The organism is Cohnella massiliensis (genome assembly GCF_900169535.1).
Lineage (GTDB): Bacteria > Bacillota > Bacilli > Paenibacillales > Paenibacillaceae > Cohnella > Cohnella algarum.
The window spans coordinates 1-230,686 of the sequence record NZ_LT821257.1 but is presented as its reverse complement, the minus strand read 5'-3'; the positions used below and the strand labels follow the sequence as shown (position 1 = coordinate 230,686).

General features: G+C 59.1%; 200 protein-coding genes, 5 pseudogenes and 3 riboswitches (1 of these 208 cut by a window edge). Of the genes and pseudogenes, 162 read left to right on the top strand and 43 right to left on the bottom strand.

Going from position 1 to position 230,686, the window contains the following annotated elements; translation table 11 throughout:
* The 12 genes and pseudogenes from B7E11_RS07575 to B7E11_RS07525 form a co-directional block, all read left to right on the top strand.
* A pseudogene (locus B7E11_RS07575) lies at positions 1–119 on the top strand (IS1380 family transposase); it begins 1,183 nt to the left of the window's first position.
* Between the two features lie 276 nt (positions 120–395).
* Complete coding sequence (locus B7E11_RS07570) at positions 396–767, top strand: hypothetical protein (protein WP_080833103.1); 372 nt, start codon at positions 396–398, stop codon at positions 765–767.
* Positions 764–910: an XkdX family protein gene (locus tag B7E11_RS07565; RefSeq protein WP_080833100.1), complete on the top strand. Its 147-nt coding sequence runs from the start codon at positions 764–766 to the stop codon at positions 908–910. Before B7E11_RS07570 ends, B7E11_RS07565 begins: the two co-directional genes overlap by 4 nt.
* A gap of 204 nt (positions 911–1,114) precedes the next feature.
* A complete protein-coding gene (locus B7E11_RS30905) occupies positions 1,115–1,717 on the top strand; it encodes a DUF6431 domain-containing protein (RefSeq protein ID WP_420830679.1) in 603 nt (200 codons plus the stop codon).
* 172 nt (positions 1,718–1,889) lie between these two features.
* The gene (locus tag B7E11_RS07560; RefSeq protein WP_080833097.1) at positions 1,890–3,167 is read left to right on the top strand and encodes a DDE-type integrase/transposase/recombinase; all 1,278 of its coding nucleotides are present in this window, start codon (positions 1,890–1,892) and stop codon (positions 3,165–3,167) included.
* Positions 3,164–3,652 carry an ExeA family protein gene (locus B7E11_RS07555; RefSeq protein WP_080833094.1) on the top strand — a complete coding sequence of 163 codons (489 nt, stop codon included), beginning with the start codon at positions 3,164–3,166 and terminating at the stop codon, positions 3,650–3,652. The genes B7E11_RS07560 and B7E11_RS07555 overlap by 4 nt, the downstream gene beginning before the upstream one ends.
* Before the next feature lie 318 nt (positions 3,653–3,970).
* Complete coding sequence (locus B7E11_RS30900; RefSeq protein WP_080832308.1) at positions 3,971–4,201, top strand: DUF5348 domain-containing protein; 231 nt, start codon at positions 3,971–3,973, stop codon at positions 4,199–4,201.
* 159 nt (positions 4,202–4,360) lie between these two features.
* Complete coding sequence (locus B7E11_RS07545) at positions 4,361–4,663, top strand: hypothetical protein (protein ID WP_080833091.1); 303 nt, start codon at positions 4,361–4,363, stop codon at positions 4,661–4,663.
* Positions 4,664–4,668: 5 nt separating this feature from the next.
* Positions 4,669–5,025, top strand: a complete 357-nt coding sequence (locus tag B7E11_RS07540) for a hypothetical protein (RefSeq protein ID WP_080833089.1) — start codon at positions 4,669–4,671, stop codon at positions 5,023–5,025.
* Between the two features lie 557 nt (positions 5,026–5,582).
* A complete protein-coding gene (locus tag B7E11_RS07535) occupies positions 5,583–6,200 on the top strand; it encodes a glycoside hydrolase family 73 protein (protein ID WP_080833086.1) in 618 nt (205 codons plus the stop codon).
* Positions 6,201–6,270: 70 nt separating this feature from the next.
* Positions 6,271–7,035 carry a DUF1906 domain-containing protein gene (locus B7E11_RS07530; protein WP_080833084.1) on the top strand — a complete coding sequence of 255 codons (765 nt, stop codon included), beginning with the start codon at positions 6,271–6,273 and terminating at the stop codon, positions 7,033–7,035.
* An 86-nt stretch (positions 7,036–7,121) separates the two neighbouring features.
* Complete coding sequence (locus B7E11_RS07525) at positions 7,122–8,048, top strand: hypothetical protein (RefSeq protein WP_080833081.1); 927 nt, start codon at positions 7,122–7,124, stop codon at positions 8,046–8,048.
* Here B7E11_RS07525 and B7E11_RS07520 read toward each other — a convergent pair.
* The 3 genes from B7E11_RS07520 to B7E11_RS07510 all read right to left on the bottom strand — a co-directional run bounded on the left by B7E11_RS07520 (position 7,937) and on the right by B7E11_RS07510 (position 10,823).
* Complete coding sequence (locus B7E11_RS07520) at positions 7,937–8,662, bottom strand: NUDIX hydrolase (RefSeq protein WP_080833078.1); 726 nt, start codon at positions 8,660–8,662, stop codon at positions 7,937–7,939. The two genes, B7E11_RS07525 and B7E11_RS07520, sit on opposite strands and share 112 nt — an antisense overlap.
* Positions 8,655–9,152, bottom strand: a complete 498-nt coding sequence (gene mscL / locus B7E11_RS07515; protein ID WP_176220642.1) for a large conductance mechanosensitive channel protein MscL — start codon at positions 9,150–9,152, stop codon at positions 8,655–8,657. Before mscL ends, B7E11_RS07520 begins: the two co-directional genes overlap by 8 nt.
* A 369-nt stretch (positions 9,153–9,521) precedes the next feature.
* Positions 9,522–10,823 carry an IS1380 family transposase gene (locus tag B7E11_RS07510; protein WP_080832311.1) on the bottom strand — a complete coding sequence of 434 codons (1,302 nt, stop codon included), beginning with the start codon at positions 10,821–10,823 and terminating at the stop codon, positions 9,522–9,524.
* Positions 10,824–11,003: 180 nt separating this feature from the next.
* Here B7E11_RS07510 and B7E11_RS07505 point away from each other — a divergent pair, with 180 nt between their 5' ends.
* From B7E11_RS07505 to B7E11_RS07475, 7 genes are all read left to right on the top strand, one after another.
* Complete coding sequence (locus B7E11_RS07505) at positions 11,004–12,608, top strand: ATP-binding protein (protein WP_080833075.1); 1,605 nt, start codon at positions 11,004–11,006, stop codon at positions 12,606–12,608.
* Positions 12,609–12,695: 87 nt separating this feature from the next.
* On the top strand, positions 12,696–12,893 hold the full coding sequence (locus tag B7E11_RS07500; protein WP_080833073.1) for a hypothetical protein: 198 nt from the start codon (positions 12,696–12,698) through the stop codon (positions 12,891–12,893).
* Complete coding sequence (locus tag B7E11_RS07495) at positions 12,890–13,969, top strand: FUSC family protein (protein WP_080833070.1); 1,080 nt, start codon at positions 12,890–12,892, stop codon at positions 13,967–13,969. Before B7E11_RS07500 ends, B7E11_RS07495 begins: the two co-directional genes overlap by 4 nt.
* 144 nt (positions 13,970–14,113) lie before the next feature.
* On the top strand, positions 14,114–14,791 hold the full coding sequence (locus B7E11_RS07490; protein ID WP_080833067.1) for a GntR family transcriptional regulator: 678 nt from the start codon (positions 14,114–14,116) through the stop codon (positions 14,789–14,791).
* 178 nt (positions 14,792–14,969) lie between these two features.
* Positions 14,970–16,331, top strand: a complete 1,362-nt coding sequence (locus B7E11_RS07485; RefSeq protein ID WP_080833065.1) for a GntP family permease — start codon at positions 14,970–14,972, stop codon at positions 16,329–16,331.
* A gap of 27 nt (positions 16,332–16,358) precedes the next feature.
* Positions 16,359–17,918, top strand: coding sequence for a gluconokinase (gene gntK / locus B7E11_RS07480; RefSeq protein WP_080833061.1), 1,560 nt, complete (start codon positions 16,359–16,361; stop codon positions 17,916–17,918).
* 203 nt (positions 17,919–18,121) lie between these two features.
* The gene (locus B7E11_RS07475) at positions 18,122–18,796 is read left to right on the top strand and encodes a hypothetical protein (protein ID WP_139787109.1); all 675 of its coding nucleotides are present in this window, start codon (positions 18,122–18,124) and stop codon (positions 18,794–18,796) included.
* Between the two features lie 176 nt (positions 18,797–18,972).
* Here B7E11_RS07475 and B7E11_RS07470 read toward each other — a convergent pair whose 3' ends face one another.
* The 7 genes from B7E11_RS07470 to ilvA all read right to left on the bottom strand — a co-directional run bounded on the left by B7E11_RS07470 (position 18,973) and on the right by ilvA (position 25,132).
* Positions 18,973–19,251, bottom strand: coding sequence for a transposase (locus tag B7E11_RS07470; protein ID WP_080833055.1), 279 nt, complete (start codon positions 19,249–19,251; stop codon positions 18,973–18,975).
* Positions 19,252–19,321: 70 nt separating this feature from the next.
* Positions 19,322–19,465, bottom strand: a complete 144-nt coding sequence (locus B7E11_RS29415) for a hypothetical protein (protein WP_176220641.1) — start codon at positions 19,463–19,465, stop codon at positions 19,322–19,324.
* 152 nt (positions 19,466–19,617) lie between these two features.
* The gene (murI, locus tag B7E11_RS07465; protein WP_080833052.1) at positions 19,618–20,403 is read right to left on the bottom strand and encodes a glutamate racemase; all 786 of its coding nucleotides are present in this window, start codon (positions 20,401–20,403) and stop codon (positions 19,618–19,620) included.
* Positions 20,404–20,503: 100 nt separating this feature from the next.
* Entirely contained in the window at positions 20,504–21,139 is a 636-nt protein-coding gene (locus B7E11_RS07460; protein ID WP_080833051.1) for a TVP38/TMEM64 family protein, read from the bottom strand.
* Positions 21,140–21,169: 30 nt separating this feature from the next.
* Positions 21,170–22,348, bottom strand: coding sequence for an MFS transporter (locus tag B7E11_RS07455; RefSeq protein WP_080833050.1), 1,179 nt, complete (start codon positions 22,346–22,348; stop codon positions 21,170–21,172).
* Between the two features lie 14 nt (positions 22,349–22,362).
* Positions 22,363–23,718, bottom strand: a complete 1,356-nt coding sequence (locus B7E11_RS07450; RefSeq protein ID WP_080833047.1) for an MGDG synthase family glycosyltransferase — start codon at positions 23,716–23,718, stop codon at positions 22,363–22,365.
* A gap of 142 nt (positions 23,719–23,860) precedes the next feature.
* Positions 23,861–25,132 carry a threonine ammonia-lyase IlvA gene (gene ilvA / locus B7E11_RS07445; RefSeq protein ID WP_080833045.1) on the bottom strand — a complete coding sequence of 424 codons (1,272 nt, stop codon included), beginning with the start codon at positions 25,130–25,132 and terminating at the stop codon, positions 23,861–23,863.
* Between the two features lie 106 nt (positions 25,133–25,238).
* Here ilvA and B7E11_RS07440 point away from each other — a divergent pair, with 106 nt between their 5' ends.
* The 4 genes and pseudogenes from B7E11_RS07440 (at position 25,239) to B7E11_RS07425 (ending at position 27,810) form a co-directional block, all read left to right on the top strand.
* Positions 25,239–25,805, top strand: coding sequence for a hypothetical protein (locus B7E11_RS07440; protein WP_080833043.1), 567 nt, complete (start codon positions 25,239–25,241; stop codon positions 25,803–25,805).
* A 106-nt stretch (positions 25,806–25,911) separates the two neighbouring features.
* A pseudogene (locus B7E11_RS07435) lies at positions 25,912–26,470 on the top strand (YdhK family protein).
* Positions 26,471–26,687: 217 nt separating this feature from the next.
* Positions 26,688–27,437: an FHA domain-containing protein gene (locus B7E11_RS07430; RefSeq protein WP_080833041.1), complete on the top strand. Its 750-nt coding sequence runs from the start codon at positions 26,688–26,690 to the stop codon at positions 27,435–27,437.
* A gap of 184 nt (positions 27,438–27,621) precedes the next feature.
* Positions 27,622–27,810: a hypothetical protein gene (locus tag B7E11_RS07425; protein WP_080833039.1), complete on the top strand. Its 189-nt coding sequence runs from the start codon at positions 27,622–27,624 to the stop codon at positions 27,808–27,810.
* Between the two features lie 632 nt (positions 27,811–28,442).
* Here B7E11_RS07425 and B7E11_RS07420 read toward each other — a convergent pair.
* The gene (locus B7E11_RS07420) at positions 28,443–29,162 is read right to left on the bottom strand and encodes a hypothetical protein (protein ID WP_080833036.1); all 720 of its coding nucleotides are present in this window, start codon (positions 29,160–29,162) and stop codon (positions 28,443–28,445) included.
* A gap of 398 nt (positions 29,163–29,560) precedes the next feature.
* On the opposite strand from B7E11_RS07420, the gene coxB reads away from it, so the two are divergent.
* The 6 genes from coxB to B7E11_RS07390 all read left to right on the top strand — a co-directional run bounded on the left by coxB (position 29,561) and on the right by B7E11_RS07390 (position 34,953).
* The gene (coxB, locus tag B7E11_RS07415; RefSeq protein ID WP_080833033.1) at positions 29,561–30,592 is read left to right on the top strand and encodes a cytochrome c oxidase subunit II; all 1,032 of its coding nucleotides are present in this window, start codon (positions 29,561–29,563) and stop codon (positions 30,590–30,592) included.
* A gap of 72 nt (positions 30,593–30,664) precedes the next feature.
* Positions 30,665–32,470 (top strand): cytochrome c oxidase subunit I, encoded by a 1,806-nt coding sequence (gene ctaD / locus B7E11_RS07410; protein ID WP_245809666.1) that lies wholly within the window; start codon positions 30,665–30,667, stop codon positions 32,468–32,470.
* Positions 32,467–33,084: a cytochrome (ubi)quinol oxidase subunit III gene (locus B7E11_RS07405; RefSeq protein ID WP_080833028.1), complete on the top strand. Its 618-nt coding sequence runs from the start codon at positions 32,467–32,469 to the stop codon at positions 33,082–33,084. Before ctaD ends, B7E11_RS07405 begins: the two co-directional genes overlap by 4 nt.
* Before the next feature lie 4 nt (positions 33,085–33,088).
* Positions 33,089–33,406 (top strand): cytochrome C oxidase subunit IV family protein, encoded by a 318-nt coding sequence (locus B7E11_RS07400; protein ID WP_080833027.1) that lies wholly within the window; start codon positions 33,089–33,091, stop codon positions 33,404–33,406.
* 87 nt (positions 33,407–33,493) lie between these two features.
* Positions 33,494–34,405 (top strand): cytochrome c oxidase assembly factor CtaG, encoded by a 912-nt coding sequence (gene ctaG / locus B7E11_RS07395; RefSeq protein ID WP_080833024.1) that lies wholly within the window; start codon positions 33,494–33,496, stop codon positions 34,403–34,405.
* Between the two features lie 86 nt (positions 34,406–34,491).
* The gene (locus B7E11_RS07390) at positions 34,492–34,953 is read left to right on the top strand and encodes a DUF420 domain-containing protein (protein ID WP_080833022.1); all 462 of its coding nucleotides are present in this window, start codon (positions 34,492–34,494) and stop codon (positions 34,951–34,953) included.
* Between the two features lie 53 nt (positions 34,954–35,006).
* Here the strand turns inward: B7E11_RS07390 and B7E11_RS29410 are convergent, their stop codons facing one another.
* Together B7E11_RS29410 and B7E11_RS07385 are read right to left on the bottom strand one after the other, a co-directional pair.
* Positions 35,007–35,183, bottom strand: coding sequence for a hypothetical protein (locus B7E11_RS29410; protein WP_176220640.1), 177 nt, complete (start codon positions 35,181–35,183; stop codon positions 35,007–35,009).
* 86 nt (positions 35,184–35,269) lie between these two features.
* On the bottom strand, positions 35,270–36,166 hold the full coding sequence (locus B7E11_RS07385; protein ID WP_080833019.1) for an RluA family pseudouridine synthase: 897 nt from the start codon (positions 36,164–36,166) through the stop codon (positions 35,270–35,272).
* A gap of 181 nt (positions 36,167–36,347) precedes the next feature.
* Between B7E11_RS07385 and B7E11_RS07380 the strand changes: the two genes are divergently transcribed.
* The 19 genes from B7E11_RS07380 to B7E11_RS07290 all read left to right on the top strand — a co-directional run bounded on the left by B7E11_RS07380 (position 36,348) and on the right by B7E11_RS07290 (position 58,816).
* Entirely contained in the window at positions 36,348–37,067 is a 720-nt protein-coding gene (locus B7E11_RS07380) for a hypothetical protein (protein ID WP_080833015.1), read from the top strand.
* A 52-nt stretch (positions 37,068–37,119) separates the two neighbouring features.
* A complete protein-coding gene (locus tag B7E11_RS07375) occupies positions 37,120–37,527 on the top strand; it encodes a GntR family transcriptional regulator (protein ID WP_080833012.1) in 408 nt (135 codons plus the stop codon).
* Positions 37,524–38,450, top strand: coding sequence for an ABC transporter ATP-binding protein (locus B7E11_RS07370; RefSeq protein ID WP_080833010.1), 927 nt, complete (start codon positions 37,524–37,526; stop codon positions 38,448–38,450). Before B7E11_RS07375 ends, B7E11_RS07370 begins: the two co-directional genes overlap by 4 nt.
* On the top strand, positions 38,447–39,352 hold the full coding sequence (locus B7E11_RS07365; RefSeq protein ID WP_080833007.1) for an ABC transporter ATP-binding protein: 906 nt from the start codon (positions 38,447–38,449) through the stop codon (positions 39,350–39,352). The genes B7E11_RS07370 and B7E11_RS07365 overlap by 4 nt, the downstream gene beginning before the upstream one ends.
* A complete protein-coding gene (locus tag B7E11_RS07360; protein WP_080833006.1) occupies positions 39,345–40,634 on the top strand; it encodes an ABC transporter permease in 1,290 nt (429 codons plus the stop codon). The genes B7E11_RS07365 and B7E11_RS07360 overlap by 8 nt, the downstream gene beginning before the upstream one ends.
* 242 nt (positions 40,635–40,876) lie before the next feature.
* A complete protein-coding gene (locus B7E11_RS07355) occupies positions 40,877–42,241 on the top strand; it encodes a sodium-dependent transporter (RefSeq protein WP_080833005.1) in 1,365 nt (454 codons plus the stop codon).
* 184 nt (positions 42,242–42,425) lie between these two features.
* Positions 42,426–43,379, top strand: coding sequence for an ABC transporter permease (locus B7E11_RS07350; RefSeq protein WP_080833003.1), 954 nt, complete (start codon positions 42,426–42,428; stop codon positions 43,377–43,379).
* Positions 43,372–44,319, top strand: a complete 948-nt coding sequence (locus tag B7E11_RS07345; RefSeq protein WP_080833001.1) for an iron chelate uptake ABC transporter family permease subunit — start codon at positions 43,372–43,374, stop codon at positions 44,317–44,319. The genes B7E11_RS07350 and B7E11_RS07345 overlap by 8 nt, the downstream gene beginning before the upstream one ends.
* Entirely contained in the window at positions 44,313–45,071 is a 759-nt protein-coding gene (locus B7E11_RS07340) for an iron ABC transporter ATP-binding protein (RefSeq protein WP_080832998.1), read from the top strand. Before B7E11_RS07345 ends, B7E11_RS07340 begins: the two co-directional genes overlap by 7 nt.
* A 68-nt stretch (positions 45,072–45,139) precedes the next feature.
* Positions 45,140–46,159: a siderophore ABC transporter substrate-binding protein gene (locus tag B7E11_RS07335; RefSeq protein ID WP_080832995.1), complete on the top strand. Its 1,020-nt coding sequence runs from the start codon at positions 45,140–45,142 to the stop codon at positions 46,157–46,159.
* 277 nt (positions 46,160–46,436) lie between these two features.
* Positions 46,437–47,744, top strand: coding sequence for a histidinol dehydrogenase (hisD, locus tag B7E11_RS07330; protein WP_080832991.1), 1,308 nt, complete (start codon positions 46,437–46,439; stop codon positions 47,742–47,744).
* A 245-nt stretch (positions 47,745–47,989) separates the two neighbouring features.
* Positions 47,990–48,907: a carbohydrate ABC transporter permease gene (locus B7E11_RS07325; protein WP_080832988.1), complete on the top strand. Its 918-nt coding sequence runs from the start codon at positions 47,990–47,992 to the stop codon at positions 48,905–48,907.
* Entirely contained in the window at positions 48,908–49,735 is an 828-nt protein-coding gene (locus B7E11_RS07320) for a carbohydrate ABC transporter permease (RefSeq protein ID WP_080832985.1), read from the top strand.
* A gap of 82 nt (positions 49,736–49,817) precedes the next feature.
* Positions 49,818–51,128, top strand: a complete 1,311-nt coding sequence (locus B7E11_RS07315) for an ABC transporter substrate-binding protein (protein WP_080832983.1) — start codon at positions 49,818–49,820, stop codon at positions 51,126–51,128.
* A gap of 174 nt (positions 51,129–51,302) precedes the next feature.
* Complete coding sequence (locus B7E11_RS07310) at positions 51,303–53,084, top strand: sensor histidine kinase (RefSeq protein WP_176220639.1); 1,782 nt, start codon at positions 51,303–51,305, stop codon at positions 53,082–53,084.
* Positions 53,081–54,679 carry a response regulator transcription factor gene (locus B7E11_RS07305; protein ID WP_080832978.1) on the top strand — a complete coding sequence of 533 codons (1,599 nt, stop codon included), beginning with the start codon at positions 53,081–53,083 and terminating at the stop codon, positions 54,677–54,679. Before B7E11_RS07310 ends, B7E11_RS07305 begins: the two co-directional genes overlap by 4 nt.
* 24 nt (positions 54,680–54,703) lie before the next feature.
* Complete coding sequence (locus B7E11_RS07300) at positions 54,704–55,906, top strand: MFS transporter (RefSeq protein ID WP_080832976.1); 1,203 nt, start codon at positions 54,704–54,706, stop codon at positions 55,904–55,906.
* A gap of 32 nt (positions 55,907–55,938) precedes the next feature.
* Positions 55,939–57,336 carry an amidase gene (locus tag B7E11_RS07295; RefSeq protein WP_139787108.1) on the top strand — a complete coding sequence of 466 codons (1,398 nt, stop codon included), beginning with the start codon at positions 55,939–55,941 and terminating at the stop codon, positions 57,334–57,336.
* Positions 57,337–57,496: 160 nt separating this feature from the next.
* Entirely contained in the window at positions 57,497–58,816 is a 1,320-nt protein-coding gene (locus B7E11_RS07290; protein WP_080833787.1) for an ester cyclase, read from the top strand.
* 106 nt (positions 58,817–58,922) lie between these two features.
* On the opposite strand, the gene B7E11_RS07285 is transcribed toward B7E11_RS07290, so the two are convergent.
* Positions 58,923–60,875, bottom strand: a complete 1,953-nt coding sequence (locus B7E11_RS07285; protein ID WP_080832972.1) for a glycoside hydrolase family 127 protein — start codon at positions 60,873–60,875, stop codon at positions 58,923–58,925.
* Positions 60,876–61,270: 395 nt separating this feature from the next.
* Here B7E11_RS07285 and B7E11_RS07280 point away from each other — a divergent pair, with 395 nt between their 5' ends.
* The gene (locus B7E11_RS07280; protein WP_245809649.1) at positions 61,271–61,867 is read left to right on the top strand and encodes a helix-turn-helix transcriptional regulator; all 597 of its coding nucleotides are present in this window, start codon (positions 61,271–61,273) and stop codon (positions 61,865–61,867) included.
* 13 nt (positions 61,868–61,880) lie between these two features.
* Here the strand turns inward: B7E11_RS07280 and B7E11_RS07275 are convergent, their stop codons facing one another.
* On the bottom strand, positions 61,881–62,660 hold the full coding sequence (locus B7E11_RS07275; protein WP_080832969.1) for an SDR family NAD(P)-dependent oxidoreductase: 780 nt from the start codon (positions 62,658–62,660) through the stop codon (positions 61,881–61,883).
* A gap of 167 nt (positions 62,661–62,827) precedes the next feature.
* Here B7E11_RS07275 and lspA point away from each other — a divergent pair, with 167 nt between their 5' ends.
* On the top strand, positions 62,828–63,280 hold the full coding sequence (gene lspA, locus B7E11_RS07270) for a signal peptidase II (protein ID WP_080832966.1): 453 nt from the start codon (positions 62,828–62,830) through the stop codon (positions 63,278–63,280).
* Positions 63,281–63,349: 69 nt separating this feature from the next.
* Here the strand turns inward: lspA and arfA are convergent, their stop codons facing one another.
* Positions 63,350–64,858 carry an arabinosylfuranosidase ArfA gene (arfA, locus tag B7E11_RS07265; protein WP_080832963.1) on the bottom strand — a complete coding sequence of 503 codons (1,509 nt, stop codon included), beginning with the start codon at positions 64,856–64,858 and terminating at the stop codon, positions 63,350–63,352.
* Positions 64,859–64,975: 117 nt separating this feature from the next.
* On the opposite strand from arfA, the gene B7E11_RS07260 reads away from it, so the two are divergent.
* The 5 genes from B7E11_RS07260 to fucU all read left to right on the top strand — a co-directional run bounded on the left by B7E11_RS07260 (position 64,976) and on the right by fucU (position 69,377).
* A complete protein-coding gene (locus B7E11_RS07260; RefSeq protein ID WP_080832960.1) occupies positions 64,976–65,878 on the top strand; it encodes an ArsR/SmtB family transcription factor in 903 nt (300 codons plus the stop codon).
* 251 nt (positions 65,879–66,129) lie between these two features.
* Positions 66,130–66,828 (top strand): queuosine precursor transporter, encoded by a 699-nt coding sequence (locus B7E11_RS07255; protein ID WP_080832958.1) that lies wholly within the window; start codon positions 66,130–66,132, stop codon positions 66,826–66,828.
* A gap of 285 nt (positions 66,829–67,113) precedes the next feature.
* Positions 67,114–68,343 carry an MFS transporter gene (locus B7E11_RS07250; RefSeq protein WP_240353247.1) on the top strand — a complete coding sequence of 410 codons (1,230 nt, stop codon included), beginning with the start codon at positions 67,114–67,116 and terminating at the stop codon, positions 68,341–68,343.
* 120 nt (positions 68,344–68,463) lie between these two features.
* Entirely contained in the window at positions 68,464–68,919 is a 456-nt protein-coding gene (locus B7E11_RS07245; RefSeq protein ID WP_080832956.1) for an RrF2 family transcriptional regulator, read from the top strand.
* Positions 68,920–68,945: 26 nt separating this feature from the next.
* The gene (fucU, locus tag B7E11_RS07240) at positions 68,946–69,377 is read left to right on the top strand and encodes an L-fucose mutarotase (protein ID WP_080832954.1); all 432 of its coding nucleotides are present in this window, start codon (positions 68,946–68,948) and stop codon (positions 69,375–69,377) included.
* 600 nt (positions 69,378–69,977) lie between these two features.
* On the opposite strand, the gene B7E11_RS07235 is transcribed toward fucU, so the two are convergent.
* The gene (locus B7E11_RS07235) at positions 69,978–71,138 is read right to left on the bottom strand and encodes an ROK family transcriptional regulator (protein WP_080832952.1); all 1,161 of its coding nucleotides are present in this window, start codon (positions 71,136–71,138) and stop codon (positions 69,978–69,980) included.
* Between the two features lie 159 nt (positions 71,139–71,297).
* Here B7E11_RS07235 and xylA point away from each other — a divergent pair, with 159 nt between their 5' ends.
* The 6 genes from xylA (at position 71,298) to B7E11_RS07205 (ending at position 78,448) form a co-directional block, all read left to right on the top strand.
* Positions 71,298–72,614, top strand: a complete 1,317-nt coding sequence (gene xylA / locus B7E11_RS07230; protein ID WP_080832950.1) for a xylose isomerase — start codon at positions 71,298–71,300, stop codon at positions 72,612–72,614.
* Between the two features lie 87 nt (positions 72,615–72,701).
* Complete coding sequence (gene xylB / locus B7E11_RS07225; RefSeq protein WP_080832948.1) at positions 72,702–74,198, top strand: xylulokinase; 1,497 nt, start codon at positions 72,702–72,704, stop codon at positions 74,196–74,198.
* A 171-nt stretch (positions 74,199–74,369) separates the two neighbouring features.
* Complete coding sequence (locus tag B7E11_RS07220; RefSeq protein WP_080832947.1) at positions 74,370–75,134, top strand: ABC transporter ATP-binding protein; 765 nt, start codon at positions 74,370–74,372, stop codon at positions 75,132–75,134.
* Complete coding sequence (locus tag B7E11_RS07215; protein ID WP_176220638.1) at positions 75,131–76,456, top strand: ABC transporter permease; 1,326 nt, start codon at positions 75,131–75,133, stop codon at positions 76,454–76,456. The genes B7E11_RS07220 and B7E11_RS07215 overlap by 4 nt, the downstream gene beginning before the upstream one ends.
* 107 nt (positions 76,457–76,563) lie before the next feature.
* Complete coding sequence (locus B7E11_RS07210) at positions 76,564–76,932, top strand: hypothetical protein (RefSeq protein WP_080832944.1); 369 nt, start codon at positions 76,564–76,566, stop codon at positions 76,930–76,932.
* 298 nt (positions 76,933–77,230) lie between these two features.
* Positions 77,231–78,448, top strand: a complete 1,218-nt coding sequence (locus tag B7E11_RS07205; RefSeq protein ID WP_080832943.1) for an IS4 family transposase — start codon at positions 77,231–77,233, stop codon at positions 78,446–78,448.
* Between the two features lie 414 nt (positions 78,449–78,862).
* On the opposite strand, the gene B7E11_RS07195 is transcribed toward B7E11_RS07205, so the two are convergent.
* Positions 78,863–80,131, bottom strand: coding sequence for a BaiN/RdsA family NAD(P)/FAD-dependent oxidoreductase (locus tag B7E11_RS07195; RefSeq protein WP_080833783.1), 1,269 nt, complete (start codon positions 80,129–80,131; stop codon positions 78,863–78,865).
* Positions 80,132–80,297: 166 nt separating this feature from the next.
* Here B7E11_RS07195 and B7E11_RS29960 point away from each other — a divergent pair, with 166 nt between their 5' ends.
* The 5 genes from B7E11_RS29960 (at position 80,298) to acpS (ending at position 82,555) form a co-directional block, all read left to right on the top strand.
* Positions 80,298–80,423 (top strand): spore protein, encoded by a 126-nt coding sequence (locus tag B7E11_RS29960; RefSeq protein ID WP_205430034.1) that lies wholly within the window; start codon positions 80,298–80,300, stop codon positions 80,421–80,423.
* Between the two features lie 24 nt (positions 80,424–80,447).
* On the top strand, positions 80,448–80,660 hold the full coding sequence (locus tag B7E11_RS07190) for a hypothetical protein (protein ID WP_080832939.1): 213 nt from the start codon (positions 80,448–80,450) through the stop codon (positions 80,658–80,660).
* Between the two features lie 103 nt (positions 80,661–80,763).
* On the top strand, positions 80,764–81,198 hold the full coding sequence (locus B7E11_RS07185) for a BrxA/BrxB family bacilliredoxin (protein WP_080832937.1): 435 nt from the start codon (positions 80,764–80,766) through the stop codon (positions 81,196–81,198).
* Positions 81,199–81,343: 145 nt separating this feature from the next.
* A complete protein-coding gene (gene nadE / locus B7E11_RS07180; RefSeq protein WP_080832935.1) occupies positions 81,344–82,153 on the top strand; it encodes an ammonia-dependent NAD(+) synthetase in 810 nt (269 codons plus the stop codon).
* Positions 82,154–82,159: 6 nt separating this feature from the next.
* On the top strand, positions 82,160–82,555 hold the full coding sequence (gene acpS / locus B7E11_RS07175; protein ID WP_080832933.1) for a holo-ACP synthase: 396 nt from the start codon (positions 82,160–82,162) through the stop codon (positions 82,553–82,555).
* A 67-nt stretch (positions 82,556–82,622) separates the two neighbouring features.
* On the opposite strand, the gene B7E11_RS07170 is transcribed toward acpS, so the two are convergent.
* Entirely contained in the window at positions 82,623–82,994 is a 372-nt protein-coding gene (locus tag B7E11_RS07170) for a c-type cytochrome (RefSeq protein ID WP_080832931.1), read from the bottom strand.
* Between the two features lie 89 nt (positions 82,995–83,083).
* On the opposite strand from B7E11_RS07170, the gene B7E11_RS07165 reads away from it, so the two are divergent.
* On the top strand, positions 83,084–83,968 hold the full coding sequence (locus B7E11_RS07165) for a helix-turn-helix transcriptional regulator (protein ID WP_080832930.1): 885 nt from the start codon (positions 83,084–83,086) through the stop codon (positions 83,966–83,968).
* Positions 83,969–83,972: 4 nt separating this feature from the next.
* Positions 83,973–85,169 carry an A/G-specific adenine glycosylase gene (mutY, locus tag B7E11_RS07160; RefSeq protein ID WP_080832929.1) on the top strand — a complete coding sequence of 399 codons (1,197 nt, stop codon included), beginning with the start codon at positions 83,973–83,975 and terminating at the stop codon, positions 85,167–85,169.
* A gap of 436 nt (positions 85,170–85,605) precedes the next feature.
* Here mutY and B7E11_RS07155 read toward each other — a convergent pair whose 3' ends face one another.
* Positions 85,606–86,220, bottom strand: a complete 615-nt coding sequence (locus B7E11_RS07155; RefSeq protein WP_080832928.1) for a superoxide dismutase — start codon at positions 86,218–86,220, stop codon at positions 85,606–85,608.
* A gap of 440 nt (positions 86,221–86,660) precedes the next feature.
* Here B7E11_RS07155 and B7E11_RS07150 point away from each other — a divergent pair, with 440 nt between their 5' ends.
* The 10 genes from B7E11_RS07150 (at position 86,661) to B7E11_RS07105 (ending at position 95,897) form a co-directional block, all read left to right on the top strand.
* Positions 86,661–87,080: a GNAT family N-acetyltransferase gene (locus tag B7E11_RS07150; protein WP_080832927.1), complete on the top strand. Its 420-nt coding sequence runs from the start codon at positions 86,661–86,663 to the stop codon at positions 87,078–87,080.
* 140 nt (positions 87,081–87,220) lie between these two features.
* Positions 87,221–87,811 (top strand): DUF402 domain-containing protein, encoded by a 591-nt coding sequence (locus B7E11_RS07145; protein WP_080832926.1) that lies wholly within the window; start codon positions 87,221–87,223, stop codon positions 87,809–87,811.
* Positions 87,808–88,401, top strand: coding sequence for a signal peptidase I (lepB, locus tag B7E11_RS07140; RefSeq protein ID WP_080832925.1), 594 nt, complete (start codon positions 87,808–87,810; stop codon positions 88,399–88,401). The genes B7E11_RS07145 and lepB overlap by 4 nt, the downstream gene beginning before the upstream one ends.
* Positions 88,402–88,525: 124 nt before the next feature.
* A complete protein-coding gene (gene queG, locus B7E11_RS07135) occupies positions 88,526–89,758 on the top strand; it encodes a tRNA epoxyqueuosine(34) reductase QueG (RefSeq protein ID WP_080832924.1) in 1,233 nt (410 codons plus the stop codon).
* 42 nt (positions 89,759–89,800) lie between these two features.
* Positions 89,801–90,370, top strand: coding sequence for a methylated-DNA--[protein]-cysteine S-methyltransferase (locus B7E11_RS07130; protein ID WP_080832923.1), 570 nt, complete (start codon positions 89,801–89,803; stop codon positions 90,368–90,370).
* A 149-nt stretch (positions 90,371–90,519) separates the two neighbouring features.
* Positions 90,520–91,548 (top strand): HD-GYP domain-containing protein, encoded by a 1,029-nt coding sequence (locus B7E11_RS07125; RefSeq protein WP_080832922.1) that lies wholly within the window; start codon positions 90,520–90,522, stop codon positions 91,546–91,548.
* A 111-nt stretch (positions 91,549–91,659) separates the two neighbouring features.
* Positions 91,660–91,887, top strand: coding sequence for a YneF family protein (locus tag B7E11_RS07120; RefSeq protein WP_080832921.1), 228 nt, complete (start codon positions 91,660–91,662; stop codon positions 91,885–91,887).
* A gap of 79 nt (positions 91,888–91,966) precedes the next feature.
* Positions 91,967–92,560: a GTP cyclohydrolase I FolE gene (gene folE / locus B7E11_RS07115; protein WP_080832920.1), complete on the top strand. Its 594-nt coding sequence runs from the start codon at positions 91,967–91,969 to the stop codon at positions 92,558–92,560.
* Between the two features lie 449 nt (positions 92,561–93,009).
* Entirely contained in the window at positions 93,010–94,401 is a 1,392-nt protein-coding gene (ltrA, locus tag B7E11_RS07110; RefSeq protein WP_080832919.1) for a group II intron reverse transcriptase/maturase, read from the top strand.
* Positions 94,402–94,715: 314 nt separating this feature from the next.
* The gene (locus tag B7E11_RS07105) at positions 94,716–95,897 is read left to right on the top strand and encodes an IS110 family RNA-guided transposase (RefSeq protein WP_080833781.1); all 1,182 of its coding nucleotides are present in this window, start codon (positions 94,716–94,718) and stop codon (positions 95,895–95,897) included.
* 395 nt (positions 95,898–96,292) lie between these two features.
* Here B7E11_RS07105 and B7E11_RS07100 read toward each other — a convergent pair whose 3' ends face one another.
* The 4 genes and pseudogenes from B7E11_RS07100 to B7E11_RS07090 all read right to left on the bottom strand — a co-directional run bounded on the left by B7E11_RS07100 (position 96,293) and on the right by B7E11_RS07090 (position 99,899).
* Positions 96,293–97,558, bottom strand: a complete 1,266-nt coding sequence (locus tag B7E11_RS07100) for an IS3 family transposase (protein WP_245809648.1) — start codon at positions 97,556–97,558, stop codon at positions 96,293–96,295.
* Between the two features lie 188 nt (positions 97,559–97,746).
* Positions 97,747–97,800 (bottom strand): annotated as a pseudogene (locus tag B7E11_RS30155) (hypothetical protein); the annotation flags it as partial.
* Positions 97,801–98,250: 450 nt separating this feature from the next.
* Positions 98,251–99,093, bottom strand: coding sequence for a GNAT family N-acetyltransferase (locus tag B7E11_RS07095; RefSeq protein ID WP_176220637.1), 843 nt, complete (start codon positions 99,091–99,093; stop codon positions 98,251–98,253).
* A 77-nt stretch (positions 99,094–99,170) separates the two neighbouring features.
* A complete protein-coding gene (locus B7E11_RS07090; RefSeq protein ID WP_080832917.1) occupies positions 99,171–99,899 on the bottom strand; it encodes a Crp/Fnr family transcriptional regulator in 729 nt (242 codons plus the stop codon).
* 190 nt (positions 99,900–100,089) lie between these two features.
* Between B7E11_RS07090 and mobA the strand changes: the two genes are divergently transcribed.
* From mobA to B7E11_RS07065, 5 genes are all read left to right on the top strand, one after another.
* Positions 100,090–100,746 (top strand): molybdenum cofactor guanylyltransferase, encoded by a 657-nt coding sequence (gene mobA, locus B7E11_RS07085; RefSeq protein WP_080832916.1) that lies wholly within the window; start codon positions 100,090–100,092, stop codon positions 100,744–100,746.
* Between the two features lie 99 nt (positions 100,747–100,845).
* Entirely contained in the window at positions 100,846–103,449 is a 2,604-nt protein-coding gene (gene adhE, locus B7E11_RS07080) for a bifunctional acetaldehyde-CoA/alcohol dehydrogenase (protein ID WP_080832915.1), read from the top strand.
* A gap of 33 nt (positions 103,450–103,482) precedes the next feature.
* Positions 103,483–105,756, top strand: coding sequence for a formate C-acetyltransferase (gene pflB, locus B7E11_RS07075; RefSeq protein ID WP_080832914.1), 2,274 nt, complete (start codon positions 103,483–103,485; stop codon positions 105,754–105,756).
* Positions 105,757–105,801: 45 nt separating this feature from the next.
* Positions 105,802–106,557: a pyruvate formate-lyase-activating protein gene (gene pflA, locus B7E11_RS07070; RefSeq protein WP_080832913.1), complete on the top strand. Its 756-nt coding sequence runs from the start codon at positions 105,802–105,804 to the stop codon at positions 106,555–106,557.
* Between the two features lie 279 nt (positions 106,558–106,836).
* Complete coding sequence (locus B7E11_RS07065) at positions 106,837–107,913, top strand: Gfo/Idh/MocA family protein (RefSeq protein ID WP_080832912.1); 1,077 nt, start codon at positions 106,837–106,839, stop codon at positions 107,911–107,913.
* Positions 107,914–107,993: 80 nt separating this feature from the next.
* Here B7E11_RS07065 and B7E11_RS07060 read toward each other — a convergent pair whose 3' ends face one another.
* Positions 107,994–108,611, bottom strand: a complete 618-nt coding sequence (locus tag B7E11_RS07060) for a class I SAM-dependent methyltransferase (RefSeq protein WP_080832911.1) — start codon at positions 108,609–108,611, stop codon at positions 107,994–107,996.
* Between the two features lie 228 nt (positions 108,612–108,839).
* Between B7E11_RS07060 and B7E11_RS07055 the strand changes: the two genes are divergently transcribed.
* A complete protein-coding gene (locus B7E11_RS07055; protein WP_080832910.1) occupies positions 108,840–109,067 on the top strand; it encodes a hypothetical protein in 228 nt (75 codons plus the stop codon).
* A gap of 82 nt (positions 109,068–109,149) precedes the next feature.
* Here B7E11_RS07055 and B7E11_RS07050 read toward each other — a convergent pair whose 3' ends face one another.
* The 3 genes from B7E11_RS07050 to B7E11_RS07040 all read right to left on the bottom strand — a co-directional run bounded on the left by B7E11_RS07050 (position 109,150) and on the right by B7E11_RS07040 (position 112,147).
* Positions 109,150–109,569: a hypothetical protein gene (locus tag B7E11_RS07050; protein WP_080832909.1), complete on the bottom strand. Its 420-nt coding sequence runs from the start codon at positions 109,567–109,569 to the stop codon at positions 109,150–109,152.
* Between the two features lie 263 nt (positions 109,570–109,832).
* Positions 109,833–111,032: a superoxide dismutase gene (locus B7E11_RS07045; protein WP_080832908.1), complete on the bottom strand. Its 1,200-nt coding sequence runs from the start codon at positions 111,030–111,032 to the stop codon at positions 109,833–109,835.
* An 83-nt stretch (positions 111,033–111,115) separates the two neighbouring features.
* A complete protein-coding gene (locus B7E11_RS07040; RefSeq protein WP_080832907.1) occupies positions 111,116–112,147 on the bottom strand; it encodes an alpha/beta hydrolase in 1,032 nt (343 codons plus the stop codon).
* A 212-nt stretch (positions 112,148–112,359) separates the two neighbouring features.
* Between B7E11_RS07040 and B7E11_RS07035 the strand changes: the two genes are divergently transcribed.
* Positions 112,360–113,103: an IclR family transcriptional regulator gene (locus B7E11_RS07035; protein ID WP_080832906.1), complete on the top strand. Its 744-nt coding sequence runs from the start codon at positions 112,360–112,362 to the stop codon at positions 113,101–113,103.
* Positions 113,104–113,211: 108 nt separating this feature from the next.
* Here the strand turns inward: B7E11_RS07035 and B7E11_RS07030 are convergent, their stop codons facing one another.
* Both B7E11_RS07030 and acnA read right to left on the bottom strand, forming a co-directional pair.
* Entirely contained in the window at positions 113,212–114,261 is a 1,050-nt protein-coding gene (locus B7E11_RS07030; RefSeq protein WP_139787107.1) for a YlbL family protein, read from the bottom strand.
* A 177-nt stretch (positions 114,262–114,438) separates the two neighbouring features.
* Entirely contained in the window at positions 114,439–117,153 is a 2,715-nt protein-coding gene (acnA, locus tag B7E11_RS07025) for an aconitate hydratase AcnA (protein WP_080832904.1), read from the bottom strand.
* Positions 117,154–117,500: 347 nt separating this feature from the next.
* On the opposite strand from acnA, the gene B7E11_RS07020 reads away from it, so the two are divergent.
* The 7 genes from B7E11_RS07020 (at position 117,501) to B7E11_RS06990 (ending at position 123,423) form a co-directional block, all read left to right on the top strand.
* Positions 117,501–118,574 (top strand): amidase domain-containing protein, encoded by a 1,074-nt coding sequence (locus B7E11_RS07020; RefSeq protein WP_245809647.1) that lies wholly within the window; start codon positions 117,501–117,503, stop codon positions 118,572–118,574.
* Between the two features lie 22 nt (positions 118,575–118,596).
* A complete protein-coding gene (locus B7E11_RS07015) occupies positions 118,597–119,712 on the top strand; it encodes a D-alanine--D-alanine ligase (protein WP_080832902.1) in 1,116 nt (371 codons plus the stop codon).
* Positions 119,713–119,732: 20 nt separating this feature from the next.
* Positions 119,733–120,050, top strand: coding sequence for a hypothetical protein (locus B7E11_RS07010; RefSeq protein WP_080832901.1), 318 nt, complete (start codon positions 119,733–119,735; stop codon positions 120,048–120,050).
* A gap of 95 nt (positions 120,051–120,145) precedes the next feature.
* Positions 120,146–121,132, top strand: coding sequence for a UV DNA damage repair endonuclease UvsE (gene uvsE / locus B7E11_RS07005; RefSeq protein WP_080832900.1), 987 nt, complete (start codon positions 120,146–120,148; stop codon positions 121,130–121,132).
* A gap of 51 nt (positions 121,133–121,183) precedes the next feature.
* Entirely contained in the window at positions 121,184–122,065 is an 882-nt protein-coding gene (locus tag B7E11_RS07000; RefSeq protein ID WP_080832899.1) for a sulfite exporter TauE/SafE family protein, read from the top strand.
* Positions 122,066–122,233: 168 nt separating this feature from the next.
* Positions 122,234–123,070 carry an inositol monophosphatase family protein gene (locus B7E11_RS06995; protein WP_080833779.1) on the top strand — a complete coding sequence of 279 codons (837 nt, stop codon included), beginning with the start codon at positions 122,234–122,236 and terminating at the stop codon, positions 123,068–123,070.
* A 47-nt stretch (positions 123,071–123,117) separates the two neighbouring features.
* Complete coding sequence (locus B7E11_RS06990) at positions 123,118–123,423, top strand: hypothetical protein (RefSeq protein WP_245809646.1); 306 nt, start codon at positions 123,118–123,120, stop codon at positions 123,421–123,423.
* A 103-nt stretch (positions 123,424–123,526) separates the two neighbouring features.
* Here B7E11_RS06990 and B7E11_RS06985 read toward each other — a convergent pair whose 3' ends face one another.
* On the bottom strand, positions 123,527–124,417 hold the full coding sequence (locus B7E11_RS06985) for a LysR family transcriptional regulator (protein WP_080832898.1): 891 nt from the start codon (positions 124,415–124,417) through the stop codon (positions 123,527–123,529).
* A 170-nt stretch (positions 124,418–124,587) separates the two neighbouring features.
* Here B7E11_RS06985 and B7E11_RS06980 point away from each other — a divergent pair, with 170 nt between their 5' ends.
* Genes B7E11_RS06980 through B7E11_RS06965 form a run of 4 tightly spaced genes read left to right on the top strand, consistent with a single transcriptional unit; the run spans position 124,588 to position 129,364 of the window.
* Positions 124,588–125,721 carry an ABC transporter substrate-binding protein gene (locus tag B7E11_RS06980; protein ID WP_080832897.1) on the top strand — a complete coding sequence of 378 codons (1,134 nt, stop codon included), beginning with the start codon at positions 124,588–124,590 and terminating at the stop codon, positions 125,719–125,721.
* A gap of 2 nt (positions 125,722–125,723) precedes the next feature.
* Positions 125,724–127,418 carry an ABC transporter permease gene (locus tag B7E11_RS06975; RefSeq protein WP_176220636.1) on the top strand — a complete coding sequence of 565 codons (1,695 nt, stop codon included), beginning with the start codon at positions 125,724–125,726 and terminating at the stop codon, positions 127,416–127,418.
* Positions 127,415–128,719, top strand: coding sequence for an ABC transporter ATP-binding protein (locus B7E11_RS30150; protein ID WP_245809645.1), 1,305 nt, complete (start codon positions 127,415–127,417; stop codon positions 128,717–128,719). Before B7E11_RS06975 ends, B7E11_RS30150 begins: the two co-directional genes overlap by 4 nt.
* Positions 128,720–128,725: 6 nt before the next feature.
* The gene (locus tag B7E11_RS06965) at positions 128,726–129,364 is read left to right on the top strand and encodes a metallophosphoesterase (protein ID WP_080832896.1); all 639 of its coding nucleotides are present in this window, start codon (positions 128,726–128,728) and stop codon (positions 129,362–129,364) included.
* 422 nt (positions 129,365–129,786) lie between these two features.
* Here B7E11_RS06965 and B7E11_RS06960 read toward each other — a convergent pair whose 3' ends face one another.
* Positions 129,787–131,091 carry a glutamate-1-semialdehyde 2,1-aminomutase gene (locus B7E11_RS06960; protein ID WP_080832895.1) on the bottom strand — a complete coding sequence of 435 codons (1,305 nt, stop codon included), beginning with the start codon at positions 131,089–131,091 and terminating at the stop codon, positions 129,787–129,789.
* 187 nt (positions 131,092–131,278) lie between these two features.
* Entirely contained in the window at positions 131,279–132,313 is a 1,035-nt protein-coding gene (locus B7E11_RS06955; RefSeq protein WP_080832894.1) for an LCP family protein, read from the bottom strand.
* A 149-nt stretch (positions 132,314–132,462) separates the two neighbouring features.
* Between B7E11_RS06955 and B7E11_RS06950 the strand changes: the two genes are divergently transcribed.
* The 3 genes from B7E11_RS06950 to B7E11_RS06940 are packed head-to-tail and all read left to right on the top strand — an operon-like array spanning position 132,463 to position 135,111.
* The gene (locus B7E11_RS06950) at positions 132,463–133,518 is read left to right on the top strand and encodes an ABC transporter ATP-binding protein (protein WP_080832893.1); all 1,056 of its coding nucleotides are present in this window, start codon (positions 132,463–132,465) and stop codon (positions 133,516–133,518) included.
* On the top strand, positions 133,515–134,309 hold the full coding sequence (locus B7E11_RS06945) for an ABC transporter permease (protein ID WP_139787106.1): 795 nt from the start codon (positions 133,515–133,517) through the stop codon (positions 134,307–134,309). The genes B7E11_RS06950 and B7E11_RS06945 overlap by 4 nt, the downstream gene beginning before the upstream one ends.
* A gap of 4 nt (positions 134,310–134,313) precedes the next feature.
* Positions 134,314–135,111 carry an ABC transporter permease gene (locus B7E11_RS06940; RefSeq protein WP_080832892.1) on the top strand — a complete coding sequence of 266 codons (798 nt, stop codon included), beginning with the start codon at positions 134,314–134,316 and terminating at the stop codon, positions 135,109–135,111.
* Between the two features lie 72 nt (positions 135,112–135,183).
* On the opposite strand, the gene B7E11_RS06935 is transcribed toward B7E11_RS06940, so the two are convergent.
* Both B7E11_RS06935 and B7E11_RS06930 read right to left on the bottom strand, forming a co-directional pair.
* Positions 135,184–135,372: a hypothetical protein gene (locus B7E11_RS06935; protein ID WP_139787105.1), complete on the bottom strand. Its 189-nt coding sequence runs from the start codon at positions 135,370–135,372 to the stop codon at positions 135,184–135,186.
* A 43-nt stretch (positions 135,373–135,415) separates the two neighbouring features.
* The gene (locus B7E11_RS06930) at positions 135,416–135,841 is read right to left on the bottom strand and encodes a hypothetical protein (protein ID WP_080832890.1); all 426 of its coding nucleotides are present in this window, start codon (positions 135,839–135,841) and stop codon (positions 135,416–135,418) included.
* Positions 135,842–136,027: 186 nt separating this feature from the next.
* On the opposite strand from B7E11_RS06930, the gene bcp reads away from it, so the two are divergent.
* From bcp to B7E11_RS29405, 22 genes are all read left to right on the top strand, one after another.
* Entirely contained in the window at positions 136,028–136,504 is a 477-nt protein-coding gene (gene bcp / locus B7E11_RS06925; protein ID WP_080832889.1) for a thioredoxin-dependent thiol peroxidase, read from the top strand.
* 315 nt (positions 136,505–136,819) lie between these two features.
* Positions 136,820–137,626: an ABC transporter ATP-binding protein gene (locus tag B7E11_RS06920; protein ID WP_080832888.1), complete on the top strand. Its 807-nt coding sequence runs from the start codon at positions 136,820–136,822 to the stop codon at positions 137,624–137,626.
* A 206-nt stretch (positions 137,627–137,832) separates the two neighbouring features.
* Positions 137,833–139,233, top strand: coding sequence for a sugar ABC transporter substrate-binding protein (locus B7E11_RS06915; protein WP_139787104.1), 1,401 nt, complete (start codon positions 137,833–137,835; stop codon positions 139,231–139,233).
* The gene (locus B7E11_RS06910; protein WP_245809644.1) at positions 139,230–140,552 is read left to right on the top strand and encodes a carbohydrate ABC transporter permease; all 1,323 of its coding nucleotides are present in this window, start codon (positions 139,230–139,232) and stop codon (positions 140,550–140,552) included. The genes B7E11_RS06915 and B7E11_RS06910 overlap by 4 nt, the downstream gene beginning before the upstream one ends.
* A gap of 5 nt (positions 140,553–140,557) precedes the next feature.
* A complete protein-coding gene (locus B7E11_RS06905) occupies positions 140,558–141,391 on the top strand; it encodes a sugar ABC transporter permease (protein WP_080832886.1) in 834 nt (277 codons plus the stop codon).
* A 2-nt stretch (positions 141,392–141,393) separates the two neighbouring features.
* Positions 141,394–142,314, top strand: coding sequence for a LacI family DNA-binding transcriptional regulator (locus B7E11_RS06900; protein WP_080832885.1), 921 nt, complete (start codon positions 141,394–141,396; stop codon positions 142,312–142,314).
* Between the two features lie 23 nt (positions 142,315–142,337).
* Positions 142,338–143,723 (top strand): alpha/beta hydrolase-fold protein, encoded by a 1,386-nt coding sequence (locus B7E11_RS06895; RefSeq protein WP_080832884.1) that lies wholly within the window; start codon positions 142,338–142,340, stop codon positions 143,721–143,723.
* 17 nt (positions 143,724–143,740) lie between these two features.
* Positions 143,741–144,817, top strand: a complete 1,077-nt coding sequence (locus B7E11_RS06890; RefSeq protein ID WP_080832883.1) for an alpha/beta hydrolase — start codon at positions 143,741–143,743, stop codon at positions 144,815–144,817.
* 904 nt (positions 144,818–145,721) lie between these two features.
* Entirely contained in the window at positions 145,722–146,702 is a 981-nt protein-coding gene (locus tag B7E11_RS06880) for an ABC transporter permease (protein ID WP_080832881.1), read from the top strand.
* A 30-nt stretch (positions 146,703–146,732) separates the two neighbouring features.
* Positions 146,733–147,620, top strand: coding sequence for a carbohydrate ABC transporter permease (locus B7E11_RS06875; RefSeq protein WP_080832880.1), 888 nt, complete (start codon positions 146,733–146,735; stop codon positions 147,618–147,620).
* 112 nt (positions 147,621–147,732) lie between these two features.
* Positions 147,733–149,421 carry a type 2 periplasmic-binding domain-containing protein gene (locus B7E11_RS06870; RefSeq protein ID WP_080832879.1) on the top strand — a complete coding sequence of 563 codons (1,689 nt, stop codon included), beginning with the start codon at positions 147,733–147,735 and terminating at the stop codon, positions 149,419–149,421.
* Positions 149,422–149,569: 148 nt separating this feature from the next.
* Positions 149,570–151,462 carry a sensor histidine kinase gene (locus B7E11_RS06865; RefSeq protein ID WP_080832878.1) on the top strand — a complete coding sequence of 631 codons (1,893 nt, stop codon included), beginning with the start codon at positions 149,570–149,572 and terminating at the stop codon, positions 151,460–151,462.
* Positions 151,459–153,000, top strand: a complete 1,542-nt coding sequence (locus B7E11_RS06860) for a response regulator (protein WP_080832877.1) — start codon at positions 151,459–151,461, stop codon at positions 152,998–153,000. The genes B7E11_RS06865 and B7E11_RS06860 overlap by 4 nt, the downstream gene beginning before the upstream one ends.
* Positions 153,001–153,719: 719 nt before the next feature.
* Positions 153,720–154,676, top strand: coding sequence for an IS30 family transposase (locus B7E11_RS06855; protein WP_080832876.1), 957 nt, complete (start codon positions 153,720–153,722; stop codon positions 154,674–154,676).
* Positions 154,677–154,713: 37 nt separating this feature from the next.
* Positions 154,714–155,649, top strand: a complete 936-nt coding sequence (locus B7E11_RS28835; RefSeq protein WP_139787103.1) for a hypothetical protein — start codon at positions 154,714–154,716, stop codon at positions 155,647–155,649.
* A 128-nt stretch (positions 155,650–155,777) separates the two neighbouring features.
* On the top strand, positions 155,778–156,587 hold the full coding sequence (locus tag B7E11_RS06850) for a copper amine oxidase N-terminal domain-containing protein (RefSeq protein ID WP_080832875.1): 810 nt from the start codon (positions 155,778–155,780) through the stop codon (positions 156,585–156,587).
* An 83-nt stretch (positions 156,588–156,670) separates the two neighbouring features.
* The gene (locus B7E11_RS06845; RefSeq protein WP_080831775.1) at positions 156,671–157,891 is read left to right on the top strand and encodes an IS256 family transposase; all 1,221 of its coding nucleotides are present in this window, start codon (positions 156,671–156,673) and stop codon (positions 157,889–157,891) included.
* A gap of 876 nt (positions 157,892–158,767) precedes the next feature.
* Entirely contained in the window at positions 158,768–160,405 is a 1,638-nt protein-coding gene (locus B7E11_RS06840; protein ID WP_080832874.1) for a transposase, read from the top strand.
* Between the two features lie 119 nt (positions 160,406–160,524).
* Complete coding sequence (locus B7E11_RS06835; protein ID WP_080832873.1) at positions 160,525–160,719, top strand: hypothetical protein; 195 nt, start codon at positions 160,525–160,527, stop codon at positions 160,717–160,719.
* A gap of 493 nt (positions 160,720–161,212) precedes the next feature.
* Entirely contained in the window at positions 161,213–162,754 is a 1,542-nt protein-coding gene (guaA, locus tag B7E11_RS06830) for a glutamine-hydrolyzing GMP synthase (protein WP_080832872.1), read from the top strand.
* Between the two features lie 139 nt (positions 162,755–162,893).
* On the top strand, positions 162,894–163,262 hold the full coding sequence (locus tag B7E11_RS06825; RefSeq protein WP_080832871.1) for a hypothetical protein: 369 nt from the start codon (positions 162,894–162,896) through the stop codon (positions 163,260–163,262).
* A gap of 215 nt (positions 163,263–163,477) precedes the next feature.
* Positions 163,478–163,615, top strand: coding sequence for a hypothetical protein (locus B7E11_RS29405; protein WP_176220635.1), 138 nt, complete (start codon positions 163,478–163,480; stop codon positions 163,613–163,615).
* Here B7E11_RS29405 and istB read toward each other — a convergent pair.
* Both istB and istA read right to left on the bottom strand, forming a co-directional pair.
* The gene (istB, locus tag B7E11_RS06820) at positions 163,607–164,410 is read right to left on the bottom strand and encodes an IS21-like element helper ATPase IstB (protein ID WP_080832870.1); all 804 of its coding nucleotides are present in this window, start codon (positions 164,408–164,410) and stop codon (positions 163,607–163,609) included. The two genes, B7E11_RS29405 and istB, sit on opposite strands and share 9 nt — an antisense overlap.
* The gene (gene istA, locus B7E11_RS06815; RefSeq protein WP_080832869.1) at positions 164,407–165,630 is read right to left on the bottom strand and encodes an IS21 family transposase; all 1,224 of its coding nucleotides are present in this window, start codon (positions 165,628–165,630) and stop codon (positions 164,407–164,409) included. The genes istB and istA overlap by 4 nt, the downstream gene beginning before the upstream one ends.
* An 85-nt stretch (positions 165,631–165,715) precedes the next feature.
* On the opposite strand from istA, the pseudogene B7E11_RS06810 reads away from it, so the two are divergent.
* The 6 genes and pseudogenes from B7E11_RS06810 to B7E11_RS06785 all read left to right on the top strand — a co-directional run.
* Positions 165,716–166,915, top strand: a pseudogene (locus B7E11_RS06810) (extracellular solute-binding protein); the annotation flags it as partial.
* A gap of 78 nt (positions 166,916–166,993) precedes the next feature.
* The gene (locus B7E11_RS06805) at positions 166,994–167,866 is read left to right on the top strand and encodes a carbohydrate ABC transporter permease (RefSeq protein WP_080832868.1); all 873 of its coding nucleotides are present in this window, start codon (positions 166,994–166,996) and stop codon (positions 167,864–167,866) included.
* A 64-nt stretch (positions 167,867–167,930) separates the two neighbouring features.
* A complete protein-coding gene (locus B7E11_RS06800; protein WP_080832867.1) occupies positions 167,931–168,818 on the top strand; it encodes a carbohydrate ABC transporter permease in 888 nt (295 codons plus the stop codon).
* 27 nt (positions 168,819–168,845) lie between these two features.
* Positions 168,846–170,624: a cache domain-containing sensor histidine kinase gene (locus tag B7E11_RS06795; protein WP_080832866.1), complete on the top strand. Its 1,779-nt coding sequence runs from the start codon at positions 168,846–168,848 to the stop codon at positions 170,622–170,624.
* Positions 170,602–172,179, top strand: coding sequence for a helix-turn-helix domain-containing protein (locus B7E11_RS06790; RefSeq protein ID WP_080832865.1), 1,578 nt, complete (start codon positions 170,602–170,604; stop codon positions 172,177–172,179). Before B7E11_RS06795 ends, B7E11_RS06790 begins: the two co-directional genes overlap by 23 nt.
* Before the next feature lie 31 nt (positions 172,180–172,210).
* On the top strand, positions 172,211–174,736 hold the full coding sequence (locus B7E11_RS06785; protein WP_080832864.1) for a beta-mannosidase: 2,526 nt from the start codon (positions 172,211–172,213) through the stop codon (positions 174,734–174,736).
* 126 nt (positions 174,737–174,862) lie between these two features.
* Here B7E11_RS06785 and B7E11_RS06780 read toward each other — a convergent pair whose 3' ends face one another.
* On the bottom strand, positions 174,863–175,153 hold the full coding sequence (locus B7E11_RS06780) for a hypothetical protein (protein WP_080832863.1): 291 nt from the start codon (positions 175,151–175,153) through the stop codon (positions 174,863–174,865).
* A 331-nt stretch (positions 175,154–175,484) separates the two neighbouring features.
* On the opposite strand from B7E11_RS06780, the gene B7E11_RS06775 reads away from it, so the two are divergent.
* Positions 175,485–176,876 (top strand): NCS2 family permease, encoded by a 1,392-nt coding sequence (locus B7E11_RS06775; protein ID WP_080833768.1) that lies wholly within the window; start codon positions 175,485–175,487, stop codon positions 176,874–176,876.
* 174 nt (positions 176,877–177,050) lie between these two features.
* On the opposite strand, the gene B7E11_RS06770 is transcribed toward B7E11_RS06775, so the two are convergent.
* Entirely contained in the window at positions 177,051–180,050 is a 3,000-nt protein-coding gene (locus B7E11_RS06770) for a glycoside hydrolase family 3 protein (protein ID WP_245809643.1), read from the bottom strand.
* Positions 180,051–180,252: 202 nt separating this feature from the next.
* On the opposite strand from B7E11_RS06770, the gene B7E11_RS06765 reads away from it, so the two are divergent.
* The 22 genes and pseudogenes from B7E11_RS06765 (at position 180,253) to B7E11_RS06660 (ending at position 209,118) form a co-directional block, all read left to right on the top strand.
* Positions 180,253–182,022 (top strand): sensor histidine kinase, encoded by a 1,770-nt coding sequence (locus B7E11_RS06765; protein WP_080832862.1) that lies wholly within the window; start codon positions 180,253–180,255, stop codon positions 182,020–182,022.
* Positions 182,023–182,026: 4 nt separating this feature from the next.
* Positions 182,027–183,571 (top strand): response regulator transcription factor, encoded by a 1,545-nt coding sequence (locus B7E11_RS06760; protein WP_080832861.1) that lies wholly within the window; start codon positions 182,027–182,029, stop codon positions 183,569–183,571.
* A gap of 87 nt (positions 183,572–183,658) precedes the next feature.
* Positions 183,659–184,624 carry an ABC transporter permease gene (locus B7E11_RS06755; RefSeq protein WP_080832860.1) on the top strand — a complete coding sequence of 322 codons (966 nt, stop codon included), beginning with the start codon at positions 183,659–183,661 and terminating at the stop codon, positions 184,622–184,624.
* Between the two features lie 31 nt (positions 184,625–184,655).
* A complete protein-coding gene (locus B7E11_RS06750; RefSeq protein WP_080832859.1) occupies positions 184,656–185,564 on the top strand; it encodes a carbohydrate ABC transporter permease in 909 nt (302 codons plus the stop codon).
* A 362-nt stretch (positions 185,565–185,926) separates the two neighbouring features.
* Positions 185,927–187,633 carry an ABC transporter substrate-binding protein gene (locus B7E11_RS06745; RefSeq protein WP_080832858.1) on the top strand — a complete coding sequence of 569 codons (1,707 nt, stop codon included), beginning with the start codon at positions 185,927–185,929 and terminating at the stop codon, positions 187,631–187,633.
* A 710-nt stretch (positions 187,634–188,343) separates the two neighbouring features.
* A riboswitch (purine riboswitch) is annotated at positions 188,344–188,445 on the top strand.
* 193 nt (positions 188,446–188,638) lie between these two features.
* On the top strand, positions 188,639–189,121 hold the full coding sequence (gene purE, locus B7E11_RS06740; protein WP_080832857.1) for a 5-(carboxyamino)imidazole ribonucleotide mutase: 483 nt from the start codon (positions 188,639–188,641) through the stop codon (positions 189,119–189,121).
* Positions 189,118–190,341 (top strand): 5-(carboxyamino)imidazole ribonucleotide synthase, encoded by a 1,224-nt coding sequence (purK, locus tag B7E11_RS06735; protein ID WP_425430056.1) that lies wholly within the window; start codon positions 189,118–189,120, stop codon positions 190,339–190,341. Before purE ends, purK begins: the two co-directional genes overlap by 4 nt.
* Before the next feature lie 6 nt (positions 190,342–190,347).
* The gene (purB, locus tag B7E11_RS06730; protein WP_080832856.1) at positions 190,348–191,643 is read left to right on the top strand and encodes an adenylosuccinate lyase; all 1,296 of its coding nucleotides are present in this window, start codon (positions 190,348–190,350) and stop codon (positions 191,641–191,643) included.
* Between the two features lie 495 nt (positions 191,644–192,138).
* The gene (locus tag B7E11_RS06725) at positions 192,139–193,023 is read left to right on the top strand and encodes a phosphoribosylaminoimidazolesuccinocarboxamide synthase (protein ID WP_080832855.1); all 885 of its coding nucleotides are present in this window, start codon (positions 192,139–192,141) and stop codon (positions 193,021–193,023) included.
* A 72-nt stretch (positions 193,024–193,095) separates the two neighbouring features.
* Positions 193,096–193,338: a phosphoribosylformylglycinamidine synthase subunit PurS gene (gene purS / locus B7E11_RS06720; RefSeq protein WP_080832854.1), complete on the top strand. Its 243-nt coding sequence runs from the start codon at positions 193,096–193,098 to the stop codon at positions 193,336–193,338.
* A gap of 7 nt (positions 193,339–193,345) precedes the next feature.
* Positions 193,346–194,038 (top strand): phosphoribosylformylglycinamidine synthase subunit PurQ, encoded by a 693-nt coding sequence (gene purQ, locus B7E11_RS06715; protein WP_080832853.1) that lies wholly within the window; start codon positions 193,346–193,348, stop codon positions 194,036–194,038.
* Positions 194,016–196,259 carry a phosphoribosylformylglycinamidine synthase subunit PurL gene (purL, locus tag B7E11_RS06710; protein ID WP_080832852.1) on the top strand — a complete coding sequence of 748 codons (2,244 nt, stop codon included), beginning with the start codon at positions 194,016–194,018 and terminating at the stop codon, positions 196,257–196,259. The genes purQ and purL overlap by 23 nt, the downstream gene beginning before the upstream one ends.
* Positions 196,244–197,749 carry an amidophosphoribosyltransferase gene (gene purF / locus B7E11_RS06705; protein ID WP_080832851.1) on the top strand — a complete coding sequence of 502 codons (1,506 nt, stop codon included), beginning with the start codon at positions 196,244–196,246 and terminating at the stop codon, positions 197,747–197,749. Before purL ends, purF begins: the two co-directional genes overlap by 16 nt.
* Before the next feature lie 259 nt (positions 197,750–198,008).
* Complete coding sequence (gene purM, locus B7E11_RS06700) at positions 198,009–199,052, top strand: phosphoribosylformylglycinamidine cyclo-ligase (protein ID WP_080832850.1); 1,044 nt, start codon at positions 198,009–198,011, stop codon at positions 199,050–199,052.
* Positions 199,052–199,675 (top strand): phosphoribosylglycinamide formyltransferase, encoded by a 624-nt coding sequence (purN, locus tag B7E11_RS06695; protein ID WP_080832849.1) that lies wholly within the window; start codon positions 199,052–199,054, stop codon positions 199,673–199,675. Before purM ends, purN begins: the two co-directional genes overlap by 1 nt.
* A 181-nt stretch (positions 199,676–199,856) precedes the next feature.
* Positions 199,857–201,404, top strand: a complete 1,548-nt coding sequence (gene purH, locus B7E11_RS06690) for a bifunctional phosphoribosylaminoimidazolecarboxamide formyltransferase/IMP cyclohydrolase (RefSeq protein ID WP_080832848.1) — start codon at positions 199,857–199,859, stop codon at positions 201,402–201,404.
* Between the two features lie 27 nt (positions 201,405–201,431).
* On the top strand, positions 201,432–202,700 hold the full coding sequence (gene purD, locus B7E11_RS06685) for a phosphoribosylamine--glycine ligase (protein ID WP_080832847.1): 1,269 nt from the start codon (positions 201,432–201,434) through the stop codon (positions 202,698–202,700).
* A gap of 325 nt (positions 202,701–203,025) precedes the next feature.
* Positions 203,026–203,847 carry an alpha/beta hydrolase gene (locus B7E11_RS06680; RefSeq protein WP_080832846.1) on the top strand — a complete coding sequence of 274 codons (822 nt, stop codon included), beginning with the start codon at positions 203,026–203,028 and terminating at the stop codon, positions 203,845–203,847.
* Between the two features lie 1,055 nt (positions 203,848–204,902).
* Positions 204,903–205,556, top strand: a complete 654-nt coding sequence (locus B7E11_RS06675) for an LPXTG cell wall anchor domain-containing protein (protein WP_176220634.1) — start codon at positions 204,903–204,905, stop codon at positions 205,554–205,556.
* Between the two features lie 77 nt (positions 205,557–205,633).
* Positions 205,634–206,308, top strand: a complete 675-nt coding sequence (locus B7E11_RS06670; protein ID WP_080832844.1) for a class D sortase — start codon at positions 205,634–205,636, stop codon at positions 206,306–206,308.
* Positions 206,309–206,361: 53 nt separating this feature from the next.
* Positions 206,362–206,445, top strand: a riboswitch (cyclic di-GMP riboswitch).
* Positions 206,446–206,486: 41 nt separating this feature from the next.
* Positions 206,487–206,571: riboswitch (cyclic di-GMP riboswitch) on the top strand.
* A gap of 13 nt (positions 206,572–206,584) precedes the next feature.
* Positions 206,585–207,397, top strand: coding sequence for a transglutaminase-like domain-containing protein (locus B7E11_RS06665; protein WP_080832843.1), 813 nt, complete (start codon positions 206,585–206,587; stop codon positions 207,395–207,397).
* A pseudogene (locus B7E11_RS06660) lies at positions 207,363–209,118 on the top strand (diguanylate cyclase domain-containing protein). Before B7E11_RS06665 ends, B7E11_RS06660 begins: the two are co-directional and overlap by 35 nt.
* A 28-nt stretch (positions 209,119–209,146) precedes the next feature.
* Here B7E11_RS06660 and B7E11_RS06655 read toward each other — a convergent pair.
* A complete protein-coding gene (locus B7E11_RS06655) occupies positions 209,147–211,135 on the bottom strand; it encodes a glycoside hydrolase family 15 protein (protein WP_080832841.1) in 1,989 nt (662 codons plus the stop codon).
* Positions 211,136–211,141: 6 nt separating this feature from the next.
* Positions 211,142–212,170: a LacI family DNA-binding transcriptional regulator gene (locus B7E11_RS06650; protein ID WP_080832840.1), complete on the bottom strand. Its 1,029-nt coding sequence runs from the start codon at positions 212,168–212,170 to the stop codon at positions 211,142–211,144.
* 465 nt (positions 212,171–212,635) lie between these two features.
* Here B7E11_RS06650 and B7E11_RS06645 point away from each other — a divergent pair, with 465 nt between their 5' ends.
* The 4 genes from B7E11_RS06645 (at position 212,636) to B7E11_RS06630 (ending at position 217,898) form a co-directional block, all read left to right on the top strand.
* Positions 212,636–213,958 carry a sugar ABC transporter substrate-binding protein gene (locus B7E11_RS06645; RefSeq protein ID WP_080832839.1) on the top strand — a complete coding sequence of 441 codons (1,323 nt, stop codon included), beginning with the start codon at positions 212,636–212,638 and terminating at the stop codon, positions 213,956–213,958.
* Between the two features lie 78 nt (positions 213,959–214,036).
* Positions 214,037–215,350 (top strand): carbohydrate ABC transporter permease, encoded by a 1,314-nt coding sequence (locus B7E11_RS06640; RefSeq protein ID WP_080832838.1) that lies wholly within the window; start codon positions 214,037–214,039, stop codon positions 215,348–215,350.
* Positions 215,347–216,183: a sugar ABC transporter permease gene (locus B7E11_RS06635; protein ID WP_080832837.1), complete on the top strand. Its 837-nt coding sequence runs from the start codon at positions 215,347–215,349 to the stop codon at positions 216,181–216,183. Before B7E11_RS06640 ends, B7E11_RS06635 begins: the two co-directional genes overlap by 4 nt.
* Positions 216,180–217,898 carry an alpha-amylase family glycosyl hydrolase gene (locus tag B7E11_RS06630; protein ID WP_080832836.1) on the top strand — a complete coding sequence of 573 codons (1,719 nt, stop codon included), beginning with the start codon at positions 216,180–216,182 and terminating at the stop codon, positions 217,896–217,898. The genes B7E11_RS06635 and B7E11_RS06630 overlap by 4 nt, the downstream gene beginning before the upstream one ends.
* A 99-nt stretch (positions 217,899–217,997) precedes the next feature.
* Here B7E11_RS06630 and B7E11_RS30585 read toward each other — a convergent pair whose 3' ends face one another.
* Complete coding sequence (locus B7E11_RS30585; protein WP_176220632.1) at positions 217,998–218,927, bottom strand: LacI family DNA-binding transcriptional regulator; 930 nt, start codon at positions 218,925–218,927, stop codon at positions 217,998–218,000.
* A gap of 195 nt (positions 218,928–219,122) precedes the next feature.
* On the opposite strand from B7E11_RS30585, the gene B7E11_RS06620 reads away from it, so the two are divergent.
* A complete protein-coding gene (locus B7E11_RS06620) occupies positions 219,123–220,478 on the top strand; it encodes an alpha/beta hydrolase (protein WP_176220631.1) in 1,356 nt (451 codons plus the stop codon).
* A gap of 39 nt (positions 220,479–220,517) precedes the next feature.
* Positions 220,518–221,801 (top strand): MFS transporter, encoded by a 1,284-nt coding sequence (locus tag B7E11_RS06615; protein ID WP_245809642.1) that lies wholly within the window; start codon positions 220,518–220,520, stop codon positions 221,799–221,801.
* A 94-nt stretch (positions 221,802–221,895) separates the two neighbouring features.
* Here B7E11_RS06615 and B7E11_RS06610 read toward each other — a convergent pair whose 3' ends face one another.
* Positions 221,896–224,055, bottom strand: coding sequence for an alpha-amylase family glycosyl hydrolase (locus tag B7E11_RS06610; RefSeq protein ID WP_080832833.1), 2,160 nt, complete (start codon positions 224,053–224,055; stop codon positions 221,896–221,898).
* Positions 224,056–224,113: 58 nt separating this feature from the next.
* Here B7E11_RS06610 and B7E11_RS28830 point away from each other — a divergent pair, with 58 nt between their 5' ends.
* The 6 genes from B7E11_RS28830 to B7E11_RS06585 all read left to right on the top strand — a co-directional run bounded on the left by B7E11_RS28830 (position 224,114) and on the right by B7E11_RS06585 (position 229,791).
* A complete protein-coding gene (locus tag B7E11_RS28830; protein ID WP_139787101.1) occupies positions 224,114–224,554 on the top strand; it encodes a hypothetical protein in 441 nt (146 codons plus the stop codon).
* Positions 224,555–224,578: 24 nt separating this feature from the next.
* Entirely contained in the window at positions 224,579–225,973 is a 1,395-nt protein-coding gene (locus tag B7E11_RS06605) for an alpha/beta hydrolase (RefSeq protein WP_080832832.1), read from the top strand.
* Complete coding sequence (locus B7E11_RS06600; protein WP_080832831.1) at positions 225,954–227,351, top strand: hypothetical protein; 1,398 nt, start codon at positions 225,954–225,956, stop codon at positions 227,349–227,351. Before B7E11_RS06605 ends, B7E11_RS06600 begins: the two co-directional genes overlap by 20 nt.
* 17 nt (positions 227,352–227,368) lie before the next feature.
* The gene (locus tag B7E11_RS06595) at positions 227,369–228,730 is read left to right on the top strand and encodes an ANL family adenylate-forming protein (RefSeq protein WP_080832830.1); all 1,362 of its coding nucleotides are present in this window, start codon (positions 227,369–227,371) and stop codon (positions 228,728–228,730) included.
* Positions 228,731–228,753: 23 nt separating this feature from the next.
* On the top strand, positions 228,754–228,960 hold the full coding sequence (locus B7E11_RS06590) for a hypothetical protein (protein ID WP_176220630.1): 207 nt from the start codon (positions 228,754–228,756) through the stop codon (positions 228,958–228,960).
* A gap of 75 nt (positions 228,961–229,035) precedes the next feature.
* Positions 229,036–229,791 (top strand): phytanoyl-CoA dioxygenase family protein, encoded by a 756-nt coding sequence (locus tag B7E11_RS06585; protein ID WP_080832828.1) that lies wholly within the window; start codon positions 229,036–229,038, stop codon positions 229,789–229,791.
* Positions 229,792–230,686 lie beyond the last annotated feature (895 nt).

Here is a 230,686-nt window from a genome sequence, read left to right as displayed (position 1 = left end):
TTGTTTGTGCAGGTGTGTTTGTCCAGCATGCCCGCCAAATGACATTGAAACTGAGTACGTCTTTCCAAAACCAGTGGGCATGGCGACGAATGGAGCGAAAAAGTATTTTATTGGAATAAACGATAATCCCAATTTGTGTCTTGGAAATCCCGTTGCCCCTTCATGTGGGGAGGGGGAAAGTAACGGCATTTTTGCTCGCATTCCATTTTGACTGCATATTCTGCCTCCATAATTGGTTGTGAAATCCAAGTTCTGCGTCTTCAAAAGCCTGATTCTATAGGCTTTCGTAATTTAGGTTTAATTTAACGAACAGCAATTTTGGGTTAAGTCATATCAATTCAGATGGAGCACGAACAATTGATTGGATTGCTATAGGACATTAAGGGGGGAATACTATGCCAAAATATTTCGTTGATTTTAGTGATGATGGAGATATTGCAGGATTTTATGTCGATGAAATTCATGGTTTAGATATTCCTCAGTCTGCCTTACCAATTACAACTGAGAAATGGCAAGTTTATAGTTCCAATGCGCATTTATATAAATTAGACGGAAAATCGATTCGCCATAAGACGCAAATGGAATTAAATGAGGAAAATCTGGGTCGACCTCCTCTGCCGCCGTCAGACTTTGAAGCGATTGGCGAACAAATCGTGAATCGTGAACTTGATGTCTTAGAACTTCGTTATGCAAATCAAATTTTGAATCAACAAATTCTAGAATTAAAGCATAGGATAGCAGGTTTGAAAGAGGAGACGGGGACATGAGCAATTTCGAACGAATTAAATACTATTATGAAAAAGGTTGGGCCAAGAAGCCACATTTACTAAAGTATGTTCAATATAATGTGATCACACCAGCAGAATATAAGGCAATTACAGGTGAGGAGTACGATATTTCCGAGGTATAGGCGAGTCGCTAACTGTTCGCCGCCTGACTTTATGGCGGGAAAAAGGCATGAATTCGCCATTCGGTGTGGCGGAGCCAAACCGAATAAACAGCCGACAATAGCCTAATCCCTTCTGTACAATGACGGTGGATTAGGCTATTGTCGATTAAAAAGGAAAATGCTCCCGAACCTTTGGCGAGGATCCCCGGGAGCATTCACTTCATCATGTCAAAAATACTTTATTTCGGCCTTTCTTGCAAGGCTTATTTACGCACATTCGGAAATCAATCTCCTGACGTCCAGCTCTGCTGTGAAAACTGCGGTCGGCTTCTCCATAAACACGGTCGTTATTGGCGAGGAATTGTGACGAAGCATGAGGTCATCCAGATCCCGATCTACCGTCGATATTGTCCTACCTGTAGAATAACAATCTCCCTCCTGCCGGAGTTCCTGATTCCATGGGCCCGGTATGCGACTTGGGTGCGAGAAGCGGCATTAAAGCGCAAGCACAAGGGATTCTCTTGGCGGCAGACGACAGAAAGCACAACAACTCCTGCCGTGCGTTATAGCCGCCGTACGTTGAAACGCTGGTGGGCAAGACATCTGCGCCGCGCAGCGGATGCAGCACTATGGGTTGCTGGGAAACTCGTAGCCCAGGGGGACGACACGGATATGCTCCACCTTTACCCCACCATGATGAACCCAACGCCAATGGATACATTGGATTGGCTGGACAAACTGTTACCCCGATTCATCCCCGCTGGCGCATCCAGACGGGGCTATTGGACGTTTCTAAATGCGAGGTTACCTGTAGCATCACGCTTATAAATCCCTTCAGCATCCACCGCCAAGGAGCAAGGCAAACGAAAATCGCCTCCAAAATTGCTTTAAAAATCGCCTGGACGGCAAGTTGCCCTCCTGATCCCACAAAATATGCGCCCTCCCTGGCTTCTAGCGTCTATGCGATACTCTCATAGACCACAGGGAGAGGAGATTTAGCATGGATGAGCAAGCAAGGCAGCAAGAAGCCAACTTCCGTTATGGCTTAATTGCATCACTGGTTAGCCGCAAATTGGATCCCGGAGAACAGATGGCGTTGATGCGCGAAATTGTAAGCCATGAGTATGAAACGTCGTCGGGACAGCGAAGGAGAATTAGTCTACGAACGCTTGAGCGATATTTAAAAGCGTATCGCGAAGGCGGATGGGAGGCGCTGTTGCCCTCCGTCCGAGCAGACAAACTCACGACCAGGGAAATCCCCGAGGATGTGCTTGCCAAAGCGATTGCCTTAAAGCAGGAGCAACCCGGCCGAAGCGTCAGGCAGATTATTGCGATTCTGGAACTGGCGGCATTCGTGGCCCCCGGCACCCTGAAAGAAAGCACGCTTAGCAAGCAGCTTCGCCGCCGCGGCGTCACGCGCAAAGCGTTACTGAATACGGGGTGGAGCCACTTTCGCCGGTTTGAAGCCACGCACCGAAATAGCATGTGGCAAGGCGATGTGCAGCATACCCTTTACCTTCCGCATCCGGACAAGCCCGGCAAGAAGGTCATGGCCTATCTGGTTATTTTCATTGACGATTACTCTCGCTTCGTTGTGCATGGCCAGTTCTATTTCGAGGAACGTGTGGCCCGGCTGGAGGATTGCCTGAAGAAGGCGATTTTAAAGAACGGAGTGCCGGAAATGATCTATGTCGATAACGGCGCCATCTATTCTTCACACCATTTTGAGCGGATTTGCGGGCGACTGGGGGCAGAGCTTAAGCATACTCGCCCCGGACGTCCTATGGGACGCGGGAAGCAAGAAAAGTTCTTCCGATTTGTCGACCAGAGCTTTGTGCCGCGCTTTAAGCAGCGCCCAGTCGACCGATACCAAAAAGACGACCACCCGATTCGCATGTTGCCGCCGCATGAACTCATAGAAGTATTCTTGCTGGAGGAATCCCGCAAAGTGGACAAAACGGGATGCATCTCGCTGCTGGGCACGATATTCGAGGTCCAGACAGAGCTTGCCGGCTCGAAGATTCAGGCGCGATTCGATCCGCACGACCTGTCCGTCATCCAGGTGTGGAAGGACGGCCAGCGCTATGAAGACGCGAAGCCAATGAAGCCCCGCGATCCGAAAACCCGGCCGAAGCAGGATGAACCGAAGGCCGTCATGCAACCGCCGAAGACGGGCCTCAACTATGTGGAATTATTGGTGGAAGAACAGAAACGGCAGACCCGCGAAGCGCAAGGCGCTGCGCTTTCGCGAGCGATGAAAGAGGTGAATCGCTCATGATTCGTGGTTTCTTCGGGTGGGAGCGCGTTCCGTTCACCCGGGAGATTGAAACACGGCATCTGCACCGCTCCAAGCGATTCGAAGAATGTGTAGCACGGATGCAGTATATGGTGATGACTCGCTCGATTGGCTGCGTCACCGGTGAAATTGGCTGCGGCAAGTCGACAGCCGTTCGCTACTTGAAAGACCAACTGGATCCGAACAAGTACCGGTTTATCTATCTGTCGGATGCGAATCTGAAACCAAGGGACTTTTACCGTGAACTCCTCCACCACTTCGGCTTGCCGCCCAAGTTTCTGCGCAGCGAAGCCAAACGGCAATTCCAGCACCTCGTATGGGATTTGTACGAGAACCAGCAGAAGGTCGCCGTTATTGTAGTGGATGAAGCGAACCTGGTTTCAGGAGACATGCTGCAAGAAATACGCTTTTTGACGAATTTTGGTATGGACTCGATTTCGCCGCTTGCCCTGCTGCTCATTGAATAGCCGGAACTACAGGCCACGTTGCAACTGCGAGTCGTCAAGCCGATTACACATCGGATGCACGTGCGTTTTCATATGGATGGCTTGTCGGTGGAGTAGTGCCGCGTTGACATCTCCCACCAATTGGAGGTTGCCGGAAGTACAGGGCCGGTGTTTACGACAGAAGCGATGGACGCCATATACGCGCATGCTCGGGGGATATGCCGAGAGATAAATAACGTCTGCACCGCTGCGCTTCTGGATGCAGTGCTGCGAAAAGACAAAATGATTGATACCGTCCATGTGACGAGGATCCTAGCTGAATTTAAGGAACAGTGAGGGATGACAAATATGAATGAGATACGATTTCATGGAGATACCGAGCGTTGGAACGTGTACGATGGAGAAGAGTTGCTTTGCTCGCTACGTTGTGGTGATGCCGTGATGATTCAAGTAGGAAAGCACTTCTTGCCATCCAACCTTGAGCTCGATACGGACTGGTACGTGAAGTTTGGAAATTCGAAGTTCTGGCTCCACCGACATGCCAAGTACCGCGTCCGACCGCTGTTCTAACTGCTCTTCGGAGCAGTTTTTTTACGCCGACAAACAAAGGCGAAATATAATTGTCTCCGAAACGGCGGTGAGGAAAGCAAAAAGCCACCGTCATTGGCGGTTCCGAATCTACCGTCAATTAAAGTGGCTGATGACAGCTAACTAAAGGGGGTGGGAGGGTTGAGTACATCACTATCCATTATCGGAGCCTGCATTTCGACTTTTGCCGCTATTAGCGGAATTTTTATTGGCTGGGCCGGGAGGTCTCGGGCACTTCGACAAGATACAGTCGCCGAAGCCAGCCAGGACGCCCTGCTCCGTGCCGACATGGAATACATCAAACGGGGCGTGGACGACGTAAGATTGGAGCAGAGGGCGCAAGGGCAGCGGTTCGACGCATTGGCCGAGCGGGTCACGAGGGTGGAGGAGTCGGCGAAGCAGGCGTTGCAAAGGCTCGACAGATTGGACGGGCAAGGAGGGTGAAATCAATGGACTCGGGGGAATTGTTTACGTGGCAGGCTCTCTCCGCGATGGGGGGAGCTTCTTTGTTGACGTTTCTGATCGTACAATATACGAAAGAGCCGCTAAGCCGCTTGGTCAAATGGCTGCCGACGGATCTTTACGCGGTGGCGGTCGCTTTTCTCGTTCTGCTGATGGCGCAGCTTGCGGTCAGCAACGAATATACGGATTGGCGCGTGTACGCTCTGGCGTTGGCCAATGGTTTTCTGGTGGCGGCCGCGGCGGGGCAAATGCAAAACAAGGCGCTGAATCCGCCGGGGGCAAGCAAACCGGGGGCCGGGGGAAACAAAGCGGACGAGGCTGCGAAAGAGAGCCAGGGCTTGTGAGGCTGATGGGAAAAGTGATGCATCGCCCAGCCCGTTTTTTTCTTCAATCTTGCCATTTCGCAACATACGCTTTAAAATAAAGTCAAGAAAAGAGACGGATGGCGGTCCGTCTCCCGCACAACGCTTGAATTGGGAAGGCCTCGAATTGTGAATATGAGCGAAAATAACCCGTCTCCCCAGGCGCCAACCTAAGGGCGGGTTATTTTCGTTGTTTTCATAGGCACCGACCTCCTTTCAGAGGCCAGCGTCTATCCCACCCAAGGCGGTTGTGCATCTAAATTATACCAATTTTTAACCCCCTCTACTAGGCGGGCTTCTTCTTTTTCAATGAACGCCAACGCTTATCGCTGTACTCTTCAAGCCATCCATTTTCCCTCCCAAGAACGCCCGATTCATGACGATTGCCGTTCCGATCCAGACTCAAGCCGCATAAAATAGGGACAAACCCGATTTTGAGATGATTTCAGGACAGCCAAACAGCGCAAACAGTCAAAATAGAATTCCGTCCAAGCCCAAGCAAGACAAGACGATTTCTAATATAGAAAGGAGGCGCCACGATGGCCGACAACTCCACTCAACTGGCCTTTTTCACGAAGGTGCTGCCCCAAGCCCAGGCGGATCAGCGGACGCACGGCGTACCGGCGTCGCTGAAGCTGGCGCAGGCGGCGCTGGAGTCGAACTGGGGCCGAAGCGGGTTGACGCAGAAGGCGAACAACCTGTTCGGCATCAAAGGCACCGGCCCGGCGGGCAGCGTGACGATGCCGACGCGGGAGGTCGTAAACGGGCAGACGGTGACGGTCGACGCGGCTTTCCGGGCGTATCACGACTGGAGCCAGTCGATCGCGGACCACAGCCTGCTGCTGACGAGGCCTCGCTACGCGAAGGTGTTGAACGCCGACGGCAAAACGGCCGCCAGGGCTGCGGCCGCCGCCGGATATGCGACGGATCCGAATTACGCCGACAAGCTGATCGCGATTATGGATGCCTACGACCTGTACCGATACGACGCCGTGCAAGAAGAGGAACCGTACCGGATGAGCGCGGAGGACGCGGAAGCGATCATCCGGTTTCTGTCGGCGGGCTGGTTCGCGGCCGTAACCGACGAGGACAGAAGCGAGTTCAACCGGCTGGCGAACGAGCTCCGGGCTTCTGCCGGCATTCCCCTGAGCGGCTAATAACTCGGGGAGGCGCCGACGGCAAGCAGCGATAGGGGAAAAAGCGATTGAAAAAGGGGCAAGCAAAAAAATGACAAAAGGAATCGACTGCGCGACGCCGATTACCGCCAGCGCGGCCAAGGCGCTGGCCGCTTCCGGCTACCGCTTCGCGGCGCGCTACCTCGTTCCGGCGCGCTACGCCTGGAAGCGGCTAACGCGCGCCGAAGCGGCGGCGATCGCGAGCGCCGGCCTGATGGTCGTGTCCGTTTACGAGACGACGGCCAATCGCCCGGCGGGCGGAGCAGCGAACGGTAGGGCCGACGGAGCGTCCGCCCGAGCCGAAGCGGAGCTGATCGGGCAGCCCGCGGGGAGCGCCATTTATTTCGCCGTCGATTACGACGCGCAGCCCGGCGACTACGACGCGATCGAAGCCTACTTGAAGGCGGCGGCCGCCCAACTGCCGAACTATACGGTCGGCGTGTACGGCTCCTACGCCGTCATCGAGGAAATGGCCAGGCGCGGCGCCTGCCGGCACTTCTGGCAAACCTACGCCTGGAGCCGCGGCAACAAAAGCGCCCGCGCAAACATTTACCAATACTCGAACGAAGTGAGACTGGCCGGCATGTCCGTCGATTTGAACGAATCGTACGGAGGCGAAGGCTGGTGGAATGCGAACGGAGAGACGCAAAACGATAACGAAGAGGGAGAGATCGCGATGAGCAAGGAAGATGCGGAAAAAATCATTCGTTTCCTTTCGGCGGCCTGGTTTGCGGCTCCGTCCGCGGCATCGAAAGCCGAGTTCAACCGGCTTGCCAACGAAGTGCGCAAGGCGGCCGGCCTCCCGGTCGAATCTTAAGCGGCATGCACGCTTCCGCCCAGGCCGGACATATACTGCAACAAGTAGAACGTCCGAGTGGACCTGGAAGGGAGCGTGCCGGCGCCATGCCGACGATTCCGAATTTCCCCGCCGATCTGCTGCGGGAGCATATGCATTGGCATCATCGGCATCATATCAGCGATCCGAACCGAATCCCGATCGGCTACGGCCGGGAGTTTCTGGAATTCCATCGCGACTTCATCGCGCGGGCGCTGGACTGGTATCGGCGCAGCGGCTACGATCCCCGGCTGGTCGAGCCCTGGACGAACGTGCCGGAGCCGATCCGCCAGTCGCGCTGCTACGATCAGGGGGCCGAGGCGCGCCTTGTTTTTCGCCCGGATACGTTCCGTTCGGCGGACGAATTCGGGCGTTTCCTGGAGTCGTCCGGCATACACGGCTGCATTCATCAGGAAGCCGCCAGGCTGTACGGCGAACCGGATCTTAACGATTTCGACGTCGCGCCCCGCAACACCGTGTTTTACAACATTCACGGCATGATCGACCGCTGGTACCGGAATTGGGAAGGGCAGGGCCAGTTTCGGCAAGGGGAAGGACATTGGTGCGGAAAATTTTGGGCCGACGAACGCGAAGTGCTGCATTACCGCGCGTCGGACGGCAGCTGGCGGCTGGGGCAGCCGGAGGCGCGGATCGGTTCCGGAACAGGCGCGCGCGAAAAAGGCGTTCTGCTCGACTGGGGAATCGTCGGCGACAGCCGCGGCTACGGCCCGATGGACGACGGCCGCCCCTTCCGCGTCTGGGACACGGACGGCGACGGCCGTCTGGAAGTGATCTTTTACGATGCGGCGGGCCGGACGTGGCGGGAAGGAAAACTGAAGGGCGGCAAGCTCGAATGGGAGCCGGTCGCCATCCGGCGAATCGGTCATGCCTCGCGGCCTTCGGAGCCTTCGCCGCCCTCGGAATTCTCGCGGCCCTCGGAACCGCCGCGGTCCGCAAACGCCAACTCGCGCAGAAAACGAAACACGCGGATGTAATAACCGCGGTCGCGGGGGACGAAGCTGTCGGCCGTCACCGTCGCGCTCGCCGGGCGCAAGGCGTCGCCTTCCTCGTCCGGTTCCGCGCCTTGCGCCCCAACGGCCCCGACTTCTCCCCGCATCAGCGCGATGAGAAGGTCCGCCTCCGCCTCGTACACCCCGGCTACTTCCTCGCGCTGGAGGCGGAAGCCGGCGGGCGGCACGTCCGCGACGCAGCCGAACACATGGCTGATTTCCCGGTCGACGACCGGCCGCCCCGCAACCTCGCCCTCGCTTTCTTCCTTCACGATGCCGAACGGGACAAGCTCCTCGAACGGCACCGACCAGCCAATCTCCTCTTCCATCTCCCGCGCCGCGTCCCGCACGCTTTCGCCGGCCGCCAAATGGCCGGCGACCGTAATGTCGAAGCAGCCGGGATTCGTATCCTTGTCCGCGCTGCGCCGCTGAAAGACCGCATAGGCTTTGCCGTCCTCGCCGCGGCGGACGAGCCAGCAATGAAACGTTTGATGCCACAACCCGCGGGCGTGAACCTCGCTTCGAAGCGCGGTGCCCGTCCGGTTGCCTTGCTCGTCATAAACGTCCAAATATTCCGGCGGCCGATTGTCCTTAAGCATGCTCCGCCCCATGCGCGCCGGAAAGCTCGGACGTGCAATGTCCGCAGCGCGTCGCGGCGAGCGGGATGACGGACAGGCAGTACGGGCATTCCTTCGTGGTCGGTTCCGCCGGCTTTTCTTCCGTTTCTTTTTTGCGGTTTAACCGATTGATGGCCTTCACGAGCATAAACACGGCAAAAGCGACGATCAGAAAGTTGATGACGACGTTCACGAACTGGCCGTAGGCGATGACCGCCACCCCGGCGCCCTTGACGTCGGCGAGAATCTTCGGATCCCCCTCGAACCCTTCCGGCAGCGTCCCGATCCGCCAGAACAAATCCTTGAAGTCGACCCCGCCCAGCAAACGTCCGATCGGCGGCATCACGATATCGTTCACGAGCGACGTGACGATTTGGCCGAACGCGCCCCCGATGATGACGCCGACCGCAAGATCGATGACATTCCCGCGAACGGCAAACGTTTTGAATTCTTTCAGCATATTGCTAATCATCCGATTCTCCCCCAATAATGGAATGGACTTGGAAAGGAATTCGCAAAAAATCGTCGAATTGTTAAAAACAAGCACGAAAACATGGCAGATTGGCGAGGGAACGAGCATGCACAGTTACGGAGCCGACTGGCCCGTCCTTTTTTCGCTCCTGGCTTTGGCGATAAGTATACTCGCATCTTACACGATGTTTAACCTAAATTACGAAAGCCTATAGAATCAGGCTTTTGAAGACGCAGAACTTGGATTTCACAACCAATTATGGAGGCAGAATATGCAGTCAAAATGGAATGCGAGCAAAAATGCCGTTACTTTCCCCCTCCCCACATGAAGGGGCAACGGGATTTCCAAGACACAAATTGGGATTATCGTTTATTCCAATAAAATACTTTTTCGCTCCATTCGTCGCCATGCCCACTGGTTTTGGAAAGACGTACTCAGTTTCAATGTCATTTGGCGGGCATGCTGGACAAACACACCTGCACAAACAAAAAACGTTCGCCGGAACCGCTGGATGGTGTAGGATCGGTGAATCGGCTCACAACAATGATGCTTGAATCGCTCAAAGAGATTATAGGCGAGCAGCTTTAAGAGCAGGTCGATTTCATTGGCGGCAAACGACTGCGTTGGAATGCGGTGGATGGCAAAGCCATTCTTGCCTTCCTTGATGTAGTTCTCCATGCAGCAGCGCTGGTTGTAGAACCGCCACACATCGATGGCTTCCCATTCCTCCGTTGTGACCATGGCTTCGTATTGCCAAAGCAAATCCAGTTCCAACTGAGACTGATCCCCGTCCCAACGCGGCATTTTGCGGATGACAGCAACACGACGCATCTTCTTCCAACCGATCGCTTGGTAGGCCAGCACGATGCCTTCAATGATCCAGTCCTCGTCCACAAAGCGTGTCCAATGCGCACAGGTTTTGACTTGGTCCTGGAGACGACTTGTCCATTTCAGCTTGCCGACGTAGCCGATCTGACGGGACTCCCAGAACGCGTAGAAGTCTTCTCCGCCAAAGCCTTTGTCAAACCGGGCATAGCGTACGTGGTGGGATTCCAACAACGCCAGCGTTTGCCGGGCAAACGAAAGGACGTCGGTCGAACTGCTCGTGTTGCCGGGACGCAGCGCGGCATTCACTAGCATTCGCGACTGCCCTTCGTACACGAGAAGGGGATGATAGCTCTTTCGGCCGCGCTTCTGACTGTTAAAACCGACTTCCGCTCCCTGCTGGTTGCCGTACACCGTCTCAACAGTCGAATCCAGATCGAGAATCAAGGAGTCGGGTAGCTGCGGTGCAATGATTTCGACATTCAGGTTTCGCAGGGCTGGCGCTAAATGGTCGTGGGCTTTGCCCAGACGAAGCAATTCCTTGTTTAACAATGTGTGATGCGGCACCCGGCCGCCCAGCGCCTGGGCGATCAAGGCATCACCTTGTAGGGATTTGAAATGAAAGAGACGTTCGCAGCCCAAAATCCAGCCGATGATGAGCATCTGCAGAATGCGATGCGTCGGAAAGATGGCATTCGCCGCTTTGGCTAGTCCAAGGCTCCGAAGGGCTTGATTCAAACCGATGTTTTCAAGAAATCCGAGGATCACCTTGCTTCCTGCAAAATTTGTTGCATTTCTCATAGAAAATGCCGTTTTCAATGACGCGATTTTTGTGGTAGACTTCACCTTAAGGGTGCTCCTCTCTTGGTTGGTGATGTTCTAGGCAAACACCATTCTACCAAAGATCTGGGCACTTTTTCATGTTTTTATGAGGTGGTACTTTCGTAATTCAGGTTTAACTTTCTTGGCAATCTGAAACGGACGAACAATACGTTTCGGCTTTTCTGGTTGGCAGGCGGCGCTTTCGTGTTCGGCGTGGGCATGTGGACGAAGCATTTCGTCACCATATTGGCGAGCGACGGCCCGCTTTTTTTTACGTGGAGCTTGCCGATATCGCTGTTTTTCAACATTTTTTTCGCCTTGATGGCGTTCGTCATGCTGACGCTTCAGGAAGCGATCCGGTTCCGGTCCTTTGCCGGGAGCGTCATTTTGGCTTTCGGGGTCGGATTTATGCATTTTTTCTCCCTGCTGGGCCAGCCGATCGACCGCATATCCGTCGACGGGGGGATGGTCGCGGTTTCGCTCGCGTTGCTGTTCGCCGGCACGTATGCGGCGGTCAAGCTGTCCGAAATGAACGGGGAGAACCGCAAATGGCTGGCCAGCGTGACGCTGGGCCTGTCGGTATACCTTGTCCAATGGGTCGGCAATCGGGGGCTCGATATCGAATATTCCGTCTACTACAACCTGGACAAGCTGATCGAGGACGTCCGCTTCCTGGTGCTTGCGCTGGGGATCGGCGCCTTGCTCATTCTGACTTCGACGTGGGTGACCTGGTACATCGACAAGCGCATGAACCAGATGGACGAGCGGTACCGCTTGCTGGTCGAAAATTCGATCGACACAATCGCGATTTTCAAGCAGGAAAAATGGGTGTTCGTCAACGCGGCCGGACTCCGCATGTTCGAGGCGGACCATCCGAACGAGCTGCTCGACATGCCGATATACGCGTTCCTTCATCCGAACGATTACGACGCCGTGCGGGAGAGGCTGCACAATCTCGTCATTACGGGCAGCAGCGGGCCGGTGGATCAGACGTGGTTGTCGCTGAAAGGAAACGTGCTGCATACGGAAGTGGTGGAGACGATGACGACGCTGCAAAACGAACCGGCGGTGCAGGTCATCATCCGCGACATTTCGGAACGCAAGAAAAACGAGGAGCTGCTGATCAACTCGGAAAAGCTGTACGTGGCCGGACAGCTGGCTGCGGGCATCGCGCACGAAATCCGGAATCCGCTGACTTCGCTGAAAGGCTTTTTGCAATTGATCGCTTCCGGCCGTCGGGAAAACAGCTATTACGAAATTATGAATTCGGAACTGGACCGGATCGAAGGCATCGTCAGCGAGCTGCTGATGCTGGCCAAACCCCAGGTCTACGACTTTTCCTATTACGATGTGCGCAATATGATGCGGGATACGGTCACGCTGCTGGAGGCGCAGGCGATTCTGCACAACATCGCGATCGAATCGGATTTTTCCCGCGACGTTCTTTGGGTGTACGGGGTCGAAAATCAAATCAAGCAGGTGTTCATCAACGTCATCAAAAACGCGATCGAAGCGATGGTCGACGGAGGAACGATCCGCGTTGCGCTGTTCCGGGAAGACGATTCGGTTTATACCCGCATATCCGACGAAGGGCCGGGGATCGGCGAAGACCAGCTCGCGAAAATGGGCCAGCCCTTCTATACGACCAAAGAGAAAGGAACCGGTCTCGGGCTGATGGTCAGCTACAAAATCGTCGACAACCACGAGGGGCAAATTCGCGTCTACAGCCAGATCGGCCGGGGAACGACGTTCGAAATCCGGCTGCCGTTCCGTTATCCCGAAGCTTCGCCCGCGGCCCAAAGCGGTTGAACGAGGGGCGGGCGGCTTGGCGGCGGACGTGTTATAATGAGGTTTATTTCCCTATGAATTTTGCTGCGGGCAGTAGGAGGATCCATCGTGGCCGAGCCATTCAAAGCGATGCACAACAAGACTTTTCCGGACGATTTCGCGGATCGGGCGCGGGGATGGCGGCCGTTGTCGGACCTGTCGGCAGGGCGCCGGAGGCCGGACAACTCTAAGATTGCGCTGTTCGTGAACGAGCGGGAGCTTGCCTCCGACTGGGGAAGGCTGCTCGGGAGGGAAGCGGAAGCATGACGATTGGCGCTCGCGTATTCAAAACGGGGCTGGCGGTCGCCGTCGCGCTTTGGCTCGGAACGCTGGCAGGGCTGGAATCTCCGGTCATCGCGGCGGTCGCGGCGATTTTTACCGTGCAGCCGTCCATTTACCGAAGCTGGATGCAAGTGCTGGACCAGCTCCAGAGCAACGTCTTGGGAGCCGGGATCGCGATTGCGGCTTATTGGCTTTTCGGGAGCGCTCCGTTATCGGTCGGACTTGTTTGCATTCTCGTGATTTTGCTGTGCATCAAGCTGAAAACCGAGGACACGATCGGGCTCACGCTCGTGACCGTCGTGATCATTATGGAAGCGCAGAACCAGGGCTGGCCGGCGGCGCTCGACCGGCTCGCGTCGCTGCTGCTCGGCATCGGCTGCGCCTTCGCCGTCAACGTTTCCGTCGCTCCGCCCAAGCACCACAGCCGCTTCGTCCGCCAGGTGCAGGAAGCGCAAAACCAGCTGTCCAGGCTGCTGCGCACGTCGGTTTCGAACGAGCTGAAGGAGAACGTGTTCCGCAAGGAGCAAGAGCAGCTTCATGAGCAGTTGCGCAAGCTGGACGACTTTTACCGGTTGTTCGCGGAGGAGCGGGTTTTGAAAAAGCGCTCGCGCCTCCGCAAAGCGCGGCTCCTCGTCATGTACAAGGAAATGATGATGACGCTGGAGCGGGGCTACGAGCTGATCGAGGCGGTGGAGGAGCAGTATTTTGCCGTTCCGAGCGATCCCGCATGGAATCGGATGGTGGACCAGCACATCGAAATGCTGTGCGGCTATCATGAGCAGCTGCTGTGGAAATGGGACAAAAAGCTGAAGGCGGGGGCGGCTCCGGCGGCGCCTCCTCCGGAGTCGGGCATCCGGCTGACGGAAATGATAGCGGCCGAAGGAGAATTCGACGACGCGCTGAAGGCGCGCATCGCCGCGCAGGGCGAGACCGAAGTGACGGTCCGCGCCCGGTTGCTCGTGGTGACGTCGGCGCTGTTCGCTTACGAGGACCGGCTGCACCGCCTGGACAAGCTGATGGACCACTGGTTCGAGCGCGGGCTCGACGGCGCGGAGGAATGAGGATGGCGGCAGTCGCCCGAACGAAGCGGCTGCCGCCTGTTTCTTTGCGGTTTCCTTTTTTGAACGTTTACATCCTCCGCGAAAAAAGGTAAGATAAAAAACGTTTAGCCTGTATACAAGTACACAACGAGTGGGGGGATCGGATTGCCTTATCCCGCCGCCTGGCTGCGCGGGGCATCGCTCGGGGAAGCGATTACCTGCGAGCTCAGACTGAGCATCGTCACCGGCAAAATCCAGCCCGGCGAAACGCTGTCCGAAAATCGGATCGCCGCGGACTTCGGCACGAGCCGCTCTCCGGTTCGCGAAGCGCTGCGGACGCTGTCCGGGGAAGGCCTCATCCGGCTTGAACGAATGGGCGCCGTCGTCCTCGGCCTAAGCTCGAAGGAAGTCGAAGAGCTGTTCGACGTCCGGTATTTGATCGAAAGCTTCGTCCAGGAACGGCTGTCCCGAATCGACCGCGAACCCCTGATCGCCTCCCTTAGGCGCATTCTCGACAAGATGGAGCTGGCCTTGCGGCATCAAGACGCCGAAGAATTCGCTTACCAGGATTTCGCGTTTCACGAGACGATCATCGCCGAAGCCGGCCATTCGCGAATTTGGCAGCTCTGGCGGAGCATTCGCCAGCTCGTGCTCGCGGTGATGCTCGTCACGACTCGGGAAGTGTTCGCCGACGGCGAGGAACGGGTCCAAGCGGTGATCGAAAAGCACAGGTTTATTCTGGACGGCTTGCGCTCGGGGGACGCCGACGAGATTCAAAAGCGAGTGCGGAGCTATTTCAAGGATTCTTTCGTCACCTTGCATCATAGTTTGGGCAAGCCTTGAATCCTTTCGCCCGACAAGAACGACGAAGCGGCAGGGAAACCTCCCGCGCTTCTTGTTTTCAAAGTTGTCGACAAGTATACATGTTATTCCGTTCGCCAGTTCGTCAACACTACCTATAGGAGCGGCGAACGACTCCGACAGACATCGCAAGAGCATCCAACACCATCGGGAGGACGATATGAATACTCTTTTCGGCATGAGCCACGCGGCAACCTTGTTGATTTGGACTTTGCTTGCAATCGCTTTCCTTATCGTGATGATTTCCAAGTACAAATGGAATCCGTTCGTCACGCTGCTGATTTCCAGCTTGCTGCTCGGGCTGGTTGCCGGCATGGATCCCGCCGATGCGGTTGCTTCCCTGATCAAGGGGATGGGGGGCACGCTCGGAACGATCGCGATCGTCATCGGACTCGGCACCATGCTCGGGAAGATGATGGCCGAATCGGGAGGCGCGGAAAGGATCGCGACGACGCTGATCGACCGTTTCGGGGACAAAAGGGTGCATTGGGCGATGATGATCGTCGGCTTCCTCGTCGGCATTCCGGTCTTCTTCGAGGTCGGCGTCATCCTGTTGATCCCAATCGTGTTTATCGTCGCCCGCAAAACGAAAATGCCGCTGCTCCAGATCGGCATTCCCGTCCTGGCGGGCCTGTCCACCGTGCACGGGCTCGTTCCTCCGCACCCCGCGCCGATGATCGCCATCGATGCTTATGACGCGAACCTGGGCAAGACGATTCTCTATTCGATTCTGATTGGCCTGCCGGTCGCGATTTTGGCGGGGCCGGTGTTCGGGAAGTTTATCGGAAAGCGGATTCCGGTCGAACCCGACGAGAAGCTGGTTGAGCAGTTCGCGATGAAGGAAAACCGCAGCCTTCCCGGCTTCGGCATCACGCTGTTTACGATTTTGCTTCCGGTTATCCTGATGCTGATCGGATCGGTCGCCAGCATTGCCGATCCGCAAGCGACGAGCGGGTTTACCCGGTTTGCCGAATTTATCGGCCACGAGGTCGTCGCGCTGCTGATCTCCGTCGTGTTCTCGTTTTTCTCGCTCGGCTTCGCTCGCGGCTTCAGCAAGGAAGAAGTTTCGAAATTCGCGTCCGAAAGCTTGCCTCCGATCGCCGGCATCGTGCTGATCATCGGCGGCGGCGGCGCGTTCAAGCAGGTGCTGATCGACAGCGGCGTCGGGCAGGCGATCGCGGACATGGCGACGAACGCGAATATCAATGTCATTTTGTTCGCCTGGCTCGTCGCCGCGCTGATCCGCGTGGCGACCGGTTCGGCGACGGTCGCGATGACGACGTCCGCCGGCATCGTCGCGCCCGTCCTGGCAATGACGCCGGGAGCGAACGTGGAATTGGTCGTGCTCGCGACCGGCGCCGGCTCGCTCGTATTGTCCCACGTCAACGACGCGGGGTTCTGGATGGTCAAGGAATTTTTCAACATGAGCGTGCCGCAAACGCTGAAATCGTGGACGATGATGGAAACGATTCTGTCCGTGGCGGGGCTGATTCTGATTTTGATCGTAAGCGCGTTTGTTTGATCTCGAACGGGAGAGGAAGGGTGAAGGATGACCGAAAAGACGGAATATACGATCGGCATCGATATAGGTACGACGAGCACGAAGGCGGTTTTGTTCGACGCGGCCGGCAAGGTGGCGGCGACGGCGAACGAGGGCTATCCGCTCTATACGCCGACGCCGTCGGTCGCCGAGCAGGACCCCGAGGAAATTTTCGCCGCGGTCGTGAGCTCGGTCGGGCAGGCCGTCCGGAAGGCCGGCGTTCCGCCCGAGCGCATCCGGTTCGTGTCCTGCAGCTCCGCAATGCACAGCGTCATCCCGGTCGATGCGTCGGGCAAGCCCTTGATGCGCTGCATCACCTGGGCGGACAATCGCAGCGCGGCTTGGTCGCGGCGGCTGAGGGACGAAATGGGCGGCCTCGAATTGTACCTGAGAACGGGAACGCCGGTCCATCCGATGTCGCCGGTCGCGAAGCTGCTGTGGCTGCGCCATGACAAGCCCGACATCTTCGAACGGGCGGCCAAATTCGTATCGGTCAAGGAATACGTGCTCGCCAGGCTGTTCGGCCGGTACGTCGTCGACTACTCGATCGCGTCGGCCACGGGCTTGTTCAATTTGTCCCGTTTGGACTGGGACGAGGAGGCGCTCTCGATCGCCGGCGTGACGCCGGACCGCCTGTCCGAGCTCGTGCCGACGACTTATACGCTACGCGGAATAAGGGATGCGAACTCGGCGGCGGAAATGGGACTTCTGCCGTCCACGCCGTTCGTCGTCGGAGCCAGCGACGGCGTGCTGTCCAATCTCGGCCTCGACGCGATCGATCCGGGCGTCGTCGCCGTCACGATCGGGACGAGCGGGGCGATCCGGACCGTCATCGACGAGCCCGCCACCGACCGGAAAGGGCGGTACTTTTGCTACGCCTTGACCGAAGACAAGTGGGTCGTCGGCGGGCCGGTGAATAATGGCGGCGTTATTTTTCGCTGGGTGCGGGACGAGTTCGCCGCCTCCGAAACGGAAACCGCGAAGCGGCTCGGCATCAGCCCGTACGACGTGCTGACCCGGATCGCGGAACGGGTGCGTCCGGGCGCGGACGGCTTGCTTTTCCACCCTTACCTGACGGGCGAGCGGGCTCCTCTGTGGAACCCCGACGCCAGGGGATCGTTTTTCGGGTTGACGCTGCATCACCAGAAGGAGCACATGATCCGGGCCGTGCTGGAAGGCGTCGTCTACAATCTGTATACGGTCATGCTGGCGATGCAGGAAACGACCGGCGTGCCGAAGCGGATCAAGGCGACGGGCGGTTTCGCCCGCTCGCCCTTGTGGCGCCAGATGATGGCCGACATCTTCAACCAGAGCGTGGTCGTGCCGGAAAGCTACGAAAGCTCGTGCCTCGGGGCCGTCGTGCTCGGCATGAAAGCGTTCGGCGAAGCGGACGCGTTCGCCAGGGTCCGGGGAATGGTCGGCACGACGCACGAGCATTTCCCGAATCCGGAAGCGGCCGGGATATACCGGGAGCTGCTGCCGATTTTCGTTCGCGTCTCCCGCCAGCTGGAGGAGGAGTACGAAAGCATCGCCAAGTTCCAGCAGAAGCTGTTTTCAGCCGAAGCGTAATCGGGATGTTCAATAGCCGCTTCATGGGCCGTCTTGTCCGTTCCCGGGACGAGGCGGTCTTTTGTCTTGCAAATTGCCGTGCGAATCGTTCAAAAATCAGACAATCGGCCCCGCGATTCCGCCGCAGCCTCCCGCCGCTTGCTATACTGGTGAAAAGAGATGCTGGCGAAAAAAACGGAATGCGGACGAAGGGAGCGGGACGGTTGAGCAAGCAAACGGTGATTCGGAAGATGGCGAGAGGGCATCTGCGTGTAGGCGGAGAGGAATCCGCGCTGCGGCTGCTGCGCGAAGCGGCGGGACCGCGGCGGTTGACGGCGGAAGGCCGCCTTCTGACCGCGGCGGGCTACCGGTGGGAGGGCAGGCTGTTTCTGTACTATGAATGCATCGGCGAAGAGATCGAGGCCGACGGCTTGTTTCCGGAGTTGGCCGGTCTGCTTGCGCCGTGGCCGGGGGAAGAGCAAGCGAGAAACTGGGTGCCGATGGCCGACGTGTTTCATTTCAACGAGCCGGCTTCGCTTGACCATTGGCTTCGGCAGGCCCCGGTGGACAAGCGAGCCGGCCGGGTGGCGCGGCTGAAGCCGGAGATGGCGGCAAGCTACATCTACTACCATTACCAGCTTCAAGAAGAGCGGGCTTTTCCCGGCCCCAAGTTCGAAATCATAGGCTTGCACGAAAACGTTCTGTTCGGCTATCAGGAGTTTCCGGCCGTCGTCGAACGCCCGGAAGTGCCGGGAAGGCTGCGCACGAGCGGCACGCCGGTGCCGTGGACCGATTCGCGAATGGATTTGCATTTTCAGCCGTGGCCGGACGGGCATCTTTATTTTAAGACTGCGGAGACGTTGTTTGCGGTCTATGGGGGCCCGGCGATTGATCGATGATCGCGCACACCGGCTAGAAGGCGCCTTGCCATGCCTTGGCTTGGCTTGGATACCCCGCCATAAGCCAAGCGCCCTCCCGGACGGGGGGCGCCAAGCCGGAACGCTGCTGGATTCGGTCATGCCGGACGCGGTGCGGTTCTTCCCGCTCGATTGCGTTTTTACCCGAGCGGCCTGCCTTACTTTTTGCCCCGGTCCATCTGGCGGCGGGGGCTGTCGATTTTTCCCCGCTTGTCGGTATCGTTTTCTTTCGGAACGAGCCGGGGATCGGTCCGGCCTTCGTGGTGATTGTCGAAGCTTAATTCGGTCAGCTCCCACTCGGTCGATCCGAGCGTGACGTCGGCGGGAAATACTTGTCCCCGGCGCAATTCCACTTCGGCGCCCCATTCGTCGCGGTACACGCCGTCCGTCTCGACCGGTTCGCCCGACATCGGCGGCATTCTTTTGCTTTCGCTCATACCCTCAAGTCACCTCTTTAAGGAAAAATCCGATCTTCGCGAAACGATAAAAAAGCTCTGTGCGGCTCGCTTATTGTCCGTGCTTCGGCACGGCGGCGCGGTCCGCTTGCGACTGCATGCGGCTGGCGCGGGTTTTTCCGCCCTCGCCCCGGTCCGCGGCGGCTTGGGCGCGGCTGGCTTCCTCTTGAGCCTTGGACGGTCGTTCGCCCGACATTCGGCGTCCCTCCTTGGATTCGATTCAACGACTAGGTTGCCACTGCGGCGTTTGCGTTATGCTCCTCGCGAACGCCGCCGAAGTTCCCGCAAAAAAGAAAAATAACGGCCGCCCGCGGCCGTTATTTCGTCCCCACTCGCAATCCCCGAAAATCACTCGTCTTCCAAAAGTTCCTGCCGGTAAAGGGCAAGCGCCGTCTGCATTTTGTCGACGTATGCGGCATCGCCGCTCGAGCACATGAACCGGACGCTGCCGGTCCCGCCCCCGCGCGGAATGCCGTAGCGGGTCAAAAGCGCGACCAGCCGCCGGACGGTGCCCGCGTTGCCGTCGACGATCCGGATATGCGGCGGCAAAATGTCGCGCAAGATGCCTTTGTAAAAGGGGTAGTGCGTGCAGCCGAGCACGACGATTCCATACCGGTCCAGGCCGTAGGGGGCCAGCTTTTCCCGGAAATAGTCGCCCAGCACGCGCTTGTCGAATTGCAGCGCTTCGCAATAGCGGACAAGCTCGGGCAACGGCAGCGAATCGACGATTCCCCCTTCGTCCACGCGCGAGACGAGCGCGTAATATTTCGGCATCTGCAGCGTAAGCGGCGTGGCGAAGACGAGCACTCTTTTTCCCGTGGCCCGATTCATTTCGACCGCCGGCTTGACCGCCGGCTCCATGCCGACGATCGGAATCGAATACAGCTCCCGCAGCTCCGCGATCGCGATGCTCGTCGCCGTATTGCAGGCCACGACGAGCGCATCGAGCCCCTCGGCCATCATCGTTTCCACCACTTCGAGAATGTACGACCGAACCTCTTCCTTCGTTTTCGTGCCGTACGGGACGTGAAGCGTATCCGCCATATACAAGAAATCCTGATCGGGCAGCCGTTTGAGCGCTTCGGCCAAAACCGACAGCCCCCCGAGACCCGAATCCAAAAATCCGATTGTCATCGTATGATCGTATCCTATGCTTATGTAGTTGAAATAAATATAACTCTAGCATATAGCGATACGAGGCGTCTCGCAAGAAGCATTAGGTACCAGTTCCAGCCTAATCTTCCGTATAGCGGGATTCCAGCTTTTTTCCGACCATCCACAACAGAAACAGCACGATTAACGCCGCCGCGATTCGCCACGGATGATCGACGAGCGCCTGCAGGTCATGACCGAGAAACGACAACGTGAAAATCATGACCGACTTGCCGAGCAATATCGCGGTAAGAAACGTGTGCAAGCCGATTTTGGACATGCCGGAAGCGATGTTGATCAGCGCCGAAGGCGAAAAAGGGAAGCAGCTCAGCACGAAGATCGGCGTAAAGCCTTTGTTCTCGATCCAGGAGAAGAAGCGCTCCATTTTCGGCGACCGCTTCCGTATGCGTTCCCCGAAACGGCCGGCAAAGCGGCGGGCGAGCAGAAACACGAGAAAAGAGCCGACGCTCACGCCGATCCAGGACAGCAAAAATCCGGCCCACATCCCGTAAGCGGTAGCGTTGGCGACGACGAACACGACAAGCGGCAAAAACGGCAAAAAGGCTTCCGCCAAAGGCAGCAAAATGCCCGGCAGCGGACCGAGAGCGGAATAACGCCTCAGCAGCTCGCGAATGTCGTCGAGACCGATATCCCGAATATAGGCAATCCCGTTTTGCCAATATTGATCGAACAGAAGCGGTTCCGCATGAAAAACCATAGGCGACCTCACAGGGTCCGTAATGCGGCTTCAGCCGCGAAACAGACGGATTGGAAATAATAAATAGACGATGCATATGACGATAAAAATAGCCCCGGCCGACCCGACGACGAACGGCTCCCCGAACGAAGCGGCCGCAAGTCCCCCGAGCGAAGGCCCGATCATCCCGCCCAGGCCTTCCACCGTCGACAGCACGCCCCACCCGAGCCCGCGCTGGTCCTTCGGGACGTAAGCGGCGAGCAGCGCGTTCCATGCCGGCAGAATGGCCGAATACGCGATGCCCAGAACGGCGGCGAACGCAAACGAGAGCGCAAGCGGCGGTCCGAGCATCAAGGCGAAAAGGGCGATCCCGAACACGCAAAATCCGGCGATCAGAAACCACTGCTTCCCGAATCGATCCGCGAGCCGCCCCATCGGAATCAGGCCGACCGCCGTGAAGGCTCCTCCGGCGAACAGCAGGATCGAATAATGCGTCGGGCTCATGCCCAGGTGGTCTTCCGCGAAGCTTGGCAAAATCGGCACCAGCATCCCGGCGGCCAGCGTTTGCAGCACCATGCCGGGGATGAGCAGCTTCATTTCCCGCAGCCGGACGCCGAGCTGGGCGAGCTGCCGCGAGAAAGGCACGACGTTCAGCTCGGCGTGCGAAGAACCGGGAATGAGAAGCGACAGCAGGCAAGAGGCGAAGGCGACGCCGACCATCACCCAGAACGTCAGCGCGTATCCGATTTCCAGCAGCAGGTTCGATACGACGGGACCGGACCCGAGGCCGACGAGCCAAACCGTGTACAAAATGCCCATTTGCGTTCCCCGCCGATTTTCCCGCACATGCGTCAGACAAACGATCCAGATGGGGGAAATGCCGATGCCAAGCAGGCCGGAAGCCGCTATAAACAGCCAGGGCCATTCGGCGTAGCCGATAAGCAGCATGCCGGCCAGCGTCGCGATCACCCCTCCGCCGACGACCAGCTTGACGCTCCAGCGGTTGAGCAAATAGCCCATCGCCAGCTTGACGACGGTATCGGTCAGGTAATGGGCGGTAATGGCGATCCCGATGACGTCCAGGTTCAGGCCAAGCGAGTTTTTTCCGAAGATCGGCAGAAAGCTGATCAGCGCCGCTCCGCGAATGAACTCGGTAAGAAACAAGATGACGCCGTACAGCGACATTTCGGGACGAAACAACGATTTCGCCGCATATCCGGATGCAGCCATGCTCTCTCCTCCGTTCATTCGCCGCGTTCGGCAGAGTTTGCCGCTCCCGAAAGCGCAAGCTGCGGCTCGGCTTCGCGCAAGGCCGCCCGGTTCGCGGCTTCCCCGCCGGCGGAGCCGGGCGTCGCGGCCGCGGCTGCGGCCGCGGTTTGCGACCGTGCCGGCCAGCCTTCCCCGATTCTCCGGTACGACGGTTTTCGGTTTGCCGCGAAACGGTTTCCGTTACTTTTGATTATAGGTAAATTCGCAAGAATATCCAATGCGATCCGATCGGCCGCATTTCGCTTGCGCAGGGAGGCGACGGCGGCCTTCATTTCCTCCCGCCGTTTTCCGTCCGTCAAAAAAACGGATACGGAGCGCGCCAGCTCGTCGCTCGAGCCGCAGACAACGGCCGCTCCCTTTGCCTGAAGATATTGCGCGTTGCTCCATTCCTGTCCCGGCATCGGACGAAGCAGGAACATCGGCAGTCCGGCCTCGATCGCCTCGGAAAGCGTCAATCCGCCGGGCTTCGTGACGATGCAGTCGGACAAGCCCATCAATTCATCCATCCGCTCTACGTACCCGAACACGAACACGTTATCTCTTCCGGAGGCGAACGACCTTCTCATCGCCGTCTCCAGGGCGGAATCGCGTCCGCAGACGAGCGCGATTTGCGCCCCGGTTTCCGCCGCCAGGCGGCGGCACCGGCGGGAGACGTCCGTTCGCCCGGCGTCCGCTCCCGCCATGTAGAGCACGACGCGCCGGGCCGGATCGAGGCCGTAGCGGAGAACGTCCGCGCGGAGGTCGCCTGCCGGGCCGAAAGGCCGCCGCAGCGGGATGCCGGTCACGGCGATGCGGGAGCGCGGGATGCCGATCGAAGCGAGCTGATGGCCCAGCTCCTCCGTCGCGATATAGTATTTGCGGATTCGGGGGTGCACCCAGCGCATATGAAGATCAAAGTCCGTGATCACGTTGAACATGGGAATATTCAGTCGGTCGCGCTTGTCGGCAAAAGGAAGGGCGAGATTCGGAAACGTATGGATGACGGCATCCGGGAGTTCGGCTTCCAGCATTTTGCGCAGCTTGGGGACGCCGAACGAGTGAAGCAAATAGGCGAAAGCGGAATGGGGCCTCATGTCCTTGGTGGCGTTGTACACGAAGCCGTAAGCTTTCGGCCAGAGGGTGTAGCTTTTCTTGTAGACGAAGCGGCTGAGGCCGTTCAGCCGGGGATGGGCTTCCGCCAGCAGGTCCACCAGCTTGACGTTGTCGACGCCGGCCCGCTCGAAGCCCGATTTTAACGCTTGCGCGGCTTGCAGGTGCCCTTCGCCGAAGCGGGCGTAGAGCACCCAGATTTTCGGCTGCGCGGCCGAGGTTTCGTTGTTCTTCCCCGCCATCTTAAATCCGCCCTTTCGCAATGAAAGTCATCATAGCTGAATGGTGCCCCATACGTCATGGGGGGATGCAGTTTAAGATCAGCATAACGGGAAAGTATTAATTCGCTGTCAACCGGGTGTCAAATCCGCGATCAAACCCGCATCAAATCAGAAGGTTGAACAGCAGCGGGTCCTTATTCAGTTCCATAAATTGAAATCCTTTGCGTTTCATCCGCTCGACGAGAGGCTCGTAATCGGAACGGTTTTTGAGCTCGATGCCGACAAGGGCGGGACCGTTTTCTTTGTTGTGCTTCTTGGTGTATTCGAACTGGACGATATCGTCGTCGGGTCCCAGCACGTCGTCCAGAAATTCGCGTAGAGCCCCGGCCCGCTGCGGAAAATTAACCATGAAATAATGCTTCAGGCCTTCGAAAATAAGCGAGCGATCCTTGATTTCCTGCATGCGGTCGACGTCGTTGTTGCCGCCGCTGACGATGCAGACGACGTTCTTTCCGGCCAGGCGCTCGCCCATTCCCGCGAGGGCGGCTACCGTCAGCGCCCCAGCCGGCTCGGCGACGATCGCGTGCTCGTTGTAAAGCTCCAGGATCGTCGTGCACACGCGGCCTTCGTTCACGACGACGATCTCGTCGAGCAGGTCGTCACACATGGCGAACGTCAGATCGCCGACCCGCTTGACCGCCGCTCCGTCCACGAATTTGTCGATCTCTTCGAGAGCGACGACCTTCCGCTCCTCCTTGGAGCGCCGCATCGAGGCGGCTCCTTCCGGCTCGACGCCGATCACGACCGTGGAGGGGCTGATCGTCTTGACGTAGGCGGCGACGCCCGCGGCAAGGCCTCCGCCGCCGACCGTCACGAGCACGACGTCGATCGGCTGGCCGCTGGCCTCGACGATTTCTTTGCCGACGGTCGCGTTGCCCGCCACGATGCGGGGATCGTCGAACGGATGGACGAACGGCAGCCCGTCCGCCGTGCTGAAGCGAATCGCTTCGGCATAGGCGTCGTCGAACGTGTCGCCGGAGAGGCGAACTTCGACGCTGTCGCCGCCGAACATTTTCACCTGGTTGATCTTTTGCCGCGGCGTCGTCGTCGGCATGTAGATCACGCCGCGAATGCCGAGCGCGTTGCAGGAATAGGCGACCCCCTGCGCGTGATTGCCGGCGCTCGCGCAGACGACGCCCTTCCGGCGATCTTCCTCGGACAGGGAAGAAATCAAATTATAGGCTCCGCGGATTTTGAACGAGCGGACCACCTGCTGATCTTCGCGTTTCAAATATACGTTGCAGCCGTATTTGGCGGATAGCCCCCGATTGTGCTGAAGCGGCGTCGGCACGACGACATCTTGCAACACCCGGTGCGCGTGAAGGATGTCTTCGAGGCGAACCGGCAGATCGGAGGAAAAGGGCGAGTCGTTCATCGTGCAATCATCCTTTCGGTTTTTAATGTTATACTCTTATGAAAGGCGGAAGTCAATCGTTTATTTTCGCTTGTCCGGAATAAGGAAGAAGGGTGGGAGACGAACGGTGAAAAAGCTGCTCATAGCCCTGATCGTTTTGATTTTGCTCGCCGCGGGTGCGGGAATCGGCGCTTACGTTTACGTTTCTCCCGAAGAAGAGTTGGATTTGGCGTTTTCCGAGGTGCCCTTGCGCAATCGCGCGATCGATATGGTCAAACGCTTGTCGACCGATTTGATTATGTCCGAACAGGATGTCAATGACTTGGCGAAAGCGGAGCTTGCGGGCAACCCGCGTTTGTCGCGGGACCTCGAGATTACGGGAATAAGGCTTGAATTGAAGGACGGCTTTGTCGAGGCTCATGCCAACGTCATTTGGAAAAGCCGGATACCGGTCGGCCTCGTCGTTCAATACCGGTTGTCATGGCAATCCCCTATGCTGGTTCTCGTCCCGACGGAAGCGAAAGCAAAGGATATTTCTTTGCCGTTGGAATGGCTGGAGGCCATCGACATCCCGCTTGGCGACCGCTTGCCGGAGGCTCTCCGAATCGAAAGCGTCGAGGCGGGCGAAGGGAAGCTGACCGTTTCGTTTCGGCGGCCGAACGCGAGGGAGTTGCAGGAAATGCTGGGATTCTGAAAGAACATTAAAGAACGGTCCGGGAAGAGATATGAAATTGATTCGAAATACCATCGGGGGGTATACTATAGAAGTGCAAAACACGATATCCCGGGAGGTATAAAAAATGGTAAAGCGAATCCTTTTGGTCGGAGCCGCGGCAATCGCGCTAAGCGGGTGCGGTGCGGGCGAAAATAACGGAGGCGCCGGTCGGCTCGAATAGCGGGAACCATGCCGGACACTCGGACATGAACCATTCCGTTTCGGGAGAGCTTCCCCCGTCCTTGAAGGAAGCCGCGAACCCGAAATTCGAGGTCGGGAGCCAGGCTTTGTTGATCGCGGATCATATGGAAGGGATGGAAGCCGCCGAGGCGACGATCGCGGGCGCTTACGATACGATTGTGTATGCGGTATCCTATACCCCGACGACGGGCGGGAAGCCGGTCGAAAATCATAAATGGGTCATTCAGGAGGAAATTCAAGATGCCGCCGACCGCCCCTATGAACCGGGAGAAAAAGTCGTACTGAAAGCGGACCATATGAAAGGCATGAAGGGGGCCGTCGCCACGATCGATTCGGCCGAAGCCGGAACCGTCTACGCGGTCGATTACACGCCCGCTGCGGGAGGAGAGCCGGTAAAAAACCATAAATGGGTAACCGAGAGCGAGCTTTCGCCAATGCCATAGATAATCCAATTAATTTATAAATGAACCAAAAAAAGGAATCCACTCGTTGTGCGAATGCGGTTCTTTCAAGTATACTGGAAGCGTACCCTATTCATAAAAGGGGCGTTTCTTTTTATTGGCGTAAGCGTTTTCAAAAAGTCGATGAATCGTATCCGATAAGGAGGTGAAACCTTTGCGGCGCGTATCCGATATATATAGAGAGAGGGGGACGAAGGTAATGAATGCGGTCGTGGGCCGGAAAGCAAGATTCGGTCGACGGGCGTGGTTAACGGCAGTCGGGGCCGTCATGCTCTGGGGATCCGATGCGATCCCGGCGGCGGCCGCGGATTCGTTCGAGGCTTTTAACGCGGAGGCCGGCATGTCGACGCTTCCGCTATTGGCGGCGATGGCCCTCGGAATCGGGGTGGCTGTCGCGGCGGTTATCGCCTTTTTGCAGATGACGACGAAGTCGCGCGGCAAAACGGACGAACATGCGGATATTGCGGAGTACGGCCTGGAGGAAGCGATTTTCGATCCGCACGAAAAGGAACGGATTGCGGAGCCGAACGACAATGAGGACGACCGGCTGTTTCATACGATAGACGTCGAGCTTCCCGACGAGACGAAGCGGCTTGCTCCGGTCCCGCAGGCGGAAAGGGCCGAAGAAGGGGAGCCGAGGCTGTGCGGCTTGGAAGGAGAATTTGCCGGAAGCGCCTATCGGATCACGGATCGGGTATTGTCCATCGGCCGCGACGCCGTTCAATGCGGGCTCGTGTTTCCGAACGATGCGGGCGACGTCAGCCGCAAGCATTGTTCGCTCCGTTACGATTCCGAGCGCAGGATGTTTTTGCTGGAAGACCACGGATCGTCGAACGGAACTTTTTTATCCGACGGCAGAAGGCTCGTTCCGGGACAAAAGTACGAATTGCTTTCCGGAGACGAGTTCACGCTGTCCGGACACAAGCACCGGTTCGAGGTCAGGGACTAGGCGGGGCGCGGGGCCTTGATCGCCGGACGCTGCTCCGCTGGTCCCAATGTTGAGGTTTTGCTTTTAACGGGCCCCGAAAACTGATATAATCAAAAAGAGCAAACTTTTCGAAAATTCTAGACAGACGAAGGACGGATAAGAAAGACCATACTTGCGGGATTCGTTTCCGCCGGGAGGGATTGTCTTGGCCAAGCGCAGCCACAACGAAGTCCAAGAAAGTTTGATGGAATTGACGAGAATTTTCCGACCGAAGGACCCGCGCAAGTTTGTGAAGGACTATATCCGCAAATACCGGGTAACGGGCGGCTACGAAGACGAATTGACCGTTCTCGTGGAACGCGAGATGGACAAATTGAATTCATCCGCCTCCTGACCGAAATGACGGATGCCAATCCGGAAGCGGGCGTCTGCCGGAGATGCCCTATCCGGTTTTTTTTGCATATTCGGACTGTTTTTGTTCTTCGCCTCGCTAAAGAGCGTATGCTAAAGTTAGGCTGCTGCGGGGGAGGGGGAGGACCGCCTATGCGAAGCGAGATTGAAGCGAGGTCTATGTTGGATTTTGTCCAATCAAGGGAGTGTAAAACGGGGAAATCGTGACCTAGAGTGGATTTTATCCAACGAAGAACTTGAAATCGGGGTGAAAACGCCGAAAAGACCTCGCCTGATTGGCCAAAATCCAACGAAGCTGAGAAGTTCCGTGAAAAGAGGGATCCTGGTTGGATGGAATCCAACCAAGCTTCTCCGAACTCAGTCTCAGTGCATTCTGCTAATCCTTTGCCATCCTACCCGTCCCCAGCCCTTCGCAGTATTCCGCGATTCATGGAGTTGCCGCACTCATCCGAACCGGTTAGACGCACGCGGCCGGAGTCAGTTGGGTAAATATGACTCAACTGAACCGGTTAGACGCACGCGGCCGGAGTCCTCGCGTATCCTTGCGATCACATAAATAAAGGGTCGATCCGCCGAGCTTGCATGCCATCGCTCCGGGTCGACCCTTCGTTATGTTCACGTTCCCTCGGCTCCGAGCTCGTACAGCGGGACCGGCACCTCGTTTCCCCCGGCGAACGTGTACTTCACCAGCTTGTTAAACTCCGGAAGCAGCGGTTCGAGCGGCCGATGTCCCCAATCGGCTTTGGCGAATTCGAGCAGCTGGTTGACGAATTCCTGATTGGCCGAAATGTGGACTTCCGCATATTTTTGCCCGCTGGTTCTCCGGATCGTCTCCCCGATAACCTGTTTCAGTTCCGAAGAGATGTCCGAAGGATCCTTGTGCGAGAAATAAGAGTTATAAGGAGTGGCCGCCTTTCGGTAGCTCCATCTCGGGCTTCCCGTATCGTTGTTGTACACCCCGTCCGTCGTCCCCGTATTGTCCTGTTCCTTCGTTCTCGGGCCCCCTCGCGCTTTGGTTCCGGTTGCGGACCAGTCGGTTAAGATGGCCGCGTACGCGTTTTTATCCGTCACCATGACGATGGCGGAGCTGACCCCGGGAATCGTACTCACTTTATAGGAGAGCTTCGAATCGTAATCGAAATACCGGTTGTCGTGCTGTTTCGGATTTCGGGTCGTCGAGCCGTAGGAACGAACGCTCCGCATTTTCGGATCGTGATGAGTCCGGCTGGAGTAATCTTGAGCGCTGCGTTGAAAATGCGCTTTGTAGTTGCAGGCGGACGCGCTCCATATGAGCAAGAGCGCCAAGCCGCCCGTCAACCAGCGGCGACTGTTCATGGTTCCATCCCCTTCGCGAAAGCATTATGCATATTGTTCGCTTCGAAAGTTCAAAGTATGTACATCGCCACGGGTACATAAAACACGGCACAAATGGCAAATGCTTGAGGGAAGGAGACTGAAGCGGCAAGCCGGACGGAATCAAGCAAGCCGCCGCTTCGGCAGTGCCGCGGACTTCCGGATTTACGCCCGAAACCCCTTGAGCCACAACGTTTTTGACAGTTTTGAGAACAATTTGTGAACTGTTCTGTGAACGTTGACAAAATGATACACGAATCCTTATAGTTATTAGAGTGATTACGAGCGTCAAAATTTGGTCACAACATCCGTGCAACACGTAGCCTGCCGCCAAATCGCCGATTTTGGCAGTCTATGAAAACGTTAAAGTGGGGTTGAAAATGATGAATCGGTGGCGTGTAATGAAGCGGTTACTTCCGCTGATGGCAGGAATGATCTTGGTCCTGTCGGCATGCGGACGGGAGGACTTGTCCGCGCTTAACCCGCAAGGTCCGGTTGCCAGAAAACAGCTGGAACTGATGCAGCTTTCGATCGGGATTATGGCCCTGGTTGTCATCGTCGTGTTCGCCATTTGCATTTACGTGCTGATTCGTTTCCGTCGGCGCAAAGGCGACAAGAGCATTCCGAAACAAGTGGAAGGCAATCACAAGCTCGAAATCATTTGGACGGTCATTCCGATCATTTTGCTCGTTATTTTGGGCGTTCCGACGATTTCGACCGTATTCGGCCTGTCCAAGGATTACTCCAACGATCCCGACGCTCTTCAAGTCAAGGTGACGGCGCACCAATATTGGTGGGAATTCGAATACCCGGATCTCGGCATTACGACGGCCCAGGAACTGGTCGTTCCGACCGGCAAGAAAGTCATGTTCGAGCTCGTGACGGCCGACGTCAAGCACTCCTTCTGGATTCCGGCGATCGGCGGCAAGATGGACAACAACGACGGCATCACGAACAAAATGTATTTGGAATTCGACAAGGAAGGCGTCTTCCGCGGCAAATGCGCCGAGCTTTGCGGTCCTTCGCACAGCTTGATGGACTTCAAAGCGAAAGCGGTCGACCAGGCCTCGTTCGATCGCTGGGTGGCCGCGATCAAGGAGCCGGTGGAAGCTCCGGCGGACGAAACCGTGAAAGCCGCGTTCGAAAACAAGTGCCTGACCTGCCACGCGATCGGCGACGTCAGCACGGGCTCGAGCGCTCCCAACCTGACGGGCATTGGCAGCAGGCTCACGATCGGCGGCATCCTCTACAACGACGAAGCGCCGACGGTCGATAATCTGGTGGAATGGATCACGGATCCGCAAGCGGTCAAGCCGGGCAACATGATGCCGACGGCCGAAGAGCTTGAACTGTCCGAAGAGGAAATCAGAGGAATCGCCGAGTACTTGGCGAACAACAAGCTGGAATATTAATTTGACGGGGAAATGAAGGGGGACGCGGCTTTGGCTGCTCATGCGCACACAGTCAAGCGATATCGGGGCTTGATGGATTGGCTGACAACCGTCGACCATAAAAAGATCGGCATTCTGTACTTAATCGCGGGTGGCCTGTTCTTCCTGATCGGGGGACTGGAAGCGATTTTGATCCGGATCCAGTTGATCACGCCGATGAATGATTTTGTTTCTGCCGATACGTTCAACGAATTGATCACGATGCACGGTACGACAATGATTTTCCTTGCGGCGATGCCGCTTCTGTTCGCGCTGATGAACGCGATTATCCCGCTGCAAATCGGCGCGCGCGACGTCGCGTTTCCGTTTCTGAACGCGCTCGGCTTCTGGACGTTCTTCTTCGGCGGCCTGCTGCTGAACATCAGCTGGTTCGCCGGCAACGTGCCCGACGCCGGCTGGACGTCTTACGTGCCGCTGGCCAGCCCGACGTACAGCGAAGGCTCGGGCGTCGACTATTACGTCCTCGGCCTGCAGATTGCCGGGATCGGGACGCTGCTCGGCGGCATCAACTTCATGGCGACGATCATCAACATGCGGGCTCCGGGCATGTCGTTCATGCGGATGCCGATGTTCACCTGGACGATTTTCATTACGTCCGCGCTGATCGTATTCGCCTTCCCGGTTCTGACCGTCGGCCTCGTCGCGCTGATGTTCGACCGCTTGTTTTTCGCGAACTTCTTCGAAACGGCGGCAGGCGGCAGCAGCGTGCTCTGGGAGCATATTTTCTGGGTGTTCGGTCACCCCGAAGTTTACATTCTGATCCTGCCGGCATTCGGCATCATTTCCGAAGTCGTCAGCACGTTTTCCCGGAAGCGCCTGTTCGGGTACAGCTCGATGGTGTTCGCGACCGTCCTGATCGCCTTCCTCGGCTTCATGGTTTGGGCGCACCACATGTTTACGACCGGTCTCGGCCCGGTGGCGAACGCGTTGTTCTCCATCGCGACGATGCTGATCGCGGTGCCGACCGGCATCAAGATTTTCAACTGGCTGTTCACGCTCTGGGGCGGCTCGATCCGCTTCACGACAGCGTCCCTGTTCGGCATCGGGTTCATCCCGACGTTCGTCATGGGCGGCGTCACCGGCGTCATGCTGGCGGCGGCCCCGGCCGACTATCAGTACCACGATACGTATTTCGTCGTCGCTCACTTCCACTACGTTATCGTCGGCGGTCTGGTGTTCGGCATTTTCGCCGGCCTGTTCTACTGGTGGCCGAAAATGTTCGGACGCATGCTCAACGAAGGTCTCGGCAAAATTACGTTCGTCACCTTTTTCATCGGCTTCCACCTGACGTTCTTCGTGCAGCATTTCCTCGGCTTGCTGGGGATGCCGCGCCGGGTATGGACGTATCTGGACGGCCAAGGCTTCAACGGCATGAACCTGATCAGTACGATCGGCGCGATCCTGATGGGCATCGGCACGATCGTCATGCTGATCAACATCGTGGTGACTTCGTTCAAGAAAGCAAACGCTTCGAACGACCCGTGGGAAGACGGCCGCTCGCTCGAATGGACGATTTCCTCGCCGCCGCCGGAGTACAACTTCAAGCAAATTCCGCTCGTGCGCGGCTATGATGCATGGTGGAAGGAGAAAATGGAAGGCAACGCCGCAATGACGCCGGCCGAGCCGCCGGGACCGATTCATATGCCTTCGCCATCGATCCTTCCGTTCGTCATGAGCGTAGGCTTGTTCATCTCCGGTTTCGGATTTATTTACGACATGCTGTTCCTTGCGATCGGCGGATTGGCGATTACGCTGATTTGCATGCTGCTGCGCTCGGTATTCGACGATCACGGCTTCCATATCGAAGAGCATGAACAGGAGAAAGGGGTGACCGTATGAGTTCGCATCAGCACGCGGAAGGCCATCTTCCGCACGAACCGGAAAAGGCGACGCTGGAAGGCCGCAATAAAATTCTCGGCTTCTGGCTGTTCCTCGGCGCGGAGACGGCGCTGTTCGGCACCCTTTTCTCGGCGTTTCTCGCTCTGCGCCACAACGTGAACGACGGTCCGACCTCGCAGCACCTGTTCGAGCTGCCGATGATTTTCGCGGCCACGATGATCCTGTTGTTCTCGAGCCTCATGAGCGTGTTCGCCGTTCAGGCGATGCACCGCCACCAGGTCAAGGCCATGATCGGCTGGCTGCTCGCCACGATCGTGCTCGGCCTCGGCTTCCTGGGTTTGGAGGTATACGAGTTCTACCACTATATTCATGAAGGCCTCATGATGCCGACGAGCGCGTTCAGCTCCTCGTTCTACACGCTGGTCGGCTTCCACGGCGCGCACGTCGCGTTCGGGGTGTTGTGGATCGGTTTGCTCATTCTGCAGGTGCTCAAGAAAGGCCTGACCACCGTAACCGCTCCGAAAATTTACGTGTCGGCGATTTACTGGCACTTCATCGATGTCGTGTGGGTTTTCATCTTCACCGTTGTTTACCTGATGGGAAAGGTGGGTTAACCTCATGTCGAACGAACATACGACTTCCGAAGGAAATGCGAAACGCCACCGGGTGGAAGGCCCCCAAAAGCACATCGTCGCGTTTGTTCTGTCGCTGGTGCTTACGATCATCGCCTTCGTGACGGTCGCCTCCGGCGAAATCAACACTAATTTCACCTACATCGTTCTGGTGGCGATGGCAATCGTCCAAGTGTTCGTCCAGCTTGCATTCTGGATGCACATGAAGGACAAAGGCCACATGTTTGCCATTATCGCGATTTTGTCCGGTTGCTTCGTCGTTTTCACGATGATCATCATGGCCTTATACTGGGTATGGTGGTAATTGCAAAAGGCTAAACTGCAAAGAGGCGGGTCCCCAATCCGCCTCTTTTTTCCGTTTTAAGTTCGGGATCGGAAAGGAGGAAACGACATGCCGGGTTTGGATTATTTTTCGTTCGCCGAAATGTGGAGTCCGCTTTTTTTGGTGTTCATGCTGCTGATTGCGACGTTGTATGCGTTCGTGGTCGGGCCGTGGAGGCAGAGGTTCGGCGGCGTCGAGGCGGTGCCGGTTGTCCGGCAGCTCGCCTTTTACGGCGCGATGCTGCTGCTCTATCTCGTGCACGGAGGCCCGCTTAGCTTGCTTGGGCATCTGATGTTTACGTTTCATATGACCGATATGGCCATATCTTACATTATCGTGCCCCCCCTGTTGCTGTACGGGATACCGGGCTGGCTGTGGAAATGGGCGTTCGGGCGCGCGTTCTGGAAGCCGTTCCGCCTGTTCGCCAATCCGCTGTTCGGCTTGTTTGCGTTCAATCTGCTGTTTTCGTTCTACCATATGCCGGACGTTCACGACTGGGTGATGACCCATTACGTCATCCACGGCTTCTTTTACGCGCTGCTGCTGGTCGTCGCGCTGCTGAACTGGTGGCACGTCATGTGCCCGGTGCCGGAATGGAGCAGAGTGACGTCGCTGCGCAAGCTCGGTTATATTTTCGCCAACGGCCTGTTGCTGACGCCGGCCTGCGTGCTCATTATTTTTGCCCCCGAACCCTTATTCGCGGTGTACAACGATCCGCAGGTCTGGGTCCAGGCGATGGGGTATTGCGTTTCTGGCGATCCGGCGAGATTGCTGGAGCAGTTCGAAGGCCCCGCGTTTTTCAACCTGATGTCGGGCAGGGAGGATCAGCAGCTTGGCGGCATCGTCATGAAGCTGCTGCAGGAATTCGTTAACATTTGGGCGCTGTATTCGGTGTTCATGCAGTGGTACCGCAAGGAGAAGTCCCAGGAAGACGACCCCGCATTCGATCATGCCGCGTCCGGACGTTTGAACAATGTGTGAAACCGTTCGATTCGGTTTGAACAACGCATGACGGGAATGTACAATAAAATTTAGGTATTCACGTCGATAAGCGGGAGAATCGGACTATGACATCTTACGAAATTTTTCCAACGATCAGCACAAGCTTCATTGCGCTCAGCGCGATTCTGGTCGCGATCGGCTGGCGGCTGATTATCGTCGGCAAGCGGGAAGCCCACGAGAAAACGATGATCGCGGCCGCGATTGCGGCTGTCGTGTTTTTTATCATTTACGTGTCCAGGACGATTTTTATCGGCAATACGACCTGGGGCGGACCGGAAAGCCTGAAGACGGTGTACCAAGTGTTTTTGATATTCCACATCGTTCTGGCGACGGTGGCGGCCGTGTTCGGCATCACGACGCTGGTGCTGGCCTTCCGCAAAAACTTCGGCAAGCACCGGAAGTGGGGGCGCGTGACGGCGGTTACCTGGTTCGTTACCGCGATTACCGGCATTACGGTGTACGTGCTGCTCTACCTGCTGTATCCGGGCGGACATACGAAGCCGGTGATCGAAGCGATTTTCGGATAAAACAAAAAGACGGTTCCGGGGCAAAGCGCTTGCCCGGAATCGTCTTTTTGTTTTTATTGCCGGTTTTGCCGCTCGGCAGCCCCGGAGGAGCGGTTGTTTTGCTCGAACGCTTCGGCGGCTTCCTCGGCGGAAAATTCCGTATCCGCGGTGCCTTCTCCCGGAACGGGCATTTTGTTCAATTCGGTCGTTTGAACGTCCGCTTTGGACGAACGATTCTGGCGTTGCGTCATGCGCGACAGCCTCCCTTGGCGTTGGAATGGGAACCAGGGAATAAGGTTTCCTTACTCGGCTTATTTTATGCCGGGTTTCTCCGAATTCAGGGTTGTTCCCGAAACGCCCGAAGGAAGGACGAAGGGACGGGCGCTTCGAAGCTCATCGTTCGGCCCGAAACGGGATGCGTAAACGCCAAAAGCTTGGCGTGCAGGCCGAGCCGCCCGAGAATTCGCGATCGCGCGCCGTATTTTTTGTCTCCGACGACGGGGTGCCCGATATCCTGCATATGCACCCGGATTTGATTTTTTCGGCCCGTTTCCAGGCGGACTTCAAGCAGGCTGAAGCTCCGGTCGGAACGGAGAACCTTGTAGCGGGTAATCGCATGCTGGCCGTCGCCCGGCTTCGGGCTCGAATAGACGCGCATCGCCTTGTTTTCCTTCAGCCACGATTCCACGACGCCCTCCGCGCCTTTGACCTGGCCTTCCACCAGGGCGACGTAGACGCGCTCTTTCACGTTTTCCTTCCAGTTCGTTTGCAGCGCCTGCTGAATCTTCTCGCTCCTCGCGAACATCATGACGCCGGAGGTGTCGCGGTCCAGCCGATGGACGATGAAGACGCGGTTTTTCGGATGCTGCGCGCGGACGTGCTCCATCAGTTGACGATACGCCGTAAGCTCCTCTCCCTGCCCGGTCGCGATCGAAAGCAGGCCGGCCTCTTTCCGGACGACGATGACGTCATCGTCTTCGTAAAGAACGGACAGGCCGATCAGGCGGGGAGCCTCCGCTTGCCGGGCGGTGCTGACCGTTACCGTCTGTCCCGGCCGAAGCCGAAAATTATACGCTTTCTCGATGTTTCCGTCAACCGATATTTGGCCCCTGGCCAGCATGGATTTGACCGAGTTTCGTCCTTGGCCGGACAGCGATTCGAGCAAAAAAGGGAGCAGGTCCCCTTCGGTCCGTACGGCGAAAACTTTGGCCGGGGCGGATTTTCCTTTGTTCAATTTTTTCTTCCTCTCTGGCTTTGCATGTCTTCACGATAGCGGATTCGGCGCCGATGTTCAAGCGCATCCCATTTGAACGGGAAAAACGGATTTCAGGAAAAGGTTGACATCCCGTTGCACAGTGATTATACTGTGTATAAAGATATACACACATATACAATGTTGACGGAAGGAGATTGCGATGCAAGGGTGGCAAAAGGTCCGAACGGTGCTGGTTTTCGAAATGAAGCGGGAATGGATCGGCCTGATCGCAACGTCGTTATTCGCCGTATACTTCGGCGCGGTGTTCATCTTTATCGTCGAACAGGACGCCAATGGAGAACTGCCGTTCATGAGCGCCATGCGCGACTGGATATACTTGTTCGCGTTCCCGCTGTTCGGCTGCATGATGCACCGCACCGTCTTCCATTACTGGCGGCAGGACCCGTTCACGAAGCGGGTGGCCCATTGGCGAACGATGCCCGTGCCGATTTCGGCGATCGCCGGAGCCCGCTACGCGCAAAGCTTGCTGACGCATTTTGCGGCCGGGGGATTGTTTTTGACGCTGCAGTATATCGTGTCCTCGGATCTCCGGGCGATCGCCAGCGCAAGCGAATGGATCGCCGCGGGACTCGTCTGGTTCGCCTACGGCGTGCTGATTCAAGCGTTTTACGTGTATTTGGAGCTTGGGTTTCCGGGTAAAACGTTCGTCTTGTATTATACGGCGTACACCGTTCTGGCCGGGGTAGTCAGCGCGCTCGTTGCCGTCTTGGGCGGCAGCTTGTTCCGCGAATTGCTCGCGGTCGTGAAGGAGAATCCGGCGTTGTCCGTTAGCGCGGCCCTGATTGTCGCGGCCGCCGCTTTGGCGGCCGGCTACCGGCTGACGACGAGCCGGATGCGGACGAGGCGGTACTCGTTTTAACGAAAATTAAGAATCGGCGCAAGTGTTGACGCGTATGGAAAGAGGTGGCTTTGTGTGGATTCCGATTCAAATTGACGAGAACCGTCCCGAACCTTTGTATCATCAGATCGAGACGCAATTGCGGGGGCTTATTTTGAACGGGCAGTTGGAAGAAGGGGCTTTGCTTCCTTCCATACGAGAGCTGGCCGCCTCGCTCAAATGCAGCGTCATTACGGTCCGCCGGGTGTATCAGGATTTGGAAAACGAAGGACTCTTGCGAACGAGGCAGGGGACGGGGACGTTCGTCGCCAAGGTGGACGAAGCGGCAAAGGCCGGCCACCGTCTCGACCGCGTCGTCGAAGCGCTCGAACGGGCTGCCGAAGCCGCGATCCAGAACGGCTGTTCCAGGGCGGAACTGGAGGCGATCTTTCGCGAGACGGTCCGCAAGTATTTTCCGGAAGGAGGGGGAGCGCCGCCATGATCGCGTTAACGGAAACCGAACCGGCCGTCAGGCTGCGGGGCGCAACGGTCCGAAACGAAGGCTTTGCGCTCGGGCCGCTCGATATCGACATTCCGAAAGGGTTGGTCACGGCGATTGTCGGGCCGAACGGGTCGGGCAAGAGCACCTTGTTCCGCCTGTTGATGAACATGGAGCCTTTCCGGGGGGAAGGGTGGCTGCTCGGCGAGCCGCTGGCCGAGGGCAGCGACGAAGAGCTCAAGAAGCAGATCGGATTTTTGGCCGAGCTGCCGCATGCGTACGAGGATCCGCTGACGCCGGAAGAAAAGGCGAAGTTCGCGGCCAACTGGTACCCCGGATGGGATTGGGGGCGGTACGGCAAGCTGCTCCGAAGCTTCGACGCGGAGCCCGTCCGCGGCAAGCTGCGCAAGCTTTCCAAGGGCATGCGCAGAAAAGTGGAGCTTGCCTGCGCGATGGCGCACAATCCGAAGCTGCTGCTGCTCGACGAGCCTTCGTCGGGGCTCGATCCCTTCGCCTGGAAATCGATGCTGACCGAGCTGCATCGCTACATGGAGCAGGGCGACCGGACGCTGGTCATCGCTACCCACATTACCGAAGAGGTTCGGCGCCTGGCCGACTACATCCTGTTTATGTATCGCGGCAAGGTGCTCGGAAGCTTCGAGAAGGATCAGCTGTTCGACGAATGGAGACAGCTGCTTGTCCAGCTCCCGGAGGCCGCAAGGGGCGATTCGGACTGGTTGCGGCGCCTTCCGGGGCTCCGCGGGCAGGAAGCGTCCGGGGGAGGCATCTTCCGGATCGAATCGGACCGGTCCGAGGAGGCGCAAGCGTATTGCCGGGAGCGGGGGTGCACGATTTTATCCGTTCAAAGGATGGAGCTGGAAGACATTTTGGGGTGTTTAATTCGGGAGGAGGAACAAAAACGATGAATCCATTGGTGGTGGAACGCGTCGTCAAGCATTACGGGGACAAAACGGCCGTGAACGGCCTCGGGTTCGAGGTGGCCGAAGGCGAAATTTACGGCCTGCTCGGGGCGAACGGCGCCGGCAAGACGACGACGATGCGAATGGTGCTGGGACTGATTTTGCCGGATGACGGTCAGATCCGTTATTTCGGCCGCCCGTACGGCAAGGAACAGCTCAGCATGCTCGGCTATTTGCCGGAAGAAAGAGGCATGTATCCGAAAATCAAGGTGAGCGAACAAATTGCTTATCTGGCCCAGCTTCGCGGCATGTCCCGCAAGGACGCGGACGCGAATTTGAAGCGCTGGCTGGACAAGTTCGAAATTCCGGAGCACTACAACAAAAAGGTCGAGGAGCTTTCCAAAGGCAATCAGCAAAAAATCCAGTTCATTGCCGCGGTCATCCACCGTCCGAAAATCGTCATTATGGACGAGGCGTTCAGCGGCCTGGATCCGGTCAACGTGGAGCTGCTCAAGACGACGGTCAAGGAACTGCGCGACGAGGGAACGAGCATTTTATTTTCGACGCACCGGATGGAGCACGTCGAGGAATTATGCCGGAATATTACGATTATGCACCGCTCGAACCCCGTGCTGCAGGGCTCCGTCAAGGAGATCAAATCCCGGTTCCCGCAAGAGCGGGTCGCCCTTGCGGCCGAGCGTCCGATCGAAGGGCTCGAGGAGATTCCCGGCGTGAAGGCCATTGCCCGGACGGAGAACGGCGGCTACGACATCAAGATCGGGTCGGAAGACGCGGCTTCCCGCATTTTGCAGCATGCCCTCGCGCAAGGACCGATTCGCCGCTTCGAGCTGCTCGAGCCGACGCTGAACGAAATCTTTATCCGAACGGTAGGTGAACGCCATGAATAGCATGTGGACGGTTACGAAATTTACGATTCGCAACAAGATTTACAGCAAATCCTTCATTATTACGACGCTCATTATCGCGGTGCTGCTTGTCGCAGGCGCCAACGCACCTTACTTCATTCAGAAGCTGACCGGCGACAGCGAGCCGACCAAGGTCGGATACATCGAAGGGCAATACGACGAGATCACGCAGGGGTTGAACGACTTCTTCGCGCAGCAGGAGGAACCCGGGGCCGCGCTCGTAGCTATTCCTTCCGCGGGTTCCGAGACCGCCGATTCCGAAACGCTCAAGCGGGCGATTCGGGACGGCGAGATTAAAGGCTATATCACGTTCCGGGACAATCCGGAAGTCGGCTTCCCGGACGTCGTCTACAGCTCGGAAAAAATGCTCGAGTCCAAAACGTCGCAGGCATTGGAGGCCGGACTCCAATCGATCAAAACGAGTCAGGCGATTTCCGAAGCCCGGCTGACCGAAGCCCAGCAGACGAAGCTGTTTGCGCCGATTACGCTCGATTCCGTGCAAATTTCCGTAAGCGGAGACGGGGGGAGCGGCAAGACGGCCGACGAACAGGCGACCGCGATCGGACTTACTTACGTCATCATCATCCTGTTGTTTATGGCCATCATGATTACGGGCACGATGATCGCAACCGAAATTACGGCGGAAAAGAGCTCCCGCGTCATGGAAATTCTCGTGACCAGCGTATCGCCGCTCAAGCAAATGTTCGGCAAAATCATCGGCACGTTCGCAGCCGGACTCCTTCAGCTGCTCGTGCTCGCCGCCGTGTTCGTTCTGAATCTGTCTCTTCCGCAAAACCGGGACGCCTTCGCCTCGTTCGGCATCCGTCTCGACACGATCGACCCGCTGCTGCTCGTTTTCGCCGTCTTCTTCTATCTGGCCGGCTACTTCCTGTTCGCGACCGTGTTTGCCGCGCTGGGATCGATGGCGAGCCGCACGGAGGATATGAACCAGGTCGTCACTCCGGTAACGATGCTGATGCTGCTCGGCTTCTACATCGCGATCTACGGGTTGAGCAACCCGGACAGCACGATCGTCGTCGTCGGCTCGTTCATTCCGTTTTTCGCCCCGTTCCTCATGTTCCTGCGCATCGGCCTGTCCGATCCGCTCTGGTGGGAAACCGTCGTCTCGATCGGGTTGCTGCTCGCCTCCATCGGTCTGTTCGGCTGGCTGTCGGCGAAGATCTACCGCACCGGCGTGCTGATGTACGGCAAGCGCCCGACGTTCAAGGAAGTGCTGAAGGCGATGAAGGCTTACAAGGTTTAAGTTTCGCCCTTTGCAATACGTATTTGAGACTGAAGAAGACCCTTGATTTATCGGAAACGTCGATAAATCAAGGGTCTTCGTTTATAGCCCGGGACGTCTTGCCTTGAGACAACCTGTCATTTTCGAAGAACGCAGGGTCAACCTAAAGCCATCATATTTCGCCGTAAAACGGCAAATGATAACCTCCAGTTATTTCCCGCGGAAGATCAGTTTCGGTTGCCGCGATTACTGGGGGTTATTTCATGAGCGAGCAGGCATCGCAGCAGCTTCCGCCCGACGACCGGCCGAAGGCGGAGCGCTTCACCGCCGCCGGCTTTATCCTGGCCGCGATCGGAAGCTCGGTCGGTCTCGGGAACATGTGGAAGTTTCCTTATATTACGGGGAAATACGGGGGCGCGGCGTTTTTTCTCCTTTTTATCGTTTGCCTCATCGTCATCGGCCTCCCGGTCCTGCTCGCCGAAATGACGATCGGACGGGGAGGGAGGGGAGACGCCTCCGCTTCCTTTTACAACCTGACCGGCAAGGCGCACTGGAGCTTTTTCGGCCTCCTGTCCGTTCTCTGCGCCTTTTTGATCATGTCCTATTACGGCGTCGTCGCCGGATGGACGTTTCACTACACGTTCGGATCGTTTGCGGGCGTTTTGTTCGGCGAAGGGAACGATTACAAAGCCATGTTCGAAGCATTCGCTTCCGGCTATTGGCCGATTTTTTGGCAGGCGGCCGTCATGGCGATTTGCGGGAGCGTCATCGCGAAGGGCGTGTCCGGCGGCATCGAGAAATTCAATAAATTTCTGATCCCCGGATTCCTGATCATATTGCTCGTGCTCATGATCCGTTCCGTCACGCTCGCGGGCGCCGGGAAGGGCGTTGAATTTTTCCTGAAGCCGGACTTTGCCAAGCTCGGGGCGGAGTCTGCCCTGGTCGCGCTCGGTCACGCCTTCTTTTCGCTGTCGCTCGGCATGGGCTGCATGCTGACTTACGGTTCTTACGTCGACAAGCGGCAGTCGCTCGGCGCCGCGACGCTGGCGATCGGGTTCGGGGATTTGCTCTACGCGTTCATTGCGGGCCTCGTCATCTTTCCGACCGTGTTCTCGTTCGGCCTGGAGCCGGACGAAGGGGTGGGACTCGCCTTTATGGCTCTCCCCGCCGCGTTCTCCCGAATGCCGTTCGGTTTTTTGTTCGGGGGCTTGTTTTTTCTGCTGCTGGCGATCGCGGCGCTGACCTCGGCCGTTTCGATTTTGGAGGTTCCAGTTGCCTACGCGATGAGGCAGTGGAATTGGAGCCGGAGAAAAGCTTCGGCAATCGTGTCTTCGCTGTCCTTTATCATCGGGATCCCCTCCGCCTTGTCCGTCGGAGGCGTATTCGGTTCGTTTCGGCCGGGCGGGAGAACGATTTTCGAATGGTTCGATTTCGTGACGTCGTACGTGCTGATGCCGATCGGCGGCCTCGTGGTGACCCTGTTTGCCGGTTACATTTGGAAGCGGGCGGGGGAGGAGGCAGGGCTGACGGGGTTCTGGTATCGTGCATGGATGTTTTTGCTGCGGATCGTCGGCCCTGTCCTGATTCTTCTCGTGTTTCTGCATTCCGTCGGAGCGATTTCGTTTTAAGCCAACTTCGAATCCAGCCAGGGACGGATGACCGGAATAATCGTGACAAAAGTTTGAACGCGATTGACAAATGTTCCAAAATCGCCGATAATCGTTCTCATTGGATGAAAAAGTGATAATGATTATCATCTTTACTTAAACTGCGCCGTGGATCTTTCCAGGGCAGGAAGAGAACGGTTCGGAAATGAAACGTATTTATCTGGTTTTAGCGTTAATCGCGCTTTCGTTTGTTTCCATCTTTATCGGAGTAAAAGATCTCAACCCGCTGGATTTGTTCGATCTGACGGACGAGAAGGCGCAGGTGCTCTGGGTCAGCCGGATTCCCCGGTTAGTCAGCATCCTGATCGCCGGCGCAAGCATGAGCATATGCGGATTGATCATGCAGCAGCTTACGCGCAACAAGTTCGTTTCGCCGACGACGGCCGGTACGATGGACTCCGCCAAGCTCGGCATTCTCGTATCGATGATGCTGTTCACGGCGGCCCATCCGATGGTGAAGATGGCGATCGCTTTCTTGTTCGCGTTGGCCGGAACGCTTGTTTTTATGAAAATTCTGGAGAAAATCAAGTTCCGGGATTCCGTCTTTATTCCGCTCGTCGGCCTGATGGTCGGCAACGTCATCAGTTCGATCGCGACCTTTTTCGCTTACCGGTACGATCTCGTCCAGAACATGTCTTCGTGGCTGCAGGGGGATTTCTCCGGCATCCTGAAGGGCCGCTACGAACTGATGTACGTCAGCGTGCCGCTCATGGTGCTGGCGTACCTGTACGCGAACAAGTTCACCGTGGCGGGCATGGGGGAGGACTTCTCCGTCAACCTCGGCCTTAACTACCGGAGAGTGGTCAACATCGGTCTCGCGATCGTCGCGATGTCCAGCGCGGCCGTCATTTTGACGGTGGGGACGATTCCTTTTTTGGGCTTGATCATTCCGAACATCGTCAGCCTGTACCAAGGGGATCATTTGAAAAATACGCTGTCCCACACCGCGCTGCTCGGGGCCGTGTTCGTGCTCGCTTGCGACATTATCGGGCGGCTGATCATATATCCGTACGAGATATCGATCAGCCTGACCGTCGGAGTCATCGGCAGCGTCATCTTTCTTTATTTGCTGGTGAGGAGTCGTCGAGCCCATGGATAACCGCATCAAGATCGGCATCCTCGTCGCGCTGTCGCTTGCGTTTCTCGGCGTTTTCATGTTCGCGGACGTCGGCAACTGGGATTACGCCATTCCGCGAAGAGCGATGAAGATCGCCGCGTTTATCATTACGGGAATCGCCGTCGCGTTCTCGACCGTCGTGTTTCAGACGATTACGAATAACCGGATTTTGACGCCGAGCATTTTGGGGCTCGATTCGCTGTACATGCTGATGCAGACGGCCGTCGTCTATTTTTTCGGCTCGAACTCCGTCGTCATTGCGAACGGGAATTACAACTTTTTGTTGTCCGGGGCTTTGATGATCGGTTTTTCCCTGCTCCTGTTTCTGTTCGTGTTCAAACGCGGGCAGCAAAACCTGTTTTTCCTGCTGCTGATCGGGCTCGTCATCGGCACGATGTTTCAGAGCATGTCGACGTTCATGGAAGTGCTGATCGATCCGAACGAGTTTCAGGTCGTCCAAGGGAAAATGTTCGCCAGCTTCAACCGCGTCAACACGGATATTTTGCTGATTTCCGTCGTCGCGCTGCTGCTCGTTACGGCTTACTTCCTGCGGTTCGTCAAGTATTTGAACGTTCTCGCCCTCGGACGCGATCATGCGGTCAATCTGGGCGTCGACTATGACGGGGTGGTCAAGCGGCTGCTCGTCGTCGTGGCGGTGCTCGTCTCGATTTCCACGGCGCTTGTCGGACCAATCGCGTTTCTCGGCCTCCTCGTCGTCAACCTGGCCCACGCGATGTTCAAAACGTACAGGCACAGCTACCTGATCGGCGGCTCGATTATGATCTGCGTCCTAGCGCTTGTCGGGGGACAGACGATCGTGGAGCGGATTTTCGCTTTCTCTACGCCGCTTAGCGTGATCCTCAATTTTATCGGCGGAACGTATTTCTTATATTTGCTGCTAAAGGAGAACAAGTCGTGGTAGAGGTGAAAGGCGTATCGAAAAGCTACGGCGGCAAAAAAGTCGTCGAGGACGTGTCCGTCACGATCGAAAAAGGCAAGGTGACCTCGTTCATCGGGCCGAACGGAGCGGGCAAAAGCACGCTGCTCTCGATGATCAGCCGGCTGATCCCGAAGGATCAGGGGGAAATCTGGATCGACGGCAAAGAAATCGGCGCCTGGAAGACGAACGAACTGGCGAAAAAAGTATCCATCCTCAAGCAATCCAACCATATCAATTTGCGGCTGACGGTTCGCGAGCTCGTTTCGTTCGGAAGGTTTCCCTATTCCCAGGGGCGGCTGACCAAGGAGGATTGGCAGTTTGTCGACGAGGCGATCCGGTATATGGATCTCGAGGAGATGCAGCACAAGCATCTTGACGAGCTGAGCGGCGGACAAAACCAGCGCGCGTACATTGCGATGGTCATCGCGCAGAACACCGAGTATATTTTGCTCGACGAGCCGCTGAACAACCTGGACATGAAGCATTCCGTGCAAATCATGAAAACGCTCCGCAAGCTCGCGGGGGAGCTCGACAAGACGATCGTCATCGTCATCCACGATATCAACTTCGCGTCCTGCTATTCCGACGCCATCGTGGCGCTGAAGCAGGGCAAGCTGGTCAAGCAGGGGCCGACCGACGACATCATCGAAACGGACGTGCTCCGGGACATTTACGACATGGAGATGGATATCCGGCCGATCAACGGCAACAAAATTTGCGTGTACTTCACTTAACTCGTCGGCGAACATCGTTAATTGCGCCGCAAGGCGTCATTATAAAATCATTTCAAGGGGTGCAAATAATGAAAAAAGCAGTTTCCGTCCTGATGTTGAGTTTGATTATGGTCGTTGTCGCCGCGTGCGGTTCGGGCAACGGCAACAGCAACGCGGGCGCGTCTCCGTCCGCTTCTCCGAGCGCTTCGGCTTCCGCGAGCGCCAGTCCGTCCGCGTCTCCGAGCGATTCGGCCGCGCCGGCGGAAGTGACGATCACGCACGCTTCCGGGGAAACGACGGTGAAAACCAACCCGACTAAAGTCGTCGTGTTCGATATGGGCATTCTGGATTCGCTCGACAAGCTGGGCGTCGAAGTCGCGGGCGTCCCGCAAAACAACCTGCCGGCTTATTTGAGCAAATACGAAGATGCCAAGTATGCGAACGTCGGCGGCCTGACCGAACCGGATTTCGAGAAAATCGCGGAAATTCAGCCGGACCTGATCATCATTTCGGGACGCCAGGCAAGCTCCTACGAGGAATTCGTCAAAATCGCTCCGACGCTCAATCTGACGCTGGATACGGCCAAGTACAGAGAGTCCGTGATTTCCAACATGACCGCGATCGGCCAGGTGTTCAACAAGTCCGACGAAGTGAGCGCCGAGCTGGCCGCGCTCGATGCGAAAGTGAAGGAAATCCATGAAAAGGTGACGGCGGAAGGCAAAAAAGCGCTGATCATTCTCCACAACGAAGGTTCGATCAGCGCGTACGGCTCCGGCTCCCGTTTCGGCTTGATCCACGACGTCTTCGGCTTCGCCCAAGCGGACGAAAACATCGAGGTTTCGACGCACGGCCAAAAAGTCACGTTCGAATACGTCGCCGAGAAAAATCCGGACTACCTGTTCGTCGTCGACCGCAGCGCGGTCGTCGCCTCGGAAGGCGGAGAGGTTTCCCCGGCCAAGGAGTCCATCGAGAACGATCTCGTCAAGGGCACGAACGCCTACAAGGACGGCCATATCGTGTACCTCGATCCGAACTACTGGTACCTGTCCGGCGGCGGCCTCGTTTCCGTCGGCGCCATGGTCGACGAGGTCAGCGCGGCGATCGGCTGATCGAAAGGCGCAAATCGCGTCGGCTCGCTCCATGCGGAGCGGGCTTTTTTTTGCGGTTTAGAAGCTTTGGGCGGAGGATGGTCATTCGTTTTTAATTGAAGCAGGAACCGGGCCGGGGGAGGCGGGAGGATCCAAATGTCATTTAAAATGACATCAATCAACCCAGTGCACCCATTCCGTCAATCGCGTTGCTGTTTTCGTCATCGGGCCTTTTCTATAATGGAAAGTAATCGCAAGCCGCCAAACGGCAGGGCTAACGGAAAGAGGGACCGACGACATGATCGAAATTTTGAAAGACCAGGAACCGATGACGCAAACGGAAAAAGGCCAACTGGAAAGCACGGTCGCTTCCATCATCGAGCGCGTGCGCAACGAGGGAGACGCGGCGCTGAAAGATTTTCTGAAGCAGTTCGACGGCGTCGAACTGGACCGGCTGAAGGCGACGGAAGCGGATATCGAAGCGGCGAAAAAACAGCTTCCCGCTACCCTTCTGGAGGACATGGCGTTCTCCATCGAACGGATTAAAGCGTTTGCCGAAGCGCAGCGCCGCACGCTGACCGAGTTCGAACAGGAGATGATCCCGGGCGTCTTCCTCGGCCAGCGCGTCATCCCGATCGAAGCGGTCGGCGCGTACGTGCCTGGCGGGCGCTACCCGCTGCTGTCTTCGGCGCAAATGGCGATTATTCCGGCGAAGGTGGCGGGCGTGCCGCAAGTCCGCGTGTGCACGCCGCCGACCAAGGAAGGCCGCATCCATCCGGCCGTGCTGGTCGCCGCGCATCTGTCCGGCGCGGACGAAATCTTCGCCGTCGGCGGCGCGCAGGCGATCGCCGCGCTCGCCTACGGCACCGAAAGCATCCGCCCGGTTCACAAGATCACCGGCCCGGGCAACCGCTTCGTCACCGAAGCGAAGCGCCAGGTGCACGGCGTCGTGGGCATCGACCTGCTGGCCGGCCCGAGCGAAGTGCTCGTCGTCGCCGACGAGACGGCCAAACCGGCGTACGTGGCATCCGACCTGCTGGCCCAATCGGAGCATGACGTGCACACGCAGGCGATCCTCGTTTCGACGAGCCGCCCGCTGGCGCTGGCCGTTATGGAGGAAATCGAGAAGCAGCTGCAGACGCTGCCGACGGCGGCGACCGCGCGCGCCTCGTGGGAGAAACGCGGCCGCATCATCTTGGCCGACACGCTGGAAGAAGCGATCGAGACGGCGAACGACCTGGCTTCCGAGCATTTGCACGTGCAGATCAAGGACGCTTATGCGCATCGCGATAAATTCACCAACTACGGCTCGCTGTTTCTTGGCGAAGACTCCACGGTTGTCTTCTCGGACAAGGTGTGCGGCACCAACCACATTCTGCCGACGAACCGCGCGGCGAAATATACCGGCGGCGTTTGGGTCGGAACATTCCTGAAGGTGGTCACGTACCAGCACGTCGAACGGGCGGGCGTCGAGCGGCTGGCTCCGCACTGCGTGCGGCAGTCGTACCGCGAAGGGTTGATCGGGCATCTGCGTTCGGCGAACATTCGCTTGACCGGCGAGCTTGACGCCAAGCCGGAAGCGGTGGCGGACGAAACGAAGTTTTAAGCCGCGGGCCGCGAGCCGGGCCGATTCTCCGTCCATGGGACGAGGGAATCGGCTTCTTTTTTTGCTATCGGGATATCGTAGATTTCGCGGACGATAAGCTCTATTTTTACAAATGTAATATTACATAACACTAATGGTCACTCCAGTGCACCGATATGGTCAATCGCGTTGATGTACGCGCTTTCCGTTCAAACCTATAATACCAACAGGGGAAAAAACTTTACATTAAGCAGGGAGGGAGCCACATGAACGCGGTTGCGGAAACAAAGCAAAACGAGACCGCCCGCAGGACGAAGCTGAGCAAGGGTCTGATCTTTGCGGCATTCGTCGGACCGGCATTGCTGACCTTTCTGTGCATTCAGATCATTCCGTTTATCATGGGAATTTACTATTCCTTTACCTCATGGAACGGCGTCAGCTCTGCGGTGGAGTGGGTCGGGCTCGACAACTTCGCGCGCATTTTCACGGAAGACGACAAATTCGTCCGTTCGTTTCTGTTTACGCTGAAGTTTACGATCGTCGCCGTCGCGCTGAGCAATCTGATCGGCTTCGGCCTGGCGCTGATGCTGAACGGAGCGCTCAAGTCCAAAAACGTGCTGCGAACCGTCTTTTTCATGCCCAACATGATCGGCGGCTTGCTGCTCGGCTTTATCTGGCAGTTCATCTTCATCAAAGGGTTTGCCGCGGTCGGCGAATGGTCGCAGCTTTCGTTCTTCCAGCTCCCGTGGCTGGGCGACGCGAACACCGCCTTCTGGGGGATCGTCATCGTGTTTGCCTGGCAGCAGAGCGGCTATCTGATGATCATCTACATCGCGGCGCTGCAGGGCGTAGACCAATCGGTCCTGGAGGCGTCCCGGATCGACGGCGCGAGCAGATGGATGGCATTGCGGAAAATCGTCATTCCGCTCATCGCGCCGGCCTTTACGATCTGCTTGTTCCTTTCGCTGTCGCACGCCTTCAAAATCTACGATTTGAACTACTCGCTGACGGGCGGCGGCCCGTTCAATTCGACGGAGTCGGTGGCGATGAACATTTACGCCGAAGCGTTCACGAACAACAACTACGGCATCGGCTCGGCGAAGTCGCTCGTATTTTTCGCGATCGTGGCGCTTGTCACGATGGGGCAGGTTATGCTGACCAAGAGACGGGAGGTGGAGGCGTAAATGGATTCGAAATACACCGTTCGTACCCTTGCGTTGGAAATCGTGGCGATTGCGCTGGGACTTCTGTTTCTCGTGCCGTTCTACTTCGTGCTGATCAATTCGGTCAAGGGAAACGCGAACATTTTGCTTGACGCGGCATCGCTTCCGGAAGAAGTGATTTTCAAAAACTTCGGGCGCGTATGGGAGCTGCTCGATTTTCCCAAGGCGTTCCTGAATTCGCTGCTCGTGACGGTGTTCGGCACCGCCGGGCTGGTGGTCATCAGCTCGATGGCGGCCTGGATGCTCGTGCGGACGCCGGGCAAACTGAGCCAAATCCTGTTCGGCTTGTTCGTGGCGGCGATGGTCATTCCGTTTCAGACGGTCATGATTCCGCTGGTCAAGCTCAGCGCCTCGCTAGGTCTGGTGAACAGCATACCGGGGCTGGTATTCATCTATTTCGGCTTCGGCGTTTCGATGACCTTGTTTCTGTACCACGGCTTCATCAAGTCGGTGCCGAAGGAAGTGGAGGAATCCGCCAGCATCGACGGCTGCAACCCGTTCGGCATCTTCTGGCGCATGGTCTTCCCGCTGCTGAAGCCGATTACGGTGACGGTCGTCATTCTGAACACGCTTTGGATCTGGAACGATTACCTGCTGCCCAGACTCATGCTGCAGGAAGCGGAGCTTCGAACCATTCCGGTCGCCATGAGCGCCCTGTTCGCCCAGTACAACAAACAGTGGGATTTGGGCTTGTCCGGCCTTGTGATCGGCACGCTGCCGATCGTCGTCTTCTTCCTTTTGCTGCAAAAACATATTATCAAAGGCATTGCGGCGGGGTCTGTCAAATAGTGGAGGCTCGATATCTCTTCGATGGGCCGCCAATGGCCGGTCGAATGATATAAAATAGAATGATCAGGAGGGCATGGACTTGATGAAGCGAAAATGGATGTTGGGCATTTCAATGTTGGCGTTAGCGCTCGTCGTATCGGCATGCGGAAGTTCGAACGGCGGTTCGGGCAATGCGGCGCCGAGCGGTTCGGCGGCGAGTTCGGCAGGAGCGGAAGCGTCGTCCGGCGGCGATCCGGTGACGATCAGCGTTTTTCAGTTGAAAGTGGAAATCGCCGACCAGTTCGACGCGATGATCGAAGAATTCGAAAAAGAGTATCCGAACATCAAGGTGAAAGCCGAGACGGTAGGCGGCGGCACCGGTTATATGGACGCGCTGAAAGCGAGATTCGCGGCCGGCGAAGGCCCGGACATCTTTAACAACGGCGGCGTAAGCGAAATGCAGCTGTGGAAGGAGCATCTGGCCGATCTGTCCGGAGAGCCCTGGGTCGGCCACTTGCTGGAAGGCACCGGAGACGGCATGACCGATACGGACGGCAAGCTTTACGGCATGCCGATGAATATGGAAGGTTACGGTTATCTCTACAATAAAGACCTGTTCGAGCAAGCGGGCATCGTCGAACTGCCGACGACGCTGACGGAGCTGAAGGCCGCCGCGCAAAAGCTGCAGGACGCCGGCATCACGCCGTTCGCGAACGGGTTTGCGGAATGGTGGATTATCGGCAGCCACTTCACGAACGTCGCGTTCGGCTATCAGGAGGATCCGGCCGGCTTCATCGAACAAGTGAACTCCGGCGCCGCGACGATTCCGGACAACGCTTTGTTGAAAGAGCTTCAGGGCCTGATGGATACGACGATTCAGTACGGCAACGACAACCCGCTGACCACCGACTACAATACGCAAGTGACGCTGTTCGCCTCCGGCCAGGCGGCGATGCTGCAGCAGGGCAACTGGGTGGAGAGCATGGTGTACGAAATCAATCCCGATCTGAACATGGGCATTCTGCCGATGCCGATCAACGACGGCGACGCTTCCGGCAAAATCGTGGCAGGGGTGCCGAACAACTGGGCCGTCAACAAAAATTCGCCTAACCTCGAAGCGGCCAAAACGTTCTTGAACTGGATGGTATCCTCCGAAGCGGGACAACGCTACATGACCGAAGAGTTCGGCTTCATTCCGGCCTTCGACAACATTGCGACGGACAAGCTGTCGCAAACGAGCCAGGACATCGTCGCCTATTCCAAAGAAGGAAAGACGATTCCGATGATTTGGACGAGCTGGCCGGACGGCGCCAACAAAGAATTCGCTTCGTCGATGCAGCAATATTCGGCCGGTCAAATCGGATGGGACCAAGTGCTGAACCAAATGCAAGCGTCATGGAACAAATTGAAATAAAAACTGGCATAGACAAGGGAAGGAATGTTCGGGTGACGGGCATTCCTTCTTCGACCACCTGGCGCGCTTGACCTTGACCCGTTTCCGGCCGGTGTCGGGCACGCGGGTTGCGGGTTGGAGAGCGCCGGTTTTCCGCCAATGGCAATCCGAATCGCAGGAATGGGGGCATCGCGGTTGATCCGAACAAGCTTGAGAAACAAATTGGTCATCCTGCTGCTGGCCATCAGCGTGCTGCCGTTCGCTTCTTCGGTGGTGTTCACCTATTTTTATACCCGCGATTCGTTGAAGGACCAGTTTGTGCAGGAAAACGTCAACCTGCTGGATCTGGGCAAAGTGTACCTGGAAAGCTACATGGACGAGCTGCTGGACATCACCTTGTCGGTTTACAGCAACCCGAATCTTCTCTCGTATTTACGCTCGGCGGGTCAACGCGACTACGAAACGTTCTGGACGATGCGGGACGAATTGACGCAGTTGCTGTACGCGAACGAGCATATCCGCCGCGTCAGCATCGCGCTGCTCAAGGAAAACCGCAACATTCTCGTTTCCAAGAGCCAGGTCGGCTTTACCGACATCTCGGAGGAGGAGCTGGCCGACTACGCCAAGGCGGATCGCAGCTCCAACTACTTTTATATCGAGACGGTGCGGGAAGCGAACGAAAAAGGCGCCGCTGCGGGCAACACCTTCACGATCCTGCGCTCGCTGACCGACGTTCCTTCCAAAGCTACTCTGGCTTACTTCACCCTCGTCGTCTCGCCCGACCAAGTGGCCGAAATCGGCGAAAAGCTGTATATGCGCGGCAAGGAGAACTTGTCCATTTTGACGGCGGAAGGCGAGCCCGTCTTCAGCTCAAGCTTCGGGAGCGAAGATCCGGAGCTGATCGAACGGGTGCGCGACTCCGGACGCGAAAGCGGAACGCTGGAGTGGAACAGCGAAGACTTCCGGGGCATCGTCATCTACAACCGGACCGCCATGTCGGACGGCGGCTGGATTCTGATGAAGAGCATCCCTTTCGAGAACCTGTTCGAGCGCGGTTACGAAATCACGCAAATCAACATCGCGTTCGGCATCTTCGGCATCAGTCTCGCCGTCGTCGCCGCCGTGCTGTTTTCCTTCCGCATCACCTCGCCCCTGCGCATTCTCGTGGAAAATATTCGCCGGGTCGAGAAGGGCAAGATGCAGGTCGGCTTCCAGTCGCTTGGCCGCGATGAAATCGGCGTGCTCGGCGAAAGTTTCCGAAAGATGGTCGAACGCCTCAACCGGTTGATCGAACGGGAGTACAAGCTGGAAATCGAGAACAAAACCAATCAGCTGAAAGTGCTGCAATCGCAGATCAATCCGCATTTTCTGCACAACGCCCTGCAGTCGATCGGGTCGCTCGCTCTCAAGAACCGGGGCGCGCAGGTGTACGGGCTGCTCACGAATCTGTCCAAAATCATGCGGTACAGCATGAATACGGACGAGGACAAAGTGCCGCTCATCCGGGAGGTCAACATCGCGGATGCCTATCTGCAGCTTTACAAGGAACGATACTGCGACGAGTTCGAATACGGCATCGACGTGGACGGCGGGCTGATGAACGCCGTCGTGCCGAAGATGCTGCTGCAGCCGGTCATCGAGAACTACTTCAAGCACGGGATGGAGGCCGGGTCCGGCGAGATCGGCATGCTTCGCGTCGAAGGCCGGCGCGAAGGGGAGCAATTGGTCGTGCGGGTCATCGACAACGGGCGGGGCATCGATCCGGGCCGCCGGGACGAGCTGTACAAGCGGTTTCTCGAGGAGCAGTCCAACGGTTCGAAGGCGGAGACGAACATCGGTTTGCGAAGCGTTTATTTCCGGTTGCGGTTTTATTACGGTCCGCAGGCCAGCCTGACGCTCGACAATCGTCCGGAGGGCGGAATGCAGGTCGAAATTCGGCTTCCCGCCGAATTCGAAACGGAGGGTGGAGAAGGATGAAGGCCATCATCATCGACGACGAAAAGCATGTTCGCGACGTTTTGCGCATGCTGGCCCAGTGGGAACGCTTCGGCATCGACGAGGTGCTCGAGGCCCGGGACGGCGAGGAGGCCGTGCGGCTGATCGAGCGGCACCGGCCCGAAATCGTCTTTACGGACATGAATATGCCGACGATGGACGGCATCAAGGTGCTGGAATGGCTGCAGCGCCACGCCGGCGACTGCAAAACCATCGTCATCAGCGCCTACGACGATTTCCATTATATGCGGAGCGCGATCTTCTACGGAAGTTTCGATTATATTCTGAAGCCGATCGAACCGGCTCTGTTGAACGAAACGCTGGAGCGGGCCGTGGAGGAATGGAAGCGCGAGGCGCTTAACCGGAAGTCGGCCCTGGAAAACGACCGGGTCGCCAGCGAGGCAAAGCCGCTGTATTGGGACCGTCTGCTGTCGAGCATGCTGAGCAGAGCCCCGGCGCCGGACGCGGCCGGACAGCTCGAGCGGGAGTTCGGGGTGGCCGCAGGCCGCACCTTGTTCAAAATTTGGCTGATGCCCGTTCACGCCTTCGCCGCCGTCAAATACGGCGGCAACACGGAAGTCGCGTTTTCGGCGCTGCTGCCGGTCGTAAACGGCGTATTGCGAACGAGCGGGAGCGGCATCGCCTTTCGCAATCTGGACAAGCGCGACGAGCTGGCGATGCTCGTCTGGAATCTCCAGGACGAGGAGGCGCTCGCCAGGCATCTTCTGGGGGCGGTGCGCCAGGAAGTCCGGATGCAGCCGATCGTCGCCGCCGGCAAGGAGGCGCGTCAGGTCGCGGACGCGTACGAGTCGGCGCGGTACACGCTGATAAAGTGCGATTTGGAGGAAGCGCCGCGGGAGCGGCAGCCCGTCCGGTTCGAGGAAGTGAAGCCGCGCGCCGTCCTGCATCTGCTCAATTACGCGCAGGAGCTGAGATGGGCGATCCAAAGCGGCAGCACGGAAAGCGTCGACCGGCTGCTCGACGGGATTTTCGAGACGCTGCAAGCCTCCGGAGGCATGACGCTGGAGCAACTGCACAACTGGGAGAGCCAGTACGGGCTGCTGCAGGCGAACTGGCTGCAGGAATACGACATCCGCGACGGCGGAAGCCTGCATCGGGGCGACGGCTATTGGGAGGAGGACGGGCGCTTCTCCTTCCGCCGGTTCCGCGACGAAAAACGCGGGCAGTTCCACTCGCTGATCGGGCTGCTGCACGGCTTGAAATACCGGAAGGAAAAAAACAGCATCCGGGAAATCGCGCTTTTTTTGCGGCAAAACTACAAGCGCGAAGTGACGCTGCAGGAAATATCGGACCGTTTTTTTCTCAGCCGCGAGTATATTTCCCGTAAGTTCAAGCAGGAGTTCGGCGTCACCATTACCGACTACGTGACCCAGGTACGCATCGAGAAAGCGAAGGAGCTGCTGGAAAATCCGCATCTGAAAATTTACGAGATCGCCGATTTCGTCGGCTATCAGAACGATAAATATTTCATCAAGGTATTCAAACGGGCCGAGGGCGTGACGCCGAGCGAGTTCCGCTCGTTCGCGGCCGCTGCCAGGCAGGCGTGCGGCTCTTGAGGGAAAAAGCGGAAAGGAACGAAGATGGCAAATCGGAGTTGGGCCGCGGAAGCGGGGTTGTTTTTTGCGATTAGCGTGCTGTTCTTTGTGAGCATTACGGCTTTCGACCCGTTCGTGTCGTCGTATGCGGCGGAGCTGGGGGTCGGGCCGGCGCTCATCGGCAGCATGGTCGGCGTTACGGGGCTCGCCTCGATGTTCGCGCGGCTGCCGCTGGGCATTTTGTCGGGCATGCTGTCCAGACGCAAGCTATTCATCCAGGCGGGCTTCGCGCTGACGATCGTCTGCTGGACCGCCGCCTTCCTGGCGCCGGGCGCCGGAACGCTGTTTCTCGGCAAGCTGAGCAACGGGCTGGCCGGCTCGACGTGGGTGATTTTTACGGTCATGTTCCCGTCCTTGTTTCCGGACCGGGACGGCGCGAAGGCGATGGCCTTCATTTCGGCGGCTTCGCCGCTCGGCTCGTTGGCCGGCTCGACGATCGGCGGGCTGGTCATTCACGCGTACGGCTATTCGGCCGGCTTCTCCGTGGCGGTACTGGCCGCCCTGCTGGCGTTGGCGCTGACGTTCTTCCTGAAGGAAGGACAGCCCCCGGCGCGGACCGGCGAGCCGACGTTCACCCGGCGCACGCTGACCTCCCAGCTGTCGGACAAGCGCCTGTGGGCCATCTCGCTGCTCGGGGCGCTGATCCAAATGACGATGTACGGCACGCGCGACACCTTTACGCCGCTCATGGCGCAGCAGCTCGGCGCGGGACCGATCGCCGTCAGCTGGCTGGCCAACACGCATCTCATGATGTTCGGCCTCTCGACGGCGCTGTGCCCCTGGCTGTACCGCCGTCTCGGTCTCGTCCGAACGGGGGTGCTCGGCTTTGCCGCGCAGGGGCTGGCCATTGTGCTGATGCCGGCCGCCGGCGGACTGCCCGCGCTGTTTGCGCTGCAGGCGGCGGCCGGCATCGCGTACGGGATGGCGTTCACGTTTCTCATGTCGATCGTGCTGGAGCGGACGCGGCCGCACGAGAAGACGACGCGCATGGGCTTCTTCCAAAGCCTGTACTCGCTCGGCATGTTCGTCGGGCCGCTGCTGCTCGGCCTGCTGGTCGACGGCGTTTCGGAGGCGGCGGGCTTCGCCGTCTGGGGGGCGCTGTCCGCGATCGGCGCGGCGCTGGCCGGCGCGCTGTACCGGCGCGGCGCCGCGCCCGTTGCGATTAACGCCGAGGAACCGAGGATTTGAAGAGCCCGAAAGGGAAAAGGGAGAGAAATGCCGTGCGATTCGACATGACCATTAAATCGCTGCTGGACGGATACCGGACCAAGACGTTCTTGCCGGAAGAGATCGTCCGGGCGTATTTGGCGCGCATCAAGGCCGCGGACGCAAACCTTCGGTCGATCATTACCCTGACCGAGGAGACGGCGCGCTGTCAGGCCGGCATTGCGGGATGGCGGCTTGCCGCGGGCGAGGACCCCGGCTTGCTGCACGGCGTGCCGGTTACCTACAAGGACAATATCGATACCCGGGGAATCCGGACGACGAACGGCTCGCAAATCGACCGCGACCGGGTGCCCCGGCGCAATGCGGCCGTAGTGGACCGCGTCGGCGGAGCCGGGGCCGTAACCGTCGGCAAGGCGAATCTTTACGAGTACGCTTTCGGCATAACGTCCGACAATCCGTTTTACGGCGACGTGCGCAATCCGTGGGACGCGCGGTTTATGGCCGGGGGCTCCAGCAGCGGCTCGGCGGCTTCCGTCGCCGCCGGCTTCTGCCTCGGCTCGATCGGCACGGACACGGCGGGTTCGATCCGGGTGCCGTCCGCCTGCTGCGGCGTCGTCGGCCTCAAGCCGACGCGCGGGCTGGTGCCGACGGACGGGGTGACGACGCTGTCGTGGACGCTCGATCACGTCGGGCCGATCGCCCGCAACGTGGAGGACGTCGCGCTGCTGCTCGAGGCGGCGGCGGGCAAGCCGTACGCCTGGGCGTGCCGCGAGGACATCCGCGGCCTGCGAATCGGCGTCCCGCGCCAATTCGTGTCCCGGCGTATCGAGACCGACGTCGAGAAGCGCTTCGACGCGGCGCTGGCGGCGCTTGCCGAGCTCGGCGCGGTGCTGATCGACGTCGACCTTCCGCTGGCCGAGGAGGCGATTGCCGTCGCCACGGGCATCGCCACGCCCGAGGTCGGCTATGTGCACCGCGAGCGCATCGCGTCATCGCTGGCGCTGTACGGCGCCGGCGCCGCGGAAACGTTCGCGCGCAGCCGCGCCGCGACGGCGCACGACTACATGGACGCGATGCGGAAACGCGACGAAATGACGCGCGGCTTGGACGAGTTGTTCCGTCAGGTGGACGCCGTCGTCACGCCGACGATGCCGGCGGCGCCGACGCGGCTGGGACAGGGCCAAGTGCGGTTTCCCGACGGCTCGGTCGAGACGGTGGACGAGTGCATGATCCGGTTCACCTGTTTGTACGACATTACCGGCCATCCCGCGCTGTCGGTGCCGTGCGGGCTAACGGAGGACGGCCTGCCCGTCGGCCTGCAGATCGCCGCCGCGCACCATCGGGAGGACGCGGCGCTGCGCATCGCTTACGCGTATGAACGGGCGGCGCTGTCCGGGTTCTATGCCGAACGGGACGCGCGGATCGAACAAGGCGCCGGGGCCGAGGCTTGACGCCCGCGGCGCGTCAACGAAGTGCACCGATCCTGTCAATCGGGTTTCTATTAGACGTCCGGACGCTTTTTTTATAATGAAAGCAAACGCGAGCACGGCCCTGTCCGTTCGCGGCCAGGAAAGCGAACGGGCGCAATCAAACAAGAAAAGGTGGATTTTCATGGAAATCAAGAGCAACGGCAATCCGGAAGAAGGAAGCAAGCCGGCGAACGGCGCAACGGGCGCGCCGGCCGATAAGCCGAAAAGCGGCAAGAGCCCGGCCGAGCCTCAGGCCGCGCCGCAGGCGGCCGCATCCGCTCCGGCGGCAACGAAGCGGCGCGTTCAGCAAAGCAATCTTTTTTATGCGGATGCCGAAGAGGTCAACATGATCGACACGAACGACGATTTCGATTATCTGAACCTCCCCGGAAGCCTGCAGCGCAAGCAGAGCATGAGGGGCTTCGATCCCGAATACAACAACATCGTCGATTACATCGTCAAGATCACGCGGCAAATCTGGAAGGAAAAAGACATCGGCCTCATCTACGAAACGTACAGCCACAACGTTTCCGTCCACAAAGGGCTGCTTAACAGCCACGGCGTCAACGAGGTCGTGGCGGGCACGCTGCAGACGCTGCATGCGTTTCCGGACCGGAAAGGACTGGGCTGGAGCGTCATCTGGTCGGGCAACGACGAGGAAGGCTTCTTTACCTCGCATCGGGGCAAGTCGATGGGCACCAATATCGGCGACAGCCTGTACGGCCCCGCGACGAACAAGAAGGTCGTCTTCCGCACGACGGCCGACTGCATGATTCTGAACAACAAAATTTACGAAGAATGGCTTGTGATGGATACGTTCCATATGGTGCAGCAGCTCGGGCTCGATCCGGTCGAAGTGGCGAAAGGGCTGGCCAAGGGCACCCGGACGCTGACGGCGCCGCTTCATTTCGGCTTCCCCGAGACGGCCGAAATCGGTTTGCCGCCGAAAATCTACCGCCGGCAGTTCGAACACTTCGAGATCGGCGACTTCCTGCTGGAGATGATCAACCGGGTATGGGAGCGGCGCTCGTTCAATTTCGTGGACAAGTTCTACGATCCGAACGCGGTCGTTCACTACGTTTGCAACCGCGATCTGATCGGCATGGCGGAGATCAAAGGGATGTTCGTCAGCTTCTTCGCCTCGATTCCGAACGGCAAAACCCATATCGAGCGCATCACATGCAACCGGCGCGGCTCCGACGCCGACTGGGACGTTGCGATTCGCTGGCGCGTACAGGGCACGCACGAGGGCATGGGCTACTTCGGGCGGCCGAGCGGCAAGCCGATCGAAATTTTCGGCATCAACCATTACAAGATCAAGGCCGGCAAAATTATCGAAGAGTGGTTCCTGTTCGACGGCATCGAAGTGCTTCGGCAAATTTACATGGAAGCCGACGGCGGCGTCCAGAACGCCGCGGCAGCCGTCGCGGGCGGCGACGGCAGCTTCTCCGGCGTATCCTGAGCGGCGCGGGCAGCATCTCCGGCGTAAGGAGACGGCGCCGGCAGAGCTGCCTTCACCTATTGCGTTGCGGTTGCTGCCGGACGGACGGATGGCGTCAGGCGCGGCGTTACGGCCGGGCCGTCCGAATCCAGACGGCCATTTCGCCCGGCTCGCGGTTCCCCCACAGGTAATACGGAACCGCCTTCAACCGTGCCGCCTTGACGCGGGGGCGGAGCGGCAGGTACGGCGCGCTGTCTTCCGGCCAGCCCGCGCCTTCGATCGCCGTCCCGTCGGCCTCGATGACGACGGCGCCGCCGAGCGGGCCGGCCTCGAACCGCTCCGCCAGGTTCGGTTCGGCGGCCAGCGCCAGCGACGCGAGCGGCGCGCCGTTGTCCGCTTCCTCCAGGCAATACACGAGCGGTCCGCGCTGGAAAGCGGCTTTGCCGGCATTCGCCCGCATGAGAGGGTGCGCGAAGAGCAGTTGCGTTTCCAGAGGAAGCTCCCAGCCGACGGCGTCCCCTTGCGACCATTCGCGCTCGACGAAGGCGTAGCCGCGCTCCGTCCGGTAGTCCGCCGGCTTTCCGTTCACGGTCAACGCGGGTCTCGCGCCGGCGCACCAGCCCGGCACGCGCAGCGCCAGCGCGAATTTCGCGGGAGCGTTCGATTCCGGCAACACTTCGAAGCTCACCTTACCCGACCAAGGCAGTTCCGAACTCATTTTCAGCTTGACGGGGCCCGCATCCAGCTCGAAGCGGGCTTCGCTTCCGATATACAAATGGGCGTATACCGTATTGCGCTTCCGGTCCGCCGTGTAGATGTACTCGTTAAGCGAGCTGAGCAGCCTAGCGACGTTGGGCGGACAGCAGGCGCAGCCGAACCAGCGCTGCCTGACCGGCTTGACGTGGCGCTTGCCGGGATTGCGAACGCTGGCGTCCGGCCACACCTCAAGCGGGTTCACGTAGAAAAAATGCTTCCCGTCCCTGGACATGCTGCCAAGGACATTGTTGTACAGCGCGCGTTCCATCGTATCGGCATATTCGCTCCGCGCTTCGAGCAGGAGCATCCGCCGCGCGAAGAAAACAAGCCCGATGGAGGCGCACGTTTCCGCGTACGCCGTATCGTTCGGCAGATCGTAATCGAACGAAAACGCCTCGCCGTGATGCGTGGAACCGATGCCCCCCGTCACGTACATTTGCTTCTCCGTCACGTTTTTCCACAGCTTCCCGCACGCTTCGCGCAGCCGTTCGTCGCCGGCGAGCCGGGCGAGATCCGCCATCGCCGCATACATATAGACCGCCCGCACGGCATGCCCGACCGCGACCGTCTGCTCGCGCACGGGCAGATGGCTTTGGTTGTACTCCAGGTCGGGGGGAGAAGTCGTCCCTTGAACCCAATGGCTCGTTCGGCCCCGGCGCTCCCATTCCTCCGCGAAGTAGTTCGGAGCTTGGCCCCGTTCGTCGATAAAGTACCGGCTAAGCCGCAAATAACGATCTTCGCCCGTCGCTTCGTAAAGCTTGACCAGCGCAAGCTCGATCTCCTGGTGGCCGCAGTAGCCGCGAAGCTTGCCGGGCCCTATGCCGAACACCTCGTCGATATGATCGGCCAAGCGCCGAGCGATATCGAGCAGCTTGCGTTTGCCCGTTCCGCGATAGTAGGCGACGGCCGCTTCGATCAGATGCCCGGCGCAGTACAGCTCGTGCGCGTCGTGCAGGTTGGTCCACTTTTTGTCCGGCTCCTTGATCGTAAAATAGGTGTTCAGGTAACCGTTTTCAAGCTGGGCGGCGCCGATCAGGTCGATGGCGTCGTCGGCGATCCGCTCAAGCTCGGGATCCGGGCGGCTGGCGAGCGAGTAACCGACCGCCTCCAGCCATTTGGCGAGATCGCTGTCCTGGAACACCATGCCTCCGAATTCCCCTTCCTCCAGCCCGGCGGCAATGCGGAAATTCCGGATCGCGTAGCTCGGAGCCGCCCCCTCGACCCGGTCGTTCAACGCTTCCCACTGATAAGGGATGACCGTCTGCCGAACCAGCTCCGTATACTCGTTCCAGAAACGATCCTGCACGCTGACTTTTTCGCTCATGGCTTACCTCCCGAAATATCAGAAATTGACTCTATTCGAGATGGATTATATCCTTAAAAACAAGCGAAAAAAACAAACGGATTAAACCCGATTTTATATAATCTCACACAGACAGAAAGGGGACGCTCATGGAGCCGGAAACCTATGTCGTCCTGCGGGCGCCGCCTCTGCCTTAGTATCTCGGGGCCGGCGTTTCGGCCTATGCCGAAGGGGAACAGCACCCCAATCGCAAAAATCTCGGCTTTTTCGATCTGCTCTGGGTCGTTCGAGGGGAGCTTCACATCGGGGAAAACGGGAGGGATTGGGCGCTCGGCGAAGGACAGACGCTGCTGCTGCTGCCCGACGGCGAGCATTACGCGGTCAAGCCGTGCGACCGGGAAACGGTATTTTATTGGGTGCATTTTTCGTATTCCGGGGAAAAGGAAGTGCGGCACGCGCCGCTTGACAGGTTCCAGCAGCCCTTCGAGCAGCCGTTCAGCAACCCGTATGAAATCCGGCTGCCCTATCGCGCCGGACCGGGGGGCGCGAACGAGGGCCCGAAGCTGCTTCGGGAGCTGGTCCGGCTGCGCGACGGGAACCGGACAGCCGCGTTCTGGAAAGAGCAGGCGCTGCTGCTCGAACTGCTGCGGCTGCTTGAAGAGGGCGAGCACGAAAGCCGGAGCACGCCGGCGATCCGGATCGCGGAGCAGGCGGAAGCCTACTTGAAGGCGAACTATCAGGCGGAGCTGACGAACGGGAAGCTGGCGGAGGCGCTGCATTTTCATCCGAATTATATCGTTCGCTGCATGAAGGAGAGATTCGATCGCACGCCGATGGACTATCTGCACGAATACCGGCTCGAGCAGGCGAAGCTGCTGCTGGTGACGACCGATTGGCCGATCGCGCAGATCGCCGAGCGGGTGGGCTTCCGCCACGTCCCGTATTTCTCCGCCTGCTTCAAGCGGCAGGCCGGGGTGCCGCCGCTGAAGTACCGGCGGCGCTACCGTTCGTAAGCGGCCTGCCGGATCACAAAGCCGGAGCCTTGCCGCCGTCGATGTTGACGGACGTTCCGGTCACGTAGGAAGCGGCGTCGGAAACGAGAAACGCGATGACGCGCGCCGCTTCGACCGTTTCGCCGATGCGGCCGAGCGGAATGTCGTGCTTCGGATCGCGGGAAAACTGCTCCCAGCTTTGCTCCGGCGCCGTCTGTTTCCAGGATTTCTCGATCTGGTCGCTGCGAATCAGGCCGATGCAGACCGTGTTGACGCGGATCCCGTATTTGGCGAGATCCCGGCTCATCGCTTTGGTCAGCGCCATTCCGGCCGCCCGGCTGACGCTGGTCGGAAGCGAAGCGGCTCCCGGCGTTTTGGCGAAGGAAGCCGTCACGTTGACGATCGCGCCCCCGTTCTCCTTCAGATAGGGAAGCGCGGCGCGGCTGAAGCGGATCGCCCCGAACAGCTTCAAATCCAGATCCTGCTCCCAAGCGGACAGCTCGACGACGCCGAACGGCGCCGCCGCGGACGTGCCCGCGTTGTTGACGACGATGTCCAGACGCCCGAACCGCGCGATCGCCTCGTTCACGACCCGCCGCACGTCTTCGTCGGACGTGACGTCGCCGGCAACGGCAAGAGCGTCGGCGCCCGTTTCCTTTTTAATCTTTTCGGCGGCGCCGCGCAGCGCGTCTTCGCCGCGGGCGACGACGACGACGTTCGCGCCCTCCTCCGCCAGCACGATGGCGGTCTGCAAGCCGATTCCTTTGCTTCCTCCCGTGATCAAAGCCGTTTTGCCCTTGACGCCCAAGTCCATTGCCGATTCCTCCAATAACAAGATTTAGACTCGCGATAAATCCGTTGCCGATAGAAAGCGTATGTAGGCTGAGTTACTCTAATTTTCATTATAACCTATTCGAATTTTGGAAAAATGGACGATTCCATATAAAATAGGGACAGGCTTTATATTCGGGAGGTGCGTTCGTGCTTTTTTATGCGACATTCCTTATTTCCGTTGCCGTCGACCAATTGACCAAGCTGTGGGTCCGCCAAAATATGCGGGTCGGCGAAACGCTGGACGTTTGGCCGGGCGTGCTTCGCTTTTCCCACTACGAAAACACCGGCGCGATGGGCAGCTCGTCTCAGGGCTACGGCCGCTGGTTCGTGCCGATCGCCGTCGCCATTCTTCTCTTCGTTTTATACAACCGGCACAAAGGACGTTTGAAAGAAAAGTGGATGGAGCTCGGCACCGGCCTTTTCGTCGGGGGAGCGATCGGGAACGCCATCGACCGGACGCTGTTCGGCAAGGTCACCGATTTTATCCAGTGGTGGTCCGGACGCAGCATTATGAATTTGGCGGATCTTATGTTGAATATCGGCGTCGTGATCATCCTGATCCATATGCTGCTGCCCAAGAAAACAAAAGCGGCGGCATAGAGCGAAAAAAGGCTGTTCCCCCGGCAACCCGGTGCCGGGCGGAACAGCCTTCTTTATGCTTCCGGAACCTTATACTTTGAACCGCAACACGTTCCAGGACGCCTTCGGCAGCCGGGCGGCGAAGACGAGGCCTTCCGCGGCGACGCTGCCGGTGCCGCTGACCGGCTTCACGCGGTCCGGATCGTCCGCGGTGTTGACGGCCTTCAGATCGTCGCTCGTCAGCTCGATATGCTCGATCAGGGAAGCTGCGCCGAAGCTGCGGAGGTCGATGTCCACTCCGAGCGGGTCGGACAAGTGACGGTTCACCGCGAAGACGGTCAATTCGCCCGCCTCTTCGTTATGAACCGCGACCGCTTCGATATGCGGGACGTCCGTATACGACTTGGAATCGTACCTGGACGACTGCACGAGCGGCACGAGCGCGGTGCCGCGGCCGAACACGCTTGCGTGCATGTACGGATAGTAAATCGTCTGCTTCCAGGCGCGCCCGCCGTTTTCCGTCATGATCGGGGCGATGACGTTGACCAGCTGGGCCATGCACGCCATTTTGACGCGGTCGGCGCGCTTCAGCAGGCTGATCAGCATGCAGCCGACGACAAGCGCGTCCTCGAAGTTGTAGACGTCCTCCAGCTGGGGAGGGGCGATTTGCCACGGCTCGATTTTTTTGTCGGCGTCGTTGGAATGGAACCAGACGTTCCACTCGTCGAACGAAAGGTACATCTCCTTTTTGCTGCGCTTTTTGGCTTTCACATAGTCGGCCGTAGCGACGACCGTTTTGATGAATTCGTCCATGTCCATCGAGGAAGCGAGGAACGAAGCGCTGTCGCCGTCGCGGTTGCCGTAATAGCGATGCAGCGAAATGTATTCGACATGATCGTAAGTGTGGTCGAGCACGGTCGCTTCCCATTCGGGGTAGGTGGGCATTTCCGTGCTGGAGCTGCCGCAGACGACGAGCTCGATGCTCGGGTCGACCCATTTCATCACTTTGGCGCTTTCCAGGGCGATGCGGCCGTACTCGGTTGCCGTCTTGTGGCCGATTTGCCAAGGGCCGTCCATCTCGTTGCCCAGGCACCACGTTTTGATGCCGTGCGGGTCGCGGTAGCCGTGCCGGATGCGCAGATCGCTTAAATACGTGCCGGACGGATGGTTCGCGTACTCGACGAGCTCGCGGGCTTCGTTCGGACCGCGGGTGCCGAGGTTGATCGCCATCATCGCCTCGGTGCCCGCCTTGCGGCACCAGTCCATGAACTCGTTCAGGCCGAACGTATTCGGTTCGATCGTGCGCCAGGCGAGCTCCAGCCTTCTTTTGCGCTGTTCGGCAGGTCCTACTCCGTCCTCCCAGTTATACCCCGATACGAAATTGCCGCCGGGATAGCGGACGATCGGAACCTGAAGCGTTTTCGCCAATTCCAGCACATCGGCGCGAAAGCCCTGCTCGTCCGCGGAAGGGTGGCCGGGCTCGTAAATGCCCCCGTATACCGCCCGTCCCAAATGCTCGATAAACGAACCGTAAAGACGCGGGTCGACGTCGCCGATCCGGAAATCCTTTTCGATTTTGATTTTTGCCGCGCTTGACATCAGATCACCTCAGTGAAATAATAAAAATATTAATTCAATTAAATAGTATTAATAAATATATTAAACATTAGCTTCGAACGAAATGCAATGGATTTTTCAATGGGAAGGATGAGACGAATGATTCGCGCCGATACCGACCTGAAGTGGCTGCCCGTATACGAGGCGCTGGCGAGCGGCGTCCGGCTGAAAATTCTGGAGCTTCTCGCCGAACGGCCGATGAACCTGAAGGACCTGGCAGCCGCTCTGGAATTAAGCGGACCGATGATGACGGCGCACATCCGGAAGCTGGAGCAGGGAGGCCTCGTTCAAACCCGAATGGTTCGCAAAGACGGAGGCACGCACAAGATGTGCTCGCTCGCCGCGAGCGGGGTCGAGATCGCGTTTCCGAGCCGGGAACGGGAGCTGCGCTCCGTTCAGGAGGTATCGGTGCCGATCGGCCATTTTACCCGGTACGAAGTGTTTCCCACGTGCGGGCTTGCGACGAAGGACAAGCTGATCGGCCAGTTTGACGACGCGCGTTATTTTCTCGAGCCGGAGCGGGTAAACGCCCAGATTTTATGGTTCGGGCGGGGGTACGTGGAATATCAGATTCCGAATTACTTGCTTGCGGGGCAGGAAGCCGAGGAGATCGAAATTTCGCTTGAAATCGGGTCGGAGGCGCCGGGGGTCAATCGCCATTGGCCCTCCGACATCCATTTTTACTTGAACGGCGCGCTGCTCGGCATATGGACGAGTCCGGGAGACAGCGGGGACGGGAGGGGGAAGCTGACCCCGGCATGGTGGCAGGATGCGATCAATCAATACGGATGGTTGAAAATGATCCGGGTGCGCAAAGACGGAACGTACGTAGACGGGCAGCGGGTGTCCGATACGACGCTTGCGGACATTCCCGCCGCCCGCAATCACTGGACGCTTCGCCTGGCCGTGCCGGAAGACGCCGAACATGTCGGCGGCCTGACGCTGTACGGGGAGTCGTTCGGGAACTACGCCCAGGATATTTTGTTTCGGGTATATACGTAGCAGGAGGACGGATTTTGGTCTGGAGCGTCACATCCGCGTACACGAGAAGTCCCCCCGCTTTCGTTTTTTCTTCCATCATAGCGCATCGGGCGCGTTTTTTGTCGAATAATCGGAAAATGCTTGCCGGCGCTTTTTCCCCGAGGATCGACGGATGCCCGAAAGACGAACACTTATGCTATAATGGATCGCATTGCTCCCGAAGGAGCCGCGGTTCGAAAACTCCCGCGTTATCAAAACTAGGAGGGATTTATTTGTTTAATTTTTTATGGGGCGTATTATTCGTCCTCGTCAATTTCGGCCTGTTCCTGGCCTGCTACCGGCTGTTCGGCCGCAACGGGCTGTACGTCTGGATCGGCGCGGCGACGGTGCTGGCGAACATCCAGGTCGTCAAAACGATCGAAGTGCTGGGCATCGTGGCGACGCTTGGCAATACGATTTACGCCACGATTTACTTGACGACCGACTTGCTGAACGAAAAATACGGCGCCAAAGAGGCGAACAAAGCGGTCTGGTTCGGTTTTTTTACGCTGCTCATGTCGATGATCATGATGCAGATGGTGCTCGTGTTCACGCCGCAGGAGACGGATATTTCGCAGGAGTCGCTTGAAACGATTTTCGGCTTGATGCCCCGGATCGCCCTGGGCAGCTTGACGGCCTATTTCGTCAGCCAGTTCATGGACGTTCGGCTGTTCAGCAAGCTGAAAGATGCGTTCCCGGGACGCAATCAGCTGTGGATTCGGAACAACGGCAGCTCGCTGCTCAGCCAGCTGGTCGACACGCTTATTTTTACTTCGATCGCCTTTGCCGGCGTTTATCCGTGGGACGTCTGGTGGCAAATCGCGCTCAGCACGTATTTGCTGAAATTTATCGTCTCCGCCGCCTCGACGCCGGTTATTTATATCGCAAGGAATTTCAGGTTTAAAGACGAGGCGCCAAGCGCCGGGCAGTGACGCGAACAAGCAAGAGCGGGCCAGCGAAGCCTTGCCGATAAGCCGACGGGTTCGATGCAGCCGGCGCAGCGGGCCCGTTTTGTCGTTTTTCGGCTTCGCGGCCGATTCCGGACGATATTGTCCGCATCCCCGGCGGAACCGAAGCGTCGGCGAGAAGCGTTTTTTCCGAAATGTGTTGACATTCGCCAGGTCCGCTTCTAAACTTTGTTTGTCGTAAACCGGAAGCGCGCTGTTTTGCGGGCGCGCTTGACGAACTTGTTTTCGACCGCATGGGAGGAATTCGCTTTGGCTTCATCCGCAACCGCCAGACCGGCCGCCGCCTCGACGGCTGCCGCGCTGCCCGTATTGCTGGCGATCAGTCTCGTTCATATGATGAACGATTCGATGCAAGCGGTCGTTCCGGCGCTGTACACGGTGCTGGAAGATTCGCTCAGCCTGTCCTACGCCCAGGTAGGGTGGGTTACGTTCGTTCTGAACATGACGTCATCCGTTATGCAGCCGCTCGTCGGCGCCTACACCGACCGCCGTTCGTCCGCGCATATGCTGATCGGCGGCGTCGCGCTCAGCTTGCTCGGGATTATCGGGCTTGCGTTCGCCCCGTCGTTCTGGGCCGTTTTGCTCGCGGTTTTGTTCATCGGCCTCGGTTCGGCCATTTTTCACCCCGAAGGTTCGAGAGTCGTTTACTTTGCGGCCGGCGGCCGGCGCGGCTTCGCGCAGTCCGTCTACCAGGTCGGCGGAAACGCGGGCAGCTCGCTCGCGCCGCTGATGACCGTCTTCGTGTTCGTCCCGCTCGGGCAGATCGGCGCCGCATGGGGCTCGGCGTTCGCGGTCGTCGCTTTTGCCGCGGTGCTGGCGATCATCCCCTGGTACCGCAACCGGCTCCGGCAGTTCAACGCCGAGAAAACGGCCGCCCGTTCGGCCAAAGGGAAGACGGGAACCGGAGCGCTGCAAAGCCATCCGCGGGCCGCGTTCGCCATGAGCCTTCTCGTCTTCATCGTGTTTGCCAGATCGTGGTATCATTCCGGAATCGGCAGCTATTATCAATTTTTCCTGATCGAAGACTACGGATTATCGGCCAAACAGGCGCAAATTCCGCTGTTTCTGTTCCTGGCCTTCGGGGTGGCCGGCACGTTTATGGGCGGGGTGCTCGCCGACAAGATCGGGCTGAAAAAGATGATCGTGCTCTCGATCGCGGGAGCGATCCCGTTTTCGCTGCTGCTGCCGTATTTGCCCTTGTCCTTGGTATATCCGGTCATCTCGATCCTCGGGTTTATTTTGCTGTCGGGCTTCTCGGTCGCGGTCGTGTACGCCCAGCATTTGATGCCGGCGAAGGTCGGGATGGCTTCGGGCCTGACGACGGGGCTCGCCTTCGGCATGGGGGCGATCGGCGCCGTCGTTCTCGGCAAGGCCGCGGATGTGTTCGGCATGACTTCCGTCATGCAGACGGTCGCCTTTTTGCCGGTGGTCGGGCTGCTCGCGCTGCTGCTGCCGAGCGATCGCCCCAAATCGGCGTAACGGGACCGTTCCCGGACGTAAAGGGCATTCCGAAGCGCGGACGATGCATGGAGACAGGAAGCGCATTCATAGGCTATACTGATAGAGACGGAATCCGACACGACAGGGATGGGGGATCGCATGAAAAACGAGAAGTGCGGAGGAGCGGCCACGCCGAGATGGTTCGGTTACGCGCTGCAGTCTCTGGTTTATTTGAGCCATCATGCCTGCAACCAATCCCGATGTCCGAGCGGGGAAATCGCCCTGAAAATTTGCACCGAAGCGACGTTGACGCGCCGCATCCTGGCGCTGCTCGCCAAAGCCGACATCGTGGAGGCCCGCGAAGGCCGCGACGGCGGGTATGCGTTGCGGAAATCCCCGGACACGATCACGCTGGCGGAAGTTTACCGCGCCCTTCATATTGTCGATCCGCTGTTCTCGGGCATGATGGACACGGCGAACGACGGCGCGATCGGAACGGAAGTGAAGCCCGTTTTTATGGAAGTCGTCCGGGAATCGGAAAAGAGGCTCATGGACGTTCTCGAGAGAAGAACGATCGCCGATCTGATCCGGGACGTGTACGGGCTTCATGCTTGAAACCTGATTAATCGGAGGAATGATCGATGCTGTACGGAATATCTCCGCTCATCTCGCCCGAACTGCTTAAAGTGCTGATGGAAATGGGCCATGGCGACGAAATCGTCATCGGGGACGGGAATTTTCCCGCCGCGAGCCATGCGCAAAGATTGATCCGCTGCGACGGCCACGGCATCCCCGAGCTGCTGGACGCGATCCTGCGATTGTTCCCGCTCGACCCTTACGTGGAAAAGCCGGTCGCGCTTATGCAGGTCGTACCCGGCGATACGGTCGAAACGCCGATCTGGAACGAATACCTGGCGGTCATCCGGGAAAGGGTGGGACTCGAAGCGCCGTTCGAAGAAGTCGAGCGATTCGCTTTTTACGAAAGGGCGAAAAAGGCGTACGCGGTCGTCGCGACGGGCGAAAGCGCGCTGTACGCGAATGTCATTTTGAAAAAAGGCGTCGTCAAGCCGTAACCCGGGCTGCATTCGGGGCGGCGGCACATGATTTGCGCTTATAAGGGACCCGGAGGACGGCATGCGTTCTCCAGGTCCTTTTTTTACGGAAAGTTTAAGTTCGTGTTCTTCGCGTTACGAAAGAGTTTTTGCGGAAGCGCTTAGGGGACGTCGGAGGCGGGGGGGGGGGGGGACGTTTAAGAGAAGGAAGATCTCTAAGAGAAGGAAGACCTATGTTGGATTTTGTCCAATTGAGAGAGAGGAAAATGCGGAAACCGTTATCTAGAGTGGATTTTATCCAACGAGGAGCTTGGAATTCGGGCAAAAACGCCGAAAAAGCTTCGCCAGGTTGGACAAAATCCAACGAAGCTGCAAAGTTTCGCGAAAAAGCCGATTTTGGTTGGACGAAATCCAATCAAGCTTCCCCTGACCTTGCGACATCCCGCTCAAGGCCGCACGTGGTTTACCTGCCGCCGCCGCGCGCTGGGGGCTGCGCGCGACGCGAAAAATTCCAAATGCCGAACCGGCGCCCCTGGCTGCCGTTAGCCCTCTATACGCCTCGGCCCAGGCGATCGCCGCGGGCGGGCTATGGCCAGAGGGCGCCGAAAATCCTCCAGCCCCTTACGCCGATTTCAACCGGTCGAAAAACGCGGAAATGGCCATCTCGGCCGCGCCCATGACGGCGGAACGGTCGCCGAGCTCGGCATACAAAAGGTTGACGTTGTGCAGGTGGAAGCCGAGCGCCCGCTCCTCCACCGTCCGCCGCACGGCTTCCTCCAGCCACGGCCGGGCCCGGCTCATCCGGTTGCCGATGACGACGGCGTTCGGATTGAACACGTTGACGATGTTGGCGATGCCGATGCCGATGTACTCGCCGATGCGGGCGAACAAAGCCCGCGTTTCGGCATCTCCGGCTTCCGCCGCCGCAAGCGCCGAGTCCAAATCGGCGCGGCCTTTGCCGCTTTCGGCTTCCCGGAGCGCCAGCTCCGAAGCGTACAGCTCCCAGCAGCCGCGGTTGCCGCACCGGCAAAGCTTGCCGCCGGCCTCGATCGTCATATGGCCGAGCTCGCCGGAAAAGCCGGACGCCCCCTTGTACAGGCTGCGGCGCAAAATGAGCCCCGTGCCGATCCCGATGCCCACGCTAATATAAACGATGTTGGAAACGCCTCGTCCGCTTCCGAATTTTTGCTCGCCGAGCGCCCCCGCATTGGCTTCGTTGTCGATCATGACGGGCAGGTTGAACGTGCGGCTCAGCGCTTCGCGCAGCGGGACGTCCCGCCAGTCCATGTTCGGAGCGAACAGCACCGAGCCTTGCCGATCGACAAGTCCCGGGACGCCGACGCCGATGCCGACGATCCCGAACGGGCTGGTCGGCGCCTCGTCCATCAATTGCTGAATGAACGGGCGCAGCTCCCCGAACACGCGGTCGGGGTCGAACGAGGGGAGCGGCGCTCTCCGCTCCAGCACGACGTTGCCGCGCAGGTCGGTCAATACGCCTCGCACGTCGTCCACGCCAAGATCGATGCCGATCGCATAGCCCGCCGTCGCCACGAATTCCAGCATGACCGGCTTGCGGCCCCCGCTGGACGCGCCCGTGCCGGTCTCGACGACCAGCTTGCTGTCGATCAAATCCTGAACGAGACTCGAGACGGTCGCTTTGTTCAGTCCGGTCGTTTCGGAAATTCTGGCTCTCGAAAGCGGGGCGTCGCGCAAAATCGCCTCCAGCACGATCGCCGTATTCAAACGCTTGATCATCGCCTGATCGCCTGTTGTCACGCTCATGGTCCTTCAAAAGCTCCTTAGCTGCCGAATGTATAAGAATGCCTCCATCATACCACAATAACGAGGGCCTGCAACTTAGTTTAGTCGATAGACAAACTAAGTTTAACGTGCTATTCTTAGATTGTGAAGCGATTTCACCATAAACAGGAGGTCCTATTCATGAGCTTTTTCCCTAATGTTCCCGAAATCAAGTATGAAGGACGCGGCTCCAAAAATCCGTTTGCCTACAAGCACTACAACGCGAAGGAAGTCGTGCTCGGCAAGACGATGGAAGAACATCTGCGCATCTCGGTTGCGTATTGGCATACATTCAACGCGAACGGCACCGACCCGTTCGGCGCGGGCACTGCGGTCCGCAGCTGGGATTCCCTGTCTCCGCTCGACAGATCGAAAGCGCGCGTGGAAGCGAACTTCGAACTGCTGCAAAAGCTCGGCGTTCCCTATTATGCGTTCCATGACGCGGACATCGCTCCGGAAGGCGCGACGCTCGCCGAAACGAACAAAAATATCGACGTCATCGTCGCCAAGCTGAAAGAATACCAGCAAGCGACCGGCAAGAAGCTGCTGTGGAATACGGCCAACCTGTTTACGAATCCGCGGTACGTTTTCGGCGCCTCCACGTCCAACAATGCCGAAGTGTTCGCTTACTCCGCCGCGACGATCAAGAAGATGCTCGAAGTCGGCAAGGAGCTGGGCGCGGAAAACTACGTCTTCTGGGGCGGCCGCGAAGGCTACGAGTCGCTGCTCAATACCGATATGGCGCTTGAGCTCGACAACCTGGCCCGCATGCTGCAAATGGCGGTCGACTATGCGAAGGAAATCGGCTTCGAAGCGCAGTTCCTGATCGAGCCGAAGCCGAAGGAGCCGACGAAGCACCAGTACGATTTCGATGCGGCGACGACGCTGTCGTTCCTGCAAAAATACGATCTGAAAAAGCACTTCAAGCTCAACCTCGAAGCGAACCACGCGACGCTGGCCGGCCATACGTTCGAGCACGAGCTGCGCGTAGCGGCCATCAACGATGCGCTCGGTTCCATCGACGCGAACCAGGGCGACTACCTCCTCGGCTGGGACACGGACGAATTCCCGTTCGATTTGTACAGCACGACGCTCGCCATGTTCGAAATCGTCAAAGCCGGCGGCCTCGGCAAAGGCGGCGTGAACTTCGACGCGAAAGTCCGCCGGACGTCGTTCGAAGACGAGGATCTGTTCTTCGCGCACATCGCCGGCATCGACGCGTTCGCGCACGGCCTGAAGGCGGCGGCGAAGCTGGTCGAGGAGCGCATCATCGACGACATTCTCGATGCCCGCTATGCCAGCTACAAAGAAGGCATCGGAGCGGAAATCGTTTCCGGCAAAGCTTCTCTCAAATCCCTTGAAGCTTACGTCCTGAACGAGCAAAAGCCGATCGTCAACAAATCCGGCCGCCTGGAGCAAATCCGGGCTACGCTGAACGAAGTTATTTTCAGCGTTTAATATTTAGCGCCTTAAATTTAGATCAATAGTTACCGCCCCCCGTGGAATGGCTCCCGAGGGGCGGTTCGCGCGAGGGAGGACAATCGGATGAAATACGTCATCGGCGTCGACCTGGGCACGAGCGCGGTGAAGACGCTGCTTGTTTCCGAAGACGGGACGGTGCGCGCGGAAGCGACGCGGGAGTATCCTTTATATCATGAAAAATCGGGCTGGAGCGAACAAGAGCCGGAAGATTGGGTAACGGGCACGGCCGAGTCCGTGAAAGAGCTGATCGAGCGCTCCGGCGTCGCGCCGGAAGAGATCGAAGGGATGAGCTTCTCCGGGCAAATGCACGGCCTCGTGCTGCTCGATGCGGAGCTTCGCCCCGTGCGGCGGGCGATATTGTGGAACGATACCCGGACGACCGAGCAGTGCCGGCAAATCGAAGCGAAGCTGGGAGACAAGCTGCTCGCGATCCTGCGCAACCCGGCGCTGGAGGGCTTCACCCTGCCGAAAATCGAATGGGTTCGCCAGCATGAGGCGGACAAGTTCGCGAAGGCCGCAAGCTTCTTGCTGCCGAAAGACTACGTGCGCTACCGCCTGACCGGGGCGGTTCATATGGATCTGTCGGACGCGGCCGGAACGCTGATGCTGGACGTCGCAGGCAAAAAGTGGAGCGAGGATGTGCTGAAAACGTTCGGTCTTCCGGCGTCCTTCTGCCCCCCGCTCGTGGAAGCGGGCGCCCTGGTCGGCACGCTGTCTGAAGAAGCGGCGCGGCTTACGGGACTTTCGCCCGCGACGAAGGTGTTCGCGGGCGGCGCCGACAATGCCTGCGGAGCGATCGGCGCGGGCATCGTGAAGCCGGGCGTGACGCTGTGCAGCATCGGCACGTCGGGCGTTATTTTGACGTACGAGCCGGATGCGTCGGCCGATTACAAGGGCAAGGTGCACTTTTTCAATCACGGCAAGGAAAACGCGTTTTACGCCATGGGCGTCACGCTCGGCGCGGGCTACAGCCTGAGCTGGTTCCGCAACACGTTTGCCAAGGGCGAATCGTACGACGCGCTGCTGGCCGGCGTCGGCGATCTGCCGCCGGGAGCGGGCGGCCTGCTGTTCACCCCGTACCTTGTCGGGGAGCGCACGCCGCACGCCGATTCCGTCATTCGCGCCAGCTTCGTCGGCGTCGACGGCTCGCATACCCGCACGCATTTCGCGCGCGCGGTCATGGAAGGCATTACGTTCTCGCTGAACGAGACGGTCGATATTTTACGTAAGGCGGGCAAGACGGTCGACACGATCGTCTCGATCGGCGGCGGCGCGAAAAATCCGGTCTGGCTGCAGATGCAGGCGGATATTTTCCGGGCGGACGTCGTCGCGCTCGAGAACGAGCAAGGGCCGGGCCTGGGCGCGGCGATGCTGGCCGCGGCCGGCTGCGGCTGGTTCCCGTCGCTTGACGAATGCGCCGACGTTTTCGTGAAGCGCGCGACCGTCTATCGACCGGATCCCGAGCGCTCCCGCCGTTACGCCGAGCTGTTCCGGGTTTACCAGGACGTATACGGCCAGACGAAAGGCTTGAATGAAGCGCTTGCCGCTTTCCGAAAGTAAAGGAATCCGATACAATAAAAAACAGGCAACTTGTCACTCGCGATCGGTTGCCTCCCTTTAAAAAGAGCCCCCGCAGCGCCGGCCGGTAACCGGAGGGGGCTCTTTGCTTTTGCAACGAGGGACAGGCTTCTTCGTAAAAAAGAACAAACGATCGGAAAACGAGGTGCAAAATTGGAGGAAGCTCAACGTTTTTGCCTGCAAGCCGTTATCGAGGAAGCCGGCTACGAGCCGGGCAAGCCGATTTTGCGCAATATGGCGTTCGAAGTGCGGCCGGGGGAGCGGCTCGGCCTGCTCGGACCGAACGGAGCCGGCAAAAGCACGGTCATGAAAGGGCTGCTCGGCCAGCTCGGCCATTGGAAGGGGCGGATCGTTTGGAACGGGGAGGAGAACGGCCGCGCTGACGGCGCGGACTCCGTCCGCCGGATCGCCTATATCCCGGAACTGCCGATTATTTACGACCGGTTCACGCTTTGGGAGCATTTGCAGCTGGTCGCCGCGGCGGCCGAAATTCCCGAGGAACGGTTCGAGCGGCGCGCGGAGCAATTGCTGGCCCGGTTTCGCCTGCAAAAGACGAAGCACGAATACCCGGTTCGCTTCTCGAAAGGCATGCAGCAAAAAACGATGCTGATCGCGGCTTTTTTGCTGGAGCCGGAACTGTTTCTCGTCGACGAGCCGTTTATCGGCCTTGACCCGGGCGCGATTATGGAATTGCTGGAGGCGCTCGACGAGGAACGGGCCCGCGGCGCGGCGGTCGTGCTGACGACGCACGTGCTGGATTCGGCGGAGCGGCTGTGCGACCGGTTCGTGCTCGTGCACGAGGGAGGCATCGCGGCGTCCGGGACGCTGGCCGACATCCGGCAGGCGGCGGGATGTCCGGACGGGACGCCTTTGTTCGAATGCTTTCGCGTGCTGACGCGGGAGGAGGAGCGCCCGTGAACGCGGGACGAAGGTTCAGGCCCGCGCCGCTCGCGTTGTCCCGGATCGCTCGCTTCTGGCGCGAAATCTGGAAATGCTGGCGGTTGACGCTGGACTGGACCGTACAGCTGTACATCGTGCTTCCCGGCCTGTTCGTCGGGGCGAATCTGTACCGGGATGTGTGGCTGAATCCGCCGGCTTGGCTTGACTATGCGAACGTCCAGGCGGTATTCGCCGTTCTGGGCATGTTCATGCTCCGAGCCCGCGTCCGGACGTTCGCTTACGAAGGGGACGGGTTGTTTTTGCGCCGAAGCGGGCGGTGGACGAAGAACATGCTCCATATCGGATTCGGTTATACGCTGCTCGTCCGGATGCTGACGGCGGCGGCCGTTCTGGCGCTGCTTGCGCCCGTCCTTGACCTTAAGTTCGGCTGGAACCTCGCGATTGCCTTTCGGGCCGGCCTTGCCGCCGCTTTTTTCGGATACGCGTGGACGATGGCGCGGGATGGGCTCGAACGCCGTCTTTCGGGCTGGCGGCGGCCGGTCGCGTTATGGGGCGCGAGAATTGCTTTCATCTTCGCATGGACGGCCGGAATGACCGCAGCCGTCGCGCATCCGGTTGGGCTGGCTTCAGCCGTTTTCCTGCTCTTTATCGTTTCCCTTTTGCTTGCTCTGCTTCGGCTGCGGGCGAAAGGAACGTTCGCGCATGAATTGACGGTCGAAGGGGAGGCTTATTCCGCTTGCATCCGGTTTTTGTTTTACGATTCGGGGGGATTGCCGAAGCTGCCGAGAAGGCGAAAACCGCTGCTTTCGTTCTCGCGCTTGCGGCTTCCGGGGCCGAGAGACACGGACCGCCGCGCGGCCGAGCTGTGGCTGAAAGCGAAGCTAAGGGACGCGGATAACCTTCAGGCGCTGCTCTTGTTTGCCGTCCTCGGCTGCGCCGCCGTCGCGCTTTCGCCGGTCGGCCTGGGGCTCGCGGCATGGCCTCTGATCGGCCTCGTCGCGTTGCTTTGGTTCCGCGGGCAATGGCAGCGCTGGGCGGCGGAGCGGTTCGTCGCCATGCTGACCTGGGCGAGCGGCTCGCTCGAGCGCGCCGAAACGATCGGAGTCCGGGCGATGTTTATGCCGCTGTTTCTCCTGTGGGGCACCGCTCTCGGCTGCAAAATCGGTTTATCGTTCGGCGGGCTTTATTGGATTGCCGTATGGATCGTTCCCCTGATCGGTTGGCCTGCCGGATGGCGGGGGGCAAGCTGGATAATCGACGGCTTGCGCAACCGGGAACGGAAGCGTCGGGAGGAAGACGGGAAGCGCCGGGAGGAGGAGGCGAGACATCGGGAGGCCTAACCGTGGCTTGCGGACGGCGGATCGAATTGTTGGGAAGCGTACATGCAAGCGGAAATCTTGGGAACATTAAGCGGGAAATCGATACCGAATCAAGGAGTAGATGCGCGATGTCCGCCGCTCTGATGTTTCAGTTTCCGAACGAATCCGCGGCCAAGCTTGCCTTCGATACGCTGCAGGAGCTCGGCTACGATCCGCAAGCGCACGAACAGGGAAGGCTGCACATTCATGTCGTCCGGGAAGATTTGGCTTCCGCTCTGGAAATCGTCCAAAGCCACGGGGGCGAATTGTTGGAAGAATCGTCCGGAGAGGCGGCCATGTGCGCCGACGACGCTTACGAGATGGACGCGATTCCGATTCCGGCGCACACCGTCAACGAGGATTGGGCGTCTCTCGAGACGTACACGGCCGGAGACGTTGAGGAAGAGCCCCGGTTCGACCCCGATCCGGAAAGCTACGATCATTTCGAGGCGAGATAAGCGGGAGTGCCAGTACGAGGAAAAAGAAAAGGCCGATGAGGCTCGGCCCGCGAAATCGCGGATCGAGCGCCTTCTCCGGCCTTTTTCATGCTTATAAGGTTACAATCGCCGAAAACTTCGCCTACGTTGGATTTTATCCAATCGGCAAAGCGAAATAAAAGATACTCGCGGCCTAGACTGGATTTTGTCCACTACGTATGCAAAAAACCTGACATGAAGCTAGCCAAAATAAAAAAAGTCTCCTATTGTAGAGGAAGCAGACAAAATTGCCCATTTCCCTACAAAGGAGAACTAACCCATGGGCAATATACACCAAAAAACGGTTATGCGCAAGTGTTTAAAAGAACTTAAGCTCCATATGGGAAAACTTCCTTTGGCGGATCGCTATTCAAAAAAATTGACGATCACCGCGGCCATCCTGTTATGTATCGAGGGGGAAATTCAACAGCGAAGGACCTTGGAAGATATTCAGCTCCATTTGGCTACCGATCCCTATCTTCAAGAACTGACTGGCGTGTCTTCCGTTCATGCCTCGACGCTGAATCGAAAGCTGGCGAAACTGCCCTTGGAATACTTGCAGTGCATCTTCAATCGGTTAGCCTCCCGACTGCAACAACTGATGCCAGGCGCCAAGGGAGTTGGTCATTTGGGTAAACTGGCCCCTATCGATTCAAGCAGTTTCCTTCTTCCGTTTGTGTTTGGCGATTGGGCCTTTTATCAGGATCGAACCAAGGGGGTGAAGATGCACACTCGGCTGCTATGCTTGGACGAAGAAAATCCCTTTCCGGACCGGATCGTCTTGTCCACGGTTGGGGTCTCTGATCAGATGGCGGTTGATGAGCTCGTGACACGCAAGGATCTGACCTACATTTTGGACCGGGGCTACGTGAATTACACGCGCTTTTGTGCATGGGCGAAAGACGGCATTACCTTTGTGGCCCGACTTAAAACGACCAACACGTTCACGGTATTGCAGGAGCACCCTGTGAAGGCCGACACGCCGATCCTGCGGGATGCAACCGTCACGATCTACGGCAAGAAGACGAAAACCCATAGGCAGTTTCGCATGTTGGAGTTCCAGGATGAGAAGGGTCGGCCCTACAGGCGGCTGAGCAACAGCTTCGATCTTAGGGCCGCGGGAGTAGGGGAAGTCAATCGCTGCAGATGGCAATATGAGCTGTCTTTTAAGAGGATCAAGCAACACCTGACGACGATCACCTTTCACAACCATGATCCGAATGCCGTATGGGCTCAGTTGTATCTGGGCGTCATTAGCTATCTGTTGTGCCAGCTCGTGCATCGGCAAACGCCGAACAAGTTGACCCTGTTTAACTTTGTTCGTTATTTGCGTCATTACAGCCAATACCCGTGGAAGCGGTTCGTCGCCATCTTGAATAAACCTACGGAACGAACCAGTCGGGGAAGGCAAAAGCGAAAACAAGCCAAGACCGTCCCTCGGATTCAACCTGGCAGAGGCAAAAATGAACGTGAGGTTGTGAAGATTCTAGTCCCGTAACGAAACCATTTGGATCCAAACCTTTTTTTGGCAATTTTTTTCTGCGATTCCTCCCCTGTTGCTCGTTTTTCCTCTCCCCATCCAAACGACATGTAAAATATTAGGTCAAAGGAAATAATAATGACAAACCAACTCGGTACTGGATTTCGCGTTAGGTTTATTGCATGTATAGTGGATTTTATCCAACGAGGAGGGTCGGATCGGGGAGAATTGGGTCAAAAGGCGTCGCTCGATTGGATGAAATCCAACGAAGACGGCAAAGTTCGCGAAATTCCCGCTGTTCGTTGGACAAAATCCAATGAAGCTTCGGCGGCTCGATGCGAAGTTCCGCCGGGCTTGAGGAGAAGAAAATCGGCGGCTCGAAGCGAATGCCGGCGATAGCTGCGGGTTCGGACGGAAGCGGAAGGGCTGCGTTCAGGCTTGCCCCGACCTGCAAGCCTCCGCGGCGGCCGTGCCGGCCGCGCGACCGGAAGCGAACGCCGCCGTTATATTGTAGCCGCCGGTATAGCCATGGACGTCCAGCACCTCTCCGCAGAAAAATAGTCCCGGCGTCCGCTTGGACTCCATCGTGGACGGATTGATTTCCTTGACGTGGACGCCGCCGCCGGTGATGAACGCTTCCTCGATCGAAAGCGTGCCCGACGCCCGGACCGGAAAGCTCTTGCACAATAACGCGAGCCCCAGCCAGGCCGCTTTGGGAACGTTCGCGACGCCGCCGTCCGGGTCCAGGCCGGAGAGCCGCAGCAGAAGCGGGACCATCCGCTCCGGGAGCTTTGCTTTCACGATCGTTTTGACGGCCTTGCGCGGCTCGGCTTTCGCGGCGGCGCCCCAGCCGGCAGCCAACTGTTCCGCATGCTCCCCGGGGAAAAGGTCGATGGCGATCGTGACCGGCCCTTTGCCCGCCCGCGCGGTTTTGACGACGAATTGGCTGCAGCGCAGCGCAGCCGGTCCCGAAAGCCCGAAATGCGTAAAAATCATATCGCCCTCGTGCGAGACGACGCTTTTGCCCCGGCCGTCCAATACGGTCAAGTTGACGTCGCGCAGCGAAAGTCCCTGCAGCTCCCGCTGCTCGATCCATTTTTCGCTCGACTTGATCGGCACCTCGGTCGGATACAGCTCCGTGATCGTATGCCCCGCCTCCTCCGCCCACGGATAGCCGTCCCCGGTGGAGCCGGTATGCGGGACGGATTTCCCGCCGGTCGCGACGACGACGCATCGCGAAAAGAGGCGCTCCCCGGATTCGAGCCGCACGCCGGCCGCGCGGCCTTCCGCGTACAGCACCTTGTCCACCTTTTGGAACACGCGAACTTCGACGCCGGCGCCGCGCACGCGCCCGACGAGCGTATCGACGACCGTTTTCGCCCGATCCGTAACCGGAAACATGCGGCCGTTGTCCTCTTCCTTCAAGGCGATGCCGAGATCTTCGAAAAAAGCGGCGATTTCCCGGCTTCCGAATCGGGACAGCGCGCTGGTCAAAAACCGGCCGTTCCCGGGCAAAAAGCGAATGAGCTCCTGCGTATCCTTGTTGTTCGTCACGTTGCAGCGCCCGCCGCCCGAAATAGCGAGCTTGCGCCCGAGCTTGTCCCCCTTGTCGAGGAGCAGGACGGCCGCTCCTCCTTCCGCCGCCGCGATGGCGGCCATCAAGCCCGAGGGCCCCCCGCCGACGACAATGACATCCCACATCTTTTTCACGCATCCCGGCTTCCGAATTTTAAAGTTCCGATTCCGTTATTGTAGCACAAATCGGTTCCGCGATTCCTGCCGGAGGGAGGCTGGCGCGAACCGCGAATAAAAGCGGCCGCGGCTGCAGAACCTAAGGCCGAACCATCCAGACAAGGAGGATGCACCCATGTCCAATCCGCAGTTTCCTTCCCCTGAAGTTCGCAAGCCCGATTCGAAGAGCCGGCGGAATCGCTCGCCCGCAGACAAAGGTTACGATAAAAAGCTGGACGGGCCGAATCGTCCTTCGACCTGAACGGCGAACAGCGGAGGTTACGCCATGACCGACAACCGCGAAACAACGAAGCGCCGGAACGATGTTGCTTTCGAGCCTTTTGATCCGGAAGACCGATGGGTGCATCGGGCGGAAGACGGCGGCAAGCGCGGCCCGAAAAGCCGGAGCGGGTTCGCCAGGGGAAGCATGGCTTCCTTCGGCGCGGTTTCGTATCTCGATCCGAATTTTCCCGTTCCGGAAGTGCTGGACGAACCCTGACGATGCGTCGGGGTTTTGTTTTTGACGGTTCTCGCGGCAGCGCGGTATAATAAAACGAGCGGATCATTCGCTAATTACCGATACGGAAAGCGAGGCTGGAAAGATGTCGATGTCTTTCGAAAGATATATGCTGGACATGATTCAACCGATGCGCGACGACCTGACGCGGATCGGCATTACGGAGCTCAGGACGCCCGAGGAAGTGGAGGAGGCGTTCGCGGAGGAGAAGGGAACGATGCTCGTCGTCGTCAACTCCGTTTGCGGCTGCGCCGCAGGCCAGGCCCGTCCCGGCGTGGCCGAGGCGCTCAAGCACGACGCGCTGCCCGACCGCCTGTACACGGTGTTCGCCGGACAGGACAAGGAAGCGACGGCCAAGGCGCGCGAATATTTCGCGCCGTATCCGCCGTCTTCCCCTTCGATCGCGCTGCTGAAAGACGGCGAGCTCGTTCATTTCATCGAACGCCACCAAATCGAAAACCGCAGCGCAGGCGAAATCGCCGGCGATTTGACGGCTGCGTTTGACCGTTTCTGCCGCTGAATCGGTTAGCCCGCAGGTTCGGTCACCGGACTTGCGGGCTTTTTGCACAGCGAAGTCGCGGACATGACGGTTTGATCGGGCCGTTGCCCGTTTAAGATAACGATAGGAAAGAAGTTTTCATAGTAGAAACGGAGAGTGGTCAGCGGTGAGTCTTCAGCAGGAAATTATCGCCAAGCTTGGCGTCAAGCCGACGATCGACGCCGACGAGGAAATCAGGCGCCGGGTCGATTTTTTGAAAGACTACGTCAAAAAGTCGGGAACGACCGGCCTGTTGATCGCGATCAGCGGAGGCGTGGACAGCGCCGTGACGACCGGACTATGCAAAATGGCGACCGACGAGCTTTCCGCGGAAACGGGGAAGGAATACATAACGCTCGGCGTATTTCAGCCGTACAACGAGCAGGAAGACATCCACCACAGCTACGCCGTGGCCGAGGCGTTCAAGCTGACGCACAAAGTTGAGACGAATATCGCCGAAGCGGTGGACGAAATCGCGCTGGAAACCGAGTACGCGTTCAAATCGCTCGGCATTCACCGGCACATCAGCCGCGGCGGCAAAGGCAATGTCAAGGCTCGCACGAGAATGGTCGTTCAGTACGCGCTTGCGTTCGACCTGAATCTGCTCGTCGTCGGGACCGATCACGCATCGGAGGCGCTGACCGGCTTTTACACGAAATGGGGCGACGGCGCGGTCGACGTGACGCCGCTGAGCTCGCTTAACAAGCGGCAGGTGCGCCAGCTTGCGCGCCGTCTCGGCGTTCCGGCGGAAGTGGTGGACAAGGCCCCGACGGCAGGATTGTGGGAAGGGCAAACGGACGAGGGCGAGCTCGGCGTTTCCTACGAGGCGAACAGCGATTACCTCGAAGGCAAGGAAATCGAAGCGAAGGCCAGGGAAATTCTGGAGCGCCATTACCTGCGGACCGAGCACAAGCGCCAGCCGATTCCCGGCATTTAAACGGCCATGATCGCCGGGATCGGACTGGACTTGGTCGAGCTGCAGCGGATGGAAGGCATTCTCGCCGGGCAAGCGGGGGAGAGGTTTGTCGCGCGCGTGCTTACGGACGCGGAGCAGGAGCGTTACCGCGCGCTGCCGCAGAGGCGGGCCGTCGAATTCGCGGCCGGACGCTTCGCCGTCAAGGAAGCCGTCGTCAAGGCGCTGGGATGCGGGATCGGAGCGGCCGTCGGCTTTCGCGACATCGAGGTGCTGCCCGATGCCGGCGGCAAGCCCGTGTGCAGCGTATCGGCGCGAGCCTGGGAGCGGCTGGGCCTTGCGGCGGGGGAGCGGATCGTTCACGTGGCGATCACGCACGAACGCAGCACCGCGGCCGCGACGGCCATCGTGGAAGTCCGGCGATAAAAAAAGGCCCGGAAGCCTTGCGGGGCGACCGGGTTTTTGCTGCTGAAACCCGCGGGTCGAGCGGCCGTCAACGATTCGCGAGCCAGGCGGCGAGGGCGTCGATTTCTTCATCGGTCAGACGACCCCCGAACGCCGGCATGAGGTCCCCGCCCTGGACGATCTGCTCGCGAATTTGCTCGCGGGTCAATCTGTCGCCGACATTCCGCAAATCGGAGGGGTCTCCCATTTTTCCGGCCAGATCGGCTCCGTGGCAGGAAACGCAATTGTCGCGGTACAGGATTAGAGTCTCTTCCGGTCCCTCGACCGGGGAGCCGGACGGGGCGGCGGTCGATCCGCCTTTTCCGCATGCGGCGAGGATAACGGCCAAGCCGACGGCCGAAGCGACGGCGGCAATTTTTTTGAAGGCGCGCGGCTGCGACAGGCAGGGATGATTTACCAAGAGACGTATCTCCTTCAATTTTTATTTTTGCATATATAATAGAAAGTCGAATCCATAGCAGAATCTATCAGACACCATGAGGAGCACAAATGACCCGTCCTTATTTTAGCATATTAATGAAGCATCTCGAACAAATGAACGTGGATGTGACGGCTGCATCCGAGACGACGCTCGCGGCCGGGGATACGCGCGGCGACGGACTGGACGCGTACGATTGCAACCGGTTTATTTACGTCGTTCGCGGAGTAGGGAGACTGCTGCTGGAAAACGAAGAAATCGCATTGAAACCGGGCTGCAGCAGCATCGTTTTTGCGGGAACCCGGCACGATATCCGGGCCGGAGGCCAAGCGGATTTCGCGTTCAAGTGGTGCCATTTCCGGGACGGCTACGGCGACTGGAATATGTACCGCTTGCTGCGGCTCCCGTACGCGGTGAAAATCGAAACGGAAGAAGCGGAGCAACTGCTGGATAAAATGAAGCGTCTGTCGCTTGAATCCGGACCGACCTCCAAACTTCGAATCAAAGCCGCCATCCTGGAGCTGATCAGCTCCTATCTCGAGCATTTGCCCGAAAACGCCGGCAAGGAGACCGAGGCGCCGAACCAGGAAATGGAGAAAATCGGCATCGTCCTCCGCTACATCGACGAGCACATCGGCGAGAACTTGACCGTCGAGGAGTTGGCTCGGCAAGTGTTTTTGCATCCGAACTATTTTATCGTGTTTTTCAAAAGCATGATGGGATGCTCCCCGATTCAGTACGTGAACCAGCGCCGAATGGAAATCGCCCGGAGCCTGCTGCTCAAGCCGGAATGCAACGTTTCCGACGTGGCCAACCGAATCGGCATGAAAATATATTACTTTTCCCGGATGTTCAAGTCGCATACGGGGCTGGCGCCCAGCCGTTACCGCAAATTGGCCGGCATTTTTCCGGGCATGGAAGAGAGGGAGCGGCCGGAGAAGGAGGACGGCTTTTAAGACGATGAACGAAACCGAACTCAAGGCTTATTTTTCCCGCGGGCTCCTGGAATGGTACCGATCCCAGAAAAGGGACTTGCCCTGGCGAAGAAGCCGCGACCCGTACCGGATCTGGATCTCGGAAATCATGCTTCAGCAAACGAGGGTCGATACGGTCATCCCGTATTACAACCGTTTCGTCGAGCGCTTCCCGACCGTGCGCGAATTGGCCGAAGCGCCGGAGGAGGACGTTCTCAAGCTGTGGGAAGGGCTCGGCTATTATTCGCGGGCCCGCAATCTGCAGGCCGCCGCGAAGCAGGTGACCGAGCTTTACGGCGGCTCTATTCCCGACGACAAAGAGGCGGTGTCCGGATTGAAGGGCGTCGGGCCCTATACGCTCGGAGCGATCATGAGCATCGCCTTCAACCGGCCGGTGCCCGCGGTGGACGGCAACGTCATGCGGGTGCTGTCGCGATTTTTTTGCATCGACGACGATATCGCCCGGCCGGCGACGCGCGGCAAAATGGAAGTGCTCGCCGAGGAGCTGATCCCCGAGGGGGAGGCCGGCGAGTTCAACCAGGCGCTGATGGAGCTCGGCGCCCTCGTCTGCACGCCGCGTTCGCCGCATTGCCTGACCTGCCCGGTCATGGAATGCTGCGCGGGCAGGCTGGCAGGACGGGAAACGGAGCTGCCGGTCAAAAGCAAGGCGAAGCCGCCGAAGCCGCAGCACCGGCTCGCCGTGCTGGCGGTGCGGCCGGACGACGGCCGGGTGCTCGTCCGGCAGCGGCCGGAGCAGGGGCTGCTGGCGAAGCTGTGGGAGCTGCCGCACGTCGAGGCGGCGGACGTCGAGTCGTGGCGGTCGGACGAAGCCGGCCCCGACTGGCTTGCGGGCGCGCTGGCCGCCGAAGGCTTGCGCGTGCTGCCGCGCCGCTATGCCGGCGAGGCGGAGCACGTGTTTTCGCACCTGCATTGGTATTTGCGGGTGTGGGAGGCGGACGGCGCCGGCTTCGCCGAGGCGGCCGAAGGGGCCAAGCCCGCCTCGGCGGCGCGCGAGACGTTATCGCCGTATGAAGTCGGCGATGCCGCAAAGACCGAAGGCCGGGAAGCGCTGCCCGATTCGTACCGGTGGATCGATCGGGAACAGTTCGAGGCGCTCGCCTGGCCCAACGTTTTCCGCAAAATTCTCGACGATCATTTTGCCCGGGCGGCCGGGGAGCGCTAGCTCGCGACGGCAGGCGCGGGCTGAGGCGGCGAGCTGGGCTGCGACGGCCCGGTGCCCGGCGCGCATCGCCGTCCCGATAGGACGCTCTGGGACACGGGCAGGCGGCGTTTGGGCTTATGGAACCCTGGGCGGGCAGCCTTAGGTTGGATTTTATCCAACCGACGGAGCGAGAAACGGGAAAACCCCGGTCTACAGTGGATTTTATCCAACGAGGACCGGGCTTTTCGGCCGAAATCTCCAAAAAGGCCTCGCCTGACTGGACAAAATCCAACCAAGATGACGGTTATCGCAAAAAAGCCGGAGTTGAGTGGACAAAATCCAACGAAGCATAAGCCGTCAAAGCCAAGCACATGTGAACCCGCGCGACGGCTTGCCGAACGCAAGAAACGCCGGAACGAATATTCGTTCCGGCGTTTCTTGCTGGATCAAGGTTCGATTACTTCTTCGCGGCGTCGTAGAGGGAGCCGACTTTTTCCCAGTTGACGACGTTCCAGAAAGCGGCGATGTAGTCGGGGCGCTTGTTTTGGTATTTCAGGTAGTAAGCGTGCTCCCATACGTCCAGGCCGAGCAGCGGCGTGTCGCCTTCCATGATCGGGCTGTCCTGGTTCGGCAGGCTGTACACTTTCAGCTTGCCGTCTTTGCCCAGCGCGAGCCAAGCCCAGCCGGAGCCGAAGCGGGTCGTGGCGGCAGCCGTGAACGTTTCTTTGAATTTATCGAAGCCGCCCAGCTCGCTGTCGATCGCGGCAGCCAGGGCGCCGGTCGGAGCGCCGCCTGCGTTCGGAGCGATCGTTTGCCAGAACAGCGAGTGGTTGGCATGGCCGCCGCCGTTGTTGCGAACGGCGGTGCGGATGCTTTCCGGTACGGCGTTCAGGTCGGCGATCAGTTCTTCTACGCTCTTGCCGGCGAGTTCCGGAGCGGACTCCAGCGCTTTGTTCAGGTTCGTAACATACGTGTTGTGATGGCGGCCGTGGTGGATCTCCATCGTCGTAGCGTCGATATGCGGTTCGAGAGCTTCTTTCGAATACGGAAGCGCGGGCAATTCATGTGCCATGTTTCAGAGAACCTCCTCAAAGTTCGGAATATGTAACCCGTTTCTATTATCCCTGATTTCCGATATTAAATCAACGAGAATGTTTAGAAAGTCGGTTACGCGAAAGCTCACGATTTTACTATACCCATCGGGGATAGGTTCGAAACTTGACGTCCGGCTGTCGGGAAAAAGAAATGAAGGCCGTTACAATCGAAGTCCGTGCGGAAACGTCGAAATTCGTCCGAAAACGGCTTAAGCGGGAGGTTTCTTGAGAAAACACCAAGAAAGCGCTTTATATTAAGCGTTTTCAAGTGATTTCTAATGATTTTCGAAAAAATTTTTTATGCTTTCTTAACAAAAGGGGGAGAAATTTTCGAAAATTTGTCGTAAAATTAGATTTACGTTAACTTGCTGTAAAGAAGTGGCCAAGCCAATCTTATCTCGAACCGGGGAGCGTTATGATGAAAATTCGCACGTTTCAACTGTCGGATTACCGGTCTGTTTCCGATTTGCTGGAGGTTTCATTGTCGGAAGAGTGTTGCAAGGAGACGTTGAAGGCTCTGGCCCGTCAATTGTCTTGGGATAGCGAATTGGTTCTCGTCGCGGAGGAAGAAGAGGAAATTTTGGGCGTCATGATCGGAACGATCGACAAGCAAAACGGCTACGTATACCGAATTGCGGTTCATCCGGATCACCGCCGCCGCGGAGTCGGCCGGTCGCTGGTGACGGCGCTGAACGCCAGGTTCCGTCAACGCAACGTCCTTAAAGTTTTGGTCGCGGTGGACAAGCATAACGAGCATCTGCAGCCTTTTTACGAAAGATTGGGAGACGCCCCGGACATGGTCAAGCTGAACAGGCCTTTGTCGATCGTTGCCGGATAACGTTAATAAGACGCGCAATTCCCCATTAAAAGGAAAGCATATCTTACGTGCCGGGAGGCGCCGAGGAAATTCGGTTGCTTTTGGACATAAGATATGCTTTTCTTATAATACATTGAATTGGTGCCGGGCAGGTGTCGCGAATGGAGAGCAGCGGAAAGTCGTCCTTATCCCCTTATGAACGCTGTATCATCAAAAGCTTTAAAAACAACGGCTCGCTGCACCGGGTCTGGCTGGAAAATTGGCAGGTGCCGGACCGTTTGCTTCATCCCCGCCATGCGGAGCAGTCCATGTGGATCTTCGTCAACGACCATACGACGATCAGGGAAGCGGACGGCAAGGAATGGATCAGCCGCGTGCCCGCGGTGTCTTTTTTTATTCCGGGCCATTGGTTCAATATCGTGGCCTTGCTCGAAGACAAGGGAGTCCGTTATTACTGCAATATCGCCTCCCCTCCTTACCGGTACGACGACGTGTTGACCTACATCGATTACGATTTGGATGTCGTGCTGTTTCCGGACGGCGCCATGCAGGAGCTCGACCGCGACGAATACGATCGGCACAAGGAAGAATACCGGTACAGTCCGTTCGTGCGCGACAGGGTCGAGGAAGGGCTGATGAAGCTTCAAGCGCGGATCGCGGCGCAAAGCGAACCGTTCGACGAAGCGGAGGTACGGCGCTATTATGCCGAATGGAAAGGCCAATCGATCGGCAAAGGAGACGTTAGCCTATGAGCGAAAGGCCCTCTTTTGACGCTGTTACTCCCGGCAGAACCCGCGCTTCCCGGCCCGAGCGGCCCGCTTGGGCCAAGGAGCTGCGGGATTGGGCGAAGGCGCTTTTGGTCGCCTTGGTCGTCGTTGTTTTACTGAGGGCTTACGTATTTCAGCTGTCGACGGTAAAAAGCATTTCGATGGAACCGACCTTGCATGAGAAGCAGTGGCTGTTCGTGAACAAACTTTCTTATCGATTCGGCAGTCCGGATCGGGGAGACGTCGTGATCCTGAAAGACCCGAGCGACGGTCCGGACCGGAAAAGCCTGCTCGTGAAGCGGGTAATCGGAATTCCGGGCGACAAGCTCGAAATCCGGGGCGGCCATCTGTACGTCAACGGCGAACTGCGGATCGAGCCGTATACCGATTCGCCGATCGAGGACGGCGACTTCGGGCCGGTGACGGTGAGCGAGGGGCACTATTTCGTAATGGGCGACAATCGCCATCTCGGTTCCAGCAAGGACAGCCGGACGTTCGACGAAGTTCCGGAAAGCTTCATCAAGGGCAGGGCGGAAGCGATTTTGTGGCCGATCACCCGGTGGTCGGGGCTATAATGATAGCAGCGAAGCCTGCGGCGCGGCCGATAGCGTTTTGAAGCAAAACGCGCCGCATGCGGCGGACGTTTGGAGAGAACCCGAGCCATATGCGGCGGACGGAAAAGGAGGGAGGCATGGCGAAATGACGACGGCAAATCGTTCTCCCGCGCGGAGCGCGGAGTTTTGGCGGAAGTTGAAGGAGGAGATGGTGAAAGCCGCTCCGGAGCTTGGCATCGACAAAATCGGCGTCGCGTCGGCGGATCCGTTCGCGGAATTGAAGGAACGGCTGCTCCGCCACCGCGAGCTCGGGCGGGAGTCCGGCTTCGAGGAGCCGGATTTGGACAAACGGACGAATCCGGCGCTGCTGTTCGACGAGCCGAAGTCGATCATCGCGATTGCCGTCGCCTACCCGTCCAAGCTGCATAACCCGCCGGTGTCCGAACCCGGGCGCAGACGGGGGATTTTGTCCCGTTCGGCATGGGGCGAGGATTATCACCATGTGCTGAACCGCAGGCTGGAGCGGCTTGCCGCCTGGCTGGGGGAGCGGGTGCCCGAAGCCCGGGGCGCATCGATGGTCGACACCGGCGCCCTGTCGGACCGGGCGGTGGCGGAAAGGGCCGGCATCGGCTGGAGCGGCAAAAACACGATGATTCTGACCCGCGAATGGGGCTCGTGGGTCTATTTGGGCGAAATGATCACCAACTTGCCCTTGCCGCCGGATACGCCGGCCGAGGAAGGCTGCGGCGACTGCACGCTTTGCATCGACGCTTGTCCGACCGGCGCGCTCGTCGGCCCGGGGGAGCTGGACGCGCAGAAGTGCGTTTCGTTTCAGACGCAAACGAAGGGAATCGTATCCGACGAGATGATGCTGAAAATCGGCAACCGCTTGTACGGTTGCGATACGTGCCAGATCGTTTGCCCGGCGAACCGGGGCAAGGACGCCCGGCACCATGCGGAGCTGCTGCCCGACGCGGAGACGGCGAAGCCGCTGCTGCGGCCGCTGCTCGCAATGGGCAATCGGGAGTTCAAGGAAAAGTTCGGAGCGAGCGCGGCCGCCTGGCGCGGCCGCAAGCCGATTCAGCGCAACGCGCTCATCGGGCTCGGCAACTTTCGCGATGCGTCGTCCGTGCCGGACATCGTCCGCGTGCTGCGCGAAGACCCGCGTTACGAGCTGCGGGCTACGGCGGCCTGGGCGCTTGGCCGCATCGGCGGCGGCGACGCGGAAGCGGCGCTGCGGGAAGCGGCCGTTTCGGATGCGGACGATCGCGTGAAGGAAGCCGCCGAGCGGGCGCTTGCGCGGCTGCGGGAAGGGGATTTCGGCGGCGAAGCGAAGCGTCGCCGCCCGGCAAAGCCGAAAACACCGGTTCGACAATAGCGGCGGCTGCCCTGGCGGCCGCCGATTCAGGAGGACGAGCGGATGCGGAACAGAGGTTTCATCAACCAACGCGAGCCTAAGGCGGAAATCAAATGGACGGAGCTGGAATCGCCGGCCGGTACGCTGCTTTTGTGCCGGACGGATGACGGAATATGCCGGCTCGATTTCGGCGGCTGGAGCGAGCGCGAGCCGTTCCTTGCGGCCTGGGCGAGGCAGTGGTGGCGGGATTTCGCTTTCGTGCGCGCGGCGGACGATTCGATGCTGAAAGATACGATTCGCCAACTCGCCGATTATTTCCGGGGAAATACGACGGAATTCAAGGTGCCGCTCGATATGCGCGGCACCGTCTTCCAGCGCCGGGTGTGGGAAGCGCTTTGCGATGTCGGCTACGGCAGTACCGCATCCTATCGCGACATAGCGGCCGCCATCGGCCAACCCAAGGCGGTGAGGGCGGTGGGAGGCGCGAACAACCGCAATCCGGTTCCGATCATCGTGCCGTGCCATCGCATCATCGGCGCGAACGGAGCCCTGGTCGGCTACGGCGGCGGACTTGACGTCAAGGAACGGCTGCTGGCGCTGGAACGGACGAAAGCGAAAGCGGCGGTTGAATGAAGATTTTTTCGGCGGCATGAAGCTTTCCTGGCTTTCGGGCTTCATCTTTTCGGCGAACTTGCCGAAATTATGGAGTATTATTGAAATAAAAACGCCACGAGGCAACATTCGGCGGGAAGGTCAGCAAGCTCAGACAGGAGAGAGAACGGATGAGACTGGTCGATATCGAAGCGGTTGAGCCCGGGCAGACGCTCGGCAGGACGATTTTTTCGGCGAATGGGACGGTGCTTCTCTCCGCGGGCGTGCAATTAACGGTATTTATGATTAGCACGCTTAAGCGGTTGGGCGTTACGATGGTCTACATAAGCGATCCGCTGTTTCAGGACGTGACGATCGAAGAAGTGTTGTCGGAAAGCACGAAGCATGCGGTCATCCAGCAAATGTCGGAAGCGTTCGATGCGCTGCGGTCGGGCAAGACGTTCAACACGAAAGCGATCAGCACGACGGTGGGCCAATTGCTCGAGGACGTCATGCGGAACCAAAACGTGCTCGTGCAGCTTTCGGACATCCGAACCGCCGATAATGCGGCGTACATTCACGCGATGAACGTCTGCATGATGTCCACGTTGGTCGGCCTGAATATGGGGCTCAACATGATCCAGCTCAAGGAGCTTGCGATCGGGGCGATGCTGCACGACATCGGAAAGCTGGACGCCCCGGACAAGGAGCAGGAGGAAGGCCGGCTTCATCATGCTTGGCGCGGCTTCGAAATGCTGAAGATGAAGCGGGAGTACAGCCTGCTGACGGCCCACGTCGCGTTCCAGCACCACGAATGGATCGACGGCACGGGGCAGCCGCGCGGGCTCGGAGGCGAAGAGATCCACCTGTACGCGAAGATCGTGGCCGTAGCCAACGTGTACGACAATCTGCTGACGGATTTGTCCGAAGGAAGGCGGATTCTTCCGCACGAAGCGGTGGAACGGCTGAACGCGCTTTCCGGAACGCAGCTTGAACGCGAGGTGCTGGTCGAGTTTTTGCGCATCGTTTCCGTTTATCCGAACGGGATCTCGGTGCGGCTGTCCAACCGTCAGACGGGCGTCGTCGTGGGACAGCACCGGGGGCTGCCGGGCCGGCCGGTCGTGCGCGTCATCGACAAGGCGGGAGACGAAGCGGTCGGAGCGACGGAAATCGATTTGTCGCAGCACCCGACGATTTTCGTGGAAGCGGTGCTCCTGTAACGGCCGGAAAGTGATTTGATCTGGCGCTCGGAGCCGTGCTATCATAGGTAGGTTGCGTCGGACAAGCGTCTTCGCAACGGCAAAATTTTTCGTAAGTCGGAGGGGAACGAAGTGAGCGCTTGGAACATCGTAATTCCGATCGTGACGCTTATCGTCGGCGCGGTGCTCGGATTTATTTTCGGGGTATTCTACTTGAGAAATCAAATGACCCGCATGCAAAACGACCCGGAAATGCTGCAAAAGATGGCGAAGCAGATGGGCTACAATATGAATAAGCAGCAGCTGCAGAAAGCGCAGCAAATGCTGAGCAAACAAAACGGCAAACCCCGGCGCAAATAGAAGAAGGCCGGGCGCGAGTCGCAGAGAACGCGAGCCCCGTACGTTCGGGACGCAGCTGCGGCGATAAGGAGGAAGATCGGTGGCCGGGTTGAAGGATTATACGAATACCGCCGTTTCGCGCAATCGCGAGCAGATCGAACACCACGTTCGGGAAATATTGAAGCTGATCGGGGAGGATGTCGAGCGCGAAGGCCTGCTCGATACGCCGGCCCGCGTGACGCGGATGTACGAGGAAATATTCGCGGGCTACGAAGTCGATCCGCGCGACGTGCTCGGCGTGACGTTCGACGAAAAGCACGAGGAGCTCGTCATCGTCAAGGATATCGTTTACTACAGCCAGTGCGAGCACCATATGGCGCCGTTTTTCGGCAAAGCCCATATCGGCTATATTCCAAGCGGCAAAATCGCGGGCCTGAGCAAGCTGGCCCGGCTCGTGGAGGCGGTCACCCGCAGGCTGCAGGTGCAGGAGCGGATCACGTCGCAAATCGCCGACATTCTCGAGGAGTCGCTCGATCCGCACGGCGTCATGGTCGTCGTCGAAGGCGAGCATCTGTGCATGTGCTCCCGCGGCGTCAAGAAGCCGGGAAGCAAAACGGTAACGTCGGCCGTGCGCGGCCAGTTCCGCAACAGCTCGGCGCTGCGATCGGAATTTTTGTCGTTGATCAAAGAGTAGGAAAAAAAGGCCAAGCGGTCGGATGCCGCTTGGCTTTCGTAGTACGCCCAGCATGGGCGTCATCTCTAGGGTGAAAGTCCCGAACGGGGGCTGGCGAACGCCTACCGTTAGCCAAGAGCAAGGGTGTCAGCCGCGAGGCGGAATCTGAAGGAAGCTGGAGGCAAATGCACGAGCCAAGGTACACGAACTCAATTTGAGGCAGGGTTAGTCGGATGAGTCACCTACACATGACGAAATCCAAAGTCGCCAAGGGCTTTCCCTGTAAACTTGGGTGGTTGCGGGCAGAAAGATGACGTTCTTATCTGGGGAGACCTGCGGAAAATGCGAAGTTACTTCGTAACCACAGTCGGAAGGCTGTGCTGAATCCGCAGGAGTCAGCAGAGGCCATAGTACGGGAGTACGGGACGCCGGAAACCGGAAGGGCTGAACCGAAAGGAGAGAGGAAACCGATGCGTTCGCACGAGGAGCAAAGACAGCAGAATATCTCGCAAGAGAGCTTGCGGCAAAGAGAAGCGGTGAAGCCGTCAGGGTATGCCGAAGCGCCGAGTTCTACGACGGCACAAGTCGCCCCTTCCTCTCGCGAAGCGAATAACGACTTGTTAGAACGAATGCTCAAAGGAGATAACCTTAGGCTCGCCTACAAGCGAGTGGTGCAGAACGGAGGGGCGCCCGGTGTGGACAGTGTAACGGTAGCGAATCTACAAGCTTACCTGAAAACACACTGGGAAACGGTGAAAACCGAACTCCTCGCGGGAACCTACAGACCCATGCCCGTCAAACGAGTGGAAATCCCCAAGCCCGGAGGCGGCGTGAGGCTGCTTGGCATCCCGACCGTGATGGACCGCTTTCTTCAACAAGCCCTTCTACAAGTGATGAATCCGATCTTCGATGCGGACTTCTCGAGGCGTAGCTACGGCTTTCGCCCCGGAAAGCGAGCGCATGACGCGGTAAAGCAAGCTCAGCACTACATCCAGGAAGGTTTTCGATGGGTGGTAGACATGGACTTAGCGAAGTTCTTTGACCGAATCAACCACGACATGCTCATGGCAAGAGTAGCAAGGAAAGTGACGGACAAGCGTGTCCTAAAGCTCATTCGCGCCTATCTTAATGCTGGGGTTATGGCGAATGGGGTGTTCGAAAAGACGGGAGAGGGAACGCCGCAAGGGGGACCTCTGAGCCCGCTTTTAGCGAACATTCTACTGGACGACTTGGACAAAGAGCTGACAAAACGAGGATTGCGATTTGTCCGCTATGCGGACGACTGCAATATTTTCGTTGCCAGTAAACGTGCAGGCGAACGCGTCATGGAGTCGGTAACGCGCTTCGTAGAAGGAAAGCTAAAACTGAAAGTGAATCGAGAGAAAAGCGCAGTAGATCGTCCTTGGAACCGTAAGTTCCTCGGATTCAGTTTCCTGTGGGATAAAAAGGCGACGATTCGGTTAGCCCCACAGACCATTTCGCGGTTTAAAGAGAAGGTACGAGAGCTGACGAACCGTTCGCGGTCGATGTCTATGGAAAACCGGATTATGCAATTAAACCGCTATCTCATCGGCTGGATTGGCTATTTCCGACTAGCATCGGCAAAGGGACACTGCGAGAAACTCGACCAGTGGACTCGCCGCAGACTGCGTATGTGCTTATGGAAGCAATGGAAACGTGTACGTACTCGAATCCGTGAGCTTCGAGCACTCGGCGTCCCAGAATGGGCGTGTTTTGTCATGGCTAACTCCAGACGCGGTGCTTGGGAAATGTCTCGAAACACAAATAATGCCCTCCCGACTTCCTACTGGGAAGCGAAAGGGCTGAAAAGTTTGCTTACTCGTTATTTAGCACTTTGTTAACCTTTTGGAACCGCCGTATGCGGACCCGCATGTACGGTGGTGTGAGAGGACGGAGGCTAGGCGCCTCCTCCTACTCGATTTATTAGGTCAGCCAGAGATTTCTGGTTGGCCTATTTTTATTGGGATCTTACGATGGTGGTAGCCGGGAGAACGAGGGTGGCTTAGGGGCTAGGACCCCGTCAAAAAAACTGTTCTCTCACTACCTTCCAACGACCATGTTTGAGCTGGTAGGGGCAATGACCTCGCATCACAAGCGAAGCTATGGGTTTGGAAGCCATGTGGGAATGCCGGTGAACGAATTGAAGGAGGGTTTTATGCAACCAGTTGTAGGCGTGGATGTAGCGAAAGGTTTTAGCGTGATACAGCCATTCTTAAGACGGAACGAGCCATACGGAAGGATGGAGAACCTTCAGCATGGGGAGAATGGTTTTGCGCGATTAGGGGAATTGTTAGAGCAACTAAAGCGAGTGAGCGGCGAGGACCCCGTTGTTGTCCTCGAAGCGACGGGCCACTACCATCGGGGGTTAGTGGGATATTTAAAAGTTAACGGATGGATCCACTACATCGTCAACCCCCTCCGAGCCAAACGAGCAAAGGGAACGCAGCTCCGTAAGGTGAAAACGGATGCGGCCGATGCTTGGCATCTGGCTGAGCTGTATTACAAGGGAGATGTAGTTCCACACCGCGAATGGCAAGAATCCTATACGGAGCTTCAGCACCTGACTAGACAGCATGAGTTTGTAACCGGCATGTATGTACAGGCAAAATTGAATAGCAGGGCATTAATGGAGCAAGTATTTCCGGATTACATTGGAATATTCCACAATCTTTTTTCGAAAACGTCATTGAAGGTGCTGAAGCGATGCTTAATGAACCAGACAACAGATCTAGGGGAATTTATTCGAGAATGCACAGGTAAATCCCATTCAAAAGTGTGGATAGAAGAGAAGGTAACGAAGCTTAGTGAAATTCTTCATAACTGGGCTAGGCAAGTTAAGAGTCCATCTCAGACAATTGCACTGAACAGCATGGTTTCGTTGCTGCTGGAGTTTGACGAGCAATTAACCCAGTTGGAAAAGCAAATGAATGAACTGGCCGAAGAACTGCCGGAGATACAATTGATTAAGAGCATACCTGGCATAGGGGACAAACTTGCTGCACAGATTGCAGCTGAACTCGGGGATGCCAGCCAATTCGAAGATGCCAAGCAGGCTGTGGCTTTTGCAGGACTAGATCCGGGAATCTACAGTTCGGGGAAATTTACAGCCACGTCTAACCGAATTACCAAAAGGGGCTCCAAAAGGCTAAGGCGAGCGTTGTATCTAGCCGTACAGTGCGGAATTCGAAGAGGTGCTAACCGAAGGATAACCGATTACTACAAAAAGAAAAGGATAGAGGGCAAGCCCTACAAGGTGGTCGTGATCGCTTGCGCCAACAAGCTTCTCCATCACGTGTACGCCATCCTTCGTAAAAGCGAGCCCTACCACGAGAACTAAATGCCAAACTTAACCATAATCCTTCTCGCCAAAGAAGGTTATTTGTGCTGCCTAAAAACGAGTATACCAAAACAATTTCAATTGCACCAAACCCAAATACTTGACAAGCATTAGCTGGTTTTTTTGTTGGAAGTTGGCTCGGCCCTCCGCGGATCCATTGAGTTTGGGCTGCCATCTAAAGCTTCCAAACGCATGCAGCCGCGCCCAGTTGAGTAAAAATGACCCGCTTTGCCGCCTCCGCGCAAACTCTGTCGCTCCGGTTGAGTCGTGACGACTCATTTCAACCCGCCAAACGCATGCGGCCGCACGCAGTTGGGTAAAAATGACTCACCTTACCGCCTCCGTTTGCGGTATTTGTCAAGATAGTTGTCGCGATTCCTTAGGGAAAGTAAATGTTAAGATAGCGATTTTTTTGCAGCCGGAATAAGCGTCACTTTTTCAGGATTCAGCCAGACTTCATCTTTCAGGCTCCAGTCGCGAATGGTGCCAGACCAGCGATTAGGGTTTCTGGCTTTTGCGGCCAAATAAATCTCCTTGCGTTTCTCAAACACTTGGTGTGCTAATCCTTCATGCCGCTGGTTAGGTGTAATAAAATTCAGTCCGCTGTGTCGATGTTGTTCGTTGTACCAGCGAACAAATCGCATGACCCATTCACGCGCCTCTGACAAGGCCTTAAAGCCTTCCGTTGGATAGCCAGGACGGTACTTGCATGTGCGGAAAATCGATTCTGCGTAAGGGTTGTCGTTGCTGACGCGTGGTCGGCTTCGAGAGGGGGTAATGCCCAAACTGTACAGGGTCTCCAGCAACGTGGCCCCCTTCATCGGGCTTCCGTTATCCGAGTGAAGCACAAGCGGCTGCCGACGAATCACGCATTGCTCTCGCACGACCGTACGACGGATCAATTGACTGGCATGCTCGGCAGACTCTTCTTCCCAAATCTCCCAGCCTACAATTTTACGGCTGTACAAATCCAGGATGAGATACAGGTAGAAGAACAACCCCTTCACGGGCCCGGGCAACCAAGTGATATCCCACATCCATACTTCATTCGGGCCGCTCGCAGCGTGGCTGGTGATGGGTTTAGGCGTGCGTTTCTTGCTGCGCCCGCGATGGTGCTGCTGATTGTATTTATGCATCACCCGGTAAAAGCTGGACTCGGAGGCGATGTAGGTTCCTTCATCGGCCAGCGCCGGCACAATCTGGCTTGGCGGCAGGCTCCTGTACGGCGGCTGCTGAAGAACCTCCAGCACCTGCTGCTCTTCTGCATCGCTTAGCTTGTTAGCGGGTGTCGGCCGTTTGGCGTGAGGGCGTCCGTCTACGGTGCCGCCTTGCTTGCGCCAGCGCTGGAGCGTCCGCTGAGTCAGTCCGAGCTCTCGGCAAGCAGCCGCTTCTCTTGCACCGGCTGCAACGGCGTCTTGCATGAGTGGAATGGCATGCTCGCTCTCCGAGGCACTGATGATTCGCCCTCTTGGGCCCCCCAGATCGCTCGAGCCTTTTTTCGCAACCCCATCAAGGCACCGGCTTAGGTGAGCGCCGCCTCTTTGGGCTTTAGCTCTCGATTTAATGCCTTGTTCTCTTGCTCTTTCTCGCGGAGTTCCTTCTGAAGCCTGTTCGCTTGCGAGACGATTCCGCCATTGGCTTGCATACACGCATCGCGCCATGCTTCCACCTGCTCAACAAACAGCCCTTTTGTCCGACAATACTCCGCCAGCTCGATTTCGCTCAAACTTGCGGTTTCGACAACGACAGCGAACTTCTCCTGCGTACTCCAACGTTCGGGCTGTACGTCATCGGCAGGCGTCATACCTTGTGCTTTTGCCGCCTTCTTCCACTTAAATAAAGTCGTCTCCGATAGACCGATTTCCTTAGCAAGCCGACTGACCGGCTCGTTGTACGGGGGCATCATACGCTGTACAATGCTTTGCTTGAATTCTTTGGTTACGGGATTCACGTTCTCCACCTCGTCCTCGTTTCTCCTCACTATATATTCAATTTGGGGGTACGACAACTATTCTGACAGAGGGGGTTTGCGCGCCGTCGCTCCGGTTGAGTCGTGACGACTCATCTCAACCCGCCAAACGCACGGAGCCGCGCGCAGTTGGGTAAAAATGACTCACCTTACCGCCTCCGTTTGCGCGCCGTCGCTCCGGTTGAGTCGTGACGACTCATCTCAACCCGCCAAACGCACGGAGCCGCGCGCAGTTGGGTAAAAATGACTCACCTTACCGCCTCCGTGTGCGCGCCGTCGCTCCAATTGAGTCGTGACGACTCATCTCAACCCGCCAAACGCATGCAGCCGGCACGCAATTGAAGGACAAGCCGGGCAAAAAAGCCGGACACCCGGCATCCGGCTTCACCCGCAGCCTCTCCTGCGGTACCAATAAGCGTATACGGTTCGGAAGCCCAGCTTGTCGTAAAGGCGAACGGCCGGAGCGTTGGCCTGAACGACCTGCAAGTAGCCGGTATCGGCTCCGCAAGCAGCTCCCCAATGCAAAATGTGCAGCAGCAGCTGCTCCCCGAATCCCCGGTTGCGGCATTCCGGATTCGTCACGATTTCATACAGCCCGACATAGCGGTCCTCGACGACGCCCATGCCGCAAGCGACGGGCTTTCCTTCGCAAAACAAGGTGAAAAAGCCTTTGGCGTAGGGCGCCGCTTCCATGATTCGGCGGGCGGCCGACGTCTGCTCGGGCGAATAGTCGAGCCACTCGGAAACAAGCTCCATCCAGCGCACGGAAGGAGACCGCTCTACGCCAATGTCGTTCGTCTTCGGCTGCGGCAGTCCGGCGAGCGCCGCCGACTTAACGGCCGAAGGTTCGAGGAGGTCGTACCCGAACGACTGAAGCAAGCCGTCCAGATGCCGGGAGGCGGCAAAAGGCGTTATTTTAAACACGGCCGGAAGACCCGCGTTACGGTAAATTTCCTCGCAGGCTCCGATTTTTTCCCGCAGCGTTCGTCCGGTTTCCGCCGGCGGGCCCCAAAGCGGCTGAACGGAGTTGGCCCGTTTCGTGAAGCCCTCGGACAACCGGATGAGCCAGCCGTCGCGGACGAACTGGCGCAATCCCGGCCATGCGTTCAAGGTCAGCTGTTCGATGCGTTCGCCCTCGATTTGATGCCGGTTCGGCGCCGGAGCTTTCGTTCCGGAAGCTTCGTTCAAGCGATCCGGCTCCGCCGAACGGCTGCATTGGTCGATCACGCACGTCACTTCCATTCGCTTCAGTATAATTATACACTACTAATTATAATTATACGGAAACGATTTTCAACCCCCGGCTACATTCGGCACACTTCCTTCGGACAGCTTTCGCACCGGCAAATTTTTCGCAAATAGTCCATGTCTTTGACGACCAGGTAACCGTCCTTGACGAGAATGACGTTTTCCTTGCGGTACTCGGACAGCATTCGATTGACGCATTCCCTTGACGCTCCGATCATATCCGCGAGCTCGGTATGGTTGATTTTCAACGAAATCAACGTTCCGTCGCTGTCGGGAACGCCGTTGGAATTGCACAAGCGGATAAGCAGCGAGCAGAGCGCCCCGGATTTTCCGTAAAGCATCAGGTCCCGAAATTTCGTTTGGGTCATCCGGTGCATCAGACCCATCCACTTCATGAATTCGATGGCAAAATCGCCGTGCTGCCACAGCAGCACTTCAAGATCGGCCATCTGGATCAGCCCGATTTCCCCGGGTTCGATCACTTCGGCGTTAAACGAGTGAACCGGCTTGCCGGACGGATCGGGCTGGCCGTACAGATCTCCGTTTTGGAGCAGATAAAGCGTGATGTGGCGTCCGTTGTCCGACGTTTTCGTAATGCGAAGCCGGCCGGTGCGGACGAACAGGAGTTTGTCCGCAGGATCGCCTTCCCAGAACAGGACGGTGCCTTTTTCGATTGTTTTGCGGTACATGATGCTCTGAAGCTTGGCAAAGCTGTCGGCGGAAAAACACCGGGCCGTTCCTTCCGTACCTTCGTTGCAAATCGGGATTCGGGCGGTCGGGTTCATTCGCGGCACGCTCCTTCAGTTCGGATACTCTTATTGTAAAGGAATCCCGCAGTGGGATTTATGAGGGGAATGACTGAATCTGCGGGGGAAATTCCCTGATTTTGACCGGAAATGATCTACATCACTGCGGCCGGCCGACTTTATCGGGTTTAATCGTTTCAGGAAACCTTGAAGAAAGGAGCTGCCCAAAATGCCGACGCAACCGTCCGAAAGCATCCCGCCTTCGCGGGATGTATCCGCGGAACCGCCCGTAAGCGGAATTATTCTCGCGGGAGGCCGCAGCCGGGTGAAGCGCGGAGAGCTGAAGGCGTTATGGCCGATCGACGGGGAGCCGCTGCTGGCAAGGCAAATCCGTTTGATGAGGTCCTGGTGCAAGGAAATCATGGTGGTCACCGACACGCCGCGCTTGTATTTGCCGCTCGTCCCCGCGGATGTCCGCATCGTCACCGATTACGCGAAGGGAAAAGGGCCGCTGGGCGGCATGGCGGCAGGGTTGTCGCTCGCGCAGCTCCCCTATGCGTGGATCGTCGGCAGCCGCATGGCGGATTTGTCCGTTCCGGCCGCCCGGCTGCTGTTGGCGCGCTGCGCAGCCGGACGAAAGGAGGCGGTGTGGCCGTCGGATTCGAGCGGGCCGTATCCGCTGCACGGCATTTACGCCTGCGCGAGCGCCGGCCGCGTCGTCCGGTTGTTCGAGGAAGGCCGGCGAGGGCTGGCGGATTTGCCGAGATTTCTGCTCTGGGACGAGGTGACGGAAAACGAATTCGCCCGGCACGGCATCGCATTCGATTTTGTCCGCGAGCGGACCGCCGGCGGCGCCGTTTATCCTTTTCCGGCCGACCGAAGGTAAAAATCCGTTGTGACGCCGATCATAGCGGGCGGGAATTCCGGCGATTTATGCTGTAACCGTAAGAGTCCAGAGGTTTATCTTTTGGGGAGGCGGAGGCCTATGACGGTAAAAGAGAGCCGGGCGCAGCCGAACGCGGCGGCCGATCAGGCGAACGCTCTCGTCGCGAGGGCGCATCAGGCGATGGAGGCGTATTTCCGCCTCGATCAGGAACGAATCGATGCCATCGTGCAGGCCATGGCGCTGGCGGGTTTGAACCGCCACATGGAGCTCGCGAAGCTTGCCGTGGAGGAGACGGGACGCGGCGTGTACGAGGACAAAATCACGAAAAACATGTTCGCGACCGAGTCCGTCTATCACAGCATCAAATACGACAAGACGGTCGGGGTGATCGAAGACAATCCTTACGAGAGCTACCAGAAGGTCGCGGAGCCGGTCGGCGTCATCGCCGGGGTGACTCCGGTGACGAACCCGACGTCGACGACGATGTTCAAATCGCTGATCGCGGCCAAAACGCGAAATCCGATCATTTTCGCGTTTCATCCGTCCGCGCAGCGCTCGAGCGCCGCGGCGGCGCAAACGCTGCGCGACGCGGCCGTCAAGGCGGGCGCGCCGGAGCATTGCATCCAGTGGATCGAATCCCCGTCCGTGGAAGCGACGCAGGCGCTCATGAACCATCCCGGCGTGGCGCTCGTGCTCGCCACCGGAGGCTCAGCGATGGTGAAGGCGGCGTACAGCACCGGCAAGCCGGCGCTCGGGGTCGGACCCGGGAACGTGCCGTGCCTGATCGAGAAATCCGCCGATTTGAGGCAGGCGGTGACCGACCTCATCTTGTCCAAGACGTTCGACAACGGCATGATTTGCGCGTCCGAGCAGGCGGTTATCGTGGAGGAGGCCGTGTACGACCAGGTCCGCAAGCTGATGATCGAGTACGGCTGTTACTTTTTGAACAAGGAAGAGACGGAGGCCGTGTCGAGGCTGGTGATCAACCCGGAAAAATGCGCCGTGAACGCGGCCATCGTCGGCCAGCCCGCGGAGCGCATCGCCGAATTGGCGGGCGTCGAGGTTCCGCCGGGAACGAAAATTCTCGTGGCCGAGCTGGGCGGCGTCGGGGACGCCTGGCCGCTTTCCGCCGAGAAGCTGAGTCCGGTGCTCGCCTGCTACAAAGTGTCGACCGTGCACCAGGGCATCGCCAGAGCGGCGGAAGTCGTGGCCTACGGCGGCATGGGGCACTCCTCGGTCATCCATTCCCGCAACGAGGAGGCGATCGCCGCGTTCGCGAGGCGTTTGCAAACGGGACGGGTCATCGTGAACGCCCCGTCGACGCACGGCGCGATCGGCGACATTTACAACACGAACCTGCCGTCCCTCACGCTCGGCTGCGGTTCGTACGGACACAACTCGACGACGGCGAACGTAACGGCGGTCAATTTGATCAACGTGAAAAGGGTGGCGAGGCGTACGCTGAACATGCAATGGTTCAAAGTGCCTCCGAAGGTGTATTTCGAGCGGGGGGCGACGCAATATCTGGAGAAAATGCCGGACATCTCGCGGGTGCTGATCGTCACCGACGCGACGATGGCGCAGCTCGGCTACGTGGAGAAGGTCGAGTACTATTTGCGCAAGCGGAAAACTCCTGTCAGCATCGAAGTGTTTGCCGACGTGGAGCCCGATCCGTCGACCGATACGGTCGACAAAGGCACGGCGCTGATGCGGGCGTTCCGGCCGGACTGCATCGTGGCGCTCGGCGGGGGCTCGCCGATGGACGCCGCGAAGGCGATGTGGCTGTTCTACGAATACCCGGACACCGAATTCGACGCGCTCAAGCAAAAATTTCTCGACATCCGCAAACGGGTGTACAAATATCCGCGGCTCGGCTACAAGGCGAAATTCGTCGCCATTCCGACGACGTCCGGCACCGGCTCCGAAGTGACCTCGTTCGCCGTCATTACGGACAAAAACAAAGGAAATACGAAATACCCGCTCGCCGATTACGAGCTGACGCCGGACGTGGCGATCGTCGACCCGGAATTCGTTTACAGCTTGCCGAAGACGGCCGTCGCGGACACGGGGATGGACGTCCTGACGCACGCGATCGAAGCGTACGTGTCGGTCATGGCGAACGATTATACGGACGGGCTCGCGCTGCAGGCGATCCGGCTCGTCTTCGACAACCTGGAACGTTCGTTCCATACTTCGGATCCGCAAGCTCGTGAAAAAATGCACAATGCCTCGACAATCGCCGGAATGGCGTTCGCCAACGCTTTTCTCGGGATCAACCACAGCCTGGCTCACAAGTGGGGAGGGCAGTACCGTACGGCGCACGGGCGGACGAACGCGATTTTGATGCCGCACGTCATTAAATACAACGCCGGCAAGCCGACCAAATTCGCGTCGTTTCCGAAGTACGGCCATTTCATCGCAGACGAGCGGTATGCCGATATCGCCCGGCTGCTGGGGCTTCCGGCGAAGACGACGGAGGAGGGCGTCGGCAGCCTGATCGCGGCGGTGCGGAAGCTGAACCGCTCGCTCGGCATTCCCGAGAAATTCGCCGATCTCGGCATTCCGGCGAGCGACTTCGAGTTGCGCGTCGACGAACTCGCGGACCGCGCGTTCGAGGACCAGTGCACGACGGCCAATCCGCGGATGCCGCTCGTGACGGAGCTGGCGGACATTTACCGGAACGCATACTACGGCAGATTTTAACCGGATTCCCGATTTTATTTGGAGGTGCTTGACATGGCGAAGGTTGCAGACGAGGTTCGGAACCGCGCGAAGCCGGGGGGCGGCCCTTGGCGGGGGTTTGCGGATGGCGAATGGAAAAAACGGATCGACGTGTCCGGCTTCATTTTGCGGAACGTTGCTCCCTACGACGGGGACGAGGCGTTCCTCGCCCCGCCGACGGAGGCGACGCGTTCCCTGTGGGACCGGGTGCTGGAGCTGATGCGCCGGGAACGGGAAAACGGCGGCGTGCTCGATATCGACGTCCATACCGTGTCGACGATTGCGTCGCACGGTCCGGGCTATATCGAGCGCGGCAAGGAAAAAATCGTCGGGCTGCAAACCGACGCGCCGCTGCGGCGGGCGGTTCAGCCGTTCGGGGGCATCCGGATGGCGGCCGACGCCTGCGAAGCCTACGGCTACCGGCTGCCGGACGACATGATCCGGCTGTTCACCGACATCCGCAAAACGCATAACCAGGGCGTGTTCGACGCGTATACGACGGAAATGCGGACAGCGCGCAAAGCCGGCATCATTACCGGGCTGCCCGACGCCTACGGCCGCGGGCGGATTATCGGGGACTACCGGCGGGCCGCGCTGTACGGCGTCGACCGCCTCATCGACGACAAGCGGGACGATTTGCGGGAGCTGGAGGTTTGCGAAATGTCGGAGGAGGTCATCCGGCAGCGCGAGGAGCTTTCCGAGCAGATTCGCAGCCTGCAGGAGCTGAAGAAGATGGCGGCTTCCTACGGCTTCGATATCTCCAGGCCTGCGGCCGATGCGCGCGAGGCGTTTCAATGGCTGTACTTCGCTTACCTGGCCGCGATCAAGGAGCAGAACGGGGCGGCGATGAGCCTCGGCCGCGTGTCGACGTTTCTCGATATTTACATCGAGCGGGATTTGGCGGAAGGCACGCTGACCGAAGCGGAAGCGCAGGAGCTGGTCGACCATTTCGTCATGAAGCTCCGGCTCGTCAAATTTTTGCGGACGCCCGACTACAACGAATTGTTCAGCGGCGACCCGACGTGGGTGACGGAATCGATCGGCGGCATGGCGCTGGACGGCCGGACGCTGGTAACCCGCAACTCGTTCCGTTTTCTTCATACGCTTTATAACCTGGGGCCGGCGCCCGAGCCGAACCTGACGGTGCTCTGGTCCGAGCGTCTCCCGCGGGCGTTCAAGGCCTATTGCGCCAAAGTGTCCATCGCGACAAGCTCGATCCAGTATGAAAACGACGAGCTGATGCGCCCGCTGTTCGGGGACGATTACGGCATCGCGTGCTGCGTTTCGGCGATGCGGATCGGCAAGCAGATGCAGTTTTTCGGGGCGCGGGCGAATTTGGCGAAGGCGCTTCTGTACGCGATCAACGGCGGCATCGACGAGAAGCTCGGCATCCAGGTCGGCCCGAAGCTCGTTCCGCTGACCGGGGACACGCTCGATTACGCGGAAGTGGCGGCCAACTACGACGAGGTGCTGGAATGGCTTGCGGGCCTGTATATGAACACGCTCAACGTCATCCACTACATGCACGACAAATACTGCTACGAACGGCTGGAAATGGCGCTGCACGACCGGGAGATCGTCCGCACGATGGCGTGCGGCATCGCCGGGCTCTCGGTGGCGGCCGACTCCTTGAGCGCGATCAAGCACGCCAAAGTGCGGCCGATCCGCAACGAGCAAGGCGTCGCGATCGATTTCGCGATCGAGGGCGACTATCCGCAATACGGCAATAACGACGACCGGGCGGACCGGATCGCGGTCGAGCTGGCGGAATCGTTCATGAACAAGCTGCGCAAGCACCATGCGTACCGGAATGCGATTCCGACCCTGTCGGTGCTGACGATCACCTCGAACGTCGTGTACGGCAAAAAAACCGGCAGCACGCCCGACGGCCGAAAGAGCGGGGAGCCGTTCGCGCCGGGGGCGAACCCGATGCACGGACGCGACCGCAAGGGAGCGCTCGCGTCGCTCGGCTCGGTCGCCAAAATTCCGTACGCGAGCTGCCAGGACGGCATTTCGAACACGTTCTCGATCGTGCCGAAAGCGCTTGGCCGGGAGGAGGAGGCGAGAAGCGGCGTGCTGGTGTCGCTTCTGGACGGCTATACGGCAAGCGGCGGGCACCATTTGAACGTCAACGTGTTCAACCGCGAGCAGCTGCTGGATGCGATGGAGCATCCGGAGAAATACCCGCAGCTGACGATCCGCGTGTCGGGCTATGCGGTCAACTTCATCAAGCTGACGAGAGAACAGCAGCTTGACGTCGTGAACCGGACGTTTCACGGAGCGATGTGACCGGGCGTCCGGCTGCGCCCCGAAACCCGAAGGGAGGCGAAGGCCATGCATAACGAAGGCCGCATCCATTCCATCGATACGTTCGGCACCGTCGACGGCCCGGGCATTCGCTTCGTGCTCTTTGCGCAGGGGTGCGCGCTGCAGTGCGGGTACTGCCACAACCCGGATACGTGGAATCCCCGGGACGGCCGAACGGCGACGGTCGAGGAGTTGCTGGCGGAAATCGAGCCTTACGTTCCGTATTACAGCCGCTCCGGCGGCGGCATTACCGTCACGGGAGGGGAGCCGACGCTGCAGGCGCCCTTCGTCGCCCGGCTGCTGGCCGAGTGCAAGAGGCGCTGGGGGCTGCATACGGCGCTCGATTCCTCAGGCTTCTGCGACCCTCATCACGTCGAGGAACTGATGGAGGTCACCGATCTCGTGCTGCTCGATCTGAAGCAGCTGAACCGCGAGCGGCACATTGCCCTGACTAGCCAGCCCAACGACCGGACGCTCGCCTTCGCCCGCTGGCTGTCGGAGCGGGGGAAGCCCGTATGGATTCGCCACGTGCTCATTCCGGACGTGACGGACGACATGGCGGACTTGACCGCTCTGGGGGCGTTCATGGGCACGCTGGGCAACGTGGCGAAGTTCGAGCTGCTGCCGTACCACCGGATGGGGGTATACAAGTGGGAACGGCTCGGCAAAGCGTATCCGCTGGAGGGCGTCCGGCCGCCGGAGGAAAAAGAAATGCGGCGCGCCCGGCATCTGATCGAAATGGCTTTGCGCGACGCGAAGACCGTCCGCATCGGCGAATCATAGAAAAGCCGCTCCCTTGTCCGATCGTTTCGCGCCGACGGGGGAGCGGCTTTTTAGCGACGAGAAAGCGCCCGGGCAAGCTTGCGGGACACGCGGCGTAATTTTCGCCATGATGCCTATTTTCCAATGCAGGCCCCCCTGGCGCGAGGAGGAGCGTTCCCCGGACGTTTGTCCATCGCGAATAAGAAAAGGGCCAAATCGGACATCGTATTCCGGGCGGGATGTGGCGTATGATGACGGTAAAGCAGCGAAATCAACCATGGTATGGAGGTTTTTCAACAGATGGGTTCCTCAGATAAAATCCGAATCGGCCTCATCGGAGCCGGCAATATCGGAAACGTGCACCTGCAAGAATTCGGCAAGCTCGGTCAGGAATGCGAAATCGCCGCGATTACGGACGCATATCTTCCGCTCGCGGAGCAGCGGGCGCAGCAATACGGCATTCAAACGGTCGCCCCGTCGCCGGAAGCGCTCATCGAGCGCGGCGACATCGACGCGGTGATCGTCGCCGTGCCGAACCAAAGCCATGCGCCGCTGACGATCCGGGCGCTGGAAAGCGGTAAGCACGTGCTCGTCGAAAAGCCGATGGGACTTCATTCCGGGGCGGCCAAAGACATCGTCCGCGCGGAGAAGAAATACGGCAAGACGGTCATGGTCGCGCATCAGATGAGGTGGGATTGGCTGCCGCTGCAAGTGAAATCGCAAATCGAGCAGGGCGAGCTGGGCAACATTTACACGGCCAAAACCGGCTGGTACCGCCGCAAGGGCATTCCCGGCTGGGGCACGTGGTTTACGCGGAAGGACCAGTCCGGCGGCGGGCCGCTCATCGATATCGGCGTGCATATGCTGGATCTGGCGTTTTTCCTGATGGGCGAGCCGAAGCCGGTATCGGTATACGGGTCCACCTACGCGGAATTCGGTCCGCGCAAAAAAGGGATCGGCACGTGGGGCAAGCCGGATTGGAACGGCATCTACGACGTCGAGGATCTGGCGACGGCGATCATCAAGATGGACAACGGGGCCTCGCTGACGCTGGAAGTGAGCTGGGCCGTGCACATGAACACGGACAGCAGCCCGTTCGTTCACATCATGGGCTCGGACGGCGGAGCGTTCCTGAGAGGCAACGAAGGCATGTTCCTGACGGAAAAATTCGACCGCCCGGTCGACGTGCCGCTGCGGGCCCCGGATAACGACGAAGGAAGCCGCGTGCGGTTGAGCCGCCACTTCCTCGAATGCATTCGCGAAGGGAAAACGCCGTGGACTTCCGCCGAGACGGGATTGCGGACGAATCTGATCATCGACGCGATTTACGAGTCGTCCCGTACGGGCGGGGAAGTCAAGCTGGACTGGAGCCTGTAATCCTGGCTTCTAATGCGAAAAAAGACAGAATCCTTTAATCCGGGGTTCTGTCTTTTTTACGGACAAGTCCGATTTCGCGATCAAACGTTAATCGGGTGCTCGGCAGGCAGCGGCTTTGGCCTCGGTGCGGCACTGAAAAAAAGTTCATTATAGACAAAGCATTTTGTAAATCTTTTCAGCACCTGGAAATCGTATTCGGCGTCCCGAAACAAATTCAAATAATCTTCCTCATAGCGAATATGTTCGCCCTCGTCGTACCAATTCATGAATCGGTTGTTGAATCGGGTCCGGTTGCACAAATAAGGCTCGATGACGACGATTTTCCCGGCAGGCTTCAATATCCTTGCAAATTCCAGCAAATATTCTCTGATCAGATTGTCGGGGATATGATGAAGCACGGCGACAATAAGGATGGTATCGATCGAACGGTCCGGGACCGCAATCCGTTTTGAATCAAATTCGATAAAACGATGATCGGGATACCGCTTTTTGGCGTACTCGATTCGTTTGACGTCGGGCTCGATGCCGATGTACGAATCCGGATTGCAGATGACGCAGTTCGCCCCGGTGCCTGCTCCGAAATCAAGAGGGTGGCCTGATCGTAAGTCGAAATGTTCGTTAATAAGGTTATGAATGTATTTTTTCGTAAACCATGCCGTTCGTACGAACGCATGGTACAATTGCGGCGGAAGAGGCATCGTTTTTTGTCACATCCAAGCGTTTTTTGAATGACGCGGGCAACCCGTTCGGGACCCGGAACGGTTGCACGACATCAGGGAGTATGTCCCGAAAGCGGAATAACGATACGGGTAAAATTCGGGCGGACGGACAATCTCTTAAAGTCCTCCGCTCGTTTGATATCCTGATAGGCAGGCAGGTATAATACATACGGAATAGATGAATGACAGGGAGCGGAAAGGGCTGCCATGCGCAAACTACATCAGAGACCGAGCGGCGCCAAGCTGTCCGTCATTATCGCGGCTATCGTTTTTTTTGCGGTAGCGGCAACCTTCGGGTTGAACACAGGGGTCGGCTATTTCACTCAAAAATCGGCTTTGGCGGAAAATACGCTTTCCCTGAACGCGAAGCAGGGAGGAAGGAGCCGGACGGTAGCGTATAAGCCGGAACCTTTGGTTTCTGCGAACTCCGGATAACCGGCCGATAGAATGACAAAAAAGAACAAGCCCCGATTTCCGAAAACCAGCTTGGCGGCCGGTGCGGGGCTTGTCCGTATGTTCAGCGGTTTTTCAGCATTTCGACGTCGGCTTTAAGCTTCAACTGTTCTCGGTTCAAGATGTCGATGCTGTAATCGTGAGCCTGCCACTTGGCGGAAAACTCGTGCCTCATCTCGGTTTGCTGTTCCGCGATCCGGGCGACGGACGCATTCGTCGATTTCACGATGCCGATCAGTTGAACGAGCAAATCTTCGTGCCGGTCCAGACGGCCGGAGGTTTCCCGTTTGAAGCTCCTGTAATCTTCCTTGTGCTCGCTGAAATCCCTTTTCAGCTCCGCCATCTCTTGCTTAAGTCCGGACACGTCTTCCTTAAGTCCGGACACGTCTTGCTTAAGTCCGGACACCTCCAGCTTAAGCTCCGCAAATTCCCCGCGGAAATCCCGCAGCTCCAGCAAAATCAAATCCAGCTTCTCGTCGCTCATCCCGAACAGCCTCCTCAATAAAATATAAATGGCGTTGCAGGCGAGTTCGCGTTCCCCGTGGTAGCGGTTGGAGTGCGGGGGGAGTCGGGAACATTTGTTCTAATTTTACTATATGGGCCATGAATTGACAAATTAAAAAAATGTCGAAGTAGGGGGCAGCCAAAGCTCATGAGGGGGAGGCGAGCGGGCGTCAAGGGCTCCGGAACGCAAAAAATCCCCGGCCGCAACGGAACCCTTCCGTCGCCGCCGGGGAGCGGATCGCCTCAATACGGCTGCCATTGCAGCGTTCTTGCCTTCGCGAAACGATCGGAAACATAAGGCCAGTTGACGACGTTCCACCAATCCTTGATATAACCCGCCCGATCGTTCTGATGCTTCAGGTAGTAGGCATGCTCCCATACGTCCAGCGGCAGCAGCGGCACGACATCCCATTGGGAAAGATTTTGATGCTTTTCGGCCGTCAAAATTTCGAGCCGGCGGGCGCGCGGGCTCCAGACGAGAATCGCCCAGCCGCCGCCTTCGACTTTGTCCGCGGCTTCCGTAAACTGCCGCTTGAAAGCCTCGTATCCGCCGAAATCGCGCTCGATTTGCTCGGCCAGCGGTCCCGTCGGCTTTCCTCCGCCTTTCGGCGACATCGCATCCCAAAATATCGTGTGCAAATAATGGCCGGCTCCGTGGAACGCCAGCTCCCGTTCCCAATGCTTCACGAGGTCGAAATCGCCCGTGCGCCGGGCCTCCTGCAGCTTGAGCTCCGCCTTGTTCAAGCCGTCCACGTAGCTCTGATGGTGCTTGTCGTGGTGTATCCGCATCGTCTTCTCGTCGATGTAGGGCTCCAAGGCATCATACGGATAAGGCAGCGGCGGCAGCGAATGCCCCCCGATCGGAACCGGACGTCCGGTCCCGACGCCGGGGAGCGGATCGGACCAGCTTCCTTCGGGGGATCTCGCCAGTCCGTCGGCGGGCTGCGGAATGTCCGGCCGCTCCGCAGCGTCGTCGCTTTCTTCTCCGTTCGGCCGAATTTGGCCCGCTGGCGCCGACGAAGCGGCCGGCTTCGGTTCGGAAGCGTCCAAATAGCGTCCGGATTCCGCCTGAAGCCGCTCCGCGAGGGCGGAGGCTTCCGGGTTTTTGCGAAAGGCTTCGCTATTTTTTCGGATCACCTTGAGGTGGCGAATATATTCGGCGGATTGCCGCTTTGCCTCCTCCTCGAGACGGGCAAATGAGGAAGCGCGCCGGGATAAATGAAACGGGGTGCCGGGCGTCGGCTCGTACAGCGAATAGCGGGCGGCAGCGGCCGTCCGCTCGAACACGAGCTGCCATTCGTTCAGCAGCTTCGCGAACGCCGGTTCAAGCCCGGGGATCCGTTCGCGCAGAAGGAGCGTTCCCTGGCTTTCCCGGGTTTTCCAACCGACCAATTCATTTGCCAGTTCAAATGGATATCCGCCAGAAGCTTCGGCTGTCGGCATGCCGATTCCCTCCCTCCATAAGTAGCAGCGACATATGGCTACGTACCTATGTTTATGCCGGGAAAACGGCCGTTTATGACACTTCAGACGGCGAAGGTTTCGCCCGGGACGGTTTCGCCGGAGCCGGAAGAGCGGCTAATGCCGTCTAAAAAAACCGAAGCGCGTTCGACATACTCCTCCGTATGGGTCCGAAAAATCATTTCGTGAAGAACGTCCGGAACGATCCACAGCTCGGAGGACGGATGGGATTGCGCCGCCGCGATATTTTCGGTCATCCATTGCGGGGATTTGTCGTCCGCCGTTCCGTACACGAGCATGATCGGAAACGGATAATCGGTGGATTGCGCTTGTTCCGAAGGGATTTGATCCACCGAATATCCGCTCCAAAGCGGGAATAAAAGCCGAACGAGATTCAGGGTCAGGGGTCGGGGAAGCGATACGTACCGGTTAATATTTTCATAAATCGTGTCTTCGTCCGCCAAAAACGTGCTGTCCAGGATCATGCCGTCGATCAGGTCCGTTTGAAGAGCGGCTTGAAGCGCGGTGCCGGCGCCCATGGAAAATCCCCAGACGACGAGTTCCGCGCTGCCTTGGCTGCGGGCGAACTGCAGCGCTCCGAGCAGCTGCTGCGATTCCGCTATCCCTCCGGTCGCCGCGGACGGCCGAACGGGGTCGGCGAACCCGTAGTCGAACATGAGCACATTATAGTTCCAGCCGTTAAGCAGCTCGGCGATATCGTACATCGGCACCCAAGGCTCCTCGCGATTGGCGCCGAACCCGTGGCTCAGGACGACGGTTCGCTCGCTGCCGCCGGGAATCCACCAGCCGTGCACCTGGGACGCCCCGTCCGCGCTCGGAAACGAGACGTCCGAATAGGGGAGGTTTTTGGCGGACATCGGGTTGAGCGACAGGGCGGCGACTTTCGGATGCGTAAGGAGATAAGCCGCGTAGGCAAAAATCGACACGACCAGCAAGACCGACGCGAAAATGAAAACGAGGACGGCCAGAAGCAGTCTCTTGCCTTTCCGCGAGACCGCGGCTTCCGGGACGAAAGCGGGGGATTCGGGCAAAGGCAGGGCGTCCAGAGGGCGGGAACTCAGCGTTGTCGTATTCATCGGGATCGCCTCCGCTTCGGATGAGGGTTTTCTAATGAAATCGTTAAAGTTATCGTAAAATTGAAAAAAGGGAGCGTCAACGAGACTTGTCGAATTGTTAGACAGACGTAATGAAACTGCAATGAAACGCTGCCAATATTTACGGGGTTGAGCGCATCGGTTATACTAGGTGTACCAGTGTTTCATGGAGTGAAACGATTGGAGGCCTTCGAATGGAAGACGAGAAAAAGACCGTACGCGCCGTCGAAAGAGCTCTCGACGTTCTCCTTTGTTTTACTTCGGGGAGCGAATGGGGGTTGACGGAAATCGCGCAGCGAGCCGGGCTTCACAAGAGCACGGTCCATCGTCTGCTGGCGACGTTGGAAGAGAAGGGCTTCGTCATGCGCGACGAGGCTACCGATAAATACAGGCTGGGCTTGCGGATTTTGGAGCTGTCCGCCCATTTGACCCAGTCCGACGACCCCGCGGTCGTCCTGCTCGAGGAAATGAAACGGCTGCGGGACCAATTGGGCGAAACGATCAGCTTGTACGTGCGCGACCGGCGCGACCGCGTCCGCATCCAGGCGGTGCAGAGCGAGCAGGCGATTCGCCGGGTCGCTCCGGTCGGGGCCCGGCTGCCGCTGTTCGTAGGCGCCTCAAGCAAGGTACTGCTCGCGTTTGCCGAACCGGAAGTGAAGGAAGCGCTGCTGAACGATCCGGCATGGCCCGCGTCCGTCGATATTCCGGCGTACGAGAAGCAACTGGCCGAGATCGCCGCCGCGGGCTACGCGACAAGCTTCGAGGAGCGCGAAGCGGGGGCGGCGGCCGTCGCCGCGCCGATTTTCAACCGGGCGGGCAAGCTGGTGGCGGCGTTGTCCGTCTCCGGACCTTCGAACCGGCTTACGCCGGACGTCATGGAGGAGCGGGCGCCCGCCATCGTCGCCGCCGCAAGGCGGATGGGCTCGCTGCTCGGCTAAAAAACCGGGGACTGCCGAAAGGTCGGAAAAGACCTTCGGGCAGTCCCCGGTTTTTCGTAACGGGATAAAGGACGGAAAACGACGTTTCCCAATCGGATTGCGACCGTTTTACGCTTTCGGCTCCAGTCCCCGCAAAAACGCCAGCGCGTCGTCCAGCGTCGAGACTTTCACCAGTTCGAGATCAAGGTCGAGCTCCTTGACCGTTTCCTCGGCTTCCTTCCAGTTGCTCGCGCCGTTCTTCTCGTCGTAGGGGACGAGGAAGTAATCCGCTTTTTCCCGGTCGGCGGCCATCAGCTTGTATTTGATGCCTCCGATCTGCCCGACCGTGCCGTCGGCAGCGATCGTGCCGGTGCCGGCCACCCGGTAGCCCCGGGACAGGTCGTCTCCGGTCAATTGGGCGACGATTTCCAGCGTCATCATAAGTCCGGCCGAAGGACCGCCGGTGTCCGCGAAATCGAACTTGACCGGGTCCGGCGCGGTCACCTTTAGCACGGTTTCCTGATAAAAGCCGACGCCAGGCTTGCCGGTCGAAGCCATCGCGATGAGCGGGACCTCGGCCTCGAACGGCTTGTCGCCTCTCGTTCCGGCCAATTTGACGGTTTCCCCGGCTTTTTTGGATTGAAGCACGGCCGTTAGCGATTCGGCCGTCAACGTTTCCTTGCCGTCGGCGGACGTAATGATATCCCCCTCCTGAAGCCCGTGCTCGCGGGCTTGCGTGTCCGGCAGAAACGCCCTGACGATGACGCCCTGCTCTTCGATTTGAATCTGCCGGCCGAGGGAGTCGTAGGCCGCCATCAGCGCCCCGTTTTCGGAGCTGTCCCGCATATAGGCGAGCAGGTTCCGGTAGGCGGCGTAATTGACCGTGCCTCCCGTGGCCTTCTCTTCGGTTACGATGTCCATTCGGGGGTTGATCCAAGCGTACAAGATGGAAAAAACGTTCGGTTTCGAATACGTCGAAACGGTCGTAAACAGCAATGCGCCTTTCTCCTCCAGTTCGTGCCCGGTTTCGACCCGGGGATGAACGGGCTCGGCCGAGCCCGGTCCATAGAGCACGTAAGGGAACGACCAATTGCTCGCCACGATAAAGAGAACGGCAACCAGCCCGACGATAACGGCCGATCGGTAGCGGCGGAGCCAATGTTTCTGTTCAGCAGCCATCCGGGCTTCACCTCCGGTAACATTATAGCGCAACAACGCGAGCGGAAACAAAAAAGAAAAGGAAAGAGCAGGAAACGACGGCACGTTTCGTTCCGCAACCGCGCCCCGCAACGCAAAAAAGTCCGAAAGCACGGGCGAACCGTACTTTCGGACTCGGGGCAGTGCGAAGCAAAAGATTTATTGCGCGGCCAGCATTTGGCGAAGCACCGTTTGCAGGATGCCGCTGTTGCGGTAGTAGTCGACGTCGACCATCGAGTCGAGGCGGACGGTAACCGGGAATTCGAACGTCGAACCGTCTTCGCGGGTAGCTTTGACGGTGAGCGTTTGGCCCGGCTGCACGTCGTTGCTCAGGCCGGCGATGTCGAACGTTTCGCGGCCGGTGATGCCGAGCGTCTTCCAGCTTTGGCCGTTTTGGAACTGCAGCGGCAGTACGCCCATGCCGACCAGGTTCGAACGGTGAATCCGCTCGAAGCTTTCGGCGATGACGGCCTTGACGCCGAGCAGGAACGTGCCTTTGGCCGCCCAGTCGCGGGAACTGCCGGTGCCGTATTCTTTGCCGGCGATGACGACGAGGTTTTTCTTCTCGTTTTGGTATTTCATCGAAGCGTCATAGATGGACATCACTTCGCCGGTCGGCAGGTACGTCGTCACGCCGCCTTCGGTGCCGGGTGCGACCTGGTTGCGAATCCGGATGTTGGCGAACGTGCCGCGCATCATCACTTCGTGGTTGCCGCGGCGGGAGCCGTACGAGTTGAAGTCCTTCTTGGCGACGCCATGCTCGGTCAGGTACAAGCCTGCCGGGCTGTCGGCCTTGATGTTCCCCGCCGGCGAAATGTGGTCCGTCGTGACCGAATCGCCGAGCAGCGCCAGCACGTTCGCGCTCTTGATGTCCGCGATGTCGCCCGGTTCGGAGCCGAGATCGGTGAAGAACGGCGGGTTGGCGATATAGGTCGACTTCGGATCCCATTCGTAAAGCTCGCCTTGCGGAACCGGGATTTGGTTCCATTGTTCGTTTTGCGTAAAGACGTTTTCATACTTGGCGCGGAACATGTCCGGGGACAGCGACTGGCGAATCGCTTCCTGAATTTCGTCGTTCGTCGGCCAAATGTCCTTCAGGTACACCGGCTCGTTGTCTTTGCCGAAGCCGATCGGATCGTTCGCCAGATCGATGTTGACCGTGCCGGCCAGCGCGTAGGCGACGACGAGCGGAGGCGAAGCCAGGTAGTTGGCTTTGACCTGGGCGTGCACGCGGCCTTCGAAGTTCCGGTTGCCGGACAGCACCGCGGCTACCGTCAGATCGTTGTCGGCGATCGCCTGGCTGACTTCGTCCGGCAGCGGGCCGGAGTTGCCGATGCAGGTCGCGCAGCCGTAGCCGGCGACGTAGAAGCCGATTTTCTCCAGGTACGGAAGCAGGCCGGCTTTGCGCAGGTAATCGGTAACGACGAGCGAACCCGGAGTCAGCGAGCTCTTGACGTATTCCGGCTTGGTCAGGCCGCGTTCGACGGCTTTCTTCGCGACCAGGGCCGCGCCAAGCATTACGCTCGGGTTGGACGTGTTCGTACAGCTCGTGATGGCGGCGATGACGACCGCGCCCGTCGTAAGCTCGCTTTTCTTGCCGTTTTTATGATGGACTTCCGCTTTTTGCGCGATCTTTTCGTCGGTGAGGCCGTAGCCGCCCTTGTCGATCGGCGTGCGGATAATTTCGTTGAATTCCTTCTTCATGTTCGTCAGCTCGACGCGGTCTTGCGGACGCTTCGGACCGGCGAGGCTCGGAACGATCGTGGACAAGTCCAGCTCGATGACGTCGGTGAACACCGGATCCGGCGTGTCGTCGGTGCGGAACATGCCTTGCGCCTTGTAATACGCTTCGACGAGCTCGATTTGCTTCTCGTCGCGGCCGGTCAGACGCATGTAGTTAAGCGTCTCGGAGTCGACCGGGAAGAAGCCGATCGTGGCGCCGTACTCCGGAGCCATGTTGGCCACCGTCGCGCGGTCGGCGAGGCTGATGTTGGAAAGGCCGGAACCGAAAAATTCGACGAACTTGCCGACGACGCCCTTTTTCCGCAAAATTTGCGTAATCGTAAGCGCCAGGTCGGTCGCGGTCGCGCCTTCGGCCAGACGGCCGGTCAGGCGGAAGCCGATGACTTCGGGCGTTACGAAATAAAGCGGTTGGCCGAGCATGCCGGCTTCGGCTTCGATGCCGCCGACGCCCCAGCCGACGACGCCAAGGCCGTTGATCATCGTCGTATGGGAGTCCGTGCCGACGAGGGAATCCGGGTAAACCTCGGTTACGCCGTCTTTCGTTTTGGTCGCGGCGACGGAAGCGAGATACTCGAGGTTGACCTGGTGAACGATACCGGTAGCCGGGGGAACGGCGCGGAAATTATCGAACGCCGTTTGCGCCCAGCGAAGAAAGCGGTAGCGCTCTTCGTTGCGCTCGAATTCGATGTCCATGTTCGTTTGCAGCGCGTCCGGCGTGCCGAACGCGTCAACCATGACGGAGTGGTCGATGACAAGGTCGACGGGAACGAGCGGGTTGATCCGTTTCGGATCGCCGCCGGCTTGCTTCACGGTTTCGCGCATGGCGGCCAGGTCGACGACGACCGGAACCCCGGTAAAGTCTTGAAGCACAATCCGCGCCGGAATGAACGGAACTTCTTTATCCTCGCGGCCGTTGGTCCAGCCGGCGAGTTGCTTGACATGCTCGCCCGTAATGGCGCGGCCGTCGAATTGACGGATCGCGGCTTCGAGCAGCACCTTCATCGAAAAAGGAAGTTTGGATACTGGGCCCGCACCTTGCTGTTCCAGCTCTTGCAAGCTGTAGTAGCGGTACGATTGTCCGGCTACCTTCAGCTCGGACTGCACCTTGTAAGGCAGGTTAGACAAATCAATCAGCCTCCTGAGTCGTTGAGAATGAGTTTCATTGCGTGAAACACGATTTCAAAAAACCTTCAGTTATAGTATAACGTCAGACATGCGTTCCGTAAAGTTACATTTGCTGGCTCTGTGAACGTTTTGTGACGAAATCCGCGCCGAATCGCGAATTTCATTTGGCGCCCTTTGCGCCCATTTTAATAGGATGCCTCCCGTTCCGGGCGTTTCATCCGGCATTGGCGCAAAAAGACAACCCGGAAGCAGCTTGGCCTCCCCGGGGCCGCTCTTCCGACGTCATGCTTCGGCCGTTTTCCGCATAGGATGAAACGAAGCGAAGTCTGGGCGAATCGGGAGGAGGAACCGCGGTGCCGGATCGGCAGCTCGGATGGAAACAGGCGTTAGTCGATTATGTGAGTGTCGTCAATGAAGCCGGTTTGCTCGGGGATGCCAAGGCATTTCGACGCGTGCCGGATCCCTACCACCGCATGCGCCTCGTTCGCCGGGCGGAGGCGCTGGAGGAGCGCGCCGCGCTTGTCCGGTTCAAGCCGATCCGCAGCGAAATGAAGGCGCGCCTGCTCCGTTACGAGGCGAAGGAAACGGAGGTCGCGGCCGACCTGCAGCTTCATACGGTCCGCTCGTACGAACAGGACCGTTTTCCCTGGCTGGAAGAGCGGGTGGAGAAGGAGCGAATTCGCCTGATCAAGTCGGGAACCCGCTGGCGGGTGGACGGGATCGAGCCGATCGCCACCGAGCAGCACCCGCTGCCGATGGCTAACGCGAACCGGGAGCTTGTCGACGAGTACGGCTGGCCCAGTCGCCCGGTGCTGCCTTCCATCCCGCTCATCAAGATCGATGCCGAAGTGCCCGCGCGTTCGAAGGTATACGCGGGGCCGGGCACGAGCGGGAGCTGGGAGGACGGGTGCGAGCGAAGCATGCCTTACCGCAGGGAAGAGGCGGTCGCTTATGCCGAGCGGTGGTGGGACCGGCCGAACCCCGCCTTCGAAAATTTCGCCGTCAACTGCACCAATTACGTTTCCCAGTGTCTCTTTGCAGGGGGAGCGCCGATGAACTATACTGGTAGGAGAGAAACGGGCTGGTGGTACAAAGGGCGCTCCGGCGGGCAGGAGCTGTGGAGCTTCAGCTGGGCGGTCGCGAACAGTTTGCAGCATTATTTGTCGGCGCCGAGAGCGTTCGGGCTGCGGGCGGAGGCGGTCGACTCCCCGCGTCAGCTTCAACTGGGCGACGTCATTTGCTACGACTGGGACGGCAACGGAGGCTACCAGCACAACACGATCGTGACCGCGTTCACGCCGGACGGCATGCCGCTGGTGAACGCCAATACCGTCAGCAGCCGCCGCCGTTACTGGGATTACCGCGACTCCTACGCATGGACGGAGCAAACCCGGTACCGTTTTTTTCATTTAATCGACGAATTTTGACCCTATCATCCGGAGGACTGCTATGAATTCCAAAGTTCGCGTCGGCCTCGTGTACGGCGGACGCTCTGGCGAGCACGAAGTTTCCCTGCAAACCGCTCTCGCGGTTTTGAAAGCATTCGACTACGGGAAATACGAACTGATTCCCTTTTATATAACGAAGACCGGCCAATGGCGGTCCGGACCGAAGCTGGAGGCGCCGCCGGCCGCGATCGCCGAGCTCCGGTTCGAACCCGAACCCGATGCGATCGACGCCCCGTCCGATGCCATGCTCCCCGTCGTGCGGGGCATGAGCGAGCTCGCGCCCGCCGACGGCGAAGCGCAGCGTCCGATCGACGTCATGTTTCCGCTGCTGCACGGAACGTTCGGCGAGGACGGCACCATTCAGGGCCTGTTCGAGATGGCCAACCTGCCTTATGTAGGGGCGGGAGTCCTGGCCTCGGCGGTCGGCATGGACAAGGCATTCATGAAAACGATGTTCGCCCAGGCGGGACTTCCCCAGGTCGGCTACCGGTTTTTCACCCGGTTCCAGTGGGAAAAGGAGCGCGAAGCGCTGCTGGCCAACATCGAGGCGTCCCTGAAATACCCTTGCTTCGTCAAGCCGGCGAACCTCGGCTCGAGCGTCGGCATCTCCAAGGCGCGAAACCGGGAAGAGCTGGCCGACGCCGTTTCCACGGCGCTCCGCTACGACCGCAAAGTAATCGTGGAGGAGTTCGTCGACGCCCGGGAGATCGAGGTCAGCGTGCTCGGCAACGACGAGCCGAGGGCGTCGGTGCCCGGGGAGATCGTCAGCTCGAACGATTTTTACGACTATAATGCCAAATATATCGACGGGAAATCCGCCATGGTCATTCCGGCCGAAATTGATCCGGACGCCGCCGCCGCCGTGCGGGAAATGGCGGTCAAAGCGTTCCGGGCGATCGACGGCTCCGGGCTCTGCCGCGCGGACTTTTTCATGCGGCGCAGCGACGGGCGGCTCTTCATCAACGAAGTCAACACGATGCCGGGCTTTACTCCGTTCAGCATGTACCCGCTGCTGTGGCAGGAATCCGGCGTTTCATACCGCGAGCTGCTGGACACGCTGATCGAGCTTGCGATCGAGCGCCACGGCGAGCGGCAAAAGCTCGACTACGGCGGTTAACGCAACCGGAGGGATCAAAGATGGGCTTTCAAACGGAATTCAACTCGGTATGCAAATTCAAATCCGAGCAGGAGCTGTACGAGCTTCTGGAATACGGACGGGGCAAAATGGTCAAAAAGCAGTTCCGCGTGTTCCCGACCGGCCAGAAGGTCATCGCCTACACGCCGGACAACCAGGCTATCGCCATCGTGAAAATCGTCGCCTCCATCGCCGAAATCAATTTCCAGGGCGAAGAGGTGACCGAGGTGGAAATGGAACTGGTCCGGCGGCTGACGGAGGAGGAAGCGCGCGTGCAAACCGCGCTCGCGCACGAAATGTTTTTCGGCGAACAAGGCTGAAGCCCCGCAAATCGAACGGGTGGACAAGCCCGCGATCGGACAAACTTCTTTTAGAGAACGCGCGGCTTCGGCCGGGCGAAAAAGGGGCGAGTTCGATGCGAGTCAGGTTCGGTTTTGTCGCCATGTCCGTTCAATTGGAAAACGCATCCCCGTCCCGGACGATGACGATGGCGAATTTCGCCAAACTCGCGGACCGAGAGGCGGGGCTTCGTCGTTTGGAGACGCTTGCCGAGGAAAACATCCGCAATACGCTGCGCCTGCTGAAGCACTGCCGGTATATGGACGTCAAAGTGTACCGAATGACCTCCAAGCTCATCCCGCTGGCGACGCATGAGGACCTCGCCGACTGGTCCCCTTACGAAAAGCTGGCTCCGTCGTTTGCGGAAATCGGAAGCTTTGCCCGCGAGCACGGCATCCGCCTGTCGTTTCACCCCGACCACTTTACGGTGCTGAGCACGCCCCGCGAAGAGGTGCTCCGCAAATCGGTCAAGGATCTCGAGCATCATGTGCGAATTCTCGAGTGCATGGGGCTTGACGAGCGGGCGCTCTGCAACATTCACGTCGGCGGAAGCTACGGGAACAAGGAGGAAGCGGGCCAACGGTTTCTGCGCAATTTCGGCGCGCTGGACGAGCGGCTCGGACGGCGTCTGACGCTGGAAAACGACGATAAAACGTTCACGGCCGCGGAAACGCTGGCGATCTGCGAGGCGGCCGGGACCCCGATGGTGCTGGACCTGCACCATCACGCGGTCAATCCCGGCGGCGAGTCCGCGGAAGCGCTGTGGCCGCGCATCGCCCGGACATGGGAACGGTTCGAGCCGCTCGGCCTTCCTCCCAAGCTGCACGCATCCAGCCCGAAAAGCGCGACCGACCCGCGTGGCCATGCCGACTACGTGGAATCCGGGCCGCTGCTCGCCTTTTTGCGGAGCATCGCGGGTTCGACGCCGGCCGTCGATGTCATGATCGAGGCGAAGCAAAAGGACCTGGCGCTGGTCAAGCTTATGGAGGAAATGAAGGCGGCCGCGGCGGACGGGCAAGGGTTGCGGATCGTCGACGGGGCAAGCATCGAAGTTGAAGGGTAGAACGGGTTTGCGGCAGCGATGGGAAACCCGCTGGGCGCAGGGGCCGCACGAATGGCACGGCGTCCCGCGAGCGGGCTGCCCGTTACGGAGGAGTTGGACGAGTTGGAAGGTTGGGCTTGGACGCTGTTCGCGCTGATCGGCGTCGTTTCCGCCATATTCGGAAGCATCGTCGGCTTGGGCGGAGGCATCGTCATCGTTCCGTCGCTCGTCTTGATCGCGCCGGCCATGCTCGGAGAAGCGGTGTCGACGCAGACGGCCGTCGGCACTTCGCTTGCGGTGCTGATCTTGACCGCGTTTACGGCCACATGGACCTATAAAAAACAAGGCAAAGTCGACTTTAAAACCGGATGGCTGCTGTTCGCCACGAGCGGTCCCGCGGCGATGGCGGGCGCCGCCGCGACGAATGATGTCCCGAAAGGCCCCTTTCAACTGAGCTTCGGCCTGTTCATGTTCGTCATGTTCGTTCTCATGATCGCCCGGGAGCGCATGAAGCCGCTGAGCCGGGACTGGCCCGTACGCCGGACGTTCGCCGATGCGGACGGGAACGTATACGAGTACGGGTATTCGATCGGACTGGCGCTTGCGATCGGAGCGGGAGTCGGCGTTTCGTCCGGCTTGTTCGGCATCGGAGGCGGCTCCCTGTTCGTGCCGCTTATGGTGCTGCTGTTCGGGTTCCCGCCCCACGTCGCGACGGCCACGTCCATGTTCGTCATTTTGCTGTCCTCCGTGACGGGAAGCGCGGTGCATGCGGCAAACGGCAACATCGATTGGCTGCTGTTCGCCGCCCTCGCTCCCGGCGCGATCGTCGGCGGAAAACTGGGCGCGGCGATCGCCGCGCGGATGACGGGCAAGCAGCTGATGTGGCTGTTGAGGGCGACGCTGCTCGCGGTTGCCGTCTATTTGATCATTAAAGGATCGGGGGAAATGGGCTGACCGAACGCCCGTTTTTCCCCTTTTTCCCGTTAGACGCGGAACTCGCTATCTTCCCTCTCGTATATAATACAAGCATGATAGAATTAGGGAACGAAGTCGCGCTATAATAAACGGGTAAGGGTTTTCACGGAAAAAACTATTATTTTGGAAGATTTGAGGGATGATTCGATGGATGCCAACGAGCCGGTTATCGGCAGCAAGAGCTTTACGGCGGTCGCCGTCAACTGCGCAGCCAAGGCCGGTGAATGGATCAAAACCAAAATCGGCAACTTCGCGGCCCCCGACGTCAAATACAGCAAGCACGATCTCGTCACCGAAGTGGACAAGGGAGCGGAGAGGCTGATTCGGAATTTGATCGTGACCCACTTTCCGGAGCATTCTTTTTTGGGCGAGGAAGGGGTCGAACCCGGCCCGGAAGCTTCGGCGAAGGCGCTGGAACGCAAAAGCGAAGCGGAATATTTGTGGATCGTCGACCCGGTCGACGGAACGACCAATTACGTGCACGGTTTCCCGTTTTATTCGGTATCGATCGCCTTGGCTTATAAGGGACAAGTTATCGTCGGCGTCGTATACGATCCTTCCCGGGACGAGCTGTTCGTAGCCGAACGGGGCAAAGGCGCTTACGTACACGGGAAAAGAATGAGCGTTTCGAAGGAGACGGCTCTCGCGCAAAGCCTCGTCGCCACCGGCCTGCCGGCGGATCACGTGGCGGCGCTTCCGGCCAATCTGCGCCAGATTCAGGCGCTGGCTCCGCAGGTGCGGAATTTGCGGATCGCCGGCTCGGCCGCCTTGCACATGGCCTACGTGGCGGCGGGACGGCTTAGCGGGTTTTGGGAAGTGGGGCTCAACGCCTGGGATTTGGCCGCGGGCTCGCTGCTCGTCGAAGAGGCGGGAGGGCGGCTGTCCGATCAGGCCGGCCAGCCTTATCATCTCGGCGTCCGGGACATTGCGGCGAGCAACGGCCGGATTCACGACGAGCTGATCGAATCGCTCGCCAAAGCGTAAAAATCCGAGCTTTCGACCATCCTAGGGGAAGCGAAGGAGGCGGCGACATGGCCGAGGAACAGAAACGAGCCGCCGGGTCGCCCGAAGCGGACGAGGCCGCGGAGACCGCGGCTTCGCCGGCGGAAAGGGAATTGGCCCGCCGCTTGGCGGAGGGCGAGGCGGACGGCCGGAACGCGGCCGAAGAAGCGGTGGCATCTCTGCCGCCGCGGTGGGAAATCCGCATTCGGAGCGAAAGCGATCCGATCGCGGAGAAGACGGCAGTCTATCGCAAGATGGCTTCCGAGGCGGACGACCGCTACGCCCGTTACGACGGAACCGCGGCGGGCGGCGACGAGTCGGCCAAAGAAGAGTAAGCAGTTCCCGGAAACGGTTCGTTTTCGCGGGGCTGCTTTTTTTCGGATCGAACTCGCGATAGCGCCAAAACCTGCAGGGATTCAGGCTTTTTCTAAAACGATCTCATACGTCCAGTTTCGCCCGCATAAAGGCGATGAACCGCGACGCCTGGGACGCCAGCGAATCTTCCTTGCGGTAGACAAGGCTGATCGTTCGAGGCCGCACCTTGCCGGGCAGCTCCCGCACCGCCAAATCGCCGTCGGCGGCTTCCCTCAATACGCTGCGCCCCGGCAGCAGCCCGATTCCCATGCCGTGCTTGACGGCTTCCTTGATCGTCTCGACGGCGCCCAGCTCCATCCGAACGTTCCAGCGCAGCCCGTTTTCCCTCGCCCAATGCTCGGCCAGCTCCCGCGAGGTCGACCCCGCCTCATGAACGAGAAACGGCTCGTCCGCAAGGTCGCTCACGGCGACGTTCTGCCTCCCCGCCAGCCGATGCCGCGGAGGCAGGACGAGCTTTAATCCGTCATCGGCGAGCTTGATGACGTGAAGCTCCGGATAGGGCCCGTCCGGCAGCGAAACGACGGCGACGTCCACTTCGTACCGGTGCAGCATGGCAAGCACGTCGGAAGCTTGCTTCACCGTCAGCAGCGGGAGCGTCAAAGGGAATTTCATCTGGAACTCGGCGAGATACGCCGGCAGGAAATAAGTGGCGGGCGTATAGCTCGCGCCCAGTCTGAGCTTGCCCCGTCCCTGATCCCTGTACTCGCTCATTAGCCGCTGGGCTTCGTCCATCATGGCGGCGATTTTGCGGGCGTAAGGGAGCAGGTCCTCCCCGGCTTCGCTAAGCCGCAGACGCCCGGACCTTTTGCGAAACAGCTCGACTCCGAGCGTATCCTCCAACTTTTTCAAATGAAACGTAACCGTTGGCTGCTTAAGCCCCAACTCCTCGGCGGCATCCGAAATCGTGCGGCTGGCGGCCGCTTTTAGAAAGACTTTCAACTGTTGGACGTTCATCCGACAATCCCTCGTTTCCCCCGTTTCCGATCGATTAAAATATAGATAAATTCGATAAAAATATCAACAACTATAGATATTATTTAATCTCAAGTTGGCATTGGGTTTACATAAGCTTGACAATCCCCCCTTAAAGTTAAGGCATACCTAATTTGGGCAGGGGGATGCATATGAAACGGAATTTCATCAACCGGGGCTTCGCCGCCGCGGGCCTGATATCGCTGATGCTGGCAACCGCGGCTTGCGGCAGCAACGCAAACGGCGCGAACGGTGCCAACAACGGAAACGGGGCGGCGAGCTCTCCGTCGCCGTCGGCCTCGCAAGCGGCTTCCGCGTCGCCTTCGGCTTCGGAAAGCGCGAAGCCTGCGGGGGGAGGCGAGACGCTGACGGTCTATTTGAACGATTTCGACGAAATTATCAAGCCGATGTTCGAAGAGGCGACCGGCTACAAGCTGGAACTCGTAACCGGCAACGGAGCGGAAATCATGTCCCGGATCGAAGCGGAAAAGGGGAACCCGCATTGGGACGTCGTCTGGATGGATTCGATGCCTTCCATCGAAGGCCTGAGCCAGAGCGGACAGCTGTTGGAGGGCTATACTCCCGCCAACGCCGCGAATTTGACCGATTTCGCGAAAGGCTTCGTGCCCGCGAACCAATCCTATTATCCGACGGGCGCGCACGCCGCCTCGGTCATCGTTTACAATACGGAGGCTTTCGACGAAGCGAGCGCGCCGCAATCGTGGGCCGATCTGGCCGACCCGAAATTCAAGGACGCGGTCGGCATGGCGGACCCGGCCGTCGCCGCTCCGGCGTATCCGTTCGTCGCCTGGTTTTTCGAATCGAAAGGCATGGAAGAGGGCAAGGCATACTTCAAGGGCGTATTGGGCAACGGCACCCGCGTCTATCCGAAAAACCCCAACGTCGCGCAAGCCCTGACCGGCGGCGAAATCAAGGCGGCCGCTCTCCAGGAGAGCAACGCGTACGCTCTGAAAAACGGCGGCGAGCCGTTCGGCATCATCTGGCCGGAAGAAGGGGCGCCGGGTTCCGTCCGCGTCGCCGCGATTCAGAAGGAAACCGACCATCCGGAAGCGGCCAAGGCGTTTGTCGACTTCCTGCTCGATCCCGCTACCCAACAGGCTTTGATCGACCAAGGCGAGGAAAGCTATTTCGAACCGAGCGTGACGGGCGTCAATCCGAAAGCGGACCGCGAGCCGAACGCCAAGCTCGTCGTGGCGGAAGCTTCGTTCGCTTCCGGGCACGAGGCGGAAATCAAGCAATGGTTTGCGGATAACGCGGTGCAATGACGATGCTGAACCGAATATTCGCTTACGGGAACAGGACGGGCTGGCTGGTGCTGGCCGTCCTTGTTTTGCTTATTCTGCTTCCGCTTGCGGCGGTCGTCGTCCAGGTGCTGCTGCCGGGCGTTTTTTTCGGAACGTGGCAGATTGGCGACTTGTCGCTGCTGCTCGACGTGTTCAAGCGGCCTTTATGGTCGCAATCGTTAAAAAACACGCTTATCCTCGGCGCCGGCACGACGCTTCTCGGCACCGTCATCGGCGGAGCGCTTGCCTCCGTACGCGCCCGTTGGTCGTTTCCGGGGGCCCGGCTGCTCGATTTGGCGGTTTGGCTGCTGATCATTACGCCGTCCTTTATTCTCGCCCAAGGCTGGGTCATGTTCGCCGCGCCAGGCGGGCTGGCCCGCCAGTGGCTGGGCTGGGACTGGGTCCATTCGGCGGTGTTTACGCCGGCGGGGCTGATCTTCATTATGTCGCTCAGCAAATTTCCGTTCGCTTACTTGGCGGTGCATGCCGCTTTGGAATGGAAGGTCGACCGGCTCAGCGAGGCGGCGCGCATGAACGGCGGAAGCTCCTGGACCGCTTGGCGGACGATTCAGGCGCCGCTGCTGCTGCCGGCGTACTGCTCGGGGGCGATGCTCGTTTTTATGGACGCGGTGGGCGACTTCGGGCTTCCGGCTTCCATCGCGGCCGTATTCCGCTTTCCGACGCTTCCCTATTCGATTTATTCGGCCCTGTACACGTCGCCGATCCGCTTCGATATGGCCGGCGTGCTCTCGTTCTATCTCGTCCTGATCATCGCGCTGGCGATGAGCCTGCAATTTTACGCGCTCCGGAAATCGCGCTACGATTTCCTTTCCTCCCGGGCCGTCCGCTCGGAGCCCCGGCGGCCGGCCCGGGGAGACTGGGCGCTTGCCGCGGGAACCGCGGCGCTGCTCGCCGCGGCGGTCGGAATTCCGTTCGGCTCGAACCTGCTGTCCTCGATTACCCGATCGAACGGTTCGGCGGGAAGCTCGCTGACGTTCGAGCATTATCGGCAGTTGTTCGCCAACGGAGGCCAGCTGGCGGACGGGCTGCTCCATTCGCTCGGCATCGCCGCCGGCGCGGCCGCGATCGGATTGGCCGTCGGGTTTCTCGTCTCTTACGTCCTGACGTACTCGACGTTCAAGCTGCGGCAAACCGTCGACGTCATTTCGCTGATCTCCCTGGCCGTTCCGGGGGTCGTGCTCGGCATCGGCTACATTTTCGTCTGGAACCAGGCTTGGCTGGAGAAGATCGGCCTGCTGCTGTACGGTAAGCCGGCCATTCTCATTTTGGCAAGCGTGGCGGGAGCGATACCGGTCATCACGCGCGTCGTGACCGGAGCGATGGCCAAGGTGCCGAAGGGGCTGCTGGCGGCGGCGCAAATGCAGGGCGCGCCGTTCGGGCGCCGGGTGCGGACGATTTTGCTGCCGCTGCTGCGGGGAGCGCTCGTATCGGCGGCGCTGGCGGCGTTCGGCGCGAGCGTCTTCGATCTCGCGACGACGTCCATTTTGTTCCCGCCGAACTTCATGACGCTGCCCGTCGTCATCAACAAGGCGTTCGAGGATTTGAAGTTCGGCTATGCGGCGGCCGCGACGCTGACCGGCGGCGGAATCGTCATCGCCGTCATCCTGGCGGCGGAATGGCTGTTCAAACCCAGAAAACGCAAGGAGCGGAAAACGTGAGCAAACCTACGATACTGGAAGTGGAAGGGCTCGGGAAGGCGTACGGGAGCCATGCGGCGCTCAAAGGGGTCGATTTCGGCGTCGCGCAAGGCGAGATCATCAGCGTGCTGGGACCTTCGGGCTGCGGAAAATCGACCCTGCTTCAACTGATCGCGGGCTTGCAGCAGCCGGATGCGGGGGAAATCAGGCTTAGAGGCGAAACCGTGTCGTCGAAAAGCAAGCTGGTCCCGCCCGAAAAAAGGCGGATCAACATGGTGTTCCAGGATTATGCCCTATGGCCTCATATGTCGGTATACGATAACGTTTCGTACGGCTTGAAACGGAAAAAAGCGTCGGCTGCCGCCATCGAGGAGAAAGTGAACGGCTTGCTGCAGCTGCTTCATCTGGAAGGGTTCGAAAATCGTCTGCCCGCCCAGCTGTCCGGCGGCCAGCAGCAGCGGGTGGCGATCGCCCGGGCGCTGGCGACGGAGCCGGATTTGCTGCTGCTCGACGAGCCCCTGTCCAATCTGGACATGAGGCTGCGGATCGAGATGAGGACGGAGATGTCTTATCTGTTCCGCAAACTGGGAACGACGGTATTCCACGTGACGCACGATCCGGAGGAAGCGTTCGCGATGGCCGACCGGCTGATCATCATGCGCAACGGGGCGATCGACCAGATCGACCGGCCGCAAAGCTGCTACGGGCTGCCGGCGACGCCTTCGGCCGCTTCCCTGCTCGGAGCGGGCAACCGGCTAAGCGGCAAGGCCGAATCGGAACGGGCCGACGGGGAAGTCGCCGCGGCCGCGGAGGCGGGGACCGGGGCGGGCAGCCGAACCGATGCGGGCTCGGAAGCGGGAACGGAACGGGAAGGCGGCGCCGGAGCGCGGGCGGAAAGGCAGGGCGGAGCGGCCGGAGCCGGGGCGGAAGCCGATTCGATCCCGTTCGCGGGCCGCACGGTCGCCGCGAGAACGGGAAAATCCGTGCTTCGGGGCGTATCGCCGGAACGGCCTGCCGGAAGCGCGGAAGTTTATGATATTCTATTCCGCCCGGAAGCCGCGAGTTGGGAAGGCAGCGGAATGCGGGAAGCCGGCTATGCCGCATCCGGGGGGAACCAGGCGTTTCCGCCCGGCTTCAACCGGCTTCCGGCCCGCATCGTCCACAGCTCCTTCGAGGGGAGCCGGTGGAGGGTGCTCGCCGAAGACGCCGAAGGGCGAAAGCTTGCGCTGTTCCACGACGAGCCTCTCCCGGCGGGAGCGACCGGAGCGCTCGTTTTTTCCCCGAACGAAACGTACATGTATCCGCAACGAGACGAAAGGTGATCGCAGATGCCCCGTATTTTGGCCATTTCGGACATTCACGGTCATGCGGAGGCGGCGCGCGCGCTGCTTCGCATGGCCGATTACGCGCCGGGAACCGACCGGCTTTATTTGCTGGGAGACTTTATCGATACGAACCGCGGCAGCTGGCCGGCGCTGAGGTTCGCGCGCGAGCTGGCGCTGCAAGGGGCGCGGGCGGTGCTCGGCAATATGGAACGCTGGATGCTGGGCGCGGCCGAGCGAAAGGAAGCGACGGCGGTCGCTCCGGAGGATATTTCGTTTTTGCGGGAAACTCCGCTTTATTGGCGCGAGGACGAATTTTTGCTCGTTCATGCGGGCATCCGGCCCGGCGTTCCGCTCGAGAGGCAGGAGGCTTCCGATTTGACGGGAATCCGCAACGATTTTTGGGAGAAGGACGGGGAGCTGCCGTATACGGTCGTTTTCGGGCATACGCCGACCTTCAAGATGGGCGCCAGGGCGGGAGAGCTCTGGTTCGGGAAAAAGCGGATCGGCATCGACACCGGAGCCAAGCACGGCTGCCGCCTGACGCTGGTCGACCTGAGCAACCGGATTTCCTTTTCCTGCGCCACGGAGTCGTTCGGCCGGTACTCGGATTTGCGCGAGCGAGGGTGGACGCTGCCGCAATAAAAAAGCATCCCGGCGCCGGCATTGGCGTCGGGATGCTTTTTTTGGCAACGCGAATTCAGTGGAGTCGTGGTGGCTCTTCTCGCCGCCTCCGCATGCGCGCTAACGATCCAGTTGCGTCGTGGCGACTCATCTCAGCCCCGCCATACGCTTATGGCTGCACGCAGTTGGGTAAAAATGACTCATCTCGCCGCCTCCGCACGCATGCGGACGATCCAGTTGCGTCGTGGCGACTCATCTCAGCCCCGCCGTATGCTTATGGTCGCACGCAGTTGGGTAAAAATGACTCATCTCGCCGCCTCCGCATGCGCGCCCACGCTCCAGTTGAGTCGTGGCGACTCATTTCAGCCCGCCAAATGCATGCTCCTGCTCATGGCAACCCCTTGAAGACGTCCCGGATTTTGTGCCGCTTCGTTCTTTACACTTTACAGAGCCTTGAACGAAGCTTCCGCGGCCTCGAGCGTGGCGTCGATGTCCTCGTCCGAATGCGCCGCGGTGAGAAACCAGGCTTCGTACTTGGACGGGGCAAGGTAGATGCCGCGCGCCAGCATCTCGCGGAAAAACCGGGCGAACAGCTCGCCGTCGGTGTCCTGCGCTTCTTCGTAATTCGTTACCGGATGATCGCAAAAATGGGTCGAGAACGCCCCGACGATCCGGTTGATCGTAAGCGGAACGCCATGACGGTCCGCCGATGCCGCGAGGCCCGCGGTCAGGCGCGCCGCCTGCGTTTCCATCCGCTCGTACACGCCGGGCGCCCGCAGCACGTCGAGACAGGCGAGCCCGGCGGCGACGGAGGCGGGATTGCCCGCCATCGTTCCGGCCTGATAGGCGGGGCCGAGCGGCGCCACGCGGTCCATGACGTCGCGTTTGCCGCCGTAAGCGCCGATCGGAAGCCCCCCGCCGATAATTTTGCCGAGCGCGGTCAAATCCGGCTCGATGGCGGCAAAATTGGGAAACGCGCCGAACGTTTGCGCCGAGCCGTAATGGAAACGGAAGGCCGTGATAACCTCGTCGTAGATGACGAGAGCGCCCGCGTCGCGGGTGAGCCGGCATACCGTTTCCAGAAAGCCCGGCTTCGGCATGACCATGCCGAAGTTGCCGACGATCGGCTCGACGAGCACGGCGGCGACGTCGTCTGCCCACCGCTCGAGCGCCTGCTTCAGGCCGTCGGCGTCGTTGAACGGCACGGTGATCACTTCGTTTGCGATGCTGACCGGCACGCCCGCGCTGTCGGGGGTGCCGAGCGTCGACGGTCCGGAGCCCGCCGCGACGAGCACGAGGTCGGAATGGCCGTGGTAGCAGCCGGCGAATTTGATGATTTTGGCCCGTCCGGTAGCCGCCCGGGCCACCCGGATCGCGGACATGACGGCTTCGGTCCCGGAATTGACGAACCGGACTTTATCCATCGAAGGGATGGCTTCCTTGAGCCGGCGGGCCAGTTCGATTTCGCCTTCGGTCGGCGTGCCGTACAGCGTGCCGCGGCGGGCGGCGTTCACGATCGCTTCCGTCACATGAGGGTGGGCGTGGCCGGTAATGATCGGTCCGAAGGCAGCGAGATAATCGATGTAGCGGTTGCCGTCCGCATCCCAGAAATAAGCGCCCTCCGCGCGATCCATGAAAACGGGCGCGCCTCCTCCGACGGCTTTGAAGGAGCGGGAAGGGCTGTTGACGCCTCCGACGATATGCAGCTGGGCTTCCTCGTACAATTGAGCGGACTTCGATCTCGACATATGGAAAAAACCTCCCGTTGGATGATGTGAAACGCGTTAAGCGGGCTCAGCGCATTGGCGGGGCGGCCTTTCTTTGGCGGAATGTGCGCGCATGCAGCCAAGAAGCAAGCGGAGACCGCCTCCCGGCGATCCCCGCTTGCCTTGCTTTCGGTGACGATGTTGTGAAATCCGGCGAAACGCAAACGGACTATTCCGAATCCGAGCCGCCGGACGAATCCCCGGTCTCCGCGGAAGCGGAAGACGAAGCGGACGGGGACGGCGCCGCGACGGCGCTGTCCGTCGCGAGCACTTCCTGGACGTATTCCTTCAATTCGTCCGAATCGCGGATGCCGAGAACCGCCGCGCCGCCGACCCGCTCGTCGGAAATGAGCTCCATCGGCGGAACCTGGGCAGAGCCCGCCTGGTGCGATTTGAGCCCCAGGTTGCCCAGCTTCAGCATATCTTCCGGCGACAGGTTCGTTTCGATGTAAGGGCTGATGTCGCCGATAATTTGCGGCAGCTTGATGATGTTCCAGCCCGATTGCATTTTGTCCGCGACGGCTTTCAGGAAGTTCCGCTGACGCTCGGTGCGCGTGAAGTCGGACAGCTTGTCGTGCCGGAAACGGACGTATTGCAGCGCTTTTTCCCCGTCAAGGTGCTGCTGCCCTTCCTTCAAATCGATGTCGTAAACGTGGCCGTCCGCCGCATCGCTGTATTTCATATCCTTTTCGACGTAAAAATCGACGCCGCCGATCGCGTCGACCAGCTTGATGAAGCCCTGAAAGTCGGCGTAAACGTAATATTGGATGTCGAGTCCGAGCAAGTCGCCGATCGCCTTCATGGCCAGTTCCGGACCGCCCAGCGTGATTGCGACGTTGGCCCGGTCGCTTCCGTGTCCGGGAATTTCGATGTACGTGTCGCGCAGGACGGAAAACAGATGAATGCCCTTCGTCGTCGGATCGATGGAAGCGACCATCATCGTGTCGGAACGGGCGACTTCGCCTTCCCGCAAGCCCCGTTCGTCGCCGCCCATGATCAGGATGTTGACCCGCTCGGTCCCCGTCCATTCCGGGGGCTTCTCCTCCGGCTTTTGCTCGAATTGGCCGAACCGGGACTCGTCCTCGGATTTCTGCAACCCTTTTACCTCCTGATAGCCGCTGTAAACGTACCAGCCGACGCCGGCAAGCAGGACGATGACCAAAGCGAGCAACGTATAGCTGAATATTTTCCATTTTTTACGCATGCGAATATGTTCCTTTCGGCGCAGCCGGCAAAAGCGACGTTTGCGCAGGGGTGATCTGAATTGTATGATTGCATTGCATATTATGAAATTATAAAGTTTACTGAAGGATGTAAGCAAGTATTGTCGAAAAATGGAGGAAACGTAACGCAATGCTGGCAATCGAAGTCGAAAAGCTGCGCAAACAGTTCAAAGTGCAAAAAAATCGAGAGGGCCTCAAGGGAGCGATGCTGGACTTGTTCAAGCGCGAGCACCGCGAGGTCGCGGCCGTCAAGGATATCAGCTTTCAAATTCCGCAAGGCGAGATCTGCGGCTACATCGGCGAGAACGGCGCCGGAAAGTCGACGACGATCAAAATGCTGACCGGCATTCTCGTTCCCACGTCGGGCAAAATCGTCGTGAACGGCTACGTGCCGCACAAGGATCGCGAAACGTTCGTGAAAGGCATCGGCGTCGTCTTCGGGCAGCGCAGCCAGCTGTGGTGGGACATCGGCGTCATTGAATCGTTCCGGCTGCTGCGCAAAGTATACCGGGTGGACGAACGCGAATTCAAGCTGCGGCTGGACGAGCTGGTCGAAACGCTTGAACTGGGCGACCTGCTCAATCGCCCCGTGCGCAAGCTGAGCCTCGGCCAGCGGATGCGCTGCGAGCTGGTGGCCGCGCTGCTGCACAATCCGTCGATTTTGTTTTTGGACGAGCCGACGATCGGTCTCGATATCGTGGTAAAAACGGAAATCCGCGAATTTCTGAAACGGCTGAACCGCGACCACGGGACGACGATTTTGCTGACGACGCACGACCTGCAGGATATCGAAGCCCTCTGCTCGAGGGTCATCATGCTGGACGACGGCAACATCATCTACGACGGCGGCCTGGATCAATTGAAAGACCGTTGGGGCAAAGGCCGCGAGGTGCAGTTTCAGTTTGCGGATCCGGTTTCGCTGCCTTCGCTGAGCGCCCTGACCGAAGGGCTCGCGGTCCGTTGGTCGAAGGAGAACGAGCTGACGGCCAAAGTATGGCTCCCGCGCGAAATGAACGTGTCGGATGTGCTGTCCCGCGTCGTCGGCGCGAAGGAAATCAGCGACATTAAAATTTTCGAAACGAACACCGACGAGATCGTGCGCGAGATCTATCGGACGGGGAGCTCGGTCAAGCCGGCCGGAGACGAAGCGGAAGAGCCGGCGGTTTCGGGAGCTGGAGTCCGGTGAGCGGCGCGTATCTCGATTTTATCCGAATCCGTTTCCTGACGATGCTCGCCTATCGCGTCAATTATTACAGCGGCATTGCCGTTTATGCGATTAACATCGGCGCTTATTACTTCATGTGGAAAGCGATCTACGGAGACGCGGAGCGGCTGGCCGGCTTTACGGTCGTTCAAATGACGACGTACGTCGCGGTGTCCTGGATGGCCCGGGCGTTCTATTTCAACAACCTGGACCGGGAAATTTCCAACGAAATCCGCGACGGCAGCGTTGCGGTGCAGATGACGCGGCCTTATTCCTACCTGATGGTGAAAATGATGCAGGGCCTCGGCGAAGGGCTGTTCCGGCTGCTGCTGTTCATGGCGCCCGGCATGATCGTCGTGACGCTTATTTTTCCCATCGAGCTGCCAACCGATCCGGTTTTATGGATCATTTTCTTCGTCATGCTCTGGTTCAGCTTCCTTATTAACACGCAGATCAACCTGATGACGGGGCTGTTCGCCTTTTTCGTGGAAAACAACGAAGGGCTGATGCGGATGAAAAGGGTCGCGGTCGACCTGCTGTCCGGGGTCGTCGTGCCTATCGCGTTTTTTCCGGGGTGGGCTTCAAGCGTGCTGCAGTGGCTGCCTTTTCAGGCGATTACGTATTTGCCCGGATCGGTGTTTACGGAGCGCATAACCGGCTCGGCTGTGTGGGAGGCGCTGTTCGTTCAGGCGATCTGGTGCGCGGCGCTCGTCGTGCCGATTTTGCTCATGTGGCGGGCGGCCCGGAAGCGGCTGTTCGTGCAAGGAGGTTAAGCCGATGAAAATAGGGCATACCTTATCGCTGTTCCGCGAATACTTGGCCAATTATTTTAAAACGAAAATGACGTACCGGGCGGATTTTTGGGTGGAAGTTGTCTCCGACCTGATGTTCTCGGCGATGAATCTGATTTTTATCTTCGTCGTTTTTCAGCATACGCCTTCCCTGGGGGACTGGAGCCAGGCGGAGGTCGTGTTCGTTTACGGCTATTTTATGATTCCGTACGGGGTGTTCGGCGCGTTCGTGAATTTGTGGAATTTCAGCGAGCGGTACATCGTCAAAGGAGAGATGGACCGGATTTTGACGCGGCCGGCAGGTTCGCTTACCCAAGTGCTGCTGGAAAACGTCGATCCGCCTTCGCTCATCGGGTCGCTCGTCGGTCTCGGCATCATGGGCGCCGCCTGGACGCAGCTCGGCCTTCCGTTCGACTGGTACGATCCGCTCGTGCTCATCGTCATGGTCGTCGGCTCGGTCCTCATCTATATGGGCATTTACGTCGCGCTTGCCGCGATCTCGTTCTACTCCGACGCCCCGACGGGCATCGTGCCGCTGATGTTCAACATTCAGAACTACGGCCGCTACCCGGTGCAGATTTACAACAAGGGAATCCGGTTTTTGCTGACGTGGGTGCTTCCGTTCGCGTTCGTCGGCGTGTATCCGGCGGAGTTTTTCCTGGGGCGGGCTTCCGGGGACGGGCTCATGCCCTGGCTGACGCCGGCGATGGGCGTCATTTTCGCCGGGATCGGCGTGCTCGTGTGGAACCACGGGATCAAGCGCTATCGCGGCGCGGGGTCGTGAGCCGAGGAGTTGGCGAAATAAATCGAAACGCGAGCGGATAACGGTCGCGCATGGCTGGGTTCTCGTATAATTTCAATAAAACTTGCCGGCGCTGCTGCCCAGGCGGTAAGAGGTGATACGTTTTGTTCCGGAGGCGGGTTCCAGCAAGTTCAGCTCGGCCAGTCTGGCAAGCGACCTTCTGGCGTATTTTTCGCCGATGTTCAAAGCCGAGCAAACTTCCGGCAGACGGAACGTGCGCTCGAGTTTGATTGCAAACCACATGATGTCCCGCTCGACGGGGGTCATTTTCGCCGGTTGTCCCGCATTACCACTCGCCGAACATTTGAATCACGGTCTGTCGGCAATAGGCAGGAGAGTCCTTGATGTCGTCCGACGAAAACCGCAGCATTTTCCACCCGTTCAATAGGAGGAAGTTTTGCTTTTTCCGTTCTTCGGAAAATTGCCGCCGGTCCATTTCGCGGGCATGGGCGTTGAAGCCGTCCATTTCGAGAGCGATCTTGTGAGGCGCGCGCAAATAGGCGAAATCGAGAAAGCGGATTGCCCCCCGATCATCGATGATTTCAAATTCCGGATGCAAATGCTCGAAATTCCCGACCGCAGGCCACCAGATTTCGCTTAGAAACAGCTTTTCTAAGTAACCGTGTCCTTCCCTCAATCTTCGCAGGGATTCGCCTTTCCTCGTTTGCTGCCGATCCTCCATCCATTTTGCGTAAGCGGCATCGAAATTCATCGTCTTTTTCCCCTTTTGCACAGAAACGCAAAAAGCCGCCCTACCCTTGAACCCAAGGAATAGGGCGGCGTTCTTCGCTCGCTGTGATCATGTTGATTCGATTATAGCGGATGTCAGGCGTTCTTGCCATTCGGCGGCGGGATTTGGTAAGATATCGGAAATTGTTTTTCGGAGGAGCGATTCGCCGTGTCTCAGGTACAAATCGGACAACCCGTGCCGGATTTCGAGCTTCCGTCTTCGGAAGGCGGAACGATTCGGTTAAGCCAATTTCGCGGCCGGAAGGTCGTTCTCTACTTTTATCCCAAGGACATGACCCCGACCTGCACGCAGGAATCGTGCGATTTTCGCGATGCCAACGCTTTGTTCGGGGAAGCGAACGCCGTCGTGCTCGGGATCAGCCCGGACGATGCGAAGTCGCACGCGAAGTTTATCGCGAAGCACCAGCTGACGTTTCCGCTGCTGGCGGACGTCGATCGCAAAGTGGCGGAAATGTTCGGCGTCTGGCAGGAGAAGAAAATGTACGGCCGAACGTATATGGGCATCGTGCGATCCACCTTCCTGATCGACGAGCGGGGGATTCTGGCGCAGGAATGGCGAAATGTCAGGGTAAAAGGCCACATCGACGCGGTGTTGGCGGCCGTTCGCGCGCAGCAGCCCGGATAATAAAGGCTTCGCAGGAACGGTTCCGCGTTCGCCGGCCGCCGCCGGATCCCCGTCCGTTATGCGCGGGGGCCGTGCGCTTCTTCGATTTGCCGCTGCGTCCTAACCGGCGCAAACAGGCTGCTGTCATCGCCCATTCTCTTCGATTCCCTTCGATTCATCTGCCGGGAAAATAGCAAATGTTGCGGTCATTCGCCGCAATTTTCGCAACGACATGCCCGATCGATTTTTTTAAGATAAATAAATGCGGGCTGAGCGAGCCTATGGAGGCTTCCGTCTCCGGCGCCTGGATTCGAATTCGGAAACGGAGTGGACGAAATGGAATGGATCATCGATATCGAGGGCGTAACATGGATTCAGGGGAAAAGGACATTGTTAGACGACGTCAGCTGGCGCGTCCGCCGCAATGAGCATTGGGCGCTGCTCGGTCTCAACGGATCCGGCAAAACGACCCTGCTCAATATGATCAACGGTTATTTCTGGCCGACCAAGGGGAGGGTGACCGTCTTGGGCCGCCGGTTCGGGGAAGTCGACTTGCGGGAGCTGCGGCAGTCGATCGGCTGGGTCAGCTCGTCTCTGCAGGAAAAGCTTTACGGAAGCGACCGGACGCAGCTTGTCGTCATCAGCGGCAAATTCGCTTCGATCGGACTCTACGAGAAGCCGTCGCCCGAGGATTTCGTCCGGGCGGAGCGGCTCATGGCGAAGCTCGGCTGCTCTCACCTGTGGGACCGCGAGTATCGGACGTGCTCGCAGGGCGAGAAACAAAAGCTGCTCATCGCCCGGGCGCTCATGGCCGAACCAAAGCTGCTGATCCTGGACGAGCCGTGCAACGGACTGGATCTGTTCTCGCGGGAGCGCCTGCTTTCCAGCATTGACGACCTGACGCGGCAGGAGAACATGCCGACGCTCATTTACGTGACCCACCATACGGAGGAGATTTTGCCGGCTTTCGGCCATACGCTGCTGCTTCGTCGGGGCGAAGCGTTTCGCCAGGGCGCAACGCGCGACGTCATGAATTCGGAGACGCTGAGCGATTTCTTTGAAGCGCCGGTCATGGCGGAGCGCCACAACGGGCGGTTCTACGTGCGGCTGGCGGAAGGGAACGCGGTCGATTGGAACGAGTGAAAACGAAACGGCACGACGCCGACCAAGCCTCCATGCGGGCCGCTTCCCGCATGGAGGCTTGTTTTTTGCGGAAGGACCAAGCCTGGATAAAAAGAGGCGGAAAATGGGCAGCGAACCGGGGGTAAACCTGTTGACAAGGACAAATCGTTCATGTTAACTTAAACGTGTAAGTAACTTAAACGGTTAAGTTAAAGGAGATGAACGAATTGCGGAAAAAGCAATGGGGGAAAGCGGTTTTGCTGGCTATCGTTCTGGCGATTGCCGCCGCTTGCGGAAACGCGGGCCATTCGCAGGTCGAGCCGGGAAGCGGAAACGGCAGCGCGAACGCGACCGGCAGTTTAAGCGGAAAAGCAAACGGAAACGCAAACGGAGACGGAACCGGGAACGGAAAAGGAAACCCGGGCGACAACCCGAACTCGTCGACCGCTTCGCCGAATTCTGTAAGCGCTGACATCGAGCCGGAGGACGGGGCGTCCCTAGTCGTCTGGGAGTCGGACGGCAACGAGCGGAAGTTTCTCGAGGAAATCGGTAGGCAGTACGAGGAACTGTACGGCGTAAAGGTCAAGGTCGAGACGGTGCCGTCCATCGATACGGTCGGCAAGCTGATGACGGACGGCCCGGCGGGGCTTGGGGCCGACGTGTTTTCGGCGCCGCACGATTCCATCGGCAAAGCGGTCAGCGCGGGGCTGATGCTGGCGAACGACCGGACGACCAAGGATTTGGCGAAAAACGCGATTCCGTCGGTTGTAAGCGCTGTTACGTACGACGGCGTCACCTACGGATATCCGATGTCGGCCGACACGTACTCGCTCTATTACAACAAAGCGCTGATGCCGAAAGGGCCGGAAACGTTCGAAGAGCTGCTCGAATTCGGCAAAACGTTCACCGACCCGTCCGCCAAAAAATACGCCCTCGCCTGGGACGTCGCGCAAATTTATCTCGTTCACGCGTTCATCGCCGGATACGGGGGCTACATTTTCGGCCAGGACGGCACCGATCCGGCCGATATCGGCCTGAACAACGAAGGCGCGGTCGAAGGCGCGACATTCGCCCGGACGCTGAAGGCGCTGTTCCCGCTGAACACGGCGGACATCAACAGCAATGTCATCGCGGGCCTGTTCCAGGAAGGCAACGCGGCGGCGATGATCGAAGGCACATGGCAAATGGCCAATCTCGCGAACGCCGGCGTCGATTTCGGCGTCGTGCCGCTCCCGCTGCTGCCGAACGGCGAACACCCGAAAAGCCTGATCAGCGTGCGCTCGCTGTTCGTCAACTCGTACACCCGCTATCCGAACGCCGCGAAGCTGTTCGCGGAGCTGGCGACGAACAAGGAAAACGCCAAGCTGCGCTACGAGATGACCGCCCAACTGCCGACGCGCCAGGATCTGATGAACGATCCCGTCGTCACGGGGAACCCGGACGTCGCCGCGTTTATGATCCAAATGCAGCATGCCGTGCCGCTCGCCGCCATTCCGGAAACGGCGACCGTATGGGTGCCGTCCTACGCCGCGCTGTCGACGATCTGGAACGACGACAAGACGGATGTCAAGCAAGCTTTGGATCACATGGTGAGCCAAATGAAAACGGCGATGGAAACGAACCCATGAAAAGCAACGTTACGACGATGGCGAACCGGCCTCTTTCCCGTCCCTGGACGGCGGCGGTTCTGTCCGCGGCCTGCGCGGGAGGCGGACAGCTGCTGAACCGCCAGTATGCGAAGGGAGCTCTGTTTTTAAGCTTTTATGCGATCGGGGTCGCGTTCATCCTGCCGCGGCTGTACGAAGCCATTCGCGGCCTGATCACGCTGGGCGACGAGCCGACCCGGATCGTGAACGGCGCGCTCGTCAAAGGCGATCACTCGATATTCATGATGATCGACGGGCTGATCGCGCTATTCGTCGCCGCGGGGCTGGTCTGGCTTCACGTCCTGAACGCGGTCGACGCCTACCGGCAAGCCGCCTGCAAATCCGCGGCTTCCGGGGGCCGCGCCCCGGGCGTCCGGCTCGCGGCGCGGGAGGGGCGAACCGCCCTGCTGCTTTTGCTGCCGGCGTTCGTGCTTGTGCTGTTCGTGTCGGTCATCCCGATGCTGTTCAACATATTGACGGCGTTTACCGACTACTCCTCGCCGAACCACATTCCCGACCGCTCGCTCGTCAACTGGATCGGGTGGGGCACGTTCGTCCGGCTGTTTACGGAGCCGGCGTGGTACTCGACGTTCACGGGCATTCTGCTGTGGAACGTCGTCTGGGCGGCGCTGTCGACGCTGACGGTGTTTTTCGGCGGGCTGCTCGTGGCGCTGATGATCAACCACCCGAAAGTCCGCTTCAAAAAGCTGTGGCGGACGACGTTCATTCTGCCTTGGGCGTTCCCGGCGTTTATCGCGATTCTCGTCTTCCGCCTGCTGTTCAACGGCGCCCTCGGCCCGATCAACGGGCTGCTGGAGCAAATCGGCCTGCCGGCCGTTCCGTGGCTCGCGGACCCGACGATGGCGAAAGTCACGATATTGCTCGTCCATTTCTGGATCTCGATGCCGTTTCTGATGGCGCTGCAGTCGGGCATCCTGACGACGATTCCGAAGGATCTGTACGAGGCGGCGGAGGTCGACGGCGCGGGCGGGCGGGCCAAATTTTCGCGGATTACGATGCCCCACGTCCTGCTCGCCACGTCGCCGATTTTGATCATGCAGTTCGCGTCGAACTTCAACAACTTCAACCTGATTTATATGCTGACCGACGGCGGTCCGGCCAATCCCGCCTATTTTTTCGCCGGGTCGACCGACATCCTGCTGTCCTGGATTTACAAAATGACGCTGGAGCAAAACCAGTTCAACATGGCTTCCGCCGTGTCGATCGTCATGTTCGTGCTGATCGCGTCGATTTCCGTGCTGAATTACAGCCGAACCCAATCGTTTAAGGAAAAGGACTGAGCGATATGGCCGCCATAAAAGGAAGGGTTGCCGTGCTCGGCATTTACGCCGCGCTGATCGGCATTTTGATCGCGACGCTTTACCCGCTCGTCTGGGTCGTCGGCACGTCGCTGAACCCGGGCAACTCGCTGCTCATCAGCAGCATGCTGCCGAAAAACCCGACGCTGGCGCACTTTGCGGCGCTCCTGCGCGAGACCGATTTCCTCCTGTGGTACCGCAATACGCTCGTCATCGCCGTCGCCAACATGCTGCTGTCGACGCTGCTCGTGACGGTGACCGCGTACGCGTTTTCGCGTTTCCGCTTCAAGGGGCGGCAGGCCGGCCTGATCGCGCTGCTCGTGCTGCAAATGTTCCCCGGCTTCCTGTCGATCATGGCCCTTTTCGTGCTGCTGCTGCAGACGGGGCTGCTGAATACGCATCTCGGCCTCATCCTCATTTATGCGGGAGGCTCGGTTTCGTTCGGCGTCTGGGTGATGAAGGGGTACTTCGATTCGATTCCGCGCAGCATCGAGGAGGCGGCGATCATCGACGGAGCCGGCCGGAAGGAGCTGTTCGCGCGGATCATGCTTCCGCTGTCGGTGCCCGCGATCACCTTCGTCATGCTGACTTCGTTCATCGGTCCGGTCATGGACTTCATTTTGCCGCAAATCGTGCTCCGTTCCTCGGAGAAAATGACGCTGGCCCAAGGGCTGTACGGCATGGTGTCGGACAAAACGAACTCCAGCTTCAGCCTGTTCGCCGCAGGCTCGGTGCTGGCCGCCCTGCCGATCACCGCGCTCTATATGGCGTTTCAAAAGTATTTGATCCACGGCCTCAGCGCCGGAGCCGACAAAGGATAACGATGAAAAAGATGACGATGAAGGATATCGCCCGGGCGGCCGGCGTCTCCACCGCGACCGTTTCCTACATCATGAACAACGTCGAAACGCAGTCGATCTCCCCGGAAACGCGGGAAAAGGTGATGAAGGCCGCCCAGCAGCTGAACTACATCCGCAACATCAGCGCCCGCTCGCTCAAAAGCGGCAAGTCCGAGCTGATCGGCGTCGTGCTTCCGGATCCGGAAGACGGGCCGGCCTGGCAGAGGTACAAGTACGCGCAGGCGGCGTATCGGCTCGGCCGGCATTTGAACCGGTACGGGTACCAGCCGATCGCCATCCACGTCGATCCTTCGTCGCCGAAGCTGGACGTCATTCTGGAGCGGGAAATGGACGGCGTATTCGTATTCGACGTGTCGGAGCGGGATTTTCTTCGCATTTCCGGCCGGTACGGGATGGGGATTCCGGTCATGGCGGTGGACAGCTGCGTCAAGGAGCCGATCTTTCACAAGCTGCTGCCGGATTTCGCCGGCGCGTTCGCGGCGGCGGAGCGGGCGCTCGGCGCGGTCCCGCAATTTCTGATCACCGACGAATACCGCGATCCGGAGCTGTCCGGACGAATCGAACGGCTGTCGGGGCTGTCCGCCGGCGATATCCACGTTTATCGGGACGAGGAGGCGCTGCGGCGCTTCGTCCGGGAACGGGCCGGGCAGGCGGGAATCGCGGTCAACGAGTTCGTCGGCCTATCCGCGCTGCGGGCCGAACCGGCGCTTCGCTTGGCCGCCGTTTGCACGTGCGGGTGCCCCGAGCTGCTGCCGGAACGGACGCCGAAAATCCGGTTCGACCCGGACGGCTACCGCAAGGCGGCGGAGCTGATCGTCCACTACATTCGCAAGCCGCACGAAGCAAGACCGGAAGAGTTCGTTTTTTTATCCGTTTTGCCTTAGACAGGAAGGAGAGAAAGCCATACATGCAACCGCAAACGAAACCGCAAGCGAAATCGCAAGCGAAAACGCAAGCGCAGTCGCAAATCCGCACGTTCGCGAATTTTCGCTCGGAATTTCTGGACAACGAACGGGAGCTGTTCGTTTATTTGCCTCCGGGCTACGACGCGCCGGGGAGGGAGGGAGAGCGCTATCCGGCGCTGTACATGCACGACGGGCAGCACGCGTTTCGCGCCGACGACCGCGGCGGCTCGTGGGAGGCCCGGGAGACCGCCGACCGGCTGATCGCGGAGGGAAAAATCCGGCCGCTGATCATCGTGGCGGTCGCGAACGTGGCAAGCGCGCGGATCGCCGAATATATGCATCCGGTGCCCGGCCTCGGCGAGGTGTACGGGGCGGCGGGGAGAGGGGACTTGTACGAGCGGTTTCTGATCGAGGAGGTCAAGCCGTTTATCGACCGGGAGTATCGCACGCTTCCCGGGCCCGAAGACACGGGCGTTCTCGGATCGTCGGCCGGCGGCCTCGTATCGTACAATCTGGGCTTTCGGCGCCCCGACGTGTTCGGGCTGGTCGGCGCCTTGTGCCCGTTTTTCGTCAAGCCGGACCCGACACAGGAGACAGAGCAGTGGCTGACCCGGATTTACCGGCACAAGCCGCCGATCCGGCTGTGGATCGACGTCGGCGACGCGGAAGGCTTCACCGTGATGGATAAGCATGTCCGCACTGTCGTCAAGGCGATGCTTGACGCCGGGTTTGCGCCTGGCCGCGATTTGGCGTACCACTTCGTCCCGGGCTCCGGCCACTCGCAGAAGGATTGGGCCGCCCGGCTGCACGCCCCGCTGCTTTTCCTGTTCGGACGGGTCGGGAACGTCGCCGATTCCGCGCTCCTCGGCCCGGACAAAGTCGGGCTGAACGGGGCGGACGCCGTTTTTCATCCAATCGATATGTACGACACCGGCTTTGTCGCGACCAACCTCGCGGCTTCCTTCCGCGTCGCCGACCCTTCCGTGCTGTCGGTTCTGCAGGACGGAACGGTCGTGCCTCATCGCGAAGGGGCGACCGAAGTCGCGTATACGAACGCGGCGGGCCGGACGTCGGTGCGAGCGGTAACCGTCGTGCGGGAGCTGGCGGAGCGGGTGAAGGTGACGCTGCGCGTCGTCGTGCCGCCGGATACGCCCGACGAGGAGACGATTTACGCGGGCATCGAGCTGCCCCGGATCGGTCCGTATGCGTACGGGGGGACGTATATGCTGCCGCGCGATTTTGCGGTCGAATTTCGCATCTCGCGCGGGATGGGACGCGACGAGGCCGACGAATCCGGCCGGCCCGCCCCGTTCCGCTTGCTTCGAGCGCAGGAAAATCTCGTCGCCGAATACCGGGTCGCGGGCTGGATCGACCGGGTTCGGGTCTAACGAAAGGAGAAAACGCAATGGCGCTGCTTCGGATCGAAAAATTTCGTTCGGAACTGCTGGACAACGAAAGGGACATTTACATTTACCTTCCCCCGGGCTATGCAGACGGAAGCGGCCGCGCCTATCCGGCGCTTTACCTGCACGACGGGCAGAACATGTTCCATCCGGCCTACAACGGCCAGTCGTGGAACCTGCACCTGGCGGCCGACCGGCTCATCGCCGAGGGGAAAATCGAAGAGATCGTCATGATCGGCGTCGCCAACATGGAGGGGGAGCGGGCCAACGAGTACACGCACGCGCTCGAAGGCGTCGACTACAAGCGCGACAAGTGGAACATCGAGCCGAAGGGGGAGCTGTACGAGCGGTTTCTGATCGAGGAGCTGAAGCCGTTCGTCGACCGGCTGCTGCGGACGAAGACGGGACCCGAGCACACGGCGCTGCTCGGTTCCTCGCGCGGCGGGCAGGTCACGTACCATATCGGCATGCGCCGGCCCGACGTTTTTGGCCATCTCGGCATTATTTCCCCTTATCTGTATCACGTCGATCCGGCCGACCTGACCGAAACGCGCGTCTACGCCCGGTTCGCGGAAAAGAAGCCGCTCGAGAAAATTTGGATCGACCTCGGCGGCAGGGAAGGCACGCTCATCATGGAAAAGCACGTTCGCGGGCTCGTCCGCGAACTGCTGGACGCCGGATACGAGCCCGATCGCCAGCTGGCGTATTATTTCGATCCGGATGCCGAGCATACGGAACGGGACTGGGAGCGCCGGGCGGAGCTGCCGCTCATCCATTTTTTCGGCCGGCGGGGGGAGCTCGCCAGGCTGACGCTGACGGAAACGAAGGCGACTGTCATGCACGGGGAGGATGCGGTTTGCCGAATCGTCGCTTGCGCCGAGTACGAGGGCGGATTGAAGCTGACGCCGCTCGGCGGCGCGTTCGCGTCCGCGGGGACGGCGCCGGCGCGGATCGACGGAGAGGGAGTCGTCCGCTCGCCGCGCTGCGAGAACGCGAAGGTGGCATTCCGGTTCGGAGCGAGCTCCGCCGAACTCGACTGGGCGCCGCGGCCGAGAACGGAGTCTCCGATTTCGGGCTAGAATCGCTGGGCGCCGCGGCCGCGACCGGGGTCTCCGGTGCCGGGCTAGAATCGCTGGGGCGCCGCGGCCGCGATCGAAAATCATTGGTACCTGGCTAGATCGCTGGAGGCGTTATCGGGCAGCCTTCTGGCCGATCCCGGCGTAATGGCGCGAAGGCTCGGAGTACGGATATGCCGAAGCGGCGGTCTAAAATAGGCCGCCGCTTTTTTTGGGATGAACCGGCGACATTTCCCCGTCCGCTCCGGAAGTTGGCTCGGCCCCTGCGGATCCGGTTGAGTCGTGGTGACTCATCTCAACCCACCGTACGCGAGCAGCCGCGCTCATTTGAGTAAAAATGACCCATCTCGCCGCCTCCGCATGAACGCGAACGATCCGGTTGAGTCGTGGTGACTCATCTCAACCCTCCGTAAGCGAGCAGCCGCACTCATTTGAGTAAAAATGACCCATCTCGCCCCCTCCGCATGAAACGCGAACGATCCAGTTGAGTCGTGGTGACTCATCTTAACCCACCGTACGCGAGCAGCCGCACACATTTGAGTAAAAATGACCCATCTCGCCGCCGCCGCATGAACGCGAACGATCCGGTTGAGTCGTGGTAACTCATCTGAGCCCTCCGTACGCGAGCAGCCGCACGCATTTGAGTAAAAATGACCCATCTCGCCCCCTCCGCATGAACGCGAACGATCCAGTTGAGTCGCAGCGACTCATTTCCCCCAAACGCATGCCCATCTTTCATTTGCCTTTTCGAACCCCATCCTCCCCGACCCGAAATCCGGATACCCGATCTTGAAATTGCGTCCTATTTTTCCAAAAGCCGAGCACCTACAATGAAAGCGTAAACAAGTTAGCGCGGGGACGAGGCTGCCGACTCGCCATAACGAAAGATGCGGAGGTGCGGCTTAACGTGAAAACGGGGACGGGAGCGGCAACAGGAAGAACGGCGGGGCCCGGTCCGGCCGCTTTTCGCCGGGAAAGGCGGCTCAAATGGCTGAAAAAGCTGTACGGCCAGCGATACTTGCAGGCCATGGCGCTGCTCGGCGTCGCCTGGATGATCGTGTTCAACTACATTCCGATGTACGGCATCATCATCGCGTTCAAGGAATTCGACATCATTTTTCCGATTTCGCAGGCGCCGTGGGTCGGACTTGACCATTTCAAGGAGTTTTTCGAGGACGACAATCTGGTCAACGTCATTCGCAACACGCTAGGGATCAGCCTGATCAAGCTCGTCGTCGGCTTCCCGCTGCCGATTATTTTCGCCCTGCTGCTCAACGAAGTGCGTTCGGTGCTGTTCAAAAAATCCATTCAGACGGTCTCCTACCTGCCGCACTTTCTTTCCTGGGTCATTCTGGGCGGCATTCTGGCCACCTGGCTGTCGGACGTAGGCATCGTCAACAAAGTGCTGCTGGCTTTGAACCTGATCGACGAGCCGATTACGTACCTGGCGGAACCGCAATATTTCTGGTCCATCGTCGTCGCCTCGGACATCTGGAAGGAGCTCGGCTGGTCCGCCATCATCTACCTGGCCGCGATCAGCAGCGTGTCGCCGGACCTGTACGAGGCGGCTACGATCGACGGGGCGGGACGTTTTCAGAAAATATGGAGCATTACGCTGCCCGCGATCAAGGGCACGATCGCCATTTTGTTCATTCTGGCGGTGAGCGGCCTGCTGAACTCGAATTTCGACCAGATTCTCGTGCTGCGCAATTCGCTCAACGACAGCGCGAGCAGCGTAATCGACATCTACGTGTACCAGACGGGCATCGTGGACGGGCGCTATTCCTATTCGACGGCGGTCGGCCTGCTGAAATCGGTCATCGCGCTCGGGCTCCTGCTCGGAGCGAACTACGTTACGAAAAAGCTCAACAACACTTCCCTGTTTTAACCGAATTTTTTCCCGAAAGGAGGCGAAGCGATGTTTTCCCTGAAGCGCCAAACGCGGGGCGAGGCCGTTTTCGGGCTAGTCAACGGCTTGCTGATGCTCATCATTTGCTTCGTGACGCTGTACCCGATCTGGTACGTGCTGGTGAACGCGTTCAACGACGGCACCGACGCGATGCGGGGAGGCATCTACTGGTGGCCCCGCAAGTTCAGCCTCGACAGCTTCGTCACCGTCTTCCGCAGCGACGGCATTATGACCGCGATGGGCATCACCGTCGCGAAAACGGTCGTCGGCACCGTCGTCCACGTCCTGTTCACGGCGATGGTCGCCTACGCGGTGTCCCGCGGCGAGCTGATCGGCCGCAAGCTGTACATGCTGATCGGCACGATCACGATGTTTTTCGGCGGCGGCCTCATTCCGACTTATCTGCTCATTCGCGATCTCGGGATGCTGGACCAGTTTCTCGTTTATATCATCCCGGCGATGTTCAGCTTTTTCGATTTGATCATCTTTCTCAGCTTTTTCCGGGAAATTCCCGCGGGGCTCGAGGAGGCGGCGAAAATCGACGGCGCGAACGACTTCTCGATTTTTCTGCGCGTCGTCATCCCCGTGTCGATGCCGGTCGTGGCGACGATCGCCCTTTTTCACGGCGTTTACCAGTGGAACGACTATTTTACCGGCATGATTTACATCAACAATACCGACCTGCAGCCGATACAGACGTACCTGTACCGGGTGGTGGCGCAGTCGAGCTCCAACCAGATGCTCGCCTCGATGCCGAGCGGCGTCACCGTGGGCGTCACGAGCCAGTCGCTCAAGCTGGCCACGATGGTCGTGACGACCGCCCCGATCGTCTTCGTCTACCCGTTCCTGCAAAAATATTTCGTCAAAGGCTTCATGATCGGCTCGATCAAGGGGTAGCATCCGCGCGCGGCTCCGCCAAAACGCAAGCGGCGCCGCTGAGCTGAATTATCCGTCCGCGCCGCGGCGCGAACTGGTAATATAAAAATATCGAAGCAAAGGGGCCATCAAAATGGGTGCAAAACGCAAATGGCTGTCCGCCGTTCTCTCGGCGGCGCTCGTCTTCACGCTTGCGGCCTGCTCGGGCGGCAATAACGCCGCAAACGGCGGCCAAGGGGCGGAGGGCTCGGCAAGCGCAAGTCCGACCGCAAGCCCGCAGCCGTCCTCCGAAGGGCAACAGCCTGCCGAAGGCGAACCCGCCTGGAAGAAAAACACGTCGCCGATCACGTTCGACTGGTACATCAATTTTTCGTGGTTCAGCAAAAAATGGGGCGGCGACGCCACGGCGGAATATATCACGAAAAAAACCGGCGTCAGCCTCAACTTCATCGTCCCGGCCGGCAACGAGAACGAGAAGCTGAACACGATGCTCGCGTCCGGCTCGCTGCCCGATTTCATCACGCTCGACTGGAACAACGAAAACGTCAAGAAGATGATCAACGGCAAGCTGGTGCTCCCGCTGAACGAGCTCGCGGAGCAGTACGACCCGTACTTTTTCAAGGTGACCGACCCGGCAAAGATCGGCTGGTATACGCAGCCCGACGGGAACGTGTACGGGTATCCGAACGCTTCGTCCTCTCCCGCGGACTATGAAAAATACGGGGAAAACTTCACCTCGAACCAGACGTTCGTCGTGCGCAAGGACATGTACGAGGCGCTCGGCAAGCCCGACATGAGCACGCCGGAGGGCTTCCTGAACGCGCTGCAGGCGGCGAAGGAGATGTTCCCGGACGTGGACGGCCAGCCGCTCATTCCGATCGGCCTGCACGAGTTCAACGATACGGGCAACTACTCGCTGGAGGGCTACCTGCAGAACTTCCTGGCCATCCCGCAGCAGAAGGACGGAAAGCTTTACGACCGCAGGCAGGATCCGGAATACCTGAAATGGCTGAAAACGTTCCGCAAGGCGAACGAAATGGGGCTGCTGGCAAAGGACATCTTCATCGACAAGCGCCCGCAAATGGAAGAGAAAATCGCGCAGGGCCGCTATTTCGCGATGCTGTACCAGCGGACCGACTTCGCCACGCAAAACATCGCGCGCTACCAGAACGATCCGAATTCGGCGTACATCGCGATCGACGGGCCGGCGAACGCCGCGAAGGATTTGCCGACCTTGTCCGGTCCCGGCATTTCCGGCTGGACGGTGACGCTGATTTCGAAGGACGTCAAGGACAAGGAGCGGGCTATCGCCTTCCTAAGTTATCTGATCAGCGAGGAAGGCAACAAGGACTTGTACCTGGGCGAAAAAGGCGTCACGTACGATACGATCGACGGCAAAGACCAGTTCAAGCCCGAGGCGCTCGAGCTGATGAATACGGACCGGGCGGCGTTCGACCAGCAGTACGGAGCTTCCTACACGTACTGGATGCTCATGGACACGAACATGAACCTGCAATGGGCTCCGCCCAGCGTCGATCCCGGCAAGCAGATGGAGGACTGGACGAAAGGCAAGGCGATCAGCATGTCCGAATTCGACAACCTCGACCCGCCGCCGACGTCCAAAGAAGGCGTATCCAACAGCAAAAACGGCCGCCTCTGGGGAAAAACGCTGCCGAAGCTGCTGCTCGCCGAAACGGACGAACAATTCGACAGCATCTTCAACGAGTACTTGCAGGACCGGGAAGACCAGGAGGCCATCGAAGCCTACCGGCAAAAAGCGTACGAGGAAAACCTCAAGAAGCTGGAAGAGATCAAAGGCTGACGGAGGGCGGCGGCTGCCGGGCGAAGGTCCGGCAAAGCCCCCGGCCCCCGGCCGAATCTTTCGGCCGATCCGAATTCGCGAGCCTGGCCTCCGCCGCATCCGGCGGGAGGCCGGGCTTCATCCGTGAACAGCGGGAAGGGATGACGACGTGGCCAAATCGCAAAGAAAACGAAGCTCGGCGATCCGATCCTTCACGGGCAGCTTGCCTCTTCAGGTCAAGCTGATTTTGTCGTTCGTGCTGATCATTTTCATTCCGATTTTGATCTACTCGTGGTTCTTGTTCCGCGGCGTTTCCGACAATGCGATCCGGGATCTCGTCAAAAAAACCGAAAACATTCTCGATATCGAAAAAATCAACATTCAAAACAACGTCGAATTGATGGAATGGACCGGCCAGCTTGCCCTTTCGAACCAGGATATGAAGGATTACCTGCAAATCCGGGAGGAGACGGACATCGCCTGGCTGCTCGATTTCAAAACGAAAACGTTCGCCGGCTATCAGCATTTTCTGTTCAACAATCCGCGGATCGCGAGCATCCGCCTGTTTACCGACAACCCGCACGTCAGCGAGTTTTGGCCGGTCGTGCTGAAGGAATCGCGCATTCGCGACCGCAGCTGGTACGGCACGGTTTTGCGGCAAAGGGGAATCGTTTGGTGGGAAATCCAGCGCGGCGGGGAAATTTTGTCCGCCGCGGCGCCGGACGCGTCCGCGGCGACGCCGTACGTGTCGCTGCTTCGGGAGTTTATGTACCCCGACGACTCGACCCATAACGGCATTTTGGAAGTCAGCATGGAGGTCCGGCATTTTTTTACGAAAACGTTCAGCAGCGTTCAGGAGCCGGGTTCCCAGCTGCTGGTCGTCGCGCGCGGCGGCGAGGTGTATACCGACGAAAAGGCGGCGGTGTTCCGGAACGCGCCGGCCCGCGAGCTCGTCAAGCGGCTTGCGCTGACCGACCGGGAAGGCAACGCCAGCGAAACGTTCGATTACGAGGGGCATCCCTACCTGGCGGTTCATTCCTACATTCCCCGGCTGGACGTTCATCTCGTCAACGTCGTCACCCTGGCCGACACCCTGGCGGACATCCGGCAGACGCGCAGCAACATGACGATCATCATTCTCGTGCTCGTCGGCGTGCTGTGCATCGTTTCCTATTTTATGCATTCGCTCATTCTCAAGCGTCTCCGCGTGCTCCGGGACTCGATGAAAAAAGTGCGCGGCGGCAATTTCAGCCCGGACGTGCCGGTGTACGGAACCGACGAGGTGGGAGAGCTCGGGCATCACTACCGCCAAATGCTCAAAAAAATCAACGAGCTGATTGCGGAGCAGGTTAACCGCCAGGCGGCGACCAAGGAAGCGGAGCTGCGTTCGCTCAAAAACCAGATCGATTCCCACTTTTTGTACAACACGCTGGAAAATTTGAAAATGCTGGCGGAGGTCGAAGGGCAGTACACGATTTCCGATGCGCTCACCTCGCTTGGGGGGATGATGCGCTACAGCCTGCAGTGGACGCGCGACCGCGTTCGCTTGCGGGACGAAATCCAGCACATTCAGCATTACATGGCGATTATGAACGTCCGCTACGACGGGAAGCTCGAGCTTCGCCTCGACGTCCCGCCGGAGCTTAACGATCAGGAGGTGCTCAAAATGTCGCTGCAGCCGATCGTCGAAAATGCCGTCAAGCACGGAATGAGCCAGGGGGGCCTGCAGGGGAAGAAGCTGTCGGTATCGCTTTCCGCCGCCGTCCGGGAAGGCGAATGCGTCGTCGAAATCGCGGACAACGGCTGCGGCATCCCGGAGGACCGGCTTCGCAGGCTGAACAGCATGCTGCGCATGGAGGAGTCCGACTACCGGGAGCTGCGCGGCCGGCTGGAGCGGGAAGGCCGGGACGGCGGCGGCATCGGCCTGCGCAACGTCGATCATCGGCTCGTCATGAGCTACGGCATCGAGTACGGCATCCGCATCGAGAGCGTCGAGGGCAGCTTTACCCGCGTCGTCATGACGCTGCCGCATTTCATGGTGTCGGGAGGCGAGGGAAGATGAAACGGAAATTGCTCATCGCCGACGACGAGCGGAACATTCGGGTCGGACTTCGGGCGATGATCGAACGGAAGTTCCCCGGCCGCTACGAGTTCGCGTTCGCGGAAAACGGAGACGAGGCGCTGGCCCTGCTGGCGGGGGACCGGTTCGAGCTGCTGCTGACCGATATCCGGATGCCCGTCATGGACGGGATCGAGCTGCTGGAGCAGATGCAGGCGCTGGAGGCAAAGCCCGAGGTCGTCATTCTGAGCGGGTACGACGACTTTCCGTACGCGAAGGCGGCGATCCGCTACCAGGCGAAGGAGTATTTGCTGAAGCCGATCGTGCGCGAGGAGCTGTTCGCGGTCCTGGAACGGCTGGAGGACGAGCTGCGGCGCAAGGGAGAGAAGCGCGCGGACGACACGCTGCGGCGGACGAGGGAGGTTTCGGATCAGCTCGCCTACGTCCTGCTGCAGGAAAGCGCGGACGAGCGGGAAATCCGGGAGCGGCTGACGCGGGCGGGCCTCGGCTGGCTGGACGGGGAATACGCGATCGCGCTGGTCAAGGCGGCGGGCGGCGAGACCGACCGGCAGGCGATGCTCGAAGGGCTGGACCGGCTGCTGGAAGGGGAAGCGGAATGGGGGCGCTGCCAGGACCGGGAAGGGCTGACGGCGGTCGTCGCCAGGGATTCGGCCATTCTGGCGAAGCTGCCGGAAGCGCTGGCCGCGTTTTCGCCGAATCGTCCCCGGGTCGGGCTGAGCTCGCGGGTTTCGGGGATGGGCCGGCTCCGGCTGGCCTACAGCCAGGCGCGCCAGGCGCTCAAATATTACGTGCTTCACGCCGAAGGCGGAGTCGTCGCCTACGATCGCGTCCGCGCGCTCGCTTCGGGCTGCCCCGTGCCGGAGGACGCCATCCGGAAAATATCCAATTTGATGGGGACCGGCCGGCTTCCGGAAATGAAGCGGCTGCTGCAGCAGGCGCTCGATATCCGGGCGATCTCCCGCTGCGAAATCGGGCTTCTGGAGACGATCGGGCGAAAGCTGAACGAAGAGGTGTTCGACCGGGTCTACCGCAGCTACGGCGAGGAATCGATCGAAATTTTGAAGCTGTACAAAAACGCGGGGCATTTCGATCATTTCGACTCTTTTCACGATTATTACCGGCACGTCGAGCAGCTGACGGAGCGGCTCGACGAATACGTCAGCCGCGTTCGGGCCGCGCACGCCGAGCGGAAGGATATGCAGAAGGCGGTCGAGTACATCCACGAGCATTACCGGCAGGACGTGAACATGGCCGTCGTGTCCAACTACGTTTCGCTGAATTACACCTATTTCAGCCAGGCGTTCAAGGAGCATACCGGCGAAAGCTTCTCCTCCTATTTGCGCAAGGTCAGGCTGGCCAAGGCGAAGGAGCTGCTGGAGGGGACGGATCTCAAAGTATACGAAATCAGCTCGCAGGCGGGGTTCGAGAGCGTCAAGCATTTTACCCGGCTGTTCAAGGAAGCGGAGGGCGTGTCGCCGCTCGAATACCGGAGCGCCCGGCGTATTGAAAAGCGGGAATGATTGGGGGGCGGGGCGTCCGCGCTCGCCACGGAGACGTCGGTCAACCGGATGCCCCTTTATTTTAAGTAGAATTGCTTATTCGTCGCGTCGGGGCAATCAAAACTTTGTGTGGAATTTAGATAGAAAATCTCCCGCAAAGGGGAGATCAACTCTCACAGCAGATTGGGCTAATCAGATTCGGGAGGATAACGGAATTGAGTAACATCTGACCCAGTTTTAGATAATGCAGACTGTTCATGAGAAATCCCGGGTGTTCTTGCCTTGGTTGACCTGATGGAGCTGGCGAGGGCTTTGGATTCATGTTATGTAGACCATCACCACTTCAGTAAACTCGTATCCATTTTTGGTTCCATGGATTATTTATGGATTTTCTTGTATATTCCTATTGAAATACAACTTCACTTGAAATACACTAAAAAAGGATTAAAATTCCAAATAAGGGGAGTGGATTGATAAATAGAATTGAATGGGCTTTAAGTTGATTATTTATAATTTGGAGGTCGAATAATGAAAAAACTATTTATTACGTCAGTTGTAACAGCACTATTAACGGTTTCCCTAACCTCTGTTCAGGCTGAAACTCCCAATGCGACAGTTGATCCTCAGTTTGAATTACATGACAGATTGTAAAATGAAGTGCGACAGGTAAAGTAAAGGCCCATGGACGATTCGTGTAAAATGGAGTCACCACAACAACCATTACACGGGAGAATCAATCCATGGGTTACACACATCTTAGCATAACCGAACGCAGCCAGCTAGAAGTCCTCCGCCGTCTGGGATGGTCCAATCGGGCAATCGGCAAGGAGTTGGGGCGGCACCACTCCGCCATAGCGCGCGAGATACAGCGCGGAAGCGTGGAGGGCGAATATCGGGCGGAGACCGCCCAGACCGCCTATGAAGAGCGTCGGAGTACCAGTAAGCCAAAAGGTCGATTCACCACTGAGCTAGCCGATGAGCTGGAGGAGAAGCTACAGCAGACCTGGTCGCCGGAACAGATTGCAGAGAACCGCCGAACAAGCGGAAAGCCGTTTGTTTGCTTCAAGACCATTTATCGCTGGCTGTACGATGGACGTCTGAATGGAGGCGAAGTGAGCGTCCTGCGCCACAAGGGAAAGCGGCGCAAGCCGGTAGAAACGCGCGGTCGCTTTCTTGTCGGCAAGACGATCGCACAGCGACCAAAGGCCATTCGGAAACGCGAATCGTTCGGCCATTGGGAACTCGATACGGTTGTCTCCAGCCGAGGGAAAAGCCGTGCTTGCGCCGCTACGTTTATTGAGCGTAAGACACGGATGTACGTCGCGGTGAAGATGCCCGATCGCACAGCTCATTCGATGGAGGTTGCTTTCGGAGTGGCAGCCGGACAATTCGCGCAAGGCGCGTTTAAGACGGCCACTGTCGACCGTGGAAAGGAATTCGCCTGCTATGCAGCGCTTGAATTCTTCCATGGCATCGATGTGTACTTCGCCGATCCCTACTCGTCGTGGCAGCGTGGATCCAACGAGAACGCGAATGGGCTCCTACGTGAATTTATCCCGAAGGGTCACGATTTTGCTGAGGTGACCGATGAAGAGCTGGCTTATGCTCTCCACCTCATCAACCACCGCCCCCGGAAATGTCTCGACTGGAAGTCGGCTTACGAATCGTTCATGGAAGAACTGTCGCACTTAGCTTGACAATCCGTCACATAAAAAAACTGTCATTCTTGAAGAATTGAAGGCAAATGGTATTAATTACGATAGCAGTGTTTCTCTGCAAACAATCGAAAAAGATCTTGCTACAAAAAAAAGTAGTTTTTCTAGTGATTTACAGATAAAAATAGAACAACTTCAAGATGCTGATTATGTCTATCTAAGTGATTCTGGCGATGTTTATAGTTCAAAACGAGGTTATTTAGGCAAAGCTGATAAAATTGAAGAAAATAACATCTCAGATACTTCTTCTTCACTCCAAAACTCAACAATAACACCGTTGAGTCAGTCGAATCCAACAGTATCCGAAATTTTTGGTGGTACTACGGGAGCGTTCGAACGCCGGCAACTTGGCTCAAGTGGTTTTAATGGAATTATTAGCAATGTTACTTTGCCTACAATTTCCAATGTAACTGTTAATGAACAACCATGGGTTTATTATGGATTTGAGAATTCTGTTGGTGCACTTGAAGGTGGTTATGCTTACCAAACAGGATCTGGAATCTGGTTGCCATATATCAAAAACGTTGCTTCTGGATATTTATATGCGGACAGTGCTTATGCCAAAAGCAGTGGAACCACAGTAAATAATTTTAAATTTTACATTCAGTTGGCTTCTGGACAAACTTACTATACAGCTTATTTGGTCGAAGTTGGTGCAACGAATACGGTAGTTAGATTTGCATCTACTCCGTGGACTTCAATCTCGGACTTATCTGTAAAAAGGGTTACTAGCATTGGTCAAAACAACTTTAATGGTAGTGATATCTTAACTAAATCTATGAATCAAAAATGGGATTCTGTTCAAGTGTCAAAATACAATTCTGGAGGAATTTACACTAGTTGGTCAGCATTTATAGAATATAGTGAATGGAAAAATAATATGTGGTATGGAACAATTGACTGCACATCAAGTTATGTTCACAGGTCAAACGGGTACGTTTCTCTTTATCTATAGACAACAATTCAAACACTCCATGAATGTTCCTCGTGGAGTGTTTGAATTGTTTATTTTTACTTTTGCTGCAACCTTTTGGGTCATAGTTCGTCTAAAAAGTGTAAAAAACAATTTTGAGGTGATAGATAATGAAACGTTACTTTATCGTATTACTTTCTGCATTGCTCTTTTTAACCTTTATCCAAGTTGGAAATGCAGCAACAGTATCATTACCAGATAAATCCAAAGTATTCCTGAAGGCTGGGAAATTTTATATTCTATACACTAAGCCTGCTCCGCCGTTTGTTGATGAAAATAATCGATTATTAGTACCGCTACGAGCTTTCGAAGATTTATTCGGAGGTGACGTTTCGTATTCTGCAACTACGAAAACCGCTCAACTGAGCTGGTTAGGCCACGAATTTGCGTTTGTTATCGGTTCGAAAAGTGCACAGATGGACGGACAAGAGGTTGTAATGGATACTACGCCTGCTCTTAAAAACGGGGCCATGTTCCTACCCATAAGAATTTTTTTAGACCAAGCAAATTTAGAGAGTCATTGGGATGACAAGGAAAATGTTCTAATTTTAGATGATGATAAAATTCTTACAGGGGAACCTTTTAAAAATTTTGACGGGAATGATCTCTCCAGTGAGAATGAAGATGGAGCATTTAGAATTAATGACTATACGATTAAAAGTAACGGTAATGGTACATTTAAACTTACAATAAATGCAACAAACATAACGGGTGAAACGATCCCTGAGGGGAAAGCTGACATTCATCCACTCGTTTCTTTTGGGGCGAGTTATGGGGGGTTTGCTACCGACTCTTATAGTCGTCCCGTTTATCCCGCTATTAAAGAAATAGCTGAGAATGGTACTGTGTCTGTATCGCAAAACTTTCCTCTAAAAGAAGTTGATTATATAATCACTGTAGCTAGATTATTTACAGAATAGAAAAGGGCGAAGAGTCTGTAAAATACTTTGTGTAAACTCTCAAACCTACTAAAATGAAATCATGGAGAGGTTGGGGAGCACACATGGGATTATGGACGAAAGAGCAGCTGCGGAGTTTCATCAAGGAGAATAATCTGGTCACCGCACAGGATGCGCAGAATGCGCTAAAGGACCTGTTTGCCGAAACGCTGCAAGAAATGCTAGAGGCCGAAATGGATACGCACCTGGGCTATAGCAAGCATGACGTGCAGAACAAGCAGACGAAGAACAGTCGCAACGGTAAGAGCAAGAAAATCGTCACTAGCGAGTACGGCGACCAGGAGATTGCCGTGCCACGGGATCGCCTGGGCGAGTTCGAGCCGCTCGTGGTGAAGAAGCATCAGTCCAACGTGACGGGGATCGAGGATCAGATCGTCGCCCTGTACGCCAAAGGCGTCAGCACGCGGGAGATCCAGGACCATCTGCAGAATCTCTATGGTTTGGAGGTCTCGCCAACCTTTATTTCCAATGTCACGAATAAGATCATTCCGCTCATCAAAGAGTGGCAGAATCGGCCGTTGCAGGGCGTATACGCGGTCGTCTTCCTGGACGCCATCCACTTCAAGGTGAAGCAAGACGGGGCGATCGTGAACAAAGCTGCCTACATGGTCATTGGGATCGACATGGACGGCAACAAGGACGTGCTGGGCATGTGGATCGGCGAGAACGAGTCCGCGAAGTTCTGGCTGAGCGTCTTGAACGATCTTAAGAATCGCGGCGTTCAGGACATCCTTATCACCTGTGTCGACAACCTCACGGGCTTCTCCCAGGCGATCTCTGCCTGTTATCCGAAGACGGAGATTCAGAAGTGCATCATCCACCAGATCCGCAACTCCACGCGCTACGTCTCCTACAAGGATCTGAAGAAGGTGACGGCCGATCTGAAGCCCATCTACAAGGCTGCTACGGAGGAAATGGCTCTGCTGGAACTCGACCGCTTTGAGGAGACGTGGGGCGCCAAGTATCCCCTTATTGTCCGCTCATGGCGCAGCAATTGGGACGAACTCGCCACCTTCTTCAAGTATCCGCCTGAGCTTCGTAAGCTCATCTACACGACGAACATGATTGAGAGCTATCATCGCCAATTGCGAAAAGTCACCAAAGGGAAAAGCATCTTCCCAAGCGACGAGGCGCTACTGAAAATGCTGTACTTAGTCACGATGGACGTCACCCGCAAATGGACCGGTCGTGTTCAAAACTGGGGACAGATGCTCCTGCAGCTCTCCGTCTTCTTTCCGGACCGGATCGGCCAGCACTTACCTTGAGGAGGCTAATCTCCCCTTCGGAGAGATGCCTATAAAAGAGTTTACACAAAATTATTGACAGACCCAAGGGCGAACACTAAACAACAGTATTATAGAGATAGTCTACTAATGTTTCAGGCTTTTAGCGGCTACAATATTGTGTCGCCGCGGCGAAGCACTCAGAGTCTAATACAGAACATACTGAGACCTAACTGAGATCATCAGTCATGATATCGGTGAGATTCTGAACTTACCCGAACTGGCTATCAAACGCGTCGGGTATCCAGTTTCATTTCGACCGAGGGCTACCCTCTCGTGATCTGGGCGCTGTAAGAAAAGCTTTAGTCAGAAAACGCTGTTTTACTTGGAAGTGTCGGAAGCAAGAGCTTTAGAACGTGAATCGAGCAAGGTCAGCGTGCGTGCGATTAATTTAAATGCAGAACGGATACCGAGTCCGAGAGGATGCGGATGGACGAAAATATACCATTGTTACAGATTCTATGTTAGGCAGAGGTCCGCACAAGCAAACCGTGCGAGCCTCTTTTAGCATCCGAAAAACCATTAGAACTGCCATATGCCCGAGTTAAGCGAGGTAGTTGAGACGCTTGAAATGTTGTCAGAGCGACAGATGGTAACAAGTGAGGAATGACTTGAAGGAGTCGGATAGAAGCTAAAGTAAAAAGGAATAAGGAAAACCAAACGTAAGATTATCAGGAGCCTGGTTTATCTAAGTGTTAGAAACTTTGGTTTTAGATGGACCTATATAGGGCTTGCTGAACGCTTGAAAAACCGACAAAAACCGCATAACCACAAGGATTTTGAGGCCGATTTGTCGAAATCATATGCAAAGGAAATGTTCGAAAGCAGCCCAAAACCCTTGCAGATGGAGTGACGAAAATGTTCAAGCCGACCGCGCACCTCGAAAATCAATTGCTCCTGCCCGGCGATTTCTTTCTGCCCTTCGGCGGAAAGCTGGACGAAGAGAATCGCTGGGTCCGGTTGGCGCGATTGGTGCCGTGGGCGGCGGCGGAGCAGAAATACGGTCAGTTCTTCAAAAGCACCTTTCGCGGCCAACAAACGATCAGTCTGCGAACGGGGCTCGGCGCGCTCCTCATTCAGGAGCGCATGCAACTGACCGACAGAGAGACGGTGGAGTCGATCAGCGAAAATCCCTACATGCAATACTTCATCGGTCTGTCCGGCTTCACAATGAAGCCGCCGTTTCATCCTTCGATGATGACGCATTTCCGTAAGCGTCTGACAGACGTGCTGGCCGAGCTGAACGAGATCGTCGCCATCGAAGGCGCGAATGAAACGAAAGACGATGACAACGATGGTCCCGGCATAAGCGGCGGCGGGAAACGCAAGCGGAAGGCGCCTCATCAAACGACGGACACGGCCAAGATCGAGCAACAAGTGCTGTTCGGAGACACGCCGATGGAATCGACCGCGCAACGGTCTGCTACGGCGCAGACCGTTGAAAGGGCAGCGCCACTTGAAGCGACCGAACGGGATGTTTATGAGGCGGAGGCTTCCGCCGCCGTGTCGGAAGCGCCGGAGCAACCGAATCAAGGAACGATGCTGGCGGACGCCACCTGCGCGCCAGCGGATGTAGCGTATCCGACCGATCTGAATCTGTTGAACGAAGCGCGGGAGAAACTCGAAGCGATCATCGATACGCTGCATGAACGGGTGATCGGACAAACGGCGAAACCGCGTACCTACCGGGAGAAAGCGCGAAAGCAGTTTCTGGCGGTATCCAAGCAGCGCCGGCCGGGACCGAAGGTGATCCGCCGCGCGATCCGCCGGCAACTGGGATTTGTGGGACGGAACCTTGCCATCATCGCCGAGCAAGTGAAGACGCAGCCGCTTACGCGTTTGAGCCGCAAAGCGTATCGCGATGTACTGGTGATTCAGGAACTGTACCGTCAGCAGCTTCACATGTACCAGAGGCGATCGCACCAGATCGACGGCCGGATCGTGAGCATCCATCAGCCGCATGTAAGGCCGATCGTGCGCGGGAAAGCGAAGGCGCGGGTAGAGTTCGGTGCGAAGCTCGCCGTCAGCATGACGAAGGGCTACGCATTCCTGGATCGGGCGTCCTGGGACAACTTCAACGAGAGTACCACGCTCATCGAGACGATCGAGAACTACCGCCGACGCCTCGGCTATTATCCGGCCGTCGTGCAGGCGGATCAAATCTATCGCACACGCGAGAACCGGAACTTCTGCAAGCAGCATGGCATTCGGCTCAGCGGTCCGGCTTTAGGACGGCCGCGGAAGGACGGTTCGACGAACGAGCAACGGAACCAGGACAAACGGGATGCCGGCGAACGCAACGCCATCGAAGGTAAATTTGGAGAAGGCAAGCGCAAATATGGGCTTGGCCGTATTCGCGCGCGTCTCGCGCAGACGAGCCTGTCCGCCATCACGCTGCAACTGCTGGTGATGAACCTGGAACGCAGGCTGCGCGTTCTTTTTGGCTTCCTATTTGCCATCCTGCTCCGCCGACGCCTCAGCCTGAATTTCGGGTAAAGTATCGTTCAGCAAACCCTATATATTCGGCAATAGATAATTGGAATAATTTTCTGCACAGTGAGAGCAGAGTCGTATATCGTAAAGTCATTACTCTATGAGCCCGCGAGGTACGACAAGTGAAACTACCAAAACTCCTCCAAGAGGATCAGAACAATCTTGAAATTCAGGCGATTAAAGCGGCCATCAATGCAAACGAAGACTTGAGAATGCACGAAAGATATCAAACGATCTTGCTTGATCTGCATGGCGTGTCCAAGAAAGATATCAGCAAGATCATTGGGCGTGCTGCGAGAATATCGAGTTTTGCGTAATACTCAGCATCTTCAAAAGAAAACCCGTCTCGAAGAAGTTCATTTAATATATCGTCTTATGTGCGATTTTCATGTCCCAAATCATTTTCATAATCAATTGTTATATCTTCTAATTCATTTGTTGGGGGACTCGCGTTGACAGTTGAAAATGCGGAAAGCAACAATACAAAAATAAGAAAGATAGTGCAAGTTCTAAAATTTATAAAAGGAAATAGGTGATTGGGTTTAATTTTAATAAATTGAAGCTATACATAGTATTGGGATTTTTGGCATGCAATATGGATGGTTTTGATTTAAGCAATTAGGTGACTGTATTCACCGTTGTCTTAAGGGCCGCCTTGACGCTCTCTTGCGGGCAAAGCTATAATTACTTCAATCGAAAACATGTATCCCGCGAATCGTCGAATCGCCCGAATCACCGGGGCTTGGCTTTCCGAGCGAAGCGTTCCGGTCGGGCGATTTAGATTTGCCTTCAGGAGGCCCGGTTAACCCAGTGGACAAAAAAGCGCACGAACTGATCGTCGTCATCGACTTCGGCGGTCAATACAACCAGCTTATCGCCCGCCGTATCCGCGATCTCGGCGTTTACAGCGAATTGCTTCCTTACAACGCTCCCGCAGCGAAAATCCGCGAGCTGAATCCGAAGGGCATCGTCTTCTCCGGCGGACCGGCAAGCGTTTATGCCGAAGGAGCGCCGACGGTCGACCCCGGCGTCTACGACCTCGGCGTGCCGATTCTCGGCATCTGCTACGGCATGCAGCTCATTACGCACCAGCAGGGCGGCAAGGTCGAACCGGCGAGCAAGCGCGAATACGGCAAATCGGACGTCGATTTCCAGACGGATTGCGAGCTCATTTACGACCTGGACAGCCGCCAGACCGTCTGGATGAGCCACGGCGACCACGTGACCGAGCTGCCGCAAGGCTTCACCGTCGACGCGAGCACGCCGCACGCGCCGGTCGCGGCCATGAGCGACCGTGCTCGCGGACTCTATGCGGTGCAATTCCATCCCGAAGTTCGCCATTCGGTCAAAGGGAACGAGATGATTCGCAACTTCCTGTACCGGGTTTGCAAATGCAAAGGCGACTGGAGCATGGAATCGTTCATCGAGGACATGATCAAGGACATCCGCCAAGAGGTCGGCGATCAGAAGGTACTGTGCGCGCTGTCGGGGGGCGTCGATTCGTCCGTCGTGGCCGCGCTTATTCACCGGGCGATCGGCGATCAGCTCACGTGCATGTTCATCGACCACGGCCTGCTGCGCAAGGGCGAGGCGGAGAGCGTCATGGACACGTTCGTCGGCAAGTTCGACATGAACGTCGTCAAGATCGACGCGAGCGAGCGCTTCCTCGGCAAGCTGCGCGGCGTGGACGATCCGGAGCAAAAACGGAAAATCATCGGCAACGAGTTTATCCGCGTGTTCGAAGAGGAATCCGCGAAGTTCGACGACTTCGCGTTTCTGGCGCAGGGCACGCTGTACACCGACATCGTCGAGAGCGGCACCGCGACGGCGCAAACGATCAAGTCGCACCACAACGTCGGCGGTTTGCCGGAAGACATGAAGTTCAAGCTGGTCGAGCCGCTCAAGGCGCTGTTCAAGGACGAAGTGCGTAAGGTCGGCGAAGAGCTCGGCTTGCCGGACGCCATCGTTTGGCGCCAGCCGTTCCCGGGACCGGGGCTGGCCATCCGTGTGCTCGGCGAAGTCACCGAGGACAAGCTGGAGATCGTGCGCGAGTCCGACGCAATTTTGCGCGACGAAATCGCCAAAGCGGGCCTCGACCGGGAAATTTGGCAGTACTTTACGGCGCTGCCGAACATGAAGAGCGTCGGCGTCATGGGCGACGGCCGGACGTATTCGTACACGGTCGGCATCCGCGCCGTCACGTCGATCGACGGCATGACGGCCGACTGGGCGCGCATCCCGTGGGACGTGCTGGAGAAAATTTCAGTGCGCATCGTCAACGAGGTGCAAAACGTGAACCGGATCGTCTACGACATTACGTCGAAGCCGCCGGCGACGATCGAGTGGGAGTAGGCTGCATGCGATAACGGTCAAATCGGAGACTGCGGGACTCCGATTTGACCGTTTTTTGCATACCGGAAGTGTAAGTTCTCCGCTTTACGAAAGAGTTTTGGGGAAAAATTAGGGGAGGAGGAGGTCTCGCAAGGAGCCTATGTTGGAATTTGTCCAATCAAGGGAGCGGAAAACGGGGAAAACGTTGCCTAGAGTGGATTTTATCCAACGAGAAACTTGGGATTTGGGCGAAAACGCGGAAAAGGCCTCGCCAGATTGGACAAAATCCAACAAAGATGACGTGTTTGGTGAAAAAAGCGGTTTTGATTGGACAAAATCCAACCAAGCTTTGCCGACCCAGTGTCATCCCGCTCAACCTTGCTCAACCCTGGCCAATCCTGCGTACCCCTCGTGTTTTTCTCAGGACCGATTATTTCGGGAATTCGGATGCGAATCGGATGAAGAAACCGGGAAAGCGCTTATGATTTCATTCGCGAAATTGGTTGTGTTGATCCTTTCCTTTCACTAAAAGAAATAGACCGTCCAGGAGTCTGCCATATCCCCGCATGCTGCCGTCATGCTACCCTCCCTTGTGTTACCGCAAAGCATGCATCCTGCGGCTCGTCGGCCATTCTCGCGAGCATCCGATATTTTTCTACCCTTCTTCTTATCATCTTCCCCTTATCGCGAGCCGCCGACAACTATAGAATGAACCTGTAAATCAAAAGGGGAGGTTATTTGCAAATGTTCAAGCTGGGGAAAATCGGCCTTGTCGCCGCGCTTTGCGTTACGCTGCTGGCGGCCTGCGGCGGCGGATCGAACGAAAGCGGCGGCGCGTCCGGAGACGGACAGGAAAAAGTGTCAACGCCGGAATTAATTTGACCCACTAGCGCCGGGATATTTTTGACCCACCTGCGCGCTTGGTGCCGAATAGATTCCGGTTTTTAGTTTTTCCTTAAGCCTGTAGCTGTTCCCACGGATATTCACAACATGGGAATGGTGGAGGAGGCGATCGAGCACGGCCGTCGCCAGAACTGTGTCCCCCATGAGCTCACCCCATTCGCCAAAGCTTTTGTTACTGGTAAGAATCATGCTGCTTTTTTCGTAACGAGCACAGACCAATTGGAAGAACAGGTTCGCAGCCAGCGGATCGAGGGGGAGGTAGCCCACCTCATCGACAATGAGGATCCGAGGGCGAAGATAAACCCTCATTCGCTTGTCCAGTCGGTTTTCCTCGTACGCCTTCCGTAAATCGCCAACCAACTGGGCCAGCGATACAAAATACACCGGTAAACCTTGTCCTATCGCCTCCATCGCAATTGCAACGGCCAAATGGGTTTTCCCGACGCCAGGAGGGCCGAGAAAGAGTACGTTCTCTTGCCTCCCGACGAACGTTAGCGCGGCGAGTTCCCGAATCAGTCGCTCATCAAGCCCAGGTTGAAACGAGAAATCGAATTCGGTTAGCGTTCGTCGGTACGGCAGATGCGAAAGCTTCATCCGTACTTCGACGTTTCGGCGCTGGCGCTCCAGAATTTCAGCTTCTAGCAGTTCATTCAGGAATGAAAGGTATGTGCTTTGGTTTCGGCTAGCGGCCTCCAGCTTTGCGTCGAGAGCCTCGGCAGCTTGGTCTAAGCCGAGTTCCTCCAGACGGAGGCGAGCTTGTTCGAGTTCAATCATGCGCCCACCTCCATGAGGCGATCGTAGACATCAAGTGGTCGCACCTCTACGTCCTGCTCGGGCACTTGTATTCCTTGAGGCCTTGGGTAGGCATAGCCTTGAGTAGTGCTCAGGTTAGTGTACTGGTTCTCGCACATCACAAGCGTTCGTGATCGGTACCTCTTCTCATGCCGTGCGATGAGCTGCTTCTCGAAATAAATTTCAACATGGCCGTTCACTTCCCGCACTTTCACTTCACGACAGTTGTATCTCCAAGGAACACCGTAACGTACGCCGTCGTAGCTCACGAATCCGTCCCGGCTGACCTTCCGAGGCTCGAATCGGTACTTCGCCCAGCGCTCCGGAGTTGGTAACGGCCCCAACGCTTCATGGGCCAGACGGTCGATCGGTCTTTCGCCGGTTGTGCCGTGAATACGGCGATTCTGTTCGTCACACCATTGCCGAAGCTGGCGGTTCAGATCTCCGAGATCCGTGAATTGTCTTCCCGGCATGAAGTTCTGCTCGATGAACTGAACGCTACGTTCAACCTTGCCCTTGGTTTGCGGACGTCGCACGCGGCACACCTTAGGGACCATACCTATGGTTGCAGCGAAGTCCTCGAACAACGGATGCCAGCGCGGCTTACGATCATCGCCCATACCGAGTATGACGGTTTTCATCTGGTCGGTAAGCATCGTTTTCGGAACGCCTCCAAAATACTCAAGGGCGTTCATCATACAGCGTAGGAAGCTGTGAATGTCGCAGCGCTTCGAAAACTCCATGTATGTCAGGCGGGAATATCCCAAAACCATAGCGAAGACAGGGATCTTCCGGACATCGCCGTTTAGATCAACGTACTCGCAAATCTTCCAGTCCACCTGCGCTTGCTGTCCGGGCTTCGTTTCGTAGCGTTGTACTGCCGGCGCCTGTTTTGGAGGACGATTCGGTTTCACATAGTCCTTGATGATCGTGATCCCGCCGCTGTAGCCTTGATCTTTTAACAGGCGTAAAAGCACCTCACAATTGAATATGCCTCTGGCCAAGTACTGATCCAACAGGGACTTGAATGGATCGAGTTTTGATGCTCTTTTCTTGCGGGAATTGGGTTCAGGGATACCATCGGCTCTTAGATATTTACGAATCGTATTTCTCGAATGACCCGTCTCCCGCATGATCTCACGGATACTCTTGCCGCTAGCTTGAAGTTCATGTAATCTAATCACTGTCCCACTCCTTAGCATATTGCCTCCTCTTGAAATATCTTGGCCGATACTACAGAGGAGATATATTCTACAGGGGTGGGTCAATTATATCCCGGCGGTGACAAAAGTGACGCTGACGCTGTGGAACAACTGGTCCGGCCAGGACGCCAAAGCGGTGGCGATGAGAAAAATATTGGACGACTTCAAGGCGGCGCATCCCGAGGTGGACCTGCAGGTCGAGGCGCTGGCGACGGACGGCTTGAAAACGCGCCTGCGCACGGCGGCGGCCGCGGACGAAATGCCCGATTTGTTCGTCATGTGGCCGGGCGCCATGACAAGGGAATTCGTCAACGGCGATTTGCTCCAGCCGATCGACGAGTTTCTGGACAGCAAGCCAAACAACTTCATTCCGAACGCGCTGGACGACTTTACGGTGGACGGCAAAGTATACTCCGTTCCGATGAATCTGGCGCCGAGCTCGCTCGTTTATTACAACCAGGCGATCTTCGACCAATACGGGGTCAAGGTGCCGACGACCTGGGACGAGCTGCTGGCGGCTATCGATACGTTCAACCAAAACGGCGTCATCCCGATCGCGCTCGGCAACAAGGCGAACTGGGTGGCCCAATCGACGACCTTCAGCACGATCGCCGACCGCGTGACGGGTACCGACTGGTTTCTGAAAGCGGTCGCACAGGACGGGGCGCAATTTACCGATCCGGAGTTTATCGATGCGCTCAAGAAGATGCAGGAGCTCGGGACCGCAAAAGCGTACCAGGACGGCTTCAACAGCATCGACGAAAACCAGATGATCCAGCTCTACACGCAGGAAAAAGCCGCCATGTTCATCAACGGGGGCTGGGCGGTCGCCAGCCTGGTGAACACCGCGTCGGAGGAAGTGCTGAACAACACGAACATTACGATTCTCCCGCCGGTCGAAGGCGGAAAAGGCGAGCCGCAGACGACGGCCGGCGTCGTCGGCACGGGACTCGGCGTCAGCAAGAAGGTCGACGGCGCCAAGAAAGAAGCCGCGATGGAACTGCTGTATGCGCTCGCCGGGCCCGACGGGCAAAAGGCCACGCTCGACAGCAGCACGCTCGTCAGCTACAACATCGAGCTCGACGAATCGAAGGCCAACCCGCTGTTCGTCAAGCTGAGCAACCTGATGAAAGACGTGAAGATCGTTCCGGTCTACGATTCCAAACTGAGCTCGGCCGCGGTGGAAGCCGTCAACAACGGGCTCCAGGAGCTGCTCATGGGCGGCAACCCGGAGGACATCGCCAAGAAGATTCAAAGCGCCCAAGCCGGCGCGGTCGGTTCCTGATCCGGAATCGGCACATCAAATTCGCCATCCGTTCGGCCCTCCTCCGGGAGGGCCGACGAATTCAGGGAGGTGGTGCGGGTGAATACGCTGCGGGTACGCCGGTTTATCGCGCTGGCGCTGTTGCCCTCTCTTGTCCTTTACGCCTTGTTCGTGTTCGTGCCGGTCGTCTGGTCGGCGTACTACAGCTTTTTCAACTGGTCGGGCATCGGCGAGGCCAAATTCCACGGCGCGAAAAATTACGTCGAGCTGGTCAACGATCCGGTGTTCTGGCATTCGCTCAAAAACAACGTCATCTTCGTCCTGGCGTCGGTCCTCGGACAAGTGCCGATCGCGCTCGTCCTGGCGATCGTCCTGCACAAGAGCAACGGCTTGCAGCGATTTCTCCGCTCGGCCGTGTTCATGCCGATGGTGCTGTCGTCCGTCGTTATCGGGATGATCTGGCAGTACATCTACCATCCGCAAATCGGCATTCTGAACTTTCTGCTCGACGCCGTCGGCCTCGGGTCCTGGAAGCTGCAGTGGCTGTCCGACCCGAACATCGCGATTTACGCGCTGCTGCCGCCGCTGATCTGGAATTTCGTCGGCTTGTACCTGATCATCTTTATTTCGGCGCTGCAAAACATTCCCGGCGAAATCCACGACGCGGCGAAAATCGACGGCGTTTCCGGCGCGAGAAAGCTTTTTTCCGTCACGCTGCCGATGATTTGGGGGACGATCCAGGTCGCGCTCATTCTGTGCATTTCCGGCAGCCTGAAATCGTTCGATCTGGTGTATGTGATGACGAAGGGCGGTCCCGCCCACGCGACCGAGCTGCTCGCGACCTACATGTACAATTCGACGTTTTCCACGTACCGGTACGGCTACGGCAGCGCGATTTCGACGGCCATCGTCATCATCAGCCTGCTGTTTATCGGGACGAGCCAATGGCTCACGCGGAAAAAAGCCGATTAGGAGCCTGTCCGATCCGAAAGCCGTTCGGTCGGGCGGACTCCAACAAGGAGAGGAGGTACCCAAGATGAGCAATGCGCAGCTTGCCCGGACGGTTTCCCGAAGCGTCGAGTCGACGAGCGGGCGAACGCTCCGGAAAAAATGGGGCGCGGGCTTGTTCTGGATTTTTTTGCTGCTTTACGGCATTCTTACTATATATCCGCTGTTTTGGCTGATCATCAGCGCCTTTAAATCCAATGCGGAATTTTTCAGCCGCCCGTTCGGCCTTCCCGAAACGTGGCTGTGGGAAAATTTCACGCGGGCGTGGGAAACGTCGAAAATGGGCACCGCATTCATGAATTCCGTCATCGTCTCGGCCGTGTCTCTCGCGTTGACGCTGCTGCTTGCGGGTCTGACATCCTACGTGCTCGCCCGCTTCAACTTCCGGCTGAAAGGCTGGACGATGGCTTTCTTCGTCGTCGGCATGCTGATTCCGATTCACAGCACGCTCGTCCCGCTGTTTATTCTGATGAAGCAAATGTCGATTCTGAACACGTATTGGGCGCTGATTTTTCCTTATGCCGCGTTCGCGCTGCCGACGGCCATCTTTGTCTTGACGGCCTATCTGGCGACGATTCCGAAGGAAATCGAAGAAGCCGCCTATATCGACGGAACGGGGCTGTGGGGCGTGTTTTTCCGGATCATGCTTCCGATTTCGCTGCCGGCTTTGTCCACGGTCACGATTTTGACTTTTTTGCATTCGTGGAACGATTTTTCGTTCGCCTTGGTGTTTATCAGCAACGCGGCCTTGAAGACGCTGCCGCTCAGCATCACGACGTTCGCCGACGGGTTTCAGACCGATTACGGCTTGACCCTGGCGGCGATGACGCTGTCCGTGCTGCCGACGATTCTCGTCTTTCTCCTGTTCCAGGAACAGGTGATGAAAGGCATGACGGCGGGAGCGGTCAAAGGCTGACGAAGAACGGTTGGGGGGATCAAAGACGTGAGACGATGGATCGGAAATTCGCTGCGGCGCAAGCTGTCCGTTCTGATGCTCGCGTCCACGTTGATCCCCCTGCTGTTTTTGGGGATTTTCGCGTTTTATACGTCGTCCCGGGTGACCGAGCAGAACCTCAATCAGGCCGGCATGGATACGCTGAGCCAGATGGAGGGTTATTTGCAATTCCAGCTGAGAGACGTGGAGAACGTTTCCTTGTTTCTGATCGGGCAGCAGGACGTGCAGCGTTTTGCCGCCGGGACGGACGACGACGTCGAGCTGCGGACGCGGGTGCTCGGCATGCTGGTCAGCCTCGTCAGCTCGAAGGAGTACATCGCGGATATTACGGTCTATTCGAACCGGTTCGACCTCCCGGTGTCGACGGCGACGTTTTACCGCTCCGACTTGCATGAGCAGCTTGCCCTCGAAGACGTGACGGCCAAAAGGTGGACCCGCCTTTACACGGTCGAGGACTACGCAGGCGAGCATCGTCTCGTGTCGTTCATCCGTCCGCTCCGCAGCATCAACGACTACGAGCCGCTGGGATGGATTTCGATCAGCCTGGACGAGCGGACGATTTCCCGGAATTGGGGCGAGGCGCAGCTGGGCGGAGGTCAGGGGGAAGTCGTGCTGTTCGACGGGGAGGGGCATCTTTTGTCTTCGACTGACAAGAACCGGCTGTCGGAGTCGATCGATGCGCTGTACCCGGGTCTCCGGCAACACCTTGACCGCGCGAAGCCCGCCAAGGGCGTGTCCGCGTACGGAGACGGGCGCGACAAAAAAACGGTTCTTTACTCCCGCCAGGCGCTTGGGGGCTGGACGCTGGCCGGGGTGTTCCCCTACGAGCTGTACCGCTCGCAAAGCGAATACATCGTCCGGCTGACGGTGCTGGCCGTCGCGCTTTCGGTGCTGATCAACGCCCTGCTCATCCTGTTTACGGCTCGGCGGATTACGAATCCGCTGCGGCTGCTCACCCGGCTGCTGACAAAAATCGACCCCGACGAGCCGCTGCCCGTCGTTCCGATCCGGTCGAACGACGAAATCGGGCAGCTCGCCCGAAGCTACGGGCTGCTCGGCACCCATATCGAACAGCTCAAGAAAAAGCTGGTCCGCAACGAAGCCCGGAAGAAGGAAGCCGACATGCGCGCGCTCCAGGCGCAGATCAATCCCCATTTTTTGTACAATACGCTTTCTTCGGTCCATTGGATCGCGCTGATGGCCGACGAGAAAAAAATCGCGGACATGGTCGGCGCCCTGAGCGATTTCCTGCGGTTCAGCCTGAACAAGGGCAACGAGTTTTGCGAGGTGCGGGACGAAATTTCGCATATCAAAAACTACGTCATGGTGCAGTCGATCCGCTTTCCCGACAAATTCGACGTCGACTACGTCGTGCATCCCGCCGCGCAAACCAAGCGGATGGTCAAGCTGCTGCTGCAGCCGCTGGTCGAAAACGCGATGATTCACGGGGTTCAGAAAAAAGAGGGGAAGGGAAACATCGCCGTTTCCGTCGAGCTTCGGGGGAACCGGTTGTTTTTTCTCGTGCTGGACGACGGGGTCGGCATGACGGAGGAACGGCTGGCGTTCGTCCGGAACAGCCTTCGGCCGGACGGCGGCGGGGAGACGCTCACGGAGGTTTACGGCCTGCGAAACGTGAACGAACGGCTGCTGCTGCATTACGGCCCGGATGCGATGCTCCACATCGACAGCAAGCCGCAGGCCGGCACGCGCGTTTCTTTTTCCACTCCCGTTTTGGAGGGTTCGCATGAAGATCATGATCGTGGATGACGAAGTCATTATCCGCACCGGACTGGCGAAAGTGATCAAGTGGGAGGAGCTCGGCCTGCACTTGCTGGAGCCGGCGGCTTCGGCCGAAGAAGCGCTGGAGCGGCTCGGGCGGGAACGGCCGGACATCTTGCTGACGGACATCCGCATGACCGGCAAGACCGGCCTGGAGCTGGCCGATGAGGCGAGGCGGCTGCTCCCCGACCTGGACATTATCATTCTTACCGGCTACGACGACTTCCAATATACGCAGCAGGCGATCCGGCAGGGCGTGAACGATTACTTGCTGAAAACGAGCCGGCCCGAGGACATCATCAAAACGGTGCTGAGGGCGAAGCGGCGAATGGAAGCGAAGCGGGACGAGCACAACCGGGAACGGTTCAAAAACAAGGAGACGCGCGACCGGCTGTTCGAACGCTGGATTATCAGCGGGGATCCGTCCGGGATCGAGCCCGGGCTGCAAGAGGCGTTCCTGTCCGGCCTGTCCGCGCATCCGGGCAACGGCGGAGTCCGAATGCTGCAAATCTGGCTGGTGGCGGGCGAAGGCTGGACGGAATCGCCTTCCTCGGAGTCGCTGCTGCTGTTCGCCATCGAGAATATGCTGAGGGAAATGCTGGCCTGCGAAACGCTGATCCGGAAAAAACGCATCGTGGCCGCCGTTCCGATCGATCCCGCGCGCAAGGAGTTCGAGCATTCGCAGCATTATTCGGCCTTGGCGAAAATCGAGCGCTTATTGAAATGCAGGATATTCGCCGCCGCCGGCCTGCCCGTGGATCGTCCGGAGCGGCTTCACGAGTCCTACGTCGCGGCGGACCGCGTTTTCGGCTATAAGGGCCTCATTCCCGACAACCGGGTCGAGTACGAAGCCTTCATCCGCCGGAAGGGCGGCAAAACGTCCTGCTCCTACGAAGAGGAGCTTGAGCTTTCCGCCATTTTGCTCGAGGACGACCCGCTTGCGCTCAAGGGCTGGGTGCAGACATACATTCAAGCCCGGCTCGAGGATCCCGAATTCACGCTGGAATCGCTGGAGGCTTCGCTGCATTCGGCGGCCGCCGCGGCGGGCAGATGGCTGGAGCGCGTGCAGACCGTAACGGGCCGGAAAAACGCGGAGGAGGGGCTCGCGCCTTTCCGATACGAGAGGGAGTCCGTTCCCCGGAACGCCCTGTTCCAATATTTGTACGCCGTCATGAAGCGGTATCACGACCGGCTGGCCGAAGGGGCGGCTTCGCACGCGCAGAAGGCGATGGCCTATATCGAAACGAATCTCGGCAAGGACGTCGGCCTGCAGCAGGTCGCCAGGCACGTGCATCTGCATCCGAACCATTTGAGCGAGGTGTTCAAAAAGGAGACGGGAATGACGTTCGGGGATTACGTAACCCGGCGGCGGATGCGCCGCGCCGCCGGGATTTTGTCCACGACGCCGGCGAAAATCAGCGAGGTCGCGGCTTCCGTCGGCTATGCGGACGTCAAGTATTTCAGCCAGCTGTTCAAAAAAGAGACCGGAAAGACGCCCAGCGAATACCGCGAAGGCGCCGCCTCGGCCGTCAAACAGGATTAAGCGCATAAACCAGCAGGAGGAGACGATCGGCATGGAGCTGAAGCACGATTGGAGAATTCAACATTTCGAACCGGGGGAGAAGCGGCCGCTCGACGTCGCTTCTCCCGGCCTGGACGACCGGTTCTGGGCGACGGCAAGCGTGCCCGGGGACGTTCATGCGGCGCTGATCGAGCGGCGCATCATCGACCACCCGTATTACGGACACAACGACGTCAAAGGCCGCTGGATCGAGCAGAAGGAATGGTGGTACCGCAAGTCGTTCGATTTCGCGAAGGACGACGATCCCGAGCTGCGGCACGAGCTGGCGTTCGAGGGGCTGGATACGTTCGCGACGGTATACCTCAACGGCCTGGAGATCGGAACTGCGGACAATATGCTCATGGGCCATACGTTCGACGTCACGAGGGCGCTGCGCGACGGCCGCAACACGCTCGCCGTCAAATTCGATCCGCTGTCGCTTCACAACCGGGACAAGCTGCAGTTCGACTGGTCCTCCTATACGAAGGAGCGGCCGTGGATCCGCAAAGCCGCGATGAATTTCGGCTGGGACTGGGGCCCGCGCCTCATGACGGTCGGCATCTGGGGCAAGGTTCGGCTGGAGAGCCGGCGTCTGGCGAAGCTGGAAAGCGTATTTGCGCGGACGGTCCGAGCCGGCGCGAAGGAAGCGACGGTTCGCGTGGACGTCGAGGCCAGGGCGTTCCGCCGGAACGAGCCGTGCGAATGCGAGATCCGGCTGTTGGCGGGGGACGGAAGCGAGGTTGCCTCGAAGCGGGTGCCCGTGAGCCTCGGGAAAGCTTCGGCGGATCTGGCTGTGGACTCGCCGCGGCTGTGGTGGACGCACGATCTGGGAGAGCCTTACCTGTACGAGCTGGAGGCGACGCTTTATGCGCGCGGGGAAAAGACGGACGTCTACCGCAAGCCCTTCGGCATCCGCACCGTCGAGCTCCGGCTTCGGAACGAGGCGGGGGAAAACGCGTTCGCGTTCGCGCTGAACGGCGTGAAGCTGTTCGCCAAAGGGACGAACTGGATTCACGCGGACAACCTGATCGGCTCCATTCCCGACGACCGCTACCGCGACCTGATCGCGCTTGCCGTCGACGGCAACATGAACATGCTGCGCGTCTGGGCGGGGGGCATTTACGAGAAGGATATTTTCTACGACGAATGCGACCGCCGGGGGCTTCTCGTCTGGCAGGACTTCGCGTTCGCCAACGCGCTGTTCCCGGACTTTAACCGGAACTTCATGGACAACGTGCGCCGCGAGGTCGTCTACAACGTCAAAAGACTGCGCAATCACGCGTCGCTCGCGCTCTGGTGCGGCAATAACGAAATCGACTGGCTGTACGACATGAAATCGTCGGAAGGCAGCATTACGACGCCTTTCTACGGCGAAAGCATCTATCACGAGCTGATTCCGGAGGTGCTGGAAGAGCTGGACGACAGCCGGGCGTATTGGCCTTCGTCCCCTTACGGCGGCGACGACGCCAACGACCCGGACGCCGGCGACCGCCACAACTGGCAGGTGTGGCACGGCTCCGTCTACCCGCGCAAATCCGGCGAAGCTCCGGTCATCGACTACAGCATCGAGGGCGTCACCTTCAAAAACTACAAAAAGGACTTTACCCTGTTCAGCAGCGAATTCGGCATGCATGCTTCGGCAAACCGGCATACGCTGGAAAAGTACGTGCCGGAGGGCGAGTTCTATTGGGGAAGCGCGGAGATGGCGTATCGCAACAAGGATACGAATCACCTGAAGGGCATCCTGCTGATGGAAGGCTTTACCGGCATTCCGCGCGACATCGGGGAGTACATGAACTTTTCGATGCTGACGCAGGCGGAAGGGCTCAAATACGGCATCGAGCATTACCGCCGGAACAAGCGCCGGACGAGCGGATCGCTGATCTGGCAGCATAACGACAGCTGGCCCGGCACCAGCTGGTCGCTGATCGACTACGAGCTGCTGCCGAAGGCGTCGTTCTACTACGCGAAGAAATTTTATCATCCGCTGCTGCTGTCGCTCGATCACGACCCGGGCCGTCCGCTCCGGCTGTGGGTCGTGAACGACCGGACCGCTCCGTGCCGGGGAAGCGTCCGGCTCGGCGTCTATGACTTTGCGGGCGAAATGGTGTTCGAGCGCGAATTCGCCGCCGACGTTCCGGCGGGCGGCGCGGTCGAGCTCGGCAGCCTGACGGAGGCGGAGGCGCTGAACGGCAGGGCGGCGGAAGAGGTCGTCGTGCGGCTTTCGGCCGACGGCTTCGACGCGCCGGACAATCTGTACTATTTGCGGGATCACAAGGACCTGCGCCTGCCGACAACGGAGCTGAAGGTGACGGCGGACCCGGCGGCGCAGACGGTGACGGTGGAAGCGGGAGCTTATTTGGCGCGGATGGCGAAGATCGATTTGCCGCGGGGCAACGTCCGCTTCAGCGACAATTTCTTCGATCTGCTGCCGGGCGAGCGGAAAACCGTCGTCCTGGCCGATCCGAGGGGCGGCGCCGTCTCGCTGGCCGGCCTTGCCGTGACGGCGATCAACGCGGGTCCGGCCGGCGAGGGCTAGAAGGTCGTTCGTCCGAAGGGCGCCTTCCCGAGACGTCGAATGTGCGGGGATTGTTCTTCCGGCGCGTCGGACGGTTCGGAAGGGAGAAGCGCTCGACGCTTCTCCCGGCCCGGACGAGCGTTCGGCTCAGCTTTCGCCTTCGCCGGAGCGGCCGAAGGCTATTCTTTTGGGGAGGTCCGCATCGGCCAATTTTACGTGCGTCTCGATCATGTCCGGAACGTGTTTTTTGGTCAGAAGCATGCCGCCTACGGTACCGTTTACGATTTCGAGCTTTTCCGGGCCGAGCTCGGACAGTCCCGCGTGCGAAAAGCGAACCGCCTTGCCGAAATGACCCGATAGCGCATCCGCAAGTTCGCTTTGTTCCTCGGCGGTCAAGCTTTCGAAACGGGACAGAATGTCATCGATTTGTTCGCTCACGCCACATCTCCCTCCTTTCCGGCAAAATTTCGGTCTCGATCATTCCTCATACGTTTTTCCGCGGCGAAGGGTCCCGTTATTTCCGGATGCGTGCTGCATTTCGGGAAAACAACCCATTTTATTCGACATAAACCGAAAAATTAGGGCTTATTTCGAACGAATTTAGCAAAAACTTATAAAAACGTTCGCTTTTTGGATTGACGGACGGTTGCTTTCTGCCTAGAATGAGGAGCGCAGGGCCGGATTTTTTTAGGTTGAGAAGCGGAACCTAGGAAAGTCGGGCCATTTGAATTTTGTCTATCGGATCAAGGTCAAGGGGGAAGGCTCTCGAATGGAGAAGTTTTTCAAGCTCAAGCAGAACGGAACGAACGTGCGCACGGAGATCATGGCGGGGATTACGACGTTCATGACGATGGCGTACATACTGGCGGTCAACCCGATTATCCTCGGGGGCTCGGGTTTGGACAGCTACGGCATTTTTCTCGCGACGGCGCTGGCGGCCGGCATTTTTACGATTGCGATGGGGCTGTTCGTGAATTTCCCGGTAGCGCTGGCTCCGGGCATGGGCCTGAACGCCTACTTCGCCACGACGGTGGTGGCGTCCAAGGCGACCGGCCATCCGATCACGCCTTCGATGGCGCTGGCGGCGGTGTTCGTTTCGGGGATTATTTTTTTCATCCTGACGGTGACGAAGGTGCGGCAAATGCTCGTCGTCGCGGTGCCGGACGGGCTTAAACACGCGATTACGGTCGGGATCGGCCTGTTTATCGCGATCATCGGCCTGAAAAACAGCGGCGTGCTGACGATTTCGCTCGACGCGTTCGGCCGCGAGTTCCCGCAAGGCTCGTACACGGCTCTCGGGGGCAGCGAAACGGTCATCCATCTCGGCGACCTGACGCAGCCGTCGGTATGGCTGACGGTCGTCGGCTTGTTTCTGATCGCGGTCCTGATGGTATTGAAAGTGCGGGGCGCGATCTTGATCGGCATTTTGCTGACGACGCTGATCGGCGCCATTCCGGGCGTCGATACCGTCGACTTCGGCTCGCTGCAAGGGCAAAGCTGGATTCCCGATTTCTCCAAACTGAACTTTCTGGATTTCAATTTCGCCGATTTGCTGACGACCGGGTTGCTGGCCGCGATCGCGACGTTCACGTTCGTCGAGCTGTTCGACACGTTCGGCACGTTGGTAGGCACGGCTAACCGCGCCGGCTTCCTGAAGAACAAGGAAGAAGGAAACAAGCGCATCGGCAAGGCGATGCTGGTCGACTCGATCGCGGTCAGCGGCGGCGCGATGCTCGGAACGAGCACGATGACCGCTTACGTGGAAAGCACCGCGGGAATCGCGGAAGGCGGCCGTACGGGGCTTACGTCTTCCACGACGGGCGTCCTTTTTTTGCTGTCGCTATTCCTGGCGCCGATCGCGCTGCTCGTGCCGACTCCGGCGACCAGCGCGGCTCTCATTATCGTCGGCGTGCTGATGATGCAGTCGGTGAAGGAAATCGACTTCTCCGATCTCGTCATCGGCATTCCGGCCTTCCTGACGATCGCGTTCATGCCGTTCACGTACAACATCGCCAACGGCATCTCGTTCGGGATCGTGTCTTACGTGCTGCTGGCGGCGGTATCGAGCTGGTTCGGCCGGAAGAAATACAGCGTGCATTGGCTGATGTGGATTTTGTTCGTGCTCGTCATTGCCCGGTACTTGTTCGTGGGCGGGGAATAAGCGTGAAAAGGGAAAAAACGGCCCGAGGGGCCGTTTTTTCGATGAGCGCGGCCGGAACGCGCGGATAAAAGTGGAATAACCGCCCCCGAAGGGCGGTTATTCCCGGAAAAGTCGGCGGGAATGCGAAATAACGGCCCGGGAAAGACCCGGGAAGGCCGTTATTTTACGCTGCAGTTACACGAACCGGAACCAGGAGATACGCACGCCGCGGCTCGGTTCCAGCACGACGTCGGCGGAGCCGCGAAGCCCGGAAACGGCGCAGGTGACGGTGACCCACGCTTGTTCGCCAGCGGTGGCGGGCACGGTGCAGACGCCGACAGGTTCGCCGGCCCCCGGGCGTTGCTCCGGTTTCGCTTCGGCCCGGATCGCGATCGTCCCGCCTTCGGCCGCCGACACCCGCGCTTCGAAGCAGACGGCCTCGCGCTCGCCGAACGCGGCGTCCGCGTAGCGCAGCATCGCGCCCTCGCGAACGGCCGCCGCGCTGCTGCCGCCTTCGCGGCACTCGTCGATGACGACGCCTTCGTAGTCGTCATAATTGACGGCGGCGGTCACGCGGCGCAAGTCGCGGGGCGGCACGATCTCGCCCTCGACGCGAAGCTCGGCGCGAAGCGCCAGATCGGCGGACGAGCGGCCGACGGCCAGCTCCCATTCGCCCGCCTCGACGCACCAGCGGTCGCGGGTGACGTCCCAGAACGCGAGATCGTCGGCCCGCACGGAGAAGCTTATCTCCCGGCTTTCGCCGGCTTCGAGCGCGATGCGGGCGAAGCCGAGCAGCTGCCGCAGCGGCCGCTTCACCCGCGACCCCCGCGCAGTGCCGTACAGCTGCGCGACTTCCTCGCTCGCCCGGTCGCCGGCGTTCCTCACCGTCACCGCGACTTCGACCTCTTCGCCCGGCCCGACGGATGGCCGGCCTAGCCGCAGGTTCTCGTATTCGAACCGGGAATACGTCAGCCCGTGGCCGAACGGATACAGCACGTCGCCCTTGAAATACCGGTACGTGCGCTCCCCTTTGATGATGTCGTAGTCCATAAAGTCGGGGAGCTGGTCGACCGACCGGTACCATGTCATGTTGAGCCGGCCCGCCGGGGCATAATCTCCGAACAGCACGTTTGCGATCGCCGTGCCGAGCTCGGGCCCGGCGTGAGACGTGTACATGATCGCCGGAACGTGCTCGTCCGCCCAGTTCACCGCGAACGGATAGCTGCCGACGATGACGACGATCGTGTTCGGATTCGCCGCGAACACATCGCGGATGAGCCGGTCCTGCGATTCCGGCAGCGCGATGTCCGGCCGGTCGATCGTTTCCTTGCCGTTGACGAGCGGATGGTTGCCGACGAACACGACGGCCGCATCGGCCTCGCGCGCGGCGTTGACCGCTTCCCGCACCCCGTCCTCCACGACGACGGGTTCGAACGCGGCCCGGGCGCCTGCGCCGGCTTGATCGCCGCCGACCCAGTTGCCGTGCACGTCCTTGACGGCGCCGCCTTCGGACGCGGCCAGCAGCCCGTCCTCGCCGATCGCGATCGGGCCGTCGTCCCAGGCCGACAGCGTCAGCCGTCCGTCCGCGCCCGTATCGGTCAGGAACACTTCCTTGGTGAACCAGCCGAAAATTTCGTCCGCGTCGGCGGTAACATGCCCGCCTTCCTTGGTCGTCAGGTACCGGCCGGGACGGCTCAGCGGGCGGAACGTATGGGCGCGCCAGCCCCAGTCGGTCCGCGCGAACGTCTCGGCCTCGTTCTCGTCCGCAACCGAGGCGGCCAGCTTTCCTTCCGCCGTCAGGCCGACATACCGGGCTCCGTCCTTGCGGGCCGGTCGACCGTGTTCTTCCGGCGCCAATCCGGCGTGCCGTTCTTCTTCCGCGCCCTGCGGCTTCCCGTCCCCGGGCCGTCCGGCATGCCGCCCTTCGTCAACCACTTTCAGCTTGATCCGGTCGCTTCCGTCCGCGAACAGCACCCGGTCCTCCGAACCGAGCCGGCCGCGGATCGCCTGCAGCGGCGTGACCGCGTACGGCAGCGTGCCGCTGTACCAGTCCCGGAACACGTCGCCGGCGAGCGGCCCGATGACGGCGAGCCTCCGGATCTTGTCGGCCCGCAAGGGCAGCGCGCCGCCTTCGTTTTTGAGCAGCACGACGTTTTTGCGCGCGGCTTCGAGCGAAATCTGCCGGTGGTCCGGAGCGCAAATGACCGATTCGTCGATCGAAGCGTACGGATTCCGGTCGTCCGGATCGAATTCCCCGAGCCGGAAGCGGACGCGGAACGCGTTGCGGAGCGCGGTATCGAGGTCGTTCTCCGTCAGCAGCCAGGCCTTCAGCGCGTCGCGGATCGCCTGCTTGGATACGGCGTGGTCGTCGGTGATGCTGTCGATGCCGCTGCGGATCGATCGGGCGACCGCCTCCGCATAGTTGTCGAAGTACTTGTGATCGTTCACCGTGCCGAGCACGTCGCCCGCGTCGCTGACGACGAAGCCGTTCATGCCCCATTCCCGCTTGACGACGTCGTTCACCTGGGAATTGAGGTTGGCCGGGACGCCGTTCACCGCGTTGTAGGCGGTCATCATCGACAGCGCGCCGCCTTCGACGAACGGAATCTCGAACGCTTTCAGGTAATATTCGCGCATGTTGCGCGGATCGATGCTGACCGAGCATTCGCCGCGGTCCTTCTCGTTGTTGTTGCCGATAAAATGCTTCAGGCTGGCGACGGCGCGCACGTAAAACGGGTGATCCCCCTGCATGCCCCGCACGAGCGCCGCGCCCAGCTTGCCGGCGAGGACCGGGTCTTCCCCGTACGCTTCCTCGTTGCGGCCCCAGCGCGGATCGCGCTCCATGTCGACGGTCGGCGCCCACAGCGTCAGACCGTTGATCGCCGGATCCCGCCGGAAAAACCCCCGCGCCTCCGTCCCGATCGCCTCTCCGACCCGCCGCAGCAGTTCGGCGTCCCACGTGCAGGCGAGACCGACCGGCTGCGGGAAATACGTCGCTTCGCCGAGCCAGGCGATGCCGTGGGCGGCCTCCGTTCCGTGCTTGTATTTCCGGATGCCGAGCCGCGGAATTTCCTCCTGGTACTGGCACATCAGGTCCACTTTTTCGTCCGTCGTCAGCCGCGACACCAGGTCGTTCACCCGGGTTTCCAGCGGCAGCTCCGGATTTTGGAAAGGATATTCGTATTTGTCGCTCAAGCGCTTCGACCTCCAAACTACTGAAAACGCATTCAACCAACGCTATTGTACTCCATTCCGCGTTCCGGAAACACCCTCACAATTCCACCTAAAATCCATGGAAAATTGAACAGGGGGTTGCGCGAACGAGGCGCGATGCTCCACAATAGGGTCGATTATTGTCGTTGCTCCGGTTGCGGGCCGCGGGCGGGGAGGGGATCGGATGAAAAACGTATGGCGGCGGCTGAACGACATGAAATTGCGCAACAAAATGGTGCTCTCCTATCTCGTTTTTTTCATCCTGCCGATGATCGCCGTCGGTTTTTTCATCGTCCGCGAATACCGCGAATCGGCGTTGGACAAGGCGAACGAGCAGACGGCGAGCGCGGTCGAACGGATGAAAAGCCGGACGGGCGAGACGCTCCAGACGGCGATCGACCTGTCGAGCCGGCTCGTGCTCGATTCGGATATGGAGCAAATCGCGACGACAAGGTACTTGAGCCGCAGCGAGGTCGTCGAAGCGTACAGCGAGTACGTCACGTTCCGGACCTATCTCGAATTCAATCCGGAAATTGCCCAGATCAAGCTGTTCGTCGACAACCCGACGCTGCTGAACAACTGGGAGTTTTTCCCGGTCGACGCGGAGCAGACGAGCGCGTTCTGGTACCGCGACGCGCTGGAGCACGCCGGCCAGATCGGCTGGCACTATTTTCCGGACGAGACCCGGACGCCGCGCAGCATGCTGAGCCTCGTGCGAAGCGTCTATTTCCAGGAGGACAAATCGTTCGGGGTGCTCGTGATCGACCTGAACACCGAATATCTCAACTCGGTGCTGGAGCAGGAAAGCACGGAAACGTTTCTATCGGATGAAAACGGTTACGTCGTCGCATCCACCCGCCGCGACGCGATCGGCAAGCTGCTGCCGGAAACGCGCCTCGGTCCCGACATCGCGCGGATGAGCCCGGGCACGTACGAAACGGAGGTCGGCGGCGTCCGTTCGCGGGTGATCGTCGATCGGCTGCTGCCGGACAAAAGCTACGCGAGCCTGAACTTCGTGACCGTATACCCGATCGACAGCATCGTGAAGGAAGCGAACCGAATCAGCGAGCTCGGCATCCGGATCATCGCCGTGTTCGGCGCGATCTCGGCGCTGCTCATCTGGCTGATCTGCGACGTGGTGACGAAGCGGCTGCGCCGGTTCAGCCGCCAGATCAGCCGGGTGGCCGCCGGCAACTTCAACGCGGCGGCGGCGATGGACGGGGCCGACGAGATCGGGCAGATTTCCCGGCAGTTCAACCAGATGGTGCGAAACGTCCGGGAGCTGATGGAGGAAGTGGCGCTGTCCCACCGGCGGGAAAGCGAGCTCGCGCGCAAGCAAAGCGAAATCAAGCTCAAGATGCTGGCCAGCCAGATCAATCCGCATTTTCTCTATAACGCGCTGGAGTCGATCCGCATGAAGGCGCACATCAACGGGGAAAAGGAAATTTCGCAGGCGGTCAAAATGCTGGGCAAGCTGCTGCGCAAAAACCTCGAGCTGACCGGCCAGGCGATCCGCCTGAAGGACGAGATCGAAATCAGCCGCAGCTACCTGGAAATCCAGAAGTTCCGCCACGAGGACCGGCTCGCCTACGAGCTCGACATCGAACCTGCCGCCGAGCAGGTGAAGCTTCCGCCGCTGCTGATCCAGCCGCTCGTCGAAAATTCGGTCGTGCACGGGCTCGAAGGAAGCACCGGCGGGGGGACGGTCAAGGTCGTCGCGCGCCTTGCGGACAGCGCGCTGCGCATTGCCGTCGAGGACGACGGCGTCGGCATTCCGCCCGAAAGGCTGGACGGCATCCGGCGGTCGTTCGAGGGGCAGGAGGCGGAGCGGATCGGGCTTTGCAACGTGCATCAAAGACTGCAGCTCACCTACGGCGACGCCTCGGGGCTGCGAATCGAAAGCGTTCCCGGGGCCGGCACCCGGATCGAATTTCACATTCCGCTGGAGGGTTGACGCCATGTACAAAGTATTGATCGCGGACGACGAACCGTTGATTCGGGAAGGGCTGCGGACGATCGTCGAATGGGAGGAGCACGGCTTCGAGGTGGCGGGCAGCGCCGCGGACGGACGGGAAGCGCTGGATCTGGCCGCGAAGCTGGAGCCCGATCTGATGATCGTCGACATCCGCATGCCGGGCATGGACGGCCTCACCCTCATGCGGTCGGTCCGCGAACGGGCCCGGCGGCGGCCGCATTTTCTCGTGCTCAGCGGCCACGCGGATTTCGAATACGCGAGGCAGGCGCTGGACATGCGGGCCGAAGGGTATATGCTGAAGCCGGTGGACGAGGACGAGCTGGCGGAGCATCTGGCGAGGCTGAAAACGGCGCTGGACGAGGAAAAGACGGCGTCGGCGGCGCCCGCGGCGGAGCGGATCGCGGCTGCGCTGCTGTCCGGCGAGGGGGGCGCGGTGCCGGAGGAAGCGAAGGCCGGCGCCGGATTCGACGCCTCGTCCTACGAGCTGGTGCTGATCCGGCTTCAAAGCCGGGAGGAGATCGACAGAGAGAAGATCGACGCCGTCAGGCGCAAGCTTGCCGAGGCGTACGCGTCCCCGCGCCGCGGCATCGTGCTGTCTCTCGACCCGTACGTCGGGCTCGTGCTGAAGGACGCCGCCGGCGACGCGGGCGCGCTCGACGCCGCCTGGCGCGAAATCGCGCGGGCCTGCGCGGGCGAAGGGCTCGATTTTACCGCGGTCAGCGGCGGCCCCTCCGTTCGGCCGGAAGAGCTGAGCCGGTCGTACCGCGGCGCCAGGGAGGGGATGCGGCGCCGGTTTCTGCTGGAGGGGGACAAGGTGCACGTCCGGCTTCCGAATGCGGACGGGGGCGCAAGCGCCGGCGCGGAAGCGGCCGCGGAACGGCCGGAAGCGCCCGATCTCGCGGCGGCGGCCGAGAAGCTGTCGCTCTCGCTCGACATCGGCAGCGCGACCGCGGCCGCCGAGCAGATCCGGAGCGCCGGCGACGACATGCTCCGTGGGGGCATGACGGAGCGGGAGATCAAGGCCGCCTTCGTGCAGATGCTGACGCTCGCGACGGGAGCCCTCGCCCGGAACCGGCCGGAAGCGAAGGAGAAGGCGCACGCATTTACGGCCGAGGTGACCGGCGTTTACGCGGAATACCGGTATTCCGGCCTGATCGAGCGGCTGGCCCGGCTCGTCGGGGAGATGGCCCGGCAGCTCGGCGACGGCGGAGGCGACAAGCAGGTGCAGCGGATGATCGAGCTCATCCGGCGGAATTACGAGAAGAACCTGAAGCTGGAATCGCTGGCCGAGCTGTTCAGCTACAACAGCTCGTACCTCGGCAAGCTGTTCAAAAGCACGACGGGCGTTTCCTTCAACACGTATCTGGATCAGGTCCGCATCGACAAGGCGAAGGAGCTGCTCGCCGAAGGGATGAAGGTGTACCAGGTCGCGGAACGGGTGGGCTATTCCAACGTGGATTATTTTCACGGCAAGTTCCGCAAATACGTGGGCGTATCCCCCTCCGAATACCGGAAAAGCCTGCACTGATTTTTATATGATTTTGCCCCCAATCCTCCCGGTAGAGAGCGGGGGGCTTTTTTTTTATCATGGTACCATACGGCAGGGAGGGGTTACATGAAAGCGATGACAGGAGCGGCGATTTCCGGGAGCGCGAAGGCCGGACGCGGCCGGGGGGATTTCTGGAAAACCGCTTTTCGCAACCGATATTTGTACCTGATGTCGCTTCCGTTTGTCGTCTGGGTGTTCGTCTTCAGCTACTACCCGCTCTGGGGCTGGCTGATGGCGTTCCAGAACTTCAAGCCCGGAAGATCGATCTTCGAGCAGGACTGGGTCGGCTTCGGGCAGTTTCAGAAGCTGTTTGCGGACGACATGTTTTACCAGGTGCTGCGCAATACGCTGGCCATGAGCGCGCTCGGGCTGGTCGCCACCTTCACGTTTCCGATCGTGTTCGCTTTGCTGATCAACGAAGTTCGCCAAATGTTTTTCAAGCGGTTCGTGCAAACGGTTTCTTACTTGCCTCACTTCGTATCCTGGGCCGTCGCGGCGAGCATCGTCACCAAGATGCTGTCGACCGAAAACGGCGCCGTGAACGACATTCTGATGGGGCTCGGGATCATCGACCAGCCGATCCAGTTCATGGCCCAGGGCCATTTGTTCTGGGGGATCGTCACGCTGTCGGACGTCTGGAAGGAAACCGGCTGGAACGCGATCATCTATCTGGCGGCCATTACCGGCATCAGCGGCGAATTGTACGAGGCGGCGAGAGTCGACGGCGCAAGCCGGCTGAGGCAAATCTGGCACATCACGCTGCCGGGCATCCGGTCCACGATCATCGTGCTGATGATTTTGTCGATCGGCCACCTGATCAGCATCGGGTTCGAGAAGCAGATGCTGCTCGGCAACAATCTCGTGCTCGACTATTCGCAGGTGCTCGACCTGTACTCGCTGCAATACGGCTTGCAAATGAGCCGCTATTCGTTCGGCGTCGCGGTCAACATTTTCAACTCGGTCGTCAGTCTGATTCTGCTGTTCGCGGCCAACGGCCTGTTCAAGCGGATTACGAAAGAAAGCATTATGTAAACCATCACGCACAGACTTGGAGGTGCCCCGATTGGCAACCCGGACCCGGCGCATCGGCGCTTCCGCGGGAGATCGGCTGATCGACGCGCTTATTACCGCCGTTCTGGTCGTCGTCGCGATCGCCACGATCTATCCGTTCCTGAACGTGCTCGCGCTGTCGTTCAACGATTCGACGGACAGCGTGCGGGGAGGAATCACCATTTTCCCGCGCGAGTTCACGCTGGAGAACTACAAGATCATTTTTTCGTACGAGAGTCTGATCACCGGCTTTCAAATTTCGGCGCTGCGGACGATCGCGGGGACGGCCCTCGGGCTGATCAGCTCCTCGATGCTGGCCTTCACGCTGGCCCGCCCCGATTTTCAGGGACGAAGGTTCATCTCGGTCTATCTGGCGATCACGATGTACGTGTCGGCCGGTCTCATTCCGACCTATCTGCTGATCAAGGATCTGAACATGATGGGCACGTTCGCGGTGTACATCCTGCCGGGCATCGTCAGCGCCTTCAACGTGTTCGTCATTCGCTCCTTCATCGACGGGCTTCCGTACGCCCTGCAGGAGTCGGCGAAAATCGACGGCGCGAACGACTTCACGATATACTGGCGGGTCATCCTGCCGATGACGACGCCCGCCCTGGCGACGATCGCGCTGTTCATCGCGGTCGGCCAGTGGAACTCCTGGTTCGACACGTACCTGTACAACGCGACGAGCCCGCATCTGACGACGCTTCAGTACGAGCTGACCAAGGTGCTGCAAAGCACGACGAGCGGCAGCGGCGGGGACTACCGCACGACGAACATGACGCAGGCGCTGGCCGCCGTGTCTCCCGATTCGGTCAAAATGGCGATCACGATCGTCGTCACCGTGCCGATTCTGCTCGTGTATCCGTTCCTGCAGCGCTACTTCGTCAGCGGCATGACGCTCGGCGCCGTCAAGGGCTGAAGCGGCGAACGGGCGGCCCGCCTCGGCGGGCCGCGTCAAGGGCGATTCCGGGGGCGGCTCCTCAACGGGCGGCGCTGCATGACGGGACGCGCCTGCATGACGGGCGCGCCTGCGTGACGGGTTGTGCTGCGTGTCGGGCCGCGCCTGCATGACGGCCCGCCCTGGATGGCGGGTCGTGCTGGATGACGGGTCGTGCTGGATGACCGGCTGCGCTGGATGACGGCCCGCGCCGCATGACGGCGGTCGGCCGGCCGGCAGTCGCAAGGCCCGAGCTTTTCGGAAACGGCTTCACGCCCCAAAAACATTCGGTATGAACAGGGCAACCTGTTATACAATAGAGAAGACAAACAGGAGGGTTACAAATGGCAATCAAGAAAAAATGGCCGGCTCTCGCGCTGGCCGCGACGCTGGGCGTCGGCCTGCTCGCGGGCTGCGCGGGCAACGGCGCCGATAACGCGAGCAATTCGAACGCCGCGGGAACGGCATCCGCCTCCGGCGAATTGAAACCGATTACGTTCAGCTTTTACAGCGAGGATCCGAATCCGAACTGGGCGAACATGCAGGATGAAATCGGCAAAGTCATCACCGAGAAGACCGGCGTTACCCTGGAGGCGGAATTCGCGGTCGGCGACGCGGTGCAGAAATCCGCGCTCATCGCCACCAGCGGCAAATATCCGGACATTATCAGCGCCAAGACGAGCATCAGCAAATTCGTCGACGCCGGAGCCGTCATCGATCTGACGGATTTGATCGAGGAGCACGCGCCGAACCTGAAGAAGCTGTTCGGGGATCAGATCAACCGGCTTCGCTACAGCAACGACGATCCGTCCATTTACGTCATTCCGACCTATGACGGCGTAGGCAACACGGCGTTCGACGCGACGGGCGGGTTCGGCCTGCAGCACCGGGTCGTCAAGGAGCTGGGCTATCCGGAAATCCGCACGGTCGAAGATTTTGAAAACGCGCTCAAGCAATACCTCGCCAAACACCCGACCGATGAAAACGGCAACAAAAACATCGGCCTGTCGCTGAACGCCGACGACTGGTACATGTACATTTCCGTCACGAATCCGGCCTTCTTCGCCACCGGCGCCCCCGACGACGGGGAATACTTCATCGACAAGGAAACGTACGAAGCGACCTATCACTATCTTCGCCCGGAGGAGAAGGAATATTTCCGCTGGCTCAACCATATGAACGCGGAAGGGCTGCTCGATCCCGACAGCTTCGTTCAAAAGTACGACCAATACAAGGCGAAAATCGCATCCGGCCGCGTGCTCGGCCTGATCGACCAGGAATGGTCCTACGCGGACGGCGAGAAGGCGCTGAAAGCCGAGGGCAAATTCGATTATACGTACGGACATTACCCGGTCACGCTCAGCGAGGAGTTCAAGGAGACGTCGTTCTGGCCGACGGGCTTCATGGCCGGCAACGGCATCGCGATTTCCGCGACGAACCCGGATCCGGAGCGCACGATCAAGTTCCTGGACTATTTGGCGTCCGACGAAGGGCAAGTGCTGCTGAACTGGGGCATCGAAGGCACGCACTACGCCGTGGACGAAAGCGGCAAGCGCACGATGCTGCCGGAAGTCAACGACCGCCGCGTCAACGACGCCGCCAACTTCCAGAAGGAAACGGGCATCGGCAATTACACGCTGCTTAGCGGACGTTACGGCGACGGCGTCAAGGATCCGAGCGGCAACTACTATACGCTTAAATTCCCGGAACAAATCCTGGCCGACTACAACGAAGCGGAGAAAGAAACGCTCGCCGCGTACGGGGCCACGATGTGGAAGGATCTGTTCCCGAAGGAAGACGAGTTCGAGGAGAGAGCGTACGGCGCGGCGTGGAACATCACGATTCCGAGCGACAACGACTTGACCGTGCTCGACGAACGATTGAAGACGATCACCTGGAAAATGATCCCGCAGGCCGTGCTGGCCAAGCCGGAGGATTTCGACAAGGTGTGGGACGATTACGTGAAGCAGCTGGAAGACGCGGGCGTTCAGGAAGCCGAGGAGCTGAAGACGCAGCTGATCGAAGAACGCGTCGAGCTGTGGAGCAAGTAATTCGGGATTCGGCGAGGGCGTGTTCCCGGATGCTTCGCGCATCCGGGGAGCGCCCTCGCTTTTTTCCGACCGGGGGGCCGTCTCCGGCGCGCACGATATTGCTCCAGTTGAGTCGTGGCGACTCATCTCGAGCCCCCAAACGCATGCAGCCGCACGCAGTTGAGTCCAAATGACTCATCTCGCCGTCTCCGCGCGTACGATATTGCTCCAGTTGAGTCGTGGCGACTCATCTCGAGCCCCCAAACGCATGCAGCCGCACGCAGTTGAGTCCAAATGACTCATCTCGCCGCCTCCGCGCGCACGATATTGCTCCAGTTGAGTCGTGGCGACTCATCTCGAGCCCCCAAACGCATGCAGCCGTACGCAGTTGAGTCCAAATGACTCATCTCGCCGTCTCCGCGCGTACGATATTGCTCCAGTTGAGTCGTGGCGACTCATCTCGAGCCCCCAAACGGATGCAGCCGCACGCAGTTGAGTAAAAGGACTCATCTTGGTGCCTCTGCGTGCACGATACTATTCCGGCTGAGTCGCCGTGACTCATCTCACCCGTCAAGTCTGGACGGAGGCGACATTTATATCGAAATTTCGAGCAGGCCAAAGGAAAAATCCGCATATTCCCAGCTTTTTAAAATCCGAACATTCGTATTTTGATGTAACATAAGCGTTCGTCTTTCGTTTGACAATCAGGGGAGGTTGAAGTACACTTAAATCCGGAAAATAACCGAATTGCTCGTATATCATCGGGGATATGGCCCGATCGTCTCTACCCGAAAACCTTAAATTTTCGGACTACGAGCCCGCGGACGCAGGCGGATGCCGCTTATCGAATTGCGACAAAGTTCGACAGCGGCATTGCGCCTTATAAGCGTCCGTCGGGACGCGGTCGGAAAGACGGGTTTTCACGAGAGAAGATGGGCTGGACGGGGAATGCTTACAACATATACCCGTCGCCCTTTTTGTATGTTTAGGAACGAAAATAGGCGATCCTGGGGGAAGGGTGGAAGCATGGGGGCACTCGTCGGAGTCATCATGGGAAGCACGTCGGACTGGGAAACGATGAAAAAAGCGTGCGACGTGCTCGATGAGCTGAACGTGGCATACGAGAAAAAAGTCGTCTCGGCGCATCGGACGCCGGATTTAATGTTCGAATACGCGGAATCGGCCGCGTCCCGAGGGTTGAAGGTCATTATCGCGGGCGCGGGCGGAGCCGCACATTTGCCGGGGATGGTCGCGTCCAAAACCGTCCTGCCCGTCATTGGCGTGCCCGTCAAGTCGCAAGCCTTGAACGGGCTCGATTCGTTGTTGTCGATCGTTCAGATGCCCGGCGGCATCCCGGTGGCGACGGTAGCGATTGGCGCGGCCGGGGCGACGAACGCGGGGCTGCTCGCCGCGCAGATGATAGGCGCCTTCGATCCCGAAACGCAGCGCCGCGTCGAGGCCCGGCGGGAGCGGATTACGCGGGAAGTGCTGGAAGGTGAGCTGCCGTGAGCGAACCGAACATTCAGCCGGGAACCGCTAAAGCGTCGTCGGGCGAGTCCCGCGAGGGCGCGGCCGGGCGGCGCCGGACGATTTTGCCGGGGGCGACGATCGGCGTGCTCGGCGGCGGACAGCTCGGCCGGATGCTGGCGCATGCCGGCAGCCGGATGGGCTACCGGTTCGTCGCGCTCGATCCGACGCCGGACGCGCCCTGCGGCCAGACGGCGGAGCAGATCGTCGCCGGCTACGCCGACCGAGAAGCGGCGCGGGAGCTGGCGCGCCGCGCGGACGTCATCACGTACGAGTTTGAGAACGTCGACGCGGGCGTAGCCGCGATGCTGGAGGCGGAATCGTACGTGCCCCAGGGCAGCGCGCTGCTGCACACGACGCAGCATCGGCTGCGCGAGAAGCGCGCCGTCGAAGCGGCGGGCGCGCGGGTTGCGCCTTACGCGGAGGTCGCCTCGCTGGCGGAGCTGAAAGCGGCGTCGGCCAGGCTCGGCCTGCCGGCGGTGCTGAAGACGGCGACCGGCGGCTACGACGGCAAAGGCCAGTGGGTGCTGCGAAGCGAGGCAGACTTGGAAGCGGCCTGGCCGGAAGCCGAGCGCGCCGGCACGGAGCTCGTGCTGGAGAAGTTCATCGACTTCGCCATGGAAATATCGGTGATCGCCGCGCGCAGTCCTTTCGGCGAGGTGCGGACGTTTCCGCCGGCGGAGAACGTGCACGTTGACAACATTTTGCATCTGTCGATCGTGCCCGCCCGCATCGGGGAAAACGTGCGGCGCGAAGCCGAGCGGATGGCGGTGTCGATCGCCGAGACGCTCGGCGCCGTCGGCCTGATCGCGGTCGAGATGTTCGTGGCGAAGGACGGCGAGATTTACGTGAACGAGCTGGCGCCGCGTCCGCACAACTCCGGCCATTATACGATGGAGGCCTGCCGCACGTCCCAGTTCGAACAGCACGTCCGCGCGATTTGCGATTTGCCGCTGGGCGATTCCGCGCTGCTCACGCCCGTCGTCATGGCGAACATTCTCGGCGAGCACGTCGAGCCGCTGCTGGCCTGGATGCGGGAGCGGGATTCGGAGGCGGAACGCCTCGGCGTCGAGCCGAAGGTGCATCTGTACGGCAAAGCCGAAGCGAAACCGAAGCGAAAAATGGGACATGTCAACGTGCTTGCGCCGAATGTCGACGCCGCGCTTGCGTGGATCGCCCAATCGAAGATATGGAGGGTCTGAACCAACATGATCGATCGTTACAGCCGCCCGGAAATGCGGGCCATATGGACCGAAGAGAACAAATTCCGGGCTTGGCTCGAAGTTGAGCTTGCCGCCTGCGAGGCTTGGGCGGAGCTGGGGCACATTCCGAAGGAAGACACCGTCAAACTGCGGCAGAACGCCAAGTTCGACATCGACCGCATTTACGAAATCGAGCTGGAAACGCGGCATGACGTCATCGCCTTCACCCGCGCCGTCTCCGAAAGCCTCGGGCCCGAGCGCAAATGGGTCCACTACGGCCTGACGTCCACGGACGTCGTCGATACCGCGCTCGGCTACCTGCTCAAGCAGGCGAACGCGATTTTGGAACGGGATCTGGAAGCGTTCATCGATATTTTGCGCGGACAGGCGATCGCCTACAAGCACACTCCGATGATGGGGCGCACCCACGGCGTTCATGCGGAGCCGACGACGTTCGGACTGAAGCTGGCGCTGTGGCACGAAGAAATGAAGCGCAACCTGGAGCGGTTCCGCAAGGCGGCGGACGGCGTTCAATTCGGCAAAATGTCCGGCGCCGTCGGCACCTACGCCAACATCGACCCGTTCGTGGAAAAGTTCGTGTGCGAGAAGCTCGGCATCACGCCGGCGCCGATCTCGACGCAAACGCTGCAGCGCGACCGCCATGCCGAATATATGGCGACGCTGGCGCTGATCGCCACCTCCATCGACAAGTTCGCGACCGAAATCCGCGGCCTGCAAAAGAGCGAGTTCCGCGAAGTCGAGGAGCCGTTCGCGAAGGGCCAAAAGGGCTCGTCCGCGATGCCGCACAAGCGCAACCCGATCGGCTGCGAAAACATGAGCGGCCTGGCGCGCGTGATCCGCGGGCATATGGTTTCCGCCTACGAAAACGTGCCGCTGTGGCATGAACGCGACATTTCGCACTCGTCCGTCGAGCGGATCATTTTGCCCGATGCGACGATGCTGCTTAACTATATGCTGAACCGATTCGGCAACATCGTGAAAAATTTGACGGTGTTCCCGGAAAATATGAAGCGCAACATGCGAAGCACGTACAACGTGCCGTTCTCCGGACGCGTCATGACGAAGCTGATCGACAAGGGCTTCAGCCGCGAGCAGGCGTACGACACCGTGCAGCCGCGCGCGATGCAGGCTTGGGAGGAGCAGCGCGATTTCCGCGAAATCGTCGCCTCCACGCCGGAAATCGCGAACGTGCTGTCGGCGGACGAGCTGGATGACTGCTTCGATCCGAGCTGGCACCTGAAGCACGTCGACACGATTTTCGAGCGGCTCGGGTTGAATTAAGCGCGCTCCTTGCCGGACGAAATGAACGGTCCGGTTGCGGGAACCGTGAGCGATGCTTCGGACCAGCGCCGAGAGGGGGCAGCGGGAAAATAACGGCCGGTTCCGACCGTTAATCTCCGGAAGATGCCGCCAAACGAGCAAATAACGGTCCGGAAAGGCCGTTAATTCGAAGATTCGGCTTGAAATCATCCTATATTATAAGAATAACGGTTCCACCAGGCCGTTAAATGGATTTTATATCGGTTTTTCGTTAAATAGCGGCGCTTTCGGACCGTTAAACCGGAACCGAACGCACTTTGTACGCCCGGATGGCGGGTCGGAGTGATGGGCGCCCGAGCCGGGCGCCGCGCGTGCCGGTCGGACAAGGATCACTCGAGCCGCGACCGGATTTTTCTTCGATTCGGAAGGGGCTCGAACCTCATGCCCGTTTTCGTCCGGAACCGCCCGCCGCCGGGCAGATTCCCCCGACACGCAAGGGGATAGAAGGAGGCTGTCATGTCGACAGAAGCGTTGTCAACCGCCGCCGGGCTCGTGAACGCCCCGCTCATTCACAAAGGCAAGGTGCGGGAGCTTTACGATTTGGGCGAGCACCTGCTCATCGTCGTCACGGACCGCATTTCCGCGTTCGATTACGTGCTCGACCCGCCCGTTCCGGATAAAGGCCGGGTGCTCAACGAGCTGAGCGCCCACTGGTTCGCGCTCGCCGCGCAAATCCAGCCGAACCATATCGTGCATACCGACGTTGCGAAGCTGGGCGGTCTCGTGAGCGACCCGGACAAGCTGAAAGGCCGCATCATGGTGTCCCGCAAGGCGCAGCGCATCGATATCGAGTGCGTCGTGCGCGGATACATTACCGGAGGCGGCTGGAGACAGTATCAGGCGACCGGCGAAGTGAACGGGATCAAGCTTCCCGAAGGCCTGCGCAAAAACGGAAAGCTGGAGCGGCCGATTTTCACGCCCGCGGGCAAAAACGACGTCGGCCACGACGAGGACATTCCGTTCGACGAAATGGCCCGCCGGGTCGGCAGGGAGCTCGCGGAAAACCTTCGCGACCGCAGCCTGAAGCTCTACGAGTTCGGCCGCGACTTCTGCGCGGAGCGCGGCATCATTTTGGCCGATTGCAAATTCGAATTCGGACTCGTCGGCGGAGAGGTCATCCTCATCGACGAGCTGTTCACGCCGGACTCCTCGCGGTTCTGGGCCGAGGAAAAGTACGCGCTGGACGTCGAGATCGACAGCATGGACAAGGAGCCGGTCCGTTCCTACCTGGCCGGGTCCGATTGGGACAAAAACAGCCCTCCGCCGCGCCTGCCGGATGAAGTGGTCAAGGCGACGACCGAGCGCTACCGGGACATTTATCGCCGCTTGACCCAAGCCTAACGCCAACGTACCGCCAATGTCGGGTCTTTATTTTCCCCAATCCATCCCCACTTTAGGAGGAGAACCTCATTCATGAAAGCAATGGTATATGTAACCATCAAAGCGAACGTCCTTGATCCCCAGGGCAACGCCGTGCAAGACGCCCTGCACACGATGGGCTTCGACGAAGTCGGCAAAGTCCGCATCGGCAAGTATATGGAACTTCAGTTGAATACGTCCGATCGCGCGCAAGCGGAAGAACGCGTCAAGGCGATGTGCGAAAAACTGCTGGCGAACACCGTAATCGAAGACTACCGCTTTGAATTGGAGGACTGAGGCGCTCATGAATTTCGCGGTACTCGTGTTTCCCGGTTCCAACTGCGATATCGACATGCTGAAAGCCGTCGAGGATACGGTCGGCCAGCCGGTCGACTACGTGTGGCATACGGCATCCGACCTGTCGAAATACGACGCCATTCTCGTGCCGGGAGGCTTCTCCTACGGGGACTACCTTCGCTGCGGCGCCATCGCCCGGTTCGCGCCGGTGATGAACGAGGTGCGCAAGGCGGCGGAGGAAGGGAAATTTATTCTCGGCGTCTGCAACGGGTTTCAAATTTTGACCGAGGCCGGCCTGCTGCCCGGCGCTCTCATCCGCAACAACACGCTCAAATTCCGGTGCCACCCGGTCGACCTCCGCGTCGAAAACGCGCGCACGGCGTTCACGAAGGATTACGCGGAAGGCGAAGTCGTGTCCATTCCGATCGCGCACGGCGAGGGCAACTACTACTGCAGCGACGAGACGCTTGCGCGGCTTAAAGCGAACAACCAGATCGTGTTCCGCTATACGGGCGAAAATCCGAACGGCTCCGTCGACAACATCGCGGGCATTTGCAACGAGGCGGGGAACGTCGTCGGCATGATGCCCCACCCGGAGCGCGCGGTTTCCGAATTGCTCGGATCCACGGGCGGCGCGAGGATGTTTACGTCAGTACTAAACGCTTGGAGGGAACGCAATGGCGCAGCAAGTGTCCGCTAAAGAACCGACGATCGAACAGATCGCCGAACAGAAAATTTACAAGCAGTTCGGCGTTTCCGAATCCGAATACGAGCTCATCTGCGGCTTTCTCGGACGCAAGCCGAACTATACCGAAATCGGCGTGTTCAGCGTCATGTGGTCCGAGCATTGCGCGTACAAAAACTCCAAGCCGCTGCTCAAGCGTTTCCCGACGACCGGGCCGCGCGTGCTGATGGGGCCGGGCGAAGGCGCCGGCATCGTCGACATCGGCGACAACCAGGCCGTCGTGTTCAAGATCGAGTCGCACAACCACCCGTCGGCGGTCGAGCCGTATCAGGGCGCGGCTACCGGCGTCGGCGGCATCATTCGCGACATTTTCTCGATGGGGTCGCGGCCGATCGCGCTGCTCAACTCCTTGCGGTTCGGCCGGCTGGAGAACGACCGCGTGCGTTACCTGTTCGAGCACGTCGTCAGCGGCATCGCCGGCTACGGCAACTGCATCGGCATCCCGACGGTCGCAGGCGAGGTCATGTTCGACGAATCGTACGAAGGCAACCCGCTCGTCAACGCGATGTGCGTCGGCCTGATCGACCACGACCGCATCCAGCGCGGCGTCGCCAAAGGCGTCGGCAACCCGGTGTTCTACGTCGGCCCGGCAACCGGACGCGACGGCATCCACGGCGCGACGTTCGCGTCCGAGGATTTGACCGCGGAATCCGAAGCGAAGCGCTCGGCGGTGCAGGTCGGCGATCCGTTCATGGAAAAGCTCGTCATGGAAGCGACGCTCGAGCTCATCGAATCCGGCATCGTGCTCGGCATTCAGGACATGGGCGCGGCGGGCCTGACGTGCTCCAGCGCCGAGATGGCCAGCAAAGCCGGCAACGGCATGGAGCTGTACCTCGACGAGGTGCCGCAGCGCGAGGAAGGCATGACGGCGTACGAAATGATGCTGTCCGAGTCGCAGGAGCGGATGCTGTTCGTCACCGAGCCGCAGCACGAGGCGCAGGCGAAGGCGATTTTCGAGCGGTGGGGCCTGCACTGCGCCAAAGTCGGCAAAGTGACCGACGACGGCCGCTTGCGGCTGTTCCACAAGGGCGAGCAGGTGGCCGACATGCCGGTCAAGGCGCTCGTCGACGACTGCCCGGTGTATAACAAGCCTTCAAAGGTGCCGGATTATTATTTGAAAAACGGCTCCGTCGATACGACCCGCTACGAGCAGGTCGCCGACCTGAAGGACGCGTTGAAAAAAGTGCTCGGCTCGCCGTCCCTGGCAAGCAAAGAGTGGGTTTACAGCCAGTACGATTACCAGGTCCGGACGTCGACGGCGGTCGTGCCGGGATCGGACGCCGCGGTCGTGACGATTCGCGGCACGCGCAAGGCGCTCGCGATGACGACGGACTGCAACGGCCGCTACGTTTATCTGGATCCCGAAGTCGGCGGTCGCATCGCGGTCGCGGAAGCGGCGCGCAACATCGTCTGCTCCGGCGGCGAGCCGCTGGCGATTACGGACAACCTGAACTTCGGTTCGCCGGAGAAGCCGGAAGTGTTCTGGCAAATGGAAAAAGCGGTAGACGGCATGTCCGAAGCCTGCCGTTATCTCGAAACGCCGGTTATCGGCGGCAACGTGTCGCTGTACAACGAAAATGCCAAAGGGGCCATTTATCCGACGCCGGTCGTCGGCATGGTCGGCCTGGTTCACGATATCGACCACATTACGACGCAGGAATTCAAAGCGGAAGGCGACGCGATCTTCCTGCTAGGGGAGACGAAGGCGGAGCTCGGCGGCAGCGAATTCCAGTACTCCGTGCTGGGCTTGACGGAAGGCCGTCCGCCGGAGCTGGACCTTGAAACCGAGAAGAAGCTGCACCGCGCCGTTCTGGGCGCGATCCAGCAAGGGCTCGTCGCTTCGGCGCACGATTTGTCGGAAGGCGGCCTGGCCGCCGCGCTGGCGGAAGCTTCCTTCGGCCGCGGGCTGGGCGCAACCGTCGATTTTACGACGAACCTGCGGACGGACATCGCGCTGTTCAGCGAATCCCAATCCCGCATCCTGTTGTCGGTCAAACCCGAGCGCGCGGACGAACTGTCCGCCTGGCTCGCTTCGCAAGGCGTTCCGGCGCAGCGGCTCGGCACGGTCGGCGGCGGCAGCTTGACGATTGCCGTTAACGGCCGCGTCGCGATCGAGGCGTCCGTGGACGAACTCCGCAAAGAATGGAAGGAAGCGATCCCATGCCGGATGCAGTAAAATCCGGACCGAAAGCCGCTGCGAATGCGGCCGAATCCTTGTTTTGGACCGGAGATTATTACAACGAAGGCCATGCTCACGAGGAAATCTTCGACAAAGTCAAAGAGGAATGCGGCGTATTCGGGGCGTTCAATTTGCCGAATGCGGCCACGCTCGCCTATTACGGCCTCCACGCCCTGCAGCATCGGGGCGAGGAGAGCTGCGGCATCTGCACGTCGGAAGACGGCGTCTTCCATTACCATCGCGGCATGGGGCTCGTCAAGGAAGTGTTCGACCGCGACAAGCTCGATTCGCTGGCGGGGAACCGGGCGATCGGCCACGTTCGCTACTCGACGTCGGGCTCGAGCCAGCTCGGAAACGCGCAGCCGCTCGTCTTCAAGTACCGCGGGGGGGACCTCGCGGTTTGCACGAACGGGAACCTCGTCAACGAGCCGGTCATCCGCCGCGAGCTGGAGGATCAGGGCTCGATTTTCCAGACGACGAGCGACACCGAGGTTATCGCGCACCTGATCGCGCGGTCGCCGAAGGACCTCGTCGAGGCGGTCAAGGACGCGTTCGCGCGGCTGATCGGAGGCTATGCCTTCCTGATCATGACGAAGGACTGCCTGATCGCGGCCTGCGACCCGAACGGCTTCCGGCCGCTCGTCATGGGCCGGATGGGCGACGGCTACGCGTTCGCGTCGGAAACGTGCGCGCTGGAAACGATCGGCGCCGAATTCGTGCGCGACGTGCAGCCTGGCGAAATTCTCGTCCTCGACAAGGACGGCCTTCGCGAGGAGCGGTACGCGCCGCTCGAGCGCCGGGCGGTTTGCGCGATGGAATATATTTATTTCGCCCGTCCGGACAGCGACATCAACGAAATCAACCTGCACTCGGCGCGGAAACGGATGGGGCAGCGTCTCGCGCTCGAATCGTTCGTCGACGCCGACGTCGTCACGGGCGTGCCGGATTCCAGCATTTCCGCCGCCATCGGCTACGCCGAGCAGACGGGCATCCCGTACGAGCTCGGCCTGATCAAAAACAAATACACGGGCCGCACGTTCATCCAGCCTTCGCAGGAGCTGCGGGAACGCGGCGTCAAGATGAAGCTGTCAGCCGTCCGCAAAGTCGTCGAGGGCAAGCGGGTCGTCATGATCGACGACTCGATCGTGCGCGGCACGACGTCGCTGCGGATCGTCAACCTGCTGCGGGAGGCCGGGGCGACGGAAGTGCACGTGCGGATCACGTCTCCGCCGTTCATGAACCCGTGCTACTACGGGATCGATACGCCGAACCCCGGCGATCTGATCGCCTCCACGAAGTCGGTGGAGGAAATCCGCAAGGCGATCAACGCGGATTCGCTCTACTTCCTGAGCAAAGAGGGACTCATGGAGGCGGTGGGCGGCCACGAAAACGAGAAAAACCGCGGCCTGTGCATGAGCTGCTTCGATAACGATTATCCGACCCAGGTGAAATTCGAGCATGCGAAAGCGACCTGCGGCTGCGATTAAGGGGAGCGACGGGGAGCAGGCGGATCGGCGCTCTTTCGCGGGCGTTCGAAACGCAGCGGCCGCTATTCGCATGAATGAGCCGTGGAAGCGGACAACCGGGGAGAATGGCGGCCAGAAACGACCGCTAAGCTGCCGCCCGAACAGGGTAAAGGCGCTTGGCGGTCAAACCGGCCGTTATTTTGCCGCGGAGCACAATTTTCGCGCTTGGTTTTCTCCGTGAGCAAAGGAAAACGAGCCAAAAGGAAAAGGGGGCCAACCCATGTCTGAAGCGTACAAACAGGCCGGCGTCGACATCGCGGCAGGCAACGAAGCGGTCGAACGGATGAAAAAGCACGTCAAGCGGACGTTCCGTCCGGAGGTGCTGACGGGGCTCGGCGGATTCGGCGGGCTGTTCGGGCTGAACAAGGACAAATACGAGGAGCCGGTGCTCGTCTCCGGAACCGACGGCGTCGGCACGAAGCTGAAGCTGGCGTTCGACCTGGACAAGCACGACACGATCGGCATCGACGCGGTCGCCATGTGCGTCAACGACGTCGTCGTCACGGGAGCGGAGCCGCTGTTTTTCCTCGATTATCTCGCCTGCGGCAAGCTGGTGCCCGAGAAAATCGAGGCGATCGTCAAGGGCGTGGCCGAAGGCTGCGTGCAGGCGGGCTGCGCGCTGATCGGCGGCGAAACGGCCGAGATGCCGGGCATGTATCAGGACGGCGAGTACGACATCGCCGGGTTTACGGTAGGCATCGTCGACAAGCCGAAGGCGATCGACGGCTCGAAGATCGCGCCCGGGGACGCGGTCGTCGGCCTCGCTTCGAGCGGCGTCCACTCGAACGGGTATTCGCTCGTCCGCAAGCTTTTGCTTGAGCGGATGGGATACTCCCTCTCCGACAAGCTGCCGGAGCTGGAAGGCAAAACGCTCGGGGAAACGCTCATCGAGCCGACCCGCATCTACGTGAAAAGCGTTCTCCGCCTGCTGGAGAGCGTGCAGATCAAAGGCATGGCGCACATTACGGGCGGCGGCTTTATCGAGAACATTCCGCGCGTGCTGCCGGAAGGCGTGAACGTCGATATCGAGCGCGGCTCCTGGCCGGTGCAGCCGATTTTCGGCCTGATGCAGCGCGACGGCGCGATCAGCGACCGGGACATGTTCACGACGTTCAACAACGGCATCGGCATGGTGCTCATCGTGCCGGGCGAGCAGGCCGAGGCCGCCGTCAAGCTGGCCGGCGAATGCGGCGAGAGCGCCTACGTCATCGGCAAGGTGACGGCCGGCAACCGCGTCGTCACGTTCGGAGGCGCGGAGCTGTAATGGCGAGTTCTCCCCTGCGAATCGCCGTATTCGCTTCGGGCGGCGGCAGCAACTTTCAGGCGCTGGCCGAAGCGATCGCGGACGGCGGCATCCCGGCCGAGCTCGCGCTGCTCGTCTGCGACAAGCCGGAAGCGGGCGTCGTCCGCCGGGCCGAGGCGCTCGGCGTGCCGACGCTGCTGTTCCGGCCGAAGGAGTACGCTTCGCGCGAAGCGTACGAACGGGAAATCGTCGAACGGCTCGTCAGCGAAGACGTCGGCCTGATCGTGCTGGCCGGCTACATGCGGCTGATTACGGACGTGCTGGTCAAGCCCTATTACGGGCGGATGATCAATATTCATCCCGCGCTTTTGCCCGCTTTTCCGGGCGTTCGCGCGGTGCGCCAGGCGCTCGAGTACGGGGTGAAGCTGGCCGGCGCGACCGTGCATTACGTCGACGGCGGCATGGATTCCGGGCCGATCATCGCGCAGCGGGCGGTAGAGGTGGCGGACGACGACACGGAGGAAACGTTGACGGCACGCATCCATGCGGTCGAGCACGAGCTTCTGCCCCGGGTCGTGCGCTGGATTGCGGAAGGCCGCGTGACGCTGGACGGCCGTAAGGTATCGATCGTCCGGCAGGCTTGAGGAAGGTCTTGTTCGGAAGCAAAAAGATGAATAACGGCCGCAACGGACCGTTATTTCGCGAATCCCCGTCCCGGGCGGTGCATAGCGCCCTCTTTTGCGTTTAAGCGACCCCCGGCGGGGTCAGACGGCGGAATGAAACGAAGCCGCGGCAGCGGCGAAGCTAAAGATTAGGAGTGAAATCATGGCGATCAGAAGAGCGCTGGTCAGCGTATCGGACAAGACGGGCATCGTGAAGTTTTGCCGCGAATTGTCGCAGCTCGGCGTGGAAATCATTTCGACGGGCGGCACGAAGACGCTGCTGGAAAAAGAAAACGTGCCGGTCATCGGCATCTCGGACGTGACGGGCTTTCCCGAGGTGCTGGACGGCCGCGTCAAGACGCTGCACCCCGCGGTGCACGGCGGGCTTCTCGCGATCCGCGACAACGCCGAGCACCGCGAAACGATGGAGAAGCTGGGGCTCGATTACATCGATCTCGTCATCGTGAACCTGTATCCGTTCCAGGCCACCATCGAAAAACCGGACGTGACGTACGAGGACGCGATCGAAAACATCGACATCGGCGGTCCGACGATGCTTCGTTCCGCGGCGAAAAACCATGCGTTCGTCACCGTCGTCGTCGATGCGGGCGATTACGCGCAGGTGCTCGAAGAAGTGCGGGCGGGCGGCGATACGGAGCTGGCCACGCGCAAAAAGCTGGCGGCGAAAGTATTCCGCCACACCGCGGCCTACGACGCCCTTATTTCCGACTACTTCGCCAAAGTATTGGACGAGCCGCTGCCGGAGCGCCTGACGGTCACCTACGAAAAAGTCCAGGAGCTGCGCTACGGGGAAAACCCGCACCAGCAAGCGGCTTTTTACAAGAAGCCGATTTCCGCCGCGGGAAGCATCGCGACGGCCGAGCAGCTGCACGGCAAGGAGCTGTCGTATAACAACATCAACGACGCGAACGCGGCGCTGGCGATCGTCAAGGAATTCGACGAGCCCGCCGTCGTGGCGGTGAAGCATATGAATCCTTGCGGCGTCGGCATCGGCGCCGACATCGACGAGGCGTACCGCAAGGCGTACGAAGCGGATCCGACCTCGATTTTCGGGGGCATCGTGGCGGCCAACCGCACGATCGGCGCGGAAACGGCCGGACGCCTGAGCGAAATTTTCCTCGAAATCGTGCTCGCTCCCGACTTTACGCCGGAAGCGCTCGAAATTTTGCAGCGCAAAAAAAATATCCGCCTGCTGCGCCTCGGCGAAATCTCGTCGGCGTCCGAACGGAGACCCGAATGGCTGATCAGCAGCGTCGAAGGCGGCATGCTCGTGCAGCAGAGCGACGTGCACAGCCTGACGGAAGCGGATCTTAAAGTCGTCACCGACCGCGCTCCGACCGCGGAAGAGCTGAAGCAGCTGCTGTTCGGCTGGAAGGTCGTCAAGCATGTCAAGTCGAACGCGATTTTGCTGGCGGCGGACAGCATGACGGTCGGCGTGGGCGCCGGTCAGATGAACCGCGTCGGCGCGGCCAAAATCGCCATCGAGCAGGCCGGAGAGAAAGCCCGCGGAGCGGTGCTCGCTTCGGATGCGTTTTTCCCGATGGGCGATACGCTGGAGTTGGCGGCGAAAGCCGGCATTACGGCCGTCATTCAGCCGGGCGGCTCGATCAAGGACGAGGAGTCGATCAAGGTCGCGAACGCGCACAACATCGCCATGGTCATGACCGGCGTGCGTCATTTCAAGCACTGAGCAAGATCTGAGGGGGAGCCTGTACACATGCGTATACTTGTCATCGGACGCGGCGGACGGGAACACGCCATCGTCTGGGCGCTTCGGCGCAGCGAAAAGGTCAAGCACATTTTCTGCGCTCCGGGGAATGCCGGAATCGGCAGTCTTGCCGAAAACGTCGACATCGGGGAGCTTGAATTCGACCGTCTCGTTCAATTCGCGTTGGACAACGCGGTCGATCTCGTCGTCGTCGGTCCGGACGATCCGCTTGCCGCGGGTATCGTGGACGCGTTCGAAGCGGCGAAGGTACCCGTATACGGACCGCGCAAAAACGCCGCCGAAATCGAAGGCAGCAAAATTTTCATGAAAAACCTTTTGCGCAAATACGGCATTCCGACGGCCAAATACGAGACGTTCACGGAATACGAGCCGGCGCTTGCCTATCTCCGGAGCCAGCCGGCGCCGATCGTCATCAAGGCGGACGGCCTCGCGGCGGGCAAGGGCGTTACCGTCTGCTTCACGGCGGAAGAGGCCGAGCGGGCGCTGCGGGAAACGATGGTGGACAAGTCGTTCGGCGCGGCCGGCGACAAGGTGGTCATCGAGGAGTACCTCGAAGGCCAGGAGATGTCGATTTTGTCGTTCGTCGACGGGGAAACGGTTCGTCCGATGCCGGCCGCCCAAGACCACAAGCCGGTCTTCGACGGCGACAAAGGCCCGAACACCGGCGGGATGGGCACGGATTCGCCGCTGCCGCATATTCCGCAGGCGATCATCGACGAGGCGATCGAGACGATCGTCAAGCCGACGGCCCGCGCGATGGCGGCCGAAGGGCGTCCGTTCCGCGGCGTGCTGTTCGCCGGGCTGATGATCACGAAGGACGGGCCGAAAACGATCGAATTCAACGCCCGGTTCGGCGACCCGGAGACCCAGGTCGTCCTGCCGCGGCTGAACACCGATCTGGTCGATATTTTCCTCGCCTCGATCAACGGACGCCTGCATGACCTCGATATTTCCTGGAGCGACGAAGCCGCGGTGTGCGTCGTGCTGGCTTCCGGAGGCTATCCGGGCTCCTATCCGAAGGGCTTGCCGATTCATGGCCTGGACGATGCGGGGGATGCGCTCGTGTTTCATGCGGGGACGGCGGAGCGGGACGGAAACATTGTCACGGCGGGAGGCCGCGTGCTCGGCGTCGTCGGGCTCGGCAAGGATATCGCCGACGCGCGCGGCAAGGCGTACGAAGCCGCGGACAAAATCTCGTTCGAGGGCAAGTTCAACCGGACGGATATCGCCGCGAAGGCGTTGGTCCGAGGCAAGTAAAGCATGAAAAAGCCGCCTGAAGGTCCGACGGGACTTTTGCGGGCGGCTTGCTTTATTTTTTTCGGAACAATTCCCGGCGCTTGGAGTAAACGTAGGCGACCGCGTAAACGACTCCGATGGCCAGCATGGCGGCAACCGCATGCTGCGAAAGCCAAGCGACGAACGCTTCCATGAAAGCGACCTCCCTCGGGATGACTTCTCGGTTTAGAATGCCCCGTTTGGGGTAGAATGTTCCGGCGTACGTTTGACAGAGGAAAGCGATGATGGTAAGATTTTTAATACATAGTATATTAATCGGAATTAGTGGAATAAAGGAGATCCGACCATGGAAAGACCGTTTACGATACGACACGACCGCTTGAACCTCGCCGCGACGATCCATTATCCGAATCCGGATGCCAAGCGGGAGGGCCGGAAGCTTCCCCTGATTATTATCAACCACGGTTTTGTCGGAAGCCGGATCGGCGTGGACCGATTGTTCGTGCTGGCGGCCCGGCAGTTCGCGGAGCAAGGGAATCTGGTTATCCGGTTCGATTTCGCGGGCTGCGGGGAGAGCGACGGCGTTTACGGGGAGCATGGGCTCGACTCGATGATCGAGCAAACCCGCACGGTGCTGAACTACGGTCTGTCGCTCGATATCGTCGATCCTTTGCGCGTGACGCTGCTCGGTCACAGCTTGGGCGGAGCGGTCGCGCTGCTGACCGCCGTGAGGGAAAAGCGGGTGAAATCGCTCGTGCTCTGGTCGGCGGTCGGGTATCCGTTCAACGACATTACGCGCATCGTCGGACGCAAAATATACGAAGAAGCGGTCACCCGAGGTTCGGCGGACTATCTCGGCTACACGCTGAAGCCGGATTTTTTCGACGCGCTGATGAAGCATCAGCCGTTCCAGGAAACGCAGAAATTCACCGGGGACGTGCTGCTCGTGCACGGAACGGGAGACGACGTCATACCGGTCGATTATACGTTTTTGCTGGAAAAGACGTTTTGGCTTCGGGGAGAAGGACGCTGCGACAAAGTCGTCATTTTTCAGGCGGATCACACCTATTCGAGCGGCGAGCATAAAAAAGAGCTGATCCGCGCCACTTCGGATTGGCTCGGCGGCTACGACCAGCGGCAGCAGGAGTGGCACCATTGGAGCATATAGGCCGAACGAAGCCTTCGAGTCCGCGCGGCAGCGGTTGAGGGCTTTCTTGCCCTCTCCGCGTGGCTTAAAGCCGATTCCAGTTGGGTCAAATTTACTCATCTCACCCCACCGCCGCGCACGCCGTCGTCCCAGTTGAGTCGTGGCGACTCATTTAGGCCCGCCATCCGCGCACAGCCGCTTCCGGTTGGGTCAAATTTACTCATCTCACCCCACCGCCGCGCACGCCGTCGTCCCAGTTGAGTCGTAGCGACTCATTTAGGCCCGCCATCCGCGTACAACCGCTTCCAGTTGGGTCAAATTTACTCATCCCCACCGCCGCGCACGCCGTCGTCCCAGTTGAGTCGTAGCGACTCATTTAGGCCCGCCATCCGCGCACAGCCGATTTCAGTTGGGTTAAATTTACTCATCTCACCCCACCGCCGCGCACGCCGTCGCCCCAGTTGAGTCGTAGCGACTCATTTAGGCCCGCATCCGCGCACAACCGTTTCCAGTTGGGTCAAATTTACTCATCTCGCCCCACCGCCGCGCACGCCGTCGTCCCAGTTGAGTCGTAGCGACTCATTTAGGCCCGCCATCCGCGTACAACCGCTTCCAGTTGGGTTAAATTTGCTCATCTCACCCCACCGCCGCGCACGCCGTCGTCCCAGTTGAGTCGTAGCGACTCATTTAGGCCCGCCGTCCGCGCACAGCCGCTTCCGGTTGGGTTAAATTTACTCATCTCACCCCACCGCCGCGCACGCCGTCGCCCCAGTTGAGTCGTAGCGACTCATTTAGGCCCGCCGTCCGCGCACAGCCGCTTCCAGTTGGGTTAAATTTGCTCATCTCACCCCACCGCCGCGCGCTGACGATCAAGCAGACGTTTTCCCCATACCGGCGTATTTTTATCGAAAATTGATGCTTAAGCCACTGGTCTTTTGTCGGACCGGGCCGATCTGACATGTCGTTTAGTACAGTTTTTGTACAGATCCTCCTGCTACTCTGTTATGGTGCTGTTCGTTAGCAACATGTGCGGAGAAAAAGATAGATGGACGAAATCAATGAATCGGGAGGCAGCTGTGAAAAGATTTTTGAAAACGATGGTCAACTTGCGCTTGTTGGCCGTGTTGCTTGTCGTTGCGTATGGAGCTTTCTCGGGCGTGGGGGCGGCAGCGGCCGCGTCGGTTCCGCCGCTCGACGCGGCCTCTGAGTCGGCCAAGCCGGACGTCATTCCGGAACTGCCGGAAGCGGCGTCGTATGTCGCCGGCTCGGACAAAACGGGCGAAGTGGTCGAGATTGCCGAGGAGGAAGTGCCGCTCGGAACCGTCGAAACGGAGGCGAAGCCGGACGTCATTCCGGAACTGCCGGAAGCGGCGTCGTATGTCGCCGGCTCGGACGAAACGGGCGAAGTGATCGAGGTGGCCGAGGAGGAAGTACCGCTTGGAACCGTCGAAATGGCGGCGAAGCCGGACGTCATTCCGGAACTGCCGGAAGCGGCGTCGTATGTCGCCGGCTCGGACGAAACGGGCGAAGTGATCGAGGTGGCCGAGGAGGAAGTGCCGCTCGGAACCGTCGATCACGGCGTTGATGCCGCGAAGACGATCGAAGAGGACGAGGCGCCGCTTGGCACGCTGCCGCAGACCGGCGAGTCCGGTCCGCTTCCGTTTTACCTGTTCGGATCGGCGCTTGCCGTTTTCGGCGTTTGCCTGCTGCGCAAAAAACGCGTAAACTGACCGTATGAACGCGGGCCTGTCCGGCCTGAATGCGTCGCTGCATTCACGCTTCTCCACGGCCCAGGAGGGATAACGACATGAAAAAGCTGTACTTGCTTTTCATCCTGGCGGGCGTTTTTCTGATCTGCTACCCGCATCTGAACGAGTGGGTTCAGGACCGGAAGCAGGCGCAGTTGCTGGCTGCCGCGGAGCGGGAGCTGGCCGAAGCCGACGATCGGCTGTCGTCTTCCGTATCTACGCTAAAGAACGGCTTGGCGAAAGTGAACGCGCTATTGGAACAAAGCGCGCAGGAAGAAGAACCGGAGGAGCACGACCCGTTTGCCGCGTACGCGGAGGACGAACGGCCGCTCGCCATCCTGACGATCGACAAAATCGACGTCAAGCTGCCGGTGCTCGAAGGGGCCACCAAGCAGAACATGAAGCACGCCGCGGCGCACATGACAGAGACGGCCGCGCTGGGAGAGGTCGGCAATGCCGCCGTCGCCGCGCATAGAGCCAGAACGAAGGGCCGCTTGTTCAACCGGCTCGACGAAGTGGAAATCGGCGACAAGATCGACGTCAAGACAAGCGAGGGCAGCTACAGCTACACGGTTTACGAAATCAAAATCGTGGAGCCGACGGAGCTTTCCGTGCTGGAGCCGAACGGAACGGACCGCATTTTGACGCTCATTACGTGCGATCCGCTCGTCAACCCCACGCATCGTCTGATCGTTCACGCCAAAATAACCGATTCCGCCGCGACGGCGGATTAAAAACTGCTTTTCTATTTCGACAAATAATGGTATAATTTTTATGTAAAAGCTTATCACGATAACGGCAAACCTGTCGAAAGGCAGGGACGCAAAGCTACAGGGCCTTCCTCCGAGCGAGATGGCAGCCAGTTGCCGAACGACATGGCTTTTTTTGTTTTTTCGAAGCCTCTGAAAACTTTACCGATAATGGCATACCTGTCGAAAGGCAGGGACGCAAAGCCATAGGGCCTTCCTCCAAGCGAGATGGCAGCCTGGCCGCCGAAGGGAGTTTTACGAATGCGCAAGCTCGCGTTCGCGACCGCCGCGATCGTTATATTGTTTACCATGTTGTTTGGCGCCGCAGCCTACGCCGCGAACGAAACCGGCGCGGACTGGCTGGACACGACAAAGCTGGATACCGGGGCGGTCGGCGTGCGCTATGCAGTCAAAGCCGACGTCAAAACGAAGGCCATGATCGTCAAGGACACCGGAAAATATACCTATACGCTCAGAGCGGACAAGCCTGTCGAATGGTTCCCTCTGCAGTTGGGCAACGGCGACTACACGGTGACGATTCTGGAAAACGTCAGCGGCAATCAGTACAAAGTCGTGGACAAGGCAACGCTGACGCTCGCTTTGCAGGACGGCACGGCCGTTTATTTGAACCAGGTACAGAACATCGATTGGACGCCGAACAGCATCGCCGTTCAAAAGGCGAAGGAACTGACGCAGAACAAAAAGACGGACGCCGAAAAGGTGGCCGCCGTTTACCGATACGTAATCGACAACGTCAAGTACGACAAAGAGCTCGCGGCCGCAGCCACGCCGGATTACCTGCCGCAAATCGACCGCACGTTCGCCAGCAACAAGGATATCTGCTACGGCTACGCCGCCTTGACGGCCGGCATGCTGCGCGCGCTCGATATCCCGACGAAGCTGGTGACGGGCAAAACGACGTACGTAACCGAGTACCATGCCTGGAATCAAGTGTTTCTGGACGGCCAATGGGTGACGATCGATACGACGGTCGACGCCGGACTCAAAGCCGGCAAGCAAGATTTCCAAATGATCAAGGATGCCGCTCTCTATACGGCGGACAAGGTGTACTAAAGCCTTGGAATTTGCAAAAAAAGCCCAGGAAGCTCCGAGCCGCAGCGCGGTTTTCGGGGCTTTTTTTCAGATCGAAATCGAGCGTTCAGTTTCTGTACAGTTCAAACGGCTATACTTGAATGAGCGATATTCGGGGCCGGCAATGGGTCGTTCGTCCCGAAATTTCAGGCAACGAAACGAAAGAGGTAAGGATATGTTTGCTTTTGGAGGAAATTCAATCGTAACGGTAATGATCGTCTACGCGCTCGCAGCCGTGAATTTATATGCCTGCCTGAGCTTCGCGGGCAAGATCGGGCTTTCGAAAGGGGAAAAAGGGCGGCTCGCCGCGGTTCAGGCGGCGGTGACCGTCGTTTTCGGCATCGGGACGGATTTTTTCTCGGAAATGATCGACGTTTCCCGGACGTTTCCGTTTCTTTTCGCTTTAACTTCGGTTCTGGTGGCGCTGATCGCCGTCGTCACGGCCGTGCTGATGGCCAGCTGGATCATGGACGAAAAAAGCCTGAACCTGCGCCAATGCATGGCGGGGACGACGCTGCTGGCCGCAGGGTTGTCGTCGATGCATTACAACGGCTTGGCCGCCCCTTGGCTTATGGAGGTCTACGATCCCAATCTCATCGCGATCGTCGCGATTACGGCCGTCGTCGCCATCGCAGGGGTCAGCTGCATTTTTCCCAGGCTTGCCAAAGGGGCGATCGCCGCAGCCATTTTAGGTTATATGATGGTGCCCGCCGCGCTGAACGTCAGCCATTTCATGGCGGCATTGGTTCTGGTGTGGCTGCTTTCGCTGCTGGGCATGTACGTGCTGCAAAGAACGCGAGATTCGAAAACGGCAGACGCCGGAGAAAATGCCTATAAATCGTTGTACGAGAACAGCCGGGACGGAATCGTTCTGATCGACAGCCAGTATAAAATCGTCGGATTGAACGCTTCGGCCGCTTCCATCACGGGCATGGAAAGCCGGCAATTGCGAGGCAAGCCGCTTTCCTCCGTGCTTGACCGCGTGCCGCCGGAAGTCCGGCGGAAAACGAAAAAGCTGTTTTTGCTTTCGTTGCGCGCTCCCGAACAGCGTCCTTGCGAGATGCCGTTTCTCGACGCCAAAGGACAGCGGCGCGAGCTTCAGGTGACGCGAATTCCCGTTCGGGTCGAACTGGACGGGGAGGAGGTGCGAAGCTTTATCGTCATCAAGGATATTACGAGCGAAAAACGGGCGGTCGAGCAGATTCGTTACCTGGCCTATCACGACGAGCTGACGAAGCTGCCGAACCGGAGAATGTTCAACAAAACGTTGGAAGAGGAAATTCGATCGAGCCGGGAAACGGGCAAGCCGTTCGGCGTCATGATCGTCGATATGGACGGGTTCAAAAAAATAAACGACGCGTTCGGCCATACGCAAGGCGATCTTTTTCTGAGACAGGCGACGGAACGAATCCAGGGCTGCCTAAGCGGAAGCCAGGCCATGCTCGCCCGCATAGGCGGGGACGAATTCGCCGTAATCTGCCGGGGAGAGCGGCTTGGGGAGGAAATGGCAGACCTGGCCGACCGGATCGTCCAGGCCATGCATCGGCATCGCCGTTTTTCCGCAGGACGGGGACACCGCCGCGCAGTTGATGGACCATGCCGACGCCGCCATGTATGACGTCAAGAAGAAGGGCAAAAACGGCTTTCAAATGTACAAAAGCGACCGCACGCCGCCGTTTCCGGAAGCCTCGTTGGACGTCTGACCCGGAAGCGGGCGGCGCGCGGCTTGATTTAGGCGTCGGCCGGATATCCCGCCCTGGACGTCTCGCCGACCTCCGCAAGCTCGCCGGCGGCGGCGAGCTTGTCGACCGCCAGAACGAACATGGCGTGCGACCAGGTGAGGGGGACGATCCATGCCGGAGCCCCGCTGGCTTTGTCAACCTGTTCGGGCAGCAGGCCGGTTTCGGTGCGGTGATCGATCGCCCAGCGCAGCAGCTTGCGCGCCTCCTCGTATTGTCCGATCTCGGTCCGGTAGTGGGCGAGCCACAACGTCGTCAAAATCCATGGATTGCCCCCGATGTACGGATCGTTCTCATACCGTTTGATCCCTCCGACGACGGGCGAGGTCAGCTTGCGCTCGATCGCATCGGCCTGCCGCCGCATGTAGTCGTGCTCCGGAGGCAGCACGCCGAACGGGGTCGAGACGCCGAGCAAGCTGATGTCGACCGTCGGATCGTATTTCAGCCGGTATACGGGATAGCCCTTTGCCGTATGCTCGACGCCGCCTTCCGCGCCGCGGGCGACGGCGCGCTCGTACTCCTCGCGGCCGACCTTCAGATGAAGCCCGCGGTAAAAGCTGCCTTCCGCCTCGTTCCAGCAATCGTTCTCGATCGCTTCGGCGATGCGGTCCGCCATCCGCTCCCAGGCCGCGGCCGAGTCGTCGTCCCCCATCAGCCGGGCGAACGAGGACGCGGCGCGCAGCCCCGCGGAGACGGCGGCCGCCGAATACGTGTGCTCGGCGTCGCGCTCCTCCCACAGGTCGACGCTCGGCTTCGGAAGGCCGGTGTCCGGGTCGACGAAGCCGGCGAGAAACGCCGCGCCCTTGGCCACGGCCGGCCACATGCGGCGGGCGAAGCTTTCGTCGCCGGTTGCGGCGTAATGCTGCCACATCCCCCAGACGATGGAGCCGCCTTCGTCGATCTGCAGTCCCCACGAGGGAGCGAGGCTGCCGTCGTGGTAATGGCGCTGCTGCCAGGACCCGTCCGCCTCCTGCGCGCTCAGCGTCCATTCGTAGAAGCGCCGGGACGCTTCCGTCAGCCCGGTCCGGTCGAGCGCCGTCGTGATGAACGCCGCGTCGCGCCCCCAGCAGAACGAATAGCCGCCGCAGCGGGAAAAGCTCTCGTCCGCCTCGGGAGCGGCAAGCAGGCTGCCGGTCTGCGAGTCGGACATCAGCTTGAACATGAGAACGGACCGTTCGTACAGCTCCGCAAGCGCCCTGTCGCCGCCCGGGCACGGCCGCGCCCCGCGCAGCTCGGAGTGCCAGTAGATGCGGGTCGCTTCCAGCCATTGCGAAACCGGCTTTTCCTTCGTCTCCGCCAGCCGCAGCAGCGCCTCCGGCATCGTCGTTCCCGCCGCGATATAAACGGGAAGACTGACGTTTTCGCCGCCTTTCAGCTTCAAATCCCAAGCCATCGCCCCGTCCGGCCGCATGTCGATCGCGTTGCCGTTCAACTCTCCGCGAACCGCCGCTTCCCAGGCGGAACCGCATTGAAATTCCGCGCAAACGTTTGCGCCCGAGACGGCAAAAAAAGACCGCTTATGGAAGTGAACGATCGCATCCGCGTCTTCGCGGAACGTCGTCGTGTTGTACAAGGGGCTTTCGTTGACGTGAAAAGAAGAATACCAGACGAAACGGAACGAGACCTCGCCGGCCGTCTCGTTCGTGAACGTATAATGGCGCACGTGAACGTCTCCTTCGGGAAGCGAAAAATCCCGCTGCAGGACGGATAGAGGGAAGCCGTTGCGGCTCGCCTCGGTCCGGACGATATTGGTGCCGGGTTCGTAGGCGATTCGATGCTCCCAGCCGTCCGCGGCATCGTCGAACCAGGTCGCGGCGGAATCGGCTCCGGAAAGCCGGATGCCGGTCCGAATCGCATCTACGTGCTGGGGATGGTCGATATGGGGCCACCACAGCCGGTACAGCCGGCCGGTCCGCCCCAGCGAACCGAGCATCCGGCCGTTGCCGACGATGGCGTCGATCAGATAAGGTTTGTTGGACATGTCGGTTCAGCTCCTTTTTAACGCGGGATTGATGGACGAATCGCGAACGACGAGCCGGTGCGGGATGATGACCGGATTTTGCAGCGACGGCTCTCCCTGCACGCGACGCAGCAGCGCCTGAACGGCGGTATAGCCGAGCTGATAGGTGCCGATATCGATCGAGCTGAGCGGCGGCGAAGCGAGCTCCGCCAGCGGAATGTTGTTGAAGCCGACGACGCAAATATCGCCCGGCACGCGATAGCCGAGCTCGGACAGCCCCCTCATGACGCCGAAGGCGACGTTGTCGTCGATGACGACAAGCGCGGTCGGGCGCTCCGGCAAGCCCATGACGAACGACATCGCCCGAAACCCGCTCTCCTGCAAAAACTCGCCCTCGACGATCCAGTCGGGGCGCGCGGCCAGCCCCGATTCGGCCAGCGCCTTTTCATAGCCTTTCAGCCGGTCGTGGGACAGCGTAAGGTTCGGCGGTCCGCTGACGAAGCCGATGCGCTCGTGGCCTTGGGCGATCAGATGCCGGGTCGCGTCGTACGCGGCGAGCACGTTGTTGTTGTCGACCATCAGCGCGTCGGCGTACGCTTCGCTGCGTCCGATCAGCACGAACGGAAACGACTCCTCCTGCAAAAACGAGATGATCGGATCGTCCCGGCGCGAGCTGAGCAGGACGATTCCGTCCACCCGGCGCCCCCGGACGAGCCGGGAAATCGTTCCGACCTCGTCCTGGTCGGAAGTGGCCGTCGTCATGAGCAAATCATAGCCCATGCGCGTCGCCTGGGTGACGACGCCGCGCAGCAGCTCGCCGAAAAAATCGTTGCGGAACAGCTCCTCCGCGGGCCTCGGCAGCATGATGCCGAGCGTGTGCGTCGTTTTGGATACGAGGCTCTTGGCCATCACATTGGGGTGGTAGCCGAGCTCTTCCATAATTTTTTTGACTTTGCGCGACGTTTCGATGCTGATGCGCGGATGGTTCGAGACGACCCGCGATACCGTCGAGGGCGAAACGCCGGCGAGCTTTGCGATATCTTTGATGGTGACCATGCCGATTTCACCTTTCTGCAATCGTTTGAACAAGACATCCCTAATGTTAAAGCAAAGCGGTTTCAATGTAAATACAAAACGTTGAAAACGGATTCTTGAAGCCGAAAAAACGAGCCATTTACTGTAAAACGGCGTTTTCGGGAGAAAAACAGCAGGTTTTTCGGGGGAAATACCGGATACGATCTGTGCAAACGTTTTTACAAGCGTTTCGGCATGTTGTATGATGAGGATGTGAATACAGCGCTTTCATCATGAGGATTTCCTGAACCGACGGCTATTGCCGGTATTTGCGGGAGAATCGACGGTCTTTAAGGCCCATTTGGACAAACGTTTGCACTGAAGGGGGCGAGCTCCTTGATCGCGCAAATTCCGGTCCGCTCGCAAACCGCACCTTCGGCAAAAGGGATCGCGACATGAGAAAGGCGCGTGCAATGAAGAAAAACGAACACGGAAGGGGAAAGTCAAATGAGGAAATGGATCGGTATTTTGCTTGCGAGTACGATGGTATTCGCTCTTGCGGCATGCGGAGGAAACAACGGCAACAGCCAGCCTTCGGCTTCCGCGTCTCCGTCCGCCACCGCTTCGGAATCGTCTTCGCCGTCCGCGTCGCCCGATGCAAGCGAATCCGCGGCGCCGGAGCTTACGCCGGAGCCGGGCGCGAGCCTCATGATTTGGGAAGACGAAAACCAACGGATTTTCATCGAGGAAATGGCGAAGGAATTCGAAGCGCAATACGGCGTTCCGGTCAAGTTCGAAAAGGTTCCGCCGACCGACCAGGTGACGAAGCTGACGACCGACGGTCCGGCCGGCATCGCCGCCGACGTCGTCGTGTTCCCTCACGATCAGATCGGGCGCGCGGCTACCGCCGGCCTCGTCTTGCCGAACGACGTTTTCGAGGAAGAAACGAAAACCGGCAACCAGGAAAACGCGGTTAACGCCGTTACGTTCGAAGACGTGATCTACGGCTACCCGTACACGGTCGAGACGTACGCCCTCATCTACAACAAGGCGCTCATTCCGGAAGCTCCCAAGACGTTCGAGGAAATCATCGAATTCGCCAAAACGTTCAACGACCCGAAAAACAACAAATACGCGATCATGTGGGAACTGCAGCAATTTTATTACAACTTTGCGTTCCTCGGCACGACCGGCGGCTACATGTTCGGCGACAACAACACGAACAAGGACGATATCGGCCTGAACAACGAAGGCGCAGTCAAAGGCGGACAATTCCTGCAAAGGCTGCAAAAGGAAGTTCTCCCGGTCAAAACGGGCGACGTCAACTACGATATCAAAAAAGGCCTCTTTACCGCGGGCACGCTGGCAATGGACATCAACGGTCCTTGGGCGCTTACCGATTACCGGAATGCCGGCATCGATTTCGGCGTCGCTCCGATGCCGACGATCGACGGCAACACCTTCAATTCGCTCTCCGGGGTTAAAGCTTACTACGTCAACGCGTTCTCGCAATATCCGAACGCCGCCAAGCTGTTCGCCCGGTTCCTCTCCAGCAAGGAAGCGCAGCTGAAAAACTTCGAGCTGAACGGCATTCTTCCGTCCAACAAGGATGCGGCCGCAGATCCGAAGGTAAGCGGCGACGCCGTCACGATCGCGTACCTCGAGCAATTCGCGAACTCGACGACGATGCCGGCCATTCCGGAAATGGGCAGCGTCTGGAATCCGATCACGGCGGGCATTACCGAGATCTGGGACGAAGGCAAGGACGTCAAGACGACGCTGGACAAAGCGGTTCAGCAAATCAAGGAAGGCATCGCTTCGACGCAATAAGTCACCGTAACGCGGTTCACCCGCCGGCACGAGTTCCGGCGGGTGATTCCCGCATTTTAACGGAAGGAGCCGGACGGCATGAAACAGCATCGTACAACCGCGACCGTACTGTCCATTCTGGTGCAGGGACTCGGTCAAATTTACAACGGGCAGCGGATTAAAGGCATCGTTTTGCTGCTGATCGAAGCGCTGGGCCTTATTTATTTGATTCCGCGTCTGGGCGACGCGATCTGGGGTCTCGTCACGCTCGGAGAGACGACCCAGAGATTCGAGAAGGTCAACAATTCCACGCAACTGGTGCCGGGCGACCACTCGATTTTTCTCATGCTCGACGGCTTGATCGTCGTGTTCGTTTTCCTTTTGTTTATCGCGGCGTACGTGTTGAACGTTCAAGACGCCTATAGAACGGGCGCGCTTCGGGACGAGGGCGCCGAGCTGAAAAGCTTCAAACAGTCCTATCAAAGCCTGTCGGGCAAATATTTTCCGTATTACATGCTGTCCGTTCCGGCCATCGGCGTTCTGTTTTTTACGATCATGCCGATCATATTCACGATACTTCTGGCGTTTACGAACTATTCGGCGCCTGACCATATCCCTCCGGCCAAGCTCATCGACTGGGTCGGCTTCAAGACGTTCAAGGACCTGCTGTTTCTGAAAAGCTGGAGCAATACGTTTTTCGGCGTGCTGCTCTGGACGATCGTGTGGGCGGTCGTGGCGACCGTGACAACGTATTTCGGCGGCGTGCTCGTCGCCTTGCTCATCGAACAGCGGGGAATCCGGTTCAAAAAGCTGTGGCGCACCATCTTCATTTTGCCTTACGCGGTGCCGCAGCTCATTTCGCTGCTGATCATGAAAAATCTGTTCAACGGCCAGTTCGGCCCGATCAACCAGTATTTCCGGGCGTTCGGTCTCGAAGGCCTGCCGTGGCTGACCGATCCGTTCTGGGCGAAGGTGACGGTCATCGTCGTCAACATGTGGCTCGGCATTCCGGTCAGCATGGTGCTCATCCTCGGCGTCCTGACGGCGATCCCGAAGGATTTGTACGAAGCGGCCGAGGTGGACGGCGCCAGCCCCTTCCAAAAGTTCCGCATCATTACGATGCCGTTCATCCTGTTCGCGACGACTCCGGTGCTTATTATGCAATTCGCGGGAAACATCAACAACTTCAACGTCATTTTCCTGCTGACGAACGGCGGTCCGATCAAGGGCGACTACCAGTTTGCGGGGGCGACCGACCTGCTCGTCACCTGGCTCTACAAGCTGACGCTCGACAACAGCAAGTTCAACGTCGCTTCGGCGATCGGCATTATCATTTTCCTGATGATCGCTTCGTTCTCCATCTGGAATTTCCGGCGGTCTCGGTCGTTTAAAGAGGAGGACATGATCCAATGAAAAAGCGGAAAAGCAAAGTCCGGCTGACGCTCAGCTACATCGTCCTGATCGCCATCGCGGTCGTCTCGATCTATCCCGTGCTGTGGGTCGTGCTTTCCTCGCTGCGGCCGGGAGCCGCGCTGTATGCCGAAAGCATGTGGCCGAGCCAGTTTACGATCGAGCATTACCGCGAGCTGTTCACGAACAAGTCGTTCCCGTACGGGACGTGGTATTTGAACACGCTCAAAATCGCGACTCTGTCGATGATTTTCTCCACGATTCTGGTCACGCTCGGCATGTATTCGCTGTCGCGCTTCCGCTTTCGCGGCCGGAAGTCGGCGCTTACGGTCATGCTCGTGCTCGGCATGTTCCCCAGCTTCATGAGCATGATCGCGCTTTACATCATTTTGCTGCAGCTCAAGCTGCTGGATACGCACGCGGCGCTCGTCATCGTATATTCGGCCGGCGCGGTGCTGGGCGGCTTCATCGTCAAGGGCTTCTTCGACACGATTCCGCGCAGTCTCGACGAGGCGGCCCGGATTGACGGAGCGAGCCACTTCAAGGTGTTTACCCGCATCATGCTTCCGCTGTCCCGTCCGATGCTGACTTACGTTGCGCTGACGAGCTTCACCGGCGCCTGGGTCGACTTTATTTTCGCCCGCCTCGTGCTGCGGACGAAGGAGAAATGGACGCTCGCCGTCGGCATGTGGGATCTCGTCAACAGCTACCAGAACAGCAATTTTACGCTGTTTGCCGCGGGCTCGGTGCTGATCGCCGTCCCGATTACGCTGCTGTTCATCTTCCTTCAGCGCTTTCTCGTGCAGGGGCTTACGTCGGGGGCGTCCAAAGGATGAGGCGAGCGGCCGTCTGGCTGATTCTGATCGGCCTGCTGGCAGGCTGCACCGGGGGAGGAGGAGACGCTTCTCCCCCTGCCGCCGTTTCGGCTCCGGCGTCCGGCGAAGCGGCGGCCCCGGGGTCCGATTCGGCCGGAACGGGCGCGGGACCGGCCGAATCCGCATCTCCGTCGCCCGCATCGCCCTCGCCTGCGTCGTCGCTCGCGCCGGCGGCCGGCTGGGAGGCGGACGAGCAGCCCTCCGCCGTTTATTACGAAATTTTCGTCCGATCGTTTTACGACAGCGACGGGGACGGCATCGGGGATTTGAACGGAGTCGCCGAGAAGCTCGACTATTTGGGCGAATTGGGCGTCGGCGGCATCTGGCTCATGCCGATCAACGCTTCGCCGAGCTACCACGGCTACGACGTGACGGACTATTATGCCGTTCACCCCGATTACGGGACGTTGGAGGATTTCCGCCATTTGCTCGAAGCGGCGCACGCGCGGGGCATCAAGGTCATTATGGACTTCGTCGTCAACCATACGAGCAGCGAGCATCCGTGGTTCAAGGAGGCGCTGGCCGATCCCGACAGCCCTTACCGCAGCTGGTATACGATCCGCCCGTCGGCCGAAAAGACGCCTTCCGACAACGCGGCCTCTTCCGGAAGCCCCTGGCATGATGCCGGCAACGAAAAGTACCTCGGCATTTTCTGGGGCGGGATGCCGGATCTGAATTTCGACGAGCCGGCCGTTCGCGAGGAAATGATCGAGATCGGCCGTTTTTGGCTGGAGCAGGGCGTCGACGGCTTCCGGCTGGACGCGGCCAAGCATATTTACGGGGATTTCGCCTCGACCGTGCATTCGGAGGAGGTCGCCGCGAAAAACAAAGCGTGGTGGCAGGAGTTCCGGAAGGGGCTTCGCGAAACGAATCCGGATGCGTACCTGGTCGGCGAGATTTGGGACTCGACGTCGATGATCGCGCCGCTGCTCGATCGGGCGCTCGATTCCGGATTCAACTTCGATCTGGCGGGACGCATTCTCGACGCGGCGCAAGGGGAACGGGACCCGGATGTCGCGTTCGGATTGAAGCGGGTGTACGGGGCGTACGGCAAAGCCTCGGGCGGCGCGTTCACGGACGCCGTCTTTCTCGCCAACCACGACCAGAACCGCGTCATGAGCGTGCTCGGCGGAAACGCGGACCGGGCAAGGATGGCGGCGGCGGTGCTGCTTACGCTGCCGGGCAACCCGTTTCTGTACTACGGCGAGGAGATCGGCATGCTCGGCATGAAGCCGGACGAAGCGATTCGCGAGCCGATGCTTTGGTACGAGGGAGCGGAGGGCGGCCCGGGGCAGACGTCCTGGCAAACGCCGCGATACAGCAAGCCGGGGACGGTTTCCGTCGAAGCGCAGGAGCGGGACGAGCGGTCGCTGCTGCGTCATTACCGGACGCTGATCGGGTGGCGCAACGAGCTTCCCGAGCTGAGGGACGGGGATATCGACGAATATAAAACCGGCAACCCGAAGCTCGGCGCGTTTATCCGCAAAACGGGCGATTCCCGCGTGCTCGTCGTGCACAATATGTCGGGCGAGCCGCAGGAGGCCGAGCTTGCGCCGTCGGGGCTATACGGCAGCTTTCAGAAAATCGAGCGGCAGACCGGCGGCGAAACGGACGCGGCTGCCCTTGACGGCACGACGCTCCGGCTTGCGCCCTACAGCTCGGTCGTCATTCGGTAGCGCGGATCGGGAGCGCCCGGTTGGCCGTGCGGAGAGCCGCGGCGGGAGACGGGGACGCCGATCGGCGCGACCGTGCGGACGGCCCGGTCGCTGTCCGTGTCAAGAAAGCCGGAACGTCAGCTTGCCGCCAAGCCCGGCCGCGTCGTACGGCTCCTGAAGCAGCGCGTGCATGATGTCCGTCGCCGCGCGGGCCTTGTCCGCATCCGGCACGATTTTCCCGGTCCGCTCCGGCAAATATTCCGGGCAATCGGAGGTGCACACGACGATCATGCCGTCCGGGTCGGCGAACTTCATCAGGCGCAGGGCCAGAAATTCGTTGAACACGACGAGCGGCTTGTCCCGGTGTTTGCCGATAAAGGCTTCGATCGCGCCGGCGTCTCCGTCTGCCGCCAGAATCGCCTCATCGCCGAGTCCGCTCGCATCGCGAATCGCCTTGGCGATCGTCCGGTTATGGTAACGCTCGTGGATGACGGCGAACGGGCGGCCTTTGCCCGCGATTTCGCCGGCAAGCTCGAACAGCCCGTCGAAATCGGGCGATACGTGCCGGAACAGCGGATCGTCGACGATGCTGTCGATCAGCACGACCGGCGAGCCGAACGGAAATTTTTCGGAAACGGCATAAAAGGAGTCCTCGCTGGCGTCGATGACGAAGACCCCGTCCAGCTTGCGCTCGGCAATGATCGCGAAATTCGGCTTGCCCGGGTCGATGCGGGACACCATCAGATGGTAGTTCCGGTCGTTGCTGAGCCTCTCGAGCCGGTCGATGAATTTGCCGTAGCTGATATGCTTGGAGACGAGATCGCTCTCTTCGGCGACAAGAAGCGCGCCGAGCAGGTTCGTCCGGCCGACGGACAGCGAACGGGCGGTCAGGTTCTGGATATAGTTCAGCTTTTCGGCCGCTTCGTAGACGCGGTTGCGCGTCTCCTGCGGGATCGTCTGGTTCGTTACGTTGTTCAGCACATAGCTGACGGTAGCGACGGAAACGCCGGCTTCCCGGGCCACGTCGCGAAGTGTCGGTTTTTTGGCCAACGGCTTCTCCTCGCCTTCGATTTCGTATTCACATCATAATGGGGGGAAATGACAGGTGTCAATTCTTTACAAACTTAGGGTTGACAGCGAAGAATTCCCCCTTTTATAATCAAATTAACTTAACCGGTTAAGTTATAAGTTGAAGGCAAGATGCGAATTTTCGATTTCGATTTTCGAATGAAAGAGGTGAATTTCTTGACCGACGGAGGTTCGCGAATCGTCTCCATCCCGGACGTGAGGGCGACGAGACTGAACAACGCCCGGGAAATCCGGGTCTATTTGCCGCCCGGTTATGATCGCGACCCGAGCAAGCGGTATCCGGCCGTTTACATGCATGTCGGCCAGCACGCGTTCGAATCGAGAAAAAGGTCCGGCGAATCGTGGAACATGCACAAGGTGCTGGACCCGCTGATCGGAGAGGAGCGAATCGAGGGCGTGCTGCTTGTCGCCGTCGACCATGTGGCCGAGGAGGGGGCGAGCGAGTTTTTTCACGATTCGTGCGTTCACCCGATCCGGTGCCTGGGGGAAGCGTACGAGCATTTTTTGATCCATGAGCTGAAGCCGCTGATCGACCGGACGTTTCGGACGAAGCCGGAGCCGGAGCATACCGCCCTGATCGGGGCGTCCGCGGCGGGCATTTCCGCGTACACGATCGGGCTGCGGAATCCCGGTATTTTCGGCAAAATCGCGGCGCTGTCCCCCTATTTTGTCCACGTCGATCCGCTCACGCTGGAGGAAAAGCGGCAGTACCGGCCCTATCCGATCGCCCCGGGGCAGCAAGTTTGGATCGACATCGGGGGAGCGGAAGGATTTTTCATGCCCCGCCACGTGCGCCAGGTCGCCGTGGAGTGGCTGGAGGCGGGCATCGGGCAGGGCGAGAGGTTCCATTTCTATCACGAACCGGAAGCGGCGCACTCGGAGACCGATTGGGGCGGGCGAGCCCATTTGCCGCTGATCCGCTTTTTCGGAAAAAAGGGCGAGCCCGTTCGCGCAGCGCTTTACGGGCCGGATACGGTCGGCATCGAGGGAGCGGCGGAATGTCTGAACGCGGTGGTCGAGCTTTCGAACGGCCTCGCGTTCAGCGATTTGCGGGGGACGTACGAGGTCGACCGCCCCGACGTGCTCGAGGTGAAGCCGGACGGAACGATCGTGCCGAAAGCGCCGGGCGCGGCGACGATCCGGTACCGCAACGGAAAAGCGGAGGCTTGGCGAGAGTGCCGGGTCGTGGAACGGCTCGACCCTTACGTGCACGCGGACATCGAAATCGAGGTTCCCGAATCGACGCCGCCCGATTCCCGCATTTACGCGACGTTCGAGGTGCCGAAAATTCGCGATGCGCTGTACGGGGGCCGGGTGCGGCTGCCGAGAGGCTTTAATCTGCGCTTCATGATTACGCGCGGATACGGCCGGGACGAGGCGGATGCCGGCTTCAGGCCCGCTCCGCTCCGCAGGTTGTCCGCGTTCAGCGATTGCAAGGTCCGGTTCAAGGTGGACAATTGGATGGATCTGATGCCGGGTGCGGAAAGGGGGAAGGGCGAAGCCGGCTGGTAGGCAAAAAGAATAGCTTGAACGGGGATAGGAGGGACGTTCGTGGAAGTTTCGCGTCCGCTGGAGAAAAAGAAGCCGTTACTGCGAAGGATGACGCCGGCGCCGGCGCCGGATTCGGAGCGCCCGCTCCGGAAAAACCGGCCGTTCCTGTGGATCATGGCGGGCAATACGATTTCGGTGTTCGGCGATTGCTTCAACGGAATCGCGTTAAGCTTGTGGGTGCTGCAAACGACGGGCAGCGCCAAGCTCATGGCCGCGGTCCAAATCTGCTACATGGCGACGACGATCCTGTTCGGCACCTTGGCCGGAACCGTGGCGGACCGCGTCGACCGGCGCAAGCTGATGCTGCTTTCCGACTTTTTGCGGGCGGGCATCGCGGCCGCGCTCGCCGTCTGTCTGTTTTATCTTCGTGCGCCGTTTCCGGTTATGCTCGCGCTCGTGACGCTGTCGGCGTTCTCCAGCCTGTTTCAGGGTCCCGCGTTCCACGCCTCGGTCACGCAGCTGGCCGGCAAGGAACGCATCCAGCAGGCGACGAGCGCCGTGCATTTGACGGACAATGTCGCCCGGATATCGGGCCTGGCGCTGGCCGGGGTGGCCGTCGCCGCATTCGGCGGCTTCGCCGCGATGCTGTTCACCTCGGTTACGTTTTTTCTGTCGGGCATTTGCGTGCTGGCCGCGGGGGCCTTTTCTTCCGCGGGCAGCAAGACGGCGGAGAGGGCGCCGTTTTTCGCGGATTGGAGCGGCGGCTTCGCGTTCATCCGGAAGGACGCGCTGATCCGGTCGATCGTCATTTTGAATCCGCTGCTGATCCTTTTCTTCATGTCTTCCCTTATGCTCATCCAGGTCGTCGCCGTCAAAGACTGGAAAGCCGGGCCGATCGCCTTCGGCCTGATCGAAATGTGCATCCCGCTCGGCTATATGATCGGCGCCGGTCTGATCTTGTCTTTCAGTTCCCGGCTGGGACGCAGGGGATGGTGGGTCATGACCGGGCTGGTCGCGCTCGGCCCCGTTTTTGTCGCGATTTCCTTCATGCCCGCCGCTCCGGCCGCGCTTCCGCTTATTTTGGCCGCCGGCATCATGTTTGCTTTCTGTACGATGCTGACCCAAATTATTTTGCGCTCGGAGGTCGAACTTGATATGCAGGGGAGAATTTACGGCACGATGGGCGCCATTACGAACGTGGCGCCGACGCTCGGGCTTGCCGTCACGTCCGCGCTGGCGGACGAGTGGGGGGCGACCCGGGTGCTGGAAGCCGTCGGCTTGTGCCTGCTGGTTTCCGGCGTTGCGGCCGTCTGGCTGTTGAAGCCGATTCGCAACTATCGTTGAGGATTGCGTTCGCCGGCCGAGAAGGCGGCGGCGGAACGGCCCGCGAATTTGCTCTCGCGAGGCCGGTCCGCGCCGCTGTCCGATCAAGCTCGGCTTACTGCCAGTTGACGGTAACGGTGGCCGTGCCGCTGGACGGCGTCGTGAACGTATGGTTCGAGCCGCTTTCCCAGGTGACGACGGAGCCGTTTTTCTTCAAAAATTTGAACTCGAGCGCGGTATTGGCCGGAACGCTGACGTCGTAGTACCAGGTCGGGTACGCATGGATGACCTGATTGAACATCGGACCGACGGCCGAAGCGGGAGTCCAGTTGCCGAGCTCGGCGACGTTGCCCGTCAGGTAGACGTTTTCGCCCAAGGCGGTCGTGGCGTTCTGCACGACGAAGCGAACCGTGACCTGCTCTCCCGTCAAGATGTTGAAGCCGTTGTAATTGTTGCTGTCGACCGAGGCCGCCGTGCGAACCTTGACGTTGTACTTGCCGGGGGCGACGGAAGGCACGATCGCTTCGATATGCGTATCCTCCCAGGACAGGATGTTCGAGCCCGTGACGGCGTTGGTGCCGAAGAAGACCGTACCCTTGGCCGAGCCGAAGCCTCTGCCGTCGATCGTGACGGTATTGCCGGCTTTGCCCATGACCGGGCCGACATGGCCGACGACCGGCGTCGTCTGAGCCGGCGTGTATTCCCAAACGGCGACCGCGCCGGCCGCAAGCGTGAACGTCGAGACGGCGCCGCTGCCGCTCGCGGTGATGCTGTTGCCGTTCAGCAGGCCGCCGAGAACGTCCGCGTAGGTTCCCGCCGGGAAGGAGGTCAGCAGGCCGCTGATCGAAGCCGGGCTGGACAAGTTGCGGTTGATGGCGACGACGGCGACGCTGTCGCCGAATTTCCGCTCATAAATGTAGACGTCGTTGTTGATCCAGCGCTGCTGGGTCGTGCCGTAAGCGATCGCCGGATTGGACTTGCGCAGCGGGGCCAGCTCCTTGATGACGTTGAAGGCGGTCGTCGTTTCCGAGAAGGACGACATCATCGCGCGGTTGTCCGGATCGGTGCCGCCGCTCATGTACTGCTCCGTTCCGTAGTAGATGGCCGGAACGCCGCGCGACGTCAGCGTAAGCGCCAGCGCCTGCTCGAGTCTGCGGTTGCTGACCGAGCTCGATTTGAACCGCTCCATGTCATGGTTGTCGATGAAGGTCACCTGATCGGAAACCTGGGCGTATTCGGAAGCGGTGGAGGAAAGCATCGAATCAAGCCCGTACATCGTATCGGTGCCGTCCCGGAACACCTGGCGGACCTTCTGGGCGAAGCGGAAATCGAGCAGGCTCATGCCGGACTCGTTGGCGAAATAAACGTTGTTCGGGTCGTTCTCGTTCGTGCCGAGGAACCACTCCCCGAACGTGAACACCGGCTCGTAGCCGTAAATCGAGGCCATCCAGCTCTTCTGCCAGCCGAGCGGCATATGCTTGACCGCGTCGACGCGAATGCCGTCGATGCCCATGTCGAGCCAGACTTTGATCGCATCTTTGAAATAGGCGTCGATCTGGGCGACGTTGTGGTTGATGTCGGCGAGGTCGTACAGGTTTTTGTAAATGCCGTTTTCCAGCGAGGAGAAATCCGAACCGCCGTTATGGTGGAAATAGCCGTTCGTGTCTCCCGTATAACCGCCGATCAGGGTGCCGTTGTCGTACAGCCGGCCGTTTTCCGCGAACGACGTGTTCGTTTCCATCGCCGGCGACGTATGGTTCGGCGCGAAGTCGATGACGATTTTAATGCCGTGGGCATGGGCGGTATCGATGAGCGTCTGCAGCTCCGAGAACGTTCCGTAGTACGGGTTCGTCTTTTTGAAGTCGCGGGCCCAGTATCCGTGATACGAGGTGTTGTTGACGCCGGAGTAGTTGACGACGGCGTGAATGTTCTCGACCGGCTGGGAAATCCACAGCGCCGTAATGCCCATGTTCGTGAAGTAGCCGGAATTGATTTTGTCCGTAATGCCTTGCCAGTCTCCGCCGCAATACAGCTTCAGGTTCGTGCAGCCCGAGCTGAAGGCCGCTCCGGTCGGGTTGTTGGACGGATTGCCGTCGGCGAACCGGTCGGTAAAAATTTGATAAATGACGTCCGTGCTGAAATTCGTCTTGTTCGTGACCGAAGTGTCCGGGGCCGCGGATGCGCTTGGAGCCGGAAGCGCCGGAGCGACCGATCCGATGAGCAGCGCGACTGCCAGGGCAATGCCGGCAAAAAGCTTCTTGAACGGTTTTAACATTAAGTTCCCGCCTCTCTTAAATTGGTGTCGATAGGAAGCCGAAGAGAACAACCGGAATTTGAAACGCTTTCAAAAAACCGAGGAGAACTCATCCGGACATGATCCCTATTCCTCCTTTCAAAGGCAAAGACCCCGGCAGCTCCGCGGGGGAGTTACCGGGGTTGTTTTTAAACCGGGCGGTTTAAAAAAATCAGAGCCCTCAAATTTAACTTTCGAGTTTATTCTACAACATATTCAATATATGTCAATAATTAATTTAAAATACAATCTTTACAAAATAAAAATTCCATACTATGATGAAAATGAAAACAACATTTTCAAACCGCGCAACAATCTGAGGGCCATGCTCGCTGGAACGCATGACGGTTTCAGAGACAACCCCGTGATCTCCTGGAGACACGGGGTTTTTCGCGTTTTCCGCAGCGTTTTTCGCGCATGGCGCCCCGGCTGCTGCCGGTCACCGAAAGGAGGCCCGATTAACGACAAACCGGAAAGGTGAGCCTGCTGGAAAGGAGAGGTGCCATTGCCGGGTAAATCCGCAATCGTAACGATCGACGGCTTTTACGCTCGCAGATTGAACAACGAGAGGAGGATATTCGTATATTTGCCGCCCGGATACGAAGAGGGCGAACAGAAGCGCTACCCCGTTCTGTACATGCACGCCGGGCAGCGGGCGTTCGCGCCGGCGCGTCCGGGGACGGAATCCTGGAACATTCACGAGGCGGCCGACCGGCTCATCGAAGCCGGAAACATCGAAGAAATCATCATCGTCGCCATCGCCCACGTCCGTCCGGTCACTTCCAACGAATACTACCATTTCAAGGCTCCCGCCGCGGAGGCGGACCATATCGCCTGCTCCGGGCTGGACTACGAACACTTTCTGATTCACGATTTGAAGCCTTATATCGACCGGCGGTTCCGGACGTTGACCGACCCCGGCAACACCGGCCTGATCGGATCGTCCGCGGGAGGCTTGTCCACCTACCATACCGGGTTCCGCAATCCGGACGTGTTCGGCAAGCTGATCATGCTGTCGCCGTATTTCGTCAAAGCCTGGCTCGACGAGACCGGCAAGCCGAACCTTTGCGAGGAGACGCTGTACCGCCCGTACCCGGGCAAGCGCCCGCTCAAGCTTTGGCTCGATATCGGAGACGCGGAGGGGCTGTTTTTGCCGCGGCACGTCCGGCAAGTCGTCGACGAATTGACGGCCGAGGGCTATCGCTGCGGGGAGGACGTCGGTTATTTGGTGAAGCCGGAGGCGGCGCACCAGGAGAAGGATTGGGGCGAAAGGGCGCACCTCCCTCTTCTGTTCATGTTCGGCCGGCGTCCGGAACGCATCGCCGCGCTCGAGCTTCACGGCCGGGACCGCGTCGGGCTTAACGAGCGAAAGCTGCGGATCAACGCGATCGCCCGGTACGACAACGGACTGGAGCTCAGCTTGCTGGACGCCGAGTATGCGGTTGCCGATCCCGACGTGCTGGAAGTGGAAAGGGACGGGACGATCGTTCCGAAAAAGCCCGGGGCGACGACCGTGACGCTGAAGGCGGACGGCCTGCATGCCGCGCGCGAATACCGCGTCGAGGCGGAGCTGTCCGAGTTCGTTCAGGTAGCGATGATCGCGGAAATTCCGCCCGAGCCGTCTCCGCCGGAAAGCATCTACGGCGGCATGGGGATGAAGCTGGTTCGCGGCGCGAACGGCCGTTATGCCGGCAGCTTTCTCGTGCCAAGGGGAACCGGCTACCGCTTCCGGTTTACGCGAGGCTTCCGCAAGTTCGAAACGGCCGCCGACGGAAGCGCGCTGCCCAACCGGGCCTTCCGGGCCGACAACGATCTGGTTCTTCATTACAAGGTGGAGCGTTGGGAAGAGACGACGGCCTACTCGCCGGAGAGGAGGAGCCATGCAGACCCTGCCTTTTGAACCGCTGATGGACATTCCTTACTACTATCCGTGCAATTTTCCTTTGATTCACGAAGTGCTGCGAGGGCAAGGCTCGGAAAGCAGCCTGAGCCTGCTCGCCAACTCGCGGTTATACGGCTTGCCGGCCTGCTCGAGTTCCGGACTGGTGAAGGTTTACTTCGACAAGCTGGACTACGACGATCCCGTCTGGAAAATGACGGGCAGAACGGAGTTTCCGGACTTCGAGGAGGGCCTTGACGAGATCCGGCGCCGCACAAGCCGGGGCGAGCTGTTCATCGCGACGGGCACAAGCTATTATCTCCCCTACACGGACGACTATTTGAATCCAAAGTACATCGAAAAGCTGACCGAGCCGAATTCCCGGCTCTATCTGGTCGATCATTGGCTCGGCGTGCATGGCATCGGCGAAGAGCGGGTGCAGGTGTACGATCCGGTTCCCGCCCGCTACCAGGGCTCGCTGTCCTTGAAGGCGTTCGACGACTTCTGGAAGGGCAACAAGGCGATTCCGGAGCTTGCGGGCGCGAAACGCAAGGACCGGCTATACACGTACGGCTCGATCGACATCGAAGCGGAGACGAAGCTGACCCCCGCCTTGTACAACGAGGCGCTGCTGCGGGCGCTGGCGACGCAGGCGCACGAGTTCCTTGCCGGAAGGGAAGTCGTCCGGGGCGAGCGCGCCTATTATTTCGGCCACGCGGTGTCGCTGCGGCTGCTCAAGCGGCTGCATCTCGGGACCGAGGGGGAGGATTCGCTCCGCTCGATTTCCGCCTTTTTGTTCGATATGCGGTGGAGCCGTTATTTTGTCCGCGACCTGCTGCGGGAGTTGACCGCGACGTTCGGCGCCGCCCACGCCGGTTATTTGGAGGAGTTCTCGCAAATCATCGAAGAGTGGGAGACCGTGCACAAAAAGCTGCAGGGCTCGGGCGGAAGCGAGAAGGCGGCGGATCGCCTGGCCGCGCTTAGCCGGTCGCTGGAGGCGCTGATCGGCCGGGAGTATCGGCTGTACGAACGCATCCGGAAGGATCACGCTTCGGTGCCGCCGTTCGAACGGCGAGGATCGGGCCGTAACGCCGGGCATCGGGACGCGATCGTCCGCATCGTGCTCGACAGCTGCCGGGAAATCAATTCGGTCCACAACGGACGCATTCCGGTGGAGCTCGGCTTGAAAACGCCGCTTTACGGGCGCGACGGCAATCTGGACTCGCTCGGGCTGGTAACGCTGCTCGCCACGGTGGAGCAGGGGATCCAGGACGAGCTCGGGTTGGGCGTCGCCTTGTCCGACGGAGCGGAGCCGGCGGCGGGAATGTCCGACAGCCCTTACCGCACGGTGGACAGCCTGGTCGGGTATTTGCTCGGGCGGCTGCCGGAAGCGGGCTAAGCCGGAGGAGGTGGACCATGTATCGAAGCTTTCTGTTTGACCGCTTCGGGGAGTTCGGCTCGCGGACGGCATTCGTATGGCGCGGGACGGCGTATTCGTACGACTGGCTGGCGAACGCCGTCGCGCTCCTGTCGGAGCAGCTGCGCCTCGAAGGCATCGAACGGCGCGTCGTTTCGCTGGAGGAATCGTATACCCCGCACGCGGTCGCCGCGCTGTTTGCCTTGTTCGCAAGGGGAAACATCGTGCTGCCGCTCGATCCCCAGCTGGTCGAGGCCAAAAAGCTCGAATATTTGGCGATCGGCGAGGCCGAAGCGCGAGTTCGTTCGGACGAGGGGGGAATCGTCGCACGCCCGCACCGGGAAGGCGGCATTTCCCATCCGCTGCTCGCGTCGCTGCTGATGGAGGGCGCGCCGGGCCTGGTCATTTTCTCCTCCGGATCGACGGGGAAAAGCAAGGCCGCCGTTCACCACGCCGACCGGCTGCTCGGCAAGTTCCGCAAAACCGGGCGCCCGCGGCGGACCATTCCGTTTATGATGTTCGACCATATCGGCGGCATGAACACGCTGCTGCAGACGCTGGCGAGCGGAGGCAGCCTGTGCATATTGGAGGACCGCTCCCCCGCCGAGGTTTGCAGGGTGATCGAGCGTTACCGGGTCGAAGCGCTGCCGGTATCCCCGACGTTCATGAATTTGCTGCTCATTAGCGGAGCTTACCGGGAATTCGATTTATCGAGCCTGGAGGTCGTTTCCTACGGCTCGGAAGTGATGCCGGAGAGCACCCTGGCCGCCTGGAACGCCGTTTTTCCGAATGTGCGCACGGTTCAGGTGTACGGCATGTCCGAGCTCGGCATCCTGCGGACGAAGTCCAAAGGCGGGGACTCGCTCCTTTTTTCCATCGAATCGGACAGCGCGCAGTACCGGATTGTCGACGGTATGCTGGAAGTGAAGACGGAGACGGCCATGCTCGGGTATTTGAACGCGCCGGATCCGTTCACGGAGGACGGCTGGCTGCGCACGGGCGACGAGGCGATCGCGGAGGGCGGCTTTATCCGCATCCTCGGGCGCCGCTCGGAAATCATCAACATCGGCGGGGAGAAGGTGTACCCGGCCGAGGTGGAAAGCGTGCTGCAGCAGCTCGATTTCATCGAGGAGGCCGCGGTAAGCGCGGAGCCGAACGCCATTACCGGGCAGATGGTGACGGCGACCGTCAAGCTGCGGGAGGAACTGCCCCTTAAAGAGGCGCGCCGGCGGATTTGGGCGTATTGCTCGGATAAGCTGCCCCCTTTTAAAATTCCGCAAAAAATCGTCGTGACGACCGAATCGCTTGTCGGCAGCCGCATGAAAAAGAGGAGAACCCCGCAGCAAGCGAACAGGGATTGAGCGGGTTGGCTGGCGGACGGGGATTGTCCGGGTTAGCTGGCGGACGGGGATTGAGCGGGCTGGCCGGCGTACAGGGATTGAGTGGGCTGGCTGGCGTACAGGGGTTGTCCGGGATTGCAGGCGAACAGGGGTTGTCCGGGTTAGCTGGCGGACGGGGATTGAGCGGGCTGGCCGGCGTACAGGGATTGTCCGGGATTGCGGGCGAACAGGGGTTGTCCGGGTTTGCGTGACCGCGCCGGCTTCGTTGCATGATTGGAAGTGGCTGAGCAGTACTACTAAATCCAATTCTGAGGAGTGTTTGGACGATGCAAACGACGGTAGAACGATACGCGCAGGAACTGGAGCAATTCCACCGGGACGGATACGTCGTATTCAAAAACGCGTTGAACGCCGAGCAGGTCGCCGCCGTCAAAGAGGGCATCCGGCAGGCGTTCGAAGGCAAGGGGCCGGAAGTCATGCTTCAGGGGCCGATGTTCGAAAAGGGCGAAATTTTCGAGTCGCTCGTCGACTACCCCGGCGTTTCCGAGTTCATCGAGGAAGTGATCCCGGACTGCCAGCTCAGCAGCATGAACGGGATGCGGACGATCCGGGAAAACGCGGTCAGCAAATGGCACGTCGACGAAGCGCTGTTCCTGCCGCTCCCGGACGGCGTCGAGCTGGATCCGCGCATTCAGCTGCCGGTTTACTTGTGCAACGCCCTCTATTACCTGGACGACATTACGGAAGATCTCGGCCCGACGCAGATCGTTCCCGGCTCGCACCGGGCGGGCAAGCACCTGGCCTTCACCGACGAGATCGGCATGTACAAGGGACGCGGTCCCGAATCGGTGCTCGTGAACGCCGGCGACTGCCTCGTGTTCAACAGCCAGCTCTGGCACCGCGGGGCGCCGAACAGGACCGACCGGCCGCGTTACGTGCAGCAGATCATCTATCGGAAAAAATTCCTCGTGCCGCGCATGAGCCACGACGACAACGCGGGCTATCGGGTGCCGCAGGACATTCTCGACCGCGCCAACCCGCGGCGGAAGCGGCTGCTGGGGTATAACGAGCGGATTTTTTGAGAGTTGGCGCTGCCGGATTCGCGTTCGGATGGGAGGGACCCCGGCGTAAACGGGGGCGTCTCGCGTAGCAAGGTTGACGCAGCATAGTCAGGTTCGCGCAGCGTAAGCAGCGAGCCGGCCTAGGGGGTCGTCCCGTGAGCGGATTTCGATCCGCTGAGGGGCTGCTCCCTTGTTTTTTGCATTTTCTCCGTTTGGTCGGCTTTTGTCGATTGCGCCGGATTTCTCGATGTAGTGCATTGGGTGCACCACATGGGCGTCTCCCCGGCCGGATTCCCCCGATGTAGTGCGCTGGGTGCACCACATGGGCGTCTCCCCGGCCGGATTCCCCCGATGTAGTGCGCTGGGTGCACCACATGGGCGTCTCCCCGCCTGGATTTCCCTGATGTAGTGCGCTGGGTGCACCACATGGGCGTCTCCCCGGCCGGATTTCCCCGATGTAGTGTACTGGGTGCACCACATGGGCGTCTCCCCGGCCGGATTTCCCCGATGTAGTGCACTGGGTACACCACATGGGCACCGCCCCGGCCGGATTTCCCCGATGTAGTGTACTGGGTGCACCACATGGGCGTCTCCCCGGTTGGATTTCCCCGATGTAGTGTACTGGATGCACTACATGGTCATCGCTCCCGCTGGATTCCTCCAATTCTGCGCCGAATACGCGCTAAAACAACCCTCCGTAGACATTCGGTGGGTTGTTTGCGTTGGCGGAGGATTCGATGTGCCGCGCGGCGGCCACATTGGATTTCGAGTTGTGTTGGACTCCTTTAAAAGTCCGGTGATAAAGTCCGCGTAAGCAGGCTTTTATCACGGTTTTGTCGAATTAATATCGTAACACGACTATCGAAAGAGTGATTAGGTATGAAAGCCCGCAAGTCATCGGCTATCCAGCCTCAGA

Excerpts from the sequence above, each read along its gene's own strand:
- B7E11_RS07570 (WP_080833103.1), top strand. The coding sequence starts at position 396 with ATGCCAAAATATTTCGTTGATTTTAGTGATGATGGAGATATTGCAGGA.
- B7E11_RS07565 (WP_080833100.1), top strand. The coding sequence starts at position 764 with ATGAGCAATTTCGAACGAATTAAATACTATTATGAAAAAGGTTGGGCC.
- B7E11_RS30905 (WP_420830679.1), top strand. The coding sequence starts at position 1,115 with ATGTCAAAAATACTTTATTTCGGCCTTTCTTGCAAGGCTTATTTACGC.
- B7E11_RS07560 (WP_080833097.1), top strand. The coding sequence starts at position 1,890 with ATGGATGAGCAAGCAAGGCAGCAAGAAGCCAACTTCCGTTATGGCTTA.
- B7E11_RS07555 (WP_080833094.1), top strand. The coding sequence starts at position 3,164 with ATGATTCGTGGTTTCTTCGGGTGGGAGCGCGTTCCGTTCACCCGGGAG.
- B7E11_RS30900 (WP_080832308.1), top strand. The coding sequence starts at position 3,971 with ATGACAAATATGAATGAGATACGATTTCATGGAGATACCGAGCGTTGG.
- B7E11_RS07540 (WP_080833089.1), top strand. The coding sequence starts at position 4,669 with ATGGACTCGGGGGAATTGTTTACGTGGCAGGCTCTCTCCGCGATGGGG.
- B7E11_RS07535 (WP_080833086.1), top strand. The coding sequence starts at position 5,583 with ATGGCCGACAACTCCACTCAACTGGCCTTTTTCACGAAGGTGCTGCCC.
- B7E11_RS07530 (WP_080833084.1), top strand. The coding sequence starts at position 6,271 with ATGACAAAAGGAATCGACTGCGCGACGCCGATTACCGCCAGCGCGGCC.
- B7E11_RS07525 (WP_080833081.1), top strand. The coding sequence starts at position 7,122 with ATGCCGACGATTCCGAATTTCCCCGCCGATCTGCTGCGGGAGCATATG.
- B7E11_RS07520 (WP_080833078.1), bottom strand. The coding sequence starts at position 8,662 with ATGCTTAAGGACAATCGGCCGCCGGAATATTTGGACGTTTATGACGAG.
- mscL (WP_176220642.1), bottom strand. The coding sequence starts at position 9,152 with ATGATTAGCAATATGCTGAAAGAATTCAAAACGTTTGCCGTTCGCGGG.
- B7E11_RS07495 (WP_080833070.1), top strand. The coding sequence starts at position 12,890 with ATGACGATTGGCGCTCGCGTATTCAAAACGGGGCTGGCGGTCGCCGTC.
- B7E11_RS07485 (WP_080833065.1), top strand. The coding sequence starts at position 14,970 with ATGAATACTCTTTTCGGCATGAGCCACGCGGCAACCTTGTTGATTTGG.
- gntK (WP_080833061.1), top strand. The coding sequence starts at position 16,359 with ATGACCGAAAAGACGGAATATACGATCGGCATCGATATAGGTACGACG.
- B7E11_RS07470 (WP_080833055.1), bottom strand. The coding sequence starts at position 19,251 with ATGAGCGAAAGCAAAAGAATGCCGCCGATGTCGGGCGAACCGGTCGAG.
- B7E11_RS29415 (WP_176220641.1), bottom strand. The coding sequence starts at position 19,465 with ATGTCGGGCGAACGACCGTCCAAGGCTCAAGAGGAAGCCAGCCGCGCC.
- murI (WP_080833052.1), bottom strand. The coding sequence starts at position 20,403 with ATGACAATCGGATTTTTGGATTCGGGTCTCGGGGGGCTGTCGGTTTTG.
- B7E11_RS07460 (WP_080833051.1), bottom strand. The coding sequence starts at position 21,139 with ATGGTTTTTCATGCGGAACCGCTTCTGTTCGATCAATATTGGCAAAAC.
- B7E11_RS07455 (WP_080833050.1), bottom strand. The coding sequence starts at position 22,348 with ATGGCTGCATCCGGATATGCGGCGAAATCGTTGTTTCGTCCCGAAATG.
- B7E11_RS07450 (WP_080833047.1), bottom strand. The coding sequence starts at position 23,718 with ATGGCGGGGAAGAACAACGAAACCTCGGCCGCGCAGCCGAAAATCTGG.
- ilvA (WP_080833045.1), bottom strand. The coding sequence starts at position 25,132 with ATGAACGACTCGCCCTTTTCCTCCGATCTGCCGGTTCGCCTCGAAGAC.
- B7E11_RS07430 (WP_080833041.1), top strand. The coding sequence starts at position 26,688 with ATGAATGCGGTCGTGGGCCGGAAAGCAAGATTCGGTCGACGGGCGTGG.
- B7E11_RS07420 (WP_080833036.1), bottom strand. The coding sequence starts at position 29,162 with ATGAACAGTCGCCGCTGGTTGACGGGCGGCTTGGCGCTCTTGCTCATA.
- coxB (WP_080833033.1), top strand. The coding sequence starts at position 29,561 with ATGATGAATCGGTGGCGTGTAATGAAGCGGTTACTTCCGCTGATGGCA.
- ctaD (WP_245809666.1), top strand. The coding sequence starts at position 30,665 with ATGGATTGGCTGACAACCGTCGACCATAAAAAGATCGGCATTCTGTAC.
- B7E11_RS07405 (WP_080833028.1), top strand. The coding sequence starts at position 32,467 with ATGAGTTCGCATCAGCACGCGGAAGGCCATCTTCCGCACGAACCGGAA.
- B7E11_RS07400 (WP_080833027.1), top strand. The coding sequence starts at position 33,089 with ATGTCGAACGAACATACGACTTCCGAAGGAAATGCGAAACGCCACCGG.
- ctaG (WP_080833024.1), top strand. The coding sequence starts at position 33,494 with ATGCCGGGTTTGGATTATTTTTCGTTCGCCGAAATGTGGAGTCCGCTT.
- B7E11_RS07390 (WP_080833022.1), top strand. The coding sequence starts at position 34,492 with ATGACATCTTACGAAATTTTTCCAACGATCAGCACAAGCTTCATTGCG.
- B7E11_RS29410 (WP_176220640.1), bottom strand. The coding sequence starts at position 35,183 with ATGACGCAACGCCAGAATCGTTCGTCCAAAGCGGACGTTCAAACGACC.
- B7E11_RS07380 (WP_080833015.1), top strand. The coding sequence starts at position 36,348 with ATGCAAGGGTGGCAAAAGGTCCGAACGGTGCTGGTTTTCGAAATGAAG.
- B7E11_RS07370 (WP_080833010.1), top strand. The coding sequence starts at position 37,524 with ATGATCGCGTTAACGGAAACCGAACCGGCCGTCAGGCTGCGGGGCGCA.
- B7E11_RS07365 (WP_080833007.1), top strand. The coding sequence starts at position 38,447 with ATGAATCCATTGGTGGTGGAACGCGTCGTCAAGCATTACGGGGACAAA.
- B7E11_RS07360 (WP_080833006.1), top strand. The coding sequence starts at position 39,345 with ATGAATAGCATGTGGACGGTTACGAAATTTACGATTCGCAACAAGATT.
- B7E11_RS07355 (WP_080833005.1), top strand. The coding sequence starts at position 40,877 with ATGAGCGAGCAGGCATCGCAGCAGCTTCCGCCCGACGACCGGCCGAAG.
- B7E11_RS07350 (WP_080833003.1), top strand. The coding sequence starts at position 42,426 with ATGAAACGTATTTATCTGGTTTTAGCGTTAATCGCGCTTTCGTTTGTT.
- B7E11_RS07345 (WP_080833001.1), top strand. The coding sequence starts at position 43,372 with ATGGATAACCGCATCAAGATCGGCATCCTCGTCGCGCTGTCGCTTGCG.
- B7E11_RS07335 (WP_080832995.1), top strand. The coding sequence starts at position 45,140 with ATGAAAAAAGCAGTTTCCGTCCTGATGTTGAGTTTGATTATGGTCGTT.
- hisD (WP_080832991.1), top strand. The coding sequence starts at position 46,437 with ATGATCGAAATTTTGAAAGACCAGGAACCGATGACGCAAACGGAAAAA.
- B7E11_RS07325 (WP_080832988.1), top strand. The coding sequence starts at position 47,990 with ATGAACGCGGTTGCGGAAACAAAGCAAAACGAGACCGCCCGCAGGACG.
- B7E11_RS07320 (WP_080832985.1), top strand. The coding sequence starts at position 48,908 with ATGGATTCGAAATACACCGTTCGTACCCTTGCGTTGGAAATCGTGGCG.
- B7E11_RS07315 (WP_080832983.1), top strand. The coding sequence starts at position 49,818 with ATGAAGCGAAAATGGATGTTGGGCATTTCAATGTTGGCGTTAGCGCTC.
- B7E11_RS07305 (WP_080832978.1), top strand. The coding sequence starts at position 53,081 with ATGAAGGCCATCATCATCGACGACGAAAAGCATGTTCGCGACGTTTTG.
- B7E11_RS07300 (WP_080832976.1), top strand. The coding sequence starts at position 54,704 with ATGGCAAATCGGAGTTGGGCCGCGGAAGCGGGGTTGTTTTTTGCGATT.
- B7E11_RS07290 (WP_080833787.1), top strand. The coding sequence starts at position 57,497 with ATGGAAATCAAGAGCAACGGCAATCCGGAAGAAGGAAGCAAGCCGGCG.
- B7E11_RS07285 (WP_080832972.1), bottom strand. The coding sequence starts at position 60,875 with ATGAGCGAAAAAGTCAGCGTGCAGGATCGTTTCTGGAACGAGTATACG.
- B7E11_RS07275 (WP_080832969.1), bottom strand. The coding sequence starts at position 62,660 with ATGGACTTGGGCGTCAAGGGCAAAACGGCTTTGATCACGGGAGGAAGC.
- arfA (WP_080832963.1), bottom strand. The coding sequence starts at position 64,858 with ATGTCAAGCGCGGCAAAAATCAAAATCGAAAAGGATTTCCGGATCGGC.
- B7E11_RS07260 (WP_080832960.1), top strand. The coding sequence starts at position 64,976 with ATGATTCGCGCCGATACCGACCTGAAGTGGCTGCCCGTATACGAGGCG.
- B7E11_RS07245 (WP_080832956.1), top strand. The coding sequence starts at position 68,464 with ATGAAAAACGAGAAGTGCGGAGGAGCGGCCACGCCGAGATGGTTCGGT.
- fucU (WP_080832954.1), top strand. The coding sequence starts at position 68,946 with ATGCTGTACGGAATATCTCCGCTCATCTCGCCCGAACTGCTTAAAGTG.
- B7E11_RS07235 (WP_080832952.1), bottom strand. The coding sequence starts at position 71,138 with ATGAGCGTGACAACAGGCGATCAGGCGATGATCAAGCGTTTGAATACG.
- xylA (WP_080832950.1), top strand. The coding sequence starts at position 71,298 with ATGAGCTTTTTCCCTAATGTTCCCGAAATCAAGTATGAAGGACGCGGC.
- xylB (WP_080832948.1), top strand. The coding sequence starts at position 72,702 with ATGAAATACGTCATCGGCGTCGACCTGGGCACGAGCGCGGTGAAGACG.
- B7E11_RS07210 (WP_080832944.1), top strand. The coding sequence starts at position 76,564 with ATGTCCGCCGCTCTGATGTTTCAGTTTCCGAACGAATCCGCGGCCAAG.
- B7E11_RS07205 (WP_080832943.1), top strand. The coding sequence starts at position 77,231 with ATGGGCAATATACACCAAAAAACGGTTATGCGCAAGTGTTTAAAAGAA.
- B7E11_RS07195 (WP_080833783.1), bottom strand. The coding sequence starts at position 80,131 with ATGTGGGATGTCATTGTCGTCGGCGGGGGGCCCTCGGGCTTGATGGCC.
- B7E11_RS29960 (WP_205430034.1), top strand. The coding sequence starts at position 80,298 with ATGTCCAATCCGCAGTTTCCTTCCCCTGAAGTTCGCAAGCCCGATTCG.
- B7E11_RS07190 (WP_080832939.1), top strand. The coding sequence starts at position 80,448 with ATGACCGACAACCGCGAAACAACGAAGCGCCGGAACGATGTTGCTTTC.
- B7E11_RS07185 (WP_080832937.1), top strand. The coding sequence starts at position 80,764 with ATGTCGATGTCTTTCGAAAGATATATGCTGGACATGATTCAACCGATG.
- acpS (WP_080832933.1), top strand. The coding sequence starts at position 82,160 with ATGATCGCCGGGATCGGACTGGACTTGGTCGAGCTGCAGCGGATGGAA.
- B7E11_RS07165 (WP_080832930.1), top strand. The coding sequence starts at position 83,084 with ATGACCCGTCCTTATTTTAGCATATTAATGAAGCATCTCGAACAAATG.
- mutY (WP_080832929.1), top strand. The coding sequence starts at position 83,973 with ATGAACGAAACCGAACTCAAGGCTTATTTTTCCCGCGGGCTCCTGGAA.
- B7E11_RS07155 (WP_080832928.1), bottom strand. The coding sequence starts at position 86,220 with ATGGCACATGAATTGCCCGCGCTTCCGTATTCGAAAGAAGCTCTCGAA.
- B7E11_RS07150 (WP_080832927.1), top strand. The coding sequence starts at position 86,661 with ATGAAAATTCGCACGTTTCAACTGTCGGATTACCGGTCTGTTTCCGAT.
- B7E11_RS07145 (WP_080832926.1), top strand. The coding sequence starts at position 87,221 with ATGGAGAGCAGCGGAAAGTCGTCCTTATCCCCTTATGAACGCTGTATC.
- lepB (WP_080832925.1), top strand. The coding sequence starts at position 87,808 with ATGAGCGAAAGGCCCTCTTTTGACGCTGTTACTCCCGGCAGAACCCGC.
- queG (WP_080832924.1), top strand. The coding sequence starts at position 88,526 with ATGACGACGGCAAATCGTTCTCCCGCGCGGAGCGCGGAGTTTTGGCGG.
- B7E11_RS07130 (WP_080832923.1), top strand. The coding sequence starts at position 89,801 with ATGCGGAACAGAGGTTTCATCAACCAACGCGAGCCTAAGGCGGAAATC.
- B7E11_RS07125 (WP_080832922.1), top strand. The coding sequence starts at position 90,520 with ATGAGACTGGTCGATATCGAAGCGGTTGAGCCCGGGCAGACGCTCGGC.
- ltrA (WP_080832919.1), top strand. The coding sequence starts at position 93,010 with ATGCGTTCGCACGAGGAGCAAAGACAGCAGAATATCTCGCAAGAGAGC.
- B7E11_RS07105 (WP_080833781.1), top strand. The coding sequence starts at position 94,716 with ATGCAACCAGTTGTAGGCGTGGATGTAGCGAAAGGTTTTAGCGTGATA.
- B7E11_RS07100 (WP_245809648.1), bottom strand. The coding sequence starts at position 97,558 with ATGGCGCGATGCGTGTATGCAAGCCAATGGCGGAATCGTCTCGCAAGC.
- B7E11_RS07090 (WP_080832917.1), bottom strand. The coding sequence starts at position 99,899 with ATGAACCCGACCGCCCGAATCCCGATTTGCAACGAAGGTACGGAAGGA.
- mobA (WP_080832916.1), top strand. The coding sequence starts at position 100,090 with ATGCCGACGCAACCGTCCGAAAGCATCCCGCCTTCGCGGGATGTATCC.
- adhE (WP_080832915.1), top strand. The coding sequence starts at position 100,846 with ATGACGGTAAAAGAGAGCCGGGCGCAGCCGAACGCGGCGGCCGATCAG.
- pflB (WP_080832914.1), top strand. The coding sequence starts at position 103,483 with ATGGCGAAGGTTGCAGACGAGGTTCGGAACCGCGCGAAGCCGGGGGGC.
- pflA (WP_080832913.1), top strand. The coding sequence starts at position 105,802 with ATGCATAACGAAGGCCGCATCCATTCCATCGATACGTTCGGCACCGTC.
- B7E11_RS07065 (WP_080832912.1), top strand. The coding sequence starts at position 106,837 with ATGGGTTCCTCAGATAAAATCCGAATCGGCCTCATCGGAGCCGGCAAT.
- B7E11_RS07060 (WP_080832911.1), bottom strand. The coding sequence starts at position 108,611 with ATGCCTCTTCCGCCGCAATTGTACCATGCGTTCGTACGAACGGCATGG.
- B7E11_RS07055 (WP_080832910.1), top strand. The coding sequence starts at position 108,840 with ATGCGCAAACTACATCAGAGACCGAGCGGCGCCAAGCTGTCCGTCATT.
- B7E11_RS07050 (WP_080832909.1), bottom strand. The coding sequence starts at position 109,569 with ATGAGCGACGAGAAGCTGGATTTGATTTTGCTGGAGCTGCGGGATTTC.
- B7E11_RS07045 (WP_080832908.1), bottom strand. The coding sequence starts at position 111,032 with ATGCCGACAGCCGAAGCTTCTGGCGGATATCCATTTGAACTGGCAAAT.
- B7E11_RS07040 (WP_080832907.1), bottom strand. The coding sequence starts at position 112,147 with ATGAATACGACAACGCTGAGTTCCCGCCCTCTGGACGCCCTGCCTTTG.
- B7E11_RS07035 (WP_080832906.1), top strand. The coding sequence starts at position 112,360 with ATGGAAGACGAGAAAAAGACCGTACGCGCCGTCGAAAGAGCTCTCGAC.
- B7E11_RS07030 (WP_139787107.1), bottom strand. The coding sequence starts at position 114,261 with ATGGCTGCTGAACAGAAACATTGGCTCCGCCGCTACCGATCGGCCGTT.
- B7E11_RS07015 (WP_080832902.1), top strand. The coding sequence starts at position 118,597 with ATGAATTCCAAAGTTCGCGTCGGCCTCGTGTACGGCGGACGCTCTGGC.
- B7E11_RS07010 (WP_080832901.1), top strand. The coding sequence starts at position 119,733 with ATGGGCTTTCAAACGGAATTCAACTCGGTATGCAAATTCAAATCCGAG.
- uvsE (WP_080832900.1), top strand. The coding sequence starts at position 120,146 with ATGCGAGTCAGGTTCGGTTTTGTCGCCATGTCCGTTCAATTGGAAAAC.
- B7E11_RS07000 (WP_080832899.1), top strand. The coding sequence starts at position 121,184 with ATGGCACGGCGTCCCGCGAGCGGGCTGCCCGTTACGGAGGAGTTGGAC.
- B7E11_RS06995 (WP_080833779.1), top strand. The coding sequence starts at position 122,234 with ATGGATGCCAACGAGCCGGTTATCGGCAGCAAGAGCTTTACGGCGGTC.
- B7E11_RS06990 (WP_245809646.1), top strand. The coding sequence starts at position 123,118 with ATGGCCGAGGAACAGAAACGAGCCGCCGGGTCGCCCGAAGCGGACGAG.
- B7E11_RS06985 (WP_080832898.1), bottom strand. The coding sequence starts at position 124,417 with ATGAACGTCCAACAGTTGAAAGTCTTTCTAAAAGCGGCCGCCAGCCGC.
- B7E11_RS06980 (WP_080832897.1), top strand. The coding sequence starts at position 124,588 with ATGAAACGGAATTTCATCAACCGGGGCTTCGCCGCCGCGGGCCTGATA.
- B7E11_RS06975 (WP_176220636.1), top strand. The coding sequence starts at position 125,724 with ATGCTGAACCGAATATTCGCTTACGGGAACAGGACGGGCTGGCTGGTG.
- B7E11_RS06965 (WP_080832896.1), top strand. The coding sequence starts at position 128,726 with ATGCCCCGTATTTTGGCCATTTCGGACATTCACGGTCATGCGGAGGCG.
- B7E11_RS06960 (WP_080832895.1), bottom strand. The coding sequence starts at position 131,091 with ATGTCGAGATCGAAGTCCGCTCAATTGTACGAGGAAGCCCAGCTGCAT.
- B7E11_RS06955 (WP_080832894.1), bottom strand. The coding sequence starts at position 132,313 with ATGCGTAAAAAATGGAAAATATTCAGCTATACGTTGCTCGCTTTGGTC.
- B7E11_RS06950 (WP_080832893.1), top strand. The coding sequence starts at position 132,463 with ATGCTGGCAATCGAAGTCGAAAAGCTGCGCAAACAGTTCAAAGTGCAA.
- B7E11_RS06940 (WP_080832892.1), top strand. The coding sequence starts at position 134,314 with ATGAAAATAGGGCATACCTTATCGCTGTTCCGCGAATACTTGGCCAAT.
- B7E11_RS06935 (WP_139787105.1), bottom strand. The coding sequence starts at position 135,372 with ATGTGGTTTGCAATCAAACTCGAGCGCACGTTCCGTCTGCCGGAAGTT.
- B7E11_RS06930 (WP_080832890.1), bottom strand. The coding sequence starts at position 135,841 with ATGAATTTCGATGCCGCTTACGCAAAATGGATGGAGGATCGGCAGCAA.
- B7E11_RS06920 (WP_080832888.1), top strand. The coding sequence starts at position 136,820 with ATGGAATGGATCATCGATATCGAGGGCGTAACATGGATTCAGGGGAAA.
- B7E11_RS06910 (WP_245809644.1), top strand. The coding sequence starts at position 139,230 with ATGAAAAGCAACGTTACGACGATGGCGAACCGGCCTCTTTCCCGTCCC.
- B7E11_RS06905 (WP_080832886.1), top strand. The coding sequence starts at position 140,558 with ATGGCCGCCATAAAAGGAAGGGTTGCCGTGCTCGGCATTTACGCCGCG.
- B7E11_RS06900 (WP_080832885.1), top strand. The coding sequence starts at position 141,394 with ATGAAAAAGATGACGATGAAGGATATCGCCCGGGCGGCCGGCGTCTCC.
- B7E11_RS06895 (WP_080832884.1), top strand. The coding sequence starts at position 142,338 with ATGCAACCGCAAACGAAACCGCAAGCGAAATCGCAAGCGAAAACGCAA.
- B7E11_RS06890 (WP_080832883.1), top strand. The coding sequence starts at position 143,741 with ATGGCGCTGCTTCGGATCGAAAAATTTCGTTCGGAACTGCTGGACAAC.
- B7E11_RS06875 (WP_080832880.1), top strand. The coding sequence starts at position 146,733 with ATGTTTTCCCTGAAGCGCCAAACGCGGGGCGAGGCCGTTTTCGGGCTA.
- B7E11_RS06870 (WP_080832879.1), top strand. The coding sequence starts at position 147,733 with ATGGGTGCAAAACGCAAATGGCTGTCCGCCGTTCTCTCGGCGGCGCTC.
- B7E11_RS06860 (WP_080832877.1), top strand. The coding sequence starts at position 151,459 with ATGAAACGGAAATTGCTCATCGCCGACGACGAGCGGAACATTCGGGTC.
- B7E11_RS06855 (WP_080832876.1), top strand. The coding sequence starts at position 153,720 with ATGGGTTACACACATCTTAGCATAACCGAACGCAGCCAGCTAGAAGTC.
- B7E11_RS06850 (WP_080832875.1), top strand. The coding sequence starts at position 155,778 with ATGAAACGTTACTTTATCGTATTACTTTCTGCATTGCTCTTTTTAACC.
- B7E11_RS06845 (WP_080831775.1), top strand. The coding sequence starts at position 156,671 with ATGGGATTATGGACGAAAGAGCAGCTGCGGAGTTTCATCAAGGAGAAT.
- B7E11_RS06840 (WP_080832874.1), top strand. The coding sequence starts at position 158,768 with ATGTTCAAGCCGACCGCGCACCTCGAAAATCAATTGCTCCTGCCCGGC.
- B7E11_RS06825 (WP_080832871.1), top strand. The coding sequence starts at position 162,894 with ATGTTGGAATTTGTCCAATCAAGGGAGCGGAAAACGGGGAAAACGTTG.
- B7E11_RS29405 (WP_176220635.1), top strand. The coding sequence starts at position 163,478 with ATGTTCAAGCTGGGGAAAATCGGCCTTGTCGCCGCGCTTTGCGTTACG.
- istB (WP_080832870.1), bottom strand. The coding sequence starts at position 164,410 with ATGATTGAACTCGAACAAGCTCGCCTCCGTCTGGAGGAACTCGGCTTA.
- istA (WP_080832869.1), bottom strand. The coding sequence starts at position 165,630 with ATGCTAAGGAGTGGGACAGTGATTAGATTACATGAACTTCAAGCTAGC.
- B7E11_RS06800 (WP_080832867.1), top strand. The coding sequence starts at position 167,931 with ATGAGCAATGCGCAGCTTGCCCGGACGGTTTCCCGAAGCGTCGAGTCG.
- B7E11_RS06790 (WP_080832865.1), top strand. The coding sequence starts at position 170,602 with ATGAAGATCATGATCGTGGATGACGAAGTCATTATCCGCACCGGACTG.
- B7E11_RS06785 (WP_080832864.1), top strand. The coding sequence starts at position 172,211 with ATGGAGCTGAAGCACGATTGGAGAATTCAACATTTCGAACCGGGGGAG.
- B7E11_RS06775 (WP_080833768.1), top strand. The coding sequence starts at position 175,485 with ATGGAGAAGTTTTTCAAGCTCAAGCAGAACGGAACGAACGTGCGCACG.
- B7E11_RS06765 (WP_080832862.1), top strand. The coding sequence starts at position 180,253 with ATGAAAAACGTATGGCGGCGGCTGAACGACATGAAATTGCGCAACAAA.
- B7E11_RS06760 (WP_080832861.1), top strand. The coding sequence starts at position 182,027 with ATGTACAAAGTATTGATCGCGGACGACGAACCGTTGATTCGGGAAGGG.
- B7E11_RS06755 (WP_080832860.1), top strand. The coding sequence starts at position 183,659 with ATGAAAGCGATGACAGGAGCGGCGATTTCCGGGAGCGCGAAGGCCGGA.
- B7E11_RS06745 (WP_080832858.1), top strand. The coding sequence starts at position 185,927 with ATGGCAATCAAGAAAAAATGGCCGGCTCTCGCGCTGGCCGCGACGCTG.
- purE (WP_080832857.1), top strand. The coding sequence starts at position 188,639 with ATGGGGGCACTCGTCGGAGTCATCATGGGAAGCACGTCGGACTGGGAA.
- purB (WP_080832856.1), top strand. The coding sequence starts at position 190,348 with ATGATCGATCGTTACAGCCGCCCGGAAATGCGGGCCATATGGACCGAA.
- B7E11_RS06725 (WP_080832855.1), top strand. The coding sequence starts at position 192,139 with ATGTCGACAGAAGCGTTGTCAACCGCCGCCGGGCTCGTGAACGCCCCG.
- purS (WP_080832854.1), top strand. The coding sequence starts at position 193,096 with ATGAAAGCAATGGTATATGTAACCATCAAAGCGAACGTCCTTGATCCC.
- purQ (WP_080832853.1), top strand. The coding sequence starts at position 193,346 with ATGAATTTCGCGGTACTCGTGTTTCCCGGTTCCAACTGCGATATCGAC.
- purL (WP_080832852.1), top strand. The coding sequence starts at position 194,016 with ATGGCGCAGCAAGTGTCCGCTAAAGAACCGACGATCGAACAGATCGCC.
- purF (WP_080832851.1), top strand. The coding sequence starts at position 196,244 with ATGCCGGATGCAGTAAAATCCGGACCGAAAGCCGCTGCGAATGCGGCC.
- purM (WP_080832850.1), top strand. The coding sequence starts at position 198,009 with ATGTCTGAAGCGTACAAACAGGCCGGCGTCGACATCGCGGCAGGCAAC.
- purN (WP_080832849.1), top strand. The coding sequence starts at position 199,052 with ATGGCGAGTTCTCCCCTGCGAATCGCCGTATTCGCTTCGGGCGGCGGC.
- purH (WP_080832848.1), top strand. The coding sequence starts at position 199,857 with ATGGCGATCAGAAGAGCGCTGGTCAGCGTATCGGACAAGACGGGCATC.
- purD (WP_080832847.1), top strand. The coding sequence starts at position 201,432 with ATGCGTATACTTGTCATCGGACGCGGCGGACGGGAACACGCCATCGTC.
- B7E11_RS06680 (WP_080832846.1), top strand. The coding sequence starts at position 203,026 with ATGGAAAGACCGTTTACGATACGACACGACCGCTTGAACCTCGCCGCG.
- B7E11_RS06670 (WP_080832844.1), top strand. The coding sequence starts at position 205,634 with ATGAAAAAGCTGTACTTGCTTTTCATCCTGGCGGGCGTTTTTCTGATC.
- B7E11_RS06665 (WP_080832843.1), top strand. The coding sequence starts at position 206,585 with ATGCGCAAGCTCGCGTTCGCGACCGCCGCGATCGTTATATTGTTTACC.
- B7E11_RS06655 (WP_080832841.1), bottom strand. The coding sequence starts at position 211,135 with ATGTCCAACAAACCTTATCTGATCGACGCCATCGTCGGCAACGGCCGG.
- B7E11_RS06650 (WP_080832840.1), bottom strand. The coding sequence starts at position 212,170 with ATGGTCACCATCAAAGATATCGCAAAGCTCGCCGGCGTTTCGCCCTCG.
- B7E11_RS06645 (WP_080832839.1), top strand. The coding sequence starts at position 212,636 with ATGAGGAAATGGATCGGTATTTTGCTTGCGAGTACGATGGTATTCGCT.
- B7E11_RS06640 (WP_080832838.1), top strand. The coding sequence starts at position 214,037 with ATGAAACAGCATCGTACAACCGCGACCGTACTGTCCATTCTGGTGCAG.
- B7E11_RS06635 (WP_080832837.1), top strand. The coding sequence starts at position 215,347 with ATGAAAAAGCGGAAAAGCAAAGTCCGGCTGACGCTCAGCTACATCGTC.
- B7E11_RS06630 (WP_080832836.1), top strand. The coding sequence starts at position 216,180 with ATGAGGCGAGCGGCCGTCTGGCTGATTCTGATCGGCCTGCTGGCAGGC.
- B7E11_RS06610 (WP_080832833.1), bottom strand. The coding sequence starts at position 224,055 with ATGTTAAAACCGTTCAAGAAGCTTTTTGCCGGCATTGCCCTGGCAGTC.
- B7E11_RS06600 (WP_080832831.1), top strand. The coding sequence starts at position 225,954 with ATGCAGACCCTGCCTTTTGAACCGCTGATGGACATTCCTTACTACTAT.
- B7E11_RS06595 (WP_080832830.1), top strand. The coding sequence starts at position 227,369 with ATGTATCGAAGCTTTCTGTTTGACCGCTTCGGGGAGTTCGGCTCGCGG.
- B7E11_RS06585 (WP_080832828.1), top strand. The coding sequence starts at position 229,036 with ATGCAAACGACGGTAGAACGATACGCGCAGGAACTGGAGCAATTCCAC.